At 44.6% G+C, this 230686-nt stretch carries 197 protein-coding genes, 3 rRNA genes, 9 pseudogenes and 4 riboswitches (2 of these 213 running past the window's edge); of the genes and pseudogenes, 62 read left to right on the top strand and 147 right to left on the bottom strand.

What is annotated here, in order from left to right; genetic code table 11:
* On the bottom strand, positions 1-261 hold the beginning of the coding sequence (locus OF158_RS15060) for an aminotransferase-like domain-containing protein (RefSeq protein ID WP_017552338.1). Its footprint begins 315 nt before the window's first position; 261 of the gene's 576 nt are visible here — the first part of the coding sequence; it begins with the start codon at positions 259-261; its stop codon lies off the left edge, out of view.
* Between the two features lie 200 nt (positions 262-461).
* Here OF158_RS15060 and OF158_RS15065 point away from each other — a divergent pair, with 200 nt between their 5' ends.
* The 3 genes from OF158_RS15065 to OF158_RS15075 all read left to right on the top strand — a co-directional run bounded on the left by OF158_RS15065 (position 462) and on the right by OF158_RS15075 (position 3045).
* Complete coding sequence (locus OF158_RS15065) at positions 462-1028, top strand: Fe(II)-2OG oxygenase family protein (RefSeq protein WP_017552337.1); 567 nt, start codon at positions 462-464, stop codon at positions 1026-1028.
* 271 nt (positions 1029-1299) lie between these two features.
* Entirely contained in the window at positions 1300-2559 is a 1260-nt protein-coding gene (locus OF158_RS15070) for an MFS transporter (protein ID WP_017552336.1), read from the top strand.
* Between the two features lie 201 nt (positions 2560-2760).
* On the top strand, positions 2761-3045 hold the full coding sequence (locus tag OF158_RS15075; protein ID WP_017552335.1) for a hypothetical protein: 285 nt from the start codon (positions 2761-2763) through the stop codon (positions 3043-3045).
* 1 nt (position 3046) lies between these two features.
* On the opposite strand, the gene OF158_RS15080 is transcribed toward OF158_RS15075, so the two are convergent.
* On the bottom strand, positions 3047-3985 hold the full coding sequence (locus OF158_RS15080) for a DMT family transporter (RefSeq protein ID WP_035183429.1): 939 nt from the start codon (positions 3983-3985) through the stop codon (positions 3047-3049).
* An 841-nt stretch (positions 3986-4826) separates the two neighbouring features.
* Here OF158_RS15080 and OF158_RS15085 point away from each other — a divergent pair.
* The gene (locus tag OF158_RS15085; RefSeq protein ID WP_225620923.1) at positions 4827-6596 is read left to right on the top strand and encodes a glycoside hydrolase family 3 protein; all 1770 of its coding nucleotides are present in this window, start codon (positions 4827-4829) and stop codon (positions 6594-6596) included.
* Between the two features lie 14 nt (positions 6597-6610).
* Positions 6611-8266, top strand: a complete 1656-nt coding sequence (locus tag OF158_RS15090; protein WP_035183428.1) for a serine hydrolase domain-containing protein — start codon at positions 6611-6613, stop codon at positions 8264-8266.
* 158 nt (positions 8267-8424) lie between these two features.
* Here the strand turns inward: OF158_RS15090 and OF158_RS15095 are convergent, their stop codons facing one another.
* Complete coding sequence (locus OF158_RS15095; RefSeq protein ID WP_014095555.1) at positions 8425-9648, bottom strand: IS110 family RNA-guided transposase; 1224 nt, start codon at positions 9646-9648, stop codon at positions 8425-8427.
* Positions 9649-10059: 411 nt separating this feature from the next.
* On the opposite strand from OF158_RS15095, the gene OF158_RS15100 reads away from it, so the two are divergent.
* Entirely contained in the window at positions 10060-11328 is a 1269-nt protein-coding gene (locus tag OF158_RS15100) for an exo-beta-N-acetylmuramidase NamZ family protein (RefSeq protein WP_035183423.1), read from the top strand.
* A gap of 75 nt (positions 11329-11403) precedes the next feature.
* On the opposite strand, the gene ltrA (OF158_RS15105) is transcribed toward OF158_RS15100, so the two are convergent.
* Positions 11404-12813 carry a group II intron reverse transcriptase/maturase gene (gene ltrA / locus OF158_RS15105; protein ID WP_048339778.1) on the bottom strand — a complete coding sequence of 470 codons (1410 nt, stop codon included), beginning with the start codon at positions 12811-12813 and terminating at the stop codon, positions 11404-11406.
* 633 nt (positions 12814-13446) lie between these two features.
* On the opposite strand from ltrA (OF158_RS15105), the gene OF158_RS15110 reads away from it, so the two are divergent.
* Together OF158_RS15110 and OF158_RS15115 are read left to right on the top strand one after the other, a co-directional pair.
* The gene (locus tag OF158_RS15110; RefSeq protein WP_014097013.1) at positions 13447-13773 is read left to right on the top strand and encodes a transcriptional repressor TraM; all 327 of its coding nucleotides are present in this window, start codon (positions 13447-13449) and stop codon (positions 13771-13773) included.
* Between the two features lie 26 nt (positions 13774-13799).
* Positions 13800-14213, top strand: a complete 414-nt coding sequence (locus OF158_RS15115) for a hypothetical protein (protein WP_014097012.1) — start codon at positions 13800-13802, stop codon at positions 14211-14213.
* 52 nt (positions 14214-14265) lie between these two features.
* Here the strand turns inward: OF158_RS15115 and OF158_RS15120 are convergent, their stop codons facing one another.
* The 4 genes from OF158_RS15120 to OF158_RS15135 form a co-directional block, all read right to left on the bottom strand.
* Positions 14266-16128, bottom strand: a complete 1863-nt coding sequence (locus tag OF158_RS15120; RefSeq protein ID WP_017552329.1) for an ABC transporter ATP-binding protein — start codon at positions 16126-16128, stop codon at positions 14266-14268.
* The gene (locus OF158_RS15125; RefSeq protein WP_035183418.1) at positions 16103-17857 is read right to left on the bottom strand and encodes an ABC transporter ATP-binding protein; all 1755 of its coding nucleotides are present in this window, start codon (positions 17855-17857) and stop codon (positions 16103-16105) included. Before OF158_RS15125 ends, OF158_RS15120 begins: the two co-directional genes overlap by 26 nt.
* Positions 17858-17898: 41 nt before the next feature.
* Positions 17899-18357: a MarR family winged helix-turn-helix transcriptional regulator gene (locus tag OF158_RS15130; RefSeq protein ID WP_035183416.1), complete on the bottom strand. Its 459-nt coding sequence runs from the start codon at positions 18355-18357 to the stop codon at positions 17899-17901.
* 388 nt (positions 18358-18745) lie between these two features.
* Positions 18746-19324 carry an HAD-IA family hydrolase gene (locus OF158_RS15135; protein ID WP_035183414.1) on the bottom strand — a complete coding sequence of 193 codons (579 nt, stop codon included), beginning with the start codon at positions 19322-19324 and terminating at the stop codon, positions 18746-18748.
* Positions 19325-19615: 291 nt separating this feature from the next.
* Between OF158_RS15135 and OF158_RS15140 the strand changes: the two genes are divergently transcribed.
* Positions 19616-20929 carry an IS1380-like element ISBco1 family transposase gene (locus OF158_RS15140; protein ID WP_048339779.1) on the top strand — a complete coding sequence of 438 codons (1314 nt, stop codon included), beginning with the start codon at positions 19616-19618 and terminating at the stop codon, positions 20927-20929.
* A 413-nt stretch (positions 20930-21342) separates the two neighbouring features.
* On the opposite strand, the gene OF158_RS15145 is transcribed toward OF158_RS15140, so the two are convergent.
* The 11 genes and pseudogenes from OF158_RS15145 to OF158_RS15195 all read right to left on the bottom strand — a co-directional run bounded on the left by OF158_RS15145 (position 21343) and on the right by OF158_RS15195 (position 31359).
* Positions 21343-22737, bottom strand: a complete 1395-nt coding sequence (locus OF158_RS15145; RefSeq protein WP_017552310.1) for a C40 family peptidase — start codon at positions 22735-22737, stop codon at positions 21343-21345.
* 371 nt (positions 22738-23108) lie between these two features.
* The gene (locus OF158_RS15150) at positions 23109-23408 is read right to left on the bottom strand and encodes a helix-turn-helix domain-containing protein (RefSeq protein WP_026684764.1); all 300 of its coding nucleotides are present in this window, start codon (positions 23406-23408) and stop codon (positions 23109-23111) included.
* Positions 23409-23457: 49 nt separating this feature from the next.
* The gene (locus tag OF158_RS15155) at positions 23458-23955 is read right to left on the bottom strand and encodes a hypothetical protein (protein ID WP_017552307.1); all 498 of its coding nucleotides are present in this window, start codon (positions 23953-23955) and stop codon (positions 23458-23460) included.
* Positions 23915-24514, bottom strand: a complete 600-nt coding sequence (locus tag OF158_RS15160; protein WP_017552306.1) for a DUF3237 family protein — start codon at positions 24512-24514, stop codon at positions 23915-23917. The genes OF158_RS15155 and OF158_RS15160 overlap by 41 nt, the downstream gene beginning before the upstream one ends.
* Before the next feature lie 181 nt (positions 24515-24695).
* Complete coding sequence (locus OF158_RS15165; protein WP_017552305.1) at positions 24696-26168, bottom strand: carboxylesterase/lipase family protein; 1473 nt, start codon at positions 26166-26168, stop codon at positions 24696-24698.
* 52 nt (positions 26169-26220) lie between these two features.
* Positions 26221-27690, bottom strand: a complete 1470-nt coding sequence (locus OF158_RS15170; RefSeq protein ID WP_017552304.1) for an amidase family protein — start codon at positions 27688-27690, stop codon at positions 26221-26223.
* On the bottom strand, positions 27683-28957 hold the full coding sequence (locus tag OF158_RS15175) for an MFS transporter (protein WP_043052468.1): 1275 nt from the start codon (positions 28955-28957) through the stop codon (positions 27683-27685). Before OF158_RS15175 ends, OF158_RS15170 begins: the two co-directional genes overlap by 8 nt.
* Before the next feature lie 118 nt (positions 28958-29075).
* Positions 29076-29339: pseudogene (locus OF158_RS15180) on the bottom strand (aldehyde dehydrogenase family protein); the annotation flags it as partial.
* A 409-nt stretch (positions 29340-29748) separates the two neighbouring features.
* Positions 29749-30411, bottom strand: coding sequence for a TerC family protein (locus tag OF158_RS15185; protein WP_017552301.1), 663 nt, complete (start codon positions 30409-30411; stop codon positions 29749-29751).
* A gap of 217 nt (positions 30412-30628) precedes the next feature.
* Positions 30629-30814, bottom strand: a complete 186-nt coding sequence (locus OF158_RS15190; protein WP_063613104.1) for an Imm59 family immunity protein — start codon at positions 30812-30814, stop codon at positions 30629-30631.
* A 149-nt stretch (positions 30815-30963) separates the two neighbouring features.
* Complete coding sequence (locus tag OF158_RS15195; RefSeq protein WP_026684760.1) at positions 30964-31359, bottom strand: hypothetical protein; 396 nt, start codon at positions 31357-31359, stop codon at positions 30964-30966.
* Positions 31360-31669: 310 nt separating this feature from the next.
* Here OF158_RS15195 and OF158_RS15200 point away from each other — a divergent pair, with 310 nt between their 5' ends.
* Positions 31670-31951, top strand: coding sequence for an Atg14 domain-containing protein (locus OF158_RS15200; protein WP_035183407.1), 282 nt, complete (start codon positions 31670-31672; stop codon positions 31949-31951).
* Between the two features lie 384 nt (positions 31952-32335).
* Positions 32336-33250, top strand: coding sequence for an AEC family transporter (locus OF158_RS15205; protein ID WP_014096995.1), 915 nt, complete (start codon positions 32336-32338; stop codon positions 33248-33250).
* Between the two features lie 240 nt (positions 33251-33490).
* Here OF158_RS15205 and OF158_RS15210 read toward each other — a convergent pair whose 3' ends face one another.
* The 4 genes from OF158_RS15210 to OF158_RS15225 all read right to left on the bottom strand — a co-directional run bounded on the left by OF158_RS15210 (position 33491) and on the right by OF158_RS15225 (position 40112).
* A complete protein-coding gene (locus OF158_RS15210; RefSeq protein WP_035183405.1) occupies positions 33491-35275 on the bottom strand; it encodes a DUF2357 domain-containing protein in 1785 nt (594 codons plus the stop codon).
* Positions 35259-37286, bottom strand: coding sequence for an McrB family protein (locus OF158_RS15215; RefSeq protein WP_052042144.1), 2028 nt, complete (start codon positions 37284-37286; stop codon positions 35259-35261). The genes OF158_RS15210 and OF158_RS15215 overlap by 17 nt, the downstream gene beginning before the upstream one ends.
* Entirely contained in the window at positions 37286-38362 is a 1077-nt protein-coding gene (locus OF158_RS15220) for a hypothetical protein (protein WP_035183401.1), read from the bottom strand. Before OF158_RS15220 ends, OF158_RS15215 begins: the two co-directional genes overlap by 1 nt.
* A 205-nt stretch (positions 38363-38567) precedes the next feature.
* A complete protein-coding gene (locus OF158_RS15225) occupies positions 38568-40112 on the bottom strand; it encodes a bifunctional GNAT family N-acetyltransferase/carbon-nitrogen hydrolase family protein (RefSeq protein ID WP_088775945.1) in 1545 nt (514 codons plus the stop codon).
* Positions 40113-40380: 268 nt separating this feature from the next.
* Positions 40381-40487, top strand: a riboswitch (SAM riboswitch).
* 115 nt (positions 40488-40602) lie between these two features.
* On the opposite strand from OF158_RS15225, the gene OF158_RS15230 reads away from it, so the two are divergent.
* A complete protein-coding gene (locus OF158_RS15230) occupies positions 40603-40782 on the top strand; it encodes a YezD family protein (protein WP_014096990.1) in 180 nt (59 codons plus the stop codon).
* Between the two features lie 88 nt (positions 40783-40870).
* Here the strand turns inward: OF158_RS15230 and ssuE are convergent, their stop codons facing one another.
* The 5 genes from ssuE to OF158_RS15255 are packed head-to-tail and all read right to left on the bottom strand — an operon-like array spanning position 40871 to position 45110.
* Complete coding sequence (gene ssuE, locus OF158_RS15235) at positions 40871-41410, bottom strand: NADPH-dependent FMN reductase (protein WP_014096989.1); 540 nt, start codon at positions 41408-41410, stop codon at positions 40871-40873.
* A 20-nt stretch (positions 41411-41430) separates the two neighbouring features.
* Entirely contained in the window at positions 41431-42189 is a 759-nt protein-coding gene (locus tag OF158_RS15240) for an ATP-binding cassette domain-containing protein (RefSeq protein ID WP_014096988.1), read from the bottom strand.
* Positions 42190-42203: 14 nt separating this feature from the next.
* Positions 42204-42962: an aliphatic sulfonate ABC transporter permease SsuC gene (gene ssuC, locus OF158_RS15245; RefSeq protein WP_035183398.1), complete on the bottom strand. Its 759-nt coding sequence runs from the start codon at positions 42960-42962 to the stop codon at positions 42204-42206.
* A 13-nt stretch (positions 42963-42975) separates the two neighbouring features.
* Positions 42976-44109 (bottom strand): FMNH2-dependent alkanesulfonate monooxygenase, encoded by a 1134-nt coding sequence (gene ssuD / locus OF158_RS15250; RefSeq protein ID WP_035183396.1) that lies wholly within the window; start codon positions 44107-44109, stop codon positions 42976-42978.
* A 14-nt stretch (positions 44110-44123) separates the two neighbouring features.
* Complete coding sequence (locus OF158_RS15255; RefSeq protein ID WP_014096985.1) at positions 44124-45110, bottom strand: sulfonate ABC transporter substrate-binding protein; 987 nt, start codon at positions 45108-45110, stop codon at positions 44124-44126.
* Positions 45111-45518: 408 nt separating this feature from the next.
* Here OF158_RS15255 and guaC point away from each other — a divergent pair, with 408 nt between their 5' ends.
* A complete protein-coding gene (gene guaC, locus OF158_RS15260) occupies positions 45519-46502 on the top strand; it encodes a GMP reductase (RefSeq protein WP_014096984.1) in 984 nt (327 codons plus the stop codon).
* 116 nt (positions 46503-46618) lie between these two features.
* On the opposite strand, the gene OF158_RS15265 is transcribed toward guaC, so the two are convergent.
* The 3 genes from OF158_RS15265 to OF158_RS15275 form a co-directional block, all read right to left on the bottom strand.
* On the bottom strand, positions 46619-46873 hold the full coding sequence (locus OF158_RS15265) for a hypothetical protein (protein WP_017552292.1): 255 nt from the start codon (positions 46871-46873) through the stop codon (positions 46619-46621).
* A 294-nt stretch (positions 46874-47167) separates the two neighbouring features.
* On the bottom strand, positions 47168-47554 hold the full coding sequence (locus tag OF158_RS15270; protein ID WP_014096983.1) for a hypothetical protein: 387 nt from the start codon (positions 47552-47554) through the stop codon (positions 47168-47170).
* Between the two features lie 91 nt (positions 47555-47645).
* Positions 47646-48116, bottom strand: a complete 471-nt coding sequence (locus tag OF158_RS15275; RefSeq protein ID WP_014096982.1) for an SMI1/KNR4 family protein — start codon at positions 48114-48116, stop codon at positions 47646-47648.
* Positions 48117-48760: 644 nt separating this feature from the next.
* On the opposite strand from OF158_RS15275, the gene OF158_RS15280 reads away from it, so the two are divergent.
* Positions 48761-49936, top strand: coding sequence for an IS256 family transposase (locus OF158_RS15280; protein ID WP_017551449.1), 1176 nt, complete (start codon positions 48761-48763; stop codon positions 49934-49936).
* A 599-nt stretch (positions 49937-50535) separates the two neighbouring features.
* On the opposite strand, the gene metE is transcribed toward OF158_RS15280, so the two are convergent.
* From metE to OF158_RS15310, 6 genes are all read right to left on the bottom strand, one after another.
* Positions 50536-52833, bottom strand: a complete 2298-nt coding sequence (gene metE / locus OF158_RS15285; protein WP_035183392.1) for a 5-methyltetrahydropteroyltriglutamate--homocysteine S-methyltransferase — start codon at positions 52831-52833, stop codon at positions 50536-50538.
* A gap of 329 nt (positions 52834-53162) precedes the next feature.
* Positions 53163-53555 (bottom strand): cytidine deaminase, encoded by a 393-nt coding sequence (locus tag OF158_RS15290; RefSeq protein WP_026683898.1) that lies wholly within the window; start codon positions 53553-53555, stop codon positions 53163-53165.
* Positions 53556-53625: 70 nt separating this feature from the next.
* Complete coding sequence (deoC, locus tag OF158_RS15295) at positions 53626-54273, bottom strand: deoxyribose-phosphate aldolase (protein ID WP_014096979.1); 648 nt, start codon at positions 54271-54273, stop codon at positions 53626-53628.
* Positions 54274-54299: 26 nt separating this feature from the next.
* A complete protein-coding gene (locus OF158_RS15300) occupies positions 54300-55601 on the bottom strand; it encodes a pyrimidine-nucleoside phosphorylase (RefSeq protein WP_035183390.1) in 1302 nt (433 codons plus the stop codon).
* 18 nt (positions 55602-55619) lie between these two features.
* A complete protein-coding gene (locus tag OF158_RS15305) occupies positions 55620-56813 on the bottom strand; it encodes a phosphopentomutase (protein ID WP_035183389.1) in 1194 nt (397 codons plus the stop codon).
* 454 nt (positions 56814-57267) lie between these two features.
* Positions 57268-58221 carry a DNA-binding transcriptional repressor DeoR gene (locus OF158_RS15310; protein ID WP_017552285.1) on the bottom strand — a complete coding sequence of 318 codons (954 nt, stop codon included), beginning with the start codon at positions 58219-58221 and terminating at the stop codon, positions 57268-57270.
* Between the two features lie 327 nt (positions 58222-58548).
* On the opposite strand from OF158_RS15310, the gene deoD reads away from it, so the two are divergent.
* The 3 genes from deoD (at position 58549) to OF158_RS15325 (ending at position 62432) form a co-directional block, all read left to right on the top strand.
* Positions 58549-59250 carry a purine-nucleoside phosphorylase gene (gene deoD, locus OF158_RS15315; RefSeq protein WP_014096975.1) on the top strand — a complete coding sequence of 234 codons (702 nt, stop codon included), beginning with the start codon at positions 58549-58551 and terminating at the stop codon, positions 59248-59250.
* Between the two features lie 323 nt (positions 59251-59573).
* Positions 59574-60773, top strand: a complete 1200-nt coding sequence (locus OF158_RS15320; RefSeq protein ID WP_035183388.1) for a nucleoside transporter C-terminal domain-containing protein — start codon at positions 59574-59576, stop codon at positions 60771-60773.
* 336 nt (positions 60774-61109) lie between these two features.
* A complete protein-coding gene (locus OF158_RS15325; RefSeq protein WP_043052467.1) occupies positions 61110-62432 on the top strand; it encodes an NCS2 family permease in 1323 nt (440 codons plus the stop codon).
* A 330-nt stretch (positions 62433-62762) separates the two neighbouring features.
* Here OF158_RS15325 and pcp read toward each other — a convergent pair whose 3' ends face one another.
* The 6 genes from pcp to pxpB all read right to left on the bottom strand — a co-directional run bounded on the left by pcp (position 62763) and on the right by pxpB (position 68145).
* Complete coding sequence (gene pcp / locus OF158_RS15330; RefSeq protein WP_035183387.1) at positions 62763-63410, bottom strand: pyroglutamyl-peptidase I; 648 nt, start codon at positions 63408-63410, stop codon at positions 62763-62765.
* Positions 63411-63500: 90 nt separating this feature from the next.
* Positions 63501-64454 (bottom strand): DUF979 domain-containing protein, encoded by a 954-nt coding sequence (locus tag OF158_RS15335; protein ID WP_026683892.1) that lies wholly within the window; start codon positions 64452-64454, stop codon positions 63501-63503.
* Positions 64451-65140 (bottom strand): DUF969 domain-containing protein, encoded by a 690-nt coding sequence (locus OF158_RS15340; protein WP_026683891.1) that lies wholly within the window; start codon positions 65138-65140, stop codon positions 64451-64453. The genes OF158_RS15335 and OF158_RS15340 overlap by 4 nt, the downstream gene beginning before the upstream one ends.
* 545 nt (positions 65141-65685) lie before the next feature.
* Complete coding sequence (gene pxpA / locus OF158_RS15345) at positions 65686-66453, bottom strand: LamB/YcsF family protein (RefSeq protein ID WP_035183386.1); 768 nt, start codon at positions 66451-66453, stop codon at positions 65686-65688.
* Positions 66440-67441, bottom strand: a complete 1002-nt coding sequence (locus OF158_RS15350; protein WP_035183385.1) for a 5-oxoprolinase subunit C family protein — start codon at positions 67439-67441, stop codon at positions 66440-66442. The genes pxpA and OF158_RS15350 overlap by 14 nt, the downstream gene beginning before the upstream one ends.
* Positions 67438-68145, bottom strand: coding sequence for a 5-oxoprolinase subunit PxpB (gene pxpB, locus OF158_RS15355; protein WP_035183384.1), 708 nt, complete (start codon positions 68143-68145; stop codon positions 67438-67440). The genes OF158_RS15350 and pxpB overlap by 4 nt, the downstream gene beginning before the upstream one ends.
* 754 nt (positions 68146-68899) lie before the next feature.
* Here pxpB and OF158_RS15360 point away from each other — a divergent pair.
* Together OF158_RS15360 and OF158_RS15365 are read left to right on the top strand one after the other, a co-directional pair.
* Entirely contained in the window at positions 68900-70105 is a 1206-nt protein-coding gene (locus OF158_RS15360; RefSeq protein ID WP_014096966.1) for an MFS transporter, read from the top strand.
* 15 nt (positions 70106-70120) lie between these two features.
* Positions 70121-70570: an OsmC family protein gene (locus OF158_RS15365; RefSeq protein WP_035183382.1), complete on the top strand. Its 450-nt coding sequence runs from the start codon at positions 70121-70123 to the stop codon at positions 70568-70570.
* A gap of 203 nt (positions 70571-70773) precedes the next feature.
* Here OF158_RS15365 and OF158_RS15370 read toward each other — a convergent pair whose 3' ends face one another.
* The 5 genes from OF158_RS15370 to htpG all read right to left on the bottom strand — a co-directional run bounded on the left by OF158_RS15370 (position 70774) and on the right by htpG (position 76462).
* Entirely contained in the window at positions 70774-71496 is a 723-nt protein-coding gene (locus OF158_RS15370; RefSeq protein WP_035183381.1) for an amino acid ABC transporter ATP-binding protein, read from the bottom strand.
* Positions 71489-72148 (bottom strand): amino acid ABC transporter permease, encoded by a 660-nt coding sequence (locus OF158_RS15375; protein WP_035183380.1) that lies wholly within the window; start codon positions 72146-72148, stop codon positions 71489-71491. Before OF158_RS15375 ends, OF158_RS15370 begins: the two co-directional genes overlap by 8 nt.
* Positions 72149-72213: 65 nt before the next feature.
* On the bottom strand, positions 72214-72981 hold the full coding sequence (locus tag OF158_RS15380; protein ID WP_014096962.1) for a transporter substrate-binding domain-containing protein: 768 nt from the start codon (positions 72979-72981) through the stop codon (positions 72214-72216).
* Positions 72982-73098: 117 nt separating this feature from the next.
* Positions 73099-74280 (bottom strand): M20 family metallopeptidase, encoded by a 1182-nt coding sequence (locus OF158_RS15385; protein ID WP_035183379.1) that lies wholly within the window; start codon positions 74278-74280, stop codon positions 73099-73101.
* A 304-nt stretch (positions 74281-74584) separates the two neighbouring features.
* Positions 74585-76462 (bottom strand): molecular chaperone HtpG, encoded by a 1878-nt coding sequence (htpG, locus tag OF158_RS15390; RefSeq protein WP_017552271.1) that lies wholly within the window; start codon positions 76460-76462, stop codon positions 74585-74587.
* Positions 76463-76627: 165 nt separating this feature from the next.
* Positions 76628-76775, top strand: a riboswitch (adenosylcobalamin (AdoCbl) riboswitch).
* A gap of 53 nt (positions 76776-76828) precedes the next feature.
* Here htpG and OF158_RS15395 point away from each other — a divergent pair.
* Genes OF158_RS15395 through OF158_RS15405 form a run of 3 tightly spaced genes read left to right on the top strand, consistent with a single transcriptional unit; the run spans position 76829 to position 79593 of the window.
* The gene (locus OF158_RS15395; protein ID WP_035183378.1) at positions 76829-78256 is read left to right on the top strand and encodes a prenyltransferase/squalene oxidase repeat-containing protein; all 1428 of its coding nucleotides are present in this window, start codon (positions 76829-76831) and stop codon (positions 78254-78256) included.
* 6 nt (positions 78257-78262) lie between these two features.
* Positions 78263-79018 carry a DUF4430 domain-containing protein gene (locus tag OF158_RS15400; RefSeq protein WP_014096958.1) on the top strand — a complete coding sequence of 252 codons (756 nt, stop codon included), beginning with the start codon at positions 78263-78265 and terminating at the stop codon, positions 79016-79018.
* Between the two features lie 11 nt (positions 79019-79029).
* The gene (locus OF158_RS15405) at positions 79030-79593 is read left to right on the top strand and encodes an ECF transporter S component (protein WP_014096957.1); all 564 of its coding nucleotides are present in this window, start codon (positions 79030-79032) and stop codon (positions 79591-79593) included.
* A 465-nt stretch (positions 79594-80058) separates the two neighbouring features.
* Here OF158_RS15405 and OF158_RS15410 read toward each other — a convergent pair whose 3' ends face one another.
* Both OF158_RS15410 and OF158_RS17670 read right to left on the bottom strand, forming a co-directional pair.
* The gene (locus OF158_RS15410) at positions 80059-80520 is read right to left on the bottom strand and encodes a hypothetical protein (protein WP_035183377.1); all 462 of its coding nucleotides are present in this window, start codon (positions 80518-80520) and stop codon (positions 80059-80061) included.
* A gap of 142 nt (positions 80521-80662) precedes the next feature.
* The gene (locus OF158_RS17670; protein WP_128890978.1) at positions 80663-80845 is read right to left on the bottom strand and encodes a hypothetical protein; all 183 of its coding nucleotides are present in this window, start codon (positions 80843-80845) and stop codon (positions 80663-80665) included.
* Positions 80846-81592: 747 nt separating this feature from the next.
* On the opposite strand from OF158_RS17670, the gene OF158_RS15420 reads away from it, so the two are divergent.
* From OF158_RS15420 to OF158_RS15440, 5 genes are all read left to right on the top strand, one after another.
* Positions 81593-82903, top strand: a complete 1311-nt coding sequence (locus OF158_RS15420; protein WP_013858128.1) for a transposase — start codon at positions 81593-81595, stop codon at positions 82901-82903.
* 340 nt (positions 82904-83243) lie between these two features.
* Positions 83244-84659 carry an ISLre2 family transposase gene (locus OF158_RS15425; RefSeq protein WP_048339784.1) on the top strand — a complete coding sequence of 472 codons (1416 nt, stop codon included), beginning with the start codon at positions 83244-83246 and terminating at the stop codon, positions 84657-84659.
* 369 nt (positions 84660-85028) lie between these two features.
* Positions 85029-85397, top strand: coding sequence for a helix-turn-helix domain-containing protein (locus OF158_RS15430; RefSeq protein ID WP_048339785.1), 369 nt, complete (start codon positions 85029-85031; stop codon positions 85395-85397).
* A 5-nt stretch (positions 85398-85402) separates the two neighbouring features.
* On the top strand, positions 85403-86209 hold the full coding sequence (locus OF158_RS15435) for an ImmA/IrrE family metallo-endopeptidase (protein WP_052042185.1): 807 nt from the start codon (positions 85403-85405) through the stop codon (positions 86207-86209).
* Positions 86193-87056 (top strand): hypothetical protein, encoded by an 864-nt coding sequence (locus OF158_RS15440; RefSeq protein ID WP_035185348.1) that lies wholly within the window; start codon positions 86193-86195, stop codon positions 87054-87056. The genes OF158_RS15435 and OF158_RS15440 overlap by 17 nt, the downstream gene beginning before the upstream one ends.
* 327 nt (positions 87057-87383) lie before the next feature.
* Here OF158_RS15440 and OF158_RS15445 read toward each other — a convergent pair whose 3' ends face one another.
* From OF158_RS15445 to adhP, 6 genes and pseudogenes are all read right to left on the bottom strand, one after another.
* Positions 87384-88694: a transposase gene (locus OF158_RS15445; RefSeq protein WP_013858128.1), complete on the bottom strand. Its 1311-nt coding sequence runs from the start codon at positions 88692-88694 to the stop codon at positions 87384-87386.
* A gap of 565 nt (positions 88695-89259) precedes the next feature.
* On the bottom strand, positions 89260-89865 hold the full coding sequence (locus OF158_RS15450) for a class I SAM-dependent methyltransferase (RefSeq protein ID WP_035183366.1): 606 nt from the start codon (positions 89863-89865) through the stop codon (positions 89260-89262).
* Positions 89866-89908: 43 nt separating this feature from the next.
* On the bottom strand, positions 89909-91030 hold the full coding sequence (locus OF158_RS15455; RefSeq protein WP_035183364.1) for an NAD(P)/FAD-dependent oxidoreductase: 1122 nt from the start codon (positions 91028-91030) through the stop codon (positions 89909-89911).
* Positions 91031-91033: 3 nt separating this feature from the next.
* Positions 91034-91449: pseudogene (locus OF158_RS15460) on the bottom strand (DUF86 domain-containing protein).
* A gap of 47 nt (positions 91450-91496) precedes the next feature.
* A complete protein-coding gene (locus tag OF158_RS15465) occupies positions 91497-91778 on the bottom strand; it encodes a type VII toxin-antitoxin system MntA family adenylyltransferase antitoxin (RefSeq protein ID WP_225620925.1) in 282 nt (93 codons plus the stop codon).
* 178 nt (positions 91779-91956) lie between these two features.
* Positions 91957-92979 (bottom strand): alcohol dehydrogenase AdhP, encoded by a 1023-nt coding sequence (gene adhP, locus OF158_RS15470; protein ID WP_035183363.1) that lies wholly within the window; start codon positions 92977-92979, stop codon positions 91957-91959.
* 199 nt (positions 92980-93178) lie between these two features.
* Between adhP and OF158_RS15475 the strand changes: the two genes are divergently transcribed.
* Together OF158_RS15475 and OF158_RS15480 are read left to right on the top strand one after the other, a co-directional pair.
* Entirely contained in the window at positions 93179-93544 is a 366-nt protein-coding gene (locus OF158_RS15475; RefSeq protein ID WP_017551575.1) for a hypothetical protein, read from the top strand.
* 1283 nt (positions 93545-94827) lie between these two features.
* Positions 94828-95613 carry an SDR family NAD(P)-dependent oxidoreductase gene (locus OF158_RS15480; protein WP_017551572.1) on the top strand — a complete coding sequence of 262 codons (786 nt, stop codon included), beginning with the start codon at positions 94828-94830 and terminating at the stop codon, positions 95611-95613.
* Between the two features lie 677 nt (positions 95614-96290).
* Here OF158_RS15480 and OF158_RS15485 read toward each other — a convergent pair.
* Entirely contained in the window at positions 96291-96665 is a 375-nt protein-coding gene (locus tag OF158_RS15485; RefSeq protein WP_017551571.1) for a DUF2750 domain-containing protein, read from the bottom strand.
* A 177-nt stretch (positions 96666-96842) separates the two neighbouring features.
* Positions 96843-97745: a helix-turn-helix domain-containing protein gene (locus tag OF158_RS15490; RefSeq protein ID WP_017551570.1), complete on the bottom strand. Its 903-nt coding sequence runs from the start codon at positions 97743-97745 to the stop codon at positions 96843-96845.
* A 117-nt stretch (positions 97746-97862) separates the two neighbouring features.
* Here OF158_RS15490 and OF158_RS15495 point away from each other — a divergent pair, with 117 nt between their 5' ends.
* The 3 genes from OF158_RS15495 (at position 97863) to OF158_RS15505 (ending at position 101565) form a co-directional block, all read left to right on the top strand.
* Positions 97863-99077, top strand: a complete 1215-nt coding sequence (locus OF158_RS15495; protein ID WP_017551569.1) for an MFS transporter — start codon at positions 97863-97865, stop codon at positions 99075-99077.
* A gap of 362 nt (positions 99078-99439) precedes the next feature.
* Positions 99440-100213, top strand: coding sequence for an acetoin reductase (locus OF158_RS15500; protein ID WP_014096948.1), 774 nt, complete (start codon positions 99440-99442; stop codon positions 100211-100213).
* Positions 100214-100734: 521 nt separating this feature from the next.
* Positions 100735-101565, top strand: a complete 831-nt coding sequence (locus OF158_RS15505) for a DUF1835 domain-containing protein (RefSeq protein ID WP_014096947.1) — start codon at positions 100735-100737, stop codon at positions 101563-101565.
* Between the two features lie 270 nt (positions 101566-101835).
* On the opposite strand, the gene OF158_RS15510 is transcribed toward OF158_RS15505, so the two are convergent.
* Complete coding sequence (locus OF158_RS15510; RefSeq protein ID WP_014096946.1) at positions 101836-102540, bottom strand: glycoside hydrolase family 172 protein; 705 nt, start codon at positions 102538-102540, stop codon at positions 101836-101838.
* 82 nt (positions 102541-102622) lie between these two features.
* On the opposite strand from OF158_RS15510, the gene OF158_RS15515 reads away from it, so the two are divergent.
* Entirely contained in the window at positions 102623-104308 is a 1686-nt protein-coding gene (locus OF158_RS15515; protein WP_014096945.1) for an IS1634 family transposase, read from the top strand.
* A gap of 111 nt (positions 104309-104419) precedes the next feature.
* Here the strand turns inward: OF158_RS15515 and OF158_RS15520 are convergent, their stop codons facing one another.
* The 7 genes from OF158_RS15520 to OF158_RS15550 all read right to left on the bottom strand — a co-directional run bounded on the left by OF158_RS15520 (position 104420) and on the right by OF158_RS15550 (position 110813).
* A complete protein-coding gene (locus OF158_RS15520) occupies positions 104420-104911 on the bottom strand; it encodes a DUF2961 domain-containing protein (protein ID WP_225620946.1) in 492 nt (163 codons plus the stop codon).
* Between the two features lie 44 nt (positions 104912-104955).
* The gene (locus tag OF158_RS15525; protein ID WP_014096943.1) at positions 104956-106575 is read right to left on the bottom strand and encodes a hypothetical protein; all 1620 of its coding nucleotides are present in this window, start codon (positions 106573-106575) and stop codon (positions 104956-104958) included.
* 174 nt (positions 106576-106749) lie between these two features.
* On the bottom strand, positions 106750-108060 hold the full coding sequence (locus OF158_RS15530) for a transposase family protein (RefSeq protein ID WP_043052509.1): 1311 nt from the start codon (positions 108058-108060) through the stop codon (positions 106750-106752).
* A 185-nt stretch (positions 108061-108245) separates the two neighbouring features.
* Positions 108246-108923 carry a hypothetical protein gene (locus tag OF158_RS15535; protein ID WP_014096941.1) on the bottom strand — a complete coding sequence of 226 codons (678 nt, stop codon included), beginning with the start codon at positions 108921-108923 and terminating at the stop codon, positions 108246-108248.
* 22 nt (positions 108924-108945) lie between these two features.
* Entirely contained in the window at positions 108946-109767 is an 822-nt protein-coding gene (locus OF158_RS15540; protein ID WP_014096940.1) for a PTS system mannose/fructose/sorbose family transporter subunit IID, read from the bottom strand.
* The gene (locus OF158_RS15545; protein ID WP_014096939.1) at positions 109764-110564 is read right to left on the bottom strand and encodes a PTS mannose/fructose/sorbose/N-acetylgalactosamine transporter subunit IIC; all 801 of its coding nucleotides are present in this window, start codon (positions 110562-110564) and stop codon (positions 109764-109766) included. Before OF158_RS15545 ends, OF158_RS15540 begins: the two co-directional genes overlap by 4 nt.
* Positions 110565-110576: 12 nt before the next feature.
* Positions 110577-110813 carry a PTS sugar transporter subunit IIB gene (locus OF158_RS15550; RefSeq protein ID WP_080966405.1) on the bottom strand — a complete coding sequence of 79 codons (237 nt, stop codon included), beginning with the start codon at positions 110811-110813 and terminating at the stop codon, positions 110577-110579.
* 168 nt (positions 110814-110981) lie between these two features.
* Between OF158_RS15550 and OF158_RS15555 the strand changes: the two genes are divergently transcribed.
* The gene (locus OF158_RS15555; RefSeq protein WP_013858128.1) at positions 110982-112292 is read left to right on the top strand and encodes a transposase; all 1311 of its coding nucleotides are present in this window, start codon (positions 110982-110984) and stop codon (positions 112290-112292) included.
* Positions 112293-112479: 187 nt separating this feature from the next.
* Here the strand turns inward: OF158_RS15555 and OF158_RS15560 are convergent, their stop codons facing one another.
* Together OF158_RS15560 and OF158_RS15565 are read right to left on the bottom strand one after the other, a co-directional pair.
* Positions 112480-112785: a PTS sugar transporter subunit IIB gene (locus tag OF158_RS15560; protein ID WP_302466541.1), complete on the bottom strand. Its 306-nt coding sequence runs from the start codon at positions 112783-112785 to the stop codon at positions 112480-112482.
* A gap of 11 nt (positions 112786-112796) precedes the next feature.
* Positions 112797-113237 (bottom strand): PTS sugar transporter subunit IIA, encoded by a 441-nt coding sequence (locus tag OF158_RS15565; RefSeq protein ID WP_014096937.1) that lies wholly within the window; start codon positions 113235-113237, stop codon positions 112797-112799.
* Between the two features lie 410 nt (positions 113238-113647).
* Between OF158_RS15565 and OF158_RS15570 the strand changes: the two genes are divergently transcribed.
* Complete coding sequence (locus OF158_RS15570) at positions 113648-114871, top strand: IS110 family RNA-guided transposase (protein WP_013858393.1); 1224 nt, start codon at positions 113648-113650, stop codon at positions 114869-114871.
* 318 nt (positions 114872-115189) lie between these two features.
* Here OF158_RS15570 and OF158_RS15575 read toward each other — a convergent pair whose 3' ends face one another.
* The 4 genes and pseudogenes from OF158_RS15575 to OF158_RS15590 all read right to left on the bottom strand — a co-directional run bounded on the left by OF158_RS15575 (position 115190) and on the right by OF158_RS15590 (position 118170).
* Entirely contained in the window at positions 115190-115762 is a 573-nt protein-coding gene (locus OF158_RS15575) for a PRD domain-containing protein (protein ID WP_179234739.1), read from the bottom strand.
* 38 nt (positions 115763-115800) lie between these two features.
* Positions 115801-117407: pseudogene (locus OF158_RS15580) on the bottom strand (sigma 54-interacting transcriptional regulator).
* On the bottom strand, positions 117398-117817 hold the full coding sequence (locus tag OF158_RS15585; protein WP_051039153.1) for an HTH domain-containing protein: 420 nt from the start codon (positions 117815-117817) through the stop codon (positions 117398-117400). Before OF158_RS15585 ends, OF158_RS15580 begins: the two are co-directional and overlap by 10 nt.
* Positions 117818-117945: 128 nt before the next feature.
* A complete protein-coding gene (locus OF158_RS15590; RefSeq protein ID WP_013860568.1) occupies positions 117946-118170 on the bottom strand; it encodes a hypothetical protein in 225 nt (74 codons plus the stop codon).
* A gap of 255 nt (positions 118171-118425) precedes the next feature.
* On the opposite strand from OF158_RS15590, the gene OF158_RS15595 reads away from it, so the two are divergent.
* From OF158_RS15595 to OF158_RS15605, 3 genes are all read left to right on the top strand, one after another.
* The gene (locus OF158_RS15595; protein ID WP_014096932.1) at positions 118426-118629 is read left to right on the top strand and encodes a hypothetical protein; all 204 of its coding nucleotides are present in this window, start codon (positions 118426-118428) and stop codon (positions 118627-118629) included.
* Between the two features lie 14 nt (positions 118630-118643).
* The gene (locus tag OF158_RS15600) at positions 118644-119180 is read left to right on the top strand and encodes a cysteine hydrolase family protein (protein ID WP_017550765.1); all 537 of its coding nucleotides are present in this window, start codon (positions 118644-118646) and stop codon (positions 119178-119180) included.
* Between the two features lie 184 nt (positions 119181-119364).
* Positions 119365-119871: a S4 domain-containing protein gene (locus OF158_RS15605; protein WP_013860569.1), complete on the top strand. Its 507-nt coding sequence runs from the start codon at positions 119365-119367 to the stop codon at positions 119869-119871.
* A 221-nt stretch (positions 119872-120092) separates the two neighbouring features.
* On the opposite strand, the gene OF158_RS15610 is transcribed toward OF158_RS15605, so the two are convergent.
* The 3 genes and pseudogenes from OF158_RS15610 to rlmD all read right to left on the bottom strand — a co-directional run bounded on the left by OF158_RS15610 (position 120093) and on the right by rlmD (position 123775).
* Positions 120093-121115: a hypothetical protein gene (locus tag OF158_RS15610; RefSeq protein WP_014096929.1), complete on the bottom strand. Its 1023-nt coding sequence runs from the start codon at positions 121113-121115 to the stop codon at positions 120093-120095.
* Positions 121116-121541: 426 nt separating this feature from the next.
* Positions 121542-122039, bottom strand: a pseudogene (locus OF158_RS15615) (LURP-one-related/scramblase family protein).
* A 362-nt stretch (positions 122040-122401) separates the two neighbouring features.
* Entirely contained in the window at positions 122402-123775 is a 1374-nt protein-coding gene (gene rlmD, locus OF158_RS15620; protein ID WP_014096928.1) for a 23S rRNA (uracil(1939)-C(5))-methyltransferase RlmD, read from the bottom strand.
* Positions 123776-123966: 191 nt separating this feature from the next.
* Here rlmD and putP point away from each other — a divergent pair, with 191 nt between their 5' ends.
* On the top strand, positions 123967-125445 hold the full coding sequence (gene putP, locus OF158_RS15625) for a sodium/proline symporter PutP (protein WP_080738162.1): 1479 nt from the start codon (positions 123967-123969) through the stop codon (positions 125443-125445).
* Between the two features lie 439 nt (positions 125446-125884).
* On the opposite strand, the gene OF158_RS15630 is transcribed toward putP, so the two are convergent.
* Both OF158_RS15630 and OF158_RS15635 read right to left on the bottom strand, forming a co-directional pair.
* Positions 125885-126799 (bottom strand): diacylglycerol kinase, encoded by a 915-nt coding sequence (locus tag OF158_RS15630; RefSeq protein ID WP_014096926.1) that lies wholly within the window; start codon positions 126797-126799, stop codon positions 125885-125887.
* A 345-nt stretch (positions 126800-127144) separates the two neighbouring features.
* Positions 127145-127945, bottom strand: a complete 801-nt coding sequence (locus OF158_RS15635; RefSeq protein WP_014096925.1) for an arylamine N-acetyltransferase — start codon at positions 127943-127945, stop codon at positions 127145-127147.
* Between the two features lie 515 nt (positions 127946-128460).
* On the opposite strand from OF158_RS15635, the pseudogene OF158_RS15640 reads away from it, so the two are divergent.
* Positions 128461-129936: pseudogene (locus OF158_RS15640) on the top strand (IS1182 family transposase); the annotation flags it as partial.
* Positions 129937-130342: 406 nt separating this feature from the next.
* Positions 130343-130729, top strand: coding sequence for a con-10 family general stress protein (locus OF158_RS15645; protein ID WP_035183339.1), 387 nt, complete (start codon positions 130343-130345; stop codon positions 130727-130729).
* 236 nt (positions 130730-130965) lie between these two features.
* Here the strand turns inward: OF158_RS15645 and OF158_RS15650 are convergent, their stop codons facing one another.
* The 14 genes and pseudogenes from OF158_RS15650 to OF158_RS15715 all read right to left on the bottom strand — a co-directional run bounded on the left by OF158_RS15650 (position 130966) and on the right by OF158_RS15715 (position 148735).
* The gene (locus OF158_RS15650) at positions 130966-131172 is read right to left on the bottom strand and encodes a hypothetical protein (protein WP_013860577.1); all 207 of its coding nucleotides are present in this window, start codon (positions 131170-131172) and stop codon (positions 130966-130968) included.
* Positions 131173-131274: 102 nt separating this feature from the next.
* On the bottom strand, positions 131275-132708 hold the full coding sequence (gatB, locus tag OF158_RS15655; protein WP_014096922.1) for an Asp-tRNA(Asn)/Glu-tRNA(Gln) amidotransferase subunit GatB: 1434 nt from the start codon (positions 132706-132708) through the stop codon (positions 131275-131277).
* Positions 132709-132720: 12 nt separating this feature from the next.
* Entirely contained in the window at positions 132721-134178 is a 1458-nt protein-coding gene (gatA, locus tag OF158_RS15660; protein ID WP_035183337.1) for an Asp-tRNA(Asn)/Glu-tRNA(Gln) amidotransferase subunit GatA, read from the bottom strand.
* A 12-nt stretch (positions 134179-134190) separates the two neighbouring features.
* Entirely contained in the window at positions 134191-134481 is a 291-nt protein-coding gene (gene gatC, locus OF158_RS15665) for an Asp-tRNA(Asn)/Glu-tRNA(Gln) amidotransferase subunit GatC (RefSeq protein ID WP_014096920.1), read from the bottom strand.
* 251 nt (positions 134482-134732) lie between these two features.
* Positions 134733-136010: an isocitrate lyase gene (gene aceA, locus OF158_RS15670; protein ID WP_014096919.1), complete on the bottom strand. Its 1278-nt coding sequence runs from the start codon at positions 136008-136010 to the stop codon at positions 134733-134735.
* A 212-nt stretch (positions 136011-136222) separates the two neighbouring features.
* The gene (gene aceB / locus OF158_RS15675) at positions 136223-137818 is read right to left on the bottom strand and encodes a malate synthase A (RefSeq protein WP_035183336.1); all 1596 of its coding nucleotides are present in this window, start codon (positions 137816-137818) and stop codon (positions 136223-136225) included.
* 176 nt (positions 137819-137994) lie between these two features.
* A complete protein-coding gene (locus tag OF158_RS15680) occupies positions 137995-139161 on the bottom strand; it encodes a CamS family sex pheromone protein (protein ID WP_035183334.1) in 1167 nt (388 codons plus the stop codon).
* 41 nt (positions 139162-139202) lie between these two features.
* The gene (gene ligA, locus OF158_RS15685) at positions 139203-141209 is read right to left on the bottom strand and encodes an NAD-dependent DNA ligase LigA (protein ID WP_035183333.1); all 2007 of its coding nucleotides are present in this window, start codon (positions 141207-141209) and stop codon (positions 139203-139205) included.
* A gap of 72 nt (positions 141210-141281) precedes the next feature.
* A pseudogene (locus OF158_RS15690) lies at positions 141282-142823 on the bottom strand (3'-5' exonuclease); the annotation flags it as partial.
* A 912-nt stretch (positions 142824-143735) separates the two neighbouring features.
* Positions 143736-144416, bottom strand: a pseudogene (locus OF158_RS15695) (UvrD-helicase domain-containing protein); the annotation flags it as partial.
* Between the two features lie 37 nt (positions 144417-144453).
* Positions 144454-145149: a heptaprenylglyceryl phosphate synthase gene (locus tag OF158_RS15700; RefSeq protein WP_014096913.1), complete on the bottom strand. Its 696-nt coding sequence runs from the start codon at positions 145147-145149 to the stop codon at positions 144454-144456.
* Between the two features lie 301 nt (positions 145150-145450).
* The gene (locus OF158_RS15705; protein WP_014096912.1) at positions 145451-145783 is read right to left on the bottom strand and encodes a YerC/YecD family TrpR-related protein; all 333 of its coding nucleotides are present in this window, start codon (positions 145781-145783) and stop codon (positions 145451-145453) included.
* Positions 145784-145851: 68 nt separating this feature from the next.
* A complete protein-coding gene (locus OF158_RS15710; RefSeq protein WP_014096911.1) occupies positions 145852-146859 on the bottom strand; it encodes a DUF3048 domain-containing protein in 1008 nt (335 codons plus the stop codon).
* Positions 146860-146992: 133 nt separating this feature from the next.
* Positions 146993-148735 (bottom strand): adenine deaminase C-terminal domain-containing protein, encoded by a 1743-nt coding sequence (locus OF158_RS15715; protein WP_017550750.1) that lies wholly within the window; start codon positions 148733-148735, stop codon positions 146993-146995.
* Between the two features lie 105 nt (positions 148736-148840).
* Between OF158_RS15715 and OF158_RS15720 the strand changes: the two genes are divergently transcribed.
* Positions 148841-149071, top strand: coding sequence for a YgaP family membrane protein (locus OF158_RS15720; protein WP_014096909.1), 231 nt, complete (start codon positions 148841-148843; stop codon positions 149069-149071).
* Positions 149072-149166: 95 nt separating this feature from the next.
* Here OF158_RS15720 and purD read toward each other — a convergent pair whose 3' ends face one another.
* The 14 genes from purD to OF158_RS15790 all read right to left on the bottom strand — a co-directional run bounded on the left by purD (position 149167) and on the right by OF158_RS15790 (position 163170).
* Complete coding sequence (purD, locus tag OF158_RS15725) at positions 149167-150417, bottom strand: phosphoribosylamine--glycine ligase (protein WP_026684448.1); 1251 nt, start codon at positions 150415-150417, stop codon at positions 149167-149169.
* 262 nt (positions 150418-150679) lie between these two features.
* The gene (purH, locus tag OF158_RS15730; protein WP_026684447.1) at positions 150680-152209 is read right to left on the bottom strand and encodes a bifunctional phosphoribosylaminoimidazolecarboxamide formyltransferase/IMP cyclohydrolase; all 1530 of its coding nucleotides are present in this window, start codon (positions 152207-152209) and stop codon (positions 150680-150682) included.
* Entirely contained in the window at positions 152206-152799 is a 594-nt protein-coding gene (purN, locus tag OF158_RS15735) for a phosphoribosylglycinamide formyltransferase (protein WP_026684446.1), read from the bottom strand. Before purN ends, purH begins: the two co-directional genes overlap by 4 nt.
* Positions 152792-153835, bottom strand: a complete 1044-nt coding sequence (gene purM / locus OF158_RS15740) for a phosphoribosylformylglycinamidine cyclo-ligase (RefSeq protein ID WP_026684445.1) — start codon at positions 153833-153835, stop codon at positions 152792-152794. The genes purN and purM overlap by 8 nt, the downstream gene beginning before the upstream one ends.
* A 19-nt stretch (positions 153836-153854) precedes the next feature.
* Positions 153855-155279: an amidophosphoribosyltransferase gene (gene purF, locus OF158_RS15745; RefSeq protein ID WP_026684444.1), complete on the bottom strand. Its 1425-nt coding sequence runs from the start codon at positions 155277-155279 to the stop codon at positions 153855-153857.
* Complete coding sequence (purL, locus tag OF158_RS15750; protein ID WP_026684443.1) at positions 155264-157513, bottom strand: phosphoribosylformylglycinamidine synthase subunit PurL; 2250 nt, start codon at positions 157511-157513, stop codon at positions 155264-155266. The genes purF and purL overlap by 16 nt, the downstream gene beginning before the upstream one ends.
* A complete protein-coding gene (purQ, locus tag OF158_RS15755) occupies positions 157497-158180 on the bottom strand; it encodes a phosphoribosylformylglycinamidine synthase subunit PurQ (protein WP_026684442.1) in 684 nt (227 codons plus the stop codon). Before purQ ends, purL begins: the two co-directional genes overlap by 17 nt.
* Positions 158177-158431: a phosphoribosylformylglycinamidine synthase subunit PurS gene (gene purS, locus OF158_RS15760; protein WP_026684441.1), complete on the bottom strand. Its 255-nt coding sequence runs from the start codon at positions 158429-158431 to the stop codon at positions 158177-158179. Before purS ends, purQ begins: the two co-directional genes overlap by 4 nt.
* Positions 158424-159134, bottom strand: a complete 711-nt coding sequence (gene purC / locus OF158_RS15765; RefSeq protein WP_026684440.1) for a phosphoribosylaminoimidazolesuccinocarboxamide synthase — start codon at positions 159132-159134, stop codon at positions 158424-158426. The genes purS and purC overlap by 8 nt, the downstream gene beginning before the upstream one ends.
* Before the next feature lie 88 nt (positions 159135-159222).
* Complete coding sequence (gene purB / locus OF158_RS15770; protein ID WP_017550741.1) at positions 159223-160518, bottom strand: adenylosuccinate lyase; 1296 nt, start codon at positions 160516-160518, stop codon at positions 159223-159225.
* A complete protein-coding gene (purK, locus tag OF158_RS15775) occupies positions 160511-161671 on the bottom strand; it encodes a 5-(carboxyamino)imidazole ribonucleotide synthase (RefSeq protein ID WP_017550740.1) in 1161 nt (386 codons plus the stop codon). The genes purB and purK overlap by 8 nt, the downstream gene beginning before the upstream one ends.
* Positions 161652-162152, bottom strand: coding sequence for a 5-(carboxyamino)imidazole ribonucleotide mutase (purE, locus tag OF158_RS15780; protein WP_026684438.1), 501 nt, complete (start codon positions 162150-162152; stop codon positions 161652-161654). Before purE ends, purK begins: the two co-directional genes overlap by 20 nt.
* Positions 162153-162269: 117 nt before the next feature.
* A riboswitch (purine riboswitch) is annotated at positions 162270-162370 on the bottom strand.
* Positions 162371-162418: 48 nt separating this feature from the next.
* Positions 162419-162631 (bottom strand): NETI motif-containing protein, encoded by a 213-nt coding sequence (locus OF158_RS15785; protein ID WP_026684437.1) that lies wholly within the window; start codon positions 162629-162631, stop codon positions 162419-162421.
* The gene (locus tag OF158_RS15790; protein WP_017550737.1) at positions 162628-163170 is read right to left on the bottom strand and encodes a DUF2179 domain-containing protein; all 543 of its coding nucleotides are present in this window, start codon (positions 163168-163170) and stop codon (positions 162628-162630) included. The genes OF158_RS15785 and OF158_RS15790 overlap by 4 nt, the downstream gene beginning before the upstream one ends.
* 151 nt (positions 163171-163321) lie before the next feature.
* Here OF158_RS15790 and OF158_RS15795 point away from each other — a divergent pair, with 151 nt between their 5' ends.
* Positions 163322-164050 carry a DsbA family oxidoreductase gene (locus tag OF158_RS15795; RefSeq protein ID WP_026684436.1) on the top strand — a complete coding sequence of 243 codons (729 nt, stop codon included), beginning with the start codon at positions 163322-163324 and terminating at the stop codon, positions 164048-164050.
* A 256-nt stretch (positions 164051-164306) separates the two neighbouring features.
* On the opposite strand, the gene OF158_RS15800 is transcribed toward OF158_RS15795, so the two are convergent.
* The 9 genes from OF158_RS15800 to OF158_RS15840 form a co-directional block, all read right to left on the bottom strand.
* The gene (locus tag OF158_RS15800) at positions 164307-164795 is read right to left on the bottom strand and encodes a PTS sugar transporter subunit IIA (RefSeq protein ID WP_035183329.1); all 489 of its coding nucleotides are present in this window, start codon (positions 164793-164795) and stop codon (positions 164307-164309) included.
* 16 nt (positions 164796-164811) lie between these two features.
* Entirely contained in the window at positions 164812-165273 is a 462-nt protein-coding gene (locus tag OF158_RS15805; protein ID WP_035183327.1) for a hypothetical protein, read from the bottom strand.
* Positions 165266-166042, bottom strand: a complete 777-nt coding sequence (locus tag OF158_RS15810) for a MurR/RpiR family transcriptional regulator (RefSeq protein ID WP_035183326.1) — start codon at positions 166040-166042, stop codon at positions 165266-165268. Before OF158_RS15810 ends, OF158_RS15805 begins: the two co-directional genes overlap by 8 nt.
* 77 nt (positions 166043-166119) lie before the next feature.
* Entirely contained in the window at positions 166120-167727 is a 1608-nt protein-coding gene (locus OF158_RS15815) for an alpha-glucoside-specific PTS transporter subunit IIBC (protein ID WP_052042141.1), read from the bottom strand.
* Positions 167728-167898: 171 nt separating this feature from the next.
* Positions 167899-169251 carry a 6-phospho-alpha-glucosidase gene (locus OF158_RS15820; protein ID WP_035183324.1) on the bottom strand — a complete coding sequence of 451 codons (1353 nt, stop codon included), beginning with the start codon at positions 169249-169251 and terminating at the stop codon, positions 167899-167901.
* A gap of 325 nt (positions 169252-169576) precedes the next feature.
* Entirely contained in the window at positions 169577-170986 is a 1410-nt protein-coding gene (ltrA, locus tag OF158_RS15825) for a group II intron reverse transcriptase/maturase (RefSeq protein ID WP_048339776.1), read from the bottom strand.
* A gap of 442 nt (positions 170987-171428) precedes the next feature.
* Positions 171429-171544: ribosomal RNA gene (gene rrf, locus OF158_RS15830) — 5S ribosomal RNA — on the bottom strand.
* 258 nt (positions 171545-171802) lie between these two features.
* A 23S ribosomal RNA gene (locus tag OF158_RS15835) occupies positions 171803-174735 on the bottom strand.
* A gap of 318 nt (positions 174736-175053) precedes the next feature.
* Positions 175054-176607 (bottom strand): 16S ribosomal RNA (locus OF158_RS15840).
* Together the 16S, 23S and 5S rRNA genes form the textbook arrangement of a ribosomal RNA operon.
* A 371-nt stretch (positions 176608-176978) precedes the next feature.
* On the opposite strand from OF158_RS15840, the gene OF158_RS15845 reads away from it, so the two are divergent.
* Positions 176979-178229, top strand: a complete 1251-nt coding sequence (locus OF158_RS15845; protein ID WP_035183314.1) for a dicarboxylate/amino acid:cation symporter — start codon at positions 176979-176981, stop codon at positions 178227-178229.
* 191 nt (positions 178230-178420) lie between these two features.
* Here the strand turns inward: OF158_RS15845 and OF158_RS15850 are convergent, their stop codons facing one another.
* The 3 genes from OF158_RS15850 to OF158_RS15860 all read right to left on the bottom strand — a co-directional run bounded on the left by OF158_RS15850 (position 178421) and on the right by OF158_RS15860 (position 183109).
* Positions 178421-180403: a beta-glucoside-specific PTS transporter subunit IIABC gene (locus tag OF158_RS15850; RefSeq protein ID WP_035183312.1), complete on the bottom strand. Its 1983-nt coding sequence runs from the start codon at positions 180401-180403 to the stop codon at positions 178421-178423.
* 416 nt (positions 180404-180819) lie between these two features.
* Positions 180820-181665, bottom strand: a complete 846-nt coding sequence (locus OF158_RS15855) for a glucose PTS transporter transcription antiterminator GlcT (protein ID WP_035183309.1) — start codon at positions 181663-181665, stop codon at positions 180820-180822.
* Between the two features lie 115 nt (positions 181666-181780).
* Positions 181781-183109, bottom strand: coding sequence for an NCS2 family permease (locus tag OF158_RS15860; RefSeq protein ID WP_026684243.1), 1329 nt, complete (start codon positions 183107-183109; stop codon positions 181781-181783).
* A 131-nt stretch (positions 183110-183240) separates the two neighbouring features.
* Positions 183241-183342: riboswitch (purine riboswitch) on the bottom strand.
* A gap of 259 nt (positions 183343-183601) precedes the next feature.
* Between OF158_RS15860 and OF158_RS15865 the strand changes: the two genes are divergently transcribed.
* Positions 183602-184063, top strand: a complete 462-nt coding sequence (locus tag OF158_RS15865; protein ID WP_035183308.1) for a hypothetical protein — start codon at positions 183602-183604, stop codon at positions 184061-184063.
* 140 nt (positions 184064-184203) lie between these two features.
* Here OF158_RS15865 and OF158_RS15870 read toward each other — a convergent pair whose 3' ends face one another.
* Both OF158_RS15870 and OF158_RS15875 read right to left on the bottom strand, forming a co-directional pair.
* Positions 184204-185916, bottom strand: coding sequence for an ABC transporter ATP-binding protein (locus OF158_RS15870; RefSeq protein WP_035183306.1), 1713 nt, complete (start codon positions 185914-185916; stop codon positions 184204-184206).
* A gap of 21 nt (positions 185917-185937) precedes the next feature.
* Complete coding sequence (locus OF158_RS15875; RefSeq protein WP_035183304.1) at positions 185938-187155, bottom strand: MFS transporter; 1218 nt, start codon at positions 187153-187155, stop codon at positions 185938-185940.
* A gap of 226 nt (positions 187156-187381) precedes the next feature.
* On the opposite strand from OF158_RS15875, the gene OF158_RS15880 reads away from it, so the two are divergent.
* The 5 genes from OF158_RS15880 to OF158_RS15900 all read left to right on the top strand — a co-directional run bounded on the left by OF158_RS15880 (position 187382) and on the right by OF158_RS15900 (position 192455).
* On the top strand, positions 187382-188038 hold the full coding sequence (locus tag OF158_RS15880; RefSeq protein WP_035183320.1) for a response regulator: 657 nt from the start codon (positions 187382-187384) through the stop codon (positions 188036-188038).
* A complete protein-coding gene (locus tag OF158_RS15885) occupies positions 188023-189126 on the top strand; it encodes a sensor histidine kinase (protein ID WP_035183302.1) in 1104 nt (367 codons plus the stop codon). The genes OF158_RS15880 and OF158_RS15885 overlap by 16 nt, the downstream gene beginning before the upstream one ends.
* Positions 189127-189244: 118 nt before the next feature.
* Entirely contained in the window at positions 189245-190180 is a 936-nt protein-coding gene (locus OF158_RS15890) for an ABC transporter ATP-binding protein (protein WP_035183301.1), read from the top strand.
* 14 nt (positions 190181-190194) lie between these two features.
* On the top strand, positions 190195-191310 hold the full coding sequence (locus tag OF158_RS15895; protein ID WP_043052466.1) for an ABC transporter permease: 1116 nt from the start codon (positions 190195-190197) through the stop codon (positions 191308-191310).
* Positions 191310-192455, top strand: a complete 1146-nt coding sequence (locus OF158_RS15900; RefSeq protein ID WP_035183299.1) for an ABC transporter permease — start codon at positions 191310-191312, stop codon at positions 192453-192455. Before OF158_RS15895 ends, OF158_RS15900 begins: the two co-directional genes overlap by 1 nt.
* Before the next feature lie 276 nt (positions 192456-192731).
* Here the strand turns inward: OF158_RS15900 and OF158_RS15905 are convergent, their stop codons facing one another.
* Genes OF158_RS15905 through OF158_RS15915 form a run of 3 tightly spaced genes read right to left on the bottom strand, consistent with a single transcriptional unit; the run spans position 192732 to position 195305 of the window.
* Complete coding sequence (locus OF158_RS15905) at positions 192732-193844, bottom strand: cupin domain-containing protein (RefSeq protein WP_035183297.1); 1113 nt, start codon at positions 193842-193844, stop codon at positions 192732-192734.
* A gap of 16 nt (positions 193845-193860) precedes the next feature.
* On the bottom strand, positions 193861-194358 hold the full coding sequence (locus OF158_RS15910) for a DinB family protein (protein WP_014096881.1): 498 nt from the start codon (positions 194356-194358) through the stop codon (positions 193861-193863).
* Complete coding sequence (locus OF158_RS15915) at positions 194358-195305, bottom strand: fumarylacetoacetate hydrolase family protein (RefSeq protein ID WP_035183295.1); 948 nt, start codon at positions 195303-195305, stop codon at positions 194358-194360. Before OF158_RS15915 ends, OF158_RS15910 begins: the two co-directional genes overlap by 1 nt.
* Positions 195306-195571: 266 nt before the next feature.
* Between OF158_RS15915 and OF158_RS15920 the strand changes: the two genes are divergently transcribed.
* Positions 195572-196357, top strand: a complete 786-nt coding sequence (locus OF158_RS15920) for an IclR family transcriptional regulator (protein WP_035183293.1) — start codon at positions 195572-195574, stop codon at positions 196355-196357.
* 506 nt (positions 196358-196863) lie between these two features.
* Here OF158_RS15920 and OF158_RS15925 read toward each other — a convergent pair.
* The 10 genes and pseudogenes from OF158_RS15925 to OF158_RS15970 form a co-directional block, all read right to left on the bottom strand.
* Positions 196864-196995, bottom strand: a complete 132-nt coding sequence (locus tag OF158_RS15925; protein WP_257737701.1) for a hypothetical protein — start codon at positions 196993-196995, stop codon at positions 196864-196866.
* Between the two features lie 58 nt (positions 196996-197053).
* On the bottom strand, positions 197054-197422 hold the full coding sequence (locus tag OF158_RS15930; RefSeq protein WP_052042138.1) for a hypothetical protein: 369 nt from the start codon (positions 197420-197422) through the stop codon (positions 197054-197056).
* A 26-nt stretch (positions 197423-197448) separates the two neighbouring features.
* Positions 197449-198678 (bottom strand): FAD-dependent monooxygenase, encoded by a 1230-nt coding sequence (locus OF158_RS15935; protein WP_035183292.1) that lies wholly within the window; start codon positions 198676-198678, stop codon positions 197449-197451.
* Positions 198679-198695: 17 nt separating this feature from the next.
* Positions 198696-199109, bottom strand: a complete 414-nt coding sequence (locus tag OF158_RS15940; RefSeq protein WP_035183291.1) for an acyl-CoA thioesterase — start codon at positions 199107-199109, stop codon at positions 198696-198698.
* A gap of 4 nt (positions 199110-199113) precedes the next feature.
* Positions 199114-200703 carry a class I adenylate-forming enzyme family protein gene (locus OF158_RS15945; RefSeq protein ID WP_035183317.1) on the bottom strand — a complete coding sequence of 530 codons (1590 nt, stop codon included), beginning with the start codon at positions 200701-200703 and terminating at the stop codon, positions 199114-199116.
* 342 nt (positions 200704-201045) lie between these two features.
* On the bottom strand, positions 201046-202221 hold the full coding sequence (locus OF158_RS15950) for an acetyl-CoA C-acetyltransferase (protein WP_035183290.1): 1176 nt from the start codon (positions 202219-202221) through the stop codon (positions 201046-201048).
* An 11-nt stretch (positions 202222-202232) separates the two neighbouring features.
* A pseudogene (locus OF158_RS15955) lies at positions 202233-202986 on the bottom strand (enoyl-CoA hydratase/isomerase family protein).
* On the bottom strand, positions 202983-203855 hold the full coding sequence (locus OF158_RS15960) for a 3-hydroxyacyl-CoA dehydrogenase family protein (RefSeq protein WP_035183289.1): 873 nt from the start codon (positions 203853-203855) through the stop codon (positions 202983-202985). The pseudogene OF158_RS15955 and the gene OF158_RS15960 overlap by 4 nt, the downstream one beginning before the upstream one ends.
* Before the next feature lie 266 nt (positions 203856-204121).
* Positions 204122-206299: a helix-turn-helix domain-containing protein gene (locus tag OF158_RS15965; protein ID WP_326244458.1), complete on the bottom strand. Its 2178-nt coding sequence runs from the start codon at positions 206297-206299 to the stop codon at positions 204122-204124.
* Between the two features lie 262 nt (positions 206300-206561).
* Positions 206562-207916: pseudogene (locus OF158_RS15970) on the bottom strand (MFS transporter).
* A gap of 235 nt (positions 207917-208151) precedes the next feature.
* Between OF158_RS15970 and OF158_RS15975 the strand changes: the two are divergent.
* On the top strand, positions 208152-208937 hold the full coding sequence (locus tag OF158_RS15975; protein ID WP_014096871.1) for an IclR family transcriptional regulator: 786 nt from the start codon (positions 208152-208154) through the stop codon (positions 208935-208937).
* A 73-nt stretch (positions 208938-209010) separates the two neighbouring features.
* On the opposite strand, the gene OF158_RS15980 is transcribed toward OF158_RS15975, so the two are convergent.
* Together OF158_RS15980 and OF158_RS15985 are read right to left on the bottom strand one after the other, a co-directional pair.
* The gene (locus OF158_RS15980) at positions 209011-209847 is read right to left on the bottom strand and encodes a fumarylacetoacetate hydrolase family protein (protein ID WP_014096870.1); all 837 of its coding nucleotides are present in this window, start codon (positions 209845-209847) and stop codon (positions 209011-209013) included.
* 15 nt (positions 209848-209862) lie between these two features.
* Positions 209863-210975 carry a cupin domain-containing protein gene (locus OF158_RS15985; protein ID WP_014096869.1) on the bottom strand — a complete coding sequence of 371 codons (1113 nt, stop codon included), beginning with the start codon at positions 210973-210975 and terminating at the stop codon, positions 209863-209865.
* 573 nt (positions 210976-211548) lie between these two features.
* Between OF158_RS15985 and OF158_RS15990 the strand changes: the two genes are divergently transcribed.
* Positions 211549-213030: a DASS family sodium-coupled anion symporter gene (locus tag OF158_RS15990; protein ID WP_014096868.1), complete on the top strand. Its 1482-nt coding sequence runs from the start codon at positions 211549-211551 to the stop codon at positions 213028-213030.
* Positions 213031-213060: 30 nt separating this feature from the next.
* Positions 213061-213390 (top strand): hypothetical protein, encoded by a 330-nt coding sequence (locus OF158_RS15995; RefSeq protein ID WP_172653406.1) that lies wholly within the window; start codon positions 213061-213063, stop codon positions 213388-213390.
* A 61-nt stretch (positions 213391-213451) separates the two neighbouring features.
* Here OF158_RS15995 and OF158_RS16000 read toward each other — a convergent pair whose 3' ends face one another.
* The 6 genes from OF158_RS16000 to OF158_RS16025 all read right to left on the bottom strand — a co-directional run bounded on the left by OF158_RS16000 (position 213452) and on the right by OF158_RS16025 (position 219325).
* Positions 213452-215140 carry a hypothetical protein gene (locus tag OF158_RS16000; protein WP_035183288.1) on the bottom strand — a complete coding sequence of 563 codons (1689 nt, stop codon included), beginning with the start codon at positions 215138-215140 and terminating at the stop codon, positions 213452-213454.
* Between the two features lie 185 nt (positions 215141-215325).
* Positions 215326-215967 (bottom strand): hypothetical protein, encoded by a 642-nt coding sequence (locus OF158_RS16005; protein ID WP_035183287.1) that lies wholly within the window; start codon positions 215965-215967, stop codon positions 215326-215328.
* A 593-nt stretch (positions 215968-216560) separates the two neighbouring features.
* The gene (locus OF158_RS16010; protein ID WP_035183285.1) at positions 216561-217391 is read right to left on the bottom strand and encodes a membrane protein; all 831 of its coding nucleotides are present in this window, start codon (positions 217389-217391) and stop codon (positions 216561-216563) included.
* 12 nt (positions 217392-217403) lie between these two features.
* The gene (locus OF158_RS16015; protein WP_026104572.1) at positions 217404-218102 is read right to left on the bottom strand and encodes an ABC transporter ATP-binding protein; all 699 of its coding nucleotides are present in this window, start codon (positions 218100-218102) and stop codon (positions 217404-217406) included.
* 1 nt (position 218103) lies between these two features.
* Positions 218104-218469, bottom strand: coding sequence for a GntR family transcriptional regulator (locus tag OF158_RS16020; RefSeq protein ID WP_014096861.1), 366 nt, complete (start codon positions 218467-218469; stop codon positions 218104-218106).
* Between the two features lie 295 nt (positions 218470-218764).
* Positions 218765-219325, bottom strand: coding sequence for a PadR family transcriptional regulator (locus OF158_RS16025; RefSeq protein ID WP_014096860.1), 561 nt, complete (start codon positions 219323-219325; stop codon positions 218765-218767).
* A 113-nt stretch (positions 219326-219438) separates the two neighbouring features.
* On the opposite strand from OF158_RS16025, the gene OF158_RS16030 reads away from it, so the two are divergent.
* A complete protein-coding gene (locus OF158_RS16030; protein WP_017550974.1) occupies positions 219439-219942 on the top strand; it encodes a phenolic acid decarboxylase in 504 nt (167 codons plus the stop codon).
* 171 nt (positions 219943-220113) lie between these two features.
* On the opposite strand, the gene OF158_RS16035 is transcribed toward OF158_RS16030, so the two are convergent.
* Entirely contained in the window at positions 220114-220755 is a 642-nt protein-coding gene (locus tag OF158_RS16035; RefSeq protein WP_014096858.1) for an NAD(P)-dependent oxidoreductase, read from the bottom strand.
* Between the two features lie 147 nt (positions 220756-220902).
* Between OF158_RS16035 and OF158_RS16040 the strand changes: the two genes are divergently transcribed.
* From OF158_RS16040 to OF158_RS16060, 5 genes are all read left to right on the top strand, one after another.
* Positions 220903-221340: an Rrf2 family transcriptional regulator gene (locus tag OF158_RS16040; RefSeq protein WP_017550975.1), complete on the top strand. Its 438-nt coding sequence runs from the start codon at positions 220903-220905 to the stop codon at positions 221338-221340.
* A 249-nt stretch (positions 221341-221589) separates the two neighbouring features.
* Positions 221590-221955 carry a DUF6431 domain-containing protein gene (locus tag OF158_RS16045; RefSeq protein WP_225620987.1) on the top strand — a complete coding sequence of 122 codons (366 nt, stop codon included), beginning with the start codon at positions 221590-221592 and terminating at the stop codon, positions 221953-221955.
* Positions 221956-221997: 42 nt separating this feature from the next.
* Positions 221998-222972: a DDE-type integrase/transposase/recombinase gene (locus OF158_RS16050; protein WP_226979851.1), complete on the top strand. Its 975-nt coding sequence runs from the start codon at positions 221998-222000 to the stop codon at positions 222970-222972.
* Positions 222944-223351: a Mu transposase C-terminal domain-containing protein gene (locus OF158_RS16055; RefSeq protein WP_226979852.1), complete on the top strand. Its 408-nt coding sequence runs from the start codon at positions 222944-222946 to the stop codon at positions 223349-223351. Before OF158_RS16050 ends, OF158_RS16055 begins: the two co-directional genes overlap by 29 nt.
* Positions 223344-224144 carry an ExeA family protein gene (locus OF158_RS16060; RefSeq protein WP_043052464.1) on the top strand — a complete coding sequence of 267 codons (801 nt, stop codon included), beginning with the start codon at positions 223344-223346 and terminating at the stop codon, positions 224142-224144. Before OF158_RS16055 ends, OF158_RS16060 begins: the two co-directional genes overlap by 8 nt.
* 157 nt (positions 224145-224301) lie before the next feature.
* Here OF158_RS16060 and OF158_RS16065 read toward each other — a convergent pair whose 3' ends face one another.
* The 3 genes from OF158_RS16065 to OF158_RS16075 all read right to left on the bottom strand — a co-directional run bounded on the left by OF158_RS16065 (position 224302) and on the right by OF158_RS16075 (position 226918).
* Entirely contained in the window at positions 224302-225246 is a 945-nt protein-coding gene (locus OF158_RS16065) for an Rpn family recombination-promoting nuclease/putative transposase (RefSeq protein WP_080966407.1), read from the bottom strand.
* Positions 225247-225618: 372 nt separating this feature from the next.
* Entirely contained in the window at positions 225619-225843 is a 225-nt protein-coding gene (locus OF158_RS16070; RefSeq protein ID WP_014096852.1) for a sulfurtransferase TusA family protein, read from the bottom strand.
* Positions 225844-225856: 13 nt separating this feature from the next.
* The gene (locus OF158_RS16075) at positions 225857-226918 is read right to left on the bottom strand and encodes a YeeE/YedE family protein (RefSeq protein ID WP_014096850.1); all 1062 of its coding nucleotides are present in this window, start codon (positions 226916-226918) and stop codon (positions 225857-225859) included.
* 276 nt (positions 226919-227194) lie between these two features.
* On the opposite strand from OF158_RS16075, the gene OF158_RS16080 reads away from it, so the two are divergent.
* Positions 227195-228397, top strand: a complete 1203-nt coding sequence (locus tag OF158_RS16080) for an AGE family epimerase/isomerase (protein ID WP_014096849.1) — start codon at positions 227195-227197, stop codon at positions 228395-228397.
* A 105-nt stretch (positions 228398-228502) separates the two neighbouring features.
* Here OF158_RS16080 and OF158_RS16085 read toward each other — a convergent pair whose 3' ends face one another.
* The gene (locus OF158_RS16085; RefSeq protein WP_017551809.1) at positions 228503-229402 is read right to left on the bottom strand and encodes an SDR family oxidoreductase; all 900 of its coding nucleotides are present in this window, start codon (positions 229400-229402) and stop codon (positions 228503-228505) included.
* 229 nt (positions 229403-229631) lie between these two features.
* Between OF158_RS16085 and OF158_RS16090 the strand changes: the two genes are divergently transcribed.
* The gene (locus OF158_RS16090) at positions 229632-229847 is read left to right on the top strand and encodes a DNA-binding protein (RefSeq protein ID WP_035183276.1); all 216 of its coding nucleotides are present in this window, start codon (positions 229632-229634) and stop codon (positions 229845-229847) included.
* An 81-nt stretch (positions 229848-229928) separates the two neighbouring features.
* Here OF158_RS16090 and OF158_RS16095 read toward each other — a convergent pair whose 3' ends face one another.
* Together OF158_RS16095 and OF158_RS16100 are read right to left on the bottom strand one after the other, a co-directional pair.
* Complete coding sequence (locus OF158_RS16095) at positions 229929-230120, bottom strand: YbxH family protein (protein WP_017551807.1); 192 nt, start codon at positions 230118-230120, stop codon at positions 229929-229931.
* A 133-nt stretch (positions 230121-230253) separates the two neighbouring features.
* Positions 230254-230686, bottom strand: partial view of an ABC transporter substrate-binding protein gene (locus OF158_RS16100; RefSeq protein WP_014096845.1) — the 3' end only. It continues 575 nt past the right edge of the window; only the last 433 of its 1008 coding nucleotides appear in the window; the start codon falls outside the window, past its right edge — the gene reads right to left on this strand; it ends in the stop codon at positions 230254-230256.

The following is a 230686-nucleotide window of genomic DNA, read 5'->3' on the forward strand; positions in this document are numbered from 1 at the left end:
ATCGTATAATCCCGAAGAGAGCATTTCTAATACCAGCATTTGCGACACATAGCTGGAGCCGTAATCCAGTTGCATTCTTAAGTCACTGAGGCGTTTTATTACACTTTCAGGGCCTGCCAGCCAACCGATCCTTAGACCGGCTGCAATTGTTTTCGAAAAACTTCCAATATACAATACCTGTCCCTGTGGATCAAATGTTTTTAAAGGGGGCGGGGCGGGTTCATCGATCCATAAATCCCGGTAAATATCGTCCTCAATCACGTGCAGCTGAAAGTATTGGCTTTTTTTTCATCAGTAGTTGTCTCTTCTGCATTGACATCACGGTTTTGGAAAATCTACCAGTAGATGATTCAGTCCTGTATACTCCCCATCCACAGGTGTTCACACCGGAGGCTAAGACAGGATTCATTAGCGAAAATTTGATAATGGCAGTGGGAGCATTAGTGGGGGAGCCATATTCAATGCTACATGAAGGGCATAATATTGTGAATAATTTAATTCCCTCCATAAAAGAAAAGAAAGAATATACCGGCCTTGGATCAGAAGTTGAGTTGGATTTCCACATAGAGAACGCTGCTTTAAATTTTATGGGTAATATGAACTTTTCTCCATGTGGTTTGATCCTAATGGGTGTACGTCATGATCCGGAACGACCTCTCACCAGAGTTTCTGATGCTCGCGAAGCACTAGCTCTCTTGTCGCAAAACGATATTGATCAACTGTCATTGCCACTCTATCATATCAAGGTTCCATATCGTTGGCGTTCATCGATACCGGGTGAACTGCAAGAAACGGAGTTAGTACCACTTATTCAGGGTAACATCGGCCTTCCAGAGGTAGCCGTTGCTTTCTATCCTGACATGGTTAGGCCAATCAATGATACAGCAGCTAATGCTTTGAATAATTTTCATAATGCAATACGCAAAGTATCCTTTGGCATTAATGTATCTCCAGGCCGTCTGGTGTATATTGATAATCGTTTTACACTTCATTCACGTGATTCCTCTAAACCCAGTTTTGATGAATAGGGTGGCCTACTTCGATGGGTGCAACGTGTTATTGTGGCCCCAAACCTATGGAACCACCGCAATCTTAACCATGTAAAAGAACGCGTTTTTAAACCTGTTTTTTCATCAGCTGCGGTTTAATTTGAAAATTTCAGTCAAATGGTTAAAATAACATTTAAGAAAGGCTGCAAATTGCTTGTTAAAGAGTATTGCAGTCTTTTCCTTGTTGTTATACCGGGTATGATTTTTCAATAAGTTATTTATAGTATAGTAATAAGAAAGGAAGGGATTTATGATGCTACCACGCCCAATGGCTCAAAACCATACATATAAATGGGTGATTCTTTTTATTGCAACATTCTCACAAACTTGTGCTACGTTTGTCACTTATGGGATGGGACCATTGGCAACTTTTTATCAAAAACAGTATAGCTTATCTCAGTTCGAGACAGGGTTAATCGTATCAGCAGTGAACATTGGCCCCATTTTTTCCATGCTTATTTTCGGAAACCTGATGGATAAGTATGGAGAAAAGTGGATAGTCGGAACAGGCTCAATCCTTCTCGGAATGAATGTATTCATCGCTTCTACAACAGACAAATATGTATGGTTATTAATCATTTTAATGTTTGTAGGGATATGGTACGGAACGGCACAGCCAGGAGGAAGCAGCGCAATTATAAAGTGGTTTCCTAACCAGCACAGAGGTTTGGCAATGGGAATCCGCCAAACAGGCATCCCCATTGGCGGAGCACTAGCCTCAGCCATCTTACCTTACTTTTATTTTCGTTATGGGTTATCGGCAGCCATTTTGGCGCAAGCCACAGTGGCTATTTTGGGTGGATTCATTTTTCTCATTTTTTACAAAGACCGGCAAGAAAACAAGAATCCAAAAGCGCAATACGGCTTCATGGAAAAAATAAACAAAATAAAAAACAACGCTGAACTTTATCCTGTGTTTTTTATTGGTATTACGATGATTTCCTTACAATTGATTATCGTAGCCCATTTAATGAGCTATCTTACGAATACGTTACAATTCGGTCTGAACCTATCAGGGCTATTTTTAAGTTTAGCCTTAGTAGGAGGGATGGTTGGAAGAGTCATATTGGCCTGGATCAGTGATACCGTATTTAAAGGGAATCGAAGCAAGCCATTACAACTCACCATTTGGTTAACGGTAATATGTATAGCCTGTTTGGTATTTCTCCCAGCCTCTATTCCTTTATGGATCACCAGCTTATTATGTTTCCTGCTTGGATTTCTAGGAATGGGATGGTTCAGTTTATTTATTGTTTTAGTGTCAGAAAAATCAAACCCGCATTTTATCGGTTTAACCGTGAGCTTTGCATTAACTTTGAATCAGTTTTTCATTGTTATCTCGCCGGCTTTGTTCGGAATTCTAGTAGATTATTTTAAAAGCTATAGAATTCCCTTTTTATTACTGGCATTTTCCATCTTTATAGGGGGAATATGGTTATGGGTTACAGAACGTAATCGTGACTTGAAAAACCACGGCACACGCCCATTCGAAAACGAAAATAAGCCATAGCATCCCCAAAAAAGCACTTAAAGGAAAGAAAAAATAGACTTGCTTAGAACACGATAAACTTTCCGGAACCTTCATTTGAAATTTGTTAAATGATGCCTTTGAAACAGCGGGGTTCAAGCCCAGCCGGTTATAAAGGCGCGCTTTTTGTCTCATCCTCTTCGCCAAAAGCGTACCTTTACAGCACCGCCCAAGGGAATGGGCATGGCAAAATACATGTCCAGGCTGTCGGGGATTGCTTTTGAAGGCGACTTTACACACCACAGCATCGGAATCATCAGCCTGTTCCTCTTAGGCGACAAAGAAATCAGCACAGCCGCAAAAGCCGAAAAGATGGGCAAAAAGTACAGGCAGATTACCTGCACTTCAGGCAGCCGGAGCAAGGGCTGGAAAAATGCCGTATTCGTTAAAAGAAATGATGCACATGTTTTGAACCTGTTTTTCCTGCCGGGGATTGCGCAATTGGAAAAACAAGCAGAACAGGTATGAACTAAAACATCTTGATTAAAATTACACCGGAAAGCATGATGGCGAGGCCCAATATTTGGACGGGCACAATTCTTCTCTTTAACGATTTAAACAGACCGAATCGTTCCACTACAAGGCTTCCGGCAATCTGGCCGAACAGTGCCAGGATCACGGTTTGCCCTGTGCCAATATGATCGACAAGCAACACGTTAATCAAAATGTACAGCCCGCCGATGATGCCGCCAAGCCATACCCACCATGGAGCGGATTGCTTAACCGGCTCCTTGATATTCATAAAACTGCGGTCTTTTATGCCAACGATAAGGACGAGCACCACAGAACCGACAAAAAATGAAATGAAGGCAGCGTGAACTGGAGAATGGAGCACTGTGCCCAGCTTTCCGTTTATTGCTGCCTGGACAGCCATAATCATACCGGCCGTGATTCCCAACAGCCGCCAAATCCATATATTTTCTCCCTTTCGCTCTTCTATGGCAGAATGGCGCTTTGCAATGGCTTCCGGGACAACGACTGCAAACACTACCCCTGCAAGGACAAGAAATACGCCAATCGCCCTGTTTATGCCGAACGATTGTCTAATAGAGTGAAACCAGCCGAATTGGTCGATGAGCATCCCCATGAGAATCATGCCTAAAATTGGCATGACAGTCGTTTGTACACTTCCCAGTTTGGGAAAAAGGAGAATATTGGAAGTCAGCCCGATCACACCGCAAATACCACCAAACCAGATCCAAACAGGCTGGTTCAAGAAAAGACTGGTAGGTACCCCTAAAGGTGTCCGGCTTACAGCTGTTGCAGCGGCCAAAAAGACAGTTCCAACCAGAAATGAAATCATGGAAGCCAAAAAGGGAGATACAACAAACTTTCTTAATTGGGAATTGATAGCTGTTTGTACAGCCAAACCAAATCCAATTGCAATGCCTGAAAAAACTGCGAACATGACGCCCTCCTTTAGCATGCCATTTTCAAACGAATCGTTTTGCCCGGATCCGCGCCGAACACTTCCTAAGCACTAATCAATTCAGGTTCAATTGCATTGCTTCCAGGCGCATATTTAGGGCTTGCTGAACGAATCCGATTCTGAATTTGCACCCAATTTGTCTGCAAACTCCGTCGCAAAATATATGCGAAAATGCGTAAGTTTGTCTTCTCCATTACGTTGAATCGGCTTTCGCGTGCAAACTTTTTCTTGGGTTTGTTGTAAAACCCTTGCATTGACTTTTTGCCAAAGCTGTCAGCATCCTTGCTAATTCAGGAATTTCGCTTATTCAGCAAGCCCTATTTAAAAAAGTGTGTTGTGGCCCGGAAAAGCAGCAAATAAAGGAGATCTAAAAACCCGAAACGGAATAATCAGGGACAATTTACCAGTTCTATCTCAGATACACAAATATTTTGCTCAAAGGATGCAATTGTTCAAGCAATCAGCACTCCATTTGTATCCTTTTTGGATAACAATTCTAATTTTTGAAAAAGAGGGAATCTCTTCCCTCCTTTTTGGTTGTTTTTTCTGAACAAACCCCAATACTACCAGAGATTCGGGCACTTTTTCACTTTAGCTACTACTCTGCTTTCATCATTTCCATCGTTCCTGTGTCTGCCCCCATTTTGCAATATTATCCAAAAACTTTCCGGTTGGTTTTCCATTTTCTTGGCGGTGCTGTTTATCCGAATGAACATCTATATTAAAACTATTCCGGCCTGGAAAACATAAGCAAAAAGACGGATGGACAGGCTTCTTTGGGCTGGTAGACTAAAAATGAAAGGGATTACAAAAGGGAGGGGTGGCGTTTTTGAAAAGATCCGGATTGTTTGTCGTCTGTTTTGCGTTGTTGTTTTCACTTATGCCCGGCTTCCGTGTACAAGCGAAACAGGATGGGCATTGGAGAACAAGGGCAGAAGAACGCTGGGTGTCCCATGAATTGAGAAAAATGACGGTCGAGGAAAAAGTCGGGCAGCTGTTCATTGTTCATGCTTACGGAAAAACACCGGAGGACCCCGCTTACGCCGAAACGAATATCGAAAAAGGGCGTGGCGGTACAAACTTCAAAGAAATCATCGAAAAATACCATATTGGCGGCGTCATCTATTTTAACTGGTCGGACAATATCAGCACCCCTGTTGATGCCAAACAAGTGCAGCAGTTATCCAACGGCCTGCAAAAAATTGCGTTAAAACAAAAGCCCCGCATTCCGCTCTTTATCTCCACAGACCAGGAAGGCGGCGCGGTTGCCCGTGTACTCGAACCGGGAACTGTTTTCCCGGGGAATATGGCACTCGGCGCAACCAGGTCTGCAGCCAACGCAAAAAAAGCTGCAGAGATCATGGCAGTGGAACTGAAAAGTCTCGGCATCAATATGGACTTTGCCCCGGATCTCGATGTCAATGTAAATCCGGCCAACCCGGTGATCGGCGTCCGTTCCTATTCAGAAAATCCGAACCTTGTCGCATCACTTGGCACTGCCCAAATCGCAGGATTTCAAAGCCAAAATGTGGCCGCTACCGGCAAACACTTTCCGGGCCACGGGGATACGAATGTCGATTCCCATTACGGCCTGCCTATCATCCATCACGACTTGAAAACATTAAATGACGTAGATTTAAAACCGTTTAAGGCCGCGATCGCATCCGGCGTGGATGCAATCATGACCGCACACATTGTTGTACCGGCACTCGATGATTCCGGCCTGCCGGCGACGCTTTCGAAAAAGATCATGACCGGCCTCCTCCGTGAAAAACTGGGTTACGACGGGCTGATTGTGACCGATAGCCTCGATATGTCCGGTGCAAACGTCTTTGCCCCCGACAAAGTGCCGGTAGCAGCATTCAATGCAGGCGCAGACATTTTACTCAACCCGCCCGATGTGGAAGTTGCCTGGAATGCTGTGCGAAATGCAGTGAAAACCGGTGAAATCAGCCGAAAACGCTTGGATGAATCTGTCGCGAGAATTTTACGGGTGAAATATGAACGCGGCATTGTCCGGAACCCATTTACATCTGAAAAAGCGTTAAGAAATTTTGGTACCCCCGAACATTTGAAAGCCGCCCAAAAAATGGCGGACGAAAGCATTACACTGGTTAAAAACGAAAATAAAATATTGCCGCTCAATAAAACGAAAAAAATATTCGTAACCGGCCCATCTGTTGCAAACAGCAGCCGCCTTGCCGACCTTCTGAAAGAAAAAGGGTTTATAATCGGCAATACGAGCACAACGGCCTCGCCAACACAGGAGGAAACCGCTGTGGCAGTAGAAAAAGCACAAAATGCCGACGTGATTGTCGCCGCCGCTTACAATGCAAATACCAACACCGCGCAACAGGCATTTTTAAAAGCGCTGAAAAAAACAGGCAAACCGGTCGTAATGGTTTCAATGGGCAATCCTTATGACATTATGAGTGCACCTGATGTGGACGCAAATCTTCTGACTTACGGAAACCGCAGCGTTTCTGTGCAATCTGCTGCAAAAGCGCTCACAGGCGAAATCAACCCTGGCGGCAAATTGCCCGTCACCATTCCGGGGTACGAACCGTTCGGCCACGGTCTTCATTACTAAAGGGGGGAACTTGGTTGAAGAACAAAGGGATAAAATTCGTTTTATGGGTTGGATGCATTCTTTTGCTGGCAGTCGGGTCCATCCCGTCTCTTGCCTTTGCATCCGGATATCATGGCCACCCATTTTCTTGGGATGCGCCCGGCAAAAGTTCAGCAGTACTGCATAAAGGAACACCCGCATCTGCCGGAATGGCCCAAGACCCGCTCACAGACATTGACAAAGCGGTAAATGACGCGATTGCGCAAAAAGTCATGCCGGGCGCCGTTGTGCTTGTCGCAAGGAAAGGCACGATTGTAAAAGAACAGGCATACGGCTATGCATACCGTTATACAGACGACCAGTTTACAGAAGCATCCGTCCCGGTCCTTGCAAAAACAAACACCATTTACGACATTGCTTCGATCAGCAAATTGTTTACATCCATTGCAGCCATGCAGCTGTTTGAAAAGCGGAAATTTGCGCTTGATGACCCTGTCGCAAAGTATATTCCTGCATTCGCGGAAAACGGAAAGGAGAACGTGACCATCCGCCAGCTGATGACACACACTTCCGGGTTTGAGGCGGGAATCCCGGTTTATAAAATGGGAACTTCCCGCAAAGACCGACTCGAAATTGTTCTGAAACACGGACTGCAAAATCCCCCGGGAACGACGTATACGTACAGCGATTTAAACATGATTACACTTGGCGTTTTGGTTGAAGTTTTGAGCGGGCAGCGGCTGGATGCTTATGTAAAAACGCATATTACCGGCCCCCTCGGCATGTGCGATACGATGTATAATCCGCCCGCTTCGTTAAAAACGCGCATTGCCGCAACGGAATTTCAGCCGTGGACTGAAAGAGGAATGATCCGGGGGCAGGTGCATGACGAAAACGCGTGGGCGCTGGATGGCGTTGCCGGGCATGCGGGCGTGTTTTCCACCGCACATGACCTTGCTATACTTGCACAAACGATTTTACAAAATGGCAAATATGCGGGCACCCGGATCTTAAAACCGAAAACGGTCCGGCTGATGGAACAGAATATGAACAGCGCTTTTCCCGGCGATGATCACGGGCTCGGCTTTGAATTAAACCAGGGATGGTACATGGATGCGCTCTCCGATACAAATACAATGGGCCATACCGGCTACACCGGCACATCAATGGTGATCAGCCCGAAAAACCAAACAACGGTCATTTTATTGACCAACCGCGTCCATCCGACCCGGAACACTGTCTCGACAAACGGAATCAGGCGATCTGTTGCCCGGCTTGCTGCGGACGCCATCCCGGTTGCCGTTCCGGATAAACACGGCGCATGGTTTGCCGGTTACGGCGATAATAGAAAAGCTGTGCTGGAGGCAGATGTTGACTTGAAAAGGCCGGCGTTTCTCCATTTCCGGACCTGGTACCGAATGGAACAAAACGCAGACTTTGGGAAAGTGGAGGTTTCAACGGACGGGAAAAACTGGACGAAAGCCGGCAATGCTTTAACCGGATCAAGCGGCAACTGGCGGCAGATGTCCATCCCACTCCCTGCCGGCACGAAACATATCCGCTTTGTGTATGAAACCGACGGATCAGTGAACGGCCGCGGCTGGTATGTGCTCCATCCGTCCGTCGTATCTCACGGTAAAACTGTGAAAGTATCTTTTACAAGCCGCGACTGGACTTTGCGGAACCGTTAAAAGTCCTACGGTGTGATGTCAAGGGTTAAAAACAAGTGAATTGGAAATTTTGTTGGCTCTATGTCGTAAAAATGGCAATACTGAACTAAGCCTCCAGATAATTGGAATAATCTGGAAGTTTTCAAGTTCAGGCTATCGATGATGGTTACCTGGTTACCTCATCGCGTCACCTTCTTTTTCGGCGCATAAATTTGATCGTTGCGGAGCAGCGCATCGATCAGGCGCACCAGTTTTCTTGCCGTTAAGACGAGGGCGCGTTTGTGTGAGTGCTTATGCACCTCACGATATTTCTTTTGGTAAAAGGCGCGGTACTCAGGTTCGTGTCGCCGGACCAGATTGGCAGCCTCAACCAGGTAATACCGGAGATAACGATTGCCTGTACGCGCAAGCATTTTGTCATCAGCCTCAAAATCACCCGATTGGTGGCGGGGCCAGAACAATCCAGCAAATTTTGCGATCGCGGCTTGGTCGTCAAAGCGCTCAATGTCGCCGATTTCAGCGAGAATCCCAGCACAGCTCACCGGGCCTATTCCCGGAATGGTCTGGAGGGTATTCGGGATTCCATCAAGAACGCGGGCAATCGCCTTATCCAAATCCTTGATTTGGCGTTTAAGATGCCGGATGATCTCAATAGAACTGCCCAGGACCAAGTCAATCGAATCCTCCACACATTTAGAAAGCCGGTAAGAGGACCGGGCAGCTTTTTGGATGGATGCGGCCAAATCCTTGGGATCGCTAAAGCGGCCATGGCCTTTGGTCTGGAGATACATCGCTAAGTCCTCCAGAGGCATTTGGGCAATTTCATCGAGGCTATAGGCCTCAAGCAAAAATTCCGTTATGGCATGGCCGAAGACCGGTGTATCCACTTCAAGGTTAAAGGCACTGAATTTGAAAAACAGATGATTCAAAAATACCTGTTGTTCCCGGGTTAAACTTTGAATCAGGTGATAGCGCATCCGTGTTAACCGTTGAAGGGCAAGGTATTGTTCTGACTGAATCACGGATTTCGGCAATCTCCCGAAACGCAAGCGGTCCGCAATTACCCAGGCATCTTTGGGATCGGTCTTGTCCATCTCGGCATAAGCCTTTTTGAAATTTCTCACCAGCTTCGGATTCAGGGTAAACACCTTTGTACGACGCTGTTTCAGCTCGGGATCTTCATGGAAAAACATTGCCGGGTGCCAACTATACACAGATGTGGCCTCCATGGCGATCTGGATGGTGTCATCCGCCTCCGCATGTTGGAGGATGGCGTCTCTTAACTCAGAGGCACCGGGAAGATTGTTTGTCACCGTTTGGGTGGCCAACGTTTCCCCCATTCCATCCATCAGGCAGGCATCGAGGTTTTTGGAGCTCACGTCAATACCGACAAATAAGGGCATATGATTTCCTCCTCTCTGTATTGGGATCGATGGAATCGGACGCTTCGGGATATCCCCAGATGGCTTGCCGATCTGTCAGCCTCGCGTATGAGAACTCATCCGGGCCGTGGGCTGCCTGGAACTGCTCATTTCCAGCACGGAGATCCGGAGGAACGGCCTACGGGTTAGACGTTCAAGCAAGAACCTGGGGATGCAGACTTTTCGAGTAGTCAGGCTACAAGGAGGGGAAGCATTGACCCAAACGATCCTAAGACCATTATCCGGGAACATCGCGAAGCGTCCAAGTCCGAACTTGTATTCCGGGCGAGCCCGGAATACAAAATCTTATATTCACTTGTCAATGAGCAGCAGAATGAACTGGAAATTGACATCCACTTTGGATTTAAACTTATTATACGAGGAGGAACCGGAATGAAAAGGCTCGCTGCCGTATTGGCACTTATGATCGCTTTCAGCTGCCTGGCCGTGGTGCATGCGGCCCGGAGCAACCAGCCACGCGAAAAACAAAAACACCCTTCTTTTCAGCTCGGTGTCGATGTTTTTTTAAAAGAGAAGGTCCATTTGCTGAAAGGGAAACGGGTCGGGCTGATCACAAATCCGACCGGTGTCGACCAGTCGTTAAACAGTATCGTGGACAGATTTGCCAGAAATCCGGATATTCATCTAACCGCTCTTTTCGGCCCGGAACACGGGGTGCGCGGCAGTGCGGACGCCGGTGCCTATGTACCGTTTTATACCGATTCGAAAACAGGGCTTCCGGTTTACAGTTTGTACGGTGAAACGAAAAAGCCGACACCTGAAATGCTGAAGGATGTCGATGTGCTTGTCTTTGATATTCAGGATGTTGGCGCAAGATTTTACACTTATATTTACACAATGGCTTATGCGATGGAAGCAGCGAAGGAAAAAGGCATTCCGTTCATCGTGCTCGACCGCCCGAACCCGATTGGCGGCACGAAAGTCGAGGGGCCGGTGCTTAATCCAGCCTACTCCTCTTTTGTCGGAATGTATTCGATCGCGCTCCGCCACGGGATGACAGCGGGAGAGCTTACTAAATATTTTAACAAAGAATGCGGAATCGGAGCGGATCTTACAGTTGTGCCGATGAAAGGCTGGCACAGGGATATGTACGCGGATGACACCCCGCTCCAGTGGGTGATGCCATCCCCGAACATGCCGACGTTGGACACGGCGATCGTCTATCCTGGTGCGGCACTCATTGAAGGGACAAATATTTCGGAAGGCAGGGGGACGACCCGCCCGTTTGAGTTAATCGGGGCACCGTTCATTGACGGGGACTTGCTGGCGGAGAAATTGAATGCCCTCGGTTTGCCGGGCGTCCGCTTCCGAAGCGCATCTTTCACACCAACAACCTCAAAATGGGCCGGCAAGCTCGCAAACGGGATCCAAATTCATGTCACGGACCGTAATGTTTACCAGTCTGTTGAAACCGGCATTGCAATCGTCAAAACAATCCATGACCTGTATCCCGGCCAATTTACTTTCCGGGCAGAAGACAAAAACGGCATTTCCTATTTTGATCAGCTGATTGGAAACGGCTGGGTCAGGCAGGATATCAACCGTGGCGCCTCCCTTAAAACCATTGCCCGAAAATGGCAAAGGGACTTGGGGACCTGGAAGAAAAAACGGGAAAAATATTTGATGTATAAAATCGAGTAGGAGGCTAATCATTATTTGATTAGCCGACCTCTCACACCACCGTGCGTACGGTTCCGTACACGGCGGTTCTAAAGTTTACGACCGTACAGACAGATAGTAATCCAGAAAACTTATATACCTTGCTCTTCGGAAGAGTTCGTTTGTAAGGGTTCTAGCTAAGAAATGGCTGCCGGAGATTCTCCAGTAGCCTTTTCTTGTGTTAGCCCATTCCCACGCCTTTCTTTTATTGATCCCTAATTTCTTGAGCCAATAAAATCTTGTGCGTACTCTCTTCCATCTTTTCCAAGTTACCATTCGCATTCTTCTTCGTGTCCATTGGTCCAGTCTGGTTACCAGACTTTTCATATCCGCTAGCTTGTAGTAATTTACCCATCCTCGGACAGTGTCGTTTAGCCTTTTCTTTCTTTCCTCTACGCTTAATCCGTTGCTTCTTCCTGTGATTCTGCGAATTTTCTCCTTTAATTTTTGAACACCCTTCGGGTGTACCCGGAATTTGCATTTTCCTTCATAAAGGTAAGATCCATAACTCAGGAACTTGATGTTTCTAATATGTGTGATCATCGTCTTCTCTCGGTTCACTTTGAGTCGCAATTTCTTCTCAATGAATGGGAGAATGTTATGGTATGTTCTTTCGCAGCTTCTTCGGCTTTTACAGAATATGATCACATCATCAGCGTAACGGACAAATCGGTGATTTCTTGCTTCCATTTCTTTATCCAATTCGTTTAACATTACATTGGCAAGAAGCGGACTTAGTGGTCCTCCTTGTGGAACACCGAAATCATTTGTTGTCCTTATTCCTTTGATCATAACACCTGCATTTAGGAATTTATGGATTAAGGAGATTACACGTCCGTCGTGAATTGTTTCACTCAATATCTGGATAAGCTTACTATGGTTTACCGTGTCGAAGTACTGTTCTAAGTCCAGGTCTACTACATACTGGTATCCTTCATTTACATTCTTTTGGCACTTGAGAAGTGCCTGATGTGTACTTCTATGTGGTCGGAAACCATAGCTATTGTCTGAGAACTTTCTTTCATATATAGGGACTAGGACCTGCGAAATGGCTTGTTGGATGACTCGGTCTACTACCGTTGGTATTCCAAGTTTCCTTGTTTTCCCGTTGTCTTTTGGAATTTCTACCCTTCTAACGGGTTGGGGCTTGTATGTCCCATTTCGAATGGAGAGGACGAGTTCCCTCTGATGTTCAGTTAGGTATGCCAAAAGTTCACCTGTTTTCATTCCATCGACACCGCCCGCACCTTTGTTTTTCTTTACCTTTTTATAGGCACGGTGCAGGTTATTACTTGAAAGGATTCGTTCGAGCATCCATTCGTTCTGTCTGTTGGTGTTAGTGGTGTTGTTTTCAGTTATCCTCTTGAAACTATGCCCTCTGCCATATCCTTCCTGTTCCGCAGTATCTTTTTGACAGCAGGTTTCTTCCTGTTTTCTGCATTTGTTCGTTTCTTCGGTAACTTTCATTGACTTCCACTTCCTTTAGTTCAGCCCTTCCTTCGATGCTCCAGGCATCTCCGTACTATGGCTTCTGCTGACTTCTCACGGCAAATCTTGTTTCAACCAGGTTTCATACTCTGTTTCCACCTGTCCGTGAGACCTCCCGTGGTAAGGTGATTTGCTTTCATTCCATGTACCCGCACCATTTACGTTTCCACATCCGGATAGCTTTTGGGCTTTGACTTGTTCAGCAGCCTTACCCTGTGAGAGTACGCCTAATGATGTTCGTGTTCCTCGGGTCAGAATTTTGCCTCCAGCTTCCTTCAGATTCCATCTCACGATGGACACCCTTGCTCTTGGCTAATGGTTGGTCGCTACCTACCCCCATAGCGGACTTACACCGCCTAGCGAATCGCCATGCACGGCGCACTGAAACAACGCCCCCAAGCCTGCTCGAAGGTTTGGAGGCGTTTTTAACCCACGTTTGATGCCCCCAGCAAATAGGGGAAACTCCATTTTTGCTATAAAACGGCACCCTCTTCCTATCTCCACCCGTAATTTTTCAAATTGAAAAATTGGAGAGGACAGGTGCTATTTCATTCCAAGTCTGGATTAGGATATAATATGAATGGAGGGAATGTATCATGGGAGGTGTTCAGCATGTCTGAATCTGCACAGAAAGTGGATCAGCTTTTTGACAAGATCGAGCAAGAGAATAAAGCGGAACTGCTTCAATTTGTTGAGGGCCTAAATCCGGAAGAACTAGAATCCTTGTCTAAATCAATTAGATGGTATCGAAATGTATTAAAAGAAATAGAACGTCTACGCATTGAGGAATCCAGCCATTTAAACGAGCAGAATAACATATCCCCTGATGAAATGCACGAAATTAACAAAAAGTATGGAAAACGTTCGAAAACCGACCCATCAAAATTTATTGAATATAAAGGAATTGAGCAACTAAAGGATCTTGTGGTTAAAAGATAAGGCAGAGAAAGGTTGGAAATTCAAAGATGAAAAATGAAGACTTTCCAATCCGGCGTATATTGTTTCATCCGGAAATCATTTCAATTGATTTAGTGAAAATTGCACAGGAAATGACAGAAGACCAGTTTGATGAATTCTTAACACAATATGATAAAGCTATCCAAATCGCAATGAAGAATCCATATCTGCCCAACACTAGATTAATGTATCAGCTTCAGGATTGGAGCCGGATAGATTTTTTCTCCATGAAAAAACCCCCAAGAAAATTCACCCGTGATGATCGATTTATATATCGATACGATGCTGATTTCTATGATGTTTTTAAACTTGCAGTTGGCTTAAGAAATGCTAAAGGGAAGCAAGGAGACAGCATATATTATACCGCAAGAATAAGGTTAGAAGAGTCGCCAGATCATTGGGAGGAAGAAAACGATGGATAAATCAAAGCGCCAAATACTTCAGTAGACGATTTGGCGCTAACAGCCATTCCCCCTACCCCTCTCCCACATTTTTAAATTGGTTATAAAACATATGATAATACCGGCCGCGGTGTGCCATTAGTTCGTCATGGCTGCCTTGCTCGATGATTTGCCCGTGGTCGATGACCATGATATGATCGGCATCGCGGATTGTATTCAGGCGGTGGGCGATGATGAAACTCGTGCGTCCCTCCATCATCGAAAGGAGCGCATCCTGGATAAAACGTTCTGTCCGTGTATCGATGCTGCTTGTTGCCTCATCCAATATCAGCAATGCTGGCTTTGCCAGAAAAACCCTTGCGATGGCCAAAAGCTGGCGCTGCCCCTGGCTCAAGTTGCCCCCGTTTTCCGACAAAATGGTTTCATATTTATCGGGCATCCGGTTGATAAAAATATCGGCATGGGCAAGCCGGGCCGCTTCTTCAACTTCTTCATCCGTCGCTTTAGGATTTCCGTATTTGATATTTTCCTTAATGGTACCTGCAAATAAATACGTATCCTGAAGGACAAAGCCAAAACTTCTTCTCAGGCTGTCTCGTGTATACTTCCGGATATCCGTGCCATCAATTGAAATCCGGCCTTCCGTGACATCGTAAAACCGGGTCAAAAGGTTTACAATCGTCGTTTTTCCGGCTCCGGTAGGCCCGACCAGCGCTGTACGTGTGCCCGGCTTTGCCTCAAAGCTGATATTTTTTATAATCGGAACGTCCTCGCGATACCCGAAGCTGACATTTTCAAACACAACATGGCCTTTTGGATCCTGGAGCACGATCGCCTCTCTTGCATCTTCCGCCTCTTCTTTTTCATCCAGTATGTCAAAAACCCGCTCAGCTCCGGCAACCCCTGACTGCAGGACGTTAAAAATATTCGCCAAATTATTGAGCGGCCGCACAAACTGCCGGGAATATGTCAGAAAACTTGCGATTACGCCCACGGTAATCATGCCTTTTAAAGCCAGCACCCCGCCGACAACCGCAACCATTGCAAACCCAAAGTTGTTAATCACGTTCATAAGTGGCATGAGAAACCCGGACCAAATTTGCGCCCTCAGCCCGACCTTAAGCAAGGACTGGTTCACCTCTTCAAACTTCTTAATTGCCTTTTCTTCATGGTTAAAAGCTTTGACCACCTCAATCCCCGAAATCGTTTCTTCAATATGCCCGTTTAACCGGCCGAGTTCCGCCTGGTTATTTTTAAACAGCACTGAAGTTCGCTTAGCAATTGTCCGCGTCAGCAAAAACACGAGTGGAACCGTACACAGGCTTGCAACCGTTAAAACCGGACTTAAAATGATCATCATCATGAGTGTACCGAGAAGGGCAATGACCCCCGACATGAGCTGCGTTGTCGATTGGGAAATGGTATTGCTCACGTTGTCTATGTCATTCGACAGCCGGCTCATCAGTTCACCGTGGGTTCTCGCGTCAAAAAAAGAAACCGGGAGTTTTTGCAGCTTTTGAAACAGATGGCTGCGCAAACGCTGTACAATCCGTTGCGAAACACCGGCCACAAGCCAACCTTGTAAAAAGGTTAAGACAGCATCTGCAATATAAGCCGCTGTAAGCACAAAAATCATGATTTCAAGCAGGTTAAAACGGACCTTTCTGCCCGGTGGCATGGCATCAACGGCCCTGCCGATAAAATAGGGAATGCACAATGTAAGGACAGAGTCGGCCACAATCAATGCAAGAATGACGGACAGCCCGTTTCTTTCCCTGCCAAAATAAGCCCAAAGCCTTTTTAACGTCCCTTTAAACTGCTTTGGTTTCTCGGCCGGGCCTCTGAACCGTGCCGCGCCTCCCCCACCCGGACGGCCCATCCGCAAAAAAGACCCCGGTGCCTGATTTCCCTTATATCCGTTCGTTTGTCCGGCCATCCTGCAACACTTCCTTACCCATTTGCGATTGATAAATTTCCTGATAAACGTGAGAGGCTCTGAGAAGCTCCTCATGCGTGCCCAGGCCGGCAACTTCTCCTTTCTCCAACACGATTATTTTATCCGTGTCCATCACAGAAGTAATGCGCTGGGCAATCAAAAGGCAAGTCATCCCCTTTGCATATCTTTTTAACGCTGCCTTGATCCGCATTTCAGTTGCAACATCCACCGCACTTGTACTATCGTCAAGAATAAGGATTTCCGGATGTCTCACCAATGCACGGGCAATCGAAATGCGCTGCTTCTGCCCACCGGAAAAATTGACGCCGCTCTGGCCAATCATCGTATCATAGCCTTCAGGCGCGGCCGCAATGAAGTCATGTGCCTCTGCCAGTCTCGCAGCCCGTTCGATCTCATCCATTCCTGCCCGGTCATTTCCCCATTGAATATTTTCACGGACGCTGCCGGTAAAAAGAATGTTTTTCTGTGGAACGAGCGCAATTTTTTCACGCAGATCGTGCGGGTGAAAATCCCCGACATCCATCCCATCCACTTTAAGGGACCCGCCTGTTACATCGTAAAAGCGCGGAATGAGATTCACTAGGGTGCTTTTTCCCGATCCGGTTGAGCCAATAATGCCGACAGTTTCACCCGGATAAATGGTAAACGTGATATTTTTCAAAACTGCATCTTCTCCCCGTCCGGTATAGGAAAAAGTGACATTTTCAAAATCAATTCTCCCTCTTTCAGCCATTACTTCATGCTTCAATCTGTTCGGGAAGGTTTTTTCTTCAACGGCAAATACTTCACCGATCCGAAAAGTGGAGGCCCTTGCCCGGACAAACATGTTAAACACCATGGAAATCATCATCAACGAGGTTGAAATTTGCGTCATATAATTGATAAAAGCAATAATATGGCCGACTTTCATGGTACCATTGTTCACCCCGAAGCCGCCCATCCATAAAATCGCGACAATGCCGAAATTGACTGTAAGCAAGATCGCCGGGCTGAAGATGGACATGATCCGGATCGAAGAAGTCGAGCGTTCTTGCAGACGGCGGTTTGCCACGCTGAATTTCTCCACTTCAAATTGAAACTGGTTAAAAGCCTTCACGACACGGACACCGGATAAATATTCCCTCATGATGCCGTTCACGCGGTCGAGCGCTTTTTGCACTTTCATAAACAGCGGAAAACCCAATCGCATGTTCACTATAATGAAAATGATGACAATTGGCACAACAACTGCCAGCACCACAGAAAGCTGCGGGTCAAGCCGGACTGCCATGATCAAAGCGCCGATTGCAAGTAGTGGCGCTTTGACAAACATGCGCATTAAACCATTGATAAAGCTCTGTACCTGGGTAACATCATTGGTCAGCCTTGTGATGAGTGAGGCCCGGTCAAATCGATTGATGCTTTGGAAAGAAAGTGCTTGGATTTTCCGGAACAAATCCGACCGCAATTCCGCCCCAAAGTTTTGTGACACAATGCTTGCGAGCGTGCTCCTTAGTGAGGCGGCAACCGCGCCGCACGCTGTGATGAATAACATCACGCCGCCCATCTTTAACACATAAGGCATATTCCTGGATGCCACGCCGACATCAATAATTTTTGACAGGATCGCCGGCTGCATCAAATCGCAGAGCGCTTCACACATTAAAAAGAAAACAGCCGTACTAAAAAGTTTCCAGTACTTTTTGGCATACTTGCTTAAAAAATGCATCGGACCATTCCACCTTTTAACGTTGCGGAAATCATTTCTGCTTACGCTTTTTTATCCGTCTGGGGATCACCTTTTGACACTTTTAAATTCTCAGCCAGCCGCTGCAGAAATCCAATAAACAGTTCCTGCTCCTCTTCTGAAAATTTGCTTAATCCATTGCTCAGCTGCTGGAGATAAGCGGTTTTTGCTTCGTTGATGATTGCTTCTCCTTTTTCTGTCAAGGACACCATTTTCACGCGGCCATCACGGGCTGACGTCACGCGCCGAGTATATCCCCATTTTTCAAGCCGGTCGATCATTTGCGAGACCGTGCTCATGCTGACATTGAAATGTTCGGCAAGGCTTCCCATCGTACACTGCCCGGACCTGCCAACATGCCGCAACAATATCCACTGTAAACGTGTAATCTTCTTATCTTCATTTGCCAGCCGCCCTTCCCGCAGATGCCGGTTAATATACCGCCAATGCGTAAGGAACTGGTCCATTTTGCTATCTTCCATAATGGAACGCCTCCTGAAAGCTATTACTTTATTTAGTTTACTAAAGTAATTGGGAGATTGTAAAGCCTGCATCAAGAAAAAGATAAGCATTCCAGTTGTTTCCCAATTCCAGGAATTACCGGGTAGGCAGCCCTTTTTCGTGTGAACATAATTAAAATTACTTTGATACAACCGTCAAAGTTGTCTCTTTTGCTGCTTTGATCACTTTCTCGGCATCTATTTTAAGATATTCCGGCCTGATCCCCTGCTTAAAAAAAAAGAACCAAGATTCGGTTCCTCTATAATATCTAATATAAAATGAGCTTGGGTTTTCGCTGCCGAATGGATCGTTATGAAGAACGCAACTTGTTTACCTCATCGGAACACCACTTCAACTTACCATTATCAGTCACATGTTCAATCTTTCAGGAATATTTGTATTGAAAAATTCAGTGTAGTCCTGTAATTGGTAATCTGCAATATCCGTTTGATTTTGAAAGATACACGTTGAAATTCCCAGTTCTTTGGCGGGTAATAAATCCAATTCTCTATCCCCAATCGCTAGGTCGATTCTATATTTTTCGTGCAGATGTTTGTAAGCTGATGGGTTAGGTTTACGAGGGAACCCATCGTCAATCGTAACCATATCTACAAAGTATTTATCCCATCCATAATATTTTAGGATGCCGACAACACCTTCCCTAGACTTGTGTGTGACAATAACATTTTTATTTGCGAAATTTAAAATTCCTTCTACACCATTAAATGGTTTCATATCTTCTGGAGATATATTTTTCTTTAACTTTTTTATCTCCTCTTCTTGTTCACTTGAAATGTCATAAAAATGAATTGCGTGTGAGTAGGAAATTTTCAGTTTCCCATAGATTTCCCGTTTATCTACTGTTTCTCCCAATACTTGAGAGAAAATGTTGGTATATACAGGATAAGTATCAAATAATGTTCCATCGAAGTCCCATAAAATGTTCAATTAAATCACCCTTTTATGTATATTTTAACATAAATGCTTCAACTCATTTTATCAAGGTTTCAAAACCAAATAAAATGACTGAAGGATATCCATTACAGCATAGATGCCGACACTATATTGAATTTCTTTTTTGAACCTGAATTATTCACAGAAATTCAGAAACTTATTATAACTTATGGATTACCAAGCCTTTTCGGCTTTATTGTAATTCATTAAAAAAATGAAAAAAGAATCTATTTCTGTTAAAGTTAAAGTAACCAAAACAAAAACCAAACAGAAAGGACTCTTTATATGGTTACTTTAACGCAAAAAACACTTGATTTCAATCATAAAATTAAATTGTCAAATGATGGAGGTTCTCTTTCCTCCGATACAGGTGAGTTTCTTTTTAGAGAATTCGATGAAAAAATTGGTTTTTCAAAGACTTTAGTTAAGTACTTGAGACTTAACGATTCAAGGAAATATTATCTTCATTCAAATGAAAACTTGTTACGTCAAAAAGTCTATCAAATCATTGCCGGGTATGCGGAAGATGATGCGGCTGATCAGTTGACTCATGATCCTGTGTTTAAGGAAATCATTGAAACTCCAACACTTGCTTCCCAGCCCAGTTTGTCTCGCTTTTATACACGATTTGATAAAGATTCAATTGAACAATTAAATCTGGCTAACCAAGAAATGCTTGATAAGATTCATTGTTTTCGACAATCGAAAGAGTTATTTATCGACTTGGATTCGACTCATTCGGATACATATGGGGACCAAGAATCTTCGTCATATAATACTCATTATGGCACGATGGGTTTTCATCCATTAGTCGCCTTTGATGGTGCGACTGGTGACTTTTTGAAAGCACAACTCCGTCCCGGAAATGTTTATACATCAAATGGTGTGGTGGAATTTATTCGGCCTCTCATTAAACATTATAACGAAATGTTTCCGGAAACTCCCCTGTTTCTTCGTGGAGATAGCGGGTTTGCTGTTCCGGGATTATACGATCTGTGTGAAGAAGAATCTGTTTTGTATATTATTCGGTTGAAATCGAATTCACAACTACAAAGTTTAGCGAAGGAATACCATCCTTCTTCCGCACCTTTAGATGTTTCCAAGACGGAAACCTATTATGAAGAAACGATTTACCAAGCAAAATCATGGTCAAAACCAAGAAGGGTGATTATTCAATCGGTACGTCCTGCAGGTGAGCTGTTCTTTACCCATTCCTTTTTTGTTACTAACTTTGAATTAGCTTTCCCTCAAGATATCGTCCGAGCTTATCAAAAAAGAGGGACGATGGAAAACTATATCAAAGAAGCAAAAAATGGCTTTTACTTTGATCATATGAATAGCCACGCTTTTCTAGTGAACGAAGTAAAAATGATGTTAACACTTCTTGCATATAATTTGACCAATTGGTTACGAACTCTTTGTTTTCCGGAAGGTCAAAAAACTATGCAAATTGATACGATACGTACTCGGTTAATTAAAGCGGCAAGTAAAGTCGTGAAATCAGGCAGATCCCTTTACTTCAAACTATCATCGAGTTTTGTGTATCAAAATTTCTTTTGGGATGTACTGAATCGAATTCAAAAGCTACAATTGGAATGACCAATAGAATACTTCTCATAACTGAAAAAAATAAATTTTTCAGTCAAGGGGCAAGTATGCCCAAAATACCAGAGTTGTTCTATTGAAAATTCAGTTATTTTATGAATTGGCTACGGTTCTTAATTAAATACCGTTATTTTCAACTAATTTAACAAAATTTATCAAATGGGATTTGTAGCTATGAATATTTCAGGTTGAATGTTCTCTTTTGGTTATGTAGTCGTTCAGTAATGCAATACTAATCTTCAATCTGAATTTGTACCTGAAACCAATGTTAAAAGCGTGGCTAGTACTAGCCACGCTTTTAGACTTTTTTATTGACGAATTGTATTGCTATTTCTGTTTTTTGCCGTGTTAATTGATGTTTTACATCTCAACACGGAGCGGCTTAGCATACCGCCGACTTTTTCATCTTAATAGAATCTCCTGATGCTGTTGAAATGAGATTTCCAATAAGGGTTGCTTAAACTTTTTATTGAGACGCTCTTGTCTGAATCAGAGATAAACTGGTTGTTTCCGAGATAGATGCCGACATCCGAGATTCCGCTTTTATAGGTATCTTGGAAGAAGATAAGATCTCCCGGCTGCGGGCTGCTTACTTGGTAAGAGCTGCCATAGTACCCTGCTGCAGACTGGCGGGCAATGGATTTGCCGGCCTGGTTGTATACATAGAATACGAAGCCGCTGCAGTCAAATCCGGATGGCGTGGTTCCGCCAAAACGGTACGGTGCGCCGATGTATTTTTGTGCAATTTGTGCCACTGCGGAGCCGCTGTAAGAGCCCGAATTTGGACTTGATGATACCGTGTTTTTGGAAACGGCTCTTGAGCTGCTTGTGCTTGCAGAGCTGGATGAGCTGCTTCCGGCGTTAGACGAACTGCTTTGAGCACTGGACGACTGACTGGATTGTGAGCTGCTGGTTGAGCCGCTTGCTTGTGAACTGCTTTGAGCATTGGACGATTGACTGGATTGCGTGCTGTTGGTTGTGCTGCCCGAATTGTTGGACGAACTGCTTTGCGTGCTGGACGAGCCGCTTGTCTGTGAACTTGCGCTTCCTGCGTTAGAAGAGCTGCTTGTGGCGCCAGACGATTGATTGGATTGCGTGCTGCTTCCATTCGAGCTGCTTGCCGCACTGGATGGGCCGTCCACTTTTAAAGCACTGCCGGCAACAATCCAATCAGAGCTTAAATGGTTCCATTCTTTCAATTGAGAAACGGTCACGCCGAATTTTTGCGCAACGCCGGAAAGCGTGTCGCCTTTCACAATTTGATAGGTGCCGTTTGGCGCAGTGCTTTTTTGCGTTGCAGCACTTTTGGCGGTGTTGTTTGCAGTACTGCTGTTGGCAGTGCTGTTATTGGCAGTGCTATTGGAATTACTATTTGCAGTACTGTTTGAAGTACTATTCGCAGTACTATTGGCAGTGCTGCTGACCGTAGCGGAAGAACTGTTAATTTTCAGGGTATCTCCGGCATAAATTAAATCAGAGCTTAAGTTGTTCCACTCTTTCAGTTGAGATACTTTGACACCGTATTTTTTGGCAATGCCGGAAAGCGTGTCTCCTGATACAATTTTATATTTTTTTGGTGTTTGAGACGGCACCTTAAATTTCTGATTCGGATAAATAATATCGCCTGTCAGATGGTTATCATTTTTAATTTGGGAAACCGTTGTGTGATATTGTTGGGATATTTTCCACAACGAATCTCCTTTTTTGACCGTGTATGTAGCTGCTTCCGTTGATGCAGAACCTACAATTAAAGACGCTAATGTCATGCCGGCTGTAACAGACAATACTTTTTTTCGAGTCAAGATTGAAACCTCCTGGATGTTTAAAAAAATTTTCATTGGCTATATATTAAGGGTCATGGTTTGTTTCACTCACAAACCCTATTTTAAAAAAATATATTGCCACTTTCAATCATTCTATGAAAACGTAATTCAACTGTAATCTCATAGAAAATTTACCATTTTAGGAATATAGTTGTGATAAAACCAATTTATATAGGAAAAAGGTCACAATTGTATTCAATCCACAAAAAATCCTCCCGCTTTGGCAGCGCGGAGGCATTCCGTTGTGTAGGTGAATGTTCCCTGCATTCTTGAAAAAATGCGGCTGGTGGAAGGGACCAGCAGATTGCTGCCACACTGCCTGTCGCCGGAACCGGCGGGCGGCACCCCCATTACAATTGATAATCTTCCAGGTTGAAGTGCGTATGGCCGGATTGATAAATATGATAAGCGAGAATCGCCGTTTCAAGCGCAAGCCTGCGGGCCGGCTCCATAAATTGATAGCCGAGCAGTTCTTCTATTTTTTCAAGGCGGTGGTAAAGCGTCTGCCTGACGATAAACAGTTCATTTGCCGTTTCTTTTTTCCTCCCCCTGTTTTTCAGGTAAACTTCAAGTGTTGTTAATAAAGAGGCATTCATTTTTGCGTCATATTCCAGTACGGGTCCAAGCTGGTCATAGATAAACGTTTCCACATATTCATTTTTCTCGCCTAATAGCAAGATCTGGTAAATGCCGATTTTGTCATAAAAAAATTTCTTGAAGCAGGTTGATCTGTTGCAGAAAGATGACTTTTTTCGCATCATCATACGCCTGGCAAACGTCCGCTGTATTCTTATAAGCTTTGCTGATTCCCGTCATCGTGTGCTTGCCGTTGTAACGGTCCTTTATGCTGAGTTGCACCAATGACTGGTGGATATCAGAAAAAGTTGCAAGATCATGATTATGCTCGTCCTTTTTAAAAAAGCAAATCGCTGCAATTTCGTCCTTGGCAGCTGAAATAAGGGAAAGCATGCCTTTCTTTTTTATCCTGTTTTTCATCATGGCGGAAAGCTGCAGCAATGTTTCTTCCCAATCTTTGGTGCCGGATTGTGGCTTCGTAACTTTGAGTAAAATGACCCGGAAATGCAAATTGGCAGAATAACCGGGCAAAACGGCTTTGATTTCGGCCTGTTCACAGTCTTTGCCCGCAAGCAGTTTCCTAGCTACCTCTTCTTCCGCAACGCGCTTGTTTTCTTCCATTGTTTTCGTTCTTAACATGATTTGTGAAATGGCAAGGACGGCGTGCTCCATGATAAAAGAAGTGTACGCGTCCATTACATCTGTTTTTAATTTCAGGCATAAATATCCCCAGATTTGTCCCAATCCTTTTACCGGCATGATCACAAAGTGGATCGCAAACGAAAATGTTGCGGTTTAACCAGTCATACTTTTCATTCGAGACTTCGAAGACGGGGGTCGTTCTGAAATATTCCGGCACCGGCTCCACTCCTTCTCTTGAAGCCGGCCTTTCCTGCAAGCCTCCGGGTTTTTCAATATACAACCCTTTATTGATGACATAGATCAGCACATCATCATCCGTTTTTAATGTGTACCGGGCACAAATATCAATGACACCGTTTTCTCTTGTCAATGACCAGTCCGCCCCGCCCGGTATGACCGTTCCTTTTATGCCGGGGCCTTCGAACACGCCTCCTGTGATCGGCGTAATATTGCGGATTCCGCCGGGGACAGGTCCGATCGTCAAATTTTCATCAATCGACACATACGCTTGAAATGCAAATTCTAATCCAATGGTCATTCCCATTATTCCTTTCTGTTTAGGATTCATTTACTCGGGACGCACTCTTTTTAGTGGGGGGCGTTTCCCAGAAAACCTCGTTCTATGAAATTGGCATACAAAATGACGCGTCCTATCAACCTTGTTCCTTTTCTAAACAGGCCTTTTTCATGACTTATGTTGTTCAATGTCGCCCTAAGAATCATTCGACTTTCTGTGTACATTTCTTTGTTCGTAGGATTTCCGGAACGTGGCCGCGGATGCAGCGCCTGTTCTCATCGATTTGCATCACGGAACGGTGATCCGGATCATAGGCCGGCCAGGCAGGAATCGCGGGATGAGCGGGGTTCCCGTTACGGGCAAAAGAAACCCACGTATCCTGCATCCGGTCAGCCAGTGTTACCGGCGGCTCTTTTCCTGTCAGCCACTCCCCACTTTTTAAGTTATGAAAGACAAACGGCAAATCAATAGCATGGCACGCACCAAGCCCTTTTATCCGGGAAGGCCAGGTAAAAAAGTACATCCATGTACTGGCAAAACGGGACTGGGCTTCCGCAAATTTTATAGCCGGGATGTGAAACAATATGTCGTTGGCAAGCTGATATGGACCCGCAGAACCGGCTTGTATGCGGTGCTGTGCGGCCGCTGCAACAATGCCGGACATACTCTCGATGATGGAAAGCTGCTGGTTCAGATAATCTTCCAAAATATCATCCAAATCCGGGTAATACAGGCGCCAATAGGCCATCTCATCTTTTGTTGTGCCAATCATACAGTCGATCCCTGCAGCACATCCGTTTTCAATCTCCTGATAAGGATTGAGCGGAATTAATTTCCCGTCAGCAGTCGGTGCAAACATAATCTCGCTTTTATACTGATAAAGATCCATCAGCCGGTCGCAATACACTCTGAGTTGGTCCGCGCCTAATGCCAGCAAATCCTCAACCGAACGCGCACCCGTGAGTTTTACAAAATCCCTTCCAATTTGTTTTGCCGTCTCCTCATTTTTCACAAGATTGACCGTCCCGCTTTGTGCAATCACTCTTTGGAACAGCCCTTTCGCTTTTGGAATCGTCATGAGTAGCGAAACACTTGCGCCGCCGCATGATTCGCCAAAAATCGTAATATTGCCTGGATCCCCGCCAAACAGATGAATATGTGCTTTAATCCATTCCAATGCTTTGATTTGGTCCAATATGCCTAAATTTTTGCTGTCTGCGTATGCCTTTCCGCCAAGCTCCTCCAAATCAAGAAATCCAAAAATATTTACCCGGTAGTTGATCGAAACCAATACGATATCGTTTCGTTTTACAAAACTTTTTCCGTCATATAGCGGATCATTCGAACCTCCGCCAATAAATCCGCCCCCGTGAATAAACACCATGACCGGCTTTTTCGCGTCTTCCAGTTCTCTCGTCCATATATTTAATGTCAGACAGTCTTCAGACTGGTTCCCAAATGAAGAGGGTTCATTTTCATCGACCGGTTGTATGCAAGGCGAGCCATATGAAAAAGCTTCGATTCTTTTTGGTTCGGGGTCCAGGTCTTCCGGTGCTTTCCATCGCCGTTTTCCTACAGGCGGTTTGGCGTAGGGGATCCCTTTAAACGAAATGACGCCGGATTCTTCTTGTCCGATATAGGTCATATTTGAACTGCTTATCGTTTTCGCTATCAACTTTATCCCTTCTTTCAGCTGCCTATAGAAAATCACGATAAAAAAACAAGAATCAATGAAAGAGCGGGTCGATTGGCACTTGGATATTTGCCCGAGATTCAATGATTTCTGCAGCATCTAAAATCGTGTCTTCCCGGAACCGCCTTCCAACAATTTGAACCCCGGCCGGCAACCCGCCGCTTACAGATGTCGGGACTGAAATGGCCGGAAAGCCGAGTAAAGCAATGGACATCATCGGCCACTGCGCCGCCATGAGCCGCGCGTTGCTGTCGACACTTTCAATATCTTCATTTTGTTTGAACGCCTGCTCTGCCGAAACAGGAAGGAGCAGGATCGGATATTGTTCCATAAATTTCTGTAATGCAATAATCAGCGTCCCTCTCCGCGCATATCCTGTTCGGTATTTTTCAAGTGTGACTTCTCCCCACCATTGTCTCGAAACCTCGTAATTATATTGCAGATTTAACCTTGCCCCTTCATCCCCAAATTGTTTAATAGCCGGCCAGAGATCGGTCAAGTCTTCTAGCACGAGCAGGTACCAGAGTTTATAAGCTTCGGCAAACAAAGGCAAATCTACTTCTTCTACCACATAGCCGGCGTCATTTAAATACGCAGCCGCCTCGTTCAAAGCCTGATTGACAGCCGGATCCGGTTTTACCACGCCTGGATCGCGGAGCAGCCCGACACGGATCTGTTTTTTGAGCGGTTCGCCGGTTAACGGAACATTTGCGTGGACCGGATCGCTCGGATCGTATGCCGACATCACAGAAAGCGCCAATCGTAAATCGGCAACATTCCGTGCCAGCGGTCCTTCTGTTACTTTCATTTGGAGAGATAAGGGCGGATCTCCATTTGGAAGGTTGACACCTGTTGCAACCCGACCGATCGTAGGCCGGATACCTGTAATGCCGCATGCATATGCCGGATACCGGATCGAGCCGCCGATATCGTTCCCCTGTGCAATCGGCGCCATCCCGCATGCCACCGCCGATGCTGCCCCGCCGCTTGAACCGCCGGGTGTCCGGGTGGGATCCCACGGATTTAATGTGCTGCCATGCAAGTCATTATTGGAAACCCACCTCAGGCTGAATGAAGGGACATTGCTCCTTCCAACGAAAACAGTACCTGCTTTGCGTAAGTGGGCGACCGGGGGGCTGTCGTCTGTCGCCACGTTATGTTGAAAGGCAACGACACCGTCTGTCGTGACATGGCCTGCCTGATCAGTATTGATTTTGGTCGCAACCGGCACCCCATGAAGCGGGCCGAGCTCTTCCCCTTTTAATACGGACCGGTCCGAAGCATCCGCCGCCCGAAGCGCACCTTCAGCCAGCACTTCTACTAACGCATTGACTTTTGGGTTGACTTCTTCAATTCTTTTAAGACAGCTCATGACCGCTTCACGCGAGGAAATCTGTTTTGTCCGGATGGCATACGCCAGTTCAGCAGCCGACCAGCGCCATAGTTCATCTGTATTTTTTTGGCTTAATTCAAAACCGGATGATAGTGCTTTCGGATTAATCAATTTTTTCCACTCCAATCTGGGTATTTGTCAATGAATTGTAATCAAGACTGTCTTTTTCAGTCTGCAAAGCTCTTTGCATCCCGCTGTTTGTGAAGAGCGTGAGTAAAAAGCACAACAGGCTTGGCACGCCGAGCGCAATCAAACCGGCTTTCATAAAACCGAGCGGCAGCAGGAAAGAAAACAGGGGCCCGCCGAAAATCTGGCCAATGCCAAAAATGAAGAAAATATATCCGGTTACCGTGCCGGTGACATGTTCTTTGACAGAATCTTGCCCTATTGCGGAGGCAATGCCCGGGAAATAACTACCTGCGCCAAACACAAACATCAATATACTGAGCGCCAGCACATGGCTCCCTACACTGAAAATGCCTGCGCCGCCGATGAAAAGAAGCAGCCCGGTAAGCCTGAATACATGTTTTCTTCCAATCCTGTCAGCCAGCATCCCAAGCGGCATTGAACAAATTAAACCGGAAATGCCATAGATGGAGGAAATCACAGCTGCTTGTCCCGGTGGAAGATGTAACACCTTGAGTAAATATTGTGAAATGAAGCCGATAAACGCAAACTGGGCCACACCGTAAAACAGGGTTGACAGCGAAATGAGGTTGACATTTCGGTTTAATACGCCTTTAAATTCAACCTTTTGCTTTTCCAGTCTTTTATACGTTTTTGGGATAAACAAATAACAACCGAGTACCGATAAAGCAGATAATATCCCAACAATGGCAAAGGGAATAGTGATGTTTGGCAGGAACGGGGAAACGACATACGGAGCAATAAATATGCCCGCCCCGTAGGAAATGGCAAAAGCTGCCGTTGCTTTCCCGCGCTTCTCCGGGAAAATGTCCCCTAAAAAGGCGACGATTGCCGGTTGAAACATGCCAACCCCAATTCCATCCAAAATTCTTGCAATCATCAGCATCGTCAAATTATGCGAAAAACCACTTAAAAATGTAAACACAGAGAAGATGGAAACGGATATTAAAATGGTATTTTTCACGGAAAATTTATCGAACAGAAATCCGCCGGCAAGGCTGAACAATGTCAGACCAATGGCACTTCCGGTAATCAAGAGTCCGAGTGAAGCGACAGACGCATGGGCATTTTCAACAATATAGGGTGACGCAAAACCAAACAAATTCCCGTCAAATCCTTCCAAGAATGCCGGCAGGACTGCAATGAACACAATTAAGAAAAAATAGGCATTACCTTTTTCTGCAATGGAACGAACCGTCACATCATCTCTGAGTCCAAATGGTTTTTTCATTGTAACCCTTCAATGTTTTATGGTAAATTGTGGGACAATCCCATTCATTTGCTACGGCCATCATCTTCCAGCAGCGTATTGTAAGCGTTTTATTTTTGTGGTAATTTGATCCCTCCCTTTACATCATCCGGATGGAAACATACTTTTCTTCCAAGTATTCGAGGATGCCGGACTTCCCTCCTTCCCGGCCAATGCCGCTTTCCTTATATCCCCCAAAAGGACCCTGAACGGTTACAGGAGCGGCATCATTGATTCCAACAATGCCGTATTCCAGTTCGTTCATCATGCGAAGCCCTCTGCCCAGGTCGTTTGTATAGCAGTAAGCAGCAAGGCCGTATCGCGTACGATTCGCTTTTTCAATCACTTCCTGCTCATCCTGAAAAGTGTGGAAGGAAAGTTATCAACCATTCCGATTGTCCATTTTAATGAATTTTCTAATTTGTATAAATTCATATTAGCTTGTTTTGATCCGTAATGCATTAGCCAAAATATCAAATCATTCAGCAGAATCCTTTACGTTTTGTAAAATTGTTACTATTTCGAACGAACTTCCCAAGGAAAACACCACAAGGAAGCTTATTTGCAAAAAATCCCCGCAACGAAACAAGCCCCCGGTTCGTGAGCGGAATCTTTCCCACGAACCAGGGGACTTTTCATTGTTATATGAGACTCTAAGATTTGCCCGGCTTACGGGACTCCAATCCAGTATATAGCTGCAAACGCACCGGGCTGTTTGCTGCCGGTCCGGACGTTCGTGCATCCCGGCAGCTGGCCCGCTTTCGGAAAACTAATCAGGCCCTATTTCTTGCCTTAATCATGAACCCGATTAATATCAGAAAGATGGCGGTATCCAGCGCAATGAAATTGATCCATTCGTGCAATTGAAATCCCCAAACTTTTTCCAGTAAGCTCACAGGGTATTTCATCATCGGATCTTTAAAGATGCCGGTGATTGCAACATGTGTAATCAAACCGCCGGCAACAATCTGCACCCATGAAATTTTGTCCAGTATTTCAGAAAAAAACTCGAAGAAAGCGAGTACGGTCGTTAAGCTTAAGGCCATGCCAGCCATCGTGGACAGCAAATTGGTGGAGATGCCGGACGTGATCAAAACGCTGTCCATACAGACAAGCATATCAGCCGCAAGCACAATCAATAGCATTTTGGCGGCCGGGATGCTTGGAACGGGCCTTGCCTCGGAATCAGGCTGGATGGAGCTCACAAAACAGAAAGCGATGTAGAGGAGAATCATGCCCGCGAGCACTCGAAATCCCGGGATCCCTGTTAAATACTGAATCATCGCAACATAAATCGTACGGCTGACCGTTAGACATACAACGATATTAAAAAACAGCTGTTTTGGCTCGTAGCCATACTTTCGAACCACCGTTGTAATAATAAGAAGATTATCCAGATCACTAATCAGGTTGAGCAAAAAAATTTTTAAAATCACAAAAACACGTCACCCCTGCCTTTGCCAATCCATTTCAGGAACGGAAAAAACAGCATAGCACACCGGTCCCTTTATTAATATATTTGGACAAAAGCAAAAAAAGACGTAGCGATCATGCAGAATCACTGAGCAGATATGATCCAGTACCTTTAAATAAGTTATAATTTGAGCAGAGGCGTGGTGCTATTTGGATAGACCTTACACAGTATTTCCTTACTCATTTATCTTCTCTTAATCTTTTTATAAATTCTTCTAGAGCATCGCTTTCGTTATTATACATTTTCTCGCCGGCTTTTGAAGTTCTCTCATTATAAGTAAAAACCGTCCATTTCCCCGCCTCATTTTTAATCACAACTTGACCTTCATTCGGGGATGCATCACAAAAAAAGGCATTAATTTCCAGTCATTCATTTTCATTTTCGTCATCAGCTTTATCTTAACCGCTGATTTTTGTTTCGGGTTTGAAGCTGATTTTTTCTTTCACTTAATAAAACTTTATTTTTTAATGCTTTAATTCACTAAAATACCGGTTAGTCTCTCGATATAAAGTTTTTATAATTTTTCCGGGTTTACTGGACGCCTTTCTTCTATTATCTTTACCCTACTTTTAGAAATCCAGCCGATCCAGGAATCCCTTTCTACTCTTTTCAGTTGCAGTTTTTCACCAATGAACAAAGAGCCCGTACCTACCTGAAACTGGTCGTCTTTTTCTTGAAGGATTTGAACTTTTTCTCCTTCTATGACTCCATATGTGGTAATACTTTCGCAGTTAACAAGTTCTTTAGGGTTAACTTTTTTCTTGTATATGCCGCCATGTCCCGTCAGATCGTAAAACGTAGAATCAACCTTACTTTTATCTTCTGTGTAAATCATAACGCGGCCATCCATATCGCTTGTTACCTTATATTCGATCCCATTATATTTTGCGTATAATCCAGACTTTATCATTTTAATCACCTTTTAGTTTTAATACATTTATTTCCTGCATAGATTCCAGCTAATTCATCATTTCCGTTAATGACTTTTTAGACAGGATGTAAAACCATTTCCTGTCCTTGCCTCCATGCTTTTACCATATGTGATCTCATTTGTGAAGAAATAAATGATCAGGATCTCTCATCCTAAATTTAATATACCCTCTTCAATACCGGCGTACGATTCATATGAGCAGCCTGAAGCCAATTTTTCCAGGCATTTGTTTTCCATAGACCCATGGCAAAAAATATCGTATAATTTGTCGTATGAGGGAGGTGAAAAAGTGGATAAAGGAATTGACCAGAATGTGATTTTGCAGGCCATCCATGAACTATCGGACCAAATCAAATCCGTGGAAAAAAATCTGTCCGAACGGATGAGTGCGCTGAAAAGCAGAATGAGTGCGCTGGAAAGCAGAATGGAGGCGCTGGAAACGAGAACGGCGGCTTTAGAAGAAGGCCAAAAAGAAATTAAAGAACAGGTCAGAAAAATTGACAAAAAACTGGATGTCCTCAATCGTGATTTGCTTGACACAAGGGCAGATGTTGAATTCTTGAAAAAGTAAATTTCCCGTTTTTCTGCTCACATGAATAGCCGCAAGTCCCTCTTCTTACAAAAAGATTCTCAAAAAATGGTCCTCTTGGTTTGGTCCGGATCCCCGTTTCGAGATCCTTCACATCGCCAAAGAGGACTTTTTATATGCGTTGCCGGGATCACAATAGACATGCAAGATCAACACTTTATATAGTTTTCACAAATTGAATTTACAAATCCTTTTTAATCGCCCGCTCCCATCCCTGGATCCAAGAGTTCTTTTTCCATCCTTATTTTAAGGAAAAAAAAGAACCGGCACATTACCCGAAAAAAAGTTGTTGCCAAAAATTTTCCTTGCCGTTTCTTTCTCATTGTTTTTTAATGAAATTAGATCAAAAAGAAAGCTGGGAAAAATGTGGGTGTTGTGTTGACAAAAGCCGCTTCGTTTATTTTGATCATTGTGCTCGGCTACATTTTGAAGCGGGTCGGATTTTTTAAGCCGAATGATTTTCAGCTGGTTTCCCGCATGGTTTTGAATATTACATTGCCATGCGCCGTGATTACAAATTTTGAAAAGCTCTCTTTAGAAACTTCGCTGCTGATGCTTGTCGCAATCGGCGTCATTTGCAATCTGGTAATGATTGCAACCGGCTATATCGTTTCCTGGCGCCGTACCCATACGGAAAAAGCCTTTAACATGATCAATTATTCCGGTTATAATATTGGCTGTTTTACACTCCCCTATGTACAAAATTTCCTGGGGCCCGTTGGCGTAGTGGCAACCTGCCTGTTCGATGCCGGCAATTCGGTTTTATGCACGGGCGGCACCTATTCGATCGCTTCCGCCGTTGCCAACAATGAAAGAACAAATGCGGCATCTTACCTGAAAAAAATGTTTTCATCTATACCGATGGATACCTATCTGATCATGCTCGTGCTGTCGCTTTTGCATATTACATTGCCGGCAGGTGTGACTGCATTTACCGGAATCGTCGGGCAGGCAAACGGCTTTCTGGCCATGCTGATGATCGGGATCGGTTTCGAACTCCGGCTCGAAAAAAGCCAAGTTGCAAGCATCTTAAAAGCCGTCATCATCCGTTACGGAATGGCCATCCTGTTTGCAGTATTCTTTTATTTCTTGCTACCGCTGCCGCTTGAGGTCCGGCTCGTGCTCGTGATTATCGCGTTTGCGCCGATTTCCGCCGTCTGCACGGCATTTACCCAGAAATGCGGCGGCAATGTCGCCATGTCCAGCACGTTGAACTCTTTGTCCATTTTGATCAGCATTGTACTGATGACCAGTCTGATGGCCGTACTGAAGATCGCCTGAATCAATCGAGTAGGAGGCTAATCATTATTTGATTAGCCGACCTCTCACACCACCGTGCGTACGGTTCCGTACACGGCGGTTCTAAAGTTTAAAACCGTACAGACAAATAATAATCCAGAAAACTTATATACCTTGCTCTTCGAATCACCATCACAGCGCACTAAACAACCAGCCCGGAAAAAGATTTTCCGGGCTGGCCATACTCTAATGATGATTAGCTGCTGTTTCCTGAAAAACAGCTTAGTCTAACAACACAATTCCTTCATCCTCTGCCGCCAGAATCATGTCCTCAATTAATGATCTTATGGTTTCTACAAATACTTTCTGGTCTGTCGCTGGCGTCAACGGTATCAGGCTAATGCTTTTCTCGCTTAACGGCTCAGCTTCACCCGCTCCTCCTTTTTCTGGGTAAAACACCAGCACTTGATGCACCGGGCGTATTCTTTGCCAGCGTTTTTTTCGATAAATATACGGTGACCTCACATTATCCGCATAACTGATCAATTGTTTCATTGTATCACTAAGTGCTGTTTTCTTTCGATACTTTAAGTCCATTAAAATCGCACCGATAAAAATGCCCCCAATAAATACATCTACTCTGATATCGGGGTTATTATTGGTACTCGTCGTATAGACCGGAAAATCAGCAGGATCTGTTTTTTCCATATCACTTGGAATTTTCCCGTCGTATACAATTTGCAGCCGGAGATCCCCTCTTAATAATGAAACAGTGGTACCTTTAGGGATTGTCGGAATTACAAACAAATTGCCAGAATTCCATCCGTCAGGTTCGAAAATCCAACCGGATCTTTTTTCAAAGTCATATGTGCTTCCGCAGAAATGGGAGAGAACTTGCAGGTAGCCCCATATCTCATATAATTGGTCTGTTCTTTTCCATTGATACCGCCAAGCCGGATGCAGGGAAAAATTCACTTCTTCAGAGTCCAAGATCCGGCTAACCTGCCATATTTTCCTGTATCGAATATCTTCAAGCATTTTATTAGGTGTCGACAGAGGATGCTGATTTGCAATTTCATGATACCAATGGCACGTCTTCAATACATTTAGGGCGCCCTTCATTTGTGCAGCTCTATCACGGTACTGTCCCAGCTCTTTTAAAAACAATTTTCTTTTTTCATAAGGCGTATAGGATGAAAATGCACTGTTCGTGTTGTTTTCCAGCTGCCCGATGCAGGTGTCGAGTGCAGCGATAAAATGGTCCAACAGTTTGACCCATTTTTCGATGATCATTTTGAGCATCCTGTTTTCAGGCAGGTCATAATTGATTCTTTTTTTCAATGACAATAGTTCATCCGCTGATTCCGGATGCTTTAAACGATAACGGATGGAAACTTCGTCGATTTGGGACGGCCGCTCAATTGGCTGAAGCCGATATTCCTTTTTTAAAGTATACCGCACCCGCTTTGCAAGATCAGATACAATGGCGGATACATCTGAAAAGTAACTGTTCAGCGTATTAAATTGCCGGAACAAATTCGGATCAATCGGCATGTTTTCAAACTTCATGTTTACATGCTGTTTCCGGACGACATCGAGCGCCAAGCCTCTTAACTGGTCTTCTACTTCTTTCCTCATTGTACTCAACTGGTCTTCTGTCAGCCTATTTGAAATGACTTTTACGAGCGAATAGTATTTTTTTCCTCTGGTATGTATGGTTACACAGTATATACCCGGAATGTAAGGATAATATTCTTCATTTGAGTGATACTTAAATAGTGTCACTTGCTGGCCGGCTGCGAGGTAAGGCTTTCCTTCCCCGTCTACCGGCAATCCTGCATTTAGCAGGATATCAAAGCCATCCATATAACACTTCGCACCATCGTCCGTGCTAGTAAAAGATAACTCCAGAGGGATATATTCCCGTAAAATTAAATAGCCGTGTTTGCCTTCATCCCACTCATAGAGGTTCTCTACAAAGGGAGTGAGCACTTTCTCTTCCCGTGTTCCATCCTGGTATATATGTGTAAATACAACCGAGAAGCCTGTATTAGATTGTGTATCCATTTAATTTCAACTCTTTCGCTTTTTGTTTCACAATTTCACGGCTCTTTTCGAAGTCAGAGACTTGTTGATGTTGATCAAACAGATTTAATAGTATACTGCCGTTTACTTCCCCTGTTTCCTTATCATAAACTCCCGCAAGCTCACGAAGCTGATCCTCGGAACCCCTGAGTTTCGTGAGAATCCGCTGCACCATTTGAAGATCAAATGCCTGCTCTCTCGTAAGCACATCCTGGACAGGCAAATTGGCCAAATACGCATCTATTTGCTTTACAATCCGCGGGCCGACTCCGATTTGTTTATTTGCGTCGTGTAACGCCTGGTGAACGTTCCAAAGGAATTTCAGTTCTTCATCCATAAGGGCTACATTTCGTCTATCCGCTTTAAATGATGTATACGTCTCAAAATCTACTTCTTCTGTACCAAGCGCAAGGATTTTTTTCCTTTCCGGCAGCTTTTTCATATGTTCGAAAGGCATAATTTCGAGCGACAGCACATTCGCCCGGTCCAGTACCTTATCTGAAAAGTGATACGTCGATTCATCCACATTCACCGTGCCGACAAATAATACATTTTCACGTATCGCAATCGTTGGCGGATACTGAGCGGAATTATAGAGTCGGCTTTCCAAATCGTCATTATACAACCGCAGCACTCTTTTTCCATGATCCATTTCCAGAATAGAAAGAAACTGTGAAAAATAATGTTCAACACGAGCCAGGTTCATTTCATCAAAACAAATAATAAACAATTTATCCTTTTCATCTTCTGCTTTTCTTAAGGCATTGATCAATCCTGAATCCCCCGGACGGTACACCATATGGAGGGTATCCGCATAACCAATTAGATCTGAATCTGACGTCCATGAAGGGCTCACCGGTATGAGCGTATATTGAATCCCTTTTAATCCCAGCGCATGGCTGTAAAGTTCCACCAATTTCGTTTTGCCGGTGCCACTCATTCCCGAAAGAATGACAAGGGAGGAGGACTTCATGCACGTATGAAAATTGATCAAGTCTTTTTTCTCATATACAAACCCAAAATCCCTCGTCGTGGTAAACAGGTTGTCCAAGAATTCATTTTCTTTGGCATTATAAGGTGTTAAATCCGGATCCGGTGTTTGAATCCCTTCTACCTGTAGAGTTGCTGCTGCTTCAGCTTGCATTTGCACATTAGGTATCTTTTTGGGATCCTCCTGCACTTTGTTGGTCTGTTCAATTGCCGGATTTGCTTCCTCTTTTTCTAACTTTTCCAGGTTTAACGGGACAGCCTGCTCCACAAGGGTGGTCAGTTTTTTGTAAAGTTCAAGCGGAACAAAGACAATGTTTGGAATCTCATCACTAAAATAGCATTCTTCAATCCATTCAGGTGTCAGCCCAACTTCTTTTAATTCGCCGTGGATTTCAAAGTTAAAACCGCCATGCGCGTGCTGGTGGTGGTCAATTTCACCAAAAACCGAAAAATGGTCATCTTCTTCGCCTTCTTCTCGCCACATCACCAATGAAGGCGTGTCATCTGGCTCATGAGACAAATTTTCCACTTTTCCAACGAATTTTTTGTTGTATAATCTGAATAAAAACTCGTCTTTATCTATGTGATGCGCTTCCTTGTTGAAAACCGGAACAGGAATTAACCGCAGGTCAGTGTGGAAACTCGGCAATTTCGGAATGATCCGGACATCGATTGCATTAAATACTTCTTCGTGATTATAACGCAATCTTTTTTCTACCTTAAACACAAACAAACGGTCTTCCAGCCATTCTCTTAACCGGTCTTTCCGTTCAAAGTCAGTTAGGCGATAATCATCCTCAAAACCCCATCTTTCCAAATCGGAATAAAATCCGGTTACCGTTTTCACATTTGGAAAACTTGCTGCAGGTTGTGAAATAATTTTAATAAAGAATTGAAGGCAATCCTGTTTATTGATGATGATGGTGTCTCGGTTCGATAAATCGAAAGGATCCGATTCTGCCAATACACCAATCATGTCATTTTCCCATACTTTTACTCCCATTATTTAATCCCTCTTTCAATGTATTTCTTGACGGATGGAAAATCTTTAAACTCTCTTACTTTTTGTGTATAAACATTTTTTATCTTCTTTTTGAGCCATGGCGGAACAAGGTAGGCCATCATCCAAATTTCGTCTGCATCCTCCAGCTCCCCGGTTTGTACTGCCTCTTTGAACTTATTTGCCTCAATCGTATGAAATAATGGATTTTCGGACTCATCAATCAACTTATTTTTCGGATCTCCTATAATATAAATTTGCCGGGCAGCCGCTGTACTTTCAGACGGTTTAGATTCAACCCGCTCATCCGTTTGGACTGCGGCAGCCACTTCTTTATTCGTGTTCAACAGCAACGCGTTTAAGTGTGAAATTTCCAATTTGAGTTTCTGAATCTCATCTTTTAACCGCTGCATTTCCGCCTCAGATGTTTTTTTCCACTCATTGAGCCTATTCTTCTGTGTTCTTTCGTTTCCCAATTCTTGCTGAAGTTGTTCTTTTTCCTTTTTCCATGATTGTTTCTCTGCCTTCCAGTCTTTTTTTAAGTGGGACAGGAGCAATTCACACTTCTTAATACTTTTCTGTAATTCCTGATTTTTTTTCTGTGATTTTTGCCACTTTTTCTGCCAATGTGCTGAATCATGTTCATCTTCTTGCTTTGGTGGTTCTGTTTTTTCAGTTAAAACTCTTAGTTCGTCCAAACTGGAGAGACCATTTTTCTTGCAAACCAGCTCCTCGAATTGTTTCGCCCGTTCATGATGACGGTCCTCAGGACTGGAGTAGAGCGCTCCGAGAATCAAATGCAAAGTTTTTCCGTCCTGATACAACTTGAATAATTCATGTACTGTTTTATCTCTTACATCGTCTTCGTCTTTTGCTGCTACTATCTTATAAAAGTCCTGAATCTTTTTTAAGTTACTCTCCTTCAGACACTCCCTGGTCACCAATGCCCTTATTCTCGTAATATCTTTACTAGTGATATGCCGAAAGCCTCTTATACTTATTTTCCAAATCCTGATTAAATTTGCTAGTTCATCATCTGGAATGGTACTAAATATTTTCTTCCATATTTCTTTCTCCATCTTTTCCCCTCCCGATTCCATTTACTTATCATTTTACTTTATAGTGATACCGATAGAAATGCTTTTAACAGTCTTTTTTTCTGTCCTCTGTAATCCAGCGCAATCAAACTGATCTGATTCATCCATTATATTCTCTTTTCTTCGGTCTAGCTTTTTTTAAATGAAAAAGGTGCTTATCCCTTAAGCACCTTTTTCGCTTCCCTTATTATGATTTGCTGTTGATTTTAATCTGATACAAATCTCTTCTCCGGTCGGCCAGTTGCCGGACGGAGCCGCTGTTGCGGTTGCGGCGCAGTTTCTCAAGATCGACATCGCCGACAACGACGGTATCGACATTGGGATCGCATTCCCCGACAATGCCGTCGCGGGCAAAACCAAAATCGGAGGGGGAAAAAATGCCGGACTGGGCATACTGGATATCCATGTTTTCCACGTGGGTCAGGTTTCCGACTGTTCCCGCAATACAGGTGTACACCTGGTTTTCAATGGCCCGCGCCTGCGCACAGTAGCGGACGCGCAAATAGGCTTGGCGGTCGTCCGTGCAAAACGGGACAAAAATAATGTTCGCGCCGTAGTCGACAGCGACACGGGCCAGCTCCGGAAACTCGATATCATAGCAAATCAGAATCGCAATTTTCCCGCAATCCGTATCAAATACATTGAGTTCGTTTCCTTCCGCGATCCCCCACCATTTCCGCTCATTTGGCGTAATATGGAGTTTGGTCTGCCTTTCGATCGTCCCGTCGCGCCGGAACAAAAAGGCGACATTGTAAATGCCCCCGTCTTCTTCCACAAAATGGGACCCGCCGATAATGTTGACATTGTAGCGCACGGCAAGCTCTGTAAACAGTTCAATATATTGGTCTGTGTACTCGGAAAGCCGGCGCACTGCCTGGTCAGGACGCTTTTCCTCCAGGTAGGACATCAGCTGCGTGGTGAAAATTTCCGGAAAAACGGCAAAATCAGAACCGAAATCCGCTGCCACATCGACATAATATTCCACCTGTCTGACAAAATCATCGAAGGAATCAATTTTTTTCATCATATATTGGATTGCTGTAATCCTAACCGGGAACGAAGCATGATAGACACGGCGGGACTTCGGCAAATAATCAACGTTATGCCATTCCATAAGCGTTGCAAATGAAGCGGATGCTGTATCATCCGGCAAATACTGCCTGTTGATCCGCATAATCTGGAACCCTTCAAGCAGCTGGAAGGAAAGAACCGGGTCATATATATTGTGCATCTCAACCTCTTCCACGTATTCGCGCGGGGTCATTTTGTCTTTATATTTGCTGTAATTCGGAATCCGGCCGCCAATGATGATGCTTTGAAGGTTCATTTTCCGGCAAAGCTCTTTCCGTGCCTCATACAATCGATGCCCGAACTTCATGCGCCGGTATTCCGGGTCGATCATCACTTCAATGCCGTACAGGTTGAGCCCGTGCGGATTATGGTTGGTAATATAGCCGTTCGCGGTGATCGTATCCCATGTATGCTGATCCTCGTATTCATCGAAATTGACAATTAAGCTGGAGCAGGAACCGACAACTTTCCCTTCGTATTCCACGCAAAACTGCCCTTCCGGAAAAATCCGGATATGGCTCTCGAGCTGCTCGCGTTTCCACGGCTCCATCCCCGGAAAACATTTTTTCGACAATGCCATAATATCATCAATGTCTTCGAACCGGATGTTCCGCACCTCGATTTTCTTCTCAAACTTGGATACATCTGTCTCTGGCACAATCTCACACCCTTAACACACTTTTTCTTTTTATCATACCCTATCCGGAACGGTTTTTCCCGAAAAACAACTCTTTGTATCCTTTCATCATCCAGCAATTGGAATACCTCTCTCTAGATGTTCATTTCACCGTGTACAATGAGATGATGGAGTGTCTTCCCATTTTTTCACTTACCTGCCCTTCGAGTAAACCGAAATGTTGAAAATATAAGTTGACAAATCGGAATAATATTATTTATCATAGTTTTAACAAATTATTTTCTTGCTATACAACTTATCAAGAGAGGGGGAGGGACTGGCCCGAGGAAACCTCAGCAACAGATTCTTTTTGGGAATACTGTGCTAATTCCAGCAAGCGTCAAGCTTGGAAGATAAGTTAAGGAGTGCGCCCTCTTCTTAACTTTCTTGAAGGGGGCCTTTCTTTTTTGGATCATCCGAATTGCCGGCCGGACCACCAGGCACACACGAAATTTATTTTTGGGGGTAGTGAAAAATGGCTCATATTGATGAAACAAAAATCGCCCGCATTATGGAATCATTGCAAAAACTGGAGTTTGGAACAGTGGTCATTTCGATCCATGAAGGGAACATCACACAGATCGAAACAACCGAGAAAGTCCGGTTTGCACTGGAAAAGAAAAAAGCGGCACTTCCCAACCAAAAGATGGGATGACGGGCGCCGGTACTCCGGTTATCGCTTTCCCCGTTTTTCGTACGACACGAATGCCGGCATTTGGATATCGTCCAAATGCCGGATTTGTTTATGAGTACAAAGATATTGAAGTTTGCGGAAACAATGTTTTTAAAGCAGCATTCAGGCGGTCAGCTGCTTGCCGGTCGAGTTCATAGAGTCCATCCCTTTTTTTCACTTGTTGGTCGAGAATAAACACCCCTTTTTCTATGCACGTTGTCCCGAGTGAGGCCAAAACCGGTTTCAAGGCGTAATCGAGCGCGAGCAAGTGGCCGAATGTACCGCCCATGGCGAGTGGCAGCACCTGCTTGCCGGATAAGCCATTTTGCGGCAAAAGATCCAGAAATGTCTTGAGCAATCCGGAATAAGACGCTTTATAGACCGGTGTCAAAATGATTACCGTATCGCCTTCTTCTACTTTTCTTAATGCCCTGGTGATGGGCGGGCTTTGCCGGGCATTCATTAAATCGCCGGCCGGAAGTTCCCGAATATTGATGAGCTCCGGTTCGTACCCGTGCCCCCTTAACCCGGCCCTGATATAATCACGGATCCCATTTAATCTCGTATACGCAGAAGGGCTCCCGTTCAGCAGTACCACTTTTTCCGCCATATGAATCCCCCAATTCTTCCTTAATTTTTCATTGCGTGCAACAGCTGATGGCCGTTGTTCCCTAAAATGCGGTTTAAAATATGATTGGTTGTTGCTGAAAAGAGGGCGTGGTCCCTTTTCCGTGGATAAGGAAGTTTTACCGGATAATCCATCGCAATTTCCCCCTCTTCGATTAACACAACCCGATCAGCGAGGGCGACTGCTTCTTCCACGTCATGTGTCACCAATATGGCCGTAAAATGTTTTTCAAGCCAAAGCGACTGGATCAGCGCATGCATTTCAATCCGGGTTAATGCATCGAGCGCCCCAAGCGGTTCATCGAGGAGAAGGATGTCCGGCTCATGGATTAATGCCCTCGCCAGTGCCACCCTTTGTTTCTGGCCGCCGGATAAAGACGAAGGCCAATCATTTGCACGCCCTTCCAGCCCGACTTTTCCAAGCATTTCAAGTGCCTTGTTCTTCCAGTCGCCCGCAAGGCCAAGCCCGACATTTTGAAGCACGGTTTTCCATGGGAGCAGGCGGCCGTCCTGAAACATCATTTTTGCCGATCCGTTTCTGCCGGATAAAGGCGCCCCGTTTATAAGGATTTTTCCGCCGCTTGCCGCTTCAAGTCCTGAAAGCAGCCTGAGAAGCGTACTTTTGCCGCATCCGCTCCTCCCAACAATCGCAACAAATTCCCCTTTTCTTATTTTTAAATGAAGATGGCGCAGGATGCGATGGCTGCCGAATGATTTCTCCAGCCCCTCAATCTCTACAGCAAACGCCTTTTCTTTCGGCATCGTTTCCTCCTCCTTTATTTTTGATATGACGGGTGCCACTTTAACAATCGTTGTTCTGCGATTTTTGCCAGCCAGTCGGACAGTTTTCCAAGAAGGGCATATAAGACAATGCTCAAAACGACAACATCAAGCTGCATGAACTCGCGGGCGTTCATGGCCATATAGCCAATGCCGGAGTTGGATGCAATCGTTTCGGCCACAATCAGGGTTACCCATGTGACCCCGAGCGCATAGCGCACACCGACCAAAATGGAAGGAAGCGCCCCCGGCAGGATCATATGCCAAAAAAGTGCCGTCCCTTTCAGCCCGTAAACTTCTCCCATTTCAATCAGCGCTCTGTCCACCGAGCGGATGCCATGGAACGTATTTAAATAGATTGGAAAAAAGGTGCCGAGCGCAACGAGAAACAGCTTCGCTTCTTCCCCGATCCCGAACCATAAAATGACAATCGGAATTAGGGCAAGGTGGGGAACGTTTCGGATCATTTGCACGGTACTGTCGAGCAGGCTTTCCGCTTTTGTGGACAGCCCGGTAAACAACCCGAGTCCAAATCCGATTCCGCCGCCAACCAAAAATCCGATCAGTGCCCGTTTTGTGCTTGCGCCGATATAATCGAAAAGCTGTCCGGATTGTGTGAGACCCCAAGCCGCTTTTACAACGGCAACAGGGCTTGGGAGCACATTGGGTGGCAAGATGCCAGCAGAACTTGCAAGCTGCCAGGCAAACAGCAGGCAAACCGGCACCACCCACGGCATGACGCGTTTTTTTAACATCAGATCGGCCTCCTTACTTTAATACTTTCGGCAGTGCATCGTTCGCCACAATCTCGCCGAACGGGCTGATGACATTGGAAACGGGGGCATCAGGCTGTTCAAGCGGAAGGTATGGGAACAACAGCTCAGCCGTCCGGTACGCTTCTTCAAGATGCGGATAACCGGATAAAATGAACGTTTCAATGCCAAGCTCTGCATATTCCTTCATTCTTTCTGCGACAATTTCCGGGCTCCCTACAAGCGCCGTTCCCGCCCCGCCGCGCACGAGCCCAACGCCGGCCCAAAGGTTCGGGCTAATTTCAAGATTGTCCCGGCTGCCGTTGTGAAGAGATGTCATCCGTTGCTGGCCGACCGAGTCAAACCGTGAAAAAATCTTTTGGGACGCATGGATGAGTTCATCATCAACATACCGGATCAAGTCATTGGCTGCATCCCATGCCTCGTCTTCTGTTTCCCTCACAATGACATGGAGCCGAATCCCGAAACGCACTGTCCTTCCTTGTGCTGACGCCAGTTTTTTGACATGATCGATTTTTTCCTTTACTTTTTCCGGCGGCTCGCCCCAGGTCAAATAGACATCGACATGTTTTGCCGCCACTTCCTGCCCGATTTCTGACGACCCGCCGAAATAAAGTGGCGGATAAGGCTGCTGCACCGTTGGGTAAAGCAGTTTGCTCCCTTTTACGTTTAAATATTTGCCTGTAAAATCCGCTTCCCTGTTTTCGAGCAAGTTCCGCCAGATGGTCAGAAATTCATCGGTCAGTTCATAACGTTCGCGGTGGCTGAGGTGGAGACCGTCCCCGGCCAGTTCAACCGGATCTCCCCCTGTGACAACATTGATGAGCAGCCGGCCTTCAGAAAACCGGTCAAATGTTGCGGCCATTCTCGCTGCCTGCGATGGAGACATGATCCCGGGCCGGACCGCAACGAGAAACTTCATTTTTGAAGTAACCGGAATCAGGCTCGAGGCCGTCACCCATGCATCTTCGCAAGATCTTCCGGTTGGGAGCAAAGCCCCAGTGTAGCCGAGGTGGTCGACAGCCTGTGCCACTTGCTTTAAATAGTTGAAAGTGACGGCCCGCCCGCCGGTTGTTACCCCCAGGTAGCGCGAATCGCCATGTGTCGGTATAAACCAAAATACGTTCAACCTTTATTCCCCCTTTATTTGGATAAAAATGCTTCTTTCACTTTGATTGGTTTCGGAATTAACTTCAGTTTGTAAAATTCATTTGCGATTTGCTGCTGGTCTTTCAGCGTTTGAGTTGTGATTTTCTCAGTGCCGAAGTTTTTGCGGCTAAGCGTCAGTTCCAATGATTTCTTATCCATTCCAATCTGCGGTGCCAGGAATTCGGCCGCCTGCTTCGGATTTTTTTCCACCCATTGATCTGTTTTCTCAAGTTGCTTGAAAATTACATTGAGAACGTCCGTATGGTTTTGCGCAAACGGCTTTGCTGCCAGGAAGAATTCCCGGTTCGCGACAAGGCCGGTGCCATCCGCGATAGTGCGGGCTTTCGTTGCCAGCTGTGCATCAGCCAAAAACGGATCCCAGATCACCCACGCATCGACATCCCCTTTTTCAAATGCAGTGCGCGCATCGGCGGGCGCGAGAAAAACCGGATGGATGCTGCTATAGGGAATGCCGGCTTTCTCCAATGCCCGTACAAGCAAATAATGGACATTCGACCCTTTGTTCAACGCGATTTTCTTGCCTTTTAAATCTTTGAGGCTATGAATGTTGGAATTTTTCGGGACAATGATGGCTTCCCCTTTTGGATTGCTGGCCGAATCGGCAAAATATACGAGCGGCGCCCCTGCTGCCTGAGCAAAAATGGGCGGTGCTTCCCCCGTATGGCCAAAGTCTAGACTCCCCGCATTCAACGCTTCCAAAAGCTGCGGGCCGCCGGGAAATTCCGTCCATTTTACGGAATATCCGAGCGGTTTCAGTGCTTTTTCAAGTGTTCCTTTCGCTTTTAAAATGTTTAAGGTTCCGAATTTCTGATAGCCAATCCGGACCACTTTGCCGCCTTTTTCGCCCGATTTTGCCGCTGCTGTATCCTTTTTCCCACTGCTGCATCCGCTGATGAGTAAAAAAATGGCGGTGATCAGCAGCAAATGGACCGACACCAGTCGCTTTCGTTTCTTTAACATTTCCCTCTCTCCTTTCTTGTTTTATAGCATTATGTAGGAGGTACACATGGGCACCGCCCCCTTTCCTATCATTCCGATTTATTTAGTTGGTAAAAGGCCGCAAAAAAGGCCCCTCATCTTTTAAATAAAGTGAGGAGCCTTCGGTTGACCGGCCGGCTTCAAAATATTTCAATTGTCTTTCCACATCAGTATCCGCTTAAATGTTGCTTGCCCGTTTGAAAGGTTAAATTCATTTTAATTCCACTATTCCGACCTGTCAAGTAATATTTTATTTTTTTATCATTCATGCTGATCGCCGGTATCATGATGAAAACCTTTGACAATTGTAAAAAAATCAGGTAAAGTACCAATGTACGAACATTTATTGAGTTATATTCAAATAATATTCGTTTTTAGGAGTGTAAATCCATGGATACAGTGTTTGATTATGAAGATATTCAGCTAATTCCGGAAAAATGCATTGTAAATAGCCGCTCGGAATGTGATACAAGTGTGGAATTGGGCGGGCGGAAATTCAGATTGCCTGTTGTGCCGGCCAATATGCAAACCATCATAGATGAAAAAATCGCAGTCTACCTTGCGGAAAACGGATATTTTTACATCATGCACCGTTTTCAGCCGGAAAAACGGCTTTCGTTTGTGAAGGAGATGAAGGAGCGCGGGCTTTATGCTTCTATCAGCACAGGCGTCAAGCCGGAAGAATATGCGTTTATCGAAGAACTGGCCGCAAGAAATCTGGAGCCGGAATATATAACAATTGACATTGCACATGGCCATTCGAATGCCGTGATTGATATGATCCATCATATCAAAAAGCACTTGCCGGAAACCTTTGTCATTGCCGGAAATGTCGGCACGCCTGAAGCCGTCCGGGAATTGGAACATGCCGGGGCAGACGCCACAAAAGTCGGCATCGGGCCAGGAAAAGTATGCATTACAAAAATTAAAACCGGGTTCGGAACAGGGGGCTGGCAACTGGCGGCATTGCGCTGGTGTGCAAAGGCGGCAAGCAAACCGATTATTGCGGACGGCGGAATCCGCACGCACGGTGATATTGCCAAATCGGTCCGGTTCGGGGCGACAATGGTAATGATCGGCTCCCTTTTCGCCGGGCACGAAGAATCCCCGGGTGAAACGATTGAAATGGACGGAAAACTTTACAAAGAGTATTTCGGGTCGGCATCGGAGTTTCAAAAAGGGGAACGCAAAAACGTCGAAGGGAAAAAAATGTACGTGGAATACAGAGGTCCGCTTCAGGATACGCTGAAAGAAATGGAAGAGGACTTGCAATCTGCCATTTCCTATGCCGGCGGTAACAAACTGGCGGACATTCGGAAAGTGGACTATGTCGTTGTAAAAAGTTCCATTTTTAACGGAGACCGGGTGTATTAACGCCCGGTACAGTTGAACGTATCCCATTTAGGGCTTGCTGAACGAATCCGATTCTGATTTTCTCTGCAAGCTCTGTCTCAAAATATAGAGGAATTCTTTTGCGAAAATGGGTGATTTTATCTTCTCCATCCGTTGAATCGGCTTTCGAGTGCAAGCTTTTCCCTGAAATGGTTGTAAATCCCTTGCATTAAATGGTTGCCAAAGCTGTCAGCAACCTTGCCAAATCTAGGAATTTTGCTTATGCAGCAAGCCCTATTTCCGCCCCCGGCCTGCAATCCCAAAAAGGCAGCAAATACCCGCTGCCTTTTTTTAGTTTGTAAGTGATCTGCAGGTAGCCGCTGTATATAAGGGCCCACCAAATGATCATTCATTGCAATTATTCGCCCGATACCAGATCCAGGTTCTCTACATAGAAAGTATCGTTCATTTATACACACATCCACTAGAAAAAGGAAATAGCTAAAAGGATTTCCAGGGTATGAAAATCCTTTTCCTGCTTTTTAGTACCTCAATATAAAGAACGTTATAGAAAACATTAAAGCAAATCCGACAATAACAGTAATCATAACCTTGAATTTTGTCCATTTATAATGTTTTTTCCTAAGTGAAATAATTAGCAATAAAAACATCATCATCCAAATAAAAAGGGACATAATTTCTTCTCTTTATCTTGTTTTTACTGAAAAGATTAAAGCCCAAGTGACTGAGACTGTAACACCTTTCCCCTTATCATGAGCGTCCATCCTAGACGCCAATAATTGCCAGTAAGTTCCAGCTACAGCTCCAACAAATGCCCCTGGCACAAAGCCTAATGCACTCAGCCCACCTGCAGTACCACCTGCGGCTATGCTTGCTGAATAGGTCTTTAATATAAGATTTTGTTTGTGCGTGTGTATACCAGTTTTTATATCCCCACCAATATCTTTTCGTTTTTTCATATTTTTTAGAGGACGAACGAGACGCTGCAAGTAGACCTTATTATCAGAAGAAAAAAGCACGTTTATCCCAACCCTGTAAAAAGCTCTAAGTGGCAATATCAAACTAACCGTCATCCGCCATCTATTCCATCTGCACTGATAACAGTTTTATCTATAGAATTACTTCCAGCAACACCTTTTTTTGTCCGTCGAAAAAAGAGGGATTCTATATTTCTTGTTGGACGAGATCTAATAAGAAATCTCCAAAGTCATTTGCGATGATTTTGTATTGCTGATTTTCTAAACTTATTCCAGGAATAAACGATACCACTTTTGGCTCTTTATTATTTCCAACATGATTAAAGTCGAGACAAAAAAGCTCGTCCCCCCCAGTGTCATAAATAACAAGAAGATGCATAGGAAGGTCACTTTCCTTTCTTTCTGTTAAGGTATACCAAATTGCATCGGGCACTGAAGAGTTTTCAAAGTCCTCCTTAATGATTCCGTATATCTCTTGAGACCCGAAATTCCCTGCTCCAAAGGATAATAAAAAGTCCCTATATAAATTGGAAAATGTTAATCCAAGCTTTTTCTCAGCCATAAAAATTAAATGGTTATTCCGGCCACCTACAAAGTCTGCGATTTTTTCATTTTGATAGATTAGTTGTTTTGCCTTTTCGTAGTTTTCTATGCTCAAAATCTATTCCTCCATTTCCAAAATATAATCATTCGCCCTGTGTTTTCAATAGCCAGCTCTCCGTTTATTAGTCTACGTTAAGGAAGCGTGCGAAATTGGCGTTGTTCCTTTACATAGAGGCTATCTACGTTAAGGAAGCATGGAAAAATTGTCTTGTTCCTGAACATAGAGGGCGTCTACGTTAAGAAAGCATGAAAAATTGGCCTCATTCCTTCGCATGAAGCATGTCTACGTTAAGAAAGCGTGAAAAAATTGCCTCGTTCCTTTACATAGAGCATGTCTACGTTAAGGAAGCATGAAAAATTGGCCTCGTTCCTTCACATAGAGCATGTCTACGTTAAGGAAGCGTGCGAAATTGGCCTCGTTCCTTCACATAGAGCATGTCTATGTTAAGGAAGCGTGCGAAAATGGCATTGTTCCTTAACATAGAGGGCGTCTACGTTAAGAAAGCATGAAAAATTGGCCTTGTTCCTTCACATAGAGGCCGTCTACGTTAAGAAAGCATGAAAAATTGGCCTCGTTCCTTCACATAGAGCATGTCTACGGATTAAGTCCGTATAATTGTGTAAAAAGAAGGAGTCATTTTATCAACTCTTGGCAACACTGTTTTCAACGACGATAAACTAATGAAAAGAGGAGATAAAATGACTCACTTACAGTTTAACTTAAATTTGGATGTTTTAAAAGAAGCCATCATGACTTCCGATCTTGACGCGGTAATTAAATCAGCGGTTGTCCTCGTGTTAAACGAGTTTATGGAAAAGGAAAGGGATGACTATTTAAAAACGAGCCCTTATGAACGCGCTGTTGAACGCCGGGATTACCGGAACGGTTACTATGAACGCGAGCTGTTGATGAGCATCGGCAATGTTACATTAAAAGTTCCCCGGACACGTAATGGCGAATTCTCAACTACCTTATTTGAAAAGTATGCCAGATGTGACCAAGCTTTCGTCCTTTCTATGTTGGAGATGGTCATCAATGGCGTCTCTACCCGTAAGGTCACAAATGTCGTAGAACAGCTTTGCGGTAAGAATGTATCCAAGTCGTTTGTCTCTTCCCTTACGCAAAAACTGGATCCCATTGTGAATGCTTGGGCCGAGAGACCGTTGAATACAACCTACTACCCTTATGTGTTTGTGGACGCCATGTATATAAAAGTACGGGAGCACCATAAGGTCATATCAAAGGCTGTTTATATTGCGACTGCCATTACAGAGAAGAATACACGTGAAATACTGGGTTTAAGCGTTGACCATGCAGAAAGTTTGGAGAGTTGGAGTTCATTTTTTAAACAACTTAAATCACGTGGACTCCAATCACCAAAACTCGTTATTTCCGATGCTCACATGGGCCTTCAGAAAGCAATACAACGGGAATTCATTGGCACTGCTTGGCAAAGGTGCAATGTTCATTTTAAACGCAATATCATTGAAAAACTGCCCAAAAAAGATACTGCAGAAATCCGGGTGATGATTAAGCGCGTGTTTGAGGCCGTTACGATTGAGGACATACGCAAGTTTAAAGATGAATTAATAAACAAATTTGGTACAGAAGCAAGATTTGAAAAAGCCCTGGCCATTTTAGATGAAGGTTTTGAAGATACTATCCAATACATGAACTTTCCTGAGAATATTCGTATGCACATACGGAGTACTAATTCCCTCGAGCGGCTTAACCAAGAGGTTCGTAGAAGGGAAAGGGTCATTCGCATTTTTCCTAATACCCAATCTGCTTTTCGTTTGGTTGGTGCCGTTTTAATGCAGTATCAAGATACAGAATACTCGAAGAGGAAGTCACTTATGGGAAAGAATAGTTAGCAGCATTTTCAGCTTAACTTCCATCATGGATGATTTCATCTCCGGGAAGGGATGTCAAATTGAAAGGCATTTGACATCCCTTCCCGGAGATGAAGAAAAAAATCCATGGAAGTTAAGCCGAAAAAATGAAGGGGTGGTTGAAAACATTTGCCCATAAATTTACACAATAACCTGGACTTGACTTGTCTACGTTAAGGAAGCGTGCGAAAATGGCATTGTTCCTTAACATAGAGGGCGTCTACGTTAAGAAAGCATGAAAAATTGGCCTTGTTCCTTCACATAGAGGCCGTCTACGTTAAGAAAGCATGAAAAATTGGCCTCGTTCCTTCACATAGAGCATGTCTACGTTAAGAAAGCATGCAAAATTGGCCTCGTTCCTTTACATAGAGGCTGTCTACGTTAAGAAAGCATGGAAAAATTGTCTTGTTCCTGAACATAGAGGGCGTCTACGTTAAGGAAGCGCGCAAAAATGGCCTTGTTCCTTCACATAGAGGGCGTCTACGTTAAGCAAGCATGCAAAATTGGCCTTGTTCCTTAACATAGAGCATGTCTATTTTAAAAAAGGATATGAGCCAATGGTGGCCCATATCCTTTAGCTTTTACTTGAGCTGTAAATGTTTTTCCCTGACTTCTTTCGTCGCTTGGACAAGATTTTTAAGTGCAGGAATCGTTTCTTCCGGTTTTCTTGTTTTCAGGCCGCAGTCAGGATTGATCCAGAATAATTTAGGATCAATCACTCGAAGCGCACGTTCAATGCTCGTCTTGATTTCCTCCACACTTGGTATTCTGGGGCTGTGAATGTCATAGACACCGAGGCCGATCCCTTTGTCATACTCATGGTCTTCAAAGGTGGAAATGATTTCCCCATGGCTTCTGGCAGCCTCAATTGAAATCACATCAGCATCCAATTGATCGATGGCATCAATGATTTCATCAAATTCTGAATAACACATATGCGTATGAATTTGTGTGCTATGATCCACATAGCTGGTTGCCAAGCGGAAAGCATAAACAGCATCATGAAGATACTTTCCTTTTTTCTCCTCTTTTAATGGTAACCCTTCGCGAATCGCGGGTTCATCTACTTGAATCATCCGAATATCATTTTCCTCAAGGGCATGAATTTCTTTTTTCAAGGCAAGCGCAATCTGTTTGAAGACATCAAATTGACTGATATCATTTCGAACGAATGACCAATTGTAAATCGTAACAGGGCCGGTGAGCATGCCTTTGACCGGTCGTGTTGTCAGACTTTGGGCATAGGTGCTTTCTTTTACGGTCATTGGAGCCTCCAGATCAACATCGCCAAAAATAATCGGCGGCTTGACACATCTGGAACCATACGATTGAACCCAGGCAAAACGGGTAAAAGCGAAGCCGCGAAGTTTTTCACCAAAATATTCGACCATGTCATTCCGCTCAAATTCACCATGGACGAGCACATCGATGTCCAAGTCTTCCTGAATTTTAATCCATTTTGCGATATTTTGCTGAATGAATTGTTCATATTGGCTTTCCGTCCATTCGCCCTTGCGCCATTTTTGTCTTGCTGAACGAATCTCTTTGGTTTGCGGCAGACTGCCAATTGTTGTCGTCGGCAGAAGCGGCAGTTTCCACTTCTTTTCTTGAATCGCTTGCCGCTCAGAAAATGGCAACGGCCGTTTTGGCATGTCATCCCCAAGCGATTGAATTTCTTTTTTAATTGAATCAATGTTTCGATGCGATGAGTGATTTAATGCCTGTATCGCTTCGTTGCTTTCTTTTATTTCTTCAAGGATGGCATCGCGCCCTTCATTCACGCCTTTTACAAGTGCCACGACTTCTTTCAGTTTTTCATCCGCAAAACTGATCGCATTTTTTAAAACTGGCTCCAGTTCGCTTTCTTGGCGGACCGTGACGGGAACATGCTGTAAACTGCAGGATGGCTGAATCCAAAGCCGTTCCTGATCCACAAAATGGAGGAGATCATTTACTTGTTGTAACGCTTCATCAAGATCGGTGCGCCAAATATTCCGGCCATCCACCACTCCCGCAGCAAGTACTTTATCTTCCGGGAATCCGTATTTTTCAAGTGATGCAAGATTAGCACCGTCATCATATACAAAATCAAGACCAATCCCTTGGACAGGGAGAGCTGCCACGTCCTGATAATGATCAACAGATTCAAAGTACGTTTGAAGTAAAAGATTTAAATTGGGAACAGCTTGATGAAAAGCTTCGTATGTTTCTTTGAAGTAGCCAAGCTCTTTCTTGTCAAGCGTTGTGGAAAGAATGGGTTCATCGACTTGAACCCATGTCGCTCCCGCTGTTTGAAGATCGGTAAAGACTTCAATATAAAGCGGGATAAGGGCGCGCAAAAGATTCGGAAAGTCCTTCTTTTCAAACCCCTTTGATAGTTTTAACAAGGTAACAGGGCCCACAATAACCGGCTTTCCATCGATATTCAGCTCTTTCTTCGCTTCAAGATAAAGATTGAGCAAACGATTTTCAGTAATATAAGGGGTAGTGCCGGCGTTTATTTCCGGGACGATGTAATGGTAATTGGTATTAAACCATTTTGTCATCTCGGAAGCGACCGCATTAGAATTGCCGCGGGCTATACTAAAATATGTATCTAAGCTGACAGCGCCGTTTTGATGGTGAAACCGTTCAGGGATAAAGCCGAAAAGAACTGAAGTATCGAGAATATGGTCATATAAGCTAAAATCACCGATAGGAATCAGATCGATCCCGCTATTTTTTTGCTTTTCCAAATAACTCAAACGCAATTCCTTTATCCGTTTTAAAAACGCTTCTTCAGAAAGCTTTTTTGACCAAAATTGCTCGAGCGCCTTTTTCCATTCCCTTTTTTCTCCGATTCTGGGGTAACCTAAGTTGGAACTTTTTACTTTTGACACATCGTTCTCCTCCTTGTTCGTGACCCTGTATAAGGGGTTCCGCTGCGAAGTTATGAAAAAATACCGAAGTTATGAAAAATACTGAAGTTATGTTTCTTATTGTATACAGGCTGGTGCCTGAATGCAAGGAAAAATTGGATTCGGTGAATACGTCGGGGGATTATTTTCGAGGGGAAATCGTTCGAAATGCCATCTTAAACGGTAAAACCGTACGAATTATCTTTATGCATTCCAAATAGGCGCGGGAATCCGCTGCATATAAGCGCATGCTGGTCCCGCATATCGCCGCACAAAAACAGGCAGCAAGAATTTTGCTGCCTGTTTTCGGCTTACATATCGTCTTTGGAAAATGCGCCGGGGAGGAGTTCTCCGACGGTGGTTAGCCGCCTGTCGCCTTTTGTGTTCACGAGCAGGACCGGCATATCTTTCTCGCAAAATTCGCTCATCACTTGGCGGCATGCCCCGCATGGCACAATGGGTTCATCCGTATCTCCGGCGATGACCATGTATTGAAATTCCCTTTCCCCTTCAGATACCGCTTTAAAAATAGCCGTTCTTTCCGCACAGTTGGATAATCCGTATGATGCATTTTCAATATTGCATCCTAAATATTCCTTCCCGCTTTTTGTAACAAGGCAGGCGCCAACCTCAAAGTGGGAATAAGGAACATAGGCGGCTTTCCGAATTTCAATGGCATCTTTGACCCATTTTTCAACATCCATGTCTCGCACTCCCTTTCTTATTCGCTTACAATTTGCACCGATCCTGCTCTTTGAACGAGCGAATCCCCGATTACGATTCGCTCACAATTTTTACGCCGGAGCTGGCCCCGATTCTTGTTGCGCCGGCTTCAATCATGGCTTCCGCTTCTGCTTTTGTATGGATTCCTCCTGAAGCCTTGACACCGGCTTTGTCCCCGACTGTTTGCCGCATCAGTTTTACATCCTCTATCGTGGCGCCGCCTGTTGAAAATCCGGTTGACGTTTTTACGAAATGGGCGCCTGCCTTGACAGCCAGTCTGCAAGCCAGTTCTTTCTCTTCGTTTGTCAATAAGCAGGTCTCGATAATGACTTTGACCAATTTTCCTTGTGCCGCTTCCACGACCGCACGGATATCCGCCTCAACGGCTTCTATATCTCCGCTTTTTAATGCGCCGATATTGATGACCATATCAATTTCATCCGCGCCGTCCTCGATTGCTTTTTTCGTTTCAAAGGCTTTTGTCTCGGACGTTGTGGCGCCAAGCGGGAAGCCAATGACGGTGCAGACTTTCACGCCTGTTCCAGCCAGCTCTTTGGCAGCCAATTTTACCCAGTAAGGATGAATGCAGACAGATGCAAAATGATATTGTGCAGCTTCTGCTGTTAAATTTAAAATGTCTTTTTCGGTTGCTTCCGGTTTTAATAAGGTATGATCAATATACGCTGCAAGGTTCGTCATAAAATTTCCCCTTTCAATAGGATCGATTATTCTGTAATGATTTTATGAATCAGTTTCGGTTCCTCGCCGTGATCGGAGATGGTGATATTGTCGTATATTTTTTCCTTTACTTCTTCGACTGCTTCCCGGTTTGCATAAATCGTGGCGAGCGGTTCTCCGGCTTCTACCCGATCCCCGACTTTTTTCCGCAAAACGATTCCGACTGCAAAATCAATTTTATCTTCTTTCGTGGCGCGTCCTGCCCCCAGCATCATTGCCGCAACCCCGATCTGGTCTGCAACCATTTTGGAAACGTACCCGGAAGTTTTTGCCGGGAGATCGATCGCATATTTCGCTTGCGGCAGTTTTTCCGGATGGTCAATCACAGAAGGATCCCCGCCCTGGTTGGCGACAAATTTTTTAAACTTTTCAAGACCGGCGCCATTCGCGATGGCTTCTTTCAGCATTTTCCTTGCTTCTTCCAATGTCGTCGCTTTTCCGGCAAGCACCACCATCTGGCTGCCGAGTGCAAGCACCAGTTCCGTCAAATCGTCAGGGCCCTCTCCTTTTAGCGTGTCGATGGCTTCTTTTACCTCGAGGGCATTCCCGATGGCATATCCGAGCGGCTGGGACATATCGGAAATCACGGCCATGGTTTTGCGGCCGACATGGTTGCCGATCCGGACCATTGTTTCAGCGAGGCGGATAGCATCTTCTTCTTTTTTCATAAAAGCGCCGGCGCCTGTTGTGACATCTAAAACAATGGCATCTGCACCCGCAGCGATTTTTTTGCTCATGATTGAACTTGCAATCAGCGGAATGGAGTCCACCGTTGCAGTGACATCTCTTAGTGCGTACAGCTTTTTATCAGCGGGTGCCAGGTCGGCGGTTTGTCCGATAACGGCGACTTTTTCCCGGTTTACCAAATCAATAAACTGGTCTGTCGTAATTTCAACATGAAACCCTTGAATGGATTCCAGTTTGTCAATGGTACCGCCTGTGTGCCCCAAGCCCCGGCCCGACATTTTCGCTACCGGGACGCCGAGTGCTGCTACAAGGGGGGCGAGGACAAGAGTTGTTGTGTCACCGACACCGCCGGTTGAATGTTTGTCCACTTTGATGCCGTGGATGGCGGACAGATCAAGCGTTTCCCCGGAATGAACCATCGCCATGGTCAGATCCGCAATTTCCCGGTCTGACATATCCTGGAAATAGATGGCCATGGCCAGGGCGCTTGCCTGGTAATCAGGGATGGTGCCTTCTGTATACCCCTTCACAAAAAAGTTGATTTCTTCCGTTGCCAGTTCTCCGCCGTTCCGCTTTTTTTCAATAATGTCGATCATCCGCATGGCTCGTCACCTTTCTTTTCAGCGTAATTCGTTCAAAAAGCTGGTCCCGATTTTAGGCGCACGGACACCGAAGTTCTCTGCGATCGTTGCGCCGAGATCGGCAAACGTCTGCCTTACAGGAAGGGCACGACCTTCTTTAAAGCGCGGGGAGTAGACAAGCAGCGGCACAAATTCCCGTGTATGGTCCGTTCCTTTAAACGCCGGGTCGTTTCCGTGATCAGCCGTAATAATCAGTAAATCTTCGTCTGACAGTTCCGGCAGCACTTCATCAAGCCGCTTGTCAAACGCTTCAATCGCTTGTCCGTAGCGGATCGGATCACGGCGGTGGCCGTATTTCGCGTCAAAATCGACAAGGTTCGTAAAACAGAGGCCGTGGAACGGTTTTTTCAGTTCGTCCACTAATTTATCCATGCCGTCCATATTGCTTTCGGTGTGGAATCCTTTTGTGATCCCGTGACCGCTGAATATGTCGTTGATTTTCCCGATGGCGATGGAATCCAGCCCGCTATCTTTGATAAAATCCATCACGGTTTCTTCCGTTGGTTCCAGCGTAAAGTCTTTCCGGTTGGACGTTCTTGTAAAATTATCGGCGGACGTTCCGACATACGGCCTTGCAATGACGCGCCCGATCCGGTAAGGCTCATCAATTGTCAGCCCCCGTGCATATGTGCAGATTTTGTACAATTCTTCAAGCGGGATGATTTCTTCATGGGCCGCAATCTGAAGTACAGAATCACCGGAAGTGTAAACGATCAGCTCCCCTGTCTCCATTTGTCTTTCACCGAACTGCTTAATGATTTCCGTGCCGCTTGCCGGTTTGTTCCAAAGCACTTTACGGCCGCTGAAATCCTCGATTTTTTTTATCAATTCATCCGGAAAACCTTCCGGAAACGTGCGGAGCGGGCTCGTGACAGGAAGACCCATCATTTCCCAGTGGCCATCCATGCTGTCTTTCCCTGCAGAAATCTCTTGCATTTTGGTGAAGAAAGCTTTCGGATGTTCCTGAACCGGCACCCCAACGAGCGGTTTTTCCGGACGGATATTGGACAATCCCATCGCTGCCATATTCGGGACGTTAAGCCCGTTCATTTTTTCGGCAATGTGGCCGAGTGTGTCGCATCCTTCATCGTCGTACTTTTTTGCATCGGGCGCTTCTCCTATTCCGACCGAATCCAGTACAATAATCGATACTCTTTTAAATTTTTCTGCCATTATTGTTCTCTCCTTTTATGCCAAAACATAGTTTGAAGAATCACTTGCTTTCATGCTGGTCACTGCGCAGGTACCCCGTTGTGAAACAGAAGGACAGCCACAGTGAAAGGTCTACCTGTAAAAACGGCTGGCCGGCAGGTAGCAAGGAAGCTCCGAAAAAACAGGTAAAAGTTTTCACCTGCTGTAATCGCTTCCTTTCGCCCCCATCATAGCCCTCTGTTTTTTCTTTGTCAATATCTGGGACACAGCGATATTGGGGATGCCTGTTTTTTCGCGCGTTGCGTCCATTCGGTATGGGTATTGCTAAAAAGCTGGCCGGTCTGGAACATTTGTCCAATTAGCATTCCTGTTTTTCCGTGAATTCAACGGGTGTGCTATATTGCCTGGCCATCACAACGGAGGAAACCGTTTTTTCCCACGCGTTCTTCTTTTACCGGAAATTGAAACCCTTATTTTATCCCTGTTCCATGCCCAGCAATTGTTTGGCGGTATGTTGATCGGTAATCAATACATTTGCATAGCCGGCTGTAAGTGCCGTGTGGGCAGGAAGGACTTTTCGCCTGCCACCCGCAACGAGGATGGACCATTCCTTTTTGCGCAGCTCCGCAAGTTCAATGCTCACCGTCCGCTTGTTAATCGTTGTGTCACATATTTCCCCGTTTCGGTCTATAAACCGTGAGCACACATCCCCGACAGCTTTTTCCATCAGTTTTTCTTTTTCCGCCTCAGTAAAATAACCAAGTTTAAACAGCAAGGCTTCTTCATCTGCAGCACCGACCGTAAAAATGGCTGCCTGGGCTTCCCTGCCTTTCTCGATAATTTTTTGGATGGATTGATCTTGCATGACGATCTCCATGGCTTCCGCCTTTTCAAACAACAGCGGCAACGGAAAATAGACAGGGAGCGTCTGCAGGGCATTGCCAAAAAGCATTAGCGTTTCCCACGCGTACGTGTTTACATGCGAAAAACTTGTCCCGCCTTTTAACTGTACCACTTCTGCCCCTTTTACATGCATTTTCGGAAGTTTTGCCGCGACCTCATAGATGGTCGATCCCCAGCTGATGCCGATGCTCATGCCGTTTCGGATCAATCCGCTTACATATTCGGCCGCCCGAATGCTCACATAATGCAAGATGGTTGCCGGATCTGATGCAGGTGAAAACGCGACACAGGCTTCTTTCAGGTGATATTTTTCAGCCAATTGCTGCTCGAGTTGCTGCAAATCCACGAAAGGGTCCGCAATTTTGATTTGTACATATCCCTTTTCTCTCGCGTATTGTAGCAATCTGGAAACCGTCGGACGAGATATTTTTAAATGTTCAGATATTTGCTGCTGGCTGTAGTTTAGTTGATAATAGAGCTCTGCCACTTCAATGCTTAACTTGCTTTTCTCCATTTCTTTCTTCATCAGGTTCCCCTCCCCGGCCTGATACAAAAATGAGCACTTTGTATAAAATTTTTGTGGAAAATCATGAAACGCGGCAGCACGGCTTGGAATGCAAACATGCAGCAGCTCTTTCTGCCTTTATTTTAACCGTTCTTCTTTACATTTGGCAATCGGGTTTGTGAAATTATTTTCATGTCTGCGTTTACAAACTTTCGCGAGCATGTTATATTGGCACTAGTATTCAAGATGCATCTTGGTTTGACCTTTTTTCTACTTTTTGTACAATTCAGACATGCTGCATCCGGTCATTTTGTACGGATGACAATTTCAGTAAAGGAGCATCATAAAATGAGCACACATATTGGCGCAAAACAAGGCGAGATTGCTGACACGATTCTGTTGCCGGGAGACCCGCTCAGGGCGAAGTATATTGCGGAAAATTTCCTCGAGAACGCAGTATGTTATAACGAAGTAAGAAATATGTTCGGATTTACGGGAACGTATAAAGGCAAAAAAGTATCGGTCCAAGGCACAGGCATGGGCATTCCTTCGATCTCGATTTATATCACAGAACTGATGAAGGATTATGGAGTGCAAAATTTGATTCGTGTCGGGACATGCGGCGGCATTCAAAAAGATGTTAAAATCCGTGATGTCATTTTGGCCATGGGGGCATCGACCGACTCCCAAATTAACCGGAAAATTTTCGGTGCAATGGATTACGCACCGCTGGCAAATTTTGACTTACTAAAAAGCGCATATGAAAGCGGCGTGGAAAAAGGATTGAATTTGAAAGCCGGCAATGTGTTCAGTGCGGATTTATTCTATGATGACTACGCTGATCACGAAAAATGGGCACAATACGGCATTTTGGCCGTTGAAATGGAAACTGCAGCCCTCTACACGCTGGCAGCCAAATATGGCAGAAAAGCACTGGCAATTTTAACGGTCAGCGACCACCTGTTAACAGGGGAAGCGACAAGTGCTGAAGAACGCCAGACCACATTCAATGACATGATCCGCGTTGCTTTAGATGCTGCTGTAAAGTAAGCAAAAAATGTTGCCGGCCGGTTTATCGGCCGGCTCTTCTTTTTCCCAGAATCCATTGCCCTCCCTGGTTTTTCTTCCCTTTCCTGTAAACTGAAAATTTAATCTTTGAAAATAATTTTATGTTTGCGTTTACAACTGTTCAATTCGGTGTTATATTCACTTTGTGAAACAGAACACAGCCACCCTGCTTTTGTTTGAACTTTTTCCAAAAACATTTGAAGTTTCAGCATAAAAGGAAGTGTACAAACACACATACGCTTCAAGGGACATGCTGAAAGCTTCATAAACGTGTCGTTTATCTTAATGGAAAGAAGGTCTATGCCATGTTCGGATATTTGCTTCTCAACATCGTTGGCATTTTGGTATTTATTGGCGTCGCCTATTTATTATCTAAGGATAGAAAGCATATTCAATGGAAATCCATTTCTTTAATGGTTGTCCTCAATATTTTCCTGGCTTGGTTTTTAATCCGTTTTCCGGTGGGGCGCGCCATGGTACACGGGGCAGCATACGGTTTTAACTGGCTCGTGCAGACGGCTTACGACGGCATCGGGTTTGCCTTTTCAAGCTGGGTGCATGTCAAACAAATGGACTTTTTCGTCAGTGCGTTGCTTCCGATTTTGCTCGTCGTTCCTTTATTTGACATTTTAACTTATTTCAATGTATTGCCTTGGATCATCGGCAAACTCGGATGGATTTTGTCCAAAATTACCGGTCAGCCGAAATTCGAGTCGTTTTTCTCTGTTGAAATGATGTTTTTGGGCAATACGGAAGCGTTGGCGGTTTCCAGCCTGCAAATTAAAAAGAACAGCCCGGAGCGGAATTTAACACTGGCGATGATGTCGATGAGCTGCATTACCGCAGCCATTGTCGGGGCCTATACACAAATGGTGCCGGGACAATTTGTGCTCTCTGCCATTCCGCTCAATATCATCAACGCTATTATTGTTGTCAACATCTTAAACCCTGTAAAGATCGATCGGGATGAAGATAAAGTAGTGGAAGTCAAAAAAGAAGAAAAAGAACCTTTCTTTTCTTTCCTTGGCGACTCCATTCTGGCAGCGGGCAAATTGATTTTGATCATTGCCGCTTCTGTTATCGCATTTGTCGCACTTGCCGCATTGATTGACAAACTTCTGATGCTCATCGCACCTTGGCTGACAATGGAATCGATTTTGGGCATCATCTTGTTCCCATTCAGCTTTTTGCTCGGACTGCCGGCAGACCAGGCTTTCCAAATGGCACAATATATGGGGACGAAGCTGGTTACCAATGAGTTTGTTGTAATGGGTGAAATTGCGCCAAAAGTCAACACGTTCGCACCGCATTTCCGTGCCGTCCTTTGCACGTTCCTGATTTCTTTTGCGAACTTCTCGACACTGGGAATGGTGATCGGTGCGTTTAAAGATTTGTCGGACAAAGCAACTGTACACCATATTTCGAAAAATGCAGGCTATTTAATCCTTTCCGGTATCCTTGTCTCGCTTTTGAGCGCCGGCCTTGTCGGTTTGTTTGTATGGTGATAGGATGATCATGTGTAAAATTTTCCCTGAAACCAGGGGGCTTCGTTCCGGAAGAACAAAATTTAAAAACTCCGTGCACCCTTCCTGTTCGCGGATGGGGTGTACGGCTCTTTAGATGAGGTCTCCTTCTCTATCTGATACCTGGACAGATGGTGAAGAGATGTCGAAGGAGCCGCTCGTTTTCCGACTTGTTGCTGGCTTTTCATCTTTCTGCTGTTTGAAAAAACGGTTTCTGTCTGTTCATGCCGGCTGGAGGTGTAGCAAACATCCCGTTCTAAACAGGCAGGAATCGGCGGTTGCCAATAGAACATACAAATAAAAAGGGAATGAATCAAAATGTCTCATCACCAGTTCTATCATGATCGTACGCTGTCTTCCGGCCGGCCATCCTTATGGCAGGCCTTTTCTGATAAATCTATTATAAAAAGAGAAATCACGGCCGGGATGACCGGTTTTTTCGCCATTTCGTATATCATCATTGTCAATCCGATGATTTTGGCGGATGCCGGGATCCCCGTCAATTTAAGTGTATTTGCCACCATCCTGTCTTCTGTAGCAGGCTGCCTGATGATGGGATTTTGGGCCAATGCCCCGATCATCCTAACGCCCGGAATGGGAGTCAATGCCTTTTTTACGTATACGATTGTCGTCAATATGGGATTGTCATGGCAACAAGCGCTTGCGATTTCCATGCTGGCCAGTGTGCTGTACATGCTCGTTGCTTTTACAAAACTGAGCACGGTGTTATCGGCTGCCATCCCGGCTGCCTTAAAAACCGGCATTACAGTCGGAATCGGGTTGTTTCTTGTTGAAATCGGGCTGGAAAAGGCGGCGCTGATCCAGCCGGGGAAAGCTTCCTTAATCGAGCTCGGCTCTCTCACCAATCCGAATGTCCTTCTTTTCTTGTTCGGCCTTTTTGTCAACTTGATGCTTTTTATCAAAAAAGTAAACGGCGGATTTTTGATTGGCATTGCAGTGACGGCGATTGCTGGCATCCTGTTTGGCATCCACGGCAGCCAGTCCGCGCATGTGTCCTTATCCGATTTTACGAGCTATGGCGCAATTGTTGGAAAAGGGGATTTCTCACACCTGTTTTCTCTCCCGTTTTTGCTCGCAGTCTTTTCCATGTCGATGATCCTCATTTTTGAGTCGATGGGCATGTTGGAGGGCATCCTCCCCGATAAAAGGAACTTTAAAAGGACTTTCGAAGGGAGTGCTACGACAAGCTTGATTTCGGGGATATTGGGCACAAGCCCGACCGTTGTCGCTGCAGAAAGCGCGGCCGGAATCGAAAGCGGCGGCAGAACGGGGATCATGGCGGTAACAGCCGGCATTCTGTTTGCCTTATCGCTTTTCTTTACGCCACTCTTGGGTTATATTCCGCAGGCTGCCATTGCGCCAATTATCGTCATTACCGGCGCCATCATGATGCAGCAGTTAAAAGACCTTCATTTCGATGATTTCAGCAGCTGGTTTCCGGCATTTTTGATCATCGTGCTGATCCCTTTTACATCCAGTATTTCTACCGGCCTTTCTTTTGGCTTTGTAGCTTGGCCCGTTCTGAAAATCCTGGAAGGGAAGGCAAAAACATTACACCCTGTGATGATCTTGTTAGGGGCTTTATTTCTGATCAACTTGATCTGCAGCGCTTTATTATAATAGGAAGAAAAGCGAAAAACCCGTCTGGAAATGAACTTTCCAGACGGGTTTTTTTGAGGGGTTTTGTGCCACCGGCGAATTTCTTTTTGCTTCATTGGCCCTGTGAAAGACGTTTCACGATACAGGCAACAGTCTTTTGTCCTTCATTACCTCGATGAAAGACATTCCGAGCCGCGAGCAAATCTGTTTTGTCCTTCATTGACTCTCTGAAGGACATTTCCGGACTCAACCAAACGCCTTTTGTCCTTCATAGCCTTTACAAAAGACATTTCACACAGTGGCCAACTCCGTTTTGTCCTTCATCCGCGGGGCTACAATTTTTCATATCCCTTAATGCAATGCCCCGCCTGTTTCCACCAGATCTTTTTCGGCCGTGGCGGAGACGAAAACTGCAATTTCAAGCGCTTTGACGATCATTTCAAGTGACATGCTCGGGGCACCTGTTTCGGTTGTTTGCTCCGGAATATAAGGCACGTGAATAAAACCGGCGCGGGCTGATATGTTGTTTTTTGCCAGATGGTGCATGACGCCATAAAACAGGTGGTTACAGACAAATGTGCCTGCTGTGTTGGAGACAGCAGCCGGGATTCCCGCCTCCCGCAGCTGCCTCGTGATCGTTTTAATCGGCAGCGTTGACCAATAAGCCGCGGGGCCGTCCGCTGCAATCGGGACGTCAATGGGCTGATGATGCTGATTGTCCGGGATACGGGCATCATCAATATTAATCGCCACACGTTCCGGCGTGATTTGCGTGCGCCCGCCTGCCTGTCCCACACAAATGACAACATCGGGCTTTTCCCGTTCAATGGCCTCAGCAGCGGTCCGGATCGATTCGTGAAATACGGTCGGCACTTGCTGCGTGACGATGCGAATGCCTTCCATATTTTTTCCGTCCAATTGCTTTACCGCTTCCAGGGCAGGGTTTACTTTATCCCCGCCAAAAGGATCAAAACCGGTTAAGAGTACTTTTTTCTCCATTTTCCTCTCCTCCTTCATTAAAGTGCCATGATCTCTCATTTACTCACGAATAGGTATTGATTTACCCCATACCTCTAAATGGATCTCATCCTATTTGACTAACAGATACATCAATACGATGTTAAACGCAAGTGTCAGCAGCGCAGTTGGCACTTGTACACGGATGACATGGTTTTTATCTTTTAAATCCAATAGCGCAGCCGGCACAATATTAAAATTCGCTGCCATCGGGGTCATGAGCGTGCCACAGTAACCGGCGAACATCGAAAGGGCTGCAATCTGGTCCGCATTGGCACCGAACCGCTCGATCAAAAACGGAATCGCAATCCCGGCCGCCATCACCGGAAAAGCAGCGAACGCATTGCCCATAATCATCGTAAAAAGCGCCATCCCAACACAGAAAACGAACACGATCCAGAAAACCGAATTTTCCGGAATCACTTTTGTAATCAGGCCTGACACCACTGTGCCGACCCCTGCTTTTGTAAAAATGGTACCGAGTGTCGCCAGCATTTGCGGAAGGACAACAGCCCAGCCGATTGCTTCCAAAAGACGCCGTGATTCTTTAAACGTGGTTTGCGGACGGCTTTTTGTCAGCATCATTGCGGTAAGGATGGCAATGATACACGCCACTCCAAGCGCGACAAGCGTCGGATTGGATGGGTCCAGCAAAAGACGCGAGCCGATTTTCACATTGACAAGCAATTTTGAGCCCAATACGGTTAAAACCGGGATGAGTATTGCCGGCAGAAAAAGCCGGTTTCCCAATCGTTTGCGGCTTTTTTCCCGCTCATCCGCACCTGCCCCATTGTAGCTTCCCTTTTGCAGGCCGCCAAATGCCACAATCGCCACCATGGCAAGCACCATCAGCCCGGTGTAAAAAGGCGGAATCACTTTTCCAAACAAGAGCGTCACGGCGTAAATCAGGTAAAAAAGGCCGGACGGGATGCGCCTGCTGTTTGCTTGATCAAAAAAAGTGTAGACAGAGCAGAAAAAGCAAACGATTCCCATGATGATATAAATCCACTCAGTTGAGATGATCATTTTTTCACATCCTTGCTTCCGGTTTTTCCAAGCTTGCGGTCCAGTTTCCGGTCAAAGAGGCGGAGCCGGATGGAATGGACGATAAATACGAATATGGCTGTCGGCAACCCCCAAAGCGCCATCGAAATCGGATCCGCTTTAATGCCGTTTTGGTCAAAAAATCCTTTCATTAAAAGAATGGCGCCGACCGCAACAAAGATATCTTCTCCGAAAAACAGGCCGATATTGTCGGCAGCTGCCGCTTGGGCACGAATTTCTTCTCTGTCTTCTTCCGGTACATCACCGTATTTTGCTTCTGCCGCCCCTTCAGCCATCGGTGCGATGAGCGGCCGCACTGTTTGCGGATGTCCGCCCAGGCTGTTCAGACCGAGCGCCGCGGCAATTTCGCGGATCAGCAGGTAAAATGTCAGAATTTTACCGGCCGTTGCTGCTTTGATTTTGGAAACGAGGTGTTTCGCCTGTTCCTGTAATCCGCTTCTTTCCAGAAGGCCGATCACCGGTAAGGTAATAATTAAGATGGACATATAGCGGTTTGTTGTAAAAGCTTCCCCGAATTGCGTAATCAGTTGTTTCAGCGGGAGACCCGCGATCAATCCGGTGACAAGACCCGAAACGGTCACAACGACCAGCGGGTTAAATCTGAGTGCAAATCCAATAATAATCAGTGCGACACCGATCAATACCATACCCGTTCACTCCTTTTCTATATACAGATAACCCCCGCCCGTACTTTTTGTTTTTAAATAAAATAAACATCATTTCGCAGCTCTGTCACCTGCTTGTAAAAAATAGTCATCATGCAAATTGGTGCTCGGGCTTGATGTAAAAACTTAAGTTCATTTTATATAAATCTTCAAGGCGGGGGAATTCACGCGTTATATGGGGAATGTAAATTTCAACGATTATTTGTTAAACCAATCAGGCATATGCCGTTGTGCTGCTTGTTTTCTGTTGGTGGGCTTATCCCGGTTGGCCCTGGTTTTACGAGGGAAAGTTGTGCATTTTCAACGCTTAGTTCATCCATCCATTGCCAATTTAACAGAATTTTAGGTGGGGAGGTTGCGAATTTTCACTCCCTGCAGACTCACAAATATATAGGTATAGGCCAGTCGTTATGAGATTAAGCCTAGGTCACGGGGAGACTGCGATTTTACAGCATAAACTGTTGTGCTGCTTCTCCCGTTACAGCGGGGTGGCGGCCGGGATTCCAGTTGGCGCCACCCTGTTTATATCAGCTCAAATGGCTGATTTTTTCTATCTCGATGCCTTCCTGTTCAAGCGACTGCCGGATAAATGCCGCGAAATGAAGCGCCTGTCTGCCGTCGCCGTGGATACAGATTGTATCAGCACGGACACTCACATCTTCACCTTGCACAGAGGTGACCATGCCCTCTTTGATCATCCGTATTACCTGTTTTGCCGCCGTTTCACGGTCTTTAATCAAGGCATTCGGTTCACGCCGCGGTGTCAAAGCGCCGTCTTGTTGATAAGTCCGGTCGGCAAAAACTTCGCTCGCCGTCTTTAAGCCGGCTTTTTCCCCGGCTTTCACAAGTTCCGAGCCGGCAAGCCCGAATAAAATCAGGTCGGGGCTTACATCATAGACCGCCTCCGCAATGGCTTCGGCGAGTCCCGTATCTTTGGCTGCCATATTGTAAAGTGCGCCGTGCGGTTTTACATGCCGGACGGTGCTTCCTTCTGCTTTTGCAAACGCAGCAAGGGCACCGATCTGGTAGACGGTCATATCATAAGCCTCTTGCGGGGAAATCTGCATATTCCGGCGGCCGAACCCCATCAGATCCGGAAGCCCGGGGTGCGCGCCGATCCCAACCCCTTTTTCAGCTGCCATCCGGACCGTTTTCCGCATTACAGTAGGATCACCGGCGTGAAAACCGCACGCAATATTGGCGGAAGTGATCAAATCCAGTATTTCTTCATCTCTCCCAATGGTATAGGCACCAAAACTTTCGCCCATATCACAGTTCAGATCAATGCTCGGCATGTGTGCCCCTCCTTTTCGCCTGGTAGGCAATCGTTCCCTTCAACATGCGAATTTGTTTTTCTCTTTCTATATAAAGCAACTGTGCTTCCTGCAATGTTATTTTTTTAAACCGGAGCTCATCACCCGGCTTCAGCTGGGCTAATAGCGGCAGATCCACAGAAGCAACCTGGGCGATTTTCGGATATCCCCCTGTCGTTTGCCGGTCTGCCAACAGGACAATCGGCTCCCCGCCGGACGGCACCTGAATAGTCCCGAAGCCGACACTTTCAGATAACATCTCCTGCGTAGCTTTTACCGCCAGTTTCGGACCTTCGAGGCGGTACCCCATCCGGTCGGAATTTTGCGAAAGGCGGTATGGTTCACGGAAAAACGTTCCAATACTTTCTGCGGTAAATAAGTCCTCATGGCGGCCCGGAACGACCCGGATCGTTGGAAACGGACCGTAATCCGGCAGCATGTTTTTCGAAACCGACCATGCTGAGTGGTATTCAAGAGATGCGGTCAGCTGCCTGGACACTTTCCCGGGGATCCCGGTTTCAAGCACATCGCCCGCCTGGAGTGCCCGGCCGTTGAAACCGCCTATCTTCGCACGCAAGTAGGTTGACTTGCTTTTCAGCACTTCCGGAACGGATATCCCGCCGGAAACCGCCAAATAGACCCGGCAACCGATCCCGTCCTGCCTGAGTATGAGTTCACTGCCGCTTTTCACTTTTTTGGGCCGCCATAGCCCGACCGGTTTCCCGTCCAAAACAGCATGGAACCCGCTGCCGCAAATGGCAATCAATGTATCGTTCTGAAACTCCAGCACCGGCCCTGTGAGTGTAATTTCCAGTGTGGCTTCATTTTCCGGATTACCGGCAAGCAAGTTTGCGATTCTATGGGCAAAAGCATCCATTGCCCCACTTTGGACAACCCCGTATTTTTGGTAGCCGGACCGCCCGAGATCCTGCACCGTTGTCAGCATGCCCGGTTTGATAATTTTAATCATGATGGCATCTTCTCCAGTTCCCGGTATTCTTCAAGGCTCACCGGCCGGAAGCGGATTTTGTCGCCCGCTTGAAGGAGGCTTGGCCCATCCCGATCCGGCCGGAACAGTTTGACGGGAGTCCGACCGATGATTTGCCAACCGCCTGGTGTTTCGATCGGATAAATCCCGGTTTGTTTTCCGGCGATTCCAACCGATCTTTCCGGAATTTTGAGCCGCGGCGTTTTTTTCCTGGGCGCTGCAATTTTTTCAGGCATGCCGCCGATATAAGGAAAACCGGGTGCGAATCCGATCATGTATACGGTGTAGTCGCCGGAAGCATGGATCCGGATCACTTCTTCTGGCGTAAGATCGTTGATGCGGGCAACCTGTTCGAGATCCGGACCGAATTCGCCGCCGTAGCATACCGGGATATCGACTGTGCGCGGTTCTGGGATAGATGCAGGCTGCACTTTTTCAAGAAGCCGAGTGAAATAGCGGGATACATATCTGTAGGGATATTCGCCAAATTTTGCATAAACTTTGAATGGGTCATACAGAACGGTGACAGTTGTGTAGGCGGGAATATATTCAATCATCCACGCAGGCGCCGCATTTTCGATTAATGAAACGATCGCCCGGATTTTCCGGTGGTTTGCAAGGTTGATTTCTTTCCCTGCTTCAATCAGGATTGCGCCGTCGCCTTCCGGAAATAATTGAAAATCCATATAGACGCCTCCATCCTATTATTCATTTAAAGATTATTATCATATAATAACAAATGTTTTCTATTTTGTCACTGGAAAAAACCTGTCCGGCAATGTACACCGCTTCGTTTTGATTTGCCGCAAAGAAATAATAGCAGTTGGCAGCTTTAACGTTTTTTGATTCCATTGCTTGAATCACACGACTGTATCCGTTTTCAATATCGTTTGTTAAAAATGCATCTTGAATCCAATACGGGAAGTTTGCAGATTGAATAGACATGCTGATAGGGTGCGCCCTACAAAAATATTATTTTATGATAATTTAGGAAAGTCTTTCTATTTTTAACTATTCACTTGGTAAACTTTTATATTTCTAAATATACACCGGAATAAAGAGATAAGGCAACAATTGTGTATGTTTCGTTTCCCGCCATGTTGAAGCAGCGGGCTGCATGCCTTGTTCTGAACATGCACTGTTGTTCGGATGGCGCTGCGTTAAAAATGCACGAGGGCTGCTATCCTACGTTCTCTGCTGCATAGGCGTCTGGGCTGAAAAATTGCGCCGGTAGATTTTCAGACTTTTATGCGTGCTGCATTCTTTGCAGCATGGTGGTGCGCGGGGCACCCTATAGCGTGCATCATGTCAGGTGTAAGATGCGGAGGGACGTGAACGGCTCCCTTTATTTCTGGTATAGAAACACATTGAATATTTTTGCTAAAACGTTCTATAATGAAGTTACCTGCTTTTTACGTTAGAAACGAGGGGGTACTTCCTTTGGATAAACCGAAATTGTGGACGAAAGACTTTATTATGATTTCTTCCACAAATTTTTTTACGCACGTTGTATTTTATTTGTTAATGACCAGTATTGCCATGTACGTCATAACCGCCTACCATGCAAGTCAGGGAATGGCAGGGCTTGCGGCAGGAATATTCGTGCTGGCTTCACTCATTGCACGGTTATTTGCCGGGAAATATCTCGACAAAATCGGCCGCAAGCAGATGCTGGTCGGCGGATTAATTGTTTTTCTGGCTGTGATGTTGCTTCATTTTAAAGCTGATAGTCTCCTATATTTGATGGTCTTGCGTTTTATCCAGGGAGCGATGCACGGCGTGATTACGACAGCCGCCGGCGCCATTGTCGCGGATATCATCCCAAATGAACGGCGCGGAGAGGGTACTGGCTATTATGCGACAAGTATGAATTTGGCGATGGCTATCGGGCCGTTTTTAGGGATTCTGATTACCCGATTTGCCGATTTTCATATGATCGTGCTCGTGTCAAGCATCATTGCGTTCATCGATCTGATTTCTGGCATTTTGTTATCCGTACCAAAACCGGCTGCTGGCCATGCAAAAGTTACGGAAATGGCTCGTTTTAAAGTAATAGATTACTTCGAACCGGCTGCCGTGCCGATTTCAGGTGCGGTTTTTGCCGTTACGCTTGCCTATTCCAGTGTGCTATCTTTCTTATCTTTGTATGCAAAGGACATTGGACTAACCGGCGCCGCCACTTATTTTTTCCTTGTTTATGCAGCAGCGCTCGTCATCACAAGGCCTTTTACAGGCAGATGGTTTGATGAACGCGGGGCAAATGTTGTCGTTTACCCGCTGTTTATTTTGTTAATTGCCGGTTTCGTCCTGCTCAGCCAGGCGCACAGCGGATGGATGCTGCTTACAGCCGGGGCTTTGATCGGGATCGGTTACGGCACCGTGCAGTCCAGCTTCCAGGCAATTGCCATTCAGCTTTCGCCACCAAACCGGAAAGCACTGGCAACTTCGACATTTTTCATTTTTCTTGACCTGGCAAGCGGATCCGGCCCTTATCTTTTAGGAACAGTTGCCGGTTTGATGGATTTCCGGATGCTGTATCTTGCGGTTTCGGGCTGGGTTGTCCTGTGTATTGCCGTTTATTATGCCGTCCATGGGAGAAGAGCAGCAGCCGGCAAAAACAAAACAGCAGCAGAAAGCAAATTTTAACAGGAGGGGTCACACATGACAGAACATCATTTTCATTTAAAAGCAGACTGGCCGGGGCTTCGCAATGATACAGGGAACATTGCATGCGGAAACCTGGTAACGAAAATTTCCATTCCTCCGGAGATGGGTGGCCCAGGCGTCGGCACAAATCCGGACGAAATGTTGCTCGGGGCTGCCGCAACATGTTATATCATTACGCTGGCGGCGATGATGGAACGCAGCAGCCTGGAGAAAGACAGTTTGACAATGGCGTCAGAAGGGATCGTCGATGTGACCGACGGCGTATTTACGTATAAAAAGATCATCCACCGACCAGAAATTGTGCTGAAACCGGACGCATCCGAAAGCGATGTCCGGCTCGCGCGGAAGCTTGCAGAAAAAGCCGAAAAATCATGCATGATCAGCCGGGCCATTCAGGGAAATGTGGAAATGGAGCTTGAAGTTACGGTGAAAACAGCCGGCTGACTGGAACGGCAGGCAACTGTGAAAAAAGAAAAAGGCTGCCCTGCTGTTTGGGAAGCCATTGGAAAAGTGATTTTGCATGTCAGTATACAACATATAGAACGGAAAAAGATGTTGAGGCGGTGTCCCAACGTCTTTTCTTAGCTTAGCTTTTTTGGGAGCTGCCTTCGTTTCCAGCAGCTCCTTTCGGTGAACAACTGTGTTTTTTACAATACTTTGTCCAAAAAGTCCTGTGCCCGGGTTGTTTTCGGGCGTGAAAAGAATTCATCCGGTGTGCTGTCTTCCAAAATTTTGCCGCCGTCAAGAAAAAGGACGCGGTCAGCCACTTCGCGGGCAAAGCCCATTTCGTGTGTGACGATAACCATCGTCATGCCGATTTGGGCAAGATCTTTCATGACGTTCAGCACTTCTTTGACCATCTCCGGATCAAGCGCGGATGTCGGTTCGTCAAACAGCATCAGTTTCGGTTCCATTGCCAGCGCGCGCGCAATCGCGACACGCTGCTTCTGCCCGCCGGAAAGGCTGTCCGGATATGCCTCTTCTTTTTCGGTCAGGCCGACTTTTCTCAACAATTCCCGGGCTTTTTCTTCGGCGGTTTGGCGGTTCATCTTTTTTACTTTCATCGGCGCGTAAGTCAAATTGTCCAGGACCCTTTTATGCGGAAAAAGATGAAAGTGCTGGAACACCATGCCGATTTCTGAACGGACTTTCATCACATTCGTTTTCTTATCGGTGATTTCTTCCCCGTCAATCCAAATCCGCCCTTTTGTCGGCTCCTCCAGGAAATTCAGGCAGCGTAGAAAGGTCGATTTGCCGGATCCGGACGGGCCGATGACAACGACGACTTCCCCTTTTCCGACTTCCGTTGAAATGTCTTTTAAAACTTCATTATGTCCGAACTGCTTATGGAGATGTTCGACTTTAATCACTGTATTTCATCTTCCTTTCTACTTGTCTGCCAAGCAAGGTGAGGATAAAGACAAGCACCCAGTAAATCGCAGCGACAAACAGCAGCGGTTCAAAATTGTGATACGTTTGTGCACCGACAACCTGGGCACGGCGCATCAAATCGAGATAACCGATAGTCGATACAAGGGCAGACTCTTTTGTCAGAGAAACAAATTCATTCATCAACGCCGGCAAAATATTTTTCATCGCCTGCGGTAAAATCAAGTCTTTCATCATTAAATAATACGGTACACCGAGCGCCTGAGCAGCTTCGGTCTGGCCTTTGTCAACCGCCTGGATCCCGGCCCGGATGATCTCCGATATATATGCCGCAGAGTTTAAGCCGAATGCGAGGATAGCGGACGGAAACGCCTGGATATCGTAACCGGTCAGCTGTGGAATGGCAAAATAAATGAGCATCAGCTGCACAATGAGCGGCGTGCCCCGAAAAATTGATGTATAAATATCGCCTATCCATTTCAATGTTTTGATATGTGAAATTTTAAAAAGGGCAAAAATCGTGCCGAGTACAAACCCGAAAAGGATCGCTAAAAATACAAATTTTAAAGTTACCCATATTCCTTTTAAAATAAAAGGAATATAAGGCACAATTTGGCTGAAATCCAAATTCATGCCTTACACCTCACTTTGTTTGTTTTGAAAAAACAGCGCCCTGCTCAGCAAGGCGCCTGCATGCATTACTGTTTGTCAAGTTTCCATTTCTTTCTCAGCTCGTCCAGTTTCCCGTTCTTTTCCGCTTTTGCCAGCACTTTGTTGACTTTCGCCGTCAATTTGCTGCCTTTTGGCAAAGCAACGGCCATACCTGGTGAGCTCGAGGTCGGGTCGTCAAAGCCAACCAGGTTTTGCTTCTTGATATAGCCTTCTGCGACTGATTTATCAAGATAGGCTACTTGAATCCGTTTTGAAAGCAATTCTTCAATTAAATTTGTGGAGTTGTCCAATTTTTTGACCGTAAAATTGTACTTCCCTTTCAGCTTGTCCGCGCCCTCTTCCTGAATGGTGCCGAGCTGGACGCCGACGGTTTTGCCTTTCAAGTCATCCAGTGTCTTGACAGGGGAACCTTTTAGCGTAACAAACATTTCCCCTGAATGATGGTACGGGGTGGAGAAGTCAACGTTTTTGGCACGTTCTTTCGTTGCGGACATCCCGGAAAGGACCATGTCAACACGGTGCGATTGCAGCGCCCCGATCAAGCCGTCAAATTTCATATCTTTAATTTCAAGTTTGTATCCCAGTTCTTTTGCAATATACTTGGCGAGATCCGCGTCAAATCCGACCACATTTCCTGCTGTGTCTCTTGTTTCAAACGGGGCAAAGTCGGCTGAAGTGCCCATGATGAGCGTTTTTTCTTTTTTCGTATTACTTTTGCTGCTGTTTGTTTGGCCGCAAGCTGCCGCAATCACCATTGAAAATACAATTGCGATGCCTAACACGATCTTTTTCACAATGTTTCCCCCTATGAATATATCAGTCTTGGTAAGTATCTTTATTCAACAAAATGTATTTTAACACGTTGTGCAATGTTTGAAAAGATCCCTATTTTAAAAAATGAATGTCATTTTTTAGCTGTTTACCGGTATTTTTTTAACGTTTTCCGCAAACTCGCTTTTTACTTTTTCCAAAAGTTCCTGGTTTGTGAGAAGGTCAAACCCGGTCATAGCCAAAGCCAGCGCGCCGCTCGATAAGATCTGATGTGCATTGTCCGTAACCGTCATATCGGCAAATGCTTTTGTATGCGCGACAAGCCCCGGGGCATCTAGGCCGATATACGGGTGGATCGCCGGCACGACATGGCTGACATTGCCCATATCAATGGATCCGTATGAGGTTTTTGGCGGATTGACTTTTTTCATTTTTGTTTGTAAAAGGTTTTCCGTGAACATTTTCGACAATGTCTCGTTTGTGATCATATTGTCATAGCTTAGTTCGTAATTGGATATTTGCACGGTGGCACCGGTCATCATTGCAGCACCCTGTGCGATTCTTTTCACCTTTTCAACCACTTCGTTTAAAACCGCACGGGCTTTGGCGCGTACATAAAACTGGGCCACAGCCTTATCAGGGACAATGTTTGCGGCAATGCCGCCTTCTTTGATAATGCCGTGGATACGGACATCAGAAGTGACATGCTGGCGGAGTGCATTCACGCCGTTAAACAGCTGGATCGCTGCATCAAGTGCGTTAATGCCGTCTTCCGGGTTTGATGCCGCATGGGCTGATTTCCCACGAAAGTCAAACTGGATCGCATCCATGGCAAGCGACTCACCGCTTTCATACGACTCATCGGCCGGGTGGACAATCATCGCGGCATCGATCCCATTGAAAATGCCCTGTTCCGCCATCGCAACTTTCGCACCGTTCGTTTCTTCCGCAGGTGTCCCGAGCACCACCACGCGGCCGCCGGTTTCGTCAATCATTTTACTTAAAAGCACACCCGCACCCGCGCTCATCGTTCCGATCATATTGTGGCCGCAGCCGTGGCCGACACCCGGAAGCGCATCATATTCGCATAAAAAGGCAACTGCCGGTCCAGTTTTTCCGCTGTCATAGACTGCTTTAAAAGCGGTCGGCCTGCCGACAATTCCTTTTTCCACTGAAAAGTCGTGTGACGCAAGGAAGTCCGTGAGCAATTTCATAGACTGGTATTCCTGGTCGCCAAGTTCGGGATGATGATATAAGTAGTCGCTCATTTCCCAGAGCTTGGACTCGATTTGACTCAAATGGTGTCTAAGCTGTTCCTTCATTGGATGGCCCCCTTGTATTGTTCGTGTGCGCCAAAGTTAATATTTATAAATAATATGTTATAAATATACATCACCTTTCCCATTCGGGCAACCCTTTTTTATAAAAAATACAAAAAGACCCCATCTTGCTTTCAGATGGAGCCTTCTTCGTCATATAAACTACTGCTATTCATGAAATGTTCCAGCCATACGGTTTGCAAATGTCCCGGTGCTCACCGGCACGGGCACAGCAACCATGCCGGCCGTCGCGGGGGCCGTAGATTTGCTGGATGTCCCGTGGCTTTTTTGCAATATGCGGGCTTCCTTATGCCATCATTTTGCAAATATCATTTGAAAATGCAACCGGGTCTTCAATCTCGAGCCCTTCAATCAGCCGCGCCTGGTTATACAACAGGTTTGTATAAAGCTTGCATTTGTCCTTGTCATGGGCGAACGCCTCTTTTAATGCGTTAAATACATCATGATGGATGTTAATTTCGAGCACTTTATCGGCTTTTACATTTTGTCCGTTCGGCATTGCGCTCAACACTTTTTCCATTTCAATCGACACTTCGCCGTCCGTTGTAAAGCAGACCGGATGCGATTTTAAGCGGTGCGAGGCACGGACATTTTTCACTTTTCCGTCCAGTGTCTCTTTCATAAATGCAAAGAGCTCTTTGTTTTCTTTTTCCTCGGCATCGGTTTCTTTTTTGTCTTCCGTTTCAAAACCGAGATCGCCGCTTGATACGGACCTGAATTCTTTTTCCTTATAATTCATGAGCATCTTGATCGCAAATTCATCGATGTCTTCCGTAAAGTAAAGGATTTCGTATCCTTTATCAAGCACAAGTTCCGTCTGCGGCAATTTTTCAATCCGGTCAATCGACTCACCGGTTGCGTAATAAATGTATTTTTGGTCTTCCGGCATGCGGCTTACGTATTCATCAAGCGTAACAAGCTTTTTCTCTTTTGAAGAATAAAACATCAGGAGATCCTGCAAATCTTCTTTGTGCGCGCCAAATTCATTGTATACCCCGAATTTCAACTGACGCCCGAATGATTTGAAAAATGCTTCGTACTGCTCACGGTTTTCTTTTAAAAGGTTAGCTAGTTCACGCTTGATTTTGTTTTTGATATTTTTCGCAATCAGTTTTAGCTGACGGTCGTGCTGGAGCATTTCCCGCGAAATGTTCAGAGACAGGTCTTCGGAGTCGACCATCCCTTTGACAAAACTGAAATAATCCGGTAAAAGATCCGGGCATTTTTCCATAATCAGAACGCCATTCGCATACAGTTCCAGCCCTTTTTCATATTCCGGCGTATAATAATCGAACGGAATTTTTTCCGGAATGTAAAGAATTGCATTGTAACGCACGGTGCCGTCAACTTTGATGTGAATATGCTTGACCGGTTTGTCAAAGCCGTAATGCTTTTCCATATAAAATTGCTCATAATCTTCATCTGTCAGCTCACTCTTGTTTTTGCGCCAGATCGGGACCATGCTGTTGAGCGTTTGTTCTTCTTTGACCTCTTCGTATTCATCATCGCTGCCCTCTTTCAGGCGCCTTTCCGTTACATCCATTTTAATCGGGTAGCGGATAAAATCGGAATATTTTTTCACAATGGCCCGCAGCCGGTACTCTTCCAAATACTGATCGTAGTCTTCATCCTCTGTGTTTTCTTTCAGCTTCAATATAATATCCGTACCGTTGCCGTTTTTTTCGCACGGCTCAATCGTATAGCCTTCCGCACCTTTCGACTGCCATTTATAAGCCTGATCGCTCCCCGCAGCCTTGGAAATGACGGTAATTTCATCTGCCACCATGAACGCCGAGTAGAAGCCGACGCCGAACTGGCCGATAAGATCATACCCGTCTTTCATTTCATTGTCATGTTTAAAAGCGAGCGAACCGCTTTGCGCGATCGTGCCGAGGTTTTCTTCCAGTTCCGTCTCCGTCATGCCGATCCCGGTATCAGAAACAGTCAGCGTCCGGTTTTCTTTATCCGGGGTAATTTTAATGTAGTAGCTGTCTTTATCAAATGTTAAATTTTCATCTGTCAAAGCTTTGTAATAAATTTTATCAATCGCGTCGCTGGCGTTGGATATCAGCTCACGCAAGAAAATTTCTTTTTGCGTGTAAATCGAGTGGATCATCATGTCGAGAAGCCGTTTGGATTCTGCTTTAAATTCCTTTACCGCCACTTCGATCTCTCCTTTATATGTATAGATGATGGCAATGTCCCTTTAGCACTCCTAACACCAGAGTGCTAACATCTTATTTTTTAGCACAGCACCGCTTGTTTGTCAATGAAATAGTGGCAGAAATTGTCCTTTCCAACAGGCAGGGGTTGTTCTATAATTAATTACTGACATCTAAATACGGGCTTGGGCGATGGAAACAGGTGAAATTCCTGTACGGTCCCGCCACTGTGATGGAAAACATTTTCCTAAGTCAGATCTTTCTCCCAAGCTGTCGGTTTATTTGAAGCCTACGAGGTATAGGCGAAAAAAATTTTGCCCTTGTATACCTCTTTTGTACAAGGGGTTTTTTATGAAAGGAGAGCGGTAATGGTGGGGAAAAGCGCAAGAAGACTCTTTCTGGGAATTGTTTTTGTTTTGGCATTTGCAGTTCCAATCCACAGTTTTGCAGCAGTATCTGTCTGCAAAGATATAAAGGATACGGCATCATATTTTAAATCTTCCGCTTTAAACTCGGATTTTGCAGTAGCCGCACTGGCAAAGGAGAATTTGCTAACAGCCCATGAGATAAAGCAGTACCGGAAAGTTTTAATAAACCGGGTGAGAGCCAAAGGCAAAGAGTTAACCGGTACGGAACTCGTTAAGACCATCATTGCTCTAAAAGCGATTGGAGAGGATCCGGAAAACTTTCAAGGAGAGAATTTGATCAAACGCGTATACGATACGGCGGCAGAAAGCTCGGTAACCGGATATGCCTATGATTTAATCGCTTTGAATACGGATAATTATGAGATTCCGAGTGATGCACCGAATACTCCTGCTAAAATTGCAGCAAAACTGGTTGATGCGGAACTTCCGGACGGCGGTTGGAGCTGGAGTTTGACCGCCAAAAATTCGGATGTTGACTCAACCGGCATGGTACTGACCGCGCTTGGCACTTATCAGGATAAACATGATAAAGATGTGAACACGGCAATCCGGGATGGCATTAAATACTTGAAGGCAGCAGAAAAAGAAAACGCCAGCTTTGACAATTCGTGCACAACCGCCCAGGCCATCATCGGTCTTGTCTCTGTCGGCGTTGACCCGTCAACCGATGATTTTGTTAAAAAAGGCATGAATCCAATTTCTGCGCTCAGCACCTATAAAGATGCCAAAAACGGCGGGTACAAGTGGCAAACGGCAAGCGAATCTTCAGATAGCTTTTCAACAGAACAGGTTTTCCAGGCCCTTGTCGCCTATGACCTTTTTCTCAAGGGGGATACCCTGTATAACTTCCGGAAAGTAAGCAGCTCCTATTCTGCCTGTACAGACGCAACCGATTCGGGTGCCGGGGACAAGGATTCGAGCAGTAGCAATACCGGGAGTAAAGGTAGCGACAATTCTCCAAATAATAATGGGACTGGCAAAACCACCAGCCAAAGTCCAGCTGCTGCCGCTGCAAAAGTGGTTGAAAAGCATGCGAAAGAAGTCGTCACCAAAACGAATACGATTACGAAAGATCATACAATTACAAACAACAACACCATCACAAAAACCAACACGGTAGAAAAGCCAGCTGCAACTAAAAATCAAACGCCGGCAAAAGCAGAAAAAGTTTCACATGCAAAAAAAGAGGACAAGCCTGCAGCTGCAACTGACCAGGCAACCCCTGCAGAAGATGTGCAGCAAGAGCCGAAAAAAGTCGTTATTACCAAAACAACGGGTATTTCTCCTGTGCACGGCTGGGTCGGTTCCCTATCTGCGGGTGCAGGCGTCATCCTGCTAATCATCAGTAAAAAATTTCTGGGGGTATGAGCAGGAATGAAATATAAAAGCATGATCATTGATAGTATTGCCGTCTTATTGATTGCATTCGGCGCCTGGTTTTTGATCGACGGTTTCCATTTTGAATCGAAAACCGTTAAAACCTATTCAGAAACAACACAAGTTGCAAACACTGCAGCAAAGGAAAAGAGTACGGCAGCAAAAGAAAATACATCCGGAAAGAAAACGGACGACGCTGGCAGTATCAAAACGGATGAAAAAAGCAATACGGGCGGATCCGGAAGCAACGTGAAAGATTCAGCCGCTCGTTCCAAAAATACTGAGGCTAAAGCTTCGACAGACAGCAAAACGGATGAAACACCTGCCACAAATACAAAAACGGCGGTCACATCCAGCACATCAACAAAAACGACAACTGGGGCTTCTTCGTCCGGTTCCAATGACAGCCGTGCTTCCGACAACACGGGAGCCTCATCTAAAGCAAAGGCCGAAACGGTTTCTTTAACGGTAAAGGGCTATAAAGGGCCAGTTTTCGGCGGCAAATACAGTTATAAAAGCGGAGACACAGCATTTTCCGTTTTAAAAACAGCTACCGCTTCTGAAGGTGTAAGCGTCGATTATTCCGGATCCGGTGCAACGGCCTATGTAAAAGGCATTGACGGCCAGTATGAAGGGGATCAAGGCGGCATGAGCGGCTGGAAATATAAAGTAAACGGAAAAGAGCCAAACGTTTCCGCAGGGACGTATAAATTAAAAGCCGGCGATCAGGTTGTCTGGTTCTATTCTAAATAGGAGTGCATAATATGGGGAATCAGCCGCTTGAAAAAAAGAAGTCAGCGAAGAACGCTTCACGGCTGACAAGGAGAATGGCGCTTCTTGCCATGCTAGCCGCACTGAGCGTGGCCGGACGGATTTTGATGGCGTCAATCCCGAATGTCCAGCCATGCACGGTGATCATCATTTGCAGTTCTTTTGTTTTCGGCATCCGCTTCGGTTTGGCGCTTGCGTTTTTAATCGTTTTCGGTTCCGATATGTTTCTTGGCATGGGGTTGTTTGCGATCATGCAATTTCTTGCGTGGGGGAGTATCGCGGTGCTTTCCGGTCTGCTCGGCAAGAAAGAGTTATACAAAAAAATCCCGCATCTCGTGTTATGTTTGTATGCAGCTTTTACCGGCTTCCTGTTTGGCTTTATGGTTTCATTAAATTATTTGTTTATCGGCGGGCCGTTTGCATTTTGGACATACTACCTCGGCGGGCTGTTGTTTGACAGCTACCATGCCGCGGGAAACTTCTTCTTTTATTTGATCTTAGGGCCGATTTTGATCAAACTGATTACAAAAGAAAAAGCACGGATAGATCGTATTTAGCCCAAGGCTGCCTGTTTCATGCAGGCAGCCTTGTTTGGGTGTTGTCTGATTTTCCTGTTTCCAATAGTTCGTAACATGTGACAAGGAGTTATTGAGTATTGATTTTCCCCATACTTGCTGGCTTTACGAAATCTCCACAACTCTCACTGCTTTTTCTCAGGAACCAGCCGACAATCAACAACTTTCTCTTCTATTACGATCATTCATCGTCAACATAGCATATTCATCTTTAGACGAAATGCATATTTAATTTTGTGACAGAGATGGTATCATTTCTCTTTAAAGATGCCCTTCTTTCTGGTTAATCATTTTTCTCTAATCCAATTATATCAGAGGTTCGAAGCACTTTTTACTTTCATAATCCAGAATGATACTCGTTTTTCCTTCCTCGTTTCCCGATAAGTCTTTAATTTCACAGCACTTTCTCATCTCAAATTAAAAGAAATACATCACTTTTTAAATAAATTATTTTCCAATAGAATCTATAAGTGCATTAAAGTATACAGCAGTTGAACGTCTTTCTACAAATTTAAAGAATAGTCTTATTGAATAAAGCGTCAAAAATGTAATAACCAACAAATTTGTAATTAACCCTACTATTTTGTTTATTTTTTCCAACATTGCATATAGACTCAATATAAATGCCAAAATACCCAAGAGAGAAGGAAAATATTTCGATACATCATTTGCCTCTTCAAATTCTTTTGCCCTTGCTTTGACAATTGATTTTTGAGTAGCGTCCATTAATTTTAATGCTTTAATTTTGTTATTAATAGTTTCTAAACTTAAAGGCGATTTTTTAGGGAACAAGTGGTAATCAATGAAATTTTTGAGTTCATTATCACCTTTTCTAGTAACTTCAATTAAGTTGTAAATAAATAAAATATTTTCATCGGATATATTTGTTGTTTTTATTGATTCCCTCATAAACTAGCCTCCCACACTTACATAATTCGACAATAAAGATATTCCACTGCAATAAAAATGCAAATATAGTAAGATTTTTTCACCATAAATTGAATATGCGATTATATGAAATTTTTAGGAGTTAAAAAAAGATCATCCTACCTTACTCTTCTCCTTCCTCATTTTGATAATATAGTTTGGTGTTCGGAATTTGCCCGTTTGTTCCGGCTGTCGCAATTTTAGACAGCAAATACTCGTACAAGTCCCCCTGTGTATCGCGTCTTTCATCAGCAGGTTTATCAATATCGTCCGCAATTTTCGCTAGCATATTCGCTGTTGAAATCAAAAATATGGCATCGTCCATGTATTTGGAATACGCCGGGTCCTCGTTAACATCCAAGCTTTTGAGAACGAAAACACTTCTTTTGAAACAACTTCATACATTTCATCTGCCACCCGAGCTGTTTTGACGCGATGCTAGCGCAAATGCTGTTTGTCCTCCGGAATAGGACCTTCATGCGGAAGCTCCAAATCTTTGCTTCCGGTTCCTTCGCTAATTCCGCATTATCCAGCCCTTCTATAACCAGCAAGTATGTAAATTGTTCAATCACCATTAAGGAGTTTGTAATTCATCTCGCCTGTAATCATAAAAATTTCTTCCTCCTGAGTGAACTTATTACTATTATAACGGCTAAGTAAAGGGGAAGGAAGCAGCAATCTTGCAATCCATCTAACGGAGGAACAGAAGATTCTCTAAAGTGCGCGTCCTCTACTGGGGAATAGCTTTTAGTCTGATTATAAGCCATTTTGGGCAAGAAATTGTTCTTCCTACATTGCAGTTACCCCCGATCATGATGTACTCATGATTCCAATTCCGCCTTTCAGTTCACCTCAGCTCTGAGGAGTAAAAATTTTTCGTGATAATTTAACTATTCCCCCCCCAAAAATGCGGCTAAATATGTAATAATTTAAATAATTAGAGCTTGCTGGACGAATATTTTGGCATGGCTTAGTGACAAGTCGAATACAAGCTAAAATTTGATTCGTTCAGCAAGCCCTAATTAAACTTGGCTGTTTTGAGGGGGTTTTTATTTTGGTTACTAGAAAAGAAAAAAGAAATCGTGAAAAAGAAGCAAATTATTTTTTCGAGTTCCTTAAAATTCAGAAGCATTTTTTCAAAGACCTGATGAATAACCTAAAAAAGGTAGCAGACCACCGACATCAAAGCTATATCACTTATGGTCCAGAGGTCCTTTTATTTACGATGATGTTGAAAAATATGACCGGCCTAAAATCCATGAGAAACATGAGTGAGAGTTTTAATAAAGAAGAATGTATTAAAAATGTAGGGAAGGTGTTAGGCTTAGATTCTCTTGAAGAACTTCCACATTATGATACAATTAACGACTTTTTATCTGGCTTAGATGTAAATGAATTAGAAAAAATTAGAACGTATATGATTAAAGAATTATTGAAAAAAAGGTCTCTCGAGTCTTATCGAATTGAAGGAAAGTACTGGGGTGTCATCATTGATGGAACTGGATTACACACCTTTCATGAGAAACATTGTAAACACTGCCTGAGACGGGCATATACAAATAAAGAAACAGGAGAAACGAACGTACTTTATATGCACCATGTACTTGAAGCCAAGCTTGTCGTGGGGGATATGGTCTTCAGTATTGCCTCCGAATTTATCGAAAATGAATCAGAAAATGTTTCTAAGCAAGATTGTGAATTAAAAGCCTTCGACAGGCTGGCAAAGAAAATAAAAAAAATATTTAAAAGACTACCGATTTGTATCTTGGGAGATAGTCTCTATGCATGTGAAACGGTATTTAATCTGTGCAGGGCGCACAAATGGAAATATATATGCAGATTTAAGGAAGGGAGAATTAAAAGTATCTCGACGGAGTTTAAGGCAATAAAAGAGCTGGAACAAAGTAAGGATCAGAATTCATTAGTTTGGGTGAATGATATTGCCTACAAAGACAGAACGGTCAATCTGATGGAGGCCACAATGAAAACAGAGGATGGGAAATCGAAAGAGTATGTATTTATAACGGATATTAAAATCACGAAAAAGAACGTGGAACGACTCATCGCTGCAGGAAGAAGCCGCTGGAAGATTGAAAATCAAGGATTTAACGAACAAAAAAATAATCGTTACAATATAGAACATGCCAATAGCCAAAACTACACAGCCATGAAAAATCATTATTTATTAGTTCAAATAACAGATATTATTAGACAGCTGTTTGAAAAAGGTTCGTCAATCTTAAAAGCACTCAAAAAAACGGCAAAAGAAAAATCCTCAAATCTGTTGGAATCGTTTCGGACACGCATTTTAACAGACGAGGATTTCACCCATTTAAGTAAGCCAATACAAGTAAGGTTTACTTAATGGTTATATTATAGCAAAGGATGTGATGTAAAAAAAGGTTTTTTTGAAGTTATCCACAATTTTAAAAAAGAAATTTGCAAATTCGGCTCTTTTTGACTTTGAAAGCAGAAAAAATAGATGGAAAAATTTTCTAAATGTGGATAAGTCATTTTATCATAAAACATCTAAAAATTGATGAATTTACTCTTCAGAACTGAGTTCACCTACCCATGATTTACAAATCGTAAAAAGTATGTGTAAAATTTTACTCGACGGGGCAGATGAGTGGAAAAAAATGGGAAGACGCTCTATCATCTAATTGTACACTTCAAGATGAACATCTAGAGAGAGAGGTCTTCCCATGGATATTATATCAATAATTGCTGGATTATTAAAGGATACAAAGAGTCTTATCGAATTTGAAGAACAGCTTAAACTTCTGATGCAGAAGGCTTTTACACAATGGGTTGGGGAAATATTTGAAGAGTTAGATAAAACAATTAAACAGGAGAAGTTAGAGGAGGGCTGGGTGTACTGCCGGAGTGATAACAGAAGCGTTCAGTTTCTATTTGGAAGTGTGACTTTTAAACGTTCACTAATGCGTGATAAGAGAGGGAACTCACATTATCCTCTGGATGAATGGTTAGGGCTGGTACCACACCAACGATACAGCCCGTTAGTGGAATTAAAGGTGGCAGAGTTGGCAAGTGAGAACACCTATCGGGAAGTAGCTGATATTTTAAAAGAGTGGACAGCAGTGAGTCTTAGTCACACAACTGTAGGGAACATGGTAAAACACGTAGGGAAAACTCAGGCGGAAGCCGATAAGGCACTTGTAGAAGAGCTAGAAATAGCTGTTTCCCTGCCTGAGGGGAAGAAGGTAGACTACCTGTTTTCTGAAGCAGATGGTGTATTCGTTCGGGGACTAAAAAAGAAACAGAGTATGGAAGTCCACCACGCCATTCTCTATGAGGGATGGGAAACCAATGGAAAAAGGGTCTCCCTGCGTCAGCCCACAGTCATCATGACGACGGAAGACATTCAGACATTTTGGGATGAAGTCCAAGCCACAGCTGCCAACACCTATTCCCTCGAAAAAGCGCATGTCATTACAAACAGTGATGGAGGTGCTGGGTACACAGCTGAACGGTTTCAAACAGCATTCTCACAGTCGGAATTTCCGGTGCTCAACCAGCTGGATACCTACCACGTTGCACAAGCCATCATAAGGACATTTGGGGGCGGAAAGAGCGAGATCAAGGAGCAAATTAGAAAAGCGATTAGAACGCATGACCTGGACCAATTCACGTTATATTTGGATACGCACGAAAGCACCTTGACGGATAAAAAGGCCCTCAAGAAAATCAAGGAATTCCGTTCGTATATCTTGAAAAACTGGGACCGCATTTTTGACTGGAGAGACAGGGTGAAAAACGTGCCGGAAGGTGCGAGAGGCCTAGGAGCGATGGAATCGAATCAAAGGCATATCTCCTTCAGGATGAAAAAAAGGGGCATGCATTGGAGTGAACTTGGCGCAGAAGCCATGGTGAAAATCAAACAAGGCATACTCAATGGGACATTGAGAGAAGCCTATCTGAAACACCGTTCAAGAAGCGAGAGAAAGCAACGGAACTTGAAACAATCCATCAGGATGTCTCAACTACTCAAGCAGCCTGTACGCCCGTCAGTGGGCGTAAAGCACGGATCAGTTGCCCTGCATTCAAGCAGTTCATCGGCAATGGGACATTTAAGCAAAATATTAGAGCTTTCGTTTTAAGCCTGGCTCAGTGGGGACTGATCGTTGAGGCGCGCGAAATTTACGAGACTCCTGCGGGAAAAGCGAGCCAGGAGAGACCCCGCAGCGAGGTACGAGCGAGGAGGCTCGCCGGCCGCCCGCGGAAAGCGAGTGAATTTCGCGCGCCTCAACATCCCCGTTATCCATCTTTATACGAAAATACTACATCTTTTCCGAAAATTACACCGAGCAAGTAAAGCACGGTAGCCGAAAGTGTACAAAAAGAGTGTCTTGGAATACCCGATATTTAAACCTTGTCGAGAAAAACTTGACACATACTCGTAAAAATTATTTTTACATATCCCCTGAATTTTGGGTTATAATAAAGATAGCATGATGGAGGTGAGAGGAATGAAACTATTTTCCCTGAAAAAATCCATTGGAGAAAATTTACTCTATTACATTCGGTTAAACGGCTATACAAAAACCTCATTTTCAAAGTTAACGGGGATCTCCCGGCCCACACTGAATCAAATTTTAAATGGGAATAGTCCGAGCCCAAACATATATGAAGAACAGATGAAAAAAATAACGGATGCTCTCGGTTTGCCTTTAGACTTTTTTACCCGGTTGCCCTCACTTGAGCAGGAAAAATGGCTTTTACCTGCTACCCAGTACTCTGACAGGTTTTCTGGTTCGGAGCGTGACGCTTTAACACGGGAGCTATTGGCCGATCTGGATGAGCTGCTGAGTGTCGCAGCTTTCTATGTTAAGGGGTGATACTATTGAGGATTACAAGTGCCAATTTAGATGAGACAGTGAAATTGAATCGAAAAATAGAAAATGAAATTCAGCGCCACATTGCGTTCATGAACCGACATCTTGCTAAATATGAAATCCATTCTCCTGAAAAACAAGCTCTTCAGATTTTAAAAGATCATTATTTGATTCAGCTTCCGATACCTGACCCGGACTGGGGAGGCGCTATCAGGGAGCTTCCCAATGGGGAAAAGGTGCCTGTCATCAATACAGCACAGCCCCGTTTATATCAATACTTTATTTGCTGGCATGAAATTTACCATTTAACGGTAGACAATTTGCCCGTTGTTTCACATGAAATTTCTACTGAATTTGATTTAACAGAACGCAAGGCGGACTATTTTGCGAGTCAAATGCTGATCAGTAAAGATTTGTATCCTTATTTTTATCATTTAAAAGAAGAAAAATTTATTCATCGTGCGGCGATATGCATGGACTTATTCAAAGCCCCTTATAAAGCAATCCTTATCCAGCTGTATGAATCCGCAATAACGTATCAAAACACGACACTCCAGGAAGAAATCAAGGCAAATTTTGATCTTACTTTTAGCGTTACAGACTGGATCCGGTTATTTAAGCAGCTGTCTTTAGATGAAAATTTGGTCAAGCCGTCTTACACCGTAGACTTTGGGCTCCTTAAGTACCTGGCAGAAGAAAAAGAAAAGGAAAGACCGGATGACCGTGTGTATGAGGAGACAGGACAATACATTTTGAAGCTGGAGAAAAAATTTCTTGACGTGAAGGGGAAACTCGAACGTGGGAAACTATCATGATTTGTATGCAGCATTAAAGAAGAAAAAAGGCAACCGTCTCCTTATTCTGGATAACAATAACCTTGAATTCTGCAGCCAGCATGAATGGGCGTTTCCACCCGCTCAAATTTTTCAGCACTATGACGCAGTACTTATCCCGGAATGGGTTTATGCCGAAATTTTCCACAGCCAGAAACGGTTAGATTATCTTTCAAAAATAAACGTGCCGTACTTCATCATGAGCGAAACTGAGGATTATCCCGAGCTGGCAGGGTATCAGGAAATTAGGTTAATGAAGCTGTTTAAGCATGCCTCTTCTTCCGGTTCCAAAGCGAGAAAGTACTTTTCTGCCCTAGAGAAATATTACGGACAGCATGATGACCTTCCGAAAGACTGGATTGCAACGTTCTATCAATCAGGGTTTGACACAAAAGAAAGCAGGCCCAGAGATGACAGAGGCGTCCCCATCGTACTTAAGAAAAATGCAGGCGAAACTTCCATCCTCGTTTTAGCCTACCTGTTGTTCCACCAGTTTCACGAAAATATAAACCAGGTTACCATTTTCTCGAGCGATAGAGGGAGCCTCACCATTAAAGAACAAATTCTAACCTATCTTCCTAAGATGGGTCTGATTCATTCCCCTGCTGTATCTATCAGTTTTAAAAGCTCGGACATTCTTCTTATCGAGGCTTATCAGGATCGAAGAATTGACTTAGAAGATGTGAAAAGGCTGCGGAAAAATCGAAAGAGTGTCATTTACACCATGAGTTTAGAGGATTTTACGGCATCCCGGCATGAATATGTCATGGATACAGAGGATTTTCTCAAGATTTTACAAGAAATTGACCACTATCATTTTGAATTTTGAGAAACCCCTATGTTCCTGACACTGAAAGGCAACAAAAAATTGACGGTGTTGTCTGTCAAAAATTTAATGAGAATCTGGAGAAGAGAAAAGGACATTCCCCGTATCGCTGTGCCACTCATGATACAGGGAATCAGTTCTGAAGAGTAAATTCATCAATTTTTAGATGTTTTATGATAAAATGACTTATCCACATTTAGAAAATTTTTCCATCTATTTTTTCTGCTTTCAAAGTCAAAAAGAGCCGAATTTGCAAATTTCTTTTTTAAAATTGTGGATAACTTCAAAAAAACCTTTTTTTACATCACATCCTTTGCTATAATATAACCATTAAGTAAACCTTACTTGTATTGGCTTACTTAAATGGGTGAAATCCTCGTCTGTTAAAATGCGTGTCCGAAACGATTCCAACAGATTTGAGGATTTTTCTTTTGCCGTTTTTTTGAGTGCTTTTAAGATTGACGAACCTTTTTCAAACAGCTGTCTAATAATATCTGTTATTTGAACTAATAAATAATGATTTTTCATGGCTGTGTAGTTTTGGCTATTGGCATGTTCTATATTGTAACGATTATTTTTTTGTTCGTTAAATCCTTGATTTTCAATCTTCCAGCGGCTTCTTCCTGCAGCGATGAGTCGTTCCACGTTCTTTTTCGTGATTTTAATATCCGTTATAAATACATACTCTTTCGATTTCCCATCCTCTGTTTTCATTGTGGCCTCCATCAGATTGACCGTTCTGTCTTTGTAGGCAATATCATTCACCCAAACTAATGAATTCTGATCCTTACTTTGTTCCAGCTCTTTTATTGCCTTAAACTCCGTCGAGATACTTTTAATTCTCCCTTCCTTAAATCTGCATATATATTTCCATTTGTGCGCCCTGCACAGATTAAATACCGTTTCACATGCATAGAGACTATCTCCCAAGATACAAATCGGTAGTCTTTTAAATATTTTTTTTATTTTCTTTGCCAGCCTGTCGAAGGCTTTTAATTCACAATCTTGCTTAGAAACATTTTCTGATTCATTTTCGATAAATTCGGAGGCAATACTGAAGACCATATCCCCCACGACAAGCTTGGCTTCAAGTACATGGTGCATATAAAGTACGTTCGTTTCTCCTGTTTCTTTATTTGTATATGCCCGTCTCAGGCAGTGTTTACAATGTTTCTCATGAAAGGTGTGTAATCCAGTTCCATCAATGATGACACCCCAGTACTTTCCTTCAATTCGATAAGACTCGAGAGACCTTTTTTTCAATAATTCTTTAATCATATACGTTCTAATTTTTTCTAATTCATTTACATCTAAGCCAGATAAAAAGTCGTTAATTGTATCATAATGTGGAAGTTCTTCAAGAGAATCTAAGCCTAACACCTTCCCTACATTTTTAATACATTCTTCTTTATTAAAACTCTCACTCATGTTTCTCATGGATTTTAGGCCGGTCATATTTTTCAACATCATCGTAAATAAAAGGACCTCTGGACCATAAGTGATATAGCTTTGATGTCGGTGGTCTGCTACCTTTTTTAGGTTATTCATCAGGTCTTTGAAAAAATGCTTCTGAATTTTAAGGAACTCGAAAAAATAATTTGCTTCTTTTTCACGATTTCTTTTTTCTTTTCTAGTAACCAAAATAAAAACCCCCTCAAAACAGCCAAGTTTAATTAGGGCTTGCTGAACGAATCAAATTTTAGCTTGTATTCGACTTGTCACTAAGCCATGCCAAAATATTCGTCCAGCAAGCTCTAATTATTTAAATTATTACATATTTAGCCGCATTTTTGGGGGGGGAATAGTTAAATTATCACGAAAAATTTTTACTCCTCAGAGCTGACAGGGAATGTCCTACATTAATGATCATATAGGATTAGTCTCATCGCTTCGCAATCAATGCCATATTTCAGAAATAGGGAGAAACGACAGGCACTGCTTCTTCCGTGTCCCCTTTATGCCCCGGCAGTTTCCGTCACGTTCTGATTAATATAGCAAAATATTGCAGCTCTGTTGCCGGCTGTAAAAAATACTCAACGTGTTAATGGGTGCTCGGATTTGATGTAAAAACTTAAGTTCACCTTATATAGCTTCAATGATGCCGGGTCGTCCATATTGTCTTTGAAAATCCCAGCATGCTGACGACGTTGAACGGTTCCTGCCATCGCTGTCTCTCTTATTCGCACCGTAAAAATGTCCATCATAATCATGCAAGCCGGTACACGACAAATTTTTCGTATGGATTATGCTCATATAAAAATGTTAGCGGGACTTCGAGCCTTTTTTCAAATGGCGTATGGTCTTCAAGGAAGTAAATATAGTCCTGTGACGGATAATATAAAATAATGTCTGTTTCCCGGTGTGCTTCTTCCACCGAGCGTAAAATATTTTGCACAACCTTCATAAAGATTTGTACGGAAAACGGATTAAAAAAGTAAAAACGGTTGTCTTCCGGCAGTATCTTATAATTTTCGGCAAGACAGCATTTAAAACGAATACGGGCAGGCTGGACCGGGAATTTTCTCTCATAGCGTTTCTTGTTTTCGAGGGCTTCCCGGTACAACCATTCATTCATTTCAATACCGGTCACAGTTGCACGAAACAAATGATGGATATAAAAATTGAGCCGCCCTTTGCCACAACCGAAGTCTACCACATGGTCGCTTTTGTCCAGTTCATAATGATCGAACAGTTCGCAAAGCGCATGATAAGGCGTCGGCTCATAACGATTGTAATGTAGTGATGCATTAAATCCCTTCTGCTCACCGGTTGTTTTAATATGCAAAATCCCGTCAAAGTAGGAATCGTTCATTGTTTCGCTCCTGTTTTTCTTGATAAAAAACCAGCCCTGCTATTTATAAAGGGGCAATTGCCTGTTCCAGCCCGTACGGTGACAAATCCAGTTCTGTTTTCCGGCCGAGTGCAAGCCTTGCAAGCTCTGCGCCGAGAAAAGGGCCGGCCGTTAAACCGGATGCCCCGAGGCCGTTTGCACAAATAAGCCTTTCGTAACCGGGCCAAGCACCGATCACCGGCAAAAACCCCGGCGTGAACGGCCGAAATCCGACTTTCACATCCATAAGGGACGCTTCAGCCAAGCCCGGTGCAACCGGCAGCACTTTGCTTAAAACTTCGTGGATCCCGCCGGCTGTGGTGCGCAAATCAAAAGCTTCCGTGTTTTCATGGGTGGCGCCGGCAATGATACGGCCGCCATCGAATGCCAGCAAATACTGATCATTCGGCGGCATGACGACCGGCCAGCTGCTTGTGTCCATACCTTGCAGTTTTAAATGGAGAATCTGTGCTTTTTGGTGGCTGACTTGAAATGCCGCACCGAGCGGTTGGAACAAATCTTTTGCCCATGCACCCGCTGCCACAATCGTTTTGTCCGCATGCAGCGTATGGCTGCCGGCTTCAACCCCGATGACTTTTCTGCCTTCCACAAGCAGCCTGGCACTGCCTTGAATGACTTTGGCCCCGCGTTTGCAAGCAGCATTTAACAGGCAATTGCGCAATGCCTTCCCGTTTACGCGCGCGGCACCGCCTGCATAGACTGCACTGAACCGTTCGTCCAGAATCGGGAACATGTCATGCGTTTCGGCCGCAGACAGCCGTTTCACTTCTCCGATTTCAGGCGCATCTTCCCTTCGCTTTAACGCGCGTTCCTGCATTTTATCGAGTTTTTCTTCATCTGTATGTATGCTGAGGGCACCGGTCCGTTTATAACCGGTTTCCGTTTCCCCGTCTTTTTCCAATTGGGCAATCAAATCAGGGTAGTATTTCGCGCCTGCTTTTGCGAGCCGGTACCAGTTTTTGTTGCGTCGCTGCGACAGCCATGGGCAAATGATTCCGGCAGCCGCCTCTGTTGCCTGCCCTGGGTCAGCCCTGTCAACCAGTGTAACAGCTGCGCCCGCTTTTGCAAGATGATATGCAGCAGAAGCACCGAGCACTCCGCCGCCAATTACAACATAAGATGGCATAAGTCACGCCTGCTTTCTGTAAAATAAGATTTGCTTTGTATATGAAGTAAAATCCTCAAGATGTTTCTCTATGATTTGCTTTAAAATATCCAAATCAATGGCCTGGTCATCGCGAACAGCGATATTCCGAAACCCAACCATTGCCTTTAATTTTGCAGCCGCTTCTCATTGATCACCCCGTTCGCTTTCAGCAGATCAAAAGCCTCTCTGCTCGTCTGTGGAAGCTCGAGCTGTTCTTTTGCAGTAATATGCATGGCCAAGTCAATCGATGCTTCACAGGCTCGCAGAATATTGAGAATGATGGAGTCCTGTTTCGTAAAATCCTCCAAACTTGCAGGAGAGCCGCTGTACACTTCCCGGACACGTTTCAGACAGCGCTCAATAATACTTATCTTATTGAAGACCGCTTCATCTTCCATACATAGCCCCGCTTTCTGCAATGTTTTTTAAGATTTCGGCACGTTCCTCATTTAGCTTTGCATACAAACATATATGCCAGCATGCGTTTTACATTCAGTGCATTTTCATTTTTTATATCCATACCGATGCCGGTTGCAAAAAACTGCGCCTGAAATACAGTAGACGCATCGTTCAGGTCAATAAGATCCACGTCCTTATTTAATCTATCTGCAAGTTCCTGAGCATACAAAAAACATTCATAGGGTGTCATCATGCCGCCTTCTTTGTAAAAAGCGATGTCAACATTACTATCCGGCCGGGCATATCCTTTTGCATACGAACCGAACAAAATGATAAAATCCGGATCTATTTTCTATTTTAAAAAAGCAATGATTTCCCTCCGCAAGTTCGGCGCCCCCCTACACGGTACTCATCCCTATTATACGAACAAGTCGGCAAAAAAGCGAAAAATCCCCGTTCAAACGGGGATTTCCATTTCCGCCAACGTCATAAAGTTTTTTCCACGCTTATTTCAACGACATATCCAGGACCATCCTGCCCTGTATTCTGCCTTCTTCCATTTCTTTAAACACATCTCCCACTTCTTCCAGTCTGCGCGTGTGCACAACCGGGACGACTTTTCCTTCCGCCCCGAACATAAAGGCTTCCTCAAGGTCTTTTCTCGTGCCTACCAAAGAGCCGACGACTTCTATTCCGTCAAGAACCGTCTTCACAATTTCAAGATCCATTGTTTCCGGAGGGAGCCCGACAGCAACGACTTTTGAAACCGGCCGTACAGAGTGGACAGCCTGGTTAAAAGCCTGTTTTGAAACAGCCGTTACCACTGCAGCATGCGCGCCGCCAACTTCTTTTTGGATCCATTCAGCCGGATCGCCTTTCATTTTGGAATTAAAGGTGAGATCAGCACCGACTTCTTTTGCCAGTGAAAGTTTGTCGTCATTGATATCGATCGCAATGACTTTCGCATTAAATACATGTTTGGCGTACTGGACAGCAAGGTTACCAAGACCGCCGGCTCCATAAATGGCAATCCATTCGCCCGGCTTCACATCTGCGACTTTAATGGCTTTATAAGTGGTGACACCTGCGCAAGTAATGCTCGTCGCCTGCCTTGGATCCAGCCCTTCCGGCACTTTTACGGCGTAATCCGCTTTGACGATGCACTGCTCTGCCATTGCTCCGTCGACACTGTAGCCTGCATTTTTCACATCACGGCAAAATGTTTCATTTCCCGTTAAACAGTACTCACAATGCCCGCAGCCTTCAAAAAACCAGGCAACGCTTACACGATCTCCCACTTTAAGAGAAGTGACACCATCCGCGACTTCCCTGACAATGCCGACTCCTTCATGGCCGAGAATGCGTCCCGGCACATCGCCAAAGTCGCCCTTTGCCACATGCAGATCCGTATGGCAGACACCGCAGTATTCGATATCCACCAAAGCTTCCCCATATTCAAGTGGACGCAACTGCACATCTTTGACCTCTACCAGTTTTTGCTTATCAGAACTGACGACTGCTGCTCTCATGCGCATCCCTCCAGAACATATTCGTTGGATATTTCGCAATCTTGTTTTTATTATAATGGCTGCTCTCTGGGCGATCAATATTTTTTGAAAAATTTTATGATTTTCCCTCTTCGTATATGTCTAGCTTACCTCCCTTGAAACAGGGTATAAATATAGAAACTTTTCTGCCATACTGCGATGAGAAAATAGGTGAGTACGTATGAATATGGACAAGCTGAGTCAAGTGACACCTGGTATTTACAAGATTGAAGAAAATTATGTTGGCGAAGCCATGAAGAACCTTCGGGAAAACCAATTGATCATTCAAGGCGATATTTTTTGGCACAGCCATGAAACAAAAAAAGTGAAACTGTTGAAGCGTGCCAGTTATTTAGTCGGATACAACCCGTTCATGAAAATGGATTACGACTATTTAATAGAATTAAAAAGTTTGCTGGAAATTTTGCTTGAAGACAACGATCCTGACCTCGTCCACTGCACAATCAAAAATGCCAGATGGATTACAAAAGATTATATATACACGATCACGGATAACAAAATCAATATTGAAGTGAACCTGACTTAGCTTTCAAGGCAGGACCTTTGTGAAGGTTTTTACAAAGCAGGGGGCCGGGAACTTCTGCACCCCGCGTCGAATGATAGATCATGAAAGGGAACGCAGGCAAGACAGGGCTTAAAAAATTTATCTTACTTGGATGAACAGACAGGCTTGGCATTTTACCCAAGCCTGTCTTCATGATATAAAGTGGAATAAGCTCCGGATTTTTAAAACACTGAAACAAAAAATTTATCATTTTTTGCATGCTTGCCGTTGTACCTTTTGGCCAAACGCTTAGATTTGAACTTACTTTAGCAAAAACGCATAGGCCTGGCGGTTTAACCCCAGGCCTGCTTTTAGGATATAAAGTGAATCAGGTTTTGGTTTTTTAAACCACCGAAACAAAAAATCATTATTTTTTTATGCTTGCCGTGTACCCTTTGACCAAACACTCAGATTTGAACTTACTTTAGCCACAATCCCAAAGGCTTGGCGGTTTAACTCCGGGCCTGCTTTTAGGATATAAAGTGAATCAGGTTTTGATTTTTTAAACCACCAAAACAAAAAAAACATCATTTTTTGCATCTTTGTCGTTGTACCTTTTGACCAAAAGTTCAGATTTGAACTTACTTTAGCCACATCCCTCTGGCTTGGCAGTTTAACCCCAACCCGGGGACTATCTTCATGATATAAAGTGAAATAAGCTTTGGTCTTTTAAAACACGAGAACAAAAAATTTTTCACTTTTTTGTTTGCTTGCCCCTCTACCCTTTGGTCAAATGTTCAGCATTGAACTTACTTTTGCCAAAACCCATAGTCTTGGCAGTTTAACCCCGTGACTGTCTTCATGATATAAAGTGAAACAAGCTTCGGTTTTTTAAAACGCTGAAACAAAAAATTTAACTTTTTTTCTTGCTTATCGGTGTACCTTTTGGCCAACTGCTCAGCTTTGAACTTACTTTTGCCAAAACCCACAGGACTGACAATTTAACCCCAGAACTGTTTTCATGATATAAAGTGAAATAAGCTATGGACTTTTAAAACACTGAATCAAAAAATTTATCATTTTTTTGCAGAACATTTTAACAGGGCAGACGAAAAACATCCAAATTACCAAACGTTATCAGCGGTCTGTGAGATTGGCGGTATTAAGAACTGCACTTATATTCGGTATCATGAAGTAAACATGACTCAGTTTTTCCGGTTACACCCTCCAAATTTTTTTACAAAGCAGTGAATATCTGCAAGAAATTATGAAAGCGGAAACAAAAGGGCGTATACTTAGAACAACATAGAATGGAGGTGTTTATTATGGCAAAATTACAAGGAAAAACTGCACTTATCACCGGTGGGTCGCGGGGTCTTGGTGCCGCAATGGCTATTACGTTTGCAGAAGAAGGTGCAGAAAATTTGATTCTAGGTGATGTGTTGCTGGAAGAATCAAAAGAGATTGCCAGAAAGATTAAAAAACAATTCGGAACAAACGTCCTTCCGGTTCAGCTCGATGTAAGCTTGGAAGAAGATTGGGCAGAGGTTATAGAAACAATCCGGAGAACTTTCGGAAAGCTCGACATTCTAGTCAATAATGCTGGCATCAATAAGCGGGCCAAGTTTGCCGATTGTGAGCTTGAAGATTGGAACCGGGTCATTGCCGTTAACCAAACGGGCGTCTTTTTAGGCATGAAGCACGCCTGCCAGCTGTTGAAGGAGCAGCCGCAAAGCGCAATTGTGAACGTGTCCTCTATTGCCGGCCTGACCGGTTATTTTGCTGTGGCTTACACTGCAAGCAAATGGGCAATCCGGGGGATGACAAAAGCTGCCGCAATGGAATTCAGCGATTGGGGCATCCGCGTTAACTCTGTCCATCCGGGATTTGTTTACACGCCGCTGACGCAAGCTGCAAGCAAAATGGTGGATGCTTTCAATGAAATCACAGCCCTTGAGCGTCCGGGCGAACCTGAAGAGATCGCCAAAGCCGTTGCCTTCCTGGCTTCTGACGACGCTTCCTACATCACTGGCGCCGAACTGGCAGTGGACGGGGGAATGACAGCAGGCGGCGGTCCAAGACATGTCGTAAAAAATTTGAACTTGCTTTAGCCCCACTGGCCTGGCAGTTTAACCCCGGAACTGTCTTCATGATATAAAGTGAAACTAGCTTCGGTTTTTTAAAACACTGAAACAAAAAATTTTCATTTTTTTGTTTGCTTGACGTGTATCTTTTGGCCAACCGCTCAGATTTGAACTTACATTTGCCAAAACCCACAGGCCTGGTGGTTTAACCTCAGGACTGTCTTCATAATATAAAGTGAAATAAGCTTTGGACTTTTAAAACACTGAAACAAAAAAATTTTTCATTTTTTCACGCCTGTCGTTGTAGCCCCTGACCGAATGTTCAGCTTTGAACTTACTTTTGCCAAAACCCACAGGCTTGACGGTTAACCCCGGACCTGTCTTCATAATATAAAGTGAAGTAAGCTTCGGATTTTTAAAACACTAAAACAAAAAATTATCATTTTGTTACGCCTCTTTTTAAGGTCTTGCAGGTACAATATGCCTTATTTTTTCAGTGTGGGAACGATGCCATCCTGCATAAGCTTTCCTGATTGTGATTTTGGCATCTTCCAGTATAGATCCAACTGTATTGCAGTTTTTCTCAGGGAAGGGAAGATGTTGTCCTAATAAAAGATTCATGGATATAGCCGCTCGGATCTGGTTCAAGGGCGGTTCGATCTTTAAAAATCCTGATAAAAAAAGGAAAAACGGTTTTGGTTCACCTAATAATTCTCAAGTTCTTCATCCAAGTCTTTTTTTAGTCTTTCTGTATCTACTACGACTGAATCAACGTTATTCCAAAATATGGATGGCTTAATACCGTCTGATTTCATCCCAGGTAACCATTCGTTCATAAATTCATAAAGGTCAATTTTTTTTGCATGGTACTCTTTCCATTCTTCTACTGCACATTTTTGTGCAAATTCTTTTTTCGGCCAAAAATTTACAAGCGGACATCCGTTATCATCCTTAGACATCGCCCAACCATCGTGGTATAGTCCCCAAACTTCTTCATAATCAACACTCTTTTTAATAAAATATTCATATCTTTTAAACGCTTGGAGTGTCAAAACTGCTTCAACTTCTTTTGAATTCATAGATTCCACTCCTTGTTAATTTTCAGCTTTTTCCATATCCGTCATGCTTATGCTGTGTTCGGTGATCATTCGATCAAACAATTTCAAGAGCCATGGGGGAAATGATCCGTGAGAAAAAAGCCATAACAATTTTAGCCATGGAAGAATGATGGCGCGCTTTTAACCCTTCGACCTTGTTTATGCACTTTCATCGTTTGGGTTCATTTTCTTATTTATGGCGTCCATCCCAAATTCATTCAGGACTTTCTTAAATTTGTCCAGTGAGCTGGAATAATTTGTGTTAACCAGTATCGAAAAATTCTCTCTAATTAACCGGGCCCCGTATTGTTTACTTCCGCTCATGTAAATCGCAATCCCTTTTATAAAAGACAATTCAATCACATCGAACATGACACTTTTTGGTGTATGGCTATTTAATACTTGATTGCAGAGCAATAATGATTTTTGAAAGTCCCTGTTTTTTAAGAAGTAAAATGCTAGGGCCGAAATAAATGACGTAAAAATTTGATAGCCAGTCTCCATCTCTTTATATTTTTCAATGGAACGAAAAATACCGTTGCTGATTCTTTCAACGAATTGCTTAACAAGGAAAAATAAAATGTATTTCAGCAGGGTCAATTCATATGTACACCAATCATCAACTTTTAAGAGATATTCTTTAACGGGTTTAATGATTTCACTGATTTCTTCATTCTTATCTTCCATTCTTAATATATGGGCTTTGCAAATACAAAAATAATGATGATACATAAAGTCATTTGAGATGAGATATTTTTCATAAATCTTTTCTTTCAGCGTTTTAAGCGTATTTACATCATTAGTGTTTAATGCTTCCTGCACATCCCGGATCACTTTCCATGAACAGTTATGCGAATAATTGTTAGAAATATATAAAAACTCCTCAATGGGGACATGCAGTATATCTAAAATGTTGATCACGTCTTTAAAGGTTGGCTCAGAATTTCCTCTTTCGATTCTGGATAACTGTGATTGGGACAATAATATCCTTTTTTCAAAAAAAGATTGAGAAATTCCTTTTCCTGTACGTATTTGTTTGATGACACTCCCATATTCACTCAAAGATCCAACCCCTCTCTTTTATGATGCATATATACATATTATCACGTCATCAACATAAAACAATAATATTTTGAAAAGTCATGGTATGATGTCTCCACAACGAGAGGAGAATGTGAAATGAAACAGAATGTAACCTTTGTATCTGGAAATGTCTCAACAACGGAAAGAATGTCATCAAAAGAAAAATGGATTGTTTTTAGTTTCTTTTTAGCCGTTTTTATTGTCGGTCTGGATTCCTTTATTATCTCACCTTTGTTATCCGTTATCGGAAAAGGTCTGCATACAACTACGCAAGGCATGGGATGGGCCGTAACATTATATGCCGCTTTTTATGCAATCGGAGCGCCGATCATTGCTCCCTTTTCTGAAAAATCATCACGGAAGAAAATGATCATGGCAGGGCTGGCAGTATTTACAATGGCAACCATCTCATGCGGATTTGCTAATCAATTATGGTTCTTTTATGCCGCAAGAGCCTTAGCCGGATTGGGAGCTGCCATGTTTACTCCGAATGTTTACGCCTATATCGGTGGGAATTTCAACAGGGAACAAGTTGCTAAAGTGATGGGGATGGTCATGGCAGCATTGTCCCTTTCAATTGCCGTAGGTGTCCCAATTGGTTCTTTTATAGCAGGTTCTACCAGTTGGAATTGGACGTTTTGGATTTCGGGAATTATTTCTTTGATTGCTTTATTCATTATTATGGTGAGTGTCAAAAAAGATATCCCGTCAAATAGGGCAGCCAATCATAATATTTTCAAACACTATCAAAATATCATTGCAAAAAAGCAAGCATGGCTCGGATTATTTATGATGTTGTTTTGGATGTATAGTTTCTATGCAATTTATACTTTTTTAGGTGTTTACATCGAGAACACATTTTCACTATCCACGAATCGTATCGGGTTGGTTTTTATCGCTTACGGCTTAAGTAATTTTGCAAGCTCATTTTTTGGGGGATGGATCAGTAAACCTTTAGGGATGAAAAAAACCATTATTCTTTCCGGACTTGTTTGTACTGTTCTTTACCTATTACTCGCCTTAACCAACCATAGCATAGTCCTATTTATTATTGTCTTAGCTTTAGTGGCATTTTTTCAAGGGGTAGGGGTTCCCCAATTAACGACTTATAATGCTGTAGTTTTACCGGAAAGCCGATCGACCATGACATCCTTGAGCAACTCGTTTTTATATCTCGGGTTAACCCTTGGTTCCAGTGTAGGCGGATATCTGATCCAAAGTTATTCCTTTCTGGTTCTTTCTATTGTTTCAATCGTTTCGATATCAATATCAGTCTTCATTTCGAAAGCCGTCTTAGCTAAGAATTTATAGGAGAACTCGCGGGTTTCTCTGTTAGCTCAACAATGTATGTACAGCCTGCTTACTTGATGACGTTGTGCGAAAGGAAAAATTAGTTGCTGCGATGCATGTTGAACGAATCTTAACCGAGTATAAAGCATTATAGGAATGGGGGTAGCTATAGAACCGGGTGGGAAGGCATAAAATAATGAGGAACTCGATTGTTGGAATAGTCTTCTAGGTAATCACCGGATTACAAGGTTCGATGTGGAGATTGGTTCAAGCTCCACTTTGGATATGGAAGAAGGCTGGAGAGACTTTGGTTGCACATGCTTCATAGAAACTGTTATTCTATATTATGAATAATTTAAATTATTGTAAAGGAGATCTTTTTTATGTCTAAAGTTGCAATTGTAACAGGATCAGCTGGTGGGTTAGGAAAAGGCATTGCAGAAAGATTATGCTCAGATGGTTTTAGTGTTGTTGTTCATGATATTAACGAACAACTATTAAATGAAACCGTCAACGAATTTAAAAATAAAGGTTATGATGTTATTGGCGTCAAAGGTGACGTGTCTAAACGAAATGACCAATTTAATCTTGTTAAAAAAGGTGTTGAGAAGTTTGGCCATTTAGATGTATTTGTAAATAATGCTGGAATTGATGCAGTATCCCCATTCTTAGAAATTACAGAGGAACAGCTGAATAAGCTCTTTAGTATTAATGTAAATGGCGTTGTTTTTGGAACACAAGCAGCAGCCGAACAATTTATAAGCCAGAAATCAAAAGGGAAAATTATCAACGCATGCAGTATAGCTGGACATGAATCCTACGAAATGTTGGGTACATACTCAGCTACGAAACACGCAGTTAAATCCTTTACTCATTCCGCTGCCAAAGAATTAGCCAAATATCAAATTACAGTGAATGCATACTGCCCTGGTGTCGCTAAGACGAAAATGTGGGATCGAATTGATGAAGAAATGGTCAAATATAGTGATGATTTAAAACCTGGTGAAGCATTTGAAAAGTTTTCTTCTGAAATAGCATTAGGAAGATATCAAACCCCGGAAGATGTAGCAAACTTAGTTTCATTCTTAGCATCAGATGACGCTGATTATATAACAGGACAAGCAATTTTAACAGATGGTGGACTTGTATATAGATAATAAAGGTAAGCTATTACTTCTTTTTTATATTAAAGTCATAGGGGAAGCCGCGGTATTACAAGATGGCTTCCCCTATGAGTGACAATAATGCCGTCAACGTTCGGACAAATGATCCCATCAGTTTCTCGCCATTTTAAAGTGTCAGTGACAATATGAGATTTTTCCTACCTTTGCTTGTGTTGTTAACTTATTTTTTAATGTTGCACCTCAAAAGGGTACCCGTTATACAGTAACAGGTACCCTTTTCTTCTCAGCTAATTTCGGTGATGCAAGGATACAAGCGTTTGGTAAGCTTTCAAATGGTAACCTGTGAATGGGGTATGAGGAAATGTAAATGGGTGAATGATTGACCCAACTTACCTGAAGACTAATCTTTCTATCTCATTATCATGATGCAGCGATTACATATACGACGCATGAGGGATTGGGCGGGTTTTCTATTCAATCCGTGTCGCATAGAACGTGATCGACTGGTTTGGATTTGGTGGAGGGAGGAAAACGAAACTAAAGGGGATGGATAAATGATACATATTCTATTTGGTGCAACAGCTTCGGGCAGCTTGAAACATACATTAAGGAAAATGGGACTTGATAAGAAGGATACGGTCATCTCTTTTTGGGATATATTTTCCGTTGGCCCCATTTATAAGTTAAATGAAGAAATCGGAGTTAAATCCAGATTGAAGTGGATGGAAAAGTGCATGAGTGATGAATTTGATGAAATTCCGGATTATCTCAAAGAATTTAAAAGATCACTCGATCAGATCAACTCAGTAGCTGATGAGGAGCATGTAACAATTTGGACCTCTGATAATGCGCACGAACAAGTAGGATTGCGATTCGCTGTGTATCTATTAAAAGATAAAAATATGGATATAACCGTTATAAACACGACAAAGGAGTATGAAAAACGATTCCCGGTAAAAAATGTAAAATATACATTGCTTCATTCAGGCGAAATGATCCCTGAAAAGTTCCAACACATATATGAACATGGCGCTGGAAATCTGTTGACGGACCATGATAGAACAGGTTTGAAAAAAGAATGGCTTAGTCTTGCAGAAACCCGGGAGACTTTAAGGATCTGGCAGAACGGAAAAATATTTAGCGTTTCTGAAGACTATTTCGATGAATTTATTATCGACAAAGTAAAAAAGCTGCATGGTAAAGGCAATGCAAGGAAGTTTATAAATTCAGCCAGGGTCATTGGCGAGGTAATCGGGCATTTAGACCAATACGTGGGGGATACATTTCTTGAATATCGCATCAGAAAGCTAATTGAAGCTGGCGTATTCGAAACGAAAGGCCGTCTTGAAGCGATGCGGTTTTACAGCATAAGACTTAAATGCTGACATGATGGATGCAAAGTATAAGCTGCTTTCTGAACGGAACCCAGACTAGGAACGCCGCAGAATCATAACATAAAAATGTTCCCCGTGATCTTGCACAAAAACTGCATTAGAGAATCGGATTCTAAAAGGGCAGGATGGATTACCAGCAATAGAGGAAACAGAGATCTTTTTTCCTCTTTCCAAACTGGCCTTTATCCTCTAATGATTCCATGAAAACCCCTTCCCCGGTTTTTCCGAGGAAGGGGTTTTCGTATACCCAACTTTTGTGAATTAACGCGGCAGCCTTGCCCGCCTGTCCGGAATCGGGTCCATTGCTCCTTCTGCACTATTTTGATACCAATACGCAACGGTTGACACGTCATCTTCCCTTTCAAATAATTGAATGTCATCATTTCCTATTTGCTGTAATGTTACTTTCAAATTTTCTTTAAACGCAATGGGATCCAGGAGATGCCACCGGTATAATCCATGCCGGGGCAATCCGTCGTCACCAAATGCATGAACCGCATTCAGTTTGCCGGTTTCAAAACGGTCTCTTGTAGCATCCCGATTGGAATGGAATGGATAGCCCAAGAATAATGTTGAGTAATTTTTTGCAGAAGGTCTGCCATATAGATCCTTCTGATGAAAAGCCCAGGCTCCCCCGAAATAATCTTCTGTTCCTGTAGAAGAGATGGTGGGATACTGTTCGTCGCCATCAATATAAAATTTAAATTCACCTTCTCCCCACCAATATCTTTCCAAAGCAGTCAGAGCAAGAAAAGTTCCCACATAATATCCATGTCCATGAATATTGTCAATTACCACATAATCTTTTTGTAATTTGGTTTGTCTTTCCCGATTCCAATATGCATGGAAGTAAAGTACATCATTATCCAATTCATCTACTAAATTATAATTAATGGTATAAAAGAAGGATGAAATATCTTTAGGATGCTCATTTGTAACGCATATTCCGCACGTAAATTTTTCCATTTTAAGATTTTTTTAAAGGAATTTTCTCCTTCTTTGTAGAATTGAATGATTATCTAAACTAGGGGAAGACGAGGAAATTTTTATGTCAGATCAAATTTTAACCTTACATGTGGGGCCGTCTCAACTTTTATCTAAACTGTGTGATGAAATAGAACTCGAAAAAACCATTAATGATTTAGTCAAATGGGATTCTGTCCGTTGTCATATCTCACCCGGAACAAGGATTAAAGCCCTTGTCTTAAACATTTTATGCAGTGGCAAGCCCCTTTATAAGGTTCATGAATTCTATCAAAACCTAGATTCTGAGATGCTTTTCGATACATCGGTTTCACCCGATCAATTAAATGATGATGCATTAGGAAGAGCATTAGATTACTTGTATGAAGCCGAAGCATGGAAAGTCTATTCCACCCTTGCATTAAAAGCACTAAAAAAATTGAATCTTCCTATTGGTATACTGCATAACGATACAACCTCAATTTCTGTTTACGGCGAATATAAGCAACCGAAGGAAGATGGACTGCAAATTACGTACGGGTATAGTAAGGCCCATAGGCCTGACTTAAAACAAATCGTTCTGGGGATGGGGGTCACACCTGAACGAATTCCTATCCTTGCAAAAGTAGAAAATGGGAATACTTCGGATAAATCTTGGAATGTGGAATTCATTCAAAAGATGAGAAAAATCCTTTCCCATGAAGATTGGAAAAATCTCATTTATCAAGCCGATTCTGCATTAATCACAACGGAAAATCTAGCGGAAATTCAACAACAAAATTTATCGTTTATTTCCCGTTTACCTGATACATTCGGTTTAAGCACAGAACTAAAGAAAGAGGCATGGTTGCTCAATAACTGGGAAAGGGTAGGCTCACTTAGCAATAAAAAAGACGCAGCTATTTACCAAATTCAAGCTTTTGAAAGACAAATTCAAAACCTTCCTTACCGGTTTCTTGTTGTCCACTCAAACAATTTAGATCAACGAAAAGAGAAAACCCTAAATCGGGCGATCGAAAAGGAAGAAATACAATTAAAAAAAGAGATAGAAAAACTGAGTAAAGTTATCTTTCATTGTAAAGAGGACGCACTAGAAGCAATTCAATCTTTTAAGAAAAAACAAAAGGCTTCATATTTCTGTTATAAACTAAACGTCCAGATGAGTGATCAACCTATCAAACGAAAAAAGAGAGGAAGACCTAAAAAGGACGAACAGACAAAACGAGAACAAATCTATCAGATACAACTGGAATCGTTTGAAAAAGATCATGATTTTATCGAAAATAAGAAAAAAATGCTCAGCACTTTTGTTTTAATCACAAATAAATTAGATGAGGAGACACTATCCAATCAAGAAGTTTTGAGGGTTTATAAAGGACAGTCGGCCGCTGAGACCCGTTTCCGATTAATCAAAGATTCACAAATGATTGATGCCATTTACTTGAAAACCCCAGAAAGGGTTGAGGCCTTAGGTATTGTGTATGTGATGGCTTTATTAATCTATGGAATTTTAGAATATCGAGTTAGAAAAGAACTGAAAGAAAAGAACCTATCTCTAATCTTGAAAGGAAAAAGGAAACTCTCTCAACCCACAGGCCAAGCATTGTTAGAGCAATTAGAAGATATTACCGTGATCCTTATAAATCAAAATCAACAAAAAATAAGGCTCTTACCCGATAATATTGATTCACAAGCCAAAAAAATCATTGAATTATGCGGGTATGATCTATCAATATACGCGTCAAAAAATGTCGAAAACCAAGGCAAATAACACACAACAGGAGGAATTCATGAAAAGAATGTCGAATTGAAAAGAACTTTATCGAAAATTCCTCAAAAATAAGAAGATATCATCCCACTAAAATGTTTAAATATAGTTCATTCAAAAATTAAAATGAATTTTATTTAAGACGTGCGAAATGTGGGTTGTAATGGTGATTTTTGCTTTTTTTCTAAAAGGCATTTCAAAATAAGAATTCATCCCACCATTTGGATTGACGACGATTGGCAAAGAATTTACATCGTATCTTTCGCCGAATCCGTTACAAAAGAAGTCTCCGAGCGGTGTTTCTACAGCTGGTGTTCGAGCCCCATCCCAATATATTCTTAAAATTACATCCCTGAGCACAAAGCTGCCTTTTTCAGTATTTTCCCGAATGGTCATCCACATATGTTTGATGATGCCTGTGCCGGATATCTCAGCAATGACTGTTTCTTTCCCTTGCGGCAGTGATATGCTTCCTCTTCCTTTTCTGCCCGGGCCAAGTTTACTGTCAAACATGCATGCCTTCCCTTTTTCTCCAGTAGGATTCTCCGGAGAGATGGTTCTGGACTGTTCTCCTTTGAATCTGGTTACATTATTTAAGATATTCATATTTCACACCCCAATACACATTTTGGCACAGCGTAAATGTAAATTTAGTCTTTCGTTATCATTTCAAAGGTTTCATGAGGCGGTATTTTTACTTTGACCAGCACGGTTTTTTGGTTAAGAAAGCTGGATTCTTGAAATGGCAAAAGCATCTTTTTCGTTTGATCATAAGGCTTTTTCTCGGTAATGATTTCAACGAAAGCTTCGACCAAGTCTTCATTCTTGTTTGTAATACGAATAGAAACCTCATCGTCTTTTTCAAATGACAAGTCGAATTTAGAATAGCCATACATCAAATTTTCCCATTTAAAACTGCCGGATGGTGAAAAAGGCCTGAAATACAGCGTTTTAGCAAGCGCGTTATATTGAATGCCTAATATTTGTGTTACAAATAACGTGGCAAATGTGCCAGATGCCCAGCTGCACTTTCCGCAGCTGTTCATTCTTACCACATCCCCCCGCTTACAATTTAGCTGGTACGGCCACCACCACCATGATCCATCTAAGTCGGCAAGACGTTTTAGCTCACGTAAATATCCTTCTTCTCCATTCATACTTTCCTCATCTGTAATGCCTAACATGGCAGTAATGTAACCCGGAAAAGTTGCACCGGATTCATTTCCCCATTTAATCCCTTTATTTTCCGGATTATAAGTCGGATTTTCATGACTCATGCTGAAGGCTATATAGTTCCTTAATATGGGATCACTATAGGATTTATATCCGTAGTAGGGCATTAAGGTCGTGTCCGTTTCTTCCCCGTCATGCATGACAAGATTTATACTTCCATTTTCAATGACATCCGTAAGAAAAATTAATCCTTGTTTCGTAATGTCGTCCTGGTAGGGTTGCAGAGGATAAACAGTTTTTGTATCATTTGTTAATCCGCCAATGCCTTCTAGATACTGTTTCCCGTGAGTTCCATCTATTGTCATGTATTTTTCTATATCTTCTTTAATGAAGTTTGCTATATTTTTTAATTCATTCGCTTTTTCCATGTCATGGTATACGAACGCTGCGATTGTTGATAATGACTGGCAACCTTTCCAGACACAAATATTTGTACCAAGGTGATATTTTCCCAGTGAGTAAGCATCTGACAGCCAAAGTGAGTGAAACAAGTAAGGTTCGGATGCTTGTCTGCTGTTTAGGATTTCCTCTAATATATTTAACATTTTCGGATACACCTCTGGATGCTCCAGGAAAAATGTTCGGTCACCGGTTGCTTCGAAATACATCCCTGCCATCATAATCGAAGACAGTGAATTGCTAAGGGAATGAAATAATCCCCCTCTAAATTTGCTTCCAGGAAATTTAATTCCGTATTGCAGGAACCATAAGATGCCTTTTTTATACAAATGGGGTTCAAAAATCGAGAACGGAAGATAAGCGTAATACATATCCTTATTCCATATCCTATTCGTTACCGGTGTTGTTCCCCAATTCGCCCCGACAATCTCATCCTTCGAATTCATCGTTAAAGCACCCAAACTTTGATACAACGCCCTTTGCAAAAGATATGCTGCCATTGGATCATGCTTTATGGAAAGCGTTCCAAAGCGTTCTTTATAATATGAATAGGTTTCATATATTCCGTATTCCTCATTGGCGTTTTCTGCTTTGTCAAGATCTTCATAAGCATTCGCAGTTCTGAAGAGTAAATTCATCAATTTTTAGATGTTTTATGATAAAATGACTTATCCACATTTAGAAAATTTTTCCATCTATTTTTTCTGCTTTCAAAGTCAAAAAGAGCCGAATTTGCAAATTTCTTTTTTAAAATTGTGGATAACTTCAAAAAAACCTTTTTTTACATCACATCCTTTGCTATAATATAACCATTAAGTAAACCTTACTTGTATTGGCTTACTTAAATGGGTGAAATCCTCGTCTGTTAAAATGCGTGTCCGAAACGATTCCAACAGATTTGAGGATTTTTCTTTTGCCGTTTTTTTGAGTGCTTTTAAGATTGACGAACCTTTTTCAAACAGCTGTCTAATAATATCTGTTATTTGAACTAATAAATAATGATTTTTCATGGCTGTGTAGTTTTGGCTATTGGCATGTTCTATATTGTAACGATTATTTTTTTGTTCGTTAAATCCTTGATTTTCAATCTTCCAGCGGCTTCTTCCTGCAGCGATGAGTCGTTCCACGTTCTTTTTCGTGATTTTAATATCCGTTATAAATACATACTCTTTCGATTTCCCATCCTCTGTTTTCATTGTGGCCTCCATCAGATTGACCGTTCTGTCTTTGTAGGCAATATCATTCACCCAAACTAATGAATTCTGATCCTTACTTTGTTCCAGCTCTTTTATTGCCTTAAACTCCGTCGAGATACTTTTAATTCTCCCTTCCTTAAATCTGCATATATATTTCCATTTGTGCGCCCTGCACAGATTAAATACCGTTTCACATGCATAGAGACTATCTCCCAAGATACAAATCGGTAGTCTTTTAAATATTTTTTTTATTTTCTTTGCCAGCCTGTCGAAGGCTTTTAATTCACAATCTTGCTTAGAAACATTTTCTGATTCATTTTCGATAAATTCGGAGGCAATACTGAAGACCATATCCCCCACGACAAGCTTGGCTTCAAGTACATGGTGCATATAAAGTACGTTCGTTTCTCCTGTTTCTTTATTTGTATATGCCCGTCTCAGGCAGTGTTTACAATGTTTCTTATGAAAGGTGTGTAATCCAGTTCCATCAATGATGACACCCCAGTACTTTCCTTCAATTCGATAAGACTCGAGAGACCTTTTTTTCAATAATTCTTTAATCATATACGTTCTAATTTTTTCTAATTCATTTACATCTAAGCCAGATAAAAAGTCGTTAATTGTATCATAATGTGGAAGTTCTTCAAGAGAATCTAAGCCTAACACCTTCCCTACATTTTTAATACATTCTTCTTTATTAAAACGCTCACTCATGTTTCTCATGGATTTTAGGCCGGTCATATTTTTCAACATCATCGTAAATAAAAGGACCTCTGGACCATAAGTGATATAGCTTTGATGTCGGTGGTCTGCTACCTTTTTTAGGTTATTCATCAGGTCTTTGAAAAAATGCTTCTGAATTTTAAGGAACTCGAAAAAATAATTTGCTTCTTTTTCACGATTTCTTTTTTCTTTTCTAGTAACCAAAATAAAAACCCCCTCAAAACAGCCAAGTTTAATTAGGGCTTGCTGAACGAATCAAATTTTAGCTTGTATTCGACTTGTCACTAAGCCATGCCAAAATATTCGTCCAGCAAGCTCTAATTATTTAAATTATTACATATTTAGCCGCATTTTTGGGGGGGGAATAGTTAAATTATCACGAAAAATTTTTACTCCTCAGAGCTGTAAGCATTCGGATCACATAAGATGAATGGTATGAACTTTGCTTTACCCGGACTTATAGAAAAATGGACTGTTTTTTTATCCGCGCTTTGCGGGCAATGCATTAAAATATTGCGCCGATCCGAGTATTTCTTTTCATACAACTTTGGCAATATGAGTTCGCCTGTAAGATTTGTTGGCTTCAAATTTTCAATATAGATCCCATAGACAAGGCAGCTTAGTCTTGCACCCGTTCTTCCGACGGGTGCATACACAATGATGGTGCATTTTAAATCTTTTAAGTCGTGTTTAATTCTTGGAAACAAATTAAACACCAGGTCTGCCTCAACCCTGTTTTTGGAATTTTTAAAGTCATAAAGTTTATCATCATAACGTATTTTAAATGATAAGTCATTTTCCTGAACAAAATCCTTTGATACCCATACCCCGGGTTTGTCTTCCGTTAAATAATTACCATGATAAAACGATATGCTTTTAATGGTTCCAAACTCATCTATACTGGATGTCACTTTATTATTTGTAACATCAAAAGAAAAAGATTGATCCGGCAGTTGCTTGAGATAATAACTTTCTTTATTTGTACTAAAATATTTTCCGTTCTCAATTGTTAAATTGAAATAGGGATTGACCGATTCATCGATAAATTGAGTTATGTTTTTTGCCATATTATTTTCTCCCGAATTTTTTTTAGACAATGCCCAAGACAGACAACAGTACGCCTAAAACCATGATCCCGAAGATAATTGCGATAACATTTACTTTTTTCTTCAATAAATAGAAGCAAAGAAAAGTGATCAGCAAAGGAATGATTCCTACAAAAATACTATCCAATACATTTTGGACGTTCATGATTTCTTTTCCATGCATATGAAAAGCTAAGACTGTTTTAAATTTAACCATTTGGACAGCCATCGCACCAACCATGATCAGCCCTAAAATACTGGCAGCTTTTGTTAAAACTGCGATAATGCCTTCTGAATACATTTTTTCAATATACTTGGACCCAAGTGAATATCCTAAAAATGCGCCGTAATACCGGATTAAATAGTTGGGTATATTAAACGCCAATAAAAAGATAAGCGGTGCCAGGAAATTCCCCGCATTTGCAAGCCCGATTGCCAGTCCGGCACATACAACACGCCATACACCCCAAAAAAGGGAATCACCAATGCCGGCTAACGGCCCCATCAAACTTAATTTAATGGCATTAATACTTTTCGGATCAAAGTTAGGTTTCTCACTGTTTTCCTTTTCCATTGAACCGGCAATTCCCATCACAAAAGAAGCAAAGGGGATAGTTGTACTAAAATAAGCTGTATGCCTTTCAAGCGCTAATTTCCGGTCTTCTTTATTTTTATAGAAATGGTGAATAAACGGTATCATAGAGTAGCAAAAACCGCCTCCTCCCATCGTAATCGGATTGACCGAAATATACATGGTAGCGGAACGCCAAAACATTTTTCTAATCATTTTCTTTTCGTCTTTACTAAGGTTCTGTGTTAGTTTCATTTGAAAAAGTCCTCCTCTTCATCCGAGATGGCGGCATTTACATCCGGGGCACTTGCCGTTGCCATCTTTTTCAATTGAAGATCTCTTGGAGAAACAACGACAGCAATGATAAACGCGATTGTAGCGACAGCAATTAAAGGAAGTTTTAAATATGCAACCAATACAACGCCTAAAAAGAAGTAAGCAGCAATTTTATTATCCCATAGCATCATTAACAGCATTGCCATCCCTACGGCAGGCAACATGTTCCCGGCAACTGTTAAACCATTCATAATCACTTTCGGAATACTGTTTAATACATCTCTGACAACATCCGATCCAAACAATACCGCGAAAAATGGGATGAGCGCATATAAACCATAGTGTAAGAACCATAATCCATAGTGAAGGCCGACGATTGATTTTTCTTTTCCTTCAAGCGCGAGCTTTCTGAATTTCGGTGCAAATGGCCCGATAACAAAAGAAAAGATCAAGTTCATCAATTGCAGTCCTAAAATGGCTAATGGAAAAACCAACGGGATAATCGCGCCCATATTCCCGCCCATGTTGATTGAAAAAACAGTGGCTAATCCTGCTGCCAGTGAAGGCTCTGCTGTACTGGATATGCCAATATTGACGACGCCCATAAATATTGTTTCCAGAGACGCCCCTACAAGGAGTCCTGTGTTTAAGTACCCCAGTAATAAACCCGTAAGAGGAGCGACAACGATTGGGCGGCTTAGCATAGACATGCCAAGCAATTCATGTCCTGCAACTCCTGCAAATACTGCAAACGCGACGACAATTGCATCATACACAAGGTATTCCTCCTAACGTCTTATGTTTTTAAGGATATTTACAGCTAACTTTTTTTCCATGGCTGGAGTAGGCTGAAATTCTGTATTTGGATACAGCTTTACCAATGTTTCTAAATGATCAATTTCTTCTTGTGTGAGCATGACTTCTTTTGAGAATGTGATCTTTTCCCCATCTGTCATTTTTCCGGCGTTTCCGATATTTACGAGTTCAATGTCCAGCTCTGAGGAGTAAAAATTTTTCGTGATAATTTAACTATTCCCCCCCCAAAAATGCGGCTAAATATGTAATAATTTAAATAATTAGAGCTTGCTGGACGAATATTTTGGCATGGCTTAGTGACAAGTCGAATACAAGCTAAAATTTGATTCGTTCAGCAAGCCCTAATTAAACTTGGCTGTTTTGAGGGGGTTTTTATTTTGGTTACTAGAAAAGAAAAAAGAAATCGTGAAAAAGAAGCAAATTATTTTTTCGAGTTCCTTAAAATTCAGAAGCATTTTTTCAAAGACCTGATGAATAACCTAAAAAAGGTAGCAGACCACCGACATCAAAGCTATATCACTTATGGTCCAGAGGTCCTTTTATTTACGATGATGTTGAAAAATATGACCGGCCTAAAATCCATGAGAAACATGAGTGAGAGTTTTAATAAAGAAGAATGTATTAAAAATGTAGGGAAGGTGTTAGGCTTAGATTCTCTTGAAGAACTTCCACATTATGATACAATTAACGACTTTTTATCTGGCTTAGATGTAAATGAATTAGAAAAAATTAGAACGTATATGATTAAAGAATTATTGAAAAAAAGGTCTCTCGAGTCTTATCGAATTGAAGGAAAGTACTGGGGTGTCATCATTGATGGAACTGGATTACACACCTTTCATGAGAAACATTGTAAACACTGCCTGAGACGGGCATATACAAATAAAGAAACAGGAGAAACGAACGTACTTTATATGCACCATGTACTTGAAGCCAAGCTTGTCGTGGGGGATATGGTCTTCAGTATTGCCTCCGAATTTATCGAAAATGAATCAGAAAATGTTTCTAAGCAAGATTGTGAATTAAAAGCCTTCGACAGGCTGGCAAAGAAAATAAAAAAAATATTTAAAAGACTACCGATTTGTATCTTGGGAGATAGTCTCTATGCATGTGAAACGGTATTTAATCTGTGCAGGGCGCACAAATGGAAATATATATGCAGATTTAAGGAAGGGAGAATTAAAAGTATCTCGACGGAGTTTAAGGCAATAAAAGAGCTGGAACAAAGTAAGGATCAGAATTCATTAGTTTGGGTGAATGATATTGCCTACAAAGACAGAACGGTCAATCTGATGGAGGCCACAATGAAAACAGAGGATGGGAAATCGAAAGAGTATGTATTTATAACGGATATTAAAATCACGAAAAAGAACGTGGAACGACTCATCGCTGCAGGAAGAAGCCGCTGGAAGATTGAAAATCAAGGATTTAACGAACAAAAAAATAATCGTTACAATATAGAACATGCCAATAGCCAAAACTACACAGCCATGAAAAATCATTATTTATTAGTTCAAATAACAGATATTATTAGACAGCTGTTTGAAAAAGGTTCGTCAATCTTAAAAGCACTCAAAAAAACGGCAAAAGAAAAATCCTCAAATCTGTTGGAATCGTTTCGGACACGCATTTTAACAGACGAGGATTTCACCCATTTAAGTAAGCCAATACAAGTAAGGTTTACTTAATGGTTATATTATAGCAAAGGATGTGATGTAAAAAAAGGTTTTTTTGAAGTTATCCACAATTTTAAAAAAGAAATTTGCAAATTCGGCTCTTTTTGACTTTGAAAGCAGAAAAAATAGATGGAAAAATTTTCTAAATGTGGATAAGTCATTTTATCATAAAACATCTAAAAATTGATGAATTTACTCTTCAGAACTGTTCAATGTCCTGAAATCTTTCGCAAATTGTAACAGCATCTTTCACAGTTGTGACCAATACCATAAGCCTCATTTTTTGAGCCCTTGGGTCGTTCAGCAGTTGTATTGCAGACTCCACCGTTTTAATAATGCATTTTATCTCTTGAGGCACAGCCATTTTCAAACTCATTTTTTGAATTTCATTATTTGCTGCCTCATCATTTGCAACTACTAAACCATCAAGTTTTAACGCCTTCGTCCAAGTCATGGCTACTTGTCCATGTATTAATCTTTCATCCACTCTCAGAGCAACGATCATCTTAATCCCTCCTAATTAAAAAATAAATCCTCATTGTTATCTTTTTCCGTTTCCTGTTTGGAAAGATTGCTTAGTTCGATTAATTTCATTTGTTTCTGAGAATCGGCAACCATTTCCTCTAGCAGCTGATCCGTCAGTTTTTTTGTTGAAAGCACGACTTCAAGGATGACCGGTAAGTTAAAACCGGAAATGAGATGCACTTTTCTTTTTATGGAACTGGCGTAAGCAATGATCTTCTGGGTTACACTTCCTCCGTATAAATCAGTAAAGATAATAATTTCATTTTCTTCACTTGCAGATTGGAAAAAATGTTCAATTTGTTTGTCAATGCTCTCATCATTGACGTATGCATTCAAAAAATAGATGTTTTCTTCCACACCCGTAAGAAGTTTAATACTGCTTTTGATGCCGTTTGCAAAATAACCATGAGTGGCAACTAATATTTTGTTCATTTCTCTCCTCCTCGTATAATAAGTTTAAATCCAAAGTGGATGTCAATTTCCAGTTCATTCTGCTGCTCATTGACAAGTGAATATAAGATTTTGTATTCCGGGCTCGCCCGGAATACAAGTTCGGACTTGGACGCTTCGCGATGTTCCCGGATAATGGTCTTAGGATCGTTTGGGTCAATGCTTCCCCTCCTTGTAGCCTGACTACTCGAAAAGTCTGCATCCCCAGGTTCTTGCTTGAACGTCTAACCCGTAGGCCGTTCCTCCGGATCTCCGTGCTGGAAATGAGCAGTTCCAGGCAGCCCACGGCCCGGATGAGTTCTCATACGCGAGGCTGACAGATCGGCAAGCCATCTGGGGATATCCCGAAGCGTCCGATTCCATCGATCCCAATACAGAGAGGAGGAAATCATATGCCCTTATTTGTCGGTATTGACGTGAGCTCCAAAAACCTCGATGCCTGCCTGATGGATGGAATGGGGGAAACGTTGGCCACCCAAACGGTGACAAACAATCTTCCCGGTGCCTCTGAGTTAAGAGACGCCATCCTCCAACATGCGGAGGCGGATGACACCATCCAGATCGCCATGGAGGCCACATCTGTGTATAGTTGGCACCCGGCAATGTTTTTCCATGAAGATCCCGAGCTGAAACAGCGTCGTACAAAGGTGTTTACCCTGAATCCGAAGCTGGTGAGAAATTTCAAAAAGGCTTATGCCGAGATGGACAAGACCGATCCCAAAGATGCCTGGGTAATTGCGGACCGCTTGCGTTTCGGGAGATTGCCGAAATCCGTGATTCAGTCAGAACAATACCTTGCCCTTCAACGGTTAACACGGATGCGCTATCACCTGATTCAAAGTTTAACCCGGGAACAACAGGTATTTTTGAATCATCTGTTTTTCAAATTCAGTGCCTTTAACCTTGAAGTGGATACACCGGTCTTCGGCCATGCCATAACGGAATTTTTGCTTGAGGCCTATAGCCTCGATGAAATTGCCCAAATGCCTCTAGAGGACTTAGCGATGTATCTCCAGACCAAAGGCCATGGCCGCTTTAGCGATCCCGAGGATTTGGCCGCATCCATCCAAAAAGCTGCCCGGTCCTCTTACCGGCTTTCTAAATGTGTGGAGGATTCGATTGACTTGGTCCTGGGCAGTTCTATTGAGATCATCCGGCATCTTAAACGCCAAATCAAGGATTTGGATAAGGCGATTGCCCGCGTTCTTGATGGAATCCCGAATACCCTCCAGACCATTCCGGGAATAGGCCCGGTGAGCTGTGCTGGGATTCTCGCTGAAATCGGCGACATTGAGCGCTTTGACGACCAAGCCGCGATCGCAAAATTTGCTGGATTGTTCTGGCCCCGCCACCAATCGGGTGATTTTGAGGCTGATGACAAAATGCTTGCGCGTACAGGCAATCGTTATCTCCGGTATTACCTGGTTGAGGCTGCCAATCTGGTCCGGCGACACGAACCTGAGTACCGCGCCTTTTACCAAAAGAAATATCGTGAGGTGCATAAGCACTCACACAAACGCGCCCTCGTCTTAACGGCAAGAAAACTGGTGCGCCTGATCGATGCGCTGCTCCGCAACGATCAAATTTATGCGCCGAAAAAGAAGGTGACGCGATGAGGTAACCAGGTAACCATCATCGATAGCCTGAACTTGAAAACTTCCAGATTATTCCAATTATCTGGAGGCTTAGTTCAGTATTGCCATTTTTACGACATAGAGCCAACAAAATTTCCAATTCACTTGTTTTTAACCCTTGACATCACACCGTAGGACTTTCGTCTCATCGGTTTTTCGTATATTATTAATGCAATTTCCGTGCCAGTCTTTTAAAAAACAGGTATGCCAGGCATTTCAATTGTAAAAAATAATGTGTCCAAAAAATTGGACACAACAGGAACACTGGATAGACAGATTACGGGATTCACGAAAGCCCTCTCATTTTTGAATAAACGGGCCAATTAATTGGTATAACAACGAGATTTCGTATTGGCTGACCATAATGTTGTAATTATTTTCCATTGGCTTAAAAATATTTTTTGAAGTAACGTAGAATTCCGCTTCGGGTTCTGACAATTTCTCTTTAATATCCTCTTTTTCTTCTCGAGAAATAAAAAGACGTTCTATCATAAGAGCGATGTGCATATACAAATTTAACTTTACTTTTCCAGTAAACGTAATACGATAATAATTTTCATATTTTGTCAAAACATTTTCCACTTCATTGATCACAACAACGGGATTTAAAAATTTCAGCCGGTCTACCACGCCTTGTATTGAAAATAGTTTTAGCAATTCCTGAATCATTTTATCAAAGGAATTTCTACTGATATCGTTATAAATTAAACTCCATAAATTGGAAATACCCTCTGCATCCAGCATATTGTATATATTGACATGGGGAATGGAAAAAGAGCTTGGTAAGTCCGTTGTGGTAATGACAAGCTTTGTTTTGTCAAAATAATTTTTTGAATTCCTGTCAATTGTATTTTTCAATTCCCTGTATTCCATCGTTAATACTTCTATCTTTTCTGTAGATAAATACTTGCTCATGATATCTTTAATTTTTTCCGATATGCCCATGCCGGACATACAAGAAATAATGATGTTTTTTGTTTTTGAGAAGCCTTCAAAATACTGGGTTTCAATTTTATATTTTTCGACAGACTGTTCTCTGCTATGGTTTTAAAAGGCACCCTGTTTTTTATTTTAAGCCCTATGTCCAGTGCAATCGAGGTGGTTAAGTTGTCGACTATTAATAAATCACCCTGCAGAGCGTTCTTAATGGATGAATACAGTTTGCTGAGCGAACCCATATCAACTAATAAAGTAAGCCCGTCCGGATTCGCCTGATGATGAATAAACATACGTGCTTCTGTAATAATATTTTCCAGTGCTGTATTGATCGGCATATCAATGGCTTCAAAAACATATGTTTCACATAATCGGTTGACCACAGACTGGATACTGCTGGCCGTGCTTTCTCCATGAGCGATGAGCAAACCCTTCAGTTCAATATCTTCTTTCACATAATCAGATAGCAGGAGGGAGATCACTATTTTTAGGAACGCACTTTTTTCGCTTGTTAAGTGCAGGGAACTGACAAATTTATCGGCAATATAACTCGTTCTTGGATAAACCGTTTGAATTTCTATATTTAAATCCTTTAAACAGCCTAAAAAGGGTATCTTTTTCTCATGAATGTAATAATAAAAATCAAAGCTGATTTTGTCTATTGATACACTGTTTACAATCCCGTACCGGTTCATAATGATATCTTCCCATTTTTGAATAAACATGTTCTTTACATACATTATGCTTTGATTGGATACATTTTCAAAGTAAGAAAAGTTACCCAAGCTTTTTAAATGAAGCGTCTGTAATCTGTTTTTTAATTGTTCCAATGACGCCTTTGAACCCGTGCCTTTAGCATCGTGCAAATCTGACATGATTTTTTTCAATTCCAGCATGAAGCCATCTGCATGCTCCTGGTCAAAATCAAAAGGGAATGCATATTCAATCAAGAGATAATTGTGCGGATACTTGCTTGTTTCCGCTTTCCGAACAGGCATATCAGAAATGGTACCGGGGCTTATCAGTAAAGTATCATGGTCGGGATGATGATTATAAGCATCAGCACAACTCAGCTTAATCATATTTTTTAACTTTCCGATGTTGCCATTAAAATGGCTGTTTAATAATAATTGTACGGACTCTCCTTTAACCAATATATTTTTTTGAAGGATGTTTGCTTCTTGATAAAACATATATTTTATTAACTGTATTTTTTCAGCCAATGGCCGGTTATTGAAATTAGAAATAGTAACATGTACTTGAATCCTTCTCAGAAATGTTTCTAAAAATATATTTTCCTCATTTTCTGTGGTTGCGAAAATAAATCGGACTTTCGATTCATTCCATGTCTTATTTTCCCCGAGCGGTCTGTATTTGCCGGTATCCATGAACAAAAAAAGCTTTTCCTGGTTTTCTTTAGATAATCTATGGATCTCGTCTAAAAATAAAAAGCCACCGTCCGCCTCTTGGATAAGCCCGTCTTTTTCCGGGTTGCCCCCGTAAAAGCACCCTTTTTATAACCAAACAGAACAGAAGATAATAATTCTGCATTGTCTGCGTAGTCTGCACAGTTTAAAACAATGTAAGGGGCGTTTTTTTAATAACCTCTTGATTTATGGCATACTGATAGATTAACGACGCGAGAAAACTTTTGCCGACACCTCTTTGTCCGGTGATCAATATATTTAAACCGTTAGGAGGGTATTTAACCGCCGCCTGGCAACGTTGTATGATTTCACTCTGGCTGCCATGATATCCAATAAAAGATTCGAAGACGTCTTCCGTTTTCATCTTGCTTATAACAGACCAATAGACAGGTTTTGTGGCTGTTTTTGCCACTTTTCCTTCTTCAAGTAACCTGGAAAGATAATGACTTACTACTTGCCTTGAAAGGGAAAGCTTTTCTGCAATTTCTGATGCAGTAATTCCATCTTTGGCGGTATTTAATTCGCTTAGTAATTTAAATACCTTATCTTGCGCTGATATTTTCATTTTGCTCACTCCCGGCTGGAACTCTATATTGATAGCACAATCATACCATTTGAAAAATATATTACAAATTCAGAAAAAAGCAAGAGATATGGCCGGAGTGGATATAACTTATCTTAAAATCTCTTGATTCAAGGATAGCAACGCCAGGCACTCCACGGAAAAAAGCGGTTCGGGCTGGTGTTGTTTAGTCGGAAAGTATCAACGGCAGTTAATAACAAGTGATCAATGAGACCATTCTCCAGTTCCTTTTTCAACTCCGGAAAAGTGGCTTCTTTGAACTCTTTTTTTGTCCAGATCAGCTTTATCAAAGTATACGTTGCCATAGAGTAGCTGAATCCAAGCCTGTTTAACATCTTAGAAACACCCTTTGGAGTAAAAGTATTAGGAAAAATTAGATTTTTATTTACTTTTCTCCCTAAACTTTTTGGCCTTTTGAGGGATTCGAAGTATTTTGGAGGACCCATTAAAAATAGGGAGTAATATGAGAATGGGGTTTTATTTCCTGATGGAATATTGCTAAATTTAAGTCTAATAGGGATTTACAAATATTTATATTTAGTGTACAATTCTGTATATAAGATGAAACACAAAGACTGGGGGAAGGTATTGTGAAGTATCCATTAGTACGTAAGCATCTCATGATGGTACCCTTCGGTAAGAAATTGTCTATAGGAACTATTCCTAATGGCGCAATTGAAATTGAAGATCCTGATAGAGCGATTGATTCTGTATTATCCATTTATGATGGAAAAAGAACAGTAGAGGAAATACATAGATTGAATGTTATGGATAATATTAAAAAACTAATTTAAAAGGAGATTCTTTTATGAAAGCACTACTTGTTTTAGATATGCAAAATGGAATATTAGAAATGAAGGACTTTAGTGAAGAAAGGAATAAAATCAAGAACATTATAAAAAGGTTTAAAGATGCAAAAGATTTGGTGGTATTAACAAAACATATAGATAAGGATCCAAATAGTCCACTAGCTGAAAATACTGAAAAGAGTGATATTGATAAGGAATTTGCTCAATATGCGGATCTTACTATAACCAAAAACACTCCAAGTGCATTTTTTGGTACAAAGTTAGATTCTATTTTAAAGGAAAAAAATATTGATCATCTATATATTACAGGATTTAATACAGAGTATTGCTGTTTATTTACTGCTATAACTGCATTTGAAAGGGGATATAAAGTCACTTTTATCGAAGATGCAACAGGAACTGTTAATGATGATGATACCTATGAAATGAAGGGATTGGATATAAACGATTTTGTAGGTTGTATATTGGATTGGTCAGGTATAATTGAGGTTCTTTACTACGAGGAGTTTGAAGAGCAATATGCTGCATCAATATGAGAAGGCTATTGTATCAACAATAGTGACCAGGGGTATCTTGTGAATGTCTTTTGATTCTTTATGAAAACGGATTTATCCTACGTAATAGTAGAAGTATTATTCTTCATTTATTTCATTTTGAGAGATAAATATAAACAAAAGAAGCACTTTAATAAAATGAAAATTTCCATTGAGGTGTGTAACTATGAATATTATTACCTACAATTGGTCCGTTCATAATGGGGAAAAAGTTGAAACTGTAGTCAAGTATTGCCCAAATTGCGGAAAGGTAGTAAATTTTTATGACACTTTAATGAGAAGACATAATTCAAACGGAAAAAATATTTATAAATTTACTATTTTTAAATGCGAAAAAAACCACACTTGGAATAGAAAAGAGAAAATCTTTAAATCGTATGACCCTAAGTTGGAAATTAAAAATAGGGATTTTCCGAATGAAGCACCCCAGAATGATAACGAAAAAATTAATTTGGTTACACACTTAAAAAACGGATTTAATAAGATTTGTATTAATATAAATTATTTAGATGAACCTGTTCGTATCGATAAGTTGCTTGGAAATCAACTCATTGATATAAGTAGGAATCAAATTTGTTCGTTAATTAAAGAGGGGAAAATACTATTGAATAAAAATACAATTAAAAATCATACTGCTGTTAAAGAAAAAGATACAATAGAAATATTTATTTGATAAAAAATTAAATGATATTTTCACGGGATCAGTTCTATATTTTTATATTTAACCTGTGAAACTGAATAAGGAGATACCAAATCTTTACAGTATCCTTTTTAACTTCTGGTTACGGATACAGGAATCTACCACCACCCTACCAATTACCAACCTTCTTACAGGTGAATATACGAAAACCAAGGATTGGTGTGCCAATCCTTGGTCCTTGTTGAAGAACGTTACTACATGTCTTCATCAATGTTAAATTCGCCGTTTTCTTTTAAATATTGATAGGTAAATTGCAGTTCTTCCCTCGGCCTTATGCCTTTTTTTATAGCCTCCTCGTATTCTCTTAGCCAATAATCTTTCTGATTGTATGTTTTAAGCTTATTGAGCAAGCTAAACAATGCGTCTTCTTTAGATTCTTCCTGAATATTGCTTTTAAAATAACGGATAGCTGACTCATATTCACACAGTTCCATCTTTAGTTTGAAAACCGTTTCAATCAATTCATTTATATTTCGCTCCCGGCTATATTCATCATCCTTCCAAACCCATGTCTCTTCTGGCGTTATCGTTCGCTGCTTCAATCCCATTAGAAAATGATGGCATTGTTCGATTGCTATTTCTTTAGCATCCACAGTTCTCAAATTCGCAATGAACACGTTGAATAAAGATGACCGCAGTGTATCCATGTCGAGATGATAATTAATAATTTGTTTCAGGGCAGAACTTATAGTTTCTTTGTTAATCCCCATACTGAATTTTCTTTTTAGGAGAATATCGAATAATTCCACTTGCTCCATACCAATAGATCTAAAGGGATTGTCTGTGTTAAAGATGTAATAGCCACACCCATAACATAACATTTCATACAGTGCATCGAGTAAATCTGTAGCACGCTTCCCTTCGTTTCCTTCAACGGGTACCTGTTGCAATTGTTTTATGTATGATTTGACCTTGAATCGCCACTTGGGACGTTCCTTTTTGCTAACATACCGATTTGGGGCAATGTAATTTTGTTTATAAGCATTTTGAATGAATTGCGTAATTTCACGTTCCAAATCATTAAGGTCAACATGTTTTTCTTTCTCTTTTTTTATCTTTTCAGCTTCTTTGTACTGCTGAAAATCTTGCAACATCCCATCAATTTCTTTTTCATCACGCACTTTTTTCGGTATCGCCTTATACAATTCAATCATCATTTTGCTTAAGTCGTCCTTACTGTATTTTTCAAGGAGCTCTCTCAGCTCAGTGACACGCATTTAACATCCCTCCCATTCGTTTAAAAAACTCCCGGATTCCCGGCATTTGCTTGTTTCAATCAACAAATGTTACTCAATGGTATCTATTTTATTTACCATGTAACCCTCTGTTTAAATAAAAATTTTAAGTGATAAACTTCGAAGGTAAATTACTTATAACAAACTGTTTTTATGTTTTCATTGGATATAGTTTTTTCCTATCTGGTTCTTTCATTATATTTACGCTCCTTTCATTTTTCAATATATCTTTTATAAGTTCACATTTTTATTTGAATTACATAATTAATCCGCTTTCATCCAGCTTTTAATCCTTTTCTTCGGTATCACACTCTTCACATCTGTCAAATCTATGGAAATGTGTATGTGCAAACCATAAGTTTAAAAAAGGGTGTGAGACCCAGAGTGATTAAAGTGTCACTTTTCCCTTTAATATGTTGCTGGCGAGTTTGCAGCTGCCTGATCAGCCTTTACACAATCGATGGCGACAACGATAGCTATGAGAATCGTTTCCATTTCTTCTTTTAAGATTTGAATTTTGTAACTATCGCCCCAAGTAAACCATTCCTTACTAACTTTACCGACCACTTCACCGTGCCGCAACACTTCAAAATCCATATCCAGCCAATTCCCACGCACTTCAATTCCTGCCGCATCAATCGTATAGCGTGCCTTAAAGAAGGATAGCTCTTTCTTTATTGTTAACACTTCTCGTCCATTTACCTCGACAATAAACTTTGGAAGAAAGCTAAACGCCTTTTTCGTAATAAGCGCGACTTCCTCTCATTTTGTATTCATAATCGAGAACGTCTTAGGGATTTGCAAAAAGCTGCCCTCAACATAATAAACATCTCGTTCCTGTTGATCCTTGACCGTAAATTTGCCGCTTAAACTAAAAACCTTCTGCTTCATATATAGCTGCTTCATACCCGTCCTCCTTTATTTTAAAGGAATTTTTTATGATTCTATTCTCTCACATTATACCGAATCCACCAATGGGTTGACATGGCTGTTTGTACTAGAATAGAAAAATAATCTTGAATATAGAAGTTAAATTAAATGCTCGTTTGTTTAATAGTCTTTGGACACTATATAAAATGCACTAAACCTTGTTACTCTGTTTCCTAGCCCTGAAGTTACAAAGGCTCAAGACATTCCTTTTGCACAAAAAATAATTCGATAAGATATTGTAGGAAAAGTAATCGAAAGAGACATCGTAATTTAATATGAAAAAGACCCAGAAATCGAAAATGAAATCCGGGTCTGAATGGGAAATGTTTTATATTATTCTACATCCCAAACAGCAATTTTGTGACGACTTCCACATGTGTCGTATGCGGAAACATGTCAACAGGCTGTACTTCCACTGTACGGTATCCTCCCGTTTCCAGGAACCGCAAGTCTCTTGCCAATGTTGCCGGGTTGCAGGAGACGTAGACGACTTTTTGCGGTTTCATCTCCAGGATGGTTTTGAGCAGGGCTTCGTCACAGCCTTTGCGCGGCGGGTCAACCACTAAGACATCTGCCTTGTTGCCTGCCTCGTACCATTTTGGGATGACCGTTTCCGCTGTGCCCGCTTCAAACTCCACATTCGTGATACCGTTGAGCGCCGCATTTCGCTTTGCATCTTCAATCGCTTCCGGCACAATTTCTACGCCGAATACTTTGCGGGCCTTCTGTGCAAGGAAAAGCGAAATTGTCCCGATGCCACAGTATGCATCAATGACCGTTTCGCTGCCGGTAAGTTCCGCGTACTCGAGCGCTTTTTCATACAGCACTTTCGTCTGAACGGGATTGACCTGGTAAAAAGAAGGCGCGGAGATGGCGAATTTTATATCCCCGATTTTGTCGTAAATGACCTCATTTCCCCACAGTACTTTGGTTTTCTCCCCTAAAATCACGTTTGTGCGCTTCGGGTTGATATTGTGCACGATCGACTTAACTTGCGGCAGGCGCGAGACCACTAAATCCACGAGTTTTTTCCGATGCGGCAGTTCCACTGTTCTCGTGATCAGGACGACCATCAGCTCGCCGGTCTTCCTCCCGTAACGCACCATGATGTGGCGGAGGACGCCGCTGTGATGTTCCTCATCGTAAGCCGGGATGCCAAGTTCCCGGCAAATTTCTTTTACCACTTGGACGGCTTCGTTTACCGCCGGAAGCTGGATCACGCTCTCATCGGCATCTAGTATTTCATGGGTTCTCGGTTTAAAAAAGCCGGCTACGAGTTTCCCATTTTTTTCGCCGACCGGCACCTGGGCTTTGTTCCGGTAATGCCACGGGTTGTCCATGCCGATCATCGGATGGATGCGGGCGCCTTCAATTTTTCCAATCCGGGCGAGTGCCTGGCGCACCTGATTTTCTTTGTACATAAGCTGGCCATCATAGCGGATATGTGCAAGCTGGCAGCCACCGTATTTCGGTGCGTCTTCTTTCGGGATGTCGACGCGGTACGGGCTCCTTTCGTACAGTTCGAGGAGGCGACCGATCCCGTAGTTCTTGTTGGCTTTAATGACTTTAATGCGGGCTTTCTCCCCTGGCAAGCCGTTTTTGACAAACAGCGGATAGCCGTCCACCTTTGCCACCCCTGCACCGTCATGCGTCAAATCTTCAAAAACAACCTCTATTTCTTCGTTCTTTTGAACCGATAATGTTTTTTTCATGCCTGTCTTCCTTTTCGTCTTAATGGCTACGGAAATTTTAACATAAAGCGGCTTTGAATGCGAAAAACAATCAGTTGCCGCGGACTGTTTTCTTGAATATTCGACCGTTTTTAAAAATACACCTTTATTAAACAGATATTATGATGATAAAATGTTGTTGAAAGGACCAAAAACAAAGGGGGAAACGCTTCTTGAGTGATCAAACATTAAAAATGATTTCGATCGCCATTTATATGGTGCTGATGCTCTGGATCGGCTGGGTGGCTTACCGGCGGACGAGCAACCTCGATGATTATATGCTCGGCGGACGTTCGCTCGGCCCTGCAGTTGCTGCTTTAAGCGCAGGCGCTGCCGATATGAGTGGATGGCTGTTGATGGGCCTGCCGGGCGGTATTTATCTGACCGGGCTTGCTGATGCATGGATTGCGATCGGACTTACGATTGGGGCCTATTTAAACTGGCGGCTTGTGGCACCGCGTCTCCGCTCCTATACAAAGGTGGCCGGTGATTCCATTACGATCCCTTCTTATCTTGAAAACCGTTTCAAAGACCCGACCAAAATGCTGCGGCTTGTTTCCGCACTTGTCATCTTAATTTTCTTTACGCTTTATGTTTCTTCCGGGATGGTATCCGGGGCCGTCTTTTTTGAAAACTCATTCCATACGTCCTATTATGTAGGGCTGATCATCGTTGCGGGCGTTGTTGTGCTGTACACGCTTTTCGGCGGATTTCTCGCTGTTTCATGGACCGATTTTGTCCAAGGGCTGATCATGGTCATCGCGCTCGTTCTTGTGCCGATTATCGCTTTTACCAAAACAGGCGGACCGGTTGAAACCTTTCATACCGTGAAATCGATCAATCCGGATTTGCTTGACTTTTTCAAAGGAACAACAGCATTGGGGATCATTTCCGCGCTCGCATGGGGGCTCGGCTATGTCGGCCAGCCGCATATTATTGTCCGTTTTATGGCGATTAAATCGGTAAAAGAAACGAAAAGTGCGCGCAGAATCGGGATTGGCTGGATGATTTTGTCGCTGATCGGCACATCCCTTACTGCACTGATCGGGATTGCTTATTTCCATCAGGCCGGCCATAAACTGGAAAATCCGGAAACGGTTTTTATTCAGCTCGGGCAGATTTTGTTTCACCCGCTCATTGCCGGATTTGTGCTGGCAGCGGTGCTTGCGGCGATTATGAGCACCATCTCATCCCAACTGCTTGTTACTTCAAGTGCGCTGACGGAGGACCTGTATAAGCTCTTTTTCCGCCGCAATGCTTCGGATAAGGAGTTGGTATTTTTCGGCAGGCTCGCGGTGCTTGTTGTTTCTGTTGCCGCCGCATTGCTTGCTTTAAACCGCGATTCCACTATTTTGCAGCTCGTCAGCTATGCGTGGGCCGGGTTTGGCGCATCATTCGGGCCGGTGATCTTTTTGAGCCTGTTCTGGCGCAAGATGAACCACTGGGGCGCCCTTTTCGGTATGATTGTGGGTGCCGTGACAGTGATTGTCTGGACCGTGTCAGGAATGGATGCCAAGTTGTACTCCATGGTACCAGGTTTTGCCTTTAATCTGATTGTCAGCATGGTTATCAGCATCGCAACCTACAAACACCATGCGGGCATTGAAGAAGAGTTTAACGACAGCCTTTCCGCAATGAAAAAGGAAAGTTGATTGTAAAAAACGTCGGAAGCTTTTTATACTGCTTCCGGCTTTTTCAATGGAGCAGGGGTTGCACAAAATGCCGGGTTGGACTACAGATTTAAAAAACGCCGGCAGTCTGCGTGTATGCTTCCGGCGTTTAATCTTGTCCTACAGGCATTATTTCCAATCAGAGATGGCTCAGATTTCCAAAATCTGGGACTGCTTTCCGGTCTTTTCACTAAGCGGTTATTGCTAAAAGCCCGCGATGGCAGTATTTTCAAAAGCCAGCAGTCTGCATACCCGCTTCCCGCTCTTTTGTCAGTCAGCCCTGTCCGGCGGGCGGATGTTGCCAATCAGAGATGGCACAGATTTTAAAAACCGGGACTGCTTCCGGTTTTTTACCAAGATGGTTGTTGCTAAAAACCCAGGATGACAGTGTTTTCACAAAAGCCCGCTTCCCGTTCTTTTGTCAGTCAACCCTGTCTTGCGGGCGGATTTTATCAAGCGGCGCAAAGACTTCGAGATGGCGGTACAGGTTTTCAAAAACAGCAGGGGCTTCTCCGCCGAGTTCGCCGTCCAGATTTAATAAAATTTTATCCGGTGAATGAACTTTTACGCGGCTGGCGGAGGTGTAAATGACGTTCGGGTCATTCAAATGTTCACCGCGCAGCGCAAGGGTAACAACCCGGATGAACTCAGCCAGGTTCGTTTTTTTCAAAATCATTAACGTAAACAGGCCGTCATTGATTGAAGAGTCCGGAGCAAGTTTTTCAAAGCCGCCAATGGAATTCGTCAGGCCGATTAAAAACATCATCGCTTCGCCTTCAAACAGCTTCCCGTCATATTCAATCGTCATCTGAGTCGCGCGGATCGAAGGCAGCATTTCAATCCCTTTTAAATAATAGGCGAGCTGGCCGAGCATCGTCTTCAGCCGGCTTGGCACATCATATGTCAGTTCCGTGAGCCGCCCGCCGCCACCGATATTGATAAAATATTTCTCATTCATTTTCCCAATATCGACTGGAAGGGTATCGCCTTTTACGATAATTTCCGTTGCCGCCTGCACATCACGCGGGATTTGCAGTGCGCGTGCAAAATCATTGGTCGTACCCATTGGGATGACGCCGAGTTTCGGCCGGTAATCCTGTTCGGCAATGCCGTTGACGACTTCATTGATCGTGCCGTCCCCACCGGCTGCCACGACAATATCATACTTGCGTTCAACCGCTTTCCTTGCTGCTTTAATGGCATCCCCGCCGCCGGTTGTGGCATGGCAGGACGTTTCATATCCGGCCACCTCCAATTTTTGCAGTACATCCGGGAGATGGCGCTTAAACGCTTCACGGCCGGAAGTCGGGTTATATATGATTCTTGCTCGTTTCATTCGCATCATCCTTATTTATGTTGATGTACATGCGTCTTTATGTAATCCTGTTTCGTGCAGGTAAAGGACAGTTTCCCCAAAAACAGACCCAGATAGGGAAACTGCTCGATATGTTGTCCGTTCGTTTGCATGGGGTACATCCACCGAATTATAATACAACTTTTTTGAAAAAAAATCCACTAACAGCAAGGTACGGCGTGCGCCTTGGCCGCAAAAAGACCCTTTTCGGCTGCCGTGTGCGTAGGGACTGCCTTTGCCTTATACCAAAGTGGTTCAAGGAAAGGGGGACGTGCAGGCATGGATGATTTGTGTATGCACCCTAAAATTTTCCATACTTCCGCATCATCACGGGCTGAACAAACGGATGCCGCGCTCATTCAGAAATTGTATCGTTTCCAGCAGAGCATCTTCGCCGATCTTGTATACTTCCCCGATGGTATCTTTCCAGCGGGCGAAATCCCGCATGTGCAGCTCGCGGATATTGCGGTAGTTCATAATTTTTAATGAGCGGTCGCGCAAATAGTAGCATTCCCGCCCGTTGAAGCGAACGGCGGTCACCCTGCGCATCGTCTGATTGGCGTTGTCGTCAAGGTATGATGCACGAATATCTTCTTTCAAATCGTCTTCCGTAAGCGGCAGCCATTCAATTGTTTTTTTCACAAAAGATTTCCCATTTGAACGGCGGTCGATTTCGTAACGGCCGGGCTCAAGCTGCGTAAAAATGATATCTTCACCAAAACCATGGAGCACGTGGCGCCGTTTTGCCTCAAGTTCAACCGGCTTCATGATCGGGGAGCCGTAGCCGACATCCACGTACAGTTTTTTTTCGTTTAATAAAACCATCAGCGCGACATGGCCGGGCACCACACGCACAAACGAGCATTGAAAACCCAAGCCACGCAACAGCCGCGCAAAATTGATGTTTAATGTAAAACAGGTGCCGCCCCATCCTTTTTCCCATAAATGCTCCACAAAAGTCTCAAACGGAGGTATGTAAATCCCCTCACGGAAGTAATGAAACTTGCTGAACGTTTCATAGGGGACACAAGAAAGATGGTGCTGGATGAGCCGCTGCAAAAAATTCAGCCCCGGCTCTTCACGTTCAAGCTTTAAGTAATTCAAATAAGCCTCCACCTGTTCTTCCATTTTTTTTCCCCTTTCAAGTGCTTTATCCGTTCTTTTCGCTGCCCGGCATGAAAAAACCTTTTTTTCGCAACAACAGGGATGAAAAAAGTGACTCGACATGCATCCTTATTCTATTTTAAACGTTTCTGCACTAGACGCACAGCTTACAGGCTCTTTATTTCCTTATTGGAGTTTTTAAAAGGACAGTTTGCTCCCGGTCCGGTACTCTTTTTTGTCTTTTTAAGCCCTCCAAAAGGACAATTGGCCCCGGGTCTGGCTCTCTTTTGTCTTTTTGAAGCCCCCAAAAGGACAATTCGAACGGATTCCAGTTCCCTTTTGTCTTTTTAAACCCTCCAAAAGGACAGTTCGACCGGATTTCAATCCCCTTTTGTCTTTTTGAACCCTCCGGGACCACTGAAAAAGTCAATCTGAAAATTCAAAATAATTATATGTACAATAAATTGAAAAAAAATGCCCCCAGTATTTGGTATAATAAAGTTATACTACAAACCAAAACCAAACTGGGGGTATCTATCATGCTTAAAGAAAAAGATAATCAATTAAGCATCTATTCCATATTATACGATAAAATTCCTGAAAATCATACACTTAAATTATTAAGAGATGAAGTGGATTTTAGTTTTATCAATAAAATGCTTGAAAAAACTTACTGTAAAGAATATGGAAGGCCAGCAAAAGAGCCCGAACTTATGGTTAAAATCTTGGTGTTACAAAAACTCTATGACTTATCTGATGAGAAAGTTATAGAAAATTGCTCATTAAACCTTGCATATATGTATTTTTTAGGAATCAATCCGGAAGACGACCTCCCTCACCCAAGTCTTTTGGCAAAATTTCGTAAAAGTAGATTAGAAGGCAATCTCACTATAGATGAAATTATTATTGAAATCATAAACCAATGCATTGAAAAAGGAATTTTACAAAAGGTTTCTGGTATAACGATTGATTCCACTCATACAGAAGCCAACACCAAAAAATATAGACCGGAACGAGTCATGAAACAATTAGCGAAAAAAATCTTTAAAACCGTTAAAGAAGAAAACGGAGAAATACCAAGTGAAATCAACCAAGAAATCCCTGATTATAAAGAAATAGAAAACCATGATGAAGCTAGAAAAACAATGAAGTCCTATCTTGAAGAAACGGTATCAAAGGTAGAAGAACTAGTTGAACTGGAGAAAGCACCTGAAACAAAAGCACTCGTTAATAATGCGAAAGAAATTTTAGCAGACCCGAAGTTTATGGAGCAAAAAGGGGTACGATCGATTGTCGACCAAGAAGCGAGAATAGGGTATAAAAGCAAAAATGATCCTTTCTTTGGTTATAAAACGGAATTTATGATGACAACAGAAGATCGAATGATTACAGCTGTTCATACTGGTAATGGAGCTTATGTGGATGGAACGAAGTTTGATGAATTATTAGAGTTAACCAAGAAAACGAGAATAAAAATGCCAGAAGTATATGGTGATAAAGCCTATTTTAAAAAGCCAATCTTAGACAAAATCTCTGAACTTAAAGCAAAGGCATACATCCCTGTAAGTGAAGCTGCATATCGCATAGACGAAGAAAGATTCAGTTATAACAAAGATTCTGACGAGTGGTTCTGTAGTCAAGGAAACAAAACAATCAAAAAGAAACACTATATAAGAAAATGTGGAAAAGAAACGTATAATTACTATTTTGACAGAGAACAATGTAGAAATTGCCCAATGCGAGAAGTTTGCATAACCGGAAAAACAGTCGGAAAAGTATTAGGGATCGGAATCAACACCCCAGAATTTTATGAGTATAGTCAACAACAGAAATCGGAGGGATTTAAAGAGAAGTATAAAAAAAGAGCATGCCAAGAAGGGAAAAATGGCGAAATGAAGAATTTCCACGGGTTAGATCGTGCCAAATGGTACGGTCTAAAAAGCATGGGCTTACAAGCCAAGCTAACAGCCTTGGCAGTAAATTTAAAGAGGATAGCCGCCATACTATCCTCTAAAAAGGCGAATTATAGCCAAACATTTGTCATTTTTACTAATTTCTATGGTAAAGAGTACCATTTACAGAAAATTTCTTACACTACACAGCAAATTTTACATAAAAAAATGGCTTTTTTCAGTGGTCACGAACCCTCCAAAAGGACAATTCGACCGGATTTCGGCTCTCTTTTTGGTCTTTTTTTGAAGCCTTCAAAAATCAATTTGCCCATCCCGGTTTCCACCCCTCCAAAACCTGTCTCTCAAAGGGTGCATGCCCATTTTTACAACGTTTTCCGGACGGGCGCTGCTTAAAAGATGATTCCATTTTTGTCTATTATTTTTTGGTGAAAGTTTATTCCTGCTAGATCGTGGTATATATGATACCGTAAGCGATATTCAAAATCACCGAACAAAGGAGAGATTTGAAATGGCAGACAAAGATAAAAAAATGACAGTAGAAGAAGCAGGTCGCAAAGGCGGAGAAGCTACTGCTGACAGCCACGATAAAGAATTCTATCAAGAAATTGGTAAAAAGGGTGGAGAAACCACTTCCGAAAAACACGGCAAAGAATTCTATCAGGAAATTGGTAAAAAAGGTGGAGAAGCCACTGCCGACAGCCATGACAAAGATTTCTATCAGGAAATCGGTAAAAAAGGCGGAGAATCTACAGCGGAGAATCATGATAAAGAATTCTATCAAGAAATCGGCAAAAAAGGCGGAGAAGCCACTGCTGACAGCCATGACAAAGATTTCTATCAAGAAATTGGAGAAAAAGGCGGTAACGCAAGAGCGAAAAACAACGGTGAAGATTAAGAGGAATGGTTTCACCCAAACCGGTTCAGCCCGCACGCTGAACCGGTTTTTTGCCGTATTCGTACTCTCTTTCTTTTTCTCCAATTGTTACCCTTATTATAGCACAGCCTACGTTATTTGGCAGTACATTTTGAAAAGACACGCAATTTGGATGCGCTTACATAAAAAGAGCCGGCATCCACTTTGCCCGCTCTTTTTATGCATTCTATTCAACTGGCAACTTTATCGCAAGTGTTTTAAGCTTCTACCGGATTTGCCTGTTTTTCAACAGTTTCTTCGATCAAATTCCGGATTTTCACTTTTAAAAAATGTTCTTTGCAATAATAACCGAGCAGTTTATTTGTTTTCCAGTCATACACCGGATAAACAGCATCAATTTCTTTGCCGGCTTTTCTCAAACAATATGCACACGTGGTTGTCAGTTCAAATAAGCAATCACACATTGTTTGCAGCCTCCTATCGTCAATTTCACCCTTTCGTTATATACCCGGTCACCAAATTTTAAAACAAAAAAAGCGGTGGGGCACACCGCTTTTTTTGAAAACTTAACGTTTATTCATTTCCTGAATCAGCAGTTTATTGACAATCGGTGGGTTGGCCTGCCCTTTTGTTGCTTTCATGACCTGTCCGACCAAAAAGCCGAGCGCCCGGTCTTTTCCGTTTTTATAGTCAATAATGGATTGTTCGTTTTTATCCAGCACTTCTGTTACAATTTTTAAAAGCTCGCCTTCATCAGAAATTTGCACAAGTCCTTTTTCCTTGACGATTTTTTCCGGGTCGCCGCCTTTTTCGACCAGTTCGCGGAACACTTTCTTCGCCAATTTTGAAGAGAGCGTGCCGTTTTCGATCAATTTGATCATGCCGGCAAGGCTTTCTGGTGTCAGAGCAATATCATGCAGTTCTTTCTGGGCTGAATTCAAGTACGCGGACACTTCGCCCATCAGCCAGTTCGATGCCTGTTTTGCATCGGCGCCGGCTGCGATCGTCGCTTCAAAGAAATCGGACATTTCTTTCGTGAGTGTGAGCACCATGGCATCATAAGCCGGGAGCCCGAGTTCTTCCGTGTAACGCTTTTTCCGTTCATCCGGAAGTTCCGGGATTTCGGCGCGCACCCGTTCTTTCCAGGCGTCATCAATATACAGATCCACAAGATCCGGTTCCGGGAAATAGCGGTAATCGTCCGAGCCTTCTTTCACCCGCATCAAAATCGTTTTGCCGGTTGCTTCGTCAAAACGGCGTGTTTCCTGTTGGATCACACCGCCTGCAAGCAGCACTTGTTTCTGGCGTTCCTGCTCATACTGCAGGCCTTTGCGCACATAGTTGAACGAGTTCAAGTTTTTCAGTTCGGTTTTCGTGCCGAATGTTTCCTGCCCGATTGGACGGATGGAAATATTGGCATCGCAGCGGAGTGACCCTTCTTCCATTTTGCAGTCGGAAACGCCGGTATATTGAATGATGGATTTTAATTTTTCAAGATACGCATACGCTTCTTCCGGCGTACGAATATCCGGTTCCGAAACAATTTCAATTAGTGGCGTGCCTTGGCGGTTCAAATCGACGAGAGAATACCCTTCATTTGCCGCGTGGAACAGTTTCCCGGCGTCTTCTTCCATGTGAATACGGGTAATACCGATCTTTTTCTTTATGCCGTCCACTTCGATTTCAATCCAGCCGTTTTTCCCGATCGGTTTATCAAATTGGGAAATCTGATAGGCTTTCGGGTTGTCCGGGTAAAAATAGTTTTTCCGGTCGAATTTCGTTTCGGTTGCAATTTCGCAGTTCAGCGCCATGGCCGCCTTCATTGCGTAGTCAACCACTTTTTTATTCAGTACCGGAAGCACCCCCGGATAGCCGAGATCAATAACATTTGTGTTCGTATTCGGTTCTGCCCCGAAATGCGCAGGCGCCGGCGAGAAAATTTTCGTATTGGTTTTGAGTTCAACGTGCACTTCAAGTCCGATCACTGTTTCAAAATTCATCTTTTTCACCCCTTACAATTGCGGTTTTTGGTTATGGAAGTCCGTCGCCTGTTCAAATGCGTGGGCAACGCGGTACACGGTGCTTTCGTCAAAATGCTTCCCGATGATTTGCAGCCCTAATGGCAGCCCACCTGCAAACCCGCATGGAACAGAGATCCCCGGAACGCCTGCCAAGTTGACCGGAATGGTTAAAATATCATTCGCATACATCGTTAACGGATCTTCTATTTTTTCCCCGATTTTAAAAGCCGGCGTCGGCGTGGTCGGCCCGATGATGACATCATATTTTTCGAGTACATCGTCAAAGTCTTTTTTGATCAGGGTGCGGGCCTGTTGTGCTTTCTTGTAATACGCATCGTAATAGCCTGCACTTAGCGCAAAAGTTCCGAGCATGATGCGGCGTTTTACTTCGTCCCCAAAACCTTCCGAACGGGTCTTTTTATATAATTCTTCGAGGTTCGTGGCGTTTGGCGAACGGTAGCCGTAGCGGACGCCGTCGAAACGGGCCAGGTTGGAAGACGCTTCGGATGAAGCAAGCAAATAATAGGTGGCCACGCCGTATTTCGAATGCGGCAGCGACACTTCTTCCCATGTGGCACCGAGCTTTTCCAGCACTTTCAAGGCATTGAGAACAGCCTGGCGTGCTTCTTCGCTGACGCCTTCACCTAAGTATTCTTTTGGCACGGCAATTTTCAAGCCTTTTACATCACCTTTGAGCGCCTCCACATAGTTCGGCACTTCCACGTCGGCTGAGGTAGAATCATGCCGGTCAAGCCCGGAAATCGCCTGTAAAAGATAGGCATTGTCTTCCACGGTCCGGGTAATCGGCCCGATCTGGTCGAGCGAAGAGGCGAATGCGACAAGGCCAAAACGGGAAACGCGCCCGTAAGTCGGCTTCATTCCGACAACCCCGCAAAATGCGGCCGGCTGGCGGATCGAGCCACCGGTATCGGATCCAAGCGCAAACGGTACTTCTCCCGCTGCCACGGCTGCAGCCGAACCACCGGAAGAACCGCCCGGCACCGTATCCAGGTTCCAAGGGTTACGGGTGATTTGGAATGCGGAATTTTCCGTCGACGAACCCATCGCAAATTCATCCATATTCAATTTGCCGATTGTGATCGTCTTTTCCTTATGTAATTTTTCCATAACCGTGGCATCATAAATGGGATCGAAGTTTTCAAGGATTTTGCTGGCACAGGTTGTCCGCAAATCTTTCGTGACAATATTGTCCTTGATTCCGATCGGCATGCCGAACAGCACATTTTCAGCTTCCGGCGAGCCGATTTTGCCGTCCAGTTCCGCTGCGGTTTTGCGGGCCCGTTCTTCATCTAACGTTAAAAAAGCTTTCACTTTGTCGTCTGTTTCTGAAATTTTTTGATACGCTTCATTAACAAGTTCTGAGACTTTAACTTCCTTATTATGTAAAAACTCGTGGAGTTCCGAGATTTTATGGTCAAATAAAGACATGCTTTCCCCTCCTTATTCTACAATTGTCGGCACACGGATCATTCCGTCCTGGGTATCCGGCGCATTTTTCAACACAAGCTCGCGCGGCAGTCCTTTTTCCACTGTATCTTCACGCATGACATTCCGGATTTCAAGTACGTGCGTGGTCGGCGGAACCCCGGTTGTGTCAAGTTCATTTAATGATTCCGCAAAATGGATAATATCCCCCAGCTGTTTCGTAAACTTTTCCGTTTCCGTCTCATTCATTTCAAGGCGTGCCAGGTCGGCAACGTGTTGGACTTGTTCTTTTGAAATATCAGGCATAGCCTTTCACCTCCGTTATAAAAATCACATCAATTGTTCATGGAACCACCAATCGGGCGTGCAGTTCATTGCCCCGCAGCACAACCCGGAAAGCGGGGCCTGACTGTCCGTTCATATGGGGCGAATCGAACCCTGCAATACTATTGATCATAGCAGAAAAGCCCGCCCTTAAGCAAGGGGGGCGCCAGGGTTGCAAAAAAGAAAACGCGGCAGACCTGGCTTCGTCCTGCCGCGTTTTGGCGTGTTCCAATTTAATGAATGAATTGTTCCTGCTCGGTCGATCCTGTGAGTGCGGTGGTGGAAGAAGTGCCGCCTGAGATGACCATCGAGACTTCATCGAAATAACCGGTCCCGACTTCGCGCTGATGGCGTGTTGCCGTGTAACCATATTGTTCGTTTGCAAATTCGGCCTGCTGCAGTTCGGAATAGGCTGCCATGCCGCGGTCGCGGTAGTTGCGGGCCAGTTCAAACATGCTGTGGTTCAAGGCATGGAAGCCGGCAAGCGTAACGAACTGGAATTTATAGCCCATGCGCGCAATTTCTTTCTGGAAGTTCGCAATTGTTTTGTCATCGAGTTTCTTCTTCCAGTTGAACGACGGCGAGCAGTTGTAAGCCAAAAGTTTACCCGGGAATTTTTCATGGATCGCTTCTGCAAACCGGCGTGCTTCGTCCAGATTCGGCTCACTCGTTTCGCACCAGATCATATCGGCATATGGCGCGTAAGCAAGGCCGCGGGCAATCGCCTGGTCTATGCCTGCTTTTGTGCGGTAAAAACCTTCCGCTGTCCGTTCCCCGGTGATAAACGGCGCATCATATGGGTCAACATTGCTTGTGATCAGATTTGCCGCATTTGCATCCGTACGGGCAATGATAACGGTCGGCACGCCCATGACATCAGCAGCAAGGCGGGCTGCAATCAAGTGGCGGATAGCTGTTTGTGTCGGCTGCAACACTTTGCCGCCCAAATGGCCGCATTTCTTCTCGGATGAAAGCTGGTCTTCAAGATGGACAGACGCGGCACCCGCTTCGATCATCGCTTTTGTCAGTTCGAATACGTTTAACGGGCCGCCAAAACCGGCTTCTGCATCGGCAACGATCGGCGCAAACCAATCAATCCGTTCGTCCCCTTCTGCATGGTGGATCTGGTCGGCACGCTGCAGGGCCTGGTTGATCCGTTTGACGACATTCGGCACGCTGTTCGCCGGATACAGGCTTTGGTCCGGATACATTTGCCCGGCAAGGTTCGCATCAGCTGCAACCTGCCAGCCGCTTAAATAAATGGCTTTCAATCCGGCCTTTACCTGCTGGACGGCCTGATTTCCCGTGAGTGCACCCAATGCATGGATATAATCTTCCGTATGCAGCAGATTCCAGAATTTTTCCGCCCCCCTGCGCGCCAAAGTATATTCAATTTGAACAGAACCCCTCAGTTTGAGCACGTCTTCCGGAGCATACGGGCGGACAATCCCCTGCCACCTTTCATCTTTCTCCCAGCTTCGTTTCAATTCAAGCGCTTTTTCGTTTACCATCAAAAATTCCTCCCATTTTTTCAATATAATGTAAATCCGCAGGCAAAATAAGGCTTTCCCGAGGTTCAAACGATTCTCCTTTATACGGCTGCGGCTAAAGCAGCTAACATATAGAGCTTACGATATTCATATGATTCCTCTCTGCATGACTGCAGAGCTTTCCATTGTACGTCTCCCCTTGTTGCGCTCATGCTCCGCAATTTGCCATTCGATCAGCCCAGCAGTTCATACGCCGGTAAGGTTAAAAATTCAATAAATTCGTCTTCTTTAACAAGCCGGTCAAATAAGGCTACTGCTTCTTCAAAACGGCCGGCCCGGTAATATTCCTCCCCGATTTCCCGGCGGATGCGTTCCAGTTCTTCCGCTTTGATTTGTTCATATAGCTCAATCGTCACTTTTCTGCCGTCTTGAAGTACGCCCTTCGGATGGCGAATCCAGTGCCAAAGCTGGGTGCGAGAAATTTCAGCCGTCGCCGCATCTTCCATTAAGTTCGAGATCGGCACAGCACCCCTTCCCCTGAGCCAGGATTCGATGTACTGGATGCCGGCATAAATGTTTTCGCGGATGCCTTTTTCCGTAATTTCCCCTTGCGGCACAGCGAGCAGATCATCTGCCGTTGCCGTAAAATCCATCTGCTTGCCGGAGTGGATTTGGTTCGGCTCAGGCATTTCTTTATTAAATGCTTCCAAGGCGACTGGCACAAGCCCAGGATGCGCAACCCAGGTGCCGTCATGCCCGTCTCTTGCTTCCCGCTCTTTATCGGCACGCACCTTTTGGAAAGCTTCTTCATTTTTTGCCGGGTCGTCTTTTACCGGGATCTGCGCGGCCATTCCCCCGATTGCCGGCGCATTCCGGCGGTGGCACGTCTTAATGGTCAAAAGCGAATAAGCGCGCATAAACGGGACCGTCATGGTGACAAGAGACCTGTCTGGCGTAATAAACTGCGGATTGGTACGCAGTTTTTTAATATAGCTGAAAATATAGTCCCAGCGCCCGCAGTTGAGGCCTGCCGAATGCTCTTTCAGTTCGTAAAGGATTTCGTCCATTTCAAATGCAGCCATGATCGTTTCAATCAGGACAGTCGCTTTAATGGTGCCTTTCGGGATGCCGATATACTTTTGTGCAAAGATAAAAACATCATTCCAAAGGCGCGCTTCCAGATGGCTTTCCATTTTTGGCAGGTAAAAGTACGGGCCTGTGCCGTTTTCAAGGAGCCTGCGGGCATTATGGAAGAAGTAAAGCCCGAAATCTGTTAAACTGCCGGATATAGGTTTACCGTCTACTAAAATATGTTTCTCTTCCAAATGCCATCCGCGCGGTCTGACGATTAAGACAGCGGGATGATCGCCCAGTTTGTATTCTTTTCCGTTCGGCCCGGTAAAAGTAATCGTCCGGTTGACCGCATCACGGAGATGGATCTGTCCTTCAATGATATTCTCCCATGTCGGGGAAGTGGCATCTTCAAAACAGGCCATAAATATTTTTGCGCCTGAATTCAAAGCATTGATCACCATTTTCCGGTCAACCGGCCCGGTAATCTCCACACGCCTGTCCTGCAAATCTTCGGGAAGCGGGGCAATGGTCCAGTCGGATTCGCGGATGGAGGCCGTTTCTTCGAGAAAATGTGGAAGCTTGCCCGATTTGATTTCTTCATCGCGCTTTTTTCTGTAGGCCAGCAGTTCACGCCGCCTTTCGCCGAAATGCCGCTCCAGCTGTTCCAAAAATTGCAGCGCTTCCGGGGTCAATATGTCGTCATACCCGTCATGGATGGATCCCGTTACGGTAATACCTGGTGCTTTGGTCTCCATATCTGCACTCCCTTTCATTGTTATAATACAGTGTGTTTTGCATGTTTTTATTATATAACAGAGTTTTCAAAAATGGTAGCCTTTTTTTGAAAAAAATTTAAAAAAATGTTTTCCTTTTTTTGAAATGTGACATACTAAAAAAGAGCAGATACATTTTTCATGTATCTGCTCTTTTTTCAGTTATAAATATGGACGGTCGGGTCTTTTGCTTTTGATTGTCTTACAATGAGCGCTTTTGCTTCATTGTTGGCCGTGATGCTCACTTGTAAATTGACATAATCCGGGAATGTTTTGACCACCAAGCCGGCGACATATTGCGTAAAGGCAATGACTTCCGCCTGGCCGTAAAACTGGATCGGAATGTCGATGCTTAAATCAGCAAGCTGCCCGTCGCTGTATCTTGCCCTGCCAATACACCCGGTGTAATTCGGGAAAAAGTCTTCAATGTCCGTTTTAAAATTCTCAAATGTTTTCTCATCATCACGATGGGCTTTTTCCGCATCGTCGGACGGGAACAAATAATATTTTTCATTGATGTTTTTCCAATCGTCTGCAGATGTGCTGTTTGCCGGAACGGTAGCGTAAGCAAAGTAATTTCCGGGAATAACGGAATCCTTGCTCTGCTGTTTGTACAGCCCGATCGTAATCGGGACATTTTTCAATCCATCCATCTTGCGCAGGCGCTGGACGACTTCCGATGCAATCTGCTTCCCTTTTTCGTCCAGCGTTTTTTGGGAAATATTGACGTCATACGTGGAACCGTACTTTTCCGTCTGATAGTAATAAACCGAGTTCAGGGCAAGCCCGATGGCAACGCCGGACAGTTTGACGTTCCCTTTGCTGTCTTTTGTTAAATAATCCTGTTCGAGAATTTGCGCCAAATAAATCGGGTTTTTCTCGTTTTGCTGCTTTGCCGATCCTTTTTCATCATTCACCGGATTCAGCCCGACATTGTCCTTTTCTTTCAGGCCTTTCTTTTTCAACTGGTCTACCGTATATTTCCGGTTCAGCCATTTTGTTATGGTGTCGGAAGTCAGATACTGGCCTTCCTGAAAAAGATAGTCATCCGGCGGGTAGTTTCTCTGCGCAACCCGCATCAGGCCGGTTTCAAATTCCTCGATATCATATGAAGTATTTAAGTTGCTGACAACGAGCCCCCGCGATTTGCTCGTTTTATAGGGGTAAATATTTTTATAATACTGGTCGGAAATTTGGTAACTCGAAACAACGGATGTTTCTTTTTTATTGTTGCTTTTCTGGACCACTTTGTTATCCGAGCCGAAACCCGGTGAACAGCCTGCCAGTAAAACCATCGATATGATGAGGGGGTACCATTTTTTCATACTGCCTTTCCACCTTTTTGATTTCTCGCTTTCCCTTGCATTTATGAATGGAGCCGTTCCAAAAACGCTGCTTCATCCCATACTTCAATGCCGAGCTGTTCCGCTTTGGTCAGCTTTGTGCCCGCATCTTCCCCGGCGATGACAAGGTCGGTATTTTTGCTTACGCTGCCGGTCACATTTGCCCCGAGCGCCTCCAGTTTTTCTTTTGCTTCGTTGCGGGTCAAGTTCACCAGTTTTCCGGTTAAAACGACCGTCTTTCCGGCAAAAGGCGAATCTGCATTGCGCTTTTCCGCACGTTTGGGGCCTTTATAAACCATATTGACCCCGAGCGCAGCCAATTCCCTGACCAGGCCAAGCGCTTCTTCATTTTCAAAATACGTAGCAATGGAATCCGCCATCTTTTCGCCAATATCGGGTATGGCCTCCAGTTCTTCACGCGTTGCTTTCGAAAGCCGTTCCATTGTTTCGAAGTGCGCTGCTAAAATTTTCGCAGCTTTGGCGCCGACATGACGAATGCCGAGGCCGAACAGCAATTTTTCCAGCGAATTCTTTTTTGAGGCTTCAATTGCGGCAAGCAAATTGGAAACCGATTTTTCCCCCATTCTTTCTAATTGTAATAGTTCTTCTTTTTTCAGCCGGTAAATATCCGCAACATTGTGGATCAATTCATGCGCGAACAGCTGGCTGATGACCTTTCCCCCCAGCCCTTCAATATTCATCGCATTCCTTGATACGAAATGGATCAGCCCTTCGCGGATCTGCGCCGGACAGTTCGGGTTAATGCAGCGGAGCGCCACTTCATCTTCAAGCCGGACAAGCTCGCTGCCGCAGTCCGGGCAGTGGGACGGCATGGAAAACGCCTGCTCATCGCCAGTCCTCCGTTCGGGAATCGGGCGGACCACTTCGGGAATAATATCACCCGCTTTTTTCACCACCACGTAGTCACCAATCCGGATATCTTTTTCACGGATCAAATCTTCATTGTGGAGTGTAGCCCGCTGGACGGTTGTTCCGGCCACCCTTACCGGATTTAGTATCGCAGTTGGTGTGACGACCCCAGTACGGCCGACTTTTACTTCAATACCGGTTAGTTTGGTGACGACTTCTTCAGCAGGAAATTTATAGGCAATAGCCCAGCGCGGACTTTTTACCGTTGTGCCAAGGGCGGCTTCCTGGGCATAGTCATTTACCTTGATTACAATACCGTCAATTTCATACGGAAGGGCCGGACGTTTTTCCGTCCATTCCGCGATAAATTCGAGTACCTCCCCGATATCCCGGCATATTCTTGTTTCTTTATTGACCTTAAGGCCGAGCCTTTCCAAATACGCAAGCCCTTCGCTATGGGCGGAAATATCGAGTCCGGTTGTATCACCGATTGCATACATAAACGTATCAAGGTTCCGCGATGCCGCAATTTTCGGATCGAGCTGGCGGAGCGATCCGGCTGCCGCATTGCGCGGATTGGCAAACGGTTCTTCCCCGTTTTCTTCTTTAATACGGTTCAATGCCTCGAAAGACTTTTTCGGCATAAAACATTCCCCGCGCGCCTCAATGTTGACCGGTTCATTTAGCCTGAGCGGTATTGAGCGGACGGTTCTGAGGTTAGCCGTGATGTCTTCACCGATCGTCCCGTCCCCTCTTGTGGACCCTTGGACGAATAATCCATTCTCATATTTAAGCGAAATCGCCAGCCCGTCGATTTTTAGTTCGCACACGTATTCATATCGATCGCCGACCGTCTCTCGGACTCTGCGGTCAAAATCGCGAAGGTCGGCTTCGTTAAAGGCATTTGCCAGACTGAGCATCGGTGTATCATGGACCACTTTGGCAAATCCGGATAAAGGTTCTCCTCCGACCCTTTGCGTTGGCGAATCCGGCGTGATCAACTCCGGATGCGCATTTTCAATCTCCTGCAGTTCACGCAAAAGCCTGTCGTATTCCGCATCCGGAACGCTCGGGCGGTCGAGCACATAATATTCATAACTGTACTGGTTGAGCAGTTTGCGCAGTTCGGCTGCCCGGGCGGCTGCCGCGTGATTATCCATGTGCAACAATCCTTTCCATCAGGGCAAAAGTGGCATTTGCCGCCTGTGTCCCTTTCGTTGTCCAGACTTATTCTATTCTATTTTTGTAATCGGCGCAAACTCGGCTAAAAGTCGTTTGATGCCGACAGGGCTCGGGAATGCAATGTCAAGTTCGGCTGACTTGCCTTCTCCCTTGACACTGACAACCGTGCCGATCCCCCATTTTTTATGTTCGGCTTTATCGCCCACTTGCCAAGAAAGATTGCCGGCCCTGTTTTGTTGCCAGGCAGGAGCAACAGGCGGACGGTTCTCTTTTCTTGCCGTATTGCCGCGCGAAACCTGGCGGAAATCGAGCCGGTCTTTTTCCTCCTTGCGAATATCCTCGATCAGTTCTTCCGGGATTTCATTGATAAACCGTGAAACAGGATTGATGTTCATGCGCCCGTAAAGCGTCCGCACTTCGGCATTGGTCAGGTACAGCTCCTCTTGTGCCCGCGTGACGCCGACATACATGAGCCGCCTTTCCTCTTCCATTTCCGCTTCGTCCATGAGGGAACGGCTGTGCGGGAAAATGCCCTCTTCCATGCCGATCAGGAAGACAACTGGAAATTCAAGCCCTTTGGCGGCGTGCAACGTCATTAAGACAACGGCATCTTTTTGTGCATCATCTTCTTCAAGCCGGTCAATATCCGCGACAAGCGCCAAATCCGTCAAAAAGGCGACAAGGCTTTTGTCATCGTTCTCTTTCTCAAATTCCTGGGCAACCGAAAGAAATTCATCGATATTTTCAAGCCGGCTTTCGGCTTCGAGCGATTTTTCCAGTTTCAGCGCATCCCGGTAGCCGGACTTGTCCAGCAATTCTTCCACCAGTTCGGTAACGGATAAATATTCCTGCATCCGGGTAAAATTGCTGATAAGCTCGTAAAATTCCCGGCAGGCTTTGGCGATTTTCGGGCTGAGGCCGATAAAATCAATTTCCTGAAGTGCCGTAAATAAGGAAACATCCTGGTCCGCCCCATAACGCACGATTTTATCCAATGAAGTCTGACCGATCCCGCGTTTCGGCACATTGATAATCCGGGTCAGGCTGAGGTCGTCATCCGGATTGGCGATGACCCGCAAATACGCAAGAATATCTTTAATTTCTTTCCGGTCGTAGAAACGGGTGCCGCCGACGATATTGTAGGCAATGTTCGATTTCATCAATACTTCTTCGATGACACGGGACTGGGCGTTCGTGCGGTACAAAATGGCAATATCGGAGTACCGGCGTTTACCCGATGCAGTGAGTTCCTTAATTTTTCCGGCAACAAACTGCGCTTCCCCCTGTTCGCTGTCCGCCCGGTAATAGACGAGATTTTGCCCCTCATCGTTTTCCGTCCATAAATTTTTCTTTTTCCGGCTTGCGTTGTTTTCGATGACTTTATTGGCCGCCTGTAAAATTTTCTTCGTGGAGCGGTAGTTTTGCTCGAGCAAAATGACTTTCGCGTTCGGGTAATCTTTTTCAAATGACAGGATATTGGCAATATCCGCACCGCGCCAACGATAAATCGACTGGTCATTATCCCCGACAACACACAAATTCTGAAACCTTGAAGCCAACAATTTCACAAGTGTATACTGGGATTTATTGGATATGGATAGGTAAGCCTTTGAAGTCATCTCCAGCTTTTCCCCCCATTCACACCGTACATGAGAGTTTCCCCTCATACGGCGTTCCATCAATTTGTTATCGCGTTATAATACCTACTATTTTATCGTTTCCAACCAAATCGCGAAGTTTGTTGATTTTATCTAGGGCATTCTCGTCTTTCTTTAGCTTTTGGTTGTTATCAGTCAACTAATCACCACCCGGTTACTGGCAGCTTTCGTTTCTCTTAGTCATACTCGAACCTGATAGACGATAAATGTAGTTGCTTTAACAAATTGACTAGTGGCTATCCCTCCATGATGTTTCCATCACCTCAACGGTACTGTGCCACCACTTTCACTGACATAAAGATAAGTTATAGCCTTCGCTTTTCCTTATCACCGCTTCATTGGCCGGTAAGTCCTCCGCGTTGTCAGCTTCCCACGTTCCGATGATTCTATCTGTACATACACTTTTAGGTGAATCCTCTAGTCCTGCTAGCTTGGACGTGCCTGTAACACGTCAAGGTGTTTCATAAAGACAATTCTTACTCCACCTCACTAGCGCCACGTACCGTGACAATGCCATTTCTAGCATCTATACCTCTAGAACCGTACATTCGGATTTTCGTCAGTTAGTTGTTGTTCACTAACATTCTCACCATGAGTGTTTTATAGACCCCCGGCTTATTTGCTGCACCTTCCACCTCTGGAAAGCTTTCGTCAACTTGACTTGTTACGGCAGCATTCAGCCGACTTCACCGAGCTTATAACCTCAAGATCCTTACCTATCTTGACGCTATTCGGAGGATCAGGGAGAGCCTTTCCGGGCGTTACTCCTTCATTCGACTCTTCGAATCATCAGTTCTCCCAGCTTTCGCTGGTGGCTAATCTTTTCAATTAGCAACGTGTCGCACTATCCTGATACTCATCAACGTGGATGTATTGAAATTTTCTTTGGTAGTATTCGAGGACTTCCGGGACGCGCTTGAACAATTGGATTGTCATCATGATCAGATCGTCAAAGTCAAGCGACTGGTTTTTCTTCAGGCGTTGCTGGTAAGCCTCGTATACGTCACTGACAATTTGGTCAAAAAAATCGCCCGCTTGTTTGGCGTACTGCTCAAAATCAATCAGTTCATTTTTCGCGCTGCTGATTTTCCCTAAAATCGCCCGTGGATCAAATTTTTTCGGATCCAGATTTTTTTCTTTTAAAAGGTTTTTAATGACCGATAGCTGGTCGGTCGCGTCAAGGATTGAAAAATTGCGGTTAAAGCCGATCCTGTCGATATCCCTCCGCAAAATGCGCACGCACATCGAATGGAAGGTGGATATCCACACTTCTTCAGCAGCACCACCCATGATCCCGGCAATCCTGTCTTTCATTTCGCGGGCGGCCTTATTGGTAAACGTAATCGCTAAAATATTATACGGATTCACGCCTTTTTCCACCATTAAATAGGCAACGCGGCGAGTCAGCACCCGCGTTTTGCCGCTTCCCGCCCCGGCAAGAATCAAAAGCGGCCCTTCCGTTGTTTTGACCGCTTCTTTCTGTTCGGGGTTCAGCCCGTTCAGAATACGGTCGGTTAAAAATTGCATGATTTCACCACCAAATGAGAATGTTTGTTCTATTTTATCACAAACCTGTTTGCTTTACAACCCGAACCGTTTTCACGGCCTCGTGTATATTTTCATAAACCACATTGCCGACGACCACTACATCTGCAGCCCGTGCCATCTCCGCAGCCTGTGCCGCAGTGCGGATGCCGCCGCCGTAAAACAAAACGGTATCTTCCAGTACTGTTTTCACTTTTTCAACAAGCTTTGGATCTCCGTAAGTGCCGCTGTATTCCAAATAAAAAACCGGAAACTTGAACATATGCTCCGCCATGCTTGCATAAGCGAGAACGTCGTCGTCATCAAGGCCGGTTGCTGCTTCTGCAAGCTGAGCGGCTTTACAGTCCGGATTTAAAATACAGTAGCCTTCCATGACGATCTCATTCCAATTCATCCATTCCCCGTATGCTTTCACTGCTTTATGGTGGGCACCGGTGATCCAAGTTGTATTTTTGCTGTTTAAAACCGCCGGAATCAAGTAAAGGTCATAAGCTGGTGCGATTGCGTCCGGATCCGATACTTCGAGGCAGCACGGCACGGCGTATCTTCTCACCCTTGACATTAACTGTAACGTGTTATCAAGGGTGACACCGTCCGTTCCACCGATAATCACTGCATCCGTGCCGGACTCGCAAACTTTTTCCAAATCTTTTTCCGAAATATCTTTATTCGGATCCAATTTGAAGGCATGCCGCCATTCACGCACATCATACATCAACCGGAAATCCTCCATTCTTCATCCATCATAGCCCATTATAGCATTTGAAGGTACAGGCAAAAAAGCTTTTCATCGGAACGGGAAAATATAACAGGCCTGCCCGGAAACGCCGCGCTTTCCCCCCATTAAAGCCGGAAAATCTCTCCTGTATGCTTATGCAAAAAAAGCGGTGCCGGCAGAAGGAAAAATGAAAAGCGCAACTTTTCTAGCAAGATGCGCCAAGCCCCGTGATTCTATCACGAAAAGCGGTTGTTCTGCGTAAAAAAAGCCCTTCTTTTAAAAGAAGAGCTTTTTCTTTTTATTCTGATGGTTCTTCTTCTGTACGGTTTTCCTGCCTTTGTTTTTTTTCGATCCGGTCGAGGACCATCTGGTAGGAATCGTTGCCATAATTCAGGCAGCGTTTGACACGGGAGATAGTAGCTGTGCTCGCGCCGGTTTCCGTCTCAATCGCATGGTACGTCTTATCGTTGCGCAGCATTCTCGCCACTTCCAGGCGCTGCGTCATCGCCTGAATTTCGTTGACGGTGCATAAATCGTCAAAAAAACGGTAGCACTCTTCAATCGTTTCAAGCGACAGGATCGCTTCAAACAGCTGATCCAGCGCTTTTCCGCGTAATTTGTCTATTTGCATAAACGTTTTTCTTCTCCTTTACTCTATTGCTTTCCAGCACGGCTCTGCCGGACTGCCCGAACCCCTGCCTAATCTGTAACGGTAACACTGCTTAAAGTTGGTACAATATTGATCCATGTTTTTCCCGGCACCAGTTTGACCGGTTCCCCGTTTTGATACGGAAGAATCCTGCCGTTGTCATTTTCCCATTCGACTTCCCGGAGCTTTCCCTTTTGGATGAGATACGCTTTGCCTCCAGATGTTAAATCAATATCCTTGCGCCCGTGACTGTCAATCAGCTTATGTTTAGCAGCAACAATGAACAAATTGTCGATGAGGACCGGTTGATCGTTGTTTGCATCCACCGTCTCCACCCCGCCAGAGTAGCGGTCATACTTTCCTTTTTCTGCGTTATACCGGTACACGGCATTTAAATTTTCCCGGCTTGAATAACGGATACTGACTTTCCCCGCAGAAATGCCCGAAATGTTTTTCACTTCATTGGCAGAGGCAAAAGAAAGAGGAGACGGAGGCTGGTTCATTACATAGCCTTTTTTCCGTGCGCCCTTTAAAATATTTTGATAAGTGATATAGGAATTATGGGGCGCTTTTCTGGCCGCCGACCGTTTGAACAAAGTGCCGTCATACTGCATGCCGTTCAGTTCATCGACATAGCCCGAATCGAGCAGCTTTTTCGCGCCCGGGCTGTAGCCGTGGGCAATATATAAAGCATCGTATCCCTTTGCCAGCTTGATGAAATACGGTCTGGCGCTCCGGACAGGCCCGAATTTGGCCGGCATATGGCTCTCAAAAATTGCGACAAACCGGGTGATTTCCCCTTCTGCCAGGGCTTCATAGACCACATCGGCTGAACTTAACCCTGACTGCGGGCGTGCAAGCGGATGATTATTGATCATGACGGCAACCGCCCGTTTTGCTGGCCTGTTTGTTGTCCGAAGCCCTGTCAGCGGTGCGGTCCACCGGTGTGCCGCAGATTTTCCGGCTCCCTGCTGCTGACTGCCTGTACCATGCTGGCGGCCGCATGCCGATAGCACCAACAGGAGGAACATCAGACCAATCAGTCGTTTCTTTCCCATTTTTGCAACTCCAATCACATTTCTTAAATACACCGAACGGCAAACCGCAACCTGCCGTACAGAAAGAGGTTTTTTAGAAACGAACCATCTCCCTTTTTACGCCACGCTTAACCATTTCCATTACTTTATTATTTTAACGCATTATTGTTGGAAAGAGTATCGTTTTCTTCATCACATCGTACATTCCTTTGGAAGTGATCCGGATATAGGGCAAATGGGTCGCGCATAAAAAGAGCAAAGAATACATCGGATCATCATATGCATAGCCGCGGTCCCTTAAAATACTGGAAAATTTTTTCATATCCCCGATCAGTTCATCCATGCTTTTATCCGACATGATGCCGCCGACCGGGAGCGGAATCTCATGGATGATTTTCCCGTTTTCCGCAATCACGATGCCGCCGCCCATTTCTTTCATCCGTTTAAATGCAAGCAGCATATCGCTCTTTGATTTTCCAATGCAAAGAATGTCGCCTGTTGATGAATAAGAAGAGGCAAGGCCCATCAGATTTTTGGCAAATCCTTTCACCAGTGTGTTGATCCGCCATTTTCCTTTTTTATCCATTAACATGAGAAAATTATCTTCATAGTTGTCCGGAAGCACTTCATACGATACGTCATACGAAATGGAGTACGGCCTTGTAATGACACTGTTGGACATCTCCAGTCCGAATGGCATGGAAAATTGCAAATCGTCCGGTTCGAGATCCCAATCCAGTTCAAGCGGGCCTTGACCGTACAATGCCCAATCGACCGGTTCTTCCGGTTCGATTCCTTTGCCATCTTTTTTCAACCAAACTCCTTTCGACAGAACCGAAACAGGCACCGGATTTGTTTCGCTCTCCAAAAAATTGATACTTGCCACCCGGCCTGTTGCAATGATACCGTGCAAATGCTGGATATTGTAGTAACGTGCCACATTGTAGCTTGCCATTAAGTATGCGTCCACCGGGGGCACCCCGTGTTCCATCGCGATTTGAATCATCCTGTCGATCACGCCTTCTTCGTAAAAAGCAGGCGAGCTGCCGTCGGTTGTAAAAAACATTTGATCATACTGGTCAATGCCGAGCGCTTTCATTTCATCCAGTAACACAGGCAGATCGGGGCGGATGGATGAGTGGCGCAAAGACACCGTGTATCCCTGCATCAGCCGGTTCAGTACTTCCTTGCCCGTCATCGCTTCATGGTCACAGTCTGCCCCAAACAGCATCATTTTTGCCAATGTTTTCTCGGAGGCACCCGGGAAATGGCCTTCAATTTTTTTCCGCATCCGCTTGGCTTCCTGAATCCAATGGAGCATTAAGTCGTCGCCGTCCACCAGTTTCGGCCAGCCGGTCAGCTCCCCTCCCTGCAGGACAGCATCATGCTCGAGCCACGATTTTACACACTCGTGAGAAAAAACCATTTCTTCGTCCACAAGCTCCGTCTGCCCGTCGAACCGGGCCCACCAATACATCGTAACCGGTGAATGGCGGAGCTTTTGCATTAGAGAAAACGCTTTCTTTTTGTCTGTTAATAAAACGAGCATGAGGTTATCGTTGATCAATGTTGTTGTCCCTTTTTGCGCTGCATAATGGGCAAAGGTTTGGGGATTATAAAGTTGAAACGGATGGACATGCGGTTCAATATACCCGGGCACAAGCCACTGCCCCGAGCAATCGGTGATTTCGCATCCGGATGTCTTTTCAGGCAGTTTTTCCCCGGTGTATATAATCCGGTCCTGATAAATCCAAATATTGCCCGTAACCCATTTTCTTAACGTCGAATGAAGAAACCGGGCATTTGTTAAAACCATGTCTGGCGAAAGCTTGCCGTCCAGCACGGCGACATGTTCCCTGATTTGTTTGTTTTTCCATCTGTAACGTTGGTCAAGCATTGTCTCATTCCTCCCTAGGGAGACCCTAATATATTCATATATTACCATATTTTATCCATTAAAGCAGTAAAGAAGTTCGAAAACATGGGAAAGGAGATGTTCATCATGAAAATCGCACCCAATATTGGCATTTTAAATGCCTTAATCCGAATTACGTGCGGGCTCACTTCGCTTGCATGGGCCACAGCTAAATTATCGAAAAAACCGGGGCGCTGCAGCTATTTATGTGTTGCGCTCATGGGTGCCATGAAAGTGGGAGAAGGGATTGTCCGTTACTGCCCTGTGACGGATCTCATTCAAAACCGGCAAATGAATGGCGGCCAGGAAGAAGTGTAAACGAGAAGGTAATATAAGGAATAGGAAACATTACCATCTGGAGAAAAAACATACCAGGCAAAAGGCCGGGATTTTCCAGCCTTTTGCCTCAAGGGCTAAGCCTGATTTCTTTTGCCGATATCTCTCCGGTAAAAAAAACCATCCAAACGGAGCCTTTCCAATTCGTGATACAGCGCTTTTCCCGCTTCTTCCAGCGTACCGGCTTTCCTTCCGATGAAAAGAACCCTTCCACCGTTTGATACAAGCCTTTCCCCATCCGCGCGCGTGCCAGCATGGAAAACAAAAGACTGCAATTTTGAAAGCGACGGAATTGGAATCCCTTTTTCGTACGCATCCGGATAGCCGTTTGCCGCAATCACAACCCCTAATACAGCTTCCTTGCGCCACTTGATGCTAGGGGTTTTGTCGTCCAACAGATCGAGAAAAATCTGTGCCAGATCCGATTCAAGCCTTTCGAGCACAACCTCCGTTTCCGGGTCACCGAAGCGGGCATTGAATTCAATCACTTTCACACCTTTTTCCGTCAACATCAAGCCGGCATACAGGACGCCGGTAAACAGGCAGCCTTCCTCTTTCATCGCTCTGGCTGCCGGGCGCAAAATATGTTCCACTGCCTTTTTCACTTCTTCATCCGGGATTTGCGGAACCGGGGAGTAGGCGCCCATTCCGCCTGTATTCGGGCCGCTGTCGCCGTCATATGCACGCTTATGGTCGCGCGCGATGACCATGGGATACACTTCTTCTTCCCGGACAAACGCCATCAGGGAAAATTCTTCCCCTTTTAAAAATTCTTCTACAACCACTTGGTTTGAGGCTTCCCCGAATTTCTTCCCGATCAGAGCAGCACGGAGCGCTTCCTTTGCTTCTTCCAGTGTCATCGCAACAGTTACACCTTTTCCGGCGGCGAGGCCGTCTGCTTTAATGACGATCGGTGCGCCTTTTTCTTCAATATATTTCTCTGCCTCCGAATAGTCGGAAAAAACGCGGTAATCCGCAGTCGGAATGTCGTATTTTTGCATCAGTTCTTTTGCGAATGCTTTGCTGCTTTCAATCCGAGCCGCTTGTTTTGTCGGCCCGAATATTTTCAAGCCGGCATTTTGAAATTCGTCGACAATCCCTGCGCTTAAAGGGGCTTCCGGACCGACAACTGTTAGTTCAATGCCCTTATCTTTTGCAAAAGCAAGCAAAGAAGCCGTGTCCGTTTCATGGATCGGAACGATTTCGGCGATTTGCGCAATGCCGCCGTTTCCCGGTGCGCAATAAATTTTATCAACGCGGGCGCTTTCCGATATTTTTTTGCAGACGGCATGCTCGCGGCCGCCGCTGCCGATTACAAGTACTTTCATTTTAACGTGGCCTCCTCTCTTTGTCCATCATTTTGTAAGGTCTTCTGACTAATTTTATGATCTGATATAACGGGCACCCAGGGACAAATTTCCTGCCGAAACATTCGCCGGTCCTGGCCGGACAGTGGCCTTCGCTTTTCTGTTTACCCGGCTCTGCTTCCCGGGCTTGCGTACTTCTGCGCCTTTTCCTTTTGATAAGCGGGCATCGGTTCGCCTGCAGTCATTGTGTCCTCCAAAGTAAGCCGTACGCTGCGCTTTTCTGTTAGTGTTTAAAGTGGCGGATGCCGGTGAAGACCATGGCGATGCCGTATTCATCGGCCTTTTTAATGGAGTCTTCGTCGCGGATGGAGCCGCCCGGCTGGATGATCGCGGTAATGCCAGCTTTGGCAGCTGCTTCGACAGTGTCGTCCATCGGGAAAAACGCATCGGATGCCATCGCGGCTCCTTTTGCTTTTTCGCCGGCCTGGGCCAACGCAATTTCTGCCGCGCCAACACGGTTCATCTGCCCGGCGCCAATGCCAAGCGTTTTTTCAGTATCCGTCACCACAATCGCATTTGATTTCACATGTTTTACCACTTTCCAGGCCAGTTTCAAAGCCTTCCATTCCTGTTCTGTCGGCTCACGTTTTGTGACAGTTTTCACTTGGGCTTCATCTAAAGTATAAGTATCCTGATCCTGGATCAGCAGCCCGCCTTCTACGGAAGTAATGATTTTTTCCGGTTTGTGCGCTTCCGTAAAAGGCACAGTCAAAAGGCGGATATTTTTCTTGCTTGCCAAAATGTCAAACGCTTCGTCCGCAAACGACGGCGCAATTACAATTTCGAGAAAAATTTCATGTAGCAGCTTGGCCGTTTCCGGGTCAACAGGCCGGTTGAATGCGACGATGCCGCCGAAAATCGATTTCGAGTCTGCCTCGTACGCTTTTTTATACGCTTCAAGCGCCGAATCTCCGACCCCGATGCCGCACGGGTTCATATGCTTTACAGCAACTGCAGCCGGTTCCTTAAAATCTTTTACAATCTGCAGGGCGGCATCTGCATCGCGGATATTATTGTACGATAATGCTTTGCCGTGCAGCTGCCTTGCGTGCGCAATCGAAAACGGCGAACCAAGCGGATTGATATAAAAGCTTGCTTTTTGGTGCGGGTTTTCCCCGTAACGGAGCGTTTGCTTGAGCTCATATGTAAAAGTGACATTCTCCGGAGCCTCTTCGCCAACAATCGTTGTCATATAATCGGCAATCATGGCGTCATACGCTGCTGTATGGCGGAACACTTTTGCAGCCAGCGCTTTTTTCGTATCTTTCGTCACATCGCCGTGCGTTTTGATTTCGTCAATCACTTTGCCGTAGTCCCCTGAGTCCGTAACAACGGTAACATATTCGAAATTTTTTGCAGCCGCACGTAGCATTGACGGCCCGCCAATATCAATATTTTCAATGGCTTCTTCTTCCGTGACATCCGCCTTTGCAATCGTCTCTCGGAACGGATAAAGGTTTACACAAACAAGGTCAATCGGTTTGATCCCATGCGCTGCGATTTGCTGTTCATGTTCCGGCGTCCGTTTTGCCAAAAGCCCGCCGTGGATATTTGGATGGAGCGTTTTTACCCTGCCTTCTAAAATTTCCGGGAAACCTGTTACCTCTTCCACCCCCGTAACAGGCACGCCGGCTTCTTCCAGCGCTTTTTTCGTGCCGCCGGTTGAGAGAATTTCAAAGCCGAGCCCGCTCAAACTTTGTGCAAATGCCGTTATCCCTGTTTTATCCGATACACTGATTAATGCTCTTTTCATTCTGGTAAAACCTCCATGTTGGTTTGATTTTCCACTAGCTTCCTGAGCACATCCAGATACAGCACATGCTCTGTCTGATGAATTCTTGCCGCCAGTGTTTCGTATGTGTCCCCGTCAAGCACAGGGACAGCCGCCTGTGCAATAATCGGCCCGGTATCCATGCTTTCATCGACATAATGAACGGTTACGCCCGTTATTTTCACGCCTGCCGCAAGCGCCTGCCCGATCGCATTTTTTCCCGGGAAAGCCGGCAGCAACGACGGATGGATATTGATGATTTTCCGTGGATACTGATTCAGGAGCACCGGCCCGATTAACCGCATATAGCCGGCCAGGATGATCCATTCAATCTGTTTTTTCTGTAACTGCGCCAAAATTTCCTGCTCATACGCCCGCTTATCCGGATACGTTTTCGGATTGAACACAAACGCCGGGATGTTTTCCTGTGCTGCCCGGCGGATGACATACGCATCTTCACGGTCACATACCAACAGTTCAATCGCCGCATCGAGTTCCCCTTTTTTGGCTGCATCAACTATCGCCTGGAAGTTTGTGCCGCTGCCCGATGCAAAAACAGCCATTTTATGCATTGCCTCTGCTCCCTGCTGCAAAACGGACACCCGCCGTATTTGTAACATGGCCGATGATGAAAGCTTGTTCCCCGGACTGGTTGAAAAAGGAAACAGCGGCCTGTGCCTCTTCCGCCTTCACCGCGAGGACAAACCCGATTCCCATGTTAAAAACGTGAAACATCTCATCGCGGCTGATGTTTCCGTAAGATGCCACAGCGGAAAAAACGGGCGGGACCGGCCATGAACCAAGGCTGATTTCAACACCGAGCCCGTCTCTGTGCATACGCGGAATATTTTCATAAAACCCGCCGCCTGTTACATGTGCCATTCCTTTAATCTCAAATTTTTTCAGAGCGGAAAGCACCGGTTTGACGTAAATTTTGGTCGGGGTTAACAACACTTCCCCAAGCGGCCGGCCCAGTTCCGGCAAAATCGTATCAACGGTCATCGCATGGTCTTTCAGAAAAATTTTCCGGATCAGCGAATAGCCGTTACTGTGAATGCCACTTGAGGCAAGGCCGATTAAAACATCCCCGGGCGCGGTGTTACCCGTGACAAGCGCATCTTTTTCACATGCGCCAACCGCAAATCCCGCCAAATCGTATTCGCCTGCTTCATACATATCCGGCATTTCCGCCGTTTCTCCGCCGACGAGTGTGCACCCTGCCTGCACACATCCTTCCGCCACGCCTTTTACAATTTGCTCAATCGTTTCCGGGTTCTGGCTGCCGCAACCGATATAATCGAGGAAAAAAAGCGGTTCCGCTCCCTGGACAATGATGTCATTGACGCACATAGCGACACAATCGATGCCGATCGTATCATGCTTATTTGTTAAAAAGGCAAGTTTCAGTTTCGTGCCGACGCCGTCCGTTCCGGAAACAAGCACGGGCTTCTGGTAATGGAGCGCGGATAAGTCAAACATGCCGCCAAATCCGCCGAGTGCACCGATTGCCCCCGCCCGGTTTGTTCGCGCCACATGCTTTCCCATCCGTTTGACCGCTTCATAGCCTGCTTCGATGTCGACGCCTGCATCCCGGTATGTGTTTGCCATAGGAATCCTCCGTTAATTGCTATTTTTGAATCAGTTCTTTTTCATGTGGCAGTACCGTATCCGGATAGATTTCCGTCGGATACTTGCCGGTAAAACAGGCGAGGCACTGGCCGCATGTTTCATTAATGGCCGGCCTGCCGATTGCTTCGAGCATATTGTCAACCGTTAAAAAAGTGAGGGTGTCTGCGCCGATCATCTGGCGGATTTCCTCCACGCTGTGATGGGCTGCGATCAGTTCTTCATGCGTTGATGTGTCAATGCCGTAAAAACACGGATGTTTCATTGGCGGCGAGCTGATGCATACATGCACTTCCGTTGCCCCGGCATCGCGGAGCATAGTGACAATCCGTTTGCTTGTCGTTCCGCGCACGATCGAATCATCGACCATGACCACCCGCTTTCCTTCGACGATAGCGCGCACCGGCGACAGTTTCATTTTCACACCCTGTTCGCGCAGCGACTGCGACGGCTGGATGAACGTGCGCCCGACATAGCGGTTTTTGATCAGGCCCATTTCATAGGGGATGCCGGATTGTTCTGCGTAACCGATCGCTGCCGAAATGCTTGAATCGGGCACGCCGGTTACGACATCCGCGTCAATACCCGCCTGGATCGCAAGCCTTCTCCCCATATTTTTGCGTGCGGCATGGACGTTGATGCCGTGGATATTGCTGTCCGGCCGGGAAAAATAGACATATTCCATTGTGCAAATGGCCGGATTCGCAGCATACGCATACTGCTCCGACTCAATGCCGTGGATGCTGATCGATACGAGTTCACCAGGGCGAATGTCGCGGATAAACTCTGCCCCGACAATGTCAAGCGCGCATGTTTCCGAAGCAACGCAATAAGCGTCGCCGATTTGTCCGAGTGAAAGTGGGCGCAAACCGTTCGGGTCAAGGGCGACAAGCAACTCGTCTTCAGTCATAACAGCAAATGCATACGCCCCCTTTAGCATCGTGAGTGCGCTTTTCATCTGTTCTTTCATGGTACGGTAGCCGCTTCTTTTCATTAAATGGGCGAGCACCTCTGTATCCGATGTCGTCTGAAAAATGCTGCCCTGCATTTCAAGCTGATGCTTCAATGTATGTGCGTTGACGAGATTGCCATTATGCGCAAGCGCAAGGCTGCCGTTTTGCGAATGGAACAGAAGCGGCTGGACGTTTTCAATCCCGCCGCCGCCCGCTGTTGCGTAGCGGACATGCCCGAGGGCCGCATCCCCGTCAAGCCCGGCAAAAGACTGGGCTGAAAATACTTCCGTCACAAGCCCTTCCCCTTTTTTGCCAATGAGGCGCCCGTTTTGTTTGACTACGATACCCGCACCTTCCTGCCCCCTGTGCTGCAGGCTGTGGAGCCCGTAATAGGTAAGCTGTGCTGCATCTTTGTGGCCCCATACCGCGAAAATCCCGCATTCCTCATTTAATCCCTTTATTTCAGCAAGCATCTTAAGGCTCCTTTCCAAGCCGTTTCACATTCCGCTATATCCGCCAGAATCCACGTCTCCCCGTTTTCCCCTTTGATGGTCATTTGCTTATCATCCGTGACATGGCCAATCCAAACAGCCTCATTCACCAAATTTTGAAACGCCTGCTGGTGCTCTTTCTTCACTGACACAATAAATCGTGACTGGGTTTCACTGAATAACGCCGTAACCGGGTTGCCCTTTAAAACGACATGGGCCCCCAAATTTTCCGTCCCAAACAGACATTCGGCGAGTGCCGGTGCAAAACCGCCTTCTGAGACGTCATGGGCGCTTTGCACAAGGCCGGACTGGATCGTTGCAAGCAGTTGGTGCTGACGCCGGGCTTCGGTTTCCAAATCGAGTGCCGGCGGTTTTCCGGAAATTTGGCCGTCTGTAAGCTTTTGCAGTTCGCTGCCACCGAATTCCGGTTTTGCTTCCCCGATCAAATAGATGAGGTCACCAGCCTGTTTAAATGTCTGCGTGGTCGCATGAGTAATGTCTTCGAGAAGCCCGACCATGCCGACAACCGGTGTCGGATACACGGCCTGTACGGACACTTCCCCACTTCCTGTTTTTTGCAATGTTTCATTGTACAGTGAGACATTGCCGCCAATGACCGGGGTTTCAAGCGCGCGGCACGCTTCGCTCATGCCGTCTGCTGCTTTTTCGAGCTGCCAGAAAATTTCTGGTTTTTCCGGTGCGCCGAAGTTCAGGCAGTCTGTCACGCCAAGCGGCTGGGCCCCGGAACAGACAATGTTGCGCGCCGCTTCCGCCACTGCGATTTTCCCGCCCGTTTCCGGATCCAAATAGACGTAACGGGCGTTGCAGTCCGTTGTCATCGCGAGCGCTTTTCTTGTCCCGCGGATCCGGATGACGGCTGCATCCGATCCCGGCATGACCACCGTGTTCGTCCGCACCTGGTAGTCGTACTGTTCGTACACCCATTCTTTGCTGGCAATGGTTGGCTGTTTGAGCAATTGGAAAAAGGTTTCCTGAAGATTTTCCACCGCCGGGATTTGCGGTTTCATCACCTGATAGGCCGCAAAGTAAGCCGGCTCTTTGGACGGTTTATGGTAGACGGGCGCATCCTCTGCAAGCGCATCGGCCGGCACATCCGCAACAAGTTCGCCGTGGTGGTACAGTTTCAACCTTTGATCATCGGTTACCGTTCCGATGGCAACAGCATCGAGCCCGTATTTTTGAAAAAGGCGGATGATTTCCGGTTCCCGGCCCTTTTTTACGACAATCAGCATCCGTTCCTGCGATTCGGAGAGCATCATTTCGTATGGTGTCATCCCGGTTTCGCGTTGCGGAATGCGGTCAAGATTCATCACAAGCCCGACGCCCGCCTTGCTGGCCATTTCGGAAGAGGAGCTGATGAGCCCGGCTGCCCCCATATCCTGGATGCCGACGAGCGCATCATGGCGGACAAGTTCGAGGCAGGCTTCAAGGAGCAGTTTTTCCATAAACGGATCGCCAACTTGGACTGCCGGGCGCTTTTCATCCGAATCTTCGCTGAGCTGCCCGGAGGCAAAAGTGGCGCCGTGGATGCCATCCCTTCCCGTTTTTGCGCCGACATACATGACCGTGTTTCCGATGCCGCGCGCCTGCCCTTTTTGAATGTCTTTATGTTCGATCAGGCCAACGCACATCGCGTTGACGAGCGGATTGCCGTCATAACACGGGTCAAATGCCACTTCCCCGCCGACTGTCGGAATCCCGATGCAATTGCCGTAGCCCGCAATTCCGGCAACGACTTCTTTGAAAAGATGTTTCACCCGCGGGGAATCGAGTTCGCCGAAACGGAGCGAATTGAGGAGCGCAACCGGCCTTGCCCCCATCGAAAACACATCGCGGATAATCCCGCCGACACCCGTTGCCGCGCCCTGGTACGGTTCAATCGCAGACGGGTGGTTATGGCTTTCAATTTTAAAAACAACCGCCAGCCCGTCGCCGATATCGATGATGCCGGCGCCTTCCCCGGGCCCCTGGAGAACGCGTTCGCCTTTTACCGGAAACTTTTTTAAGACCGGCTTAGAATTTTTATAGCTGCAATGTTCCGACCACATGACGGCAAACAGCCCTGTTTCGGTATAATTCGGCGTCCGGCCGAGAATCGCTTCGACCCGTGCGAATTCTTCGTCTGTCAGCCCGATTTCACGGTAAATCTTTTGGCTCTTGATTTCGGCCGGTCCTGGTTCAAGCAATAACGGCATGGGATTCCCTCCAGTTTTTCACAATGGATTTGAACAGCTTCAAGCCGTCCGTGCTTCCGAGTAATGCCTCAACGGCCCGTTCCGGATGGGGCATCATCCCGAGTACATTGCCTTTTTCATTCATAATTCCCGCAATATTGGAAATACTCCCGTTAGGATTTTCCCCGTACGTGAACACAATTTGCCTATTTTCTTTCAGCTTTTTGAGCGTTTCTTTATCGCAAGTATAGTTCCCTTCCCCGTGTGCAACCGGAATCCGGATCGTTTCCCCTTGTTCATACAGGGAAGTAAACATCGTTACGGCATTTTCGACCACAAGCGGTACCGTTTTGCAGACGAATTTCAAGCCTGCGTTCCGGAGCATGGCCCCCGGCAAAAGGCCGGCTTCAAGCAAAATTTGAAACCCGTTGCAGACGCCGAGAACCGGTTTGCCTTCTTCAGCAGCTCTTTGAACAGCCTGCATAACCGGCGAAAAGCGTGCGATCGCGCCTGTCCGCAAATAGTCGCCGTACGAAAAACCGCCCGGCAGGAGGATCCCGTCAAATCCATCTAAACAATCCGCATCATGGCGGACGTATGCCGCTTCTTCACCAAGTGCATCTTGAATCGCATGAAACATATCGGTGTCACAGTTGGATCCCGGAAAAACAATGACAGCAAACTTCACGGCGCAACACACTCCTCAATTTCATAGCGGTAGTCTTCGATGACAGGATTTGAAAGCACCCGCCCGCACACTTCCCGGATGACGGCATCCAAGTCCCGGTCCGCTTTTTCTATAAGCAGCTCCAAATATTTTCCGGCCCGCACGTCCTGCACTTCGCTGTAGCCGAGCTGGGCAAGCGACTGTTTGATGGCAACCCCCTGTGGATCAAGGATGCCTTCGCGCAAGGTGACATAGACTTTCACTTTATACATGCGAAATATCTCCTCTCAAGCGATTTAAGATTTCCTGGTAAACTTCCGTTAAACTGCCCAAATCCCGGCGAAACACATCTTTATCCAACTTTTCATTCGTTGCCAGGTCCCAGAGCCTGCACGTATCCGGGGAAATTTCATCGGCCAACAGGATCGCCCCATCACGTCCGCGTCCGAACTCGAGTTTGAAATCCACAAGGCGGACGCCGATTTCCGCAAACAGCGCCTTTAGGCTCTCATTTACAGCCAGTGCCTGTTTTCTTAAAAACTGCAAATCTTCCGAACTTGCAATCCCTAAAATCCGTACATGGTCTTCTGTAATGAGTGGGTCGCCGAGTTCATCCTTTTTATAATAAAACTCGACAACCGGCTGCCCGACCGGCGTTCCTTCTTCAAGTCCGAGGCGTTTTGCAAGGCTGCCCGCCACGACATTGCGGACGACTACTTCAAGCGAGATGATCTCCACCCGGCGCACAAGCTGTTCGCGTTCCGATATTTTACGGATAAAATGGCTCTTGACCCCTTTTTCCGCAAGCCGCTTAAAGATCAGGCTTGAAATCTCATTGTTTAGCTGCCCTTTTCCTTCAATCTCCGCTTTTTTCACGCCATTAAACGCGGTGGCCGAGTCTTTATACTCAACGCGCAATACATCCGGATCCTCTGTTTCATACAACCGTTTTGCTTTCCCCTCGTATACAAGCATGCGCCTGCCTCCTTAAGCCTGCTGCAAATTTCGCAGCCGCTTTTTATTTTCCGGGACAGCCGGGCTGAATTCACCCGGCCGCCCCGGTTCAGTTCAGCCCGAGACGGTCAAAAATCGTATCGACATGTTTCAAATGATAATAGTAGTCAAAGCATGCCTCGAGTTCCGCTTCCGTGAGCCTGCTTTGGATGGCCGGGTCTTTTTTCAACAGTTCCTTAAACGGTACCTGTTTCTCCCACGACTCCATCGCTTTCGGCTGCACCGTATCGTATGCCGCTTCACGGGACATGCCTTTATCAATCAAAGCAAGCAAAACCCGCTGTGAATAAATGAGACCGAGCGTTTTGTCCATGTTCCGTTTCATATTTTCCGGGAAGACGGTCAGGTTTTTCACAATATTGCCGAACCGGTTCAGCATATAATTAATAGCAATCGTTGCATCCGGCAAAATAATCCGTTCCGCGGAAGAATGCGAGATGTCGCGCTCATGCCAAAGGGAGACATTTTCATACGCCGTTACCATATAGCCGCGCAGCACCCGCGCCATCCCGGTCATATTTTCCGAACCGATCGGGTTGCGTTTATGCGGCATCGCGGACGATCCTTTTTGCCCTTTGCTGAAAAACTCTTCCACTTCACGGGTTTCGCTTTTTTGCAGCCCCCTGATTTCCGTAGCAAATTTTTCAATCGATGTCGCGATCAAAGACAAGGTCGCGATGTAATAAGCGTGGCGGTCGCGCTGCAGCGTTTGCGTGGAGATTGGCGCCGGCTTTAAGCCGAGTTTCCCGCAGACATACTGCTCAACGAACGGGTCGATGTTGGCATAGGTCCCGACAGCACCGCTTAATTTCCCGTAACGGATGCCGTCCGCCGCTTGCCTGAAGCGTTCGAGATTCCGTTTCATTTCTTCGTGCCAGAGCGCCATTTTCAGGCCAAAAGTGGTCGGTTCGGCATGGACGCCGTGGGTACGGCCCATCATGACGGTGTATTTATGTTCAATTGCTTTTTGCTTTAAAATTTCAATAAAACGTTCAAGGTCTTTTTCAATGATTTCATTTGCCTGTTTGATCAAATAAGAAAGCGCCGTATCGACCACATCCGTGGACGTCAGCCCGTAATGCACCCATTTTCTTTCTTCGCCGAGCGACTCCGAAACGGCCCTTGTAAAAGCGACAACATCGTGGCGCGTTTCCTGCTCAATTTCTAAAATTCTTTCAACATCAAATCTGGCATTTTCACGGATTTTTTGCACATCTGCTTTCGGGATTTCCCCAAGCTCCGCCCATGCTTCACAGGCAAGGATTTCCACTTCAAGCCATGCTTTGTATTTATTTTCGTCTGTCCAGATGGCGCCCATTTCAGGCCTTGTATAGCGTTCAATCATTCACTGCTGCCTCCGATCGTTTCTGTACATCCTGCCATACACCGGATTGTTCAAGGGAAAGCAAAGTCTCTTCGATTTCCTCTGTCAGCACTGTAACATGGCCCATCTTTCGCTGGAATTTCGCTTCTTTTTTGCCGTAAAGATGGACCGACCATTCCGGCTGGTAAGGAATTTGCGTAAGCGCCCTTTCGACGTGCTGGCCGAGCAGATTGACCATGACAGCCGGCTTCAAAAGTTCCACTTTGCGGAGCGGCCAGTTGCAGATCGCGCGGATATGCTGGCCAAACTGCGAAATCGAACAGGCTTCAATCGAGTAATGCCCGGAATTATGCGGGCGCGGTGCCAGTTCATTGACATAAAGCGTACCGTCCGCTTCTAAAAACATTTCGACTGCAAGCGTACCGGTTAAATGAAGCTGCTCTGCCACCTTTAGGGCGAGTTGCTCCGCCTCTTTTTTCACCGTATTTTCCACCCGTGCCGGCGCGATTGTTTGATGCAAAATATGGTTGTGATGAATATTTTCAACTACCGGAAAAAGGCTCGTTTCCCCTGCTTCATTCCGGGTGATGATGACAGAAAGTTCTTTTGTAAATGGAATCATTTTTTCAAGGACACATGCGCCGTGGGCAAGAAGCGGATCCGTTTCATTAAAATCCCCTTCATGCCGGAGCGTGATCTGCCCTTTTCCATCATAACCGCCGCGCGCCGTTTTTAAAATACATGGATAGCCAATTTCTGCAACAGCTTCTTTCAAATCCGCCGCGTTTTCAACGACGCGGTACGGCGCAACCCGGACGCCTGCTTTTGCAACTGCTTCTTTTTCAAAAATACGGTTCTGCGTGATCCGGATCAGCTCCGCTCCTTGTGGCACATGGGCAAATCCGGTGGCCTTTTTCAATGTTTTATAATCGATATTTTCAAATTCATAGGTGAGCACATCGCATCGTTCCCCGAGCGCCCGCAATGCCGCTTCATCATCATATGGCGCCGTGATTTGCCCGTCCGCTACCTGCGCACACGGGCAATCCGGCACAGGATCAAGGACAATGATCCGGAAACCCGCCTCTTTTGCGGCAAGGGCCATCATTCTCCCGAGCTGGCCGCCGCCGATGATGCCGATTGTACTCCCCGGTTTAATCATTTTCCTGTTCAAGTTGATCACTGCTTTCATATACGGTTTTTGCAAGTCTTTCCCGCCTTTGTTCAAGCCTTTTGGCAATATGTTCGTTTGTTATGGATAAAATTTGGGCGGCAAGCAGTCCAGCATTCGTTGCGCCCGCTTTTCCGATCGCGACCGTTGCAACCGGGACACCGCCCGGCATTTGCACGATTGAAAGCAAAGAGTCAAGGCCGTTCAACGCTTTCGACCGGACCGGCACGCCGATGACTGGCAACGTCGTTTTTGCTGCGACCATCCCCGGCAAATGGGCCGCGCCGCCTGCTCCCGCAATGATGACTTTTACGCCCCTGCTTCTTGCCTGTTCTGCATATTGAAACATCAGATCCGGCGTCCGATGTGCAGAGACAACTTTTTTCTCATAAGGCACGTCCAATTCATCCAGCACGCTGCACGCATGTTTCATCGTTTCCCAGTCTGAAATGCTGCCCATAATGACGCCAACTTCAACTGCCACCTGCATCCCTCCCCTATTTATGTACAAAAAAACCCGGACGGATCTGCCCGCTCTATTTTAGAGAGAAAGCAGTCCATCCGGGTGCAGCACAAATAAGCATGGAAAACCTTGTGATTCCCAACTTCCGCTTTCCCTCATAGTCCGATTATTTACGGTAACCGGGTAGAGACGTATGGGCCGTATTCCCATTATATATGAGGGTCATATTCACTTTGTATTTTTATCTTAACAGGGAGGCTTGTTGCTGTCAACGAATAATTCATGTTTTACAGGTCGGGAATGTTCGGGTCTGAACTTGTTTTTCTTCCTTCAAAAATAATTTTTCTCGTGACCGGCTCATATTCTTTCTTGCCGTTTTTCTTGACTTCCCGGAACACCGGCTTTTCGATTCTTCTGACCGGTTGGAAGCCTTCTTTTTCCATTCTTGCCAGACAGTCCGCAATGGTCTCATTTTCCAGCACTTCAAACTGTTTTTTCATTTGTTCAATTTTCCTTTCTTCACCGCTTTTACCCAAAAACCGCCGTAAATGGTTTTCGGCTCATATGCAATGATAAAGGCCTTTGGATCAATCGTCTTTATCGCTTGGTATAATTTCAGTTCATATTTCCTCGGCGTCAAAACCTGAAGGGCAATCCGATCCCCTTCAAGCCCGTGCGCATCCCATGTGGTGACGCCGTAGCCACTTTCCCGCAATTTTTTTGCCAAATCCAAATTTGCCCCTGTTGTAATGACATTGACCGTAATATAGCCGAGCGCCAATTTTTCTTCAATTTTCATCCCCACCATGACGCCGATTCCGTAACCGGCCGCATACGCAATAATGTTTTGGATCTTATTCAAATTATCAAGAACAAGCCCGAGACCGATGATATACACGATAATTTCAACCATGCTGACAAAAGCGGCAATATACCGGTATCCCTTTAACGTTAGAATCATCCTCGTTGTCGAAAAGGATACATAGATAATATTAACAACAAAAATAATCAGCACCATGACAATACTATTGTGGAGCAATGATTTTCCCCCTCCTCATCACACATTCATTTTGCTTCTTTTCCATCATATCACGGCCGGAGCAAAGTAAACGTGTCCATAAGCATGATTTTTTATGATAAAACTTTTTTGTGATACGATAGGGGGTAATCGAAAGAAATGGGGTGTTCATATGAAAATTGAAGTGTGGTCTGACTTTGTCTGTCCATTTTGCTATATTGGAAAACGGCGTTTGGAAATGGCACTGGCACAATTTCCGCACCGGGACCAGGTGGAAGTTGAATTTAAAGCTTTTGAACTTGACCCTGCTGCTGAAAAAGGCATTGGAAAAAATATCCATGAAGCGATTGCCGAAAAATACGGCATCAGCATGGAAGAAGCAAAACAGGCAAACCACGGCATCGGTGAACAGGCGGCAACGGTTGGGCTTCATTATGATTTTGACAACATGAAGCCGACAAACACGCTGGATGCACACCGTCTTGAAAAATTTGCCGCGGCTGAAGGCAAAGGAGCGGAACTCGCCGAAAAACTGTTCCACGCCTATTTTACAGAAGGAGCGTATATCGGGGACCACGAAACACTTGCCACGATCGCCGAATCCGCAGGCCTCAGCCGGGAAAAAGCTTTGGAAGTGCTTCGTGATCCGAACGCCCACTTAAATGATGTACGCGTAGATGAAGCCATCGCACAGCAATACGGCATCACCGGCGTCCCGTTTTTTATTCTCAACCAAAAATACGCCATCTCCGGCGCCCAGCCGCTCGAAACCTTTACAAGCGCCCTTCAGAAAGTATGGCAGGAAGAAGCCGCAGCACCGATGCTGCAAGACCTGTCCACCGAAGAAGACGTTGCCTGTGCAGATGGAAGCTGCATTATACCCGGGAAGGAAGAAAAGTAACCATGTTATAAAAGGCAGGGATATTCCCTGCCTTTTTAAAATACGCTTTATATAAAATGAACGAAACATTGCTACTTTGTTGTCGGTTGCAAAAAGGAATCATCATGCAAATGGATGACCTTGTCTCAATGCAAAAACTTAAGTCCGTTTTATATAGCATTCTTTCTGTGTCCGCTTTTGATGGTTAGAACTATTTGTTCGTGGATTTAAGTTTTCGTCTCTATTGCTATATTCCAGGGCAAGCTGATCCTGGCCGCTATTTTAATTCAACTTTTCCGATCTCATTCCCCGCATTCACTTTGCCATTTGTAGAAATCGTAAAATCCAAAATACTGTTGGAATTTGTAAAGATAACCATTACACTGTTATCCTTTCCAGCTGCTTTCAGTGCGGATAAGTCCATATCGGCAATTTTATCACCAGCCTGAATCGTATCATTTTCATTTACATATACCTTAAAAGGTGCCCCCTTAAGTTCTACCGTATCGATTCCCAGATGCACCAATACTTCCAACCCATTATCTGTCTGAATACTAATGGCATGTTTCGTGTCAAAAACGCTCACAATTTTTCCGGATACCGGGCTTCTGACTTCTCCGGCCGCTGGTATTACGGCAAATCCATCTCCCATCATCTTTGTGGAAAAAACCGGATCATTTACCTCAGTGATTGGTACTAAATGGCCGCTAACAGGCGCAACCAAGCCTACTGTTTGGCTCTTTTTCTTTTTTAAAAAGTTGAGCATATCGGTTCCCTACTTTCTAAATCATTAATTTAAGCAAGACAAAATCACAAAACATATACATTACAAGAAAAGCTCCAAGCATTGATAAATAGCTGGCATCATTTCTCAAATTGGATAACTTAATTTTTTTATTTGGAGAAGATAAAATCAATAGTACAATAAAAAAGGCAATTAAAAGATTCCCCAACAAAAGCTGGATCAACGCCGATAAGTAAATGGCCAGCATAAAAAGATCATGATTATTTAAATGAACTTTAAGATGATAGAGATAATATCCCATCAGCAGATCAAGGCAGGAAGCGATCAGCATGACAGCAGAAAAAGGGCTGCTTGAAAACAGTTCTTTAAAAGATGTTGGATATATAGCAACAATCACACATAAATAAATCATATAAAAAACAGGGACGAGAAAAAACAGGGCAATCATCATATTAAATATTTTTGTTTCATTTCCAACAAGCCTTCTTATTTTATCCATTTTGTAAGCCCCCGTTTTCCAATTGCTCAGTAAACAGCTTGTAATGCAAGGAAAAAAGTTCAACCAGAATGTATAAGCTGACAATGCTTCTATGCCATGGTTTATGAAACTCGGATGCATAGTAATAAAGATTGTATGTTGAAATGCCGGCCAATTTATTTGTCCCAAATTGTGTGATGCTGACCATTTTTATATTTCTTCTTTTAAAATCCTTTGCTATATTGACAATTCGTTCATTATTGCCACTCAATGAAATTAAAAATACGATGTCTTTTTCATTTAACGCTTTCTCTGCTACCGATAATTCTTCTAACGCCGGGAAGTTCGTCACAAATTTTCCTGAGTATATAAAGTTTCTTGTAATCTTTTCCGCAGCCATTTTTTGCTCCCAACCTGTGCCATAGGAAAAGATACGGCTGGCTTCCATAATAGAACGAAACATTTCAGTGTGATGGACCGTATTAAAATATTTGATGGTTTTATCAACGTCTTCTTGCATTTGGTAATTTAGATTTTCCGGCTGGCCGGTCATTCCTTTCAACGTGTTTTCTTCCTTTTTGATTTCATATTTTAATTCGGAAAAACCCGAGTACCCAACCTTCTTGATGGTTCTGAACAAGAAAGAAGCGGAAACATGGCAAAGCTTGCTAATTTCATTTAAAGTTGAATTGCTAACAATATCTTTATGTTCAATAATAAAATTCAGACATTGTATTTCATCTGAATTTAATTGTTGGAAGCTTTGATTCACTTTTTGTTCCAAATCCATAGAGATTCAACACCCTTTCTTGTGTCCTTACATCCAATTTTATCACTAAATAAGATGTTGACTCTATCCAAAAAGTTTTATTGTTTCAACAGTTCTTCAAATTTTTCCCTGACTTGGGGGACATCCAACCCTACGATGACTTGGAATGCTCTTCCTGCTCTCACAACACCCGCAGCTTTTCCCGCTTTAAATGCGCTATCCGGTTTCACTTTCTGTGGATCTACTACTGTCACTCTTAACCTGGTAGCACAATTGGTCACATCACTGATATTTTCTTTTCCGCCCAACGCATCCAGGTAAATTGCCGCTCTTTCCGAATAAGGATCTGTGTAGGATGCTGCAGCTGTTTCTTGCACCCCTTGTGCTAATTTTTTATTTTTATAATCCTGTTTTGTCTTTAATGTAATTTCTTCTTCCTCATCCGCTTCCCTGCCTGGCGTTGCAAAGTTGAATTTTAAAATGAAAAATCTGAATACAAAGAAGTAAATAGCCGTGAATATCAGCCCAACTACAATTTGCGTTAAATATGTTGCCCAGTGATTTTGAAAAAGCGGAATCCAGTTTTTCCCGGCCATATCAATAATGCCTCCGCTCAAATCACCTACTACACCAAATAAATACAATGTCGTATCTAATGTTGCTGCCAAAAGGGAATGAATCACCCATAAAAGCGGCGCTACGAATAGGAATGTAAATTCAATTGGTTCGGTAATACCGGCAAGTACAGATGTAATGACTGCCGGTACCAGCAGGGCCAATACTTTTTTCCTGTTTTCTTTCTTTGCCGTAAAGTAAAATGCCAAAGCAATTCCTGGTATACCAAAAACCTTTTCATTGCCATACATCAGGAATCCCATTTGTGGTGCCATTGATTTCAGTGATTCCTTACTATTAGCAAATGTCTCCAAGTGCATAAGCCACCATTTCGTTAGGCCTTCCGGAACTGCGGCTGGCCCATATTGGAAAGGGATATAAATAAAATGATGAAGACCTGTTGGAATTAAAACACGTTCAAGGAAACAGTAAATCCAAACCCCAACAGGACCTGCATGAGCCATGAATGATTGTAATGATCCGATGCCGAATGAAATTTTCGGCCAAATTAAACAGGTAATGAATGCCAAGGGCAAAGCGGCAAAAAAGCCAAGAATGACGACGAAAGCAGATCCCTGGAAGGTACCCAAAAAGTCAGGTAATTTATAGTCAAAAAATCTGTTATGCAAATAGACAACGATTCCCGCTATAATTAAGGCACCAATGATGCTTGTATTAAAAGTTTTAATGCCGGCAATCATTTTTAAGCCTTCGTTTGTGCTATTTTCAGCTAAAGCCCTTCCGTAATGCATAATTCCAAAAAATTTCCCCCAGTGGGTAAGAATGGCCGCTATAAAATAATTCCATGTAAGATACGTAACCAAAGCTTCCATTGCAGCTCTTCCGGAAGCTTTTTTTGCCAGCCCGATAGGCAGGCCGACGACAAATAATAATTCTATTTGATTAAATACTGTCCATGAACCTTGTTGTACAGTATCCCATATGCCGTACCATAAAGTCCCTTCACTTGCAATCTTTCCAAAAACAGACGGATTGCAAAATAATATACTGATGGCCAGCATAATGCCAGCAAATGAGAAAAGTAAAACAGGTGTAAACATTGCACCGCCAAATCTTTGTATACTTTTCATCGTTATCCTCCAGACCGGAAACCGCTTTCCTTTTTAGGAATATGATGAGAAGCGATAAAATCTTTTTTCTTTTTAAAAAGATTTACCGCTCCTCATTTTTGGTTTCACTTAGTAATGATATAAAGGAGCATGTTTAAATTTATTATCCCTTTAGTTGATTACCTTGTTTGATCAGCTTAAAACTGGTTCAGGACGCCCGATTTTTAATTCCGGCCAGTAATCCTTATTTGCTTCAACCAGTTCATCCAAAATAGCTTTGGCCAATCCTGCATCTGGTACAATCTTACTTAAGCTTAATGCTTGCCATAATTTCGTATATGAACCCTCTGTCCAGGCATCGACAACCAGATTTTCAACACTGTTTTGTTCCTCAATCAGCCCTTTTTGGAAGCGCGGGATTTTACCCTGGGCAAGTGGTTCAGGCCCATTTGCACCAATTAAGCAAGGAATTTCAACCATTGTATCAGAATCCAGATTTTCTACTGCCCCTTTATTTGGTGTAATGACAAGCATGCGTTCTTTTGTGTTATAAGCAATCGCACGGCATAAATCAATAATGTAAGAAGCATGTTCATCTGATTTAAAGGCGCTGTTTTGTGCTGTTCCGGATTCCGTAATTTTGGCACATTCTTCAAAAACAAATTTTTCGCGGCCCAATCTGATTTCATCCGTCCTTGTATGATTCGGATCAGAATGTTTCACAACTTCCTGCGGATATAGATAGTATTTCAGATAAGTGTTCGGCAATGTTTCTGGATCGAGTGCATAGACATTTTTAGCCATTTCAAAAGTCTCTCTCCAGCTTTTTTCTGTCCCGCTTTCATCAGGCAAAATATATCCGTGTTCCCTGACATAGGCTTGAAGTTGCGGCATTAAATTATTGCCTTTCTTATCTCTTACCGCTGTCCACCAACCAAAGTGATTCAATCCATAATAGTCGAAATCTAGTTCTTTATAAGAATCTAATTTTAATATTTTTGCCATCCGATCCATAATTCCAATCGGCATATCACAGATATTGATAATTTTAGATTTCGGTCTTAAGCGATTTGTAGCTACAGCCACGATAGCAGCAGGATTTGAGTAATTCAACATCCAAGCATTTGGAGAATATTTTTCCATATAATCAATAAGCTCTAAAACGCCGCCGATCGACCTTAAACCGTAAGCAATTCCTCCGGGCCCTGTTGTTTCTTGACCGACAACCCCGTGTTTTAATGGAATTTTTTCATCTTTTTCGCGCATTTCATATTTTCCAACCCTGATTTGCGCCATTACAAAATCGACATCTGAAAACCCTTCTGCCGGATTGGTCGTTGCCAAAAATTCTATTTCTGGGGCCCTTTCCTTAATCATGATGGCGCAAGCATCCGCAACTTTTTGCTGCCGCTCCCCATCATTATCGTAAAACTTTAAACTTCTAATTGGAAATTTGTCTAAATTGTCGAGTAACGTTAAAACAATTCCTGGAGTATAAGTACTGCCTCCGCCGGCGATGACTACTGAAAATTTTTTATCTGACATAATAGATCTCTCCTTAAAGAAAACGTTATCTTTATTACATGATCATTATCTCACGAAGAAAAAATTATTCAATAAGATGAAATTGTTTAAAAAATAAATTTGCAAACAAAAAAGAATTTCATTTTCCGAAAAATATTTCATTGATTTTTGTCGCCTTTTTATATTCTTCATAAAGCAACGATTTTGAGTAAAACAGGCTGTAATCCGGCAAAAGCAGTAAGGTGTGTTTTATATACAGGTAATCGAGTAGGAGGCTAATCATTATTTGATTAGCCGACCTCTCACACCACCGTGCGTACGGTTCCGTACACGGCGGTTCTAAAGTTTACGACCGTACAGACAGATAGTAATCCAGAAAACTTATATACCTTGCTCTTCGGAAGAGTTCGTTTGTAAGGGTTCTAGCTAAGATATGGCTGCCGGAGATTCTCCAGTAGCCTTTTCTTGTGTTAGCCCATTCCCACGCCTTTCTTTTATTGATCCCTAATTTCTTGAGCCAATAAAATCTTGTGCGTACTCTCTTCCATCTTTTCCAAGTTACCATTCGCATTCTTCTTCGTGTCCATTGGTCCAGTCTGGTTACCAGACTTTTCATATCCGCTAGCTTGTAGTAATTTACCCATCCTCGGACAGTGTCGTTTAGCCTTTTCTTTCTTTCCTCTACGCTTAATCCGTTGCTTCTTCCTGTGATTCTGCGAATTTTCTCCTTTAATTTTTGAACACCCTTCGGGTGTACCCGGAATTTGCATTTTCCTTCATAAAGGTAGAATCCATAACTCAGGAACTTGATGTTTCTAATATGTGTGATCATCGTCTTCTCTCGGTTCACTTTGAGTCGCAATTTCCTCTCAATGAATGGGAGAATGTTATGGTATGTTCTTTCGCAGCTTCTTCGGCTTTTACAGAATATGATCACATCATCAGCGTAACGGACAAATCGGTGATTTCTTGCTTCCATTTCTTTATCCAATTCGTTTAACATTACATTGGCAAGAAGCGGACTTAGTGGTCCTCCTTGTGGAACACCGAAATCATTTGTTGTCCTTATTCCTTTGATCATAACACCTGCATTTAGGAATTTATGGATTAAGGAGATTACACGTCCGTCGTGAATTGTTTCACTCAATATCTGGATAAGCTTACTATGGTTTACCGTGTCAAAGTACTGTTCTAAGTCCAGGTCTACTACATACTGGTATCCTTCATTTACATTCTTTTGGCACTTGAGAAGTGCCTGATTTGTACTTCTATGTGGTCGGAAACCATAGCTATTGTCTGAGAACTTTCTTTCATATATAGGGACTAGGACCTGCGAAATGGCTTGTTGGATGACTCGGTCTACTACCGTTGGTATTCCAAGTTTCCTTGTTTTCCCGTTGTCTTTTGGTATTTCTACCCTTCTAACGGGTTGGGGCTTGTATGTCCCATTTCGAATGGAGAGGACGAGCTCCCTCTGATGTTCAGTTAGGTATGCCAAAAGTTCACCTGTTTTCATTCCATCGACACCGCCCGCACCTTTGTTTTTCTTTACCTTTTTATAGGCACGGTGCAGGTTATTACTTGAAAGGATTCGTTCGAGCATCCATTCGTTCTGTCTGTTGGTGTTAGTGGTGTTGTTTTCAGTTATCCTCTTGAAACTATGCCCTCTGTCATATCCTTCCTGTTCCGCAGTATCTTTTTGACAGCAGGTTTCTTCCTGTTTTCTGCATTTGTTCGTTTCTTCGGTAACTTTCATTGACTTCCACTTCCTTTAGTTCAGCCCTTCCTTCGATGCTCCAGGCATCTCCGTACTATGGCCTCTGCTGACTTCTCACGGCAAATCTTGTTTCAACCAGGTTTCATACTCTGTTTCCACCTGTCCGTGAGACCTCCCGTGGTAAGGTGATTCACTTTCATTCCATGTACCCGCACCATTTACGTTTCCACATCCGGATAGCTTTTGGGCTTTGACTTGTTCAGCAGCCTTACCCTGTGAGAGTACGCCTAATGATGTTCGTGTTCCTCGGGTCAGAATTTTGCCTCCAGCTTCCTTCAGATTCCATCTCACGATGGACACCCTTGCTCTTGGCTAATGGTTGGTCGCTACCTACCCCCATAGCGGACTTACACCGCCTAGCGAATCGCCATGCACGGCGCACCGAAAAAACCGCAGACGATTTGTCTGCGGTTCTCTTTTGGCCCGGCAACGTCCTACTCTCGCAGGGGGAAACCCCCAACTACCATCGGCGCTGGAAAGCTTAACTTCCGAGTTCGGGATGTGTTCGGGTGTGACCTTTCCGCCATCATCACCGGACCTGTATAATTTTTGGGATGTGTTCCCTGAAAACCGGATGGGAGAAAAAACTGTAAACGGAGAATAGCTTTGGTTTCTAACTTTGAGAATTGTCTAGCTCCAGCGCCTTTGGCAAGGCACCTCCGCTTTTCTATTGTCCAGCTCCGGTGCCTACCCCTCGAGGTCGAATAACCTGCCCGTCACGGAGCCAAAAGACGGCTCCATGCCGGTCAGAACATTCGCTTGTCGGGGCTAAACAAGGCACCTCCGCTTTTCTGTTTGGTTAAGTCCTCGATCGATTAGTATCCGTCAGCTCCACGCGTCGCCGCGCTTCCACCCCGGACCTATCAACCTGATCATCTTTCAGGGATCTTACCAGTATAAACTGTGGGAAATCTCATCTTGAGGGGGGCTTCATGCTTAGATGCTTTCAGCACTTATCCCTTCCGCACATAGCTACCCAGCGATGCCTTTGGCAAGACAACTGGTACACCAGCGGTGCGTCCATCCCGGTCCTCTCGTACTAAGGACAGCTCCTCTCAAATTTCCTGCGCCCGCGACGGATAGGGACCGAACTGTCTCACGACGTTCTGAACCCAGCTCGCGTACCGCTTTAATGGGCGAACAGCCCAACCCTTGGGACCGACTACAGCCCCAGGATGCGATGAGCCGACATCGAGGTGCCAAACCTCCCCGTCGATGTGGACTCTTGGGGGAGATCAGCCTGTTATCCCCAGGGTAGCTTTTATCCGTTGAGCGATGGCCCTTCCATGCGGAACCACCGGATCACTAAGCCCGACTTTCGTCCCTGCTCGACTTGTAAGTCTTGCAGTCAAGCTCCCTTATGCCTTTACACTCTGCGAATGATTTCCAACCATTCTGAGGGAACCTTTGGGCGCCTCCGTTACCTTTTAGGAGGCGACCGCCCCAGTCAAACTGCCTGCCTGACACTGTCTCCCACCCCGGTAAGGGGTGCGGGTTAGAATTTCAATACAGCCAGGGTAGTATCCCACCGATGCCTCCGCCGAAGCTGGCGCTCCGGTTTCCAAGGCTCCTACCTATCCTGTACAAGCTGTACCAAAATTCAATATCAGGCTGCAGTAAAGCTCCATGGGGTCTTTCCGTCCTGTCGCGGGTAACCTGCATCTTCACAGGTACTATAATTTCACCGAGTCTCTCGTTGAGACAGTGCCCAGATCGTTACACCTTTCGTGCGGGTCAGAACTTACCTGACAAGGAATTTCGCTACCTTAGGACCGTTATAGTTACGGCCGCCGTTTACTGGGGCTTCAGTTCAGAGCTTCGCCTTACGGCTAACCCCTCTCCTTAACCTTCCAGCACCGGGCAGGTGTCAGCCCCTATACTTCGCCTTGCGGCTTCGCAGAGACCTGTGTTTTTGCTAAACAGTCGCCTGGGCCTATTCACTGCGGCTTCCCGGGGCATACACCCCAAAAAGCACCCCTTCTCCCGAAGTTACGGGGTCATTTTGCCGAGTTCCTTAACGAGAGTTCTCTCGCTCACCTTAGGATTCTCTCCTCGCCTACCTGTGTCGGTTTGCGGTACGGGCGCCTTTCACCTCACTAGAGGCTTTTCTTGGCAGTGTGGAATCAGGAACTTCGGTACTAAAATTTTCCTCGCCATCACAGCTCCGCCTTGGCGCGAAGGATTTGCCTCCGCACCGGCCTAACTGTTTGGACGCGATCAACCAGTGTCGCGCTTGCCCTATCCTCCTGCGTCCCCCCATCGTTCAAACGGTGAAGAGGCGGTACAGGAATATCAACCTGTTGTCCATCGCCTACGCCTTTCGGCCTCGGCTTAGGTCCCGACTAACCCTGAGCGGACGAGCCTTCCTCAGGAAACCTTAGGCATTCGGTGGAAGGGATTCTCACCCTTCTTTCGCTACTCATACCGGCATTCTCACTTCTAAGCGCTCCACCGGTCCTTCCGGTCCGGCTTCAACGCCCTTAGAACGCTCTCCTACCACGGACACCAAACGGTGTCCATCCGCAGCTTCGGTGATACGTTTAGCCACGGTACATTTTCGGCGCAGCGTCACTCGACCAGTGAGCTATTACGCACTCTTTAAATGATGGCTGCTTCTAAGCCAACATCCTGGTTGTCTAAGCAACGCCACATCCTTTTCCACTTAACGTATACTTTGGGACCTTAGCTGGCGGTCTGGGCTGTTTCCCTTTCGACCATGGATCTTATCACTCACAGTCTGACTCCCAAGCATAAGTTTTTGGCATTCGGAGTTTGTCTGAATTCGGTAACCCGATGAGGGCCCCTCGTCCAAACAGTGCTCTACCTCCAAAACTCTTCGCTTGAGGCTAGCCCTAAAGCTATTTCGGAGAGAACCAGCTATCTCCAAGTTCGATTGGAATTTCTCCGCTACCCACACCTCATCCCCGCACTTTTCAACGTGCGTGGGTTCGGGCCTCCAGCAAGTGTTACCTTGCCTTCACCCTGGACATGGGTAGATCACCTGGTTTCGGGTCTGCGGCCTCATACTCTTTCGCCCTGTTCAGACTCGCTTTCGCTGCGGCTCCGCTTCTTCAGCTTAACCTTGCATGAGACCGTAACTCGCCGGTTCATTCTACAAAAGGCACGCCATCACCCGTTAACGGGCTCTGACTACTTGTAGGCACACGGTTTCAGGATCTCTTTCACTCCCCTCCCGGGGTGCTTTTCACCTTTCCCTCACGGTACTGGTTCACTATCGGTCACTAGGGAGTATTTAGCCTTGGGAGATGGTCCTCCCGGATTCCGGCGGGATTCCTCGTGTCCCGCCGTACTCAGGATCCACTCGGGAGAGAACGAAGTGTCAGTTACAGGGCTTTTACCTTCTCCGGCAGGCCTTTCCAGGCCGCTTCACTTAACCTGTTCTTTTGTAACTCCCATATGAGTGTCCTACAACCCCGGAAGGCAAGCCTTCCGGTTTGGGCTGTTTCCTGTTCGCTCGCCGCTACTTGGGAAATCGCAATTGCTTTCTCTTCCTCCGGGTACTGAGATGTTTCAGTTCCCCGGGTGTGCCCTTCCTGCCCTATGGATTCAGGCAGGAATCCTGTCCGATTAAAGACAGGGGGTTTCCCCATTCGGAAATCTCCGGATCAAAGCTTACGTACAGCTCCCCGGAGCATATCGGTGTTTGTACCGTCCTTCATCGGCTCCTAGTGCCAAGGCATCCACCGTGCGCCCTTTCTAACTTAACCATAAAAAGGTTTAAATCCAAAAATAAGCGATTCTCGGTTTACTTGGTTTATTTCTCCTATCCGGTTTTCAAAGAACACATGTTGAAGGATTGAACCTTCAAAACTGGACAAAACGGAAACATCAAACTTAATTTTGGAAAACGAAGTTTTCCTTTTCTGTCTAGCTCCGGGCGCTATCGGCTAGCGTATTTCTACGTCTTCTCCCTACGATAAGTCAACATCGATTCGCCTTTAAGGCTCATCGTGTTTCCTTTATCTCAGTCGAAGACTACGAAATCCGTACGCCGATGAACAAGCGCCCTACGCTTTTCCCCTTAGAAAGGAGGTGATCCAGCCGCACCTTCCGATACGGCTACCTTGTTACGACTTCACCCCAATCATCTGTCCCACCTTCGGCGGCTGGCTCCGTAAAGGTTACCTCACCGACTTCGGGTGTTACAAACTCTCGTGGTGTGACGGGCGGTGTGTACAAGGCCCGGGAACGTATTCACCGCGGCATGCTGATCCGCGATTACTAGCGATTCCGGCTTCATGCAGGCGGGTTGCAGCCTGCAATCCGAACTGGGAATGGTTTTCTGGGATTGGCTTAACCTCGCGGTCTCGCAGCCCTTTGTACCATCCATTGTAGCACGTGTGTAGCCCAGGTCATAAGGGGCATGATGATTTGACGTCATCCCCACCTTCCTCCGGTTTGTCACCGGCAGTCACCTTAGAGTGCCCAACTGAATGCTGGCAACTAAGGTCAAGGGTTGCGCTCGTTGCGGGACTTAACCCAACATCTCACGACACGAGCTGACGACAACCATGCACCACCTGTCACTCTGTCCCCCGAAGGGGAAGGCCCTGTCTCCAGGGAGGTCAGAGGATGTCAAGACCTGGTAAGGTTCTTCGCGTTGCTTCGAATTAAACCACATGCTCCACCGCTTGTGCGGGCCCCCGTCAATTCCTTTGAGTTTCAGCCTTGCGGCCGTACTCCCCAGGCGGAGTGCTTAATGCGTTAGCTGCAGCACTAAAGGGCGGAAACCCTCTAACACTTAGCACTCATCGTTTACGGCGTGGACTACCAGGGTATCTAATCCTGTTTGCTCCCCACGCTTTCGCGCCTCAGCGTCAGTTACAGACCAGAGAGCCGCCTTCGCCACTGGTGTTCCTCCACATCTCTACGCATTTCACCGCTACACGTGGAATTCCACTCTCCTCTTCTGCACTCAAGCCTCCCAGTTTCCAATGACCGCTTGCGGTTGAGCCGCAAGATTTCACATCAGACTTAAGAAGCCGCCTGCGCGCGCTTTACGCCCAATAATTCCGGACAACGCTTGCCACCTACGTATTACCGCGGCTGCTGGCACGTAGTTAGCCGTGGCTTTCTGGCCGGGTACCGTCAAGGCACCGCCCTGTTCGAACGGCACTTGTTCTTCCCCGGCAACAGAGCTTTACGACCCGAAGGCCTTCTTCACTCACGCGGCGTTGCTCCGTCAGACTTTCGTCCATTGCGGAAGATTCCCTACTGCTGCCTCCCGTAGGAGTTTGGGCCGTGTCTCAGTCCCAATGTGGCCGATCACCCTCTCAGGTCGGCTACGCATCGTTGCCTTGGTGAGCCGTTACCCCACCAACTAGCTAATGCGCCGCGGGCCCATCTGTAAGTGACAGCCGAAGCCGTCTTTCCTTTTTCCTCCATGCGGAGGAAAAAACTATCCGGTATTAGCCCCGGTTTCCCGGCGTTATCCCGATCTTACAGGCAGGTTGCCCACGTGTTACTCACCCGTCCGCCGCTAACCTTTTAAAAGCAAGCTTTTAAAAGGTCCGCACGACTTGCATGTATTAGGCACGCCGCCAGCGTTCGTCCTGAGCCAGGATCAAACTCTCAGTAAAGATGTTTGATAAAAGCTCAAAAAGAATTTGACGTTTCGTTTTGTCCAGTTTTCAAGGAACAATCTTTGCTGTTCTTAACAGCGACTTAATTATTATATCAAAATATCAATTCGCTGTCAACATCTTTTTTTATCAGACTCCCAATATTTATCAGTTCCTGTCGAGTCAGCTTTATTATCATACCATCCGTGTTATCCTAAGTCAATATAAATTGGCATGAAATTTTTTCCAAACCCAATCCATCAAATTACCAACAAAAAGACCGACACACGGGGATCTTTTGGGCAAAATCAAATTGACTTCTTTTTGTTATCAGTGGAAAATGAAAACGTGTAGGAGCGATGCATTTTCCGATTAAGGAGAGGTTGATTTTGAAAACATTTTTTCGCAATTACAAATCCACTGCCATATTGTTGGCTGCCATCATCATTGGCGGCATTGCGGGCGTGGTTGCAGGCTCAAAAGCAGAAGTTGTAAAGCCATTCGGGGATTTATTTTTAAATTTAATGTTTACGGTTATTATTCCGCTTGTCTTTTTCAGCATTTCTTCTGCCATCGCAAATATGGCCGGTCTTGGCCGTTTGGGCAAAATTTTAGGAAGCATCATTCTTGTATTTCTTGGCACTTCCCTCTTGGCAGCCATCATTGGTTTTGGCGGCACTTTCATCATCAAGCCGCTTGCGCATACAGATACAACCGCCATAGAACAAATGATGGCAAAAGCTGACGGCAGCCGGCAAAATAGTACTCATCCGTCTTTTCTCGAACAACTTGTTCAAACGTTCACAGTGCCTGATTTTCCAAATTTATTTACCAAAACGAATATGCTTCAACTGATTGTTTTTTCTGTTCTGTTCGGCCTGGCTACCACATTGGCCGGGGAGAAAGGAAAGCCGGTTGCTGCTTTTTTGGCATCAGGAACAGCCGTCATGATGAAATTTGTTAAAATCATCATGTATTATGCGCCAATCGGGCTCGGGTGTTACTTCGCTTCCATTATCGGCACACTCGGCCCGCAAATTTTGGAAGGATATGCACGTTCGTTTGGTTTATACCTGATCTTAACGGTCATTTATTTTTTCGGCTTTTTTACCTTATATGCCTTTATGGCAGGGGGGAAGGAGGGCATCAAAGTGTTTTGGAAAAATGCGGTCCCCCCTTCTGTTACGGCCATTGCGACCTGTTCAAGTGCTGCCTGCATTCCGATTAATTTGGAAACCGTTCAAAAAATGCATGTGCCTTCCGACATCGCAGAAACAGTGATTCCTTTAGGTGCGAACACGCATAAGGACGGCTCTGTGTTTGGCGGCGTGCTGAAAATCGTTTTTTTGTTCACCTTGTTCGGAAAAGATTTGACAAGCCTGCCCCATATGCTGGCAGTCATTGCCGTTGCATTTCTTGTTGGCGCGGTAATGGGGGCGATCCCGAGCGGCGGTATGATCGGGGAGATGCTGATTTTAAGCGTTTTTGGATTCCCGCCGGAGTCGCTGCCGATTATTGCAGTAATCAGTACGATTATTGATGTCCCGGCCACACTTTTAAACTCAACCGGAAACACGGTAAGCGCCATGCTCGTTTCCCGGCTCGTAGAAGGAAAACATTGGCTCAGCCGCACGCAGTAAAAGAAAGAACAAGGCAGCCCGCTTCTCAGGCGGAATCCGTGGCGGCCGGAGAAGGAGCCGGCATTTCCGCCGGTTTCTTAAAAGAAACGCTGTTTCGGAAAAAACATGACGGAAATGGAAAATCCGCCGGGAAAAATGATTTTCCCGGCGGATTTCTTGTTTAAAAAAGGGGCAGCCTGTTGCCCGTAAAATTAGTTTGTTTTCACAGCTGTTTCCTGTTTTTTATACAGATTCAGCAAAGCTTCGTCCGCATAGGTTTCGTCGACTGCGGCTTGTTCAACTGCATCATATGCCATCGTGTTGGTTACGATCACCATCGTTGTCGTGTCATAGCCGGCTTCTTTTATTTTTTCCGGGTCAAAGGTGCCGAGTACATCACCCTTCCTGATGCGGTCCCCGGCTTTTACATTGGAATGGAAATGTTCCCCGTTTAAGTTGACGGTATCAATGCCGACGTGGATCAATACTTCTGCCCCGCGGTCGGATTGCAAGCCGTATGCATGGCCGGTCGGAAAAGCAACAGATACTTGTCCGTCAAATGGAGCGACCACTTTTCCTTCTTCCGGCACAACGCCAACCCCTTTTCCCATCGCTTCCGAGCTGAAGACCGGATCATTTACAGAGGTTAACGGAACAACGCGGCCTTTTACCGGATTGTAGACAATTTCGTTCAGCTCCATGCCGGCTGTATCCACTTTTGGCAGTTCTTTTTGTTCCGCTTCCATTTTGCTTTCCACAGCTGCCGTTTTCTTTTCCGTCAGGCTTTTCTTGCCCATTTGTACGTTTGCGAGCATTTTTTCATTGTTTTCTTCATTAAAACCGAAGATCAATACAAGTACGAACGCAATCGCCCATGCGGCAACACCCGCAACAGCTTCCATGGCAACGCTTGAACCTTTGCCGATAAACAGCGGAAGTTCAAAGAAATTCATAATCGGCGTGTACTGAAAAGCTTTTACACCGGCAAAACCAGCAATAGCGCCGCCGATCGCACTGCCGGCCAAACCGAAAATAAAACCTTTTTTGTATTTCAAGTTGATGCCGTATATCGCCGGCTCTGTAATGCCGAAGAAGTTACTGATTGCAGCGGAAACGGCGATTTCCCTGTTTTTCGATTTTTTTGCTTTAAAAATCGCACCTGTCACTGCCCCGAACTGTCCGAAGACGGCAACAAACATCATCGAAAGCAGCGTATCATAACCATAGTTTTGAATGTTAATCAGTGAGATCGGCAAAATCCCCCAGTGCAGCCCAAAGACGACAAACACCTGGAATAACCCGGCCAGAATAAATCCGGCAACAGCAGGACTTAAGCTGTACAAGTATTGATAGCCGTAAGCAAGTCCCATGCCGATCGCATTGCCTAATGGGCCGATGACGATAAAAGTGAGGGCGCCGGCAACAAGCAATGTGAAAAACGGCACAAATACAAGCTGGGCAACAGCCGGTAAATGTTTTTTAAACCATCTTTCAATATAACTCATCATCCAAATGGCCAAAATGGTCGGGATCACTGCACCGCCGTACTGTTTAAAGTTGATGGCGTACCCGGCAATGTGGCCGATTTTTGGAATCGTGCTGTCTGTCAGCGGGTAAATCATCGCTGCAGCAAGAGCAACAGAGATAAACCGGTTTGTGTTAAACTTATCCGCCGCCGTAATCGCAATAAAGATCGGCAGCAATGTAAACACACCGGTTGCAAGCGCGTCCAGGATGCTGTACCAGACGGATGATTCAGACACGATATGGGTGTTTGCCAAAAGGATGGCAACGCCTTTTAAAACGCCAGCACCAGCCAGGACGGAGATAAACGGCGTAAAAATACCGGAAAGCACTGCCACAAAGCGGTCGAAAATATTGCCTTTTTCTTCGCTTTCTTCTGCAGCCGCGTCGTTTTCAGCCCCCGCATCGGAAGCCGTAAAATGATACTGGTCCATAATGGCGTTATAAACAGGAACGACTTCATCCCCGATCACGACTTGGTACTGTCCGCCTGCATTCACCGCCGTCAGTACATTTGGTAAGCCTTCCAGCACTTCTTTGTTTGCCTTGCCTGTATCTTTTAACCGGAAGCGCAAACGGGTGGCACAGTGCACAAGCGACTTTACATTATCAGGCCCTCCGACATTTGCCACAATATCGCGGGCAAGCTGTGAGTAATCTTTCTTTGCCATGCAAAATCCTCCTCAAATCATGATGGTTTCCGGAAACAGACGTGCAGCAATTCCCCAGGAAAATAAAAAGGCATGAGGAAAAAGCGGGAAGACTGTGGCGGCTGCCACTCCCGGCATCTTTTTCACTCATGCCTGATCGAATCAGTAACACGTTATGATAACTATTGATTATTTTTTTATGGAACCCGTTTCAGACGCATGCTGCCAGAAAAACGGCTTTCTGCATCGTATACCGGTTTTTTACTGTTTGCTGCATCATTCACAATTTCCACGACAAATTATAGCACCACAGGTTTCCTGTTTCAAGAAAAAAATTAAAAAAGCATTCTACATCCCGGCATGAAAAATTACGGTGTTTTGGCATGTATCAGCCTTTCATCACGCATGCCATGTATGCCCGCAATCAGGATGGCGTTTCATGATTCCAATTTGGTTTGAATCCGCTGCAGATGCATCGTCAGGTAAACGGCTTCTGCCTCGTACACCGGTTTTTGCAATGCTTGCTGCATGATTTTGATCAATTTCCACGACAGATTATAACACCGCGGGTATTCCTGTTGCAGAAAATGATTCAATTTCTCGGGCTCCTCCACTTTTTCCCCCGTCAGCACGCGGTCAATCGTATAGCGCAAATGGCGGACAAGGCGCATGTAATGAATACTGTCTTTGTCAAAAGTCATTTTAAATTCATGCTCAACCGTGGAAATGAGCTGCCCGATCAGATGGGAATGCCGGCTTAATTCGGAAAGTTGCTTATCCGTTACGGCACTGTGGATGTGCAAGGCAATAAACCCGGCTTCCCCTTCCGGCAAATAGACGTCCGTTGCTTCATTGATATAATCCACTACTTCGCAGGCAATTTCGTATTCGCGCGGATAGAGAATTTTCGTTTCGGCAACGAACGGATTTTTGACAGCCAGCCCTTTCCGGATCCGGTCGATCGCAAAAGCAATATGGTCTGTCAAGGCAACATGGATATGTTCATTTAAAGGAGAATCCGCCCGGCTGCGGATCATCTCAATGGCCGAAATGACCACTTCAAGGGTTTGATTATCAATAGAAGGAATCAGCTTCATATACTGTTCCTGTTCTGTTTCGTTTTTCAGCACAAACATTTTTTCAGCGGATGCCTGCGGGATGGGCTCCCCTTTTTTTCGGTTAAAACCAATCCCCTTTCCAATCAACACCGTTTCTTCATAGCGGGGGTGGGAGGCAACAAGTACATTATTGTTTAAAACTTTTTTAACGATAAAAGCTTCCATTTCAATCCCCCTCGGCTATAGTACAATATGATTAGTTTAAATGAAATGCGCCGGTTTTTCAATTTCAAGCGCCATAAAAAAACTTGCAGAGCGCGCTCTGCAAGTTTTTTGGGCACTATTTTAAGAAAATAAAATACAGTAAGAAGACGACAAAGAAGAAATACATGACCGGATGGATTTCTTTGATTCTTCCTTTTACAATCATCGTAATCGGATAAAAGATGAAACCAATGGCAATCCCGGTTGCGATGCTATAAGTGAGCGGCATGGCAATCAATGTAAGGAAAGCCGGTACGGCAATTTCGAATTTATCCCATTCAATATGACGCAAGTTCGATACCATCAGCACGCCGACAATGATGAGCGCCGGTGCTGTGACGTTGGTAGTAATGACTGATAAAAGCGGGAAGAAAAAGATCGATAAAATAAAGAAACAGGCCGTAACAAGAGAAGCAAAACCGGTTCTTGCCCCTGCGGCAACCCCTGACGAAGACTCGACAAAGGAAGTTGTCGTCGAAGTCCCGAGCACAGCCCCAATAATGGTCGCAATGGAATCTGACACAAGTGCCCGTCCTGCATTCGGCAGTTTGTTGTCTTTCATGAGCCCTGCCTGGTTTGCAACCGCCACAAGCGTTCCGGCATTATCAAAAAAGTCGACAAAGAAAAACGTTAAAATAGCACCAATCATTTGCGCCGACCAGAAAGAGGAGTCCCCGAATGAACTGAACAGCGCGCCGAACGTCGGACTTAAACTTGGAACCGAACTGACAACTTGATGCGGCACCTTCAACAATCCAAAAATCATCCCGACAATACTTGTAAGAATAATGCCGTAAAAAACGGAACCTTTTATCCCTCTTGTCATCAGAATAACGGTGACCACAAGCCCGAAAATGGAAAGCAGAACAGGCCCTTTTGACAAATCCCCCAAGGCGACAAACGTTGCATCATCCCCGACAATAATGCCGGCATCTTTCAGCCCGATAAATGTGATGAACAGGCCGATGCCTGCGCCGATCGCGTGTTTTAACTGGATCGGAATGGCGTTGATCAATTTTTCGCGGATGCCCGTCAGTGTAAGTAAAAAGAAGAAAACACCGGAAATAAAGACAGCGGCAAGTGCGTGCTGCCAAGGAATTTTATAGCTCAGGACGACCGTATAAGCAAAAAAGGCATTCAATCCCATACCGGGCGCAAGCGCGAGTGGATATTTCCCAAAAAGGCCCATCACAATCGAACCGATCGCGGAAGCAATGGCGGTGGCCACAAATACAGCCCCCTGGTCCATATGCATGGAAGCCGGAAGCCCCTTTACGCTGGCAAGCGATAATGTCAGCGGGTTTACGGCTAAAATATAGGCCATAGCCAAAAAGGTTGTCAGTCCCCCAATAAATTCTTGGCGGTAACTTGTCCCCATTTTTCCAAACTCAAAATAGTTCTTCATTTTGCCTTATCCCTCCTATGGAATTTCCAAATTCGCCATAACAGAAAAACGTTCCGAACGTAAACGCCCGAAACGCCAGACTTAAGGAATGAGGAGGGGCAAAGGTTGCTAATTTTATACAAACGCCCTCTGACTCTATCTCATTACCTCGTAGTCAAGCTATTTACGGCAGCTTGGTAGAAACGTTCAGGCCATATCCCTGAATATATACGATGGTATTGCATATTGAATTGACAAGATTGATTGTAACGGGAAAGTGAAAAGAAGTCAATAGAAAACACGAACATTTTCCTCTTGCTGCAGGTTAATATTCGTTCGTTTGCGGGCCGCCATTTTGTTAAAAATAAAATTTTTGGGCTGGCAGAGAACCGATTTTTCATTTATCCGCCCCCAATTCACGAAATAGAGAGCCCCATTTTTCGCTTTTCGCCAGTTGCAGGAAAGGACATCATCCCTTAGAATGAGCATATATTCGACAAAGGAGGTGGAAAAATGGCAGAAGTCACAAACGAAATGCTGCTTACGGCCATCAAAGAACTGTCCGGCGAAGTCCTTTCAATGAAGGCAGAGATGAAAGAAATGAAAGCAGACATCGCCGGACTGAAAGAGGATGTTGCCGAGCTGAAGCAAGATGTTACAGTGCTAAAACAGGATGTTGCTTCCCTGAAAAGCGAAATGGCAGAAGTAAAGCAGGATGTTGCAGGTTTGAAACAGGATGTCGCAGTGCTAAAACAAGATGTTGCCGAGCTGAAGCAAGATGTTGCAGTGCTAAAACAAGATGTTGCCGAGCTGAAAAGCGAAATGGCAGAAGTAAAGCAGGATATCGCGGGCATGAAAAAAGATTTGGACAACCTCGACAACTATTATGCCAGGCTGGATGATAAAATGGATGTCTTGTTCGAAGACTTAATAAATGTCAAGACGGATATCCGCCACTTAAAAAAAGCCCGATAAGAAGCTTCCATTTTGCGCAGCGGACAGCCTGCGTTTTTTTCTTTTAAAAACCCCGCCATATACACGGAATAAACCATGCCAGCAGGCGGGGACCAACATTTTTTAAAACCACTCCGTACCAAAAGGCAGGCCCGGATCTACTATTGGTACTGGGCCTCGTGCAGTTTTGCAAAAATCCCCCCGCGGGTAAGGAGCTCATCATGGCGCCCTTGTTCGGCAATTCCATCCTTGGTGACGACAACAATCCGGTCAGCATTGCGAATCGTCGCCAGCCTGTGCGCAATGACAAGCGTTGTCCGGTCTTTTGCCAGTTCATCCAATGCCGCTTGGATTTGCCTTTCGGTTTCCGTATCAAGGGCAGACGTCGCCTCATCCAGGATTAAGATGGGCGGATTTTTCAAAAACATGCGCGCAATCGCCAGCCGCTGCTTTTGCCCGCCGGAAAGCTTAAGGCCGCGTTCGCCGATTTGCGTATCAAACCCGTCAGGCAGCGCACGGATGACCTCTTCCAAATGGGCGCGCCGGGCTGCTTCTTCAATTTCTTCATCTGTAGCATCCAATTTTCCATACGCAATGTTTTCGCGGATGGTGCCGGCAAAAAGGAAGACATCCTGCTGGACAATTCCAATCTGCGAGCGGAGCGATTTTTTCGTCATATTGCGGATATCCATTCCGTCAATGGTAATGCTGCCGCTTTCCACATCGTAAAAGCGTGGGATCAGGGAGCAAATGGTCGTTTTCCCTGCACCAGAAGGCCCAACAAATGCAACCGTCTCCCCGGCACGAATTTTGAGATTCAGCCCCTTTAACACAGGCTGGCCGCCCGGATAAGCGAAGCTGACATTGTTGAACGCGATGTTGCCGTTTAACGCCGGAACCTCGACCGCATTTTCTCTGTCCCGGACATCCGGCGTGCGGTCCAGTAATTCCGTAAACCGTTTAAAACCGGCCATCCCTTTCGGATACAGCTCCATGATCGCACTGATTTTATCAATCGGCTTGAACAGCACGTTCACATACAGCACAAAACCGACCAGCTCGCCGTATTTCAATTCCCCGCTGTATACCAGCCATGCCCCGTATACAAGGACGACAAGGACGATCAGCCGGCTCATCATATACGTGCTGGAATTGGTCAGCGCCATCGTTTTATACGCAAGCAATTTCGCCTTTCGGAACCGTTTGTTATTTTTCTGGAACTGCGTGATTTCATAATTTTCATTCGTGAATGACTGGACGACGCGGACCCCTGCAACACTATCCTCGACACGCGCATTCACTTCGGCAATCTCGCCATACATCTTGCCCCATGCCTCGTTCATTTTCATATTGCAATACGTGATGATCCAGACCAAAAACGGCACAATAATGAGGGTGACGAAAGCCAGTTTGGCATTGACCGTAAACATAATGCAAAACGCGCCGAAAAACGTCATCACGGCAATAAAAGCATCTTCCGGGCCGTGATGGGCAAGTTCGCCGATGTCAAAAAGATCGTTTGTGATCCGGCTCATGACGTGGCCGGTTTTCACATTATCAAAAAATGAAAAAGACTGCCGCTGCACGTGTACAAACAATTCTTTGCGCATATCCGTTTCAATATTGATGCCGAGCTGGTGTCCCCAGTAGGTGACGATGTACTGCAAATACGTACTAATCAAATAGAGGACCAACAGAGCAATGCTGACGCTCGTAATCGTTGCCCATTTTCCGCTTGGCAGCAGGCTGTCAATAAACCACTGGACACAAAGCGGAAAGGCCAGTTCAAAAACAGCTACAATCACCGCGCTCGTAAAATCAAGGATAAACAGCTTTTTATGCGGTAAATAATAGGAAAAAAAGCGGCGTAACATATGTCCCCTCCTGTCACAAAATTAGTTGGAAGCATGCCGTGTGGAAACAAGCCATTTTCTTTTTGCAATCACGGCCAGCCGGATTGAAAACACGATGGCCAGCACCGTGAGCACAGCGATCATCAGCACAACCCCGTTCCATCCGACCCGGCTGTAAAACACGCCCCCGATCGTCCCGCCGATGCTCGAGCCGATATAATAAAAGAATAAATACAATCCGGACGCCTGCGCTTTATCATGGGAGGAAAGGCGGCCAACCCAGCCGCTTGCGATCGAATGGCCGGCAAAAAAGCCGAATGTAAACACAGCAATGCCGAAAATTTTCAGCCATAAAGACGGAACAAGCGTAATCGAGGCCCCGAGTAGCACAATAAGGAGTGAAAGCTGTAAAATTTTCCGCCTGCCGTGCCGGTCCGCAAGCATCCCCATCCATGCCGAGCTGAATGTACCGACAAGGTAGACGATGAAAATGAAGCCGACGACCGTCTGGCTCAGCGAATACGGCGGCGCAATCAGCTGGAATCCGATATAATTATACAGCGAAACAAAACTCCCCATTAATAAAAATCCAATCAAAAACAAATAAATCAGACCCGGTTCCACAAGCTGGCGGACGAGGCTCCCTGTCAGTTTCCCAATCTCCAATTTCCGGGCAGTAAAGTGGGAAGACGGCGGCAGCACGACCCAAAACAGGATGCTTGCGAGCAGGCTGATCACCCCGATCGACGCCAGCGCCACATGCCAATTGAAAAAATCGGTCAAAGTCCCGCAGATGATCCGTCCTGCCATGCCCCCGATCGAATTTCCGCTGATATATAACCCCATCGCAAGTCCGAGGCTTGACGGCAAAATCTCTTCTCCCAAATAGGCCATGGCAACAGCCGGCAACCCGGCAAGCACAAGGCCCTGCAGTACCCGACAGAGAATCAGCAAATGATAAGTCGGGGCAAAAGCGGTCAAGATGCAAAGAGCAGACGAAGCAATCAACGAAAAAGACATCACGGATTTTCGCCCGAACACTTCCGACAACGATCCGGCAATCAGCATGCTCACCGAGAGCGTCACGGTGGTAGAAGACAGGCTCAAACTCGACATTGTCGGTGACAGGTGAAACTGCTCCGCAATATCCGGCAAAAGCGGCTGCATCCCCCAAAGAATCGCAAACGTATTGAACCCCCCGGCAAATAGCGCAAGATTTGCCAGGCGGAATTCCCTTGTCCCTTGCTCGATGTATTTCATTTCTGCACAAACCCCTTTGCTGCAAATTCCAAAAATTCCGTACCATACTATCTATCATACCCTTTTTTTCTTTCTGTTCCAATCAATCCAATCCACACGCCCGCATCGCAAAGAATGCTCCCATAAAGCAGAAAGAACAAAATGGAAAGATAAAAAACAGAATGTATGCCAGGTACAATTCAGCTATAATGAAAAGAAGAAAAGGCGGAGCCGGAGGGGAAAGAGGATGGAGAAAATTAAAATTGTGATTGCCGATGACAACTCTTTTATACGCGAGGGGTTAAAAATCATTTTATCGTCATATGAAGAGTTTGAAGTCATGGCAACGGTCGGAAACGGCAAGGAAGCGGCAGCATATTGCCGGAATCAGTCGGTTGACATTGCCCTTTTGGATGTGCGGATGCCGGAGATGAACGGCGTTGAAGCTGCGAAAATCATTGCAGCCCAAACATCTGCCAAACCTATGATCCTGACCACCTTTGACGATGACGAATATATTGTCGATGCATTAAGAAACGGGGCAAGAGGCTACTTGTTGAAAAATAATGATCCCGAAAAAATCCGTGACGCAATCAAAAGTGTCTATAACGGCAACAGCATTTTCCAGGATGCGGTTCTCGATAAAATTAAATCCAATTTAAGTGGCAGAGAACCGGAACCGAAAATAGACCTGAAAAAGTTCACGGAAAGAGAGCGTGAAATCATGTCCCTGATTGCAAAAGGCTTTTCCAATAAGGAAATTGCCAAAACCTTATACATTTCAGAAGGGACAGTCGCAAATTACATCACCTCAATTTTTGGCAAAACAGGGCTTGAGCACCGCACCCAAATTGCCGTTTATTATCTTACAGGGAAAGGGAACGAAACATGGAATCCCGGCTGATTGCGGCAAAACTGGCACTCATTGGCTGGGCCGCTTTTATGGCTATTCAGGAAGATTTGTCTCTTGCTCCCGCTGTATTCCTGCTTCTTCTCTATTTTATTGCAAATATCGCGATGTACATTTGGAATAGAAAGGCATTGCCTGCTTTTTTTGCGGCCTGCTCCATTGGCATTGCCGGTTTCGGCGCTTTATATGTAGCTCCCCTGTTTGTCATCTTCGCGCCGCTATCCGTTTTGGAGCTCGCCGCAAAGTGGCCCGTGCCAAGATCGATACAGGCACTCATCCTGCTTGTACCCCTTTTTTATTTAAAAACCGGGACAGCCGGCCAGTACGTTTTCTCGTCAGCCTTTAGCTGGATCATTTGGGATACGGCCGTTACGTATGCAGACCGGCTGGAAAAGAAAGAACAGCAGCTTGACCGGCTGCGCGCTTCAGTCCAGAGACTCACGCGCCGCCTGAATGAAAACGAGGAATTCATCCGCCAATCCGAATACACCTACCGGCTGGAAGAACGGAACCGGATTTCGCAGGAAATTCATGACAATATCGGCCACGTGATGACTGGCGCACTCATCCAGATGGAAGCGGCAAAAAGCCTTCTGGAAAAAGACCCCACCCGCGCACGAGCGTTACTGCAAAACGCAATCACCATTACAAAAGAAGGAATTGAAAGCATCCGGCTGACGCTGAAACAAATGAAACCACCCGTTGAACAAGTCGGCATTCACCGGCTGCAGCTTGCTTTAGATACGTTTTCCGCAAGATATGAACTTGAAACGATGCTCACTTACAGTGGCAATCTCGACTGCATTACCCATGTACAATGGAAAATCATTCATGAAAATGTGAAAGAAGCGTTGACCAATGCGCGCAAATATGCCGATGCATCACAGATTACCGTCAACATTCAAGTCCTCAATAAAATCATCAAAGCAGAAGTAAAAGACAATGGCAAAGGTGCCGCTAAAGTTAAAAAAGGGCTTGGCATTACCGGCATGGAAGAACGAGCAGCCACACTTAGAGGCCATGTCATCACCGACGGTTCGCACGGTTTTTCCGTGACCACCCTACTTCCCATTGAGCCGTGAACAGCCTCACCTGCAAAATATGAATTTTTTCATATGAAAGTCATGAACGATCCCACTTACCAGGAATCGTTCCTTTTTTTATACTAAAGATACAACGGAAGTCAGGGGGAAAGAAACCATGAACGTACTGGAAATCCGAAATTTGACAAAAAAATTCGACGACTTTATTGCGGTTGACCGTATCTCACTGCAAGTAAAGAAAGGGGAAATTTTCGGTTTTCTCGGGGCAAACGGCGCCGGCAAAAGCACGACGATCAACATGATTGCCGGCTTGTTAAGAAGCAATGACGGGACCATTGAAATCCTCGGAAAAAACATCATGAAAAACAAACGGTTTGCGAAAATGAATCTCGGCATTGTCCCGCAAGATCTTGCCATTTACGAAGATTTAACCGCTTTTGAAAATGTCCGGTTTTTCGCCGGGCTCTACGGTCTGCGCGGCAGTGAACTGGATGCAAAAACAAGGGAAGCACTCGCTTTTGTCGGCCTTGGGGACCACCATAAAAGCACACCGGACAAGTTTTCCGGCGGGATGAAGAGGCGCCTCAATATTGCATGCGCGATCGCCCATCAGCCGAAACTGATCATCATGGATGAACCGACAGTCGGGATTGATCCGCAGTCGCGCAATTATATTTTGAATTCCGTGCGCAAACTGAATGAAATGGGCTGCACCATCATTTATACGAGTCATTACATGGAAGAAGTGGAAGAAATCTGCACAAAAATCGCGATCATTGACCACGGCAAAATCATCGCAGAAGGCTCAAAGGAACAATTGAAATCGATCATTACAGACAAAAAAGAGGTCCGGATTGAAGTGAAAACAACAGAACCGGTTGATCCCGCGGAAATCAGGAAGATAAAAGGCGTTGAAACGGTATCCGTCCAAGAAAATATCATTCGGATCCAGTCTGATGCAAGCATCAACAATTTAAATTTGATCCTTGAATTTTTAATCAGCCGGCATATTGAAATTAAGGCCCTGCAGGAAAAAGAACCGAACCTTGAAACGGTATTTTTAACTTTAACCGGCCGGAATTTAAGGGATTAGGGAGGAAAAACGCGATGTCAAGCATCCTGCACATCTTAAAAAAAGAAGTGATTACCGTATTCCGCAACAAACGCACCCTTATATTTATGCTTGCCTTTCCGCTCGTTTTAATGCTTGTGCTCGGTTCCGCCCTTTCGAATGCGTTTGACAAGACGGTTTCGGTCGGCGAGATTCACGTGTTGTACAAAAATGACCTTAATAAAGATGCCGCACCCTATTTCCATACATTCCAACAGTACGCGGAAAAATCGGATATCCATTTTGAAAAGGCCGGCAAAAACACGGACGGCTTGAAAGAAGTAAAGCTCGGCAATGCGGATGGATATGCCGTTTTAAATGGCCATGGCATCCGGCTATATACGAATGGAAGAAACAGCATAAAAGGCAGTATTTTAGAAGGCGTATTTTCGGCTTTTGCCGACCAGTACAATCTTGCCGCAGAAGTGATGAAAACTGCGCCGGAAAAAAGTGGGGCTGCCTTCGAAAAGATTAAACACAATTACATTCAAACGGAATCTCTTCTTCCGAATAAAGAGCCCGGCGCGATGGATTATTATGCGATCGTGATCACGACAATGATTTGCCTGTACGCATCTTTAGGATCGAGCGCTTTTATGCAAGTGGAGCGGACACGGAAAACAGCTGACAGGCTCATTGCCGCCCCGGTCAGAAAAAGCAGTATTTTTATCGGAAAGCTTTTCGCAGATGTTCTCATTTATACCGCTTGCATAGCACTTATCATCATTGTGAGCAAGGTCGTTTACAAAGCGAATTGGGGAAACCATCTTCCGCTTGTATTCCTTGTGCTTTTAACAGAGATTATTCTTTCGGTCAGCATCGGCATCGGCGTCAGTATATTCAGCAAGTCTGCCGCCACAGGAGCGATTTTGAACCTTTTTATCCAGCTGTCGGCATTTTTTGGCGGTGCCTACTTCAAAATTGAAAACCCCGGCAAATTACAGGCTGTAATGGACCTTTCGCCGTTGACATGGATCAATCAGGCGATTACGAAAATCATTTACAACAATGTTTTATCTGCCGCTACCCCGGTCGCTGCAGCAAATCTTGGCATTGCCCTATTGATTCTTTTCATCTCTGTAACGGCACTGCAAAAAAGGGAGGGTTTGTAATGAAAGACGTTTTATGGCTGGTCCGTAACACATTAAGCAAAACCTTTCGAAAGAAAAGAAATGTTCTCCTTTATATCGGGTTGCCTTTTATCAGTATCTTCATCGCTTTCCTTGTATACGGGGGGAGCGGTGTAAAAACCCTTCACGTTGGCATCGTGGATAAGGATCACAGCCAAATCGCCACTGACACGGCCCATTTCCTGAGCGGGCTGGGCAATGTCAAAACGGCCGCTATTCCGCAATCCGAATTGAAAAGCCAGTTGGCAGACGGAAAGCTTGACTGTGCCATCATTTTTGAAAAGGGGTTTGCCGCAAGTGTCAGGAGCGGAAATCCTGCTCATATCCGGATGGCTTCAATTAAAGGAGCAGAAGTAACAAAGTTTGTGCAATCCTATTTATATCAATACATCGATCATATCGTATCCATCAGCAAAGTATCGTCAGGAAACGAACAGACTTTTCAAACGATGTATGATGAATTCCAAAACGCTTCCTATAAAGTAAAAACCATTCATTTGCAGGATCTTTCCCAATCTAGTGATTTAACCTATCAGACGATGGGCGTGCTTATCCTGTTTATGCTTATGTCTGCCTTCAGTTTGTCTGAACTGATTCTTGCCGAAAGAGAAAACCGCACGTATTTCAGGCTATTGTCTTCGCCGGTCAGCGCGGGCAAGTATGTATTGTCCAATGTACTTTGCAACCTGATCGTGATGGCGGTTCAAATTGCATTGATCACAGCGGCCATGAAATATGTTTTCCATATGACGATGAATCTTTCCATCTGGCAGCTGTCAGCCGTCATGTTCCTGTTTGCCTGGATTTCAACCGGCATTTCCTTAATGATGGTGTCGCTGTCAAACAGCCGGAGTGCTTTTAACTCGCTGCAATCCTTAATCGCCGTACCGACGTGCATGCTTTCCGGCTGCTTCTGGCCGGTGGAAATCATGCCGAAAGCCCTGCAGAAAGTTTCCGATTTTCTGCCGCAGCGCTGGACATTGGAAACCTTGGACAAATTGCAAACCGGCCATCCGCTCAGCAGCCTGTATTTAAACATTTTGATCCTGATTGCCTTTGCGCTTTGTTTCTTCCTGTTTGCCATTTACCAGTTAAGCAGAAACCGCAATACCCATAACTTTGTATAGTTCTTGCAAAAAGAGAGGCAGATCCGCCTCTCTTTTTGACATGTTGCCGGCTATGTTGTATTTGCGTTTGGCAGGTTAGGTTGCTTTGCTCCATCAACAGACCCGCAACGGAGCAGGAACACCCCATTCACCTGCTTTTCAATTCCGGAAGTTTCGGTTCGGATCCCTGTCCCGCTTGCCCCAAACCTGCGGGATAGGCATCCATTTTTTCAGCTTCGCTTCCATGGATTTTTTTCTTCATCTCATGGAAGCGGTGCCAAATTTTCCAATGCACTTTTATGCCAGGACCGGTTTGAATTCCCCTTTCACCGTTTGGTGGCCGTTATTTTCTTCCAGCGCTTGTGATTTTTCAAGGTTGAATTTTTCCATGATTGGTAGGTCACTACAAGAGAACAGGAACGAATCTTCCAATGCCACATGCTCATGCCATGCCCAATTCGGAATGACGAAATAATCACCTTTTGACCAGTCAAAGCGGACGCCGTTAATGATGCTGTAGCCGGAACCGCGGAAGACGTTATAAATTGACGCATGGGTATGGCGGTGCGCTTTCGTATGGAATCCTTTCGGCAGTTTCTGCATCCACGAAGCAATCGTTGCATTTGCCGTTTCACCAGTTGACGGATTGATGTATTCAACCGCATAGCCGTCATACGGATCCGGCTCAAACGCGCTGAGCCCATCGATTGCTTTGACCGTCTGGCTCCATTTATAATCGGCAAGCGGCGCCACACTTGCATAGCGGTCGGAAATCGGGCGCACCATACCGCCTTGATAGCGCCTTGACGTAAAGTTATCCGGCTTTTTCGGTTGTTGAAGCTGATCCGGGTACGGCTCGAAAAACGTTCCGCCCATCGAATAAATCACCGGTATGTCAAGCGCATCCATCCAAATCATCGGCTTATCCCCGACATGTGCGTGGCCGTGCCAGAGACCAGCCGGCGTAATCAGAAAATCCCCTTCTTCCATAAAAATGCGTTCGCCCTCGACAATGGTGTAAGCGCCTTCCCCGTTTGTAATAAACCGAAGCGCCCCTTGCGAATGGCGGTGGGAAGGCGCTTTTTCACCCGGCAAAATCAATTGTGCCGCCGCATACAATGTTTGCGTCGTGGAAGCCCAACCCCAAGGCTGACGATAAGTAAGCCCCGGATTTTGGAAATAAATGGCGCGGCGTTCGCCTCCGCGTTCCGGCGTGAAAATTTCAGCAGATTCCATCAATTTTTTATAAATCAGGTCCCATTTCCACAAATACGCTTCTGCCTGCGGTTTCGGTTCATGGTTCATAATAGCGGGAATCGCTTCCCAAAGCGGCCCGAGGTGATATTGTTCCAAATCCCGGTTAAAATCCTTTACTATCTGGCTTTGCATAAATTCCGTTGTTTCTCCCATCCTCATCTTCTCCCCTTTATTGATTAATATGAAATTTTGATAAATTCCGGTTGATCTGCCCGTAATGTTTGGCAATATGTTCGACAATTAAGTGATCGACAATAAACGAAACCGGCTTGGTCCCAAAGTTCGGATTTTTGCTTTCCGCTTCGATCTGCAGGGTGTCTTCATCCAGTTTTTCCAGCCGGCCGGAAAGCTCGGTTTTTAAGCTGCGGAGTCCCGCCAAAACTTCTGAAACGGACTGGCTGTCTGTTGTGTTCACGGCTTCAAGCCGCGCTTCGTCGTTCAGCCCGCGACCCCATTTGATCTGCGGATTTTCTTTGATTTTTTCAATTTCCCCCATCCAGTAAGGCCCGACTTCCAGGACATGGCATAGGATTTGCATGATCGACCATTCTTCTTCACTCGGTTTTTTGCGGATGATGTCTTCGGAAAGCCCCTCCGCCGTTTTAATGATCTGATCAAGCGATTTGTGCACAGACCGGATTGCGTTTTCCATATACGGAATTGCCATTACACCATCACCTCAGTCGTTTTTTTCACTTTGTTCTCAAGGGCACCGATTTTGTCAATTTCAATACGGACCACATCCCCGTCTTTCAGGAACACTTGCGGATCGCGGGCAAATCCGACTCCCCCGGGCGTTCCGGTTAAAATGACATCGCCCGGTTCAAGTGTCATTAAGTTTGACAAAAATTCAACCAAGTATGGGACTGTGAAAACAAGATTGGCTGTATTCGTATGCTGCCTTTCTTCCCCGTTGACAGTAACAACCATTTCAAGGCCGGACGGATCAGTGAGTTCATCACCCGTAACAAGCCATGGCCCCATTGGCGCTGTGCCGTCCACCGATTTACCTTGAAGCCATTGCAATGTTCTGCGCTGAATATCCCGGTACGTGACATCATTGACAATCGTGTAGCCGGCAACATAGTCGAGTGCCTCTTCCTGTGAAACATTTCTTGCCTTTTTTCCGATGACAAAAGCAAATTCCCCTTCGTAATCCAGCTGCTCCGAGATCGGGAAGAACGGAATATCATCCTGCGGCCCGATGACCGTATTTGCAAATTTGGCAAACACAACCGGATACGGAGGCAGTTCCCGCTTCATTTCAAGAATATGCTCTTTGTAGTTGTGCCCGACGCAAATCATTTTCCCCGGTTTCGGTACAGGCGCTTCCAGTTTCACTTCTTCAGCCGGAAAAACAAGCCGCCTTTCTTTATCTGTCTTTACTTTCAAGGCATAGTCCACCGCTTCTTTTGCGTATGCCATGCTTTCTTTGCCGCCCTCTAGAAATCCGTTCATATCATTTGGAATGTAAGCTTCCGCAATTTGCCGAGCGCGGCGTTTCCCCTTTGATTCCAAAAGTGCCGTAAAAGCCGTATGCAAGTCTACGGCAAGCCCGTCTACGTACGCGCCAATTCTAGCCACACCTTCATAACGGAAGGTCAAAAGTTTCATCCCATCATCCCCATTCCTGTTTTGTACACGGTTACATTTTTAACCAGACATCTTGAATGAAAGGCAAATCTTACATTTGCACCCATTCTTCCCTTTTTTGTATTATAACATTAGTAATCGATGTTCACTTATATGATACAAGGTAGACGATTCGGTTGTCAATACTTTCTATTCTGATTTTTTCAAACGACAAAACCACGGTAACATGATCCATGCTATAATGGGTTTTGTCTGCAACTTTTTCGAAATTTATAGGAGGCCTTTTTATGGATATCATCAAAAACGGCTCGACCATTCAATCGCTCCAAGTTGGGAACAGTATTCTGGATGCCCTGTCAAAGCAAAGAAGGCCGTTAAAATTCTCCGATATTCAGGAATTAACCGGGATTACCAAAAGCAATTTGTACAAATATTTAAATACATTTGTCCAACTCGGCATTTTATACAAAGATGACGCCGGCCTTTATACATTCGGGCCAAAATTGATTGAATACGGCATGGCTGCGGTGGATCAGGAAAATGTATTGGATAGGGTTGTGCCTTTTCTCGAAAAACTCAATCATGCAACACGCTGCTCCACGCTTTTTGCAGTCTGGACGCCAGAGGGACCGATGATCATCAAACTTGTCAACAGCAATCCGGGGTTTAATATTGGGGCACAAATTGGCACCATTCCGCCGCTAGCTTCCGCTGTTGGAAAAATTTTTCTCGCTTTTATGGATCAGGGCACCATCCGGGAGTGGAAGGAGCGGGAATCGGCAAAATTGGACCACAACGTGAAGGCGGATTTGGAAAAAGAAATCCGGTCTGTCCGTAAACAGAAAATCGCCTTTGCGAAAGAGCCAATTTTAACTTCAGTCTCCTCGATCGCCATCCCGGTTTTTAATTATAAGAAAACCTTGCTTGGCGCCATCGCGGTTGTCGGCTTCTCGGAACAGATTCCCGCGGCGGAAGGAGAGAATGTGGCATTTATCATTAACATTAAAAAAACAGGGCTTCAAGTGTCACAGGTATTCGGGTACAGCGAGGATTCCGTGACCCCTTCCAAATAAAAGCATTCTCCCGGAAAAACATGTTGCTGATCCGGTATAGATGTCCAAATAGCAGGATAACCCCTGCTATTTTGTTTTTTCTGATTGTTATACAAAATAGTCTTGCTATGCGATACCCCTTCAAATATAATCAAAATAGAGAACCGAGTTTTCTATTTTGATAAAAATTGTAAGCGATTTCTGATTTGGGGGGATGTGCAAATATGAATTTTTACCCGTCTTGAGAAAAAAAGCAAACTTTTTCTTGGTTTGGGAATGGGAACGGGCAATAGTGAAAGCAAGACGGGTTTTTCCCGGTAACAGAACACGAAATTTTTTGCACGGATAGGGACGAAAGGGAGAAATTGACAATCATGGAGGTCAACAAATGAACAGTGGCACATCACATAAAACGGGCGGAATTCTATCTGTATAAAATGAACAAAACATCGCAGCTCTGTTGCCTGCTGTAAAAGTAGTCACCATGCAAATTGCTGTTCCTTCCATCCCCAAACCAGCACTAGAAATCAGACGAGATAAAAGATATTCCCATCCGGCCCGAGCGGAATATTGCCTGCTTCCAAAATATCCAACAAAAAGGAAACCGGGTTTTCTTCTTCTGCCAGTTCATACAGGCAGTAAAGCAAACCGATGTACATGGCATGCCCGATCAAAAATTGTATCGTTTCCTGGTCCCCAAAAATGGCATAAGCCTGATCAAATGTACGGTGTAAAAATGGCTTCCGGCATTTTATACACAAGCTCTTCTAGAATTTTCTCCTTGCCGTGGGCGTCTATTTTTATTTTTAATTGATCCGGAATGTCTTTTAAAACATTCCATAGCTCACATCCTTCAAATGTAAGCTGTTTAGCCGTATCCCCCAGTTTTTCTTTTGAAATCCACTTTACATCCAGTTTCCGAGTACCGAAACAGGCGGCAAATTCCTTTATTTTCTGCTCCGCATACGGATTCTTCCTACCGGCATTGCTGTACCACAGAACAGAGACAAGGCGGGCAATCATCTCATTAACGGACCTGGCAAGCGATCCGTACTTTTTTTCACTGACGACTTCGGCAACAGCCATGGTGCACACTCCTTTCGCCTGGACATTTAATATTTCGTTGTCAGTTCTGGCGGTCCAAACTTCGGCCCATATGGCCCCTCGTCCAGCCACCTTCCCATGCTCGGCACGACAGAAACGAGCGATGCGGCAATTTCCCGTTTCATATTCATTTCGCGCGAATCCCCTTGCAAATGGTGTAACGCCGTTGAAGAGCCGTCCCGGTTCCAAAGCGCGGCAATTCTGCGTTCCTTGGCAGATGCGGCGATAGCTGCTTTTCTTTCTTCCTCAGAAGGAGCAGAAAGCGCCTTTTCAATGCCGCGGACAGCAATCACGGCATCCGGCACACCCGAATTCAGGCCGCGCGCGCCAAATGGGGCAAACAGGTGGGCGGCTTCTCCTGCGAGCAGGACACGGTGGTGCTCGTCCGTAAATGCATTGACGACCACCTGATGGAAACGATACGAAGAAACCCATGTAATGCTGTCTGCATATTTAGGATCCATCACTTTCGGAAGCCATTTTTTTACATTTTCAACGCTCATGTAATCTTCCGGCTTGTCGGAAGAGAGCAATTGGAGATCAATTCGCCAGCCGTCTTTGAACGGAACAAACATGACATTTCGTCCTCCCATAGCCGGGTGTTGGTAATGGAAAGTCCGCTCTAGTGGAAGTGGATTGTCCGGATCTTCCTTGACATCGACGACAATAAATGTATCCGCTGTCCGCGGTCCTTCAAACCGGAGGCCGGCCTGCTCTCTGACAACCGAGCGCGCGCCATCACAGCCGATCACATATTCCGCCTCCCATACATTCCCGTTTGCTGTTACCAAGCGGACACCGCTTTTTGAAATATCCATGGTTTGGACCGGTTCTCCCCACACAAATTCAACACCGGCATGTACACACGCTTCATACAGATATTTTTCAATTTCATGCTGGTGGAGCGATGTAAAATGCGGCAGATGATGCGGGTCTTTGTTGTCGGTCACACCGTAGTTGCGCACATACACTTGTTTGCCTTTATAAAGCGTGCGCTTCACCGGCCAAATAATCCCGTTCCGTGCCAATGTAAAACCTAGCCCTCTTGATGTTTCTTCAAGCAGTTTTAACGTCGCATTGTGCAAATAGATGGCCCTGCTTCCGGCGCGGGGCCTGCCATACGGTTCTGCCTCGATCACAACAGAAGATATGCCTTTTTCTTTTAAAGCAAGGCCGGCCACCAGTCCGACCGGCCCGGCGCCGACAACAACCACATCCGTTTTTTTCGTTTCTCCCATCGTTGCATGTCTCCTTTTTATCGATTTGAAGTCTCGGCAAGCAATATTTCTTTGATATCTTCAGGAATCGGGAAGGCTTTCGGCTTTTCATCGAAAAGTGCCCACGCCCTAATTTCATACCCTTCTGCAACCGGCTGCCCGTCTTTTATAAAGCGGTGACCGATTTTAAAGACTTTCTTCCGCAGTTCTTGTATTTCGCTTTGCACTTCTACCTCATCCTCAAATTGAAGCGGGCTTTTAAACTGGCAGTGAGCTTCGAGAAGCGGGATAATCGTTTGCCGTTCAGCCAATATTCTAGATGATGAAAACCCTGCCGTGGCAAAAAAGTGATGTGTCGCTTCATCCATCCATTTGTAAAAATTCGGGTAAAACACAATCCCTGCCGCATCCGTATCGCCCCATTTCACATCAAATCGGTATATGGCCGGCATGGATTCACTTCCTTTCCAGTGATTTTGGATTGCTTTGAACAGCGGTTTTCAGCAGCTGCTCCCGGAGTCTGACTTTTTGAATTTTGCCGCTTGCCGTCGTTGGAAAATCCTGTGTGAACAAAATGCGTTGCGGTACTTTATAAATCGCAATTCGCTCTTTCAAATAGGTGAGGATGTCTTCCTCCGAACAATCCGCCCCTTCTTTGAGACGAATGACAGCGCATACAATTTCACCCAGCACTTCATCCGGAAATCCAATTACCGCAGACTCAAGGATATAGGGATGCTTCGACAAGACGGCTTCAATTTCCTGTGGGTAAATATTAAATCCGCCGCGGATAATCATTTCCTTTTTCCGGCCGACAAATTTCAGATAGCCATCCTCATCGAGCATGCCTAAATCTCCTGTATAGAACCAGCCTTCGCTGTCAAGCACCTGGTCCGTCTGTTCCGGCATCTTATAGTACTCTTTCATAACCGCAAAGCTTCTAACAGCAATCTCTCCGACCACACCATGCGGAACCGTCTCCCTTTTGTCATTGACAATCTTCAGTTCGACACCGGGGATTGGCCGGCCAAGTGTTTCCAAAATTTTATCTTCATCATCTTCAAAGGTGGTAGAAGTGACAGTCACGGCTTCTGTAATGCCAAAAGACTGATTCAGTTCCATTCCCATTTTCTCCCTGATTTCTTTGACTTTGTTGGGAGGAATAGGGGAGGCACCGACAATCCCGGTTCGAAGCGAAGAAAGATTATAATTTTCCAAATTTTCCACTTCCAATTGTTTCAAAAACATGGTTGGGACCCCTTGCTGAACGGTTATGCTCTCCTGTTCAATCAGTTTCAACGTTTGCTCCGCCCGGAATTTTTCCTGCAACAGGATCCGAGCTCCGGCGGAAATGGCGCAAACCAGGTTAATCGCCAGCCCAAATATGTGGAAAAGCGGGGCTGAGATGATAAAGGCATCCTGATCCGTGCATTTCAAGACGGATGCAATGGTACGGGCAGATTGGACTACTGCCCGGTGTGTGATCATGACACCTTTTGGCTTGCCGGTCGTTCCGGATATATATAAAATACAAAAGACATCATTGTCCGCGTCTATTTTCGCCTTTTGGACGGATCTATAGCTTGCCGCCCCACCGGTATACTCATCAAACGAAGGAAAACCCATCAGCGGGAACCGTACGGTAATGGATTCTTTTACCCATTGTAAAGATTGTTGGAAGCCAAGGTTTTTTTCCAAACTTTCGGAAGCAATTAAAAGAACAGGTGCTGCATTATCGAGAATGTATTCCAACTCATGAGATTTATAAAGCGGATTGATTGGAACAAGAATTGCGCCTATTTTGGCTGCGGCAAAATTGATGACAGCCGTTTCATACCAGTTTGGCAGGCTGACGGCAGTCCGGTCACCTTTTTTCACGCCCTTTGCTGCCAGTACATTGGCGAAATGATCTACAGCTTGTAAGAGTGCCGAATAAGAAACTCTATTTTTCAGATCATATATCGCTTCTTTTCGCCCGTATTTTTCCGCCGTAAAAACCAATTGTTCGTATACGCTGAAAAGATTCGGATCTTTCTCCACGGCCATCCCCCTGTTCATGTAAAATAAAGAAACCGGCACCATGACAAAAAGGTCCACCATCGTGGCCAAACCTTCAAAAAAACAAATCGGGATCTGTTTTTGGCTCAATTGTCCGCTTGTGCCTTTCAAAGAGACAAATCATTCCCGCAATGCAAACCAAATGTCTTTGGGGACTCCTGCTAAAGACAAATCGTTGCGGAGCATCCTTTTGTGCTTCTCTAAAACGCAAATCAAATCTGCAACATAAGCCAAGTGTTTTTTGAACCCCCAAAAATAGCAGCTGCCTTTTTACGGTCGGCTTGTGCAAGCGTCTGAACCTGTCCTATGCGCTCCTCCTTCAGGTAAAAATTACAGGGCTTCCCAGACTGCTGCGATTCCCTGCCCGCCGCCGATGCACACAGCAGAAGCACCGTACTTTTGTTTTCGCCTGCGCATTTCATATATCAGGGCAGTGGTGATCCTCGTGCCACTTGCTGCAAGCGGGTGCCCGAGCGCAATCGCACCGCCGTTCACATTCCCGATCTCAAGATCAAAACCGAGTTCTTTCTGGCACGCCAAATACTGTGCAGAGAAGGCTTCATTGATTTCAATTAAACTTAGATCACTTATCGTAAGCTTTGCTTTCTGTAAAGCGTTTCGGATTGCTGGAACCGGGCCAATCCCCATATATTTCGGCTCCACGCCGACAACATTCCAGGACACAAGGCGGGCAATGGGCTTTAAGCCTTTTTGCTCCGCATAGTCGCTTGATGCCACTACCACTGCACCGGCGCCGTCCACCATCCCGCTTGCATTCCCTGCTGTGACCACGCCGTTTTCTATGAATCTCGGTTTCAGCCGGGCGAGCTGCTCCATGCTCGTGTCGCGGATATGTTCATCGTCTTTCACGACAATGTCCCCTTTCCGCCCTTTTACCACAACCGGCACAATCTCTTCCTGCAAGTACCCCTTTTCCCGTGCCCGTTTCGCCCGTTCGTGGCTGGAAAGGGCATGCTGGTCGATTTCTTCTCTCGTAATCCCGTATTTTGCCGCCAGGTTCTCGGCCGTTTGTGCCATCGTGCAGTCCCCGTATGTATCATACAGACCGTCCCACAGCCAGTCCTCCACTTTCGGGGAACCGAGCGGGCTGCCCCAGCGCATGCCCCGAATGACATGCGGCACCTGACTCATATTTTCCGTTCCGCCGGCAAGAACGACTTCCGCTTCCCCGGTTAAAATATAGCGCGCCGCTGTTACGATCGCTTCAAGCCCCGTCCCGCACAGCCGGTTAATTGTAATAGCAGGCACATCAATCGGCGTCCCTGCCTTCAAGCCGACATGCCTTGCGAGCAAATGGGCATCTTTGCTCGATTGCTGTACATTGCCGAAGACGACATGGTCAATTTCTTCAGCTGAAATATTCGATTTTTTAATGGCTTCTTTTGCCGCAATCGCCCCCAGATCGGTGGCCGTGATTTCGCGCAATGAACCCGAAAGCTCTGTAAACGGCGTTCTTGCGCCTTCAAGCAGTACAATATCGGTCATTTGATCCCCCCCTATCTGCCAGAAAAAGCCGGTTTCCTTTTTTCAACAAAAGCGTTTAATCCTTCTTTTCGGTCTTCGGTGGAAAAAGCATTGCCAAAGCAGGCCGCTTCAATCGTAAGCCCGGTTTCTATATCGGTATTCGAGCCGGCATTGACCGCTGTTTTCAACATTTGCAGTGCGACCGGCGGCTTCTGTGCAAGTTTCCGGGCCCACTCTTTCGCTGTATCTAGCACTTCATCCGGCGGCACAACTTTATTCACAATATGCAGCGCAAGCGCACGGTTTGCGTCTATCATCTCCCCGAAGTAGAGCAACTCCTTTGCGACCCCCTGCCCGACGATTTTTTGCAGGCGCTGGGTACCGCCGCCGCCCGGAATAATCCCGAGGCCGGCTTCCGGAAAAGCAAATTTAGCTTTTTCGGAACTGATCCGCAAATCACAGACAAGTGCAAGTTCAAAACCGCCGCCCAATGCAAGGCCGTTTAACGCGGCAATGACCGGTTTCGATGTATTTTCGATTTGGGTAAAAACCGCCCGCGACATTTTATTGCCCGGCCATTTCATTAATATCGGCGCCGGCCACAAACGCTTTTTCCCCGCTTCCGGTCAGGACAATGGCGCGTACTTCATCGTCTGCATCCAGTTCATGAAAAATATGCGATAACTCCTGGAATACTTGTGTGCTGAGCGGATTGACAGGCGGCCTATTGATTGTGACGACTGCAACCGACTCTTCTTTTTCGCATAGCAAATATTGATGACTCACGCTTTGACCTCCTCTTTGTTGTAATCATAAAATCCCGCGCCAGTCTTTTTCCCGAGCCGGTTCGCTTTTACGAGCTGTTTTAACAAAAGCGGTGGTGCAAAATGCGGGTCGTTCAACTCTTCTTTTAAATAATTCATGACATGGTAGCCGATATCAACGCCGGCAAAATCTTGCAGCGTAAACGGCCCCATCGGATAGTTCAGCCCAAGTTTTACCGCCTTGTCGATATCTTCCGCCGTTGCCACGCCTTCTTCCAAAATTTTAATGGCTTCGATAAATTGCGGAATCATAATGCGGTTGACAATAAAGCCGGGAGAGTCTTTTTTCACCTCCACCGGTTCTTTCGATAGCGCTTTGGATAACGTTTTCAATTCTTCCACCGTTTCATCGCTCGTGTTGAAACCCCTAACAACTTCCACGAGTTTCATCAACTGGGCCGGATTGAAAAAGTGCATGCCTGCAACGCGATCAGGCCGGGTGGTGGCGGAGGCGATTTCCGTAATCGACATCGAAGACGTATTTGTAGCAAGAATGACATGGTCTGGGACAATCCCGTCAAGCTGCGAGAATACTTGTTTCTTCAATTCCAAGTCTTCAAGGACAGCTTCAATGACAATATCGGCATCTTTCATGTCATCCAGATTGGTTGTCGTCCGGATTCGCGCAAGCGTTTCCTGTTTTTCCGTCTCCGTCATTTTTCCTTTTGCAACACTTTTGGACATAAATTGGTCCATCCTCGCCAAAGCGCCGTCAAGAAAACGGTCTTCAATGTCCCGTAAAATGACCTGGAATCCCTTCATGGCTGCTAAATTGGCAATGCCGGATCCCATTGAACCGGCGCCTACTACCCCAATGGTTTGAATTGACATATTTTTATCTCCCATCCTATTATACTTAACTTTCTGTTAATTTATTGTAAGCCTTTTCGATTTGGATGGGTACCTGCAGACTGTATGGTTTTTTTAAAACTTTTCCTACACTTTGTAGGAGTGTTTCCGCCTTCCAGCGTTCCTGATCGGCTAGGCCGTACTGTCAAAAACAAACCGTTTAAAACGCTTGCCTTTTTGGATCCTTGTCTGTGACAGGTTTTTTCAAAGAAAAAACACCTTTCATCTAAAAAGGTGTCCATCTCTGTTTAAGCGTCTTCATCGGGAAGACGTTTTTTACGATATCCGTACATCTCATATAACTTAAGGGCCATCATCAAATTGAAGCGCGTTTCCGAGTCATTCAGCCTAATGTTCAACAGCGACTCAATTCTTTCAAGCCGGTAGAGCAGCGAGCTTCTGTGCATGAACAACTCCTTTGAGGTGCTGTTGACGTTCCCGTTATTTTTTAAATACACATCCAGTGTGTGGCAAAGATTCATGCTTTTTGAATCAGAATACTCGATTAAAGGACCCAGCTGTTTTCTTAAAAACAAGTCAATGGCAGTGGGGTTGTTCAGATGATGCAGAATGGTATAGGAACCGAGCGCTTCAAAAAAAGCGAATTTTTCCTTTCGCAGGCGAGCCTTTACGACTTTATGCGCCTGCAATGCCTGTTTGAAGCTTTCTTGATAATCTTCTACATTTGCTGTTTCAGACCCGATTCCCATAAACAGCGCACAGTTTTTCCATTCATCCGCTGCCCAATGTTCCATTTTTTCATGCAAGGCTGGCCAGTCATGCCCTTTTTCGCGTGTTGCCGGGGCAATGACAATAAACATGCCTTCCACGCTTGCCGTTAGGATGTCTTTGTCCCACTCCAGCAATTTTGATTTGATAAAATCCCATATTTGTGCCGTCTGATCTTCCTTTTGTCCGTCCGGCGCAATGGATAGAACAGCAACTCGGTGACTTTTAAATAAATCCCACTGCAAAAAATTGGCATATTGCAGGACGGACTTTTTATTTTTGATTTTACCGGTTAAGATCTGGCTGACAAAACTGTCCTTTTCCTGCTCTTTCGCTTCGAGGACGAGCCGCTGCTTCATAAATTGGATCGAGCATATATTTTTGGACAAATCAACGGTAAGCCGGTCAAATTCATCGAAACCATCCGGATTTCTTCCTATTGCCAAAAATCCGAGCAGGCGGTTTTCAGCGCTGATCCGCCAAAAGGAAAAAACAGATTCATCCGGGTTTTGAACCGTAAATCCATCTTTAAAAGATTTTTTTAGCTTTTTCGCCTCCTGTGCGAGCGCTGTAACGTTAACCGGTTTTTCTGGGCTTATGGTTTGAATGGCAATTGGTTGCATGAACTGATCAAATAACACAATAGAGCTTTTAAAAATTTCCGCGAACGCAAAGAGGATCGCATCGAAACTTTCATTTTTAACGGTTTCTTTGATCAGCTTTTGCTCATAGTCGAGAAGACTGAGCAATCGGTTTTTGCGTTCTTTTTCATTGTTGTAAAGCCGGGCATTTTCAAGCAGGGCTGCAATATATTGGGAAAGAAAGTCCAGCACGGCCAGGTCTTCTTCCGTAAATCGGCCGGAATACTTTTTTTCAATATGCAGCACCCCTACTGTTTTGACGTTCACAACAAGTGGGATAGTCAGCTGGCTGCTTCCCGGTTCTTCAAGATAAGGAAAGGTATCTTTTAAACGGTAATTATCCATCGGAATGATTTTCGGGTAGTCCATCTTCCCGTAGGCCGGGGGTTGAAAAACAAAGCTGTTTTCTTTCTCGCTATAGGCGTAAATGCAGGCAAAATCCGCTTTTGTCCACAGGCCTGCCTTTGAGGTTAAATCCGCAATATAATTTTCGAACGGTTTTTCCAAGGAAAGGCTCTGGCTGATCCACTCCATCCCTTTTATTCTTTTTGATTGCATTTCTTTTTGCTTCACCATTTTTAAAATGACGGCGATGTCTTTTCCAAACTCCTCAAAAGACTGTTCGAGGTCAAGGAGGGGGACATAATGGTCATACCCGAAAATGCAAAGCCCGAACGGATGGTTTTTTTCCGCCAGCGGAACGGTAAACCACGTTTTTGCCCCCATCTCTTTTAATTTGCTGATAAGCAGGCAGTTTTCATCCCCGTCCTTTTGCGAAGTTAAATTCTGCGCCAGCAGTTTCGGCGTACAGCGCCCAACCGGTATCGGGAATGCGGCGGCAATCGAATCCAGTTTTCCGCTCCAGGCCTTGCAGATCAAAGCGTCCGTTTCGATTAATGCAACCCCTACAAAATCAAAGTTTATTGCTGCATGAAAATAATTCGTCAAATATTGAAGCGCTTCTTCTTCCGTATCAAATTGGATTAACTGGCGCGATGTATTTCTTAAATGCTCCTCCACATCTTTCATCAGCCTGTTCAGCTTAATGTCATGCACGATCCTCCCCTCCTTTTGAATTTTCACGGCTCGTTTTTGACGCTTTGTACACATTCAAGCCTTCCTGTAAAACGCGTGTTCTTTTTGTGCAATACTGTCCCCGACTTTTAACTTTTTGCCGGCTCTTTCGCGATGGAAACGCTAACTTTATTGTATAGAATACCGTGGATCTTGTCACACCATTATTTATTATCTGAATTTACTGCTAAAAATGAGCAAACGGACAGAGAACCTCTTTTCCCTGCCCATTTTGTGTAAACGGCTAATGTGTCGCTTTTATTTCTGAATCCAACTTTTCCTGCTCCCCGGCATGATCGTGCACCCCATACTTCTCCTGGACGAAAAGCATCGCAAGCCCTCCAAGGACTGCCGCTACGGCAATGGCCGAAAAATTGTATTGCGGAGAAAGCTGCAATGAGAGCAAAAATCCGACAAATGTGGGCGCGACGATTCCTCCTATCCTGCCAAATGCCATTGTGCTGCCTAAAGCGGTTGACCGCATTTGGACAGGATAATATTGCGAAACAAAGGCATTGGATAAATTTTGAACACCTACAGAAGCCGCACCCACGATAGCAATTAAACCGGGTGCAAGAACGGTGCTGTTGCTGAAGCCGATAAAAGAAAGCGACAGTGCGCCGACAAAGAATAAAGGCACAAGCACTTTTTTAAAGCCAAGTTTATCGACGAGCGGTCCGAATACAAGGGTTCCCGCGATGGCTCCAACCTGCATCACAGCGGTAAAAACCAAACTGGAACTTAAATCATAGCCGGCCTGCATCATGAGGCGGGGAAGCCATGTATTCATGGAGTAAATCAATACGAATGCACTGAAGCAGGAAACCCAGAACATGCAAGTACTAAAAGCACGCTTTTGTTCAAACAGCTTGACAACCGGAGAGCCTTTCTCCTTAAACGGAACTTCTTCGTATTGTAAAGAAACTGTCTCATCTAAACTTGGGTTCACTCTCCGCAGAACCTGCCTCACTTTTTCTTCATCCCCTTTTGCTAAAAGAAAACTGATCGATTCCGGGAGATGCTTGATGAAAAATGGCGTTAAAAGAAGCGGCAAGCCCTCTATCCAATAAACCGCTTCCCAACCGGCTATAGGAAGCAATGCCCGTGTTGTTAATGCGGCTGCAATGGCGCCGGCAGAGTAACCGCAAAATACAAAGGACACGACTGCAGACCGGATATATTTCGGGGAAAATTCAGTTGCCAATGCAATAACGTTCGGCATAACCCCTCCCAGGCCGACGCCGGCGAGAATGCGAAATACCGTAAACATTACCGGCCCTTGCGCAAACCCGGATAGAAACATAAACAAACTGAAAAGAACCGTCGTAAAAATAATGACATTCTTCCTACCCATTTTATCCGCAAGAACACCAAACGCGATCGCACCGACTGCTGTCCCGATTACCGTATAGCTGCCAATCGCACCAGCTAAAACATCCGAAATTCCCCATTCTTTGATTAAAGAAGGAACAGTCGCGCCGTATACCACAACGTCATACCCATCAAACATAATGGCAAAAAAAGCCAAAAAACCAGCAATCCGTGAAAAGAGTGGAAACGGCTTTGATCAATAACCCGGTTTGGATTCACAAATTTCATTTTTTACCTCCCAATATAATAGTAAATGCTTATAAAATGCATCGATTCAACTGCCTTTTATTTATTTAATTGAATTTTAACAATTTGTTAAATAAACTTTTACATCTGATTTGTAGGAAATCGTTCCTGCCGTTTTAAACAACTTGTTGGAACCATTAACAGCATTCTCTTTTAGTACCCCTCTAAGAATGCTAAAATAGAGAGAAATAACATCGGCAAAAAGGATGCTTGCCTTATGTCTGAAGCAAAAACAACTGTTAAAATCCAATCCCTCCTTGTTGGTTTTTCTATCATTGATGTGATTGTAAAGCATGGCAAACCGATTAAGTTTAATGAAATTCATGCCCGTACAAATATTACAAAAAGCAATCTGTATAAATACTTAAATACACTGATTTCCATTGGTGCCATTCACCGGAATAAAGAAACCGGGTTATACTCCCCCGGAAGCACATTGATCCAATACGGTATGGCCGCAGTCAACCAGGAAGATATTGTGGCCAAAACTGCATATTATCTTGAAGAAATTAATCATACTTTCGGGGAGACGACTTTGCTGGCCGTATGGACGCATGGCGGCCCGATGATCGTAAAAATGATACACAGCCGGGCCGGACTCAATCTCGGCGGGCAGGTAGGAACCATTCTTCCTGTTCATTCAGCAGCCGGGATGCTTTTTGCCGCCTATAAAAAAGGGCCAATGATTGAAGAATGGATTGGAAAGGGCATTGCCAACATGGTTCCTGATGAGAGGAGTAATCTGAGGGAGAAGCTTAAAGCCATTCAAAAAGAAGGCATTTCATTTGCCAAAGATGCCCTGGCAAAATCAATTTCATCAGCTGCCATTCCAATTTTTAATTACGATCGCCATCTGCTCGGTGCAGTTGTCATTGTTGGTCTTGGGGATACGGTTCCATTACGGGCAGAAGAGGAATCCAGTCGTTACCTTTTGCAAAAAAGCCTTGAAATTTCAGCTGAATTCGGATATGAGTCGGGACAGTCACCAGCGGAGGAATCTTAACCGCAAAAACTTTACGGAATCTATCAGAAAAAGGACCGTCAACTGTGATGTTTTGGCGGCCCTTTATTTTAAATTAAATTGTTACATCCACAGTAAATTCCCCAATCTGCTCAATGCTGATTTTAACGCGGTCCCCTTCCCGGATCGGGCCGACTCCCTCCGGCGTGCCGGTTGCAATAATATCGCCCGGATGAAGGGTCATATGGTCGCAAGCCAGTTCAAAACATTTATAGCAGTCATAGATTAAATATTTCGTGCTGCCGCTCTGGCGCAGTTCATCATTTACCCAAAGTGAAATTGCCAGATCATTGGGATTTTTAATTTCATCCTCCGTCACAATCCAAGGGCCAATCGGGGTAAATGTATCAAACGATTTTCTCCATGTCCGCTCTTCATTTCCGCGGATGGAAATATCCAGCAAAGCAAAATATCCGAAAATATAATCCTTTGCTTCCCTTGCTTTTACATTTTTTGCTTTTTTGCCGACAATGTATCCAAGCTCCGCTTCGTGGTCCGTCCGCCTTTCCGGGAATGGGAGAATTATCGGGTCCGTCGGTCCTGACAGCGATTGCGGAGATTTTAAGAACAAGGACAGCTCTTCAATTGTTCTCGGCGCATTGTTAAATTGGTGGTTCATTTCTTCCTGGTGTTTAAGATAATTTACCGGCGCTGCCCATATCTTCCCTGCTCCCGGCACAGGGCATTTGAGTGTAACCCCATTTAAGGGATAAGAAACACCCGAAGCAATTTCCTGTTCAATATTTTCCTTCCATTCATCATAATGTGCCATGAGTTTGAGGAAGGAAGCATGCGGGTCATTGCGATCCCAATTCGTCACTTTTGAAATATCTGTAATGCGATCCCCTGTTACCGCGCCAAGCAAGTCTTCGTTAAAAATTGCGATTTTCACAAATTTCCGCTCCTCTCAGGCAAGTCCGTCCGGTACGAATTCCCTTTCAATTTCCTGGTGCCCGCCATGCTCTTCGTATGCCTCACTATATTCCAGCTCCAGTTTTTCCATAATCGGTTTGTCATTAAATGAAAAGAGAAGGACATCTGCATTTCCGGTATTCACATGCTCATGAACACTCCATGGTGGCAGAATGAAAAAGTCTCCTTTTTCCCACTCAAATTTCTGGCCGTCTATCACCGTATAACCTTTTCCTTCTAACACATGATAAATTGCACTGTGGACATGGCGGTGCGCTTTCGTCTGCCGGCCGGGGCTGAGTTTTTGCATCATGGTTCCGATGCGCGCATCCGCCGAACCACCCGTTTTCGGATTGATGTATTCAATGGCATAGCCGTCAAAAGGATCCCAGTCTTTTTCCGTCATACAATCCAACAATGCACTTACCTGGTTAAACTTATAGGCAAAAACAGGGGATGGATAATCCGGTGCTGGTTTCTCATGCAGTTTTTTAAACGCGTTCCTTGCAAATTGGCCATTGGAATCACTCTCTGAATCTGCCAGCGGATATGATTCTTCTTCGTACGGTTCAAAGAAAGAGGCAGCCAGCGTACGGACAAGGCCTACATCCAATCCATCCATCCAGATCACCGGCCCAGTCCCCTCATGCCTGTGTTCATGCCATGTCCAAGCCGGTGTCAATACCATGTCGCCACGCTCCATGTAAGCTTTCTCGCCGTTCACTGCCGTATAGGCACCAGTTCCTTCGAGAATAAAACGGATAGCTGACTGGGAATGGTGATGGGACGGGGCATACTCGCCCGGCAGAAGCAGCTGGATCCCGGCATACAATGTATGCGTGCCATAACCAACCAGCCCGCGTTTCAGCAAACTTGGATTCTGCAGATAAACAACACGGCGTTCCGCATCTTTTCCCGGTTCCACCAATTCACCGGACTGAAGCACATAATCTTTTATCGTCTGCCATTTCCATAAATAAGATTCAACCTCATGTACCGGTTCCTTTGTGACCATATGTCCCAGATCAAACCATAAAGGGCCAAGATTGTGTTTTTTTAATCCTTCATAAAACTGATTTGCTTTTCCATGCACCTTACTTTCAACCATCCGCCCCACTCCTTTTTCTATATAGTTAATTTAATTATCTATACAGATCTTATTTGATGATATAAATCCTGTCAACTATTTTATTTTATTTTTCTAAAAATTTTTAAGTAAAAAGCCTGCTGGCATCATGTATGCAGGCAGACAGGGCTTTTTCACAATATCAAATGCAGAATTTTTGGCATGGATAGCCGGCCCGAAAATAAGTAAAATCTACGGAACGCAGCATCCGTTCTTTCTAAAACGCATGGAACGGCTGGATAATCTTCTCCGCAACTTTCCAGCATATCCATTTCATTAGACACATCTTTCACGCCTGCAGCCGCCTTAAGCAATCATGTCAAATAAAAAGGGGTTCCAGTTGATGAGAGTACGCTCCCTTCCCCCCAGACTTCTCTTATATACACCTGAGAGTTTAGAAAATTTCATATTTTATGCATCCAGCTGAACCGAGTCCCAACAAAATATCGGAATCACTTACAAAATTACACCAATCTTTAACATTTTCTCCTATATCGCTTTGCTACAATTAAAGTAGGATAAATATTTGGAAGAATTCAAAAGGGAGGGGTCAAAATGAATGCTGCCAACCAGCAAACGAAGAAGATGAAATGGCAATGGGTTTGGATCGCTGCTGCTTTTGCCGCTCTGATTGCGATTACGCTTCTCCCCCACATGAAAGGCCTGCCGATAGCCGGCCAACGTGCACTCGCCATCCTCGCCTTTGCCCTGATATTATGGGTGACAGAGGCTGTTTCCTACCAGGTTAGTGCCGCCATGATTGTTGGTTTAATTGCCCTCTTAATCGGACTTGCGCCAAGTATCCAGGATCCTTCACAAATGACGGGAACAGGCAATGCCCTGGCCATGGCCCTCAGTGGATTCAGCAGCTCTGCCGTTGCTCTTGTAGCCGCAGCCTTATTTCTGGCTGCTGCCATGCAGGTGACCAATCTTCATAAACGGCTTGCCCTCTGGATCTTGTCCCGCGTCGGCACGAAAACGAGTAACCTCGTCTTTGGCGCTATCCTTGTTTCCATCGTATTGGCATTTTTTGTTCCAAGCGCCACTGCCCGCGCCGGTGCCGTGGTCCCGATTTTACTCGGAATGGTAGCCGCATTCGGGCTGCCGAATAACAGCAAACTCGGCGCATTGCTGGTGATTACTTCCGTTCAGGCAGTTTCCATTTGGAACATCGGCATCAAAACGGCGGCCGCCCAGAATATGGTTGCACTCGGGTTTATTCAGAAAGAATTTGAAACGGACATTACATGGAGTTCCTGGTTTTTATATGCGGCTCCGTGGGCATTCATCATGTCCATCCTTTTGTTTTTCGTGATGACCCACTTAATTAAGCCGGAAACAAAAGCCCTTGAGGCAGGAAAAGATTTAATCGAAAATCAATTAAAAGAACTTGGCCATTTAAAAGCTTCTGAGATCCGTTTAATCGTGATTTCCTTGCTTTTATTGCTTTTCTGGACGACGGAAGGAAAACTTCATCCGTTTGATACGACCACTGTCACAATTATCGCGATTGGGATTTTACTGGCACCAAAGATCGGGGTTTTTGATTGGAAATCAGTTGAACATCTTATTCCGTGGGGAACCGTGATTGTGTTTGCAGTCGGCATTTCGCTCGGTACGGTTTTGCTGGACACCCATGGGGCACAATGGCTGTCTAACAAGATATTCGGCTCGCTCGGTCTGGAAACGATGCCGCTCATTGCTACGATTGCCCTTGTATCTTTGTTCAATATCCTGATCCATCTCGGCTTTGCAAGTGCGACCAGCCTGTCTTCAGCGCTGATTCCGATCTTTATTGCCCTCACTTCCACGATCCATCTGGGTGACAACCAAATCGGTTTCGTCCTGATCCAGCAATTTGTCATCAGCATCGGCTTCCTGCTTCCGGTCAACTCACCGCAAGGAATGCTCGCATACGGGACAGGCGCTTTTACGGCAAAAGATTTTCTGAAATCAGGCCTGCCATTGACCATTATCGGTTATCTATTAATCTTATTGTTCAGCATGACATACTGGAAATGGGTCGGATTGCTATAAGCAAGCTCTTTAATATGTAGACGAATGGGGATGGTGAAATGGACAGCAACCGGGATCTCATTTTGGAAAAAATCAGGAATAACCAAGCATGGTATGAATACGGTACTGCCCGGTTCAAAAGGATTTTGTCAGAGAATAAAGGAAAGATGCAGGCGGATGGCACGCATTATTATGATGAAAAAACAGACCGGCTTGAGCAACAGCGTTATTACCGGAAAGCCCGAAAGCACCCTGCATCTGGCCCGGCGTTATTTGCACTTTACCATGATCTCGTGCAAAAAACGCACAAAAACCGGCTGCCGTACCATGTCAGCAAAAACCAGTATTTGGTACATGTGTGGGCCTGCATCCGGACCATGAACGGCCGCACAGCTCATTTTTTGCCTAAAAAAACAGGGGTTTTCTGGCCCCTGTTCTGCTTTTACTTCCCAATCCCCTTTATCTCCATTGCCTTCACTGGTAAAAAGGTTTCGCCGGTACTGAGGTAAGTCACTTTCACCTGATCTCCTTCTTTCAAATAAATGGCCATTGGGACGGTATCCGAGCTGACGGTAAAGTTTTGGCCGCTAGCAAGCAGGAAGGAGACACTGGTATAATCGCCCGTTTTTTCTTTATATACACGGAGCACCTTGCCGGAGACGGTTTTCGTTTCCGAACCCGATGAGCCGTCAACACTGCTGCCGCCGCGCCGGAGGGCAATTTTATACAACTTAAGCGCAGCATCGGGTGTCGAAGCATTCACCGAGATTTCCGGATTGGCCGCGGAAACGATAAAATACGTCTGCAGAAAACCGTTGGAGTCAAGCACAGGCGTCAGCCAGCTGGCTTCTCCGTAAAAATTGTACAAAATCGGCATCGAGCCTTTCCATTTCTTCTCGATAAATTTTTTCTCGACAATTTGCAAATTGCCTTGCGAATCCATATACGATTCCTGCAAATTACCTGTATAATATGTAGCCTTCCCGGTCCGCGCGTTTGTAAGCGAATAGCCAAGCATCGAGTCCACATCTTTTTTCGGGCTGGTAAAATCGGTAAAATAATACATCGTCCCTTTATCATCAAAAATCGGGCTGACATTTGCTTCTGTTCCTTCATCCGTTGGGAGTTTCACATCCCGCTTGCCGAACAGAGTGTTCCAGTAACCGTGGACAAATTTGCCGAAATAACTGTTTTGCAGGCTGACGGCTTCCGGAGAAACAGCACCGTCAATAAAAGCAGGCGCCTGTTTTAAAGAATAGGACTTCATGGCCCCTGATTCCGGATCCACAAGTACAATGCCTTCCGCCTTAAATCCGTTCCTTGCCGATATAAAATGGCCGTAAGTCCGGATATAATACGATTTGCCGTGATCATCCACTTCCACTTGCGGCTCGCCGTAAAAAATCTTTTTCGGATAATGGAGGCGAATGTGGCGGGACAGGTTCTTCTGTAAGAAAGAAGAAGGCGTATAGCGCATATTTTGCTTTACAAATTTTGGATTGTCATCCGCATCTGTTGCGCTCATCACAAAATATCCGGGTGTTTCCCTGCCTTTTAGCCATTTAAAAAATCCGGAAAATTCCACCGGCGCAATATAAACGTATTTGCCGTTCACTTTCTGGATTTGCAGATTTCCCAACTGGTAATAACTTGCATTCGGAACCTGGCCGAATGACTTCTTCATTTTATTGCGCGCAAACTTCGGCGGCACGCTCGCCGGTGTTTCCCGCTCATCAAACGGCTCAATTTCCGTTTTTTGCGCCATTTTCGCTGTGTGATATTTTTCCCCGGCATTCCAAAGCGGCGCTGTCAGCATATACCCGGCGATGCCCAAGGAAACGAGCAAAACGAGCCCCTTTGCGAACTGTTCTTTTCCACTGGCGAGAAAAGCACCGGCAAGAGAAGCAAAAAACAGTGCCGGCCAGAAAACGGATGGATTTAAATCCCTTTTCGTCACGTAGAAAAAAACAGCAGAAAGTACCCACAGCAACAGAAATAAAGATAAAAATGTCTTCAATTTTTCTCCACTTTGCGGCTCGCCGGCATGTTTCAATTTTTTATCTGAAAAAGGAAATACCAGCACCGCGGCAACCATCGCAAAAATGGCCGTAAACATGATGAGTAACCCCACATCAACCACCCTTTCTGATCATCTATACGAAAAACCAGAAAAGAAGTTTCATTAAAATAGAAGATGGATGGCATGCGGGGGAGGAATTTCGAGACGGATGTTGTAAATCTCCAGTTTTAAGTCCCTCTGTTTTCCGCTTCTGATCGCAAAATGGATCTCGTGCAGTACAGGCAAAAAACCGACACTCAATCCATGCGGCCTGACAGCAGTAAAACAGCCAGCCAGATCGTCCATAAAAAGACCGGTCCTACCGTAACCGGAATCACGAAATAGCCGAAGTCAAAATGCAGACACGTGATGATGATGCCGAAAAAGGCGAGCAGACTGGACCATCGGGCAGAGGCAGAAAACCATTTCGGAAAGGTGCCGCCGGACTGTTTCATCGCCATGCCATAGCAGAAAATGCCGATCCAGCTGCAGGCAAAAGCGAAATAGCCGGACAACAGCCCGAAAGAAAAAACCGCTTCCCACACTTTGACATCTGTGCCTTTATTTCCGAGAATCGGGAGAATGGTTAATTCCGAGGCAAGGATCAATATCCAGATCGCCAGTGCCACAAATATCATCCCTGCGCCGAAATCGGCAGTTTTATTGTTCCTTGCCATGTATGTTTTACTTGCAGCAAGCCCGGCCGGCCACAAGCTGATCGCAATAAGCATGAGGATATGGTCGCCTATCCAAAACTGTGCATGCTTGAACGCGTGATAAGCTTTTTGAAGGTCATAAGGGTCGACAAGTGGCGGATGCAAAATCGTAGCGACAAGCATCAAAATTGCACCAAGCAAAATGAGCCAACCTTCCGGGCGTACTTTTTTAAATAGATTCATCGTAAGCCTCCGCATTTAGGGTACTTTCCATTATTTTCCCCTTCGTGGCTTTGCTTCAAACCCGGCCCCCGTTATATAAATTGAACTTAAGTTTTTACATCAAGCCCGAGCATCCATTTGCATGAGAACTACTTTTGCGGCAGGCAACAGAACGGCAATATTTTGTTCATTATTCCTTCACATAGACGCGCTCTATGTGAAGGAAGGCCTCCATTTTTCTGCGCTTTCTTAACATAGAAAGGCTCTACGTAATGGAAGACCTTTGTTTTTGCTTGCTTCCTTAACGTAGACGCACTCTATGTGAAGGAAGACCCTCAATTTTCCGCGCTTCCTTAACTTAGACACGTTCTATGTGAAGAAAGACCTTCGTTTTTCCAAGCTTCCTTAACATAGAGCAGACTCGGATTCGTTCAGCAAGCCCTATTTATAAAGCAGGCGTTGATTTCCCATCAAAGACAAAAAGGAAAGCGATGCCTGCTCGCGGCACCGCCCCTCCTTCAAATCGGATTTTTTAATGGAAGCCTGACATGTTAGCAGCAGTAATCGATCAACTCCCGCTAAACACGGCTTTCTCATCCCTTTTTACTGCGCGATTACAAATCTATTTTCTTCTCAATCAAATACCCCGTTCCTAAAAATAAAGCGATCATTAACGCCAAATGATAAACAGAGGATGCGATATTTGTGGCGACATACCTTGAAACTGCATTCAAGTACAACCCACCGATATGATAATGCATCTGAAGAAGATCATCGTAGGAAGCGGGAGTTACCACATGAAAGGTGCTCAGATTTAAATAATACGGTATCCACTGGCTGATTTCGGTGTCAATATAGCCGAATATGCTGCTTAAAATGATAAACAAGACGAACCACAAACCGCCAATCTTTTTATGGCGGAACGTTACTTTGCCAAGTGCCATTGAAAAATAGATGAGCAATAGCACACTGACAACGCTACAAGCCATAGAGAATATCATGTAAATACAGGCTTTTATAGATAGAACTTTTGAGATCATGAAAAAAAGTTGTGATAAATGATAGATATGAAATGGGCTGAAAATCATCATCAACAAGAAATTGATTAGCGCAACAGCGATACCTAGTCCTATAAACCAGATTAAAGCAGCAATAAGTTTAGATCCAAGAATTTGATTTCCTGTCAACGGCAATGTAAAGGTAAGGTAGCCACTGTCTTCATACAATTCTTTTCGAAACGAGCCGACGATGTAGAGGAATGCAATGAGAGCCGCACCAAATAATAGCATAACGCCAATCGGCATAAAGATTTGCACTGAATGGAACAGCGAGCCTTCCTGATTAGAGGAGGCGTACATGCCGGCCAAGAGGATGAATACCAAAGCCAATATCCCCAAAATAAATTTGTAAGTCCCTCTTATTTCATACTTCATATATTTCAACATCCGTTTTCCCTCCTATGCCCCGAAAACTTCTTTATAAATTGTGTCGATTTGCTTGCCCTTTTCTTCCCGCAATTGCTCTGCATTTCCCGCCAGAACAATCCGGCCGTCTTTTAAGAAGACCACTTCGTCCAATATGCTTTCCATATCCCTGACTAAATGCGTCGTAATGATCATCGAACTGTTTTCGCGGAAGTTGCCGATAATCGCATCCAATATTTGGTCTCTTGCAACCGGGTCGACGCCGGCGATTGGCTCATCCAGAATATATAATTTTGCATCTCTTGCCAGGACAAGCGAGAGGTTCAGTTTTTCATGCATGCCTTTTGACAACGTATCAATTTTCATGTCTTTTTCCAACTTCATAAAATCAAGTAATGCTTCGAACTTCTTTTCATCGAAATCCTCATAAAAATCCTGATATAATTTCAAAGCATCCTTGATCCGCATCCATTTATACAGAAAATTGCGGTCAGGCAAATAAGAAACAATGGATTTTGTTGCCACGCCCACTTTGTATCCGCCAATCCGCACTTCTCCGCCTGTTTGCCGTAAAAGGCCGGTTAAAATTTTAATCAGCGTTGTTTTTCCGCTTCCATTCGGGCCTAATATTCCAACGACTTTTCCTTCCTCTATCGTTAAATTCAACTGATCCAGGGCTTTTTTACGGAAATAATGCTTTGCCAGCCCGTTTATTTCTACGATATTCTTCATTTTATTCATTCCCTTCCATAAACCTTTCCGATATCATTTTTTTAATTTCATCAGGCTGGAAACCCAAATTTTCCATTTCCCTGAAAAAACGGTCTATGACCGCTGCAGCCATGCTTTGTTTTAAATGGCTGATGATAAGGCTGTCCTCTGTTACAAAAGTTCCCATTCCTCTTTGCGTTTTCACCAGCTCTTCCCGCTCCAGTTCCTGATAGACTCTTTGGATTGTATTCGGATTGACTTTTAATTCCTTTGATAATTCCCTGACCGATGGCAGTTTTTCCCCTCTGTCGATTTCACCGGAAACCACCTTAGTCTTAATTAAATTCATGATTTGAATATAAATGGGCAAAGAACTGCTAAATTCCACCTTTTCACCTCCAGTTATGGTGTATTAGTGTACTATATAAATAGTACACTAATATTCCGGTACTGTCAACGCCATATTCCCTTTCCGGGGCTGGCCCGGCATGGCCAAACGAAAAGGCCCTGAAATCGGAAAAGATTTTTCACGAAATCAGGGCCTTATTTGAAAACCAAAATGCCTTTTTGCTTAAGCCGGGCAACGATTCAATGATCCTATCCCGAAAATATACGCTTAGCTGAATTTCTTCTTCTGCCGGTGCCGCGTTCACTCCCGCATGGCGTCTAATGGTAAGGAACGTTCACCTTTTTTGCCTGATAAACCGGATGCTTTTTTTCAGCCAGTCTACATAGCTTTCTTCCCGGGAGATCGCTTTTGTCAGGACAAGATAATGCCCTAACTCATCTGCTGCAAGTCCCATTTTCTCTTCTCTTTGCGCAAAAATAAGCTGGTAACGGGATTTCAGCTCCGATAATTTTTGCTCCCGCTGATCCAATTGGTCCTGGAAAAGCGGAAGAATTTTTTCTTCGGGAATGTATTGGATAAAATAAACTTTTAAAGCAAATGTATCTTTCTCCGTCTCGGGAATTTGTTCCGGGTGCATCAGCCACTGTGCCAGTTCCTTTTTTCCTTCTTCTGTCAGCTTGTACATCTTTCTTTCCAGTTTGACGCCCGATATTTCAATATATTGTTCGATCAGTTTTTCATCCAGCAGTTTTTTTAATTCGGTATAAATCTGGCTGTGTTTGGCACTCCAAAATTGGGAAATTTCCTTTGTAAACTCGGCCGTAATATCATAACCGCTCATATCTTGTTTTCTCAACAATCCCAGAATCGCGTGTTTAAGGACTCTTTTTGCCATCGGCTAACCTCCGTCACGATTTATTGACATTATTATAGCATAGGTATAAAATAAAACATGTAAATATTGACATGTTTAATATTGAATGATTTATTAAATACAGGAGGTTTATAATGAAAACATTAGAAGAATTTTTAGGCACCCATATGATCTATACGTATGAAAATGGCTGGGAATATGAATTTTATGTAAAAAATCAAAATACCGTTGATTATCGCATCCACAGCGGAATGGTTGGCGGCCGCTGGGTCCGCGGCCAAAAAGCAGATATCGTGAAGATCACGGATGGCGTTTTTAAAGTTTCCTGGACAGAACCGACAGGCACAGACGTTTCCCTGAACTTCATGCCGGATGACAAACGGATGCACGGAGTGATCTTTTTCCCGAAATGGGTACATGAACACCCGGAAATCACGGTCTGCTATCAAAATGACCATATTGATTTAATGGAAGAATCACGCGAAAAATACGAAACTTACCCGAAATATGTTGTTCCGGAATTTGCGGATATCACCTATATTAAGAATGAAGGCATCAACAACGAAAAAGTGATTTCAGAAGCGCCTTATGCAACGATGGCCGATGACATCCGCTCAGGAAAACTAAAATTTTCATAAGCGAAAAGCCCACAAAAACAAAAAAACGGCGAGACATCGTGTCTCACCGTTTTTTTGCAAATAAAAATAAACGATCACTTTTTCAGTGCCTTCACTTGATTTTCTTCTAACATATTGGCTGTAGAAGGTCAGAATCACGCAAATGTGATAGCCTCTTTATACAACCAGTTGTTATTCTGCTTCGCCGACAACAGAAAATCGTTCATTTTTATGGTGCGGATTTTCAATTTCATCCAGGATTGCAACCGCAAAATCTGCATAGCTGATGTAGCTTTCCCCTTTTGAGTTTAACGTCAGCACATCCCCGCCTTTTTTGTAGGATCCGGTTCGTTTGCCTGCCGGATCAAAGAACGCGGCCGGGCTTACAAAAGTCCATTGGATACCGGTGGAATGCTGCAGGTCTTCTAAATTTTGTGCCTGGCTTTTCGCAGTTGGCAGGAATGCAGCGGGAAAATCGGGTGTGTCCATGACGCGAACGGTTTTTGATTCATCCGCAAACAGGCTGCCGGCACCCCCTACAACGACGAGGCGTGTGCCGGGCGCCCCTTTTAAAGCTTCAATTAAAACCCGGCCGGCTTCCACATGCTGGTGTTCCTTTCCTGGAGCAGCACCAAATGCATTGACGACCACATCATATTTTTGAAGATCTCCGGATTTGATATCGAAAATATTTTTTTCTACCACATCAACCCGTTTGTCTTGAATTTTCGCTGCATTCCGTACAATTGCCGTCACTTCGTGGCCCCTGTCAACCGCTTCTTTGAGAATAAGGCTGCCGGCTTTCCCGCTGGCGCCAATGATTCCAATTTTCATATGGCATTCCTCCTGTAATATGTAATCAACTTTATTACATGTAATTATTATAATTACAAGATGGCAGGCATGTCAATGATATTTATTTCCTTTAGGAGTTATACTATACTTGTAATTATATGAATTACATGAGGATGGTGACTGGAAATGTCGATCAGCAGTCGTTTTGCTGTTGGAATCCATATATTGGCGTTGATTGAAATGAATAAAGATGGCGTGAGTTCTTCCGAGTTTTTAGCGGAGAGTGTGAACACAAATCCTGTTGTCATCCGGAAAATCATGGGAATGTTGAAAAAATCCGGCTTAATAGAAGTCCATCCGGGGAAAGCAGGGGCAAGGCTGGCCAAAGCGCTGTCCGATATTACACTCCTTGATGTTTATAAGGCCGTGAATGTCGTCCAGGACAAAGCGTTATTCAGCATTCACCGGAACCCGAACCCGAAATGCCCTGTGGGAAGAAATATTCAGAACACCATTGAACCGATATTTGAAGCATCCCAGATGGCAATGGAGAAAGTTTTGGAGCAGGTGACATTGGAAGACGTGGTAAAAGACATTGCCAAAAAAGAAAACACCATATGCTAAAAAAGACATTCCAAACTGAATGTCTTTACACAAAATTCATAATAATATAGTTTTATTATCCGGAGCAGATAGGATTTTGTCAATGCGGTACTAAGATTCATTGTATCCTTTAATAATCAAACAATTATTGATATAATATCCGTGGGAAGACCTCTCTAGATATTCATTTCGCAGTGTACATTTAGTTGATAGAGTGTCTTCCCATTTTTTCATTTATCTGCCCCCTCGAGTAAAATTTTACACGTACAGATTCATCACGAACTTCCAGAATTTCTGGTGTCTTATAAAAGATATAAATCGGAATGTATTGAAACGGTTTTGACTAATCGTTCCAATCATGATATTCCGGCAGATGAATCAACACTTTATCGTTGGATAGACTGGTTTTATTTTTATGTAGAATACTGGATCCATTGCCTTGTTTCCATTAAACATCAGACCAAACAAGATGGGGACGACCTGAAAGTTTTGCCCGAAACTTCGGGGACCGCACTCCAAAGATTAGGGCGATTGGTGGGCAATGCCTCCGGATGGCTGGCGCGTGTTGTCCGACCCGTTGTAAATTTTTATTTATGGGTACATACCCGTTCTGCATTCTTGTCCGGCGGGGGTTGATTTACACTCATGGTAGATAAATAGGAAAGGAGTCTATCATGAATGAATCACAAGAAAGCAGATGAAATGGCAGCCCAAAGGTTTCAACTCATTTCTCCATTATTGGCGGATGGATTGGATGCCGGAAAAGCGAAGGAATTAAAGGAACAAATTTGTAAGGCCTCCGGCCTTTCTGAAAGGACTATCAGGCGTTATTTAACGCAGTTTCGAAAAGAAGGATTTTCAGGATTGAAGCCCAAAGGAAAGCAGTCCCAAACCAAGCCTGAGGCAGTCCCGCCACATATCATAGAACAGGCCATTCTACTTAGAAGAGAGGCCCCCAGCCGAAGTGTTTCACAAATCATACAGATACTTGAATGGGAAGGTCTTGCAGAACCCGGGCAAATCAAACGTTCAACCCTTCAGGAAAAGCTATCAGAGAGAGGATACAGTTCCAGGCAGATGAGGCTTTATTCGCAATCAGGAGTGGCAGCCAGAAGGTTTCAAAAAAGACATCGGAATCAGCTTTGGCAGTCTGATATCAAATATGGCCCGTATTTACCGATTGGCCCAAATGGTGCCAAGAAGCAGGTATACTTGGTCGCCATTATTGATGATGCGACGAGGTATGTTTTACACGGTGAATTTTATCCGACACTTGATTCCCGGATTGTGGAGGATGCTTTTCGACAAGCAGTGCAAAAATATGGTGCTCCCGAAGCCGTTTACTTTGATAATGGCAAACAATACAGGACGAAATGGATGGGGAGAACCTGTTCAAAACTTGGAACCCGGCTGGTTTACGCGAAGCCATTTTCGCCAGAAAGCAAAGGCAAGGTTGAAAAATTCAACCGGCTCATTGATTCTTTTCTGGGGGAAGTCTCACTAGAAAAGCCGAAGACATTAGAACGGTTAAATGAACTGTTTCAAGTCTGGCTGACAGAGTGTTATCAGGAGAAGCCGCATTCTGCGCTTGGGGAAAAGATAAGCCCAAGATCGGCATTTAGGAGTGACAGAAAAGCATATTCGTTTCATTGAGCCAGATACGTTGGCGGATGCATTCCTGCATTGCGAAACACGCAAGGTAGATAAATCCGGCTGTATCAGTTTCATGGATCAAAAATACGAAGTAGGCCTGGCATTTATTGGGCAGAAAGTCGAAGTTATCTATGATCCTGCGGATCTGGAGGAACTCACCATTGAGTTTGAAGGGTATTCGCCATGGAAAGCTCATAAACTTGAAATTGGTGAAAGGTCAGGGAAAAGGCCACCCTTTCCTGATCATCTTCAGCCACAGGAAACCGATTCATCAAGATTATTAAAAGCTGCGGAACAAAAGTATCAGGAACGACAGATGGAACAAACACCAGCCGTCTCCTTCCGGGCTGTATGGAAGGAGGACGGTGAGAATGTTTGAAGCCTTCTACGGTATGACTCATACGCCTTTTTCACGGGATATTCCGACTGAAAAGCTTTATGATTCTCCTATGATGCAGGAAATACTGGGGCGGTTAAAATATACGGCTGAAAGGCAGGTATTCGCGGTTTTAACAGGCGATTGTGGGACTGGGAAAACGACGACTATCCGTAAATTTGTTGACCGGCTTGATGATGGACAATATAAAGTACTGTACTTGTCTGATTCCAAATTAACGCCTCGGCATTTTTACAAAGGGTTGTTGGAACAACTCGGGTGCGAGTCTAAATTTTATAGAGGCGATGCAAAACGGCAGCTTCATCGGGAAATTGAGCTTATGAGAGGAATTCATGGTGTTCAGCCGGTAGTGGTCGTGGACGAGGCCCATCTTCTTGATCGGGAAATGTTGGAGGAAGTCAGATTCCTGCTGAACTTCAAAATGGATGCCCAAAGCCCTATGAGCCTGATTCTTGTCGGACAAAGTGAATTATGGGACCGCCTGCGCCTCCAATCCTTCACAGCAATCCGCCAAAGGATTGATATTCAATTCAAACTGGGGCATTACGACAGAGCTCAATCTGCAGAATATATTGCCATGCATTTACAATATTTAGGAGTAACTGAGCAAATTTTCACAGATGTAGCTTTAGATGAAATCCATCGTTTTTCCGGGGGAGCCGCAAGGATCATCAACAAGATTTGTACCCACTGTCTACTTTACGGAGCACAAAACAGGCATCGAATCATTGATGATCATATGGTAAAACGTGTGATTGAAGGGGAACTTTCGTGAAATGACAATGATTTAAATTTAAGTATTAAACTCATAGGGGAAGCCACAATAAAGCGCAAACTGGCTTCCCCCTTAATTGACAACAATTCCGTCAATTTATGGACAAATAACACCGTCAATTTCCTGCCATTTTGGGGCGCCAGTAACACCATTTGCCTTATTCTTTTTCCAGCCCCTCCTTTATTTCAAGGATCTTTTTTTCGGAAAGGCCTGTTGCTTTTTTGATAAAATCGAGTGGTATCCCAAGTTTAATAAGGTTTCGGGTAATTTCAATTTTTTCTTCTTGTCTTCCTTCTCGTTTACCTTCTTCTCTCCCTTCTTCTCTTCCTTCTTTTCTTGCTTCTTGTTTTAGTTCATCTTCATACGTTATCATCGTGCCGCCCTCCCAATTTTTGATTTCCTGGTTAAACTCCTGTTGGTATTGACTTTCGAGTTTTATCATGTGGTCCATGAAAATGAAAAGTGTCAGTAAATCCTTTTTATCGAGCTGCAAGCGATCTTTCATAACAGCTAAAACCCGGAGCAACTGCTTTTTCAATTCTAATTTGGTTGGCTGTGCAGCTGTTTTTCCATACAGGGCTTTTTTTGCCGCAAGGATTACAAAAGCAAATGGATTAGTCGATTGCAACAATTCATTTTCATCTTGTTCCGCTATTTTATACACATTGTATTCATAACTCAATTTTGTCCCGAAAAAGTTGTATTCATAACGGGGTGGGGTATACGTTTCGGAGTAATCTTCGGTGTAAATCACAAGCGCGAATATCTTTTTATCATACGCATCAAAAATCCGGTAGAAGTATTGAAACATTCTTTCTGCAAAATCAGTATCTTTCCACCCCTGCACTTCGATATGGACAAGTATCCACTGTTCGCTACCATCTTTCAAATACACTTTAAAAAGCCCGTCTGCTTCCCGGTCTCGGCTTTTGCCGTCCGGATTCAGCCTTTGGAATTCCTTATCCAGGTCGTCAGGTGGCTTGTCCCAATCGATCATCTCATACAAGCCTGGTGAAAAAAACGCAACAAAATCTTCAAACAGCGAATGAATAACCCGCTTCCAATGACGGTCATATTCATTGCGCCCTGTCCGATTATCCATCCCATTCCCCCTTTTCAAGTATTAAAACTATTCCGTTTTTATTATACAACATTTTTGAAATGAAGGGAACACCAATTCGACAAAAATGATGATTTCAAAATTTTTCGTCTTTTGACCCAAAACGTAGATGGGTGTGAAAACGCGACTATATTTCAGATGTCTCCGCTGATTTCCGTGAAAATAGACGTTACCCATGGAAAACGCCGCAGATTTTATAAACCAGCCTTCTTGAGACCCACTACAAGCCTGTCGAGCATCGATAGCCAAGATTTCTCCTTGCTCAAATTTCATCGGCGAGCGCCAAGCAGCCATGCACGGCGCACCGAAAAACAGGCTGCCCCTTGTGAGACAGCCTGCGTTAGAAATCAAGATTTATTTTTTCCGGACTGTGATCGTCCATGCTGCTTCATCAAGTTGTTCAAAGTTTGTGACAGTGTGGCCTGCTTCAGCTGCCCAGCGCGGGATGCTTTCCGTTGCTTGTGTGCAGTCAAAGTGGATGACAAGGTCATCTCCCGGCTGAATTTCTTCAATGGCTTTCTTTGCTTCGATTAACGGGAATGGGCAAACCTGGCCCATGACTTCCAATACTTTTTCCATCTTCCATTCCTCCTTATGCAGTGGTGACGGCCGTTTTCGCCGCAGTTTTTTGGCGCTTGGTTTGCGGGCGGACAAACATGAAATAGGAAGCCGTCCATGCGCCAAATATCATAAACAGCAGTGCAAACCAGCCCTGCCATGTCATCATTGCCGTTTTCACGAGGCCGTTGCCGATCGAACAGCCACCTGCGACACTGGCGCCGAATCCCATCAAAATACCGCCAAGGAAACTGCGGATACCCGTTTTTGCGTCCGGCATTCTAAAACGAAATTCGCGGCTCGCTTTTGCGGCGATAAAAGAACCGAGAAAAATGCCGAGCACGAGAAAAACGCCCCAGTTTACAAACGTTTGGTTACCCGTTACAAGGAACTGCAGAAGATTGGCAGTCGGCGTTGTAATCCCGAGGCCATCCATTCTTCCGGTTGCTTCGCTTAAAGGCCACGCTAAAATCGCAATAAGTCCGATAAGTACTGCTGTAAAAAACGGGTGCCAGCGTTTTTCAAACAAAAGATGCGCAAGCCCTTTGCGTTTTGCCTTCATCGCCGGAACCGCCACTTTCGGCTTCCGCATTTCCCTGATTAAAATGGTCAGTACAATCAGGGAAAAGACTGCGATAATGATCCAAATGTTAATCCCCAGTGTATCTGCAATCGCGTTTTTCGGAAGCTGTACGGACTGAAGGGAAGTGGTTACCGGTAAAAGCACGCCGGATTTCATCACGGCACTCATGACCATGTAGCCAAAGAGCGCGATCCAGCTGCCCAAAAGCCCTTCGCCGGCACGGTACCATGTCCCGGTTGCGCAGCCGCCGGCCATGACAATCCCTATCCCGAAAATATATGAACCAATGATAGCAGCAACCCACGGGAATGTGCCTGCAGCATATTTGATCATGCCAAGCTGAATAAGTGCGTAAACTCCGATGCTTTGAACGGCGATCGCAATTAACAGCGCGTAAAACATGCGATTGTCTTTTGCAATATACATATCACGGAAGCCGCCCGTCAGGCAAAACCTGCCCCTTTGCATCACAAAGCCGAGCAATGCCCCGCAAATTAACCCTGTTAAAAGCATAAAACTCCCCCTTTAATCCTCACTAAATTTATGGGATTAATTATAGTAATATTCCGCCCCATTTTCAAGTGTTATACATCAAAAAAGGGCAGCACAAATTTTCCCAGCCCAGGTTTGCTTTTACGGGTTTTACAAAAAGCCCCCTCAAAGTACGCCTCCATATTTTGCGGGTTCCGGTATTGGACCAGCAGCAAAGCCCCTGCTTATTGCCGTTTGCTGCTCTCATATTTGCCGGAAGCGGATCATAAAGTACTTTTTATAAGGAGTGATGCGAAGATGGAGCAAAAATTGCCGGATTTTACATCCACCCGTTTTCTGAAACAGCATATTCTGGATACGATAAACTTTTATGCACCGCGCTGTATAGACAAAGTGTCCGGCGGATATATCAACTGCTTTCTTGATGACGGCACAGTATGCGATTATGAAACGAGACAACTTGTAGGCCAGGCAAGGTTTGTGTTTATTTTCAGTGTGGCGGCGTTGCTGGAGCCCGGCCAAGCGTACCGGGAACTGGCGGAACACGGCATTTCGTTCTTGCAACGTCACCAGCGCGACCACAAACACGGCGGGTATTATTGGGAATTAAAGGGCCAGTCTGTATCCCATTCAGTGAAAAGAGCATATGGCCATGCCTTTGTTTTGTTAGCCGCAGCGATGGCAGCGAAAGCAGGCATATCATCTGCTTTTCCGATGATTGCGGAGACATTTGAAGTATTGGAACGCCATTTTTGGAGGGAAAATGAGGGGCTGTATGTTGATGAAATCTCAGCCGACTGGTCAGAAGTATCCCCTTACCGCGGACAGAATGCCAATATGCATCTGTGCGAAGCGATGATGACAGCATATGAAGCAACCGGCAACAAGCGATATCTTGAAAGAGCAGAACGCATTGCCGAGTCGGTCATGTTTCGTCTACTTCCCCAATCAGGAGGACTGATTTGGGAGCACTATCATGAAGATTGGACAATCGATTGGACGTACAATTACGGCATTACGAAAAGTGAGCTTCGGCCTTATGGCTTTATTTTCGGCCATTCGATTGAATGGAGCAAGCTGTTGCTGTTATTAGATCGGCTTGCTCCCGGCAATTGGCGGAAACCGTTGGCACAATCTTTATTCCAATCCGCTATTCACTTAGGCTTGGACCGGAAAAATGGAGGCATTTTTTTCAGCATGGCTCCAGGCGGGCGTATGATCGATTGTGATAAATATTACTGGGTCATGGCTGAAGCGATCGGTGCATCATCCCTGCTGGCCGCATCTGACCGCAATGCCTTGCAACTGTATCGTGATCTGTTTACCTATTGCTGGACCTATTTTGTTGATCAACAAAGAGGCGGCTGGTATCAACTGCTTAATCCGTGCAACCGCCGTTACAGCAATATAAAAAGCCCGCCGCCCAAAACAGATTACCATCCTGTAACGAATTGCCTCATCGCGCTTACGTCTTTTTCCCCATCCGGACTTACCGAATAGGGTTTGGGCACTGGTTCTGCATGTAAAAAAGCTACAGCGTAGCAAAACGGAGGTTAACCCATTTGGCAGCAGGTTTTTTAGGATACGGACAAAAACAAACCCCGGTTATGAAGCGACAAAACCGCCCCCGTTCACATGAATAGTCTGGCCTGTGATATAAGAACCGTCGTTTGAAGCAAGCAACACATAGACAGGAGCCAGTTCATAAGGCTGGCCTGCACGTTTCATTGGTACGTTATTTCCAAACGTTTTTACCATATCTGGAGAAAAAGTCGCAGGAATAAGCGGTGTCCAGATTGGGCCCGGGGCTACAGCATTCACCCTGATCCCCTGGTCAACGATGTTATTGGCAAGCGCGCGCGTAAAGCTGACGATTGCCCCTTTCGTAGCTGTATAATCAATCAAATCTTTCCGGCCGATATAGGCGTTAATCGATGCAGTGTTGATAATGCTGCTTCCTTCAGCCATATAAGGAAGTGCGGCCTTTGTCATGTAAAAAAACGGATGCAAATTTGTATCAAACGTCGTATGCCACTGTTCGTCGCTAATATCCAAAAACCGGTTTTGAACAAATTGAACCGCTAAGTTATTGACAAGAACATCTATTTTTCCGAATGTTTCAAGGGTGCAGGCAATGACATACTGACAGTGATTTTTGTTGCGTAAATCTCCTGGAATCAAAAGGCAACGCTGTCCCAAATGCTCAATGGCCTGCTTCGTTTCCATGGCGTCTTCATGTTCATCAAAATAAGCAATGACGATATCTGCTCCTTCTTTTGCAAAAGCCACTGCTACAGCCCTGCCAATTCCGCTGTCACCCCCACTAATGATCGCAACCTTGTTGCTCAGTTTCCCGGTTCCAATATAATGGGGGTTGTCATAAACAGGCCGGGGAATCATCAAATATTCAAATCCCGGCTGCCTCGTCTGGTGCTGGGGCGGAAATGTGTTCGAGACTTCTTCACACTTGATTTCTGATCCATAATAAGAAGATTTTGAATCCATGATTACACCTCTTTATCCATTTTCCTTAATGTATTCAGGCGAAAAAATAACGTTAATGCTCTATGCTCGGAACGGCAGAATGGATGGCCCCGATCCGCCGGTATGCGGGAGCTGGGCAAACATGGCCGTGTGGGGGATATAGCACGGTTATATTTCTTAATGGGCAGCTAAAAAATTCTTTTAAAGGGTATAATCAATCATAATGGCACCTTATTGAAGGAGGAATATTATGGAAAATATGACCGTTTACGCCAAAAATGCAACCGATCCATCCCAAATTCAGTTGATCGAGCATGAATTGAAAAAGATGGACGGGATTGAGCGCGTATTGTCTGATACAAATGACAGAGAGATCAAAATTGAATTTAACCCCGGACAATTGACGCAAAGAGAAATCATCACAAAAATGCAGGAACTGAACGTTCATCTGATCCTGGAAGAATAGGGTAATGCCTGGCAGAGTGCAGTAAGGAAAAACCCAATTTGCCTGTATGGATTCAGGTAAATTGGGTTTCGTTTTGACGAACTAGAGATGTTTTTCATGCAGATAATGATTTACCAATTCTTCTATTAAATCATGCTGGGGATAGTCACCATTAAATTCGAATCGGATTTCTTCAATAAATTTTTCTCCATGATAAACATGAATGGCACCGGTTTGGCTGACCACACTGAACTCCGGTTCAAAGGTATACCCATTATGCTTGATTGCACCCATCCTGTATCGTTTCCTTTCCACCATCATTTTTGGTTTTAACTATAGGATGCTGGAAATTACAAAATGCATGCATCGTAATCATATGGGCTAATGTTCTTCCCTTGTTTCCCAACTTTGGGTTACGGAGAAAAACCTATTTAAATTGATCAGGGTACATTTCCTTTGCCAGTTGTTCTATTCCATCGAGTGTGTTGTAGCTGTAGCCGAAAAGCTCATTATAATCCATCGCGTAAACTTGCTTATTTTTGATTGCTTTCATACTCGATAATTTGGGATTTTCATAAAGAGCCTTTTTGACCTTATCGGCATTGTTTTCCCAATTCAGTACAATCAATACATCGGGATTGGCTTTTACTAATTGCTCTACACTAACAGTCCCCCGCACATTTTGAAATATGTTTTTGAGTTTTAACATACCAAAAGCATTATTGAAAAAAGTTTCATTATAAGCAGAGTAGATGTTGATTTCTTTCGGATCGGACATGTGTAAATAGGCGAATGTCTTCGTTTCTTGAATGCCTGACAGTTCCGATGTAATCTTCTTCTGGCGCGCCTTTAATTTGTTG

Origin of the sequence: Weizmannia sp. WK01 (assembly GCF_025905465.1) — a bacterium.
Classification (GTDB): domain Bacteria; phylum Bacillota; class Bacilli; order Bacillales; family Bacillaceae_C; genus Weizmannia; species Weizmannia faecalis.

Bases quoted from the DNA above. Each gene is read 5' to 3' on its own strand.
- OF158_RS15785 (WP_026684437.1), bottom strand. From the start codon at position 162,631: ATGAAAAAACAGTTTGAAGTGCTGGAAAATGAGACCATTGCGGACTGT.
- OF158_RS15795 (WP_026684436.1), top strand. From the start codon at position 163,322: ATGAAAATTGAAGTGTGGTCTGACTTTGTCTGTCCATTTTGCTATATT.
- OF158_RS16030 (WP_017550974.1), top strand. From the start codon at position 219,439: ATGAAAACATTAGAAGAATTTTTAGGCACCCATATGATCTATACGTAT.
- OF158_RS15630 (WP_014096926.1), bottom strand. From the start codon at position 126,799: ATGAAACGAGCAAGAATCATATATAACCCGACTTCCGGCCGTGAAGCG.
- rlmD (WP_014096928.1), bottom strand. From the start codon at position 123,775: ATGAAAAAAACATTATCGGTTCAAAAGAACGAAGAAATAGAGGTTGTT.
- OF158_RS16060 (WP_043052464.1), top strand. From the start codon at position 223,344: ATGTTTGAAGCCTTCTACGGTATGACTCATACGCCTTTTTCACGGGAT.
- purS (WP_026684441.1), bottom strand. From the start codon at position 158,431: ATGTATAAAGTGAAAGTCTATGTCACCTTGCGCGAAGGCATCCTTGAT.
- OF158_RS15605 (WP_013860569.1), top strand. From the start codon at position 119,365: ATGAATATTATTACCTACAATTGGTCCGTTCATAATGGGGAAAAAGTT.
- OF158_RS15265 (WP_017552292.1), bottom strand. From the start codon at position 46,873: ATGAATGATCATTTGGTGGGCCCTTATATACAGCGGCTACCTGCAGAT.
- OF158_RS15125 (WP_035183418.1), bottom strand. From the start codon at position 17,857: ATGCATTTTTTAAGCAAGTATGCCAAAAAGTACTGGAAACTTTTTAGT.
- OF158_RS15880 (WP_035183320.1), top strand. From the start codon at position 187,382: ATGGAGAAAATTAAAATTGTGATTGCCGATGACAACTCTTTTATACGC.
- OF158_RS15495 (WP_017551569.1), top strand. From the start codon at position 97,863: ATGAAACAGAATGTAACCTTTGTATCTGGAAATGTCTCAACAACGGAA.
- OF158_RS15935 (WP_035183292.1), bottom strand. From the start codon at position 198,678: ATGGGAGAAACGAAAAAAACGGATGTGGTTGTTGTCGGCGCCGGGCCG.
- OF158_RS15900 (WP_035183299.1), top strand. From the start codon at position 191,310: ATGAAAGACGTTTTATGGCTGGTCCGTAACACATTAAGCAAAACCTTT.
- OF158_RS16095 (WP_017551807.1), bottom strand. From the start codon at position 230,120: ATGGGTGCAATCAAGCATAATGGGTATACCTTTGAACCGGAGTTCAGT.
- OF158_RS15710 (WP_014096911.1), bottom strand. From the start codon at position 146,859: ATGGGAAAGAAACGACTGATTGGTCTGATGTTCCTCCTGTTGGTGCTA.
- deoD (WP_014096975.1), top strand. From the start codon at position 58,549: ATGAGCACACATATTGGCGCAAAACAAGGCGAGATTGCTGACACGATT.
- OF158_RS15325 (WP_043052467.1), top strand. From the start codon at position 61,110: ATGTCTCATCACCAGTTCTATCATGATCGTACGCTGTCTTCCGGCCGG.
- OF158_RS15540 (WP_014096940.1), bottom strand. From the start codon at position 109,767: ATGAAACTAACACAGAACCTTAGTAAAGACGAAAAGAAAATGATTAGA.
- purN (WP_026684446.1), bottom strand. From the start codon at position 152,799: ATGCATAAAATGGCTGTTTTTGCATCGGGCAGCGGCACAAACTTCCAG.
- aceB (WP_035183336.1), bottom strand. From the start codon at position 137,818: ATGGAGACCAAAGCACCAGGTATTACCGTAACGGGATCCATCCATGAC.
- OF158_RS15485 (WP_017551571.1), bottom strand. From the start codon at position 96,665: ATGAATTCAAAAGAAGTTGAAGCAGTTTTGACACTCCAAGCGTTTAAA.
- OF158_RS15500 (WP_014096948.1), top strand. From the start codon at position 99,440: ATGTCTAAAGTTGCAATTGTAACAGGATCAGCTGGTGGGTTAGGAAAA.
- OF158_RS15635 (WP_014096925.1), bottom strand. From the start codon at position 127,945: ATGGAAGAACAGGTGGAGGCTTATTTGAATTACTTAAAGCTTGAACGT.
- OF158_RS16025 (WP_014096860.1), bottom strand. From the start codon at position 219,325: ATGGCAAAAAGAGTCCTTAAACACGCGATTCTGGGATTGTTGAGAAAA.
- OF158_RS15930 (WP_052042138.1), bottom strand. From the start codon at position 197,422: ATGGCTGTTGCCGAAGTCGTCAGTGAAAAAAAGTACGGATCGCTTGCC.
- OF158_RS15510 (WP_014096946.1), bottom strand. From the start codon at position 102,540: ATGGAAAAATTTACGTGCGGAATATGCGTTACAAATGAGCATCCTAAA.
- OF158_RS15075 (WP_017552335.1), top strand. From the start codon at position 2,761: ATGGCAAAATACATGTCCAGGCTGTCGGGGATTGCTTTTGAAGGCGAC.
- OF158_RS15175 (WP_043052468.1), bottom strand. From the start codon at position 28,957: ATGAAAAAACCATTTGGACTCAGAGATGATGTGACGGTTCGTTCCATT.
- OF158_RS15805 (WP_035183327.1), bottom strand. From the start codon at position 165,273: ATGGATAAAATAAGAAGGCTTGTTGGAAATGAAACAAAAATATTTAAT.
- OF158_RS15395 (WP_035183378.1), top strand. From the start codon at position 76,829: ATGGTGGGGAAAAGCGCAAGAAGACTCTTTCTGGGAATTGTTTTTGTT.
- OF158_RS15350 (WP_035183385.1), bottom strand. From the start codon at position 67,441: ATGATTAAAATTATCAAACCGGGCATGCTGACAACGGTGCAGGATCTC.
- OF158_RS16050 (WP_226979851.1), top strand. From the start codon at position 221,998: ATGAATCACAAGAAAGCAGATGAAATGGCAGCCCAAAGGTTTCAACTC.
- gatA (WP_035183337.1), bottom strand. From the start codon at position 134,178: ATGTCTTTATTTGACCATAAAATCTCGGAACTCCACGAGTTTTTACAT.
- OF158_RS15195 (WP_026684760.1), bottom strand. From the start codon at position 31,359: ATGATAAAGTCTGGATTATACGCAAAATATAATGGGATCGAATATAAG.
- OF158_RS15895 (WP_043052466.1), top strand. From the start codon at position 190,195: ATGTCAAGCATCCTGCACATCTTAAAAAAAGAAGTGATTACCGTATTC.
- OF158_RS15220 (WP_035183401.1), bottom strand. From the start codon at position 38,362: ATGGAGAAAGAAATATGGAAGAAAATATTTAGTACCATTCCAGATGAT.
- OF158_RS15715 (WP_017550750.1), bottom strand. From the start codon at position 148,735: ATGCTTGACCAACGTTACAGATGGAAAAACAAACAAATCAGGGAACAT.
- aceA (WP_014096919.1), bottom strand. From the start codon at position 136,010: ATGGTAAACGAAAAAGCGCTTGAATTGAAACGAAGCTGGGAGAAAGAT.
- OF158_RS15890 (WP_035183301.1), top strand. From the start codon at position 189,245: ATGAACGTACTGGAAATCCGAAATTTGACAAAAAAATTCGACGACTTT.
- gatC (WP_014096920.1), bottom strand. From the start codon at position 134,481: ATGCCTGATATTTCAAAAGAACAAGTCCAACACGTTGCCGACCTGGCA.
- pcp (WP_035183387.1), bottom strand. From the start codon at position 63,410: ATGGAGAAAAAAGTACTCTTAACCGGTTTTGATCCTTTTGGCGGGGAT.
- guaC (WP_014096984.1), top strand. From the start codon at position 45,519: ATGGATACAGTGTTTGATTATGAAGATATTCAGCTAATTCCGGAAAAA.
- OF158_RS15700 (WP_014096913.1), bottom strand. From the start codon at position 145,149: ATGTATGATGTGCGTGAATGGCGGCATGCCTTCAAATTGGATCCGAAT.
- purD (WP_026684448.1), bottom strand. From the start codon at position 150,417: ATGAAAGTACTTGTAATCGGCAGCGGCGGCCGCGAGCATGCCGTCTGC.
- OF158_RS15140 (WP_048339779.1), top strand. From the start codon at position 19,616: ATGGTTACTTTAACGCAAAAAACACTTGATTTCAATCATAAAATTAAA.
- OF158_RS15865 (WP_035183308.1), top strand. From the start codon at position 183,602: ATGGCAGAAGTCACAAACGAAATGCTGCTTACGGCCATCAAAGAACTG.
- OF158_RS15430 (WP_048339785.1), top strand. From the start codon at position 85,029: ATGAAACTATTTTCCCTGAAAAAATCCATTGGAGAAAATTTACTCTAT.
- OF158_RS16065 (WP_080966407.1), bottom strand. From the start codon at position 225,246: ATGGATAATCGGACAGGGCGCAATGAATATGACCGTCATTGGAAGCGG.
- OF158_RS15210 (WP_035183405.1), bottom strand. From the start codon at position 35,275: ATGGATACACAATCTAATACAGGCTTCTCGGTTGTATTTACACATATA.
- OF158_RS15400 (WP_014096958.1), top strand. From the start codon at position 78,263: ATGAAATATAAAAGCATGATCATTGATAGTATTGCCGTCTTATTGATT.
- OF158_RS15885 (WP_035183302.1), top strand. From the start codon at position 188,023: ATGGAATCCCGGCTGATTGCGGCAAAACTGGCACTCATTGGCTGGGCC.
- OF158_RS15110 (WP_014097013.1), top strand. From the start codon at position 13,447: ATGTCTGAATCTGCACAGAAAGTGGATCAGCTTTTTGACAAGATCGAG.
- OF158_RS15915 (WP_035183295.1), bottom strand. From the start codon at position 195,305: ATGAAACTTTTGACCTTCCGTTATGAAGGTGTGGCTAGAATTGGCGCG.
- OF158_RS15515 (WP_014096945.1), top strand. From the start codon at position 102,623: ATGTCAGATCAAATTTTAACCTTACATGTGGGGCCGTCTCAACTTTTA.
- OF158_RS15505 (WP_014096947.1), top strand. From the start codon at position 100,735: ATGATACATATTCTATTTGGTGCAACAGCTTCGGGCAGCTTGAAACAT.
- OF158_RS15320 (WP_035183388.1), top strand. From the start codon at position 59,574: ATGTTCGGATATTTGCTTCTCAACATCGTTGGCATTTTGGTATTTATT.
- OF158_RS15905 (WP_035183297.1), bottom strand. From the start codon at position 193,844: ATGGGAGAAACAACGGAATTTATGCAAAGCCAGATAGTAAAGGATTTT.
- OF158_RS15600 (WP_017550765.1), top strand. From the start codon at position 118,644: ATGAAAGCACTACTTGTTTTAGATATGCAAAATGGAATATTAGAAATG.
- OF158_RS15385 (WP_035183379.1), bottom strand. From the start codon at position 74,280: ATGAAGGAACAGCTTAGACACCATTTGAGTCAAATCGAGTCCAAGCTC.
- OF158_RS15425 (WP_048339784.1), top strand. From the start codon at position 83,244: ATGGATATTATATCAATAATTGCTGGATTATTAAAGGATACAAAGAGT.
- OF158_RS15255 (WP_014096985.1), bottom strand. From the start codon at position 45,110: ATGTTAAAGAAACGAAAGCGACTGGTGTCGGTCCATTTGCTGCTGATC.
- OF158_RS15410 (WP_035183377.1), bottom strand. From the start codon at position 80,520: ATGAGGGAATCAATAAAAACAACAAATATATCCGATGAAAATATTTTA.
- OF158_RS16070 (WP_014096852.1), bottom strand. From the start codon at position 225,843: ATGGAAAAAGTATTGGAAGTCATGGGCCAGGTTTGCCCATTCCCGTTA.
- OF158_RS15080 (WP_035183429.1), bottom strand. From the start codon at position 3,985: ATGTTCGCAGTTTTTTCAGGCATTGCAATTGGATTTGGTTTGGCTGTA.
- OF158_RS15335 (WP_026683892.1), bottom strand. From the start codon at position 64,454: ATGATCATCTCAACTGAGTGGATTTATATCATCATGGGAATCGTTTGC.
- OF158_RS15130 (WP_035183416.1), bottom strand. From the start codon at position 18,357: ATGGAAGATAGCAAAATGGACCAGTTCCTTACGCATTGGCGGTATATT.
- OF158_RS15525 (WP_014096943.1), bottom strand. From the start codon at position 106,575: ATGAATTTACTCTTCAGAACTGCGAATGCTTATGAAGATCTTGACAAA.
- OF158_RS15705 (WP_014096912.1), bottom strand. From the start codon at position 145,783: ATGCAAATAGACAAATTACGCGGAAAAGCGCTGGATCAGCTGTTTGAA.
- OF158_RS15920 (WP_035183293.1), top strand. From the start codon at position 195,572: ATGGATATCATCAAAAACGGCTCGACCATTCAATCGCTCCAAGTTGGG.
- OF158_RS15160 (WP_017552306.1), bottom strand. From the start codon at position 24,514: ATGACCATTGGATTAGAATTTGCATTTCAAGCGTATGTGTCGATTGAT.
- OF158_RS15990 (WP_014096868.1), top strand. From the start codon at position 211,549: ATGAATGCTGCCAACCAGCAAACGAAGAAGATGAAATGGCAATGGGTT.
- OF158_RS15535 (WP_014096941.1), bottom strand. From the start codon at position 108,923: ATGGCAAAAAACATAACTCAATTTATCGATGAATCGGTCAATCCCTAT.
- OF158_RS15155 (WP_017552307.1), bottom strand. From the start codon at position 23,955: ATGGAAGAAAACAAGCGCGTTGCGGAAGAAGAGGTAGCTAGGAAACTG.
- OF158_RS15995 (WP_172653406.1), top strand. From the start codon at position 213,061: ATGGTGAAATGGACAGCAACCGGGATCTCATTTTGGAAAAAATCAGGA.
- OF158_RS15855 (WP_035183309.1), bottom strand. From the start codon at position 181,665: ATGGAAGCTTTTATCGTTAAAAAAGTTTTAAACAATAATGTACTTGTT.
- OF158_RS15645 (WP_035183339.1), top strand. From the start codon at position 130,343: ATGGCAGACAAAGATAAAAAAATGACAGTAGAAGAAGCAGGTCGCAAA.
- OF158_RS15870 (WP_035183306.1), bottom strand. From the start codon at position 185,916: ATGTTACGCCGCTTTTTTTCCTATTATTTACCGCATAAAAAGCTGTTT.
- ligA (WP_035183333.1), bottom strand. From the start codon at position 141,209: ATGGATAATCACGCGGCAGCCGCCCGGGCAGCCGAACTGCGCAAACTG.
- OF158_RS15230 (WP_014096990.1), top strand. From the start codon at position 40,603: ATGGCTCATATTGATGAAACAAAAATCGCCCGCATTATGGAATCATTG.
- OF158_RS15815 (WP_052042141.1), bottom strand. From the start codon at position 167,727: ATGAAAAGTATACAAAGATTTGGCGGTGCAATGTTTACACCTGTTTTA.
- purF (WP_026684444.1), bottom strand. From the start codon at position 155,279: ATGCTTGCTGAAATAAAGGGATTAAATGAGGAATGCGGGATTTTCGCG.
- OF158_RS15910 (WP_014096881.1), bottom strand. From the start codon at position 194,358: ATGGCAATTCCGTATATGGAAAACGCAATCCGGTCTGTGCACAAATCG.
- ltrA (WP_048339778.1), bottom strand. From the start codon at position 12,813: ATGAAAGTTACCGAAGAAACGAACAAATGCAGAAAACAGGAAGAAACC.
- OF158_RS15475 (WP_017551575.1), top strand. From the start codon at position 93,179: ATGAATATGGACAAGCTGAGTCAAGTGACACCTGGTATTTACAAGATT.
- OF158_RS15975 (WP_014096871.1), top strand. From the start codon at position 208,152: ATGTCTGAAGCAAAAACAACTGTTAAAATCCAATCCCTCCTTGTTGGT.
- OF158_RS15300 (WP_035183390.1), bottom strand. From the start codon at position 55,601: ATGCGGATGATCGACATTATTGAAAAAAAGCGGAACGGCGGAGAACTG.
- OF158_RS15480 (WP_017551572.1), top strand. From the start codon at position 94,828: ATGGCAAAATTACAAGGAAAAACTGCACTTATCACCGGTGGGTCGCGG.
- OF158_RS16005 (WP_035183287.1), bottom strand. From the start codon at position 215,967: ATGAATCTATTTAAAAAAGTACGCCCGGAAGGTTGGCTCATTTTGCTT.
- OF158_RS15095 (WP_014095555.1), bottom strand. From the start codon at position 9,648: ATGCCCTTATTTGTCGGTATTGACGTGAGCTCCAAAAACCTCGATGCC.
- OF158_RS15680 (WP_035183334.1), bottom strand. From the start codon at position 139,161: ATGAAAAAATGGTACCCCCTCATCATATCGATGGTTTTACTGGCAGGC.
- OF158_RS15405 (WP_014096957.1), top strand. From the start codon at position 79,030: ATGGGGAATCAGCCGCTTGAAAAAAAGAAGTCAGCGAAGAACGCTTCA.
- OF158_RS15570 (WP_013858393.1), top strand. From the start codon at position 113,648: ATGCCCTTATTTGTCGGTATTGACGTGAGCTCCAAAAACCTCGATGCC.
- purL (WP_026684443.1), bottom strand. From the start codon at position 157,513: ATGCCGTTATTGCTTGAACCAGGACCGGCCGAAATCAAGAGCCAAAAG.
- OF158_RS15560 (WP_302466541.1), bottom strand. From the start codon at position 112,785: ATGATCGTTGCTCTGAGAGTGGATGAAAGATTAATACATGGACAAGTA.
- OF158_RS15070 (WP_017552336.1), top strand. From the start codon at position 1,300: ATGATGCTACCACGCCCAATGGCTCAAAACCATACATATAAATGGGTG.
- OF158_RS15945 (WP_035183317.1), bottom strand. From the start codon at position 200,703: ATGGCCGTGGAGAAAGATCCGAATCTTTTCAGCGTATACGAACAATTG.
- OF158_RS15860 (WP_026684243.1), bottom strand. From the start codon at position 183,109: ATGAAGAACTATTTTGAGTTTGGAAAAATGGGGACAAGTTACCGCCAA.
- ssuC (WP_035183398.1), bottom strand. From the start codon at position 42,962: ATGTTAAAAAAACGCGTCATGCCGTGGGTGGTGCCGGTTTGCCTGCTG.
- OF158_RS16090 (WP_035183276.1), top strand. From the start codon at position 229,632: ATGGAAAATATGACCGTTTACGCCAAAAATGCAACCGATCCATCCCAA.
- OF158_RS15100 (WP_035183423.1), top strand. From the start codon at position 10,060: ATGAAAAGGCTCGCTGCCGTATTGGCACTTATGATCGCTTTCAGCTGC.
- OF158_RS15115 (WP_014097012.1), top strand. From the start codon at position 13,800: ATGAAAAATGAAGACTTTCCAATCCGGCGTATATTGTTTCATCCGGAA.
- OF158_RS15590 (WP_013860568.1), bottom strand. From the start codon at position 118,170: ATGTTAAACAGGCTTGGATTCAGCTACTCTATGGCAACGTATACTTTG.
- OF158_RS16075 (WP_014096850.1), bottom strand. From the start codon at position 226,918: ATGCTTTTAACAGGGTTAATTTGCGGGGCATTGCTCGGCTTTGTGATG.
- OF158_RS15375 (WP_035183380.1), bottom strand. From the start codon at position 72,148: ATGAATTTGGATTTCAGCCAAATTGTGCCTTATATTCCTTTTATTTTA.
- OF158_RS15810 (WP_035183326.1), bottom strand. From the start codon at position 166,042: ATGGATTTGGAACAAAAAGTGAATCAAAGCTTCCAACAATTAAATTCA.
- OF158_RS15065 (WP_017552337.1), top strand. From the start codon at position 462: ATGCTACATGAAGGGCATAATATTGTGAATAATTTAATTCCCTCCATA.
- OF158_RS16040 (WP_017550975.1), top strand. From the start codon at position 220,903: ATGTCGATCAGCAGTCGTTTTGCTGTTGGAATCCATATATTGGCGTTG.
- OF158_RS15925 (WP_257737701.1), bottom strand. From the start codon at position 196,995: ATGTACATCGGTTTGCTTTACTGCCTGTATGAACTGGCAGAAGAAGAA.
- purC (WP_026684440.1), bottom strand. From the start codon at position 159,134: ATGCTTGTATACGAGGGGAAAGCAAAACGGTTGTATGAAACAGAGGAT.
- OF158_RS15120 (WP_017552329.1), bottom strand. From the start codon at position 16,128: ATGGCCGGACAAACGAACGGATATAAGGGAAATCAGGCACCGGGGTCT.
- pxpA (WP_035183386.1), bottom strand. From the start codon at position 66,453: ATGCCGAGCATTGATCTGAACTGTGATATGGGCGAAAGTTTTGGTGCC.
- OF158_RS15950 (WP_035183290.1), bottom strand. From the start codon at position 202,221: ATGACCGATATTGTACTGCTTGAAGGCGCAAGAACGCCGTTTACAGAG.
- OF158_RS15800 (WP_035183329.1), bottom strand. From the start codon at position 164,795: ATGCTCAACTTTTTAAAAAAGAAAAAGAGCCAAACAGTAGGCTTGGTT.
- OF158_RS15610 (WP_014096929.1), bottom strand. From the start codon at position 121,115: ATGCGTGTCACTGAGCTGAGAGAGCTCCTTGAAAAATACAGTAAGGAC.
- OF158_RS15455 (WP_035183364.1), bottom strand. From the start codon at position 91,030: ATGCCATCTTATGTTGTAATTGGCGGCGGAGTGCTCGGTGCTTCTGCT.
- OF158_RS15215 (WP_052042144.1), bottom strand. From the start codon at position 37,286: ATGGGAGTAAAAGTATGGGAAAATGACATGATTGGTGTATTGGCAGAA.
- OF158_RS15270 (WP_014096983.1), bottom strand. From the start codon at position 47,554: ATGACGGTTAGTTTGATATTGCCACTTAGAGCTTTTTACAGGGTTGGG.
- pxpB (WP_035183384.1), bottom strand. From the start codon at position 68,145: ATGGATTTTCAATTATTTCCGGAAGGCGACGGCGCAATCCTGATTGAA.
- OF158_RS15720 (WP_014096909.1), top strand. From the start codon at position 148,841: ATGAAAATCGCACCCAATATTGGCATTTTAAATGCCTTAATCCGAATT.
- OF158_RS15280 (WP_017551449.1), top strand. From the start codon at position 48,761: ATGACTCACTTACAGTTTAACTTAAATTTGGATGTTTTAAAAGAAGCC.
- OF158_RS15365 (WP_035183382.1), top strand. From the start codon at position 70,121: ATGACAGAACATCATTTTCATTTAAAAGCAGACTGGCCGGGGCTTCGC.
- OF158_RS15875 (WP_035183304.1), bottom strand. From the start codon at position 187,155: ATGAAATACATCGAGCAAGGGACAAGGGAATTCCGCCTGGCAAATCTT.
- adhP (WP_035183363.1), bottom strand. From the start codon at position 92,979: ATGAGAGCAGCAGTCGTCAGTTCTGATAAGCAAAAACTGGTAGAGGTC.
- purM (WP_026684445.1), bottom strand. From the start codon at position 153,835: ATGGCAAACACATACCGGGATGCAGGCGTCGACATCGAAGCAGGCTAT.
- gatB (WP_014096922.1), bottom strand. From the start codon at position 132,708: ATGAATTTTGAAACAGTGATCGGACTTGAAGTGCACGTTGAACTCAAA.
- OF158_RS16035 (WP_014096858.1), bottom strand. From the start codon at position 220,755: ATGAAAATTGGAATCATTGGCGCCAGCGGGAAAGCCGGCAGCCTTATT.
- OF158_RS15565 (WP_014096937.1), bottom strand. From the start codon at position 113,237: ATGAACAAAATATTAGTTGCCACTCATGGTTATTTTGCAAACGGCATC.
- OF158_RS15520 (WP_225620946.1), bottom strand. From the start codon at position 104,911: ATGAATATCTTAAATAATGTAACCAGATTCAAAGGAGAACAGTCCAGA.
- OF158_RS15985 (WP_014096869.1), bottom strand. From the start codon at position 210,975: ATGGTTGAAAGTAAGGTGCATGGAAAAGCAAATCAGTTTTATGAAGGA.
- OF158_RS15820 (WP_035183324.1), bottom strand. From the start codon at position 169,251: ATGTCAGATAAAAAATTTTCAGTAGTCATCGCCGGCGGAGGCAGTACT.
- OF158_RS15585 (WP_051039153.1), bottom strand. From the start codon at position 117,817: ATGAAAATATCAGCGCAAGATAAGGTATTTAAATTACTAAGCGAATTA.
- OF158_RS16085 (WP_017551809.1), bottom strand. From the start codon at position 229,402: ATGGATTCAAAATCTTCTTATTATGGATCAGAAATCAAGTGTGAAGAA.
- ltrA (WP_048339776.1), bottom strand. From the start codon at position 170,986: ATGAAAGTTACCGAAGAAACGAACAAATGCAGAAAACAGGAAGAAACC.
- OF158_RS15575 (WP_179234739.1), bottom strand. From the start codon at position 115,762: ATGGAATACAGGGAATTGAAAAATACAATTGACAGGAATTCAAAAAAT.
- OF158_RS15310 (WP_017552285.1), bottom strand. From the start codon at position 58,221: ATGAAGAAAGAAATGGAGAAAAGCAAGTTAAGCATTGAAGTGGCAGAG.
- OF158_RS16015 (WP_026104572.1), bottom strand. From the start codon at position 218,102: ATGAAGAATATCGTAGAAATAAACGGGCTGGCAAAGCATTATTTCCGT.
- OF158_RS15340 (WP_026683891.1), bottom strand. From the start codon at position 65,140: ATGGTATTGATCGGTGTCGCACTGATTATTATTGGATTTGCACTCAGA.
- OF158_RS15940 (WP_035183291.1), bottom strand. From the start codon at position 199,109: ATGCCGGCCATATACCGATTTGATGTGAAATGGGGCGATACGGATGCG.
- OF158_RS15240 (WP_014096988.1), bottom strand. From the start codon at position 42,189: ATGCCGAAAGAAAAGGCGTTTGCTGTAGAGATTGAGGGGCTGGAGAAA.
- OF158_RS16010 (WP_035183285.1), bottom strand. From the start codon at position 217,391: ATGTTGAAATATATGAAGTATGAAATAAGAGGGACTTACAAATTTATT.
- purB (WP_017550741.1), bottom strand. From the start codon at position 160,518: ATGATTGAACGCTATACAAGGCCTGAAATGGGCGCCATCTGGACAGAC.
- OF158_RS15650 (WP_013860577.1), bottom strand. From the start codon at position 131,172: ATGTGTGATTGCTTATTTGAACTGACAACCACGTGTGCATATTGTTTG.
- OF158_RS15290 (WP_026683898.1), bottom strand. From the start codon at position 53,555: ATGGATGTTGAAAAATGGGTCAAAGATGCCATTGAAATTCGGAAAGCC.
- OF158_RS15850 (WP_035183312.1), bottom strand. From the start codon at position 180,403: ATGGCAAAGAAAGATTACTCACAGCTTGCCCGCGATATTGTGGCAAAT.
- deoC (WP_014096979.1), bottom strand. From the start codon at position 54,273: ATGACGAACCTTGCAGCGTATATTGATCATACCTTATTAAAACCGGAA.
- purH (WP_026684447.1), bottom strand. From the start codon at position 152,209: ATGAAAAGAGCATTAATCAGTGTATCGGATAAAACAGGGATAACGGCA.
- ssuE (WP_014096989.1), bottom strand. From the start codon at position 41,410: ATGGCGGAAAAAGTGGTACTGCTGAACGGGAGCCCTTCTGCGTATACG.
- OF158_RS16080 (WP_014096849.1), top strand. From the start codon at position 227,195: ATGGAGCAAAAATTGCCGGATTTTACATCCACCCGTTTTCTGAAACAG.
- OF158_RS15450 (WP_035183366.1), bottom strand. From the start codon at position 89,865: ATGAACGATTCCTACTTTGACGGGATTTTGCATATTAAAACAACCGGT.
- OF158_RS15305 (WP_035183389.1), bottom strand. From the start codon at position 56,813: ATGGCAGAAAAATTTAAAAGAGTATCGATTATTGTACTGGATTCGGTC.
- OF158_RS15960 (WP_035183289.1), bottom strand. From the start codon at position 203,855: ATGTCAATTCAAACCATTGGGGTAGTAGGCGCCGGTTCAATGGGATCC.